The organism is Microbacterium sp. LMI13-1-1.1, from assembly GCF_040815625.1.
Lineage (GTDB): Bacteria > Actinomycetota > Actinomycetes > Actinomycetales > Microbacteriaceae > Microbacterium > Microbacterium forte.
In genome coordinates this window covers 224,946-453,743 of the sequence record NZ_JBFPNL010000001.1, presented here as the reverse complement: position 1 = coordinate 453,743, position 228,798 = coordinate 224,946, and the positions used below count along the sequence as shown (strand labels likewise).

General features: G+C 67.7%; 211 protein-coding genes and 1 tRNA gene (2 of these 212 running past the window's edge). 85 read left to right on the top strand and 127 right to left on the bottom strand.

All coding sequences use genetic code 11. The annotated features are described in order from the left end of the window. Both MRBLMI13_RS02115 and MRBLMI13_RS02110 read left to right on the top strand, forming a co-directional pair. A protein-coding gene (locus MRBLMI13_RS02115; RefSeq protein ID WP_367820790.1) for an acyltransferase family protein crosses the window boundary here: on the top strand, positions 1–407 show its 3' portion. It extends 751 nt beyond the left edge of the window; the window shows 407 of its 1,158 coding nt (coding positions 752–1,158); its start codon lies off the left edge, out of view; the stop codon is at positions 405–407. Continuing rightward, entirely contained in the window at positions 404–1,267 is an 864-nt protein-coding gene (locus tag MRBLMI13_RS02110) for a serine hydrolase domain-containing protein (protein WP_367820792.1), read from the top strand. The genes MRBLMI13_RS02115 and MRBLMI13_RS02110 overlap by 4 nt, the downstream gene beginning before the upstream one ends. 16 nt (positions 1,268–1,283) lie before the next feature. Here the strand turns inward: MRBLMI13_RS02110 and efeB are convergent, their stop codons facing one another. From efeB to efeU, 3 genes are read right to left on the bottom strand one after another with little or no spacing between them, the layout of a single operon-like run. After that, positions 1,284–2,597, bottom strand: a complete 1,314-nt coding sequence (gene efeB, locus MRBLMI13_RS02105) for an iron uptake transporter deferrochelatase/peroxidase subunit (RefSeq protein ID WP_367820794.1) — start codon at positions 2,595–2,597, stop codon at positions 1,284–1,286. Positions 2,598–2,619: 22 nt separating this feature from the next. Further along, the gene (gene efeO / locus MRBLMI13_RS02100; protein WP_367820796.1) at positions 2,620–3,852 is read right to left on the bottom strand and encodes an iron uptake system protein EfeO; all 1,233 of its coding nucleotides are present in this window, start codon (positions 3,850–3,852) and stop codon (positions 2,620–2,622) included. Further along, entirely contained in the window at positions 3,849–4,799 is a 951-nt protein-coding gene (efeU, locus tag MRBLMI13_RS02095; protein WP_311879294.1) for an iron uptake transporter permease EfeU, read from the bottom strand. The genes efeO and efeU overlap by 4 nt, the downstream gene beginning before the upstream one ends. 158 nt (positions 4,800–4,957) lie before the next feature. Between efeU and MRBLMI13_RS02090 the strand changes: the two genes are divergently transcribed. Then, on the top strand, positions 4,958–5,962 hold the full coding sequence (locus MRBLMI13_RS02090) for an isopenicillin N synthase family dioxygenase (protein WP_367820798.1): 1,005 nt from the start codon (positions 4,958–4,960) through the stop codon (positions 5,960–5,962). A 7-nt stretch (positions 5,963–5,969) separates the two neighbouring features. Here MRBLMI13_RS02090 and MRBLMI13_RS02085 read toward each other — a convergent pair whose 3' ends face one another. From MRBLMI13_RS02085 to rpsO, 3 genes are all read right to left on the bottom strand, one after another. Next, positions 5,970–6,299: a transcriptional regulator gene (locus tag MRBLMI13_RS02085; RefSeq protein WP_367820800.1), complete on the bottom strand. Its 330-nt coding sequence runs from the start codon at positions 6,297–6,299 to the stop codon at positions 5,970–5,972. After that, positions 6,292–7,149 (bottom strand): hypothetical protein, encoded by an 858-nt coding sequence (locus MRBLMI13_RS02080; RefSeq protein ID WP_367820802.1) that lies wholly within the window; start codon positions 7,147–7,149, stop codon positions 6,292–6,294. The genes MRBLMI13_RS02085 and MRBLMI13_RS02080 overlap by 8 nt, the downstream gene beginning before the upstream one ends. A 154-nt stretch (positions 7,150–7,303) precedes the next feature. After that, the gene (rpsO, locus tag MRBLMI13_RS02075) at positions 7,304–7,573 is read right to left on the bottom strand and encodes a 30S ribosomal protein S15 (RefSeq protein ID WP_017203073.1); all 270 of its coding nucleotides are present in this window, start codon (positions 7,571–7,573) and stop codon (positions 7,304–7,306) included. Between the two features lie 185 nt (positions 7,574–7,758). Here rpsO and MRBLMI13_RS02070 point away from each other — a divergent pair, with 185 nt between their 5' ends. After that, positions 7,759–9,051: an MFS transporter gene (locus tag MRBLMI13_RS02070; protein ID WP_367820805.1), complete on the top strand. Its 1,293-nt coding sequence runs from the start codon at positions 7,759–7,761 to the stop codon at positions 9,049–9,051. A 28-nt stretch (positions 9,052–9,079) separates the two neighbouring features. On the opposite strand, the gene MRBLMI13_RS02065 is transcribed toward MRBLMI13_RS02070, so the two are convergent. The 4 genes from MRBLMI13_RS02065 to MRBLMI13_RS02050 all read right to left on the bottom strand — a co-directional run bounded on the left by MRBLMI13_RS02065 (position 9,080) and on the right by MRBLMI13_RS02050 (position 12,456). Then, entirely contained in the window at positions 9,080–9,634 is a 555-nt protein-coding gene (locus MRBLMI13_RS02065) for a YceI family protein (RefSeq protein ID WP_042541805.1), read from the bottom strand. 181 nt (positions 9,635–9,815) lie between these two features. Continuing rightward, positions 9,816–10,184, bottom strand: coding sequence for an FKBP-type peptidyl-prolyl cis-trans isomerase (locus MRBLMI13_RS02060; RefSeq protein ID WP_042541806.1), 369 nt, complete (start codon positions 10,182–10,184; stop codon positions 9,816–9,818). Positions 10,185–10,406: 222 nt separating this feature from the next. After that, positions 10,407–11,102, bottom strand: coding sequence for an alpha/beta fold hydrolase (locus MRBLMI13_RS02055; RefSeq protein ID WP_367820808.1), 696 nt, complete (start codon positions 11,100–11,102; stop codon positions 10,407–10,409). A 13-nt stretch (positions 11,103–11,115) separates the two neighbouring features. After that, the gene (locus MRBLMI13_RS02050; RefSeq protein WP_309687829.1) at positions 11,116–12,456 is read right to left on the bottom strand and encodes a PrsW family intramembrane metalloprotease; all 1,341 of its coding nucleotides are present in this window, start codon (positions 12,454–12,456) and stop codon (positions 11,116–11,118) included. 88 nt (positions 12,457–12,544) lie between these two features. Here MRBLMI13_RS02050 and MRBLMI13_RS02045 point away from each other — a divergent pair, with 88 nt between their 5' ends. After that, positions 12,545–13,414: a fumarylacetoacetate hydrolase family protein gene (locus MRBLMI13_RS02045; protein ID WP_042541808.1), complete on the top strand. Its 870-nt coding sequence runs from the start codon at positions 12,545–12,547 to the stop codon at positions 13,412–13,414. Between the two features lie 58 nt (positions 13,415–13,472). Here MRBLMI13_RS02045 and MRBLMI13_RS02040 read toward each other — a convergent pair whose 3' ends face one another. Next, a complete protein-coding gene (locus MRBLMI13_RS02040; RefSeq protein WP_042541809.1) occupies positions 13,473–14,933 on the bottom strand; it encodes an aspartate ammonia-lyase in 1,461 nt (486 codons plus the stop codon). A gap of 93 nt (positions 14,934–15,026) precedes the next feature. Beyond that, the gene (locus tag MRBLMI13_RS02035; protein WP_367820811.1) at positions 15,027–15,941 is read right to left on the bottom strand and encodes a phosphodiesterase; all 915 of its coding nucleotides are present in this window, start codon (positions 15,939–15,941) and stop codon (positions 15,027–15,029) included. 79 nt (positions 15,942–16,020) lie between these two features. Between MRBLMI13_RS02035 and MRBLMI13_RS02030 the strand changes: the two genes are divergently transcribed. Then, positions 16,021–16,587, top strand: coding sequence for a TetR/AcrR family transcriptional regulator (locus tag MRBLMI13_RS02030; protein ID WP_367820813.1), 567 nt, complete (start codon positions 16,021–16,023; stop codon positions 16,585–16,587). A gap of 25 nt (positions 16,588–16,612) precedes the next feature. Here MRBLMI13_RS02030 and MRBLMI13_RS02025 read toward each other — a convergent pair whose 3' ends face one another. Together MRBLMI13_RS02025 and MRBLMI13_RS02020 are read right to left on the bottom strand one after the other, a co-directional pair. Then, positions 16,613–16,948 carry a peptidase gene (locus MRBLMI13_RS02025; protein ID WP_042541812.1) on the bottom strand — a complete coding sequence of 112 codons (336 nt, stop codon included), beginning with the start codon at positions 16,946–16,948 and terminating at the stop codon, positions 16,613–16,615. Then, entirely contained in the window at positions 16,945–18,309 is a 1,365-nt protein-coding gene (locus MRBLMI13_RS02020; protein WP_367820815.1) for an inorganic phosphate transporter, read from the bottom strand. Before MRBLMI13_RS02020 ends, MRBLMI13_RS02025 begins: the two co-directional genes overlap by 4 nt. Before the next feature lie 159 nt (positions 18,310–18,468). Between MRBLMI13_RS02020 and MRBLMI13_RS02015 the strand changes: the two genes are divergently transcribed. Both MRBLMI13_RS02015 and MRBLMI13_RS02010 read left to right on the top strand, forming a co-directional pair. Next, positions 18,469–20,568 carry a S9 family peptidase gene (locus MRBLMI13_RS02015; RefSeq protein ID WP_367820817.1) on the top strand — a complete coding sequence of 700 codons (2,100 nt, stop codon included), beginning with the start codon at positions 18,469–18,471 and terminating at the stop codon, positions 20,566–20,568. Between the two features lie 557 nt (positions 20,569–21,125). Next, positions 21,126–21,401, top strand: coding sequence for a DUF559 domain-containing protein (locus MRBLMI13_RS02010; RefSeq protein ID WP_367821342.1), 276 nt, complete (start codon positions 21,126–21,128; stop codon positions 21,399–21,401). A gap of 154 nt (positions 21,402–21,555) precedes the next feature. On the opposite strand, the gene MRBLMI13_RS02005 is transcribed toward MRBLMI13_RS02010, so the two are convergent. From MRBLMI13_RS02005 to truB, 6 genes are all read right to left on the bottom strand, one after another. Further along, positions 21,556–22,584, bottom strand: coding sequence for an ATP-dependent 6-phosphofructokinase (locus tag MRBLMI13_RS02005; protein WP_042541814.1), 1,029 nt, complete (start codon positions 22,582–22,584; stop codon positions 21,556–21,558). 223 nt (positions 22,585–22,807) lie between these two features. After that, on the bottom strand, positions 22,808–24,952 hold the full coding sequence (locus MRBLMI13_RS02000) for a DEAD/DEAH box helicase (protein WP_042541815.1): 2,145 nt from the start codon (positions 24,950–24,952) through the stop codon (positions 22,808–22,810). Between the two features lie 209 nt (positions 24,953–25,161). After that, a complete protein-coding gene (locus tag MRBLMI13_RS01995; protein WP_042541816.1) occupies positions 25,162–26,115 on the bottom strand; it encodes a bifunctional riboflavin kinase/FAD synthetase in 954 nt (317 codons plus the stop codon). Further along, positions 26,112–26,531, bottom strand: a complete 420-nt coding sequence (locus MRBLMI13_RS01990; RefSeq protein WP_197066107.1) for a hypothetical protein — start codon at positions 26,529–26,531, stop codon at positions 26,112–26,114. Before MRBLMI13_RS01990 ends, MRBLMI13_RS01995 begins: the two co-directional genes overlap by 4 nt. An 81-nt stretch (positions 26,532–26,612) precedes the next feature. Further along, a complete protein-coding gene (locus MRBLMI13_RS01985; RefSeq protein ID WP_309687805.1) occupies positions 26,613–26,981 on the bottom strand; it encodes a hypothetical protein in 369 nt (122 codons plus the stop codon). Next, positions 26,978–27,871: a tRNA pseudouridine(55) synthase TruB gene (gene truB / locus MRBLMI13_RS01980; RefSeq protein WP_367820821.1), complete on the bottom strand. Its 894-nt coding sequence runs from the start codon at positions 27,869–27,871 to the stop codon at positions 26,978–26,980. The genes MRBLMI13_RS01985 and truB overlap by 4 nt, the downstream gene beginning before the upstream one ends. A 108-nt stretch (positions 27,872–27,979) precedes the next feature. Here truB and MRBLMI13_RS01975 point away from each other — a divergent pair, with 108 nt between their 5' ends. After that, positions 27,980–28,879: an A/G-specific adenine glycosylase gene (locus MRBLMI13_RS01975; RefSeq protein ID WP_367820823.1), complete on the top strand. Its 900-nt coding sequence runs from the start codon at positions 27,980–27,982 to the stop codon at positions 28,877–28,879. Positions 28,880–28,888: 9 nt separating this feature from the next. Here the strand turns inward: MRBLMI13_RS01975 and MRBLMI13_RS01970 are convergent, their stop codons facing one another. The 5 genes from MRBLMI13_RS01970 to nusA all read right to left on the bottom strand — a co-directional run bounded on the left by MRBLMI13_RS01970 (position 28,889) and on the right by nusA (position 35,858). Beyond that, a complete protein-coding gene (locus tag MRBLMI13_RS01970) occupies positions 28,889–31,039 on the bottom strand; it encodes a helix-turn-helix transcriptional regulator (RefSeq protein WP_367820825.1) in 2,151 nt (716 codons plus the stop codon). A 109-nt stretch (positions 31,040–31,148) separates the two neighbouring features. Next, positions 31,149–31,583 (bottom strand): 30S ribosome-binding factor RbfA, encoded by a 435-nt coding sequence (gene rbfA / locus MRBLMI13_RS01965; protein ID WP_056376590.1) that lies wholly within the window; start codon positions 31,581–31,583, stop codon positions 31,149–31,151. A 71-nt stretch (positions 31,584–31,654) separates the two neighbouring features. After that, entirely contained in the window at positions 31,655–34,465 is a 2,811-nt protein-coding gene (infB, locus tag MRBLMI13_RS01960) for a translation initiation factor IF-2 (protein WP_367820827.1), read from the bottom strand. 95 nt (positions 34,466–34,560) lie between these two features. Next, on the bottom strand, positions 34,561–34,815 hold the full coding sequence (locus tag MRBLMI13_RS01955) for a YlxR family protein (protein WP_079112655.1): 255 nt from the start codon (positions 34,813–34,815) through the stop codon (positions 34,561–34,563). A 59-nt stretch (positions 34,816–34,874) separates the two neighbouring features. Beyond that, positions 34,875–35,858: a transcription termination factor NusA gene (gene nusA / locus MRBLMI13_RS01950; RefSeq protein WP_042541824.1), complete on the bottom strand. Its 984-nt coding sequence runs from the start codon at positions 35,856–35,858 to the stop codon at positions 34,875–34,877. 130 nt (positions 35,859–35,988) lie between these two features. On the opposite strand from nusA, the gene MRBLMI13_RS01945 reads away from it, so the two are divergent. Beyond that, positions 35,989–37,344 (top strand): flavin monoamine oxidase family protein, encoded by a 1,356-nt coding sequence (locus MRBLMI13_RS01945; protein ID WP_367820830.1) that lies wholly within the window; start codon positions 35,989–35,991, stop codon positions 37,342–37,344. On the opposite strand, the gene MRBLMI13_RS01940 is transcribed toward MRBLMI13_RS01945, so the two are convergent. Then, a complete protein-coding gene (locus MRBLMI13_RS01940) occupies positions 37,313–38,353 on the bottom strand; it encodes a TIGR00730 family Rossman fold protein (RefSeq protein ID WP_367820832.1) in 1,041 nt (346 codons plus the stop codon). The two genes, MRBLMI13_RS01945 and MRBLMI13_RS01940, sit on opposite strands and share 32 nt — an antisense overlap. Positions 38,354–38,470: 117 nt before the next feature. Between MRBLMI13_RS01940 and MRBLMI13_RS01935 the strand changes: the two genes are divergently transcribed. After that, the gene (locus tag MRBLMI13_RS01935; RefSeq protein ID WP_042541827.1) at positions 38,471–38,974 is read left to right on the top strand and encodes a pyridoxamine 5'-phosphate oxidase family protein; all 504 of its coding nucleotides are present in this window, start codon (positions 38,471–38,473) and stop codon (positions 38,972–38,974) included. A 73-nt stretch (positions 38,975–39,047) separates the two neighbouring features. Here the strand turns inward: MRBLMI13_RS01935 and MRBLMI13_RS01930 are convergent, their stop codons facing one another. Beyond that, positions 39,048–40,805: a proline--tRNA ligase gene (locus tag MRBLMI13_RS01930; RefSeq protein WP_367820834.1), complete on the bottom strand. Its 1,758-nt coding sequence runs from the start codon at positions 40,803–40,805 to the stop codon at positions 39,048–39,050. A 42-nt stretch (positions 40,806–40,847) separates the two neighbouring features. Then, positions 40,848–41,618, bottom strand: coding sequence for an isocitrate lyase/PEP mutase family protein (locus tag MRBLMI13_RS01925; RefSeq protein ID WP_367820836.1), 771 nt, complete (start codon positions 41,616–41,618; stop codon positions 40,848–40,850). A gap of 215 nt (positions 41,619–41,833) precedes the next feature. On the opposite strand from MRBLMI13_RS01925, the gene MRBLMI13_RS01920 reads away from it, so the two are divergent. After that, on the top strand, positions 41,834–43,249 hold the full coding sequence (locus MRBLMI13_RS01920; RefSeq protein ID WP_367820838.1) for an RNB domain-containing ribonuclease: 1,416 nt from the start codon (positions 41,834–41,836) through the stop codon (positions 43,247–43,249). 16 nt (positions 43,250–43,265) lie between these two features. After that, complete coding sequence (locus MRBLMI13_RS01915) at positions 43,266–44,477, top strand: NUDIX domain-containing protein (RefSeq protein WP_367820840.1); 1,212 nt, start codon at positions 43,266–43,268, stop codon at positions 44,475–44,477. Between the two features lie 6 nt (positions 44,478–44,483). Here MRBLMI13_RS01915 and MRBLMI13_RS01910 read toward each other — a convergent pair whose 3' ends face one another. Together MRBLMI13_RS01910 and ispG are read right to left on the bottom strand one after the other, a co-directional pair. Next, the gene (locus MRBLMI13_RS01910) at positions 44,484–45,350 is read right to left on the bottom strand and encodes a hypothetical protein (protein WP_367820842.1); all 867 of its coding nucleotides are present in this window, start codon (positions 45,348–45,350) and stop codon (positions 44,484–44,486) included. A 31-nt stretch (positions 45,351–45,381) separates the two neighbouring features. Next, positions 45,382–46,512: a flavodoxin-dependent (E)-4-hydroxy-3-methylbut-2-enyl-diphosphate synthase gene (ispG, locus tag MRBLMI13_RS01905; RefSeq protein WP_042541832.1), complete on the bottom strand. Its 1,131-nt coding sequence runs from the start codon at positions 46,510–46,512 to the stop codon at positions 45,382–45,384. Between the two features lie 251 nt (positions 46,513–46,763). Between ispG and MRBLMI13_RS01900 the strand changes: the two genes are divergently transcribed. Then, the gene (locus MRBLMI13_RS01900; protein ID WP_367820844.1) at positions 46,764–48,647 is read left to right on the top strand and encodes a chorismate-binding protein; all 1,884 of its coding nucleotides are present in this window, start codon (positions 46,764–46,766) and stop codon (positions 48,645–48,647) included. A 59-nt stretch (positions 48,648–48,706) separates the two neighbouring features. Here MRBLMI13_RS01900 and MRBLMI13_RS01895 read toward each other — a convergent pair whose 3' ends face one another. After that, entirely contained in the window at positions 48,707–50,023 is a 1,317-nt protein-coding gene (locus MRBLMI13_RS01895; RefSeq protein ID WP_367820846.1) for a M50 family metallopeptidase, read from the bottom strand. An 82-nt stretch (positions 50,024–50,105) separates the two neighbouring features. On the opposite strand from MRBLMI13_RS01895, the gene MRBLMI13_RS01890 reads away from it, so the two are divergent. The 3 genes from MRBLMI13_RS01890 to MRBLMI13_RS01880 all read left to right on the top strand — a co-directional run bounded on the left by MRBLMI13_RS01890 (position 50,106) and on the right by MRBLMI13_RS01880 (position 53,166). Beyond that, entirely contained in the window at positions 50,106–50,678 is a 573-nt protein-coding gene (locus tag MRBLMI13_RS01890) for a hypothetical protein (RefSeq protein ID WP_367820848.1), read from the top strand. Between the two features lie 89 nt (positions 50,679–50,767). Beyond that, entirely contained in the window at positions 50,768–51,454 is a 687-nt protein-coding gene (locus MRBLMI13_RS01885; RefSeq protein ID WP_079112645.1) for a YcnI family protein, read from the top strand. Positions 51,455–51,543: 89 nt separating this feature from the next. Further along, a complete protein-coding gene (locus MRBLMI13_RS01880) occupies positions 51,544–53,166 on the top strand; it encodes a Mur ligase family protein (RefSeq protein ID WP_367820850.1) in 1,623 nt (540 codons plus the stop codon). Between the two features lie 94 nt (positions 53,167–53,260). On the opposite strand, the gene dxr is transcribed toward MRBLMI13_RS01880, so the two are convergent. Both dxr and MRBLMI13_RS01870 read right to left on the bottom strand, forming a co-directional pair. Then, positions 53,261–54,343: a 1-deoxy-D-xylulose-5-phosphate reductoisomerase gene (dxr, locus tag MRBLMI13_RS01875; protein WP_367820852.1), complete on the bottom strand. Its 1,083-nt coding sequence runs from the start codon at positions 54,341–54,343 to the stop codon at positions 53,261–53,263. Between the two features lie 36 nt (positions 54,344–54,379). Next, positions 54,380–55,369, bottom strand: a complete 990-nt coding sequence (locus MRBLMI13_RS01870; protein WP_367820854.1) for an FKBP-type peptidyl-prolyl cis-trans isomerase — start codon at positions 55,367–55,369, stop codon at positions 54,380–54,382. A 123-nt stretch (positions 55,370–55,492) separates the two neighbouring features. Between MRBLMI13_RS01870 and MRBLMI13_RS01865 the strand changes: the two genes are divergently transcribed. Beyond that, positions 55,493–56,272 carry a lysophospholipid acyltransferase family protein gene (locus tag MRBLMI13_RS01865; RefSeq protein ID WP_367820856.1) on the top strand — a complete coding sequence of 260 codons (780 nt, stop codon included), beginning with the start codon at positions 55,493–55,495 and terminating at the stop codon, positions 56,270–56,272. 14 nt (positions 56,273–56,286) lie between these two features. On the opposite strand, the gene MRBLMI13_RS01860 is transcribed toward MRBLMI13_RS01865, so the two are convergent. Continuing rightward, a complete protein-coding gene (locus MRBLMI13_RS01860; protein ID WP_367820858.1) occupies positions 56,287–56,766 on the bottom strand; it encodes an OsmC family protein in 480 nt (159 codons plus the stop codon). A gap of 96 nt (positions 56,767–56,862) precedes the next feature. Here MRBLMI13_RS01860 and MRBLMI13_RS01855 point away from each other — a divergent pair, with 96 nt between their 5' ends. After that, positions 56,863–57,858, top strand: coding sequence for an asparaginase (locus tag MRBLMI13_RS01855; RefSeq protein WP_042541841.1), 996 nt, complete (start codon positions 56,863–56,865; stop codon positions 57,856–57,858). Between the two features lie 19 nt (positions 57,859–57,877). Here MRBLMI13_RS01855 and MRBLMI13_RS01850 read toward each other — a convergent pair whose 3' ends face one another. The 16 genes from MRBLMI13_RS01850 to prmC all read right to left on the bottom strand — a co-directional run bounded on the left by MRBLMI13_RS01850 (position 57,878) and on the right by prmC (position 73,793). Continuing rightward, positions 57,878–60,643: an FtsK/SpoIIIE domain-containing protein gene (locus MRBLMI13_RS01850; protein ID WP_367820861.1), complete on the bottom strand. Its 2,766-nt coding sequence runs from the start codon at positions 60,641–60,643 to the stop codon at positions 57,878–57,880. Positions 60,644–60,700: 57 nt separating this feature from the next. Further along, positions 60,701–61,540 carry a PP2C family protein-serine/threonine phosphatase gene (locus MRBLMI13_RS01845; protein WP_367820863.1) on the bottom strand — a complete coding sequence of 280 codons (840 nt, stop codon included), beginning with the start codon at positions 61,538–61,540 and terminating at the stop codon, positions 60,701–60,703. Between the two features lie 242 nt (positions 61,541–61,782). Further along, positions 61,783–62,568 carry a DUF5684 domain-containing protein gene (locus MRBLMI13_RS01840; protein ID WP_052493006.1) on the bottom strand — a complete coding sequence of 262 codons (786 nt, stop codon included), beginning with the start codon at positions 62,566–62,568 and terminating at the stop codon, positions 61,783–61,785. A gap of 118 nt (positions 62,569–62,686) precedes the next feature. Then, the gene (locus MRBLMI13_RS01835) at positions 62,687–63,433 is read right to left on the bottom strand and encodes a YaaA family protein (RefSeq protein WP_309687733.1); all 747 of its coding nucleotides are present in this window, start codon (positions 63,431–63,433) and stop codon (positions 62,687–62,689) included. A gap of 73 nt (positions 63,434–63,506) precedes the next feature. Continuing rightward, positions 63,507–63,767 carry a F0F1 ATP synthase subunit epsilon gene (locus tag MRBLMI13_RS01830; RefSeq protein WP_042541845.1) on the bottom strand — a complete coding sequence of 87 codons (261 nt, stop codon included), beginning with the start codon at positions 63,765–63,767 and terminating at the stop codon, positions 63,507–63,509. A gap of 2 nt (positions 63,768–63,769) precedes the next feature. Then, positions 63,770–65,224 (bottom strand): F0F1 ATP synthase subunit beta, encoded by a 1,455-nt coding sequence (gene atpD, locus MRBLMI13_RS01825; protein WP_042541846.1) that lies wholly within the window; start codon positions 65,222–65,224, stop codon positions 63,770–63,772. Between the two features lie 21 nt (positions 65,225–65,245). Further along, positions 65,246–66,145 (bottom strand): F0F1 ATP synthase subunit gamma, encoded by a 900-nt coding sequence (locus tag MRBLMI13_RS01820; protein ID WP_042541847.1) that lies wholly within the window; start codon positions 66,143–66,145, stop codon positions 65,246–65,248. A gap of 20 nt (positions 66,146–66,165) precedes the next feature. Continuing rightward, complete coding sequence (gene atpA, locus MRBLMI13_RS01815) at positions 66,166–67,806, bottom strand: F0F1 ATP synthase subunit alpha (RefSeq protein WP_042541848.1); 1,641 nt, start codon at positions 67,804–67,806, stop codon at positions 66,166–66,168. A gap of 47 nt (positions 67,807–67,853) precedes the next feature. Beyond that, positions 67,854–68,642, bottom strand: a complete 789-nt coding sequence (locus tag MRBLMI13_RS01810; protein ID WP_367820865.1) for a F0F1 ATP synthase subunit delta — start codon at positions 68,640–68,642, stop codon at positions 67,854–67,856. After that, positions 68,642–69,196, bottom strand: a complete 555-nt coding sequence (locus MRBLMI13_RS01805) for a F0F1 ATP synthase subunit B (protein WP_042541850.1) — start codon at positions 69,194–69,196, stop codon at positions 68,642–68,644. Before MRBLMI13_RS01805 ends, MRBLMI13_RS01810 begins: the two co-directional genes overlap by 1 nt. A 27-nt stretch (positions 69,197–69,223) precedes the next feature. Continuing rightward, positions 69,224–69,460, bottom strand: coding sequence for an ATP synthase F0 subunit C (gene atpE, locus MRBLMI13_RS01800; RefSeq protein ID WP_042541851.1), 237 nt, complete (start codon positions 69,458–69,460; stop codon positions 69,224–69,226). Positions 69,461–69,503: 43 nt separating this feature from the next. Beyond that, positions 69,504–70,289: a F0F1 ATP synthase subunit A gene (gene atpB, locus MRBLMI13_RS01795; RefSeq protein WP_056376571.1), complete on the bottom strand. Its 786-nt coding sequence runs from the start codon at positions 70,287–70,289 to the stop codon at positions 69,504–69,506. A gap of 146 nt (positions 70,290–70,435) precedes the next feature. Further along, positions 70,436–71,011, bottom strand: coding sequence for a membrane protein (locus MRBLMI13_RS01790; protein ID WP_042541853.1), 576 nt, complete (start codon positions 71,009–71,011; stop codon positions 70,436–70,438). Next, positions 71,008–72,180, bottom strand: a complete 1,173-nt coding sequence (locus tag MRBLMI13_RS01785; RefSeq protein ID WP_042541854.1) for an MraY family glycosyltransferase — start codon at positions 72,178–72,180, stop codon at positions 71,008–71,010. The genes MRBLMI13_RS01790 and MRBLMI13_RS01785 overlap by 4 nt, the downstream gene beginning before the upstream one ends. After that, on the bottom strand, positions 72,177–72,884 hold the full coding sequence (locus MRBLMI13_RS01780) for an L-threonylcarbamoyladenylate synthase (protein ID WP_309687698.1): 708 nt from the start codon (positions 72,882–72,884) through the stop codon (positions 72,177–72,179). The genes MRBLMI13_RS01785 and MRBLMI13_RS01780 overlap by 4 nt, the downstream gene beginning before the upstream one ends. Positions 72,885–72,932: 48 nt before the next feature. Further along, complete coding sequence (gene prmC / locus MRBLMI13_RS01775) at positions 72,933–73,793, bottom strand: peptide chain release factor N(5)-glutamine methyltransferase (RefSeq protein ID WP_367820869.1); 861 nt, start codon at positions 73,791–73,793, stop codon at positions 72,933–72,935. A gap of 100 nt (positions 73,794–73,893) precedes the next feature. Between prmC and cysK the strand changes: the two genes are divergently transcribed. Continuing rightward, positions 73,894–74,832, top strand: coding sequence for a cysteine synthase A (cysK, locus tag MRBLMI13_RS01770; protein WP_042541857.1), 939 nt, complete (start codon positions 73,894–73,896; stop codon positions 74,830–74,832). Positions 74,833–74,840: 8 nt separating this feature from the next. Further along, positions 74,841–75,410, top strand: coding sequence for a serine O-acetyltransferase EpsC (gene epsC, locus MRBLMI13_RS01765; RefSeq protein ID WP_042541858.1), 570 nt, complete (start codon positions 74,841–74,843; stop codon positions 75,408–75,410). 16 nt (positions 75,411–75,426) lie between these two features. Here the strand turns inward: epsC and MRBLMI13_RS01760 are convergent, their stop codons facing one another. Both MRBLMI13_RS01760 and MRBLMI13_RS01755 read right to left on the bottom strand, forming a co-directional pair. Beyond that, the gene (locus MRBLMI13_RS01760; RefSeq protein ID WP_079112633.1) at positions 75,427–75,837 is read right to left on the bottom strand and encodes a phage holin family protein; all 411 of its coding nucleotides are present in this window, start codon (positions 75,835–75,837) and stop codon (positions 75,427–75,429) included. 18 nt (positions 75,838–75,855) lie between these two features. Then, the gene (locus tag MRBLMI13_RS01755) at positions 75,856–77,400 is read right to left on the bottom strand and encodes a CitMHS family transporter (RefSeq protein WP_079112632.1); all 1,545 of its coding nucleotides are present in this window, start codon (positions 77,398–77,400) and stop codon (positions 75,856–75,858) included. Between the two features lie 158 nt (positions 77,401–77,558). Between MRBLMI13_RS01755 and MRBLMI13_RS01750 the strand changes: the two genes are divergently transcribed. Then, positions 77,559–79,208 carry a sensor histidine kinase gene (locus MRBLMI13_RS01750; RefSeq protein WP_367820873.1) on the top strand — a complete coding sequence of 550 codons (1,650 nt, stop codon included), beginning with the start codon at positions 77,559–77,561 and terminating at the stop codon, positions 79,206–79,208. Next, positions 79,205–79,858, top strand: coding sequence for a response regulator (locus tag MRBLMI13_RS01745; protein WP_056376562.1), 654 nt, complete (start codon positions 79,205–79,207; stop codon positions 79,856–79,858). Before MRBLMI13_RS01750 ends, MRBLMI13_RS01745 begins: the two co-directional genes overlap by 4 nt. A 34-nt stretch (positions 79,859–79,892) precedes the next feature. Here the strand turns inward: MRBLMI13_RS01745 and prfA are convergent, their stop codons facing one another. From prfA to lysA, 5 genes are all read right to left on the bottom strand, one after another. Then, positions 79,893–80,972, bottom strand: coding sequence for a peptide chain release factor 1 (gene prfA / locus MRBLMI13_RS01740; RefSeq protein ID WP_042541861.1), 1,080 nt, complete (start codon positions 80,970–80,972; stop codon positions 79,893–79,895). A gap of 11 nt (positions 80,973–80,983) precedes the next feature. Then, positions 80,984–82,954: a transcription termination factor Rho gene (rho, locus tag MRBLMI13_RS01735; RefSeq protein ID WP_367820875.1), complete on the bottom strand. Its 1,971-nt coding sequence runs from the start codon at positions 82,952–82,954 to the stop codon at positions 80,984–80,986. 197 nt (positions 82,955–83,151) lie between these two features. Further along, entirely contained in the window at positions 83,152–84,081 is a 930-nt protein-coding gene (gene thrB, locus MRBLMI13_RS01730; RefSeq protein WP_309687674.1) for a homoserine kinase, read from the bottom strand. A 2-nt stretch (positions 84,082–84,083) separates the two neighbouring features. Continuing rightward, a complete protein-coding gene (locus tag MRBLMI13_RS01725) occupies positions 84,084–85,391 on the bottom strand; it encodes a homoserine dehydrogenase (protein WP_367820878.1) in 1,308 nt (435 codons plus the stop codon). Positions 85,392–85,454: 63 nt separating this feature from the next. Next, positions 85,455–86,864, bottom strand: a complete 1,410-nt coding sequence (gene lysA, locus MRBLMI13_RS01720) for a diaminopimelate decarboxylase (protein WP_056376558.1) — start codon at positions 86,862–86,864, stop codon at positions 85,455–85,457. Between the two features lie 150 nt (positions 86,865–87,014). On the opposite strand from lysA, the gene MRBLMI13_RS01715 reads away from it, so the two are divergent. Next, positions 87,015–88,070, top strand: a complete 1,056-nt coding sequence (locus MRBLMI13_RS01715) for a YihY/virulence factor BrkB family protein (protein ID WP_367820881.1) — start codon at positions 87,015–87,017, stop codon at positions 88,068–88,070. Positions 88,071–88,073: 3 nt separating this feature from the next. Here the strand turns inward: MRBLMI13_RS01715 and MRBLMI13_RS01710 are convergent, their stop codons facing one another. After that, positions 88,074–88,934, bottom strand: a complete 861-nt coding sequence (locus MRBLMI13_RS01710; RefSeq protein ID WP_311879346.1) for a DUF2993 domain-containing protein — start codon at positions 88,932–88,934, stop codon at positions 88,074–88,076. Positions 88,935–88,973: 39 nt separating this feature from the next. Continuing rightward, on the bottom strand, positions 88,974–90,638 hold the full coding sequence (gene argS / locus MRBLMI13_RS01705) for an arginine--tRNA ligase (protein WP_311879348.1): 1,665 nt from the start codon (positions 90,636–90,638) through the stop codon (positions 88,974–88,976). A 70-nt stretch (positions 90,639–90,708) separates the two neighbouring features. Between argS and MRBLMI13_RS01700 the strand changes: the two genes are divergently transcribed. Beyond that, entirely contained in the window at positions 90,709–91,521 is an 813-nt protein-coding gene (locus tag MRBLMI13_RS01700; protein ID WP_367820883.1) for an SGNH/GDSL hydrolase family protein, read from the top strand. Between the two features lie 16 nt (positions 91,522–91,537). After that, a tRNA-Arg gene (locus MRBLMI13_RS01695) sits at positions 91,538–91,610 on the top strand. Between the two features lie 87 nt (positions 91,611–91,697). Here MRBLMI13_RS01695 and MRBLMI13_RS01690 read toward each other — a convergent pair. Next, complete coding sequence (locus tag MRBLMI13_RS01690) at positions 91,698–92,012, bottom strand: hypothetical protein (RefSeq protein WP_228385686.1); 315 nt, start codon at positions 92,010–92,012, stop codon at positions 91,698–91,700. A gap of 66 nt (positions 92,013–92,078) precedes the next feature. Between MRBLMI13_RS01690 and MRBLMI13_RS01685 the strand changes: the two genes are divergently transcribed. After that, positions 92,079–92,339 carry a hypothetical protein gene (locus MRBLMI13_RS01685; protein WP_367820885.1) on the top strand — a complete coding sequence of 87 codons (261 nt, stop codon included), beginning with the start codon at positions 92,079–92,081 and terminating at the stop codon, positions 92,337–92,339. Between the two features lie 181 nt (positions 92,340–92,520). Continuing rightward, complete coding sequence (locus MRBLMI13_RS01680; protein ID WP_367820887.1) at positions 92,521–93,717, top strand: AI-2E family transporter; 1,197 nt, start codon at positions 92,521–92,523, stop codon at positions 93,715–93,717. Between the two features lie 13 nt (positions 93,718–93,730). Here the strand turns inward: MRBLMI13_RS01680 and MRBLMI13_RS01675 are convergent, their stop codons facing one another. Continuing rightward, a complete protein-coding gene (locus tag MRBLMI13_RS01675) occupies positions 93,731–95,365 on the bottom strand; it encodes an MFS transporter (RefSeq protein ID WP_367820889.1) in 1,635 nt (544 codons plus the stop codon). Between the two features lie 64 nt (positions 95,366–95,429). Beyond that, a complete protein-coding gene (locus tag MRBLMI13_RS01670) occupies positions 95,430–95,840 on the bottom strand; it encodes a hypothetical protein (protein WP_079112621.1) in 411 nt (136 codons plus the stop codon). A 70-nt stretch (positions 95,841–95,910) separates the two neighbouring features. Here MRBLMI13_RS01670 and MRBLMI13_RS01665 point away from each other — a divergent pair, with 70 nt between their 5' ends. The 6 genes from MRBLMI13_RS01665 to MRBLMI13_RS01640 all read left to right on the top strand — a co-directional run bounded on the left by MRBLMI13_RS01665 (position 95,911) and on the right by MRBLMI13_RS01640 (position 102,544). Continuing rightward, positions 95,911–96,354 carry a MarR family winged helix-turn-helix transcriptional regulator gene (locus MRBLMI13_RS01665; protein ID WP_056376539.1) on the top strand — a complete coding sequence of 148 codons (444 nt, stop codon included), beginning with the start codon at positions 95,911–95,913 and terminating at the stop codon, positions 96,352–96,354. A 47-nt stretch (positions 96,355–96,401) separates the two neighbouring features. Continuing rightward, on the top strand, positions 96,402–96,824 hold the full coding sequence (locus MRBLMI13_RS01660; RefSeq protein ID WP_367820892.1) for an organic hydroperoxide resistance protein: 423 nt from the start codon (positions 96,402–96,404) through the stop codon (positions 96,822–96,824). Between the two features lie 44 nt (positions 96,825–96,868). Continuing rightward, positions 96,869–97,846: a zinc-binding dehydrogenase gene (locus MRBLMI13_RS01655; RefSeq protein WP_367820894.1), complete on the top strand. Its 978-nt coding sequence runs from the start codon at positions 96,869–96,871 to the stop codon at positions 97,844–97,846. Positions 97,847–97,946: 100 nt separating this feature from the next. Then, positions 97,947–100,382 carry a glycosyl hydrolase family 95 catalytic domain-containing protein gene (locus MRBLMI13_RS01650; protein ID WP_367820896.1) on the top strand — a complete coding sequence of 812 codons (2,436 nt, stop codon included), beginning with the start codon at positions 97,947–97,949 and terminating at the stop codon, positions 100,380–100,382. Next, complete coding sequence (locus MRBLMI13_RS01645; RefSeq protein ID WP_367820898.1) at positions 100,372–101,355, top strand: acetylxylan esterase; 984 nt, start codon at positions 100,372–100,374, stop codon at positions 101,353–101,355. The genes MRBLMI13_RS01650 and MRBLMI13_RS01645 overlap by 11 nt, the downstream gene beginning before the upstream one ends. Before the next feature lie 22 nt (positions 101,356–101,377). Continuing rightward, complete coding sequence (locus tag MRBLMI13_RS01640; protein WP_367820900.1) at positions 101,378–102,544, top strand: ROK family transcriptional regulator; 1,167 nt, start codon at positions 101,378–101,380, stop codon at positions 102,542–102,544. A gap of 138 nt (positions 102,545–102,682) precedes the next feature. Here the strand turns inward: MRBLMI13_RS01640 and MRBLMI13_RS01635 are convergent, their stop codons facing one another. The 3 genes from MRBLMI13_RS01635 to MRBLMI13_RS01625 form a co-directional block, all read right to left on the bottom strand. Further along, positions 102,683–104,311: an extracellular solute-binding protein gene (locus MRBLMI13_RS01635; protein ID WP_367820902.1), complete on the bottom strand. Its 1,629-nt coding sequence runs from the start codon at positions 104,309–104,311 to the stop codon at positions 102,683–102,685. Between the two features lie 65 nt (positions 104,312–104,376). After that, a complete protein-coding gene (locus MRBLMI13_RS01630; RefSeq protein ID WP_231567638.1) occupies positions 104,377–105,360 on the bottom strand; it encodes a carbohydrate ABC transporter permease in 984 nt (327 codons plus the stop codon). After that, complete coding sequence (locus tag MRBLMI13_RS01625; protein WP_367820904.1) at positions 105,357–106,331, bottom strand: ABC transporter permease; 975 nt, start codon at positions 106,329–106,331, stop codon at positions 105,357–105,359. Before MRBLMI13_RS01625 ends, MRBLMI13_RS01630 begins: the two co-directional genes overlap by 4 nt. Positions 106,332–106,495: 164 nt before the next feature. Here MRBLMI13_RS01625 and MRBLMI13_RS01620 point away from each other — a divergent pair, with 164 nt between their 5' ends. From MRBLMI13_RS01620 to MRBLMI13_RS01610, 3 genes are all read left to right on the top strand, one after another. Beyond that, positions 106,496–108,700, top strand: coding sequence for an alpha-galactosidase (locus MRBLMI13_RS01620; RefSeq protein WP_367820906.1), 2,205 nt, complete (start codon positions 106,496–106,498; stop codon positions 108,698–108,700). A 56-nt stretch (positions 108,701–108,756) separates the two neighbouring features. Continuing rightward, positions 108,757–111,399, top strand: coding sequence for a X2-like carbohydrate binding domain-containing protein (locus MRBLMI13_RS01615; protein ID WP_367820908.1), 2,643 nt, complete (start codon positions 108,757–108,759; stop codon positions 111,397–111,399). 83 nt (positions 111,400–111,482) lie between these two features. Next, on the top strand, positions 111,483–111,884 hold the full coding sequence (locus tag MRBLMI13_RS01610; RefSeq protein ID WP_042541878.1) for a RidA family protein: 402 nt from the start codon (positions 111,483–111,485) through the stop codon (positions 111,882–111,884). A 20-nt stretch (positions 111,885–111,904) separates the two neighbouring features. On the opposite strand, the gene MRBLMI13_RS01605 is transcribed toward MRBLMI13_RS01610, so the two are convergent. The 5 genes from MRBLMI13_RS01605 to MRBLMI13_RS01585 form a co-directional block, all read right to left on the bottom strand. Next, positions 111,905–112,981: a DNA polymerase IV gene (locus MRBLMI13_RS01605; RefSeq protein ID WP_367820910.1), complete on the bottom strand. Its 1,077-nt coding sequence runs from the start codon at positions 112,979–112,981 to the stop codon at positions 111,905–111,907. A gap of 62 nt (positions 112,982–113,043) precedes the next feature. Next, positions 113,044–113,436 carry a DUF1304 domain-containing protein gene (locus MRBLMI13_RS01600; RefSeq protein WP_367820912.1) on the bottom strand — a complete coding sequence of 131 codons (393 nt, stop codon included), beginning with the start codon at positions 113,434–113,436 and terminating at the stop codon, positions 113,044–113,046. 29 nt (positions 113,437–113,465) lie between these two features. Further along, on the bottom strand, positions 113,466–114,359 hold the full coding sequence (locus MRBLMI13_RS01595; protein WP_367820914.1) for a CPBP family intramembrane glutamic endopeptidase: 894 nt from the start codon (positions 114,357–114,359) through the stop codon (positions 113,466–113,468). Then, positions 114,356–115,081 (bottom strand): tRNA (guanosine(46)-N7)-methyltransferase TrmB, encoded by a 726-nt coding sequence (gene trmB, locus MRBLMI13_RS01590; protein ID WP_309687549.1) that lies wholly within the window; start codon positions 115,079–115,081, stop codon positions 114,356–114,358. The genes MRBLMI13_RS01595 and trmB overlap by 4 nt, the downstream gene beginning before the upstream one ends. Before the next feature lie 43 nt (positions 115,082–115,124). Then, the gene (locus tag MRBLMI13_RS01585) at positions 115,125–115,964 is read right to left on the bottom strand and encodes a DUF3097 domain-containing protein (RefSeq protein ID WP_042541882.1); all 840 of its coding nucleotides are present in this window, start codon (positions 115,962–115,964) and stop codon (positions 115,125–115,127) included. A 122-nt stretch (positions 115,965–116,086) separates the two neighbouring features. On the opposite strand from MRBLMI13_RS01585, the gene MRBLMI13_RS01580 reads away from it, so the two are divergent. From MRBLMI13_RS01580 to MRBLMI13_RS01565, 4 genes are all read left to right on the top strand, one after another. Beyond that, complete coding sequence (locus MRBLMI13_RS01580) at positions 116,087–118,135, top strand: TPM domain-containing protein (protein WP_042541883.1); 2,049 nt, start codon at positions 116,087–116,089, stop codon at positions 118,133–118,135. Between the two features lie 55 nt (positions 118,136–118,190). Beyond that, positions 118,191–118,934, top strand: a complete 744-nt coding sequence (locus MRBLMI13_RS01575; protein ID WP_367820916.1) for a PspA/IM30 family protein — start codon at positions 118,191–118,193, stop codon at positions 118,932–118,934. A 67-nt stretch (positions 118,935–119,001) separates the two neighbouring features. Then, complete coding sequence (locus MRBLMI13_RS01570; RefSeq protein ID WP_309687540.1) at positions 119,002–119,805, top strand: arginase family protein; 804 nt, start codon at positions 119,002–119,004, stop codon at positions 119,803–119,805. Further along, complete coding sequence (locus MRBLMI13_RS01565) at positions 119,802–120,248, top strand: hypothetical protein (protein ID WP_042541886.1); 447 nt, start codon at positions 119,802–119,804, stop codon at positions 120,246–120,248. The genes MRBLMI13_RS01570 and MRBLMI13_RS01565 overlap by 4 nt, the downstream gene beginning before the upstream one ends. Positions 120,249–120,412: 164 nt before the next feature. On the opposite strand, the gene MRBLMI13_RS01560 is transcribed toward MRBLMI13_RS01565, so the two are convergent. Genes MRBLMI13_RS01560 through MRBLMI13_RS01550 form a run of 3 tightly spaced genes read right to left on the bottom strand, consistent with a single transcriptional unit; the run spans position 120,413 to position 122,112 of the window. Continuing rightward, positions 120,413–120,883, bottom strand: a complete 471-nt coding sequence (locus MRBLMI13_RS01560) for an SIP domain-containing protein (protein WP_042541887.1) — start codon at positions 120,881–120,883, stop codon at positions 120,413–120,415. Positions 120,884–120,916: 33 nt separating this feature from the next. Continuing rightward, positions 120,917–121,639, bottom strand: coding sequence for a tyrosine-protein phosphatase (locus MRBLMI13_RS01555; RefSeq protein WP_367820919.1), 723 nt, complete (start codon positions 121,637–121,639; stop codon positions 120,917–120,919). Next, positions 121,636–122,112, bottom strand: a complete 477-nt coding sequence (locus tag MRBLMI13_RS01550; RefSeq protein ID WP_042541889.1) for a carboxymuconolactone decarboxylase family protein — start codon at positions 122,110–122,112, stop codon at positions 121,636–121,638. The genes MRBLMI13_RS01555 and MRBLMI13_RS01550 overlap by 4 nt, the downstream gene beginning before the upstream one ends. A 171-nt stretch (positions 122,113–122,283) precedes the next feature. On the opposite strand from MRBLMI13_RS01550, the gene MRBLMI13_RS01545 reads away from it, so the two are divergent. The 6 genes from MRBLMI13_RS01545 to MRBLMI13_RS01520 all read left to right on the top strand — a co-directional run bounded on the left by MRBLMI13_RS01545 (position 122,284) and on the right by MRBLMI13_RS01520 (position 128,230). Beyond that, positions 122,284–123,210 (top strand): alpha/beta fold hydrolase, encoded by a 927-nt coding sequence (locus tag MRBLMI13_RS01545; protein ID WP_367820921.1) that lies wholly within the window; start codon positions 122,284–122,286, stop codon positions 123,208–123,210. Positions 123,211–123,303: 93 nt separating this feature from the next. Next, positions 123,304–124,824 (top strand): ABC transporter substrate-binding protein, encoded by a 1,521-nt coding sequence (locus tag MRBLMI13_RS01540; protein ID WP_367820923.1) that lies wholly within the window; start codon positions 123,304–123,306, stop codon positions 124,822–124,824. 13 nt (positions 124,825–124,837) lie between these two features. Next, complete coding sequence (locus MRBLMI13_RS01535; protein WP_367820925.1) at positions 124,838–125,785, top strand: ABC transporter permease; 948 nt, start codon at positions 124,838–124,840, stop codon at positions 125,783–125,785. Continuing rightward, complete coding sequence (locus MRBLMI13_RS01530; RefSeq protein ID WP_042541893.1) at positions 125,785–126,651, top strand: ABC transporter permease; 867 nt, start codon at positions 125,785–125,787, stop codon at positions 126,649–126,651. Before MRBLMI13_RS01535 ends, MRBLMI13_RS01530 begins: the two co-directional genes overlap by 1 nt. After that, positions 126,648–127,439 (top strand): ABC transporter ATP-binding protein, encoded by a 792-nt coding sequence (locus MRBLMI13_RS01525; protein WP_042541894.1) that lies wholly within the window; start codon positions 126,648–126,650, stop codon positions 127,437–127,439. The genes MRBLMI13_RS01530 and MRBLMI13_RS01525 overlap by 4 nt, the downstream gene beginning before the upstream one ends. Next, the gene (locus tag MRBLMI13_RS01520; RefSeq protein WP_367820928.1) at positions 127,436–128,230 is read left to right on the top strand and encodes an ABC transporter ATP-binding protein; all 795 of its coding nucleotides are present in this window, start codon (positions 127,436–127,438) and stop codon (positions 128,228–128,230) included. Before MRBLMI13_RS01525 ends, MRBLMI13_RS01520 begins: the two co-directional genes overlap by 4 nt. A 9-nt stretch (positions 128,231–128,239) precedes the next feature. On the opposite strand, the gene MRBLMI13_RS01515 is transcribed toward MRBLMI13_RS01520, so the two are convergent. From MRBLMI13_RS01515 to MRBLMI13_RS01500, 4 genes are read right to left on the bottom strand one after another with little or no spacing between them, the layout of a single operon-like run. Further along, positions 128,240–128,857, bottom strand: a complete 618-nt coding sequence (locus tag MRBLMI13_RS01515; RefSeq protein ID WP_042541895.1) for a GNAT family N-acetyltransferase — start codon at positions 128,855–128,857, stop codon at positions 128,240–128,242. A gap of 4 nt (positions 128,858–128,861) precedes the next feature. Next, on the bottom strand, positions 128,862–129,572 hold the full coding sequence (locus MRBLMI13_RS01510; RefSeq protein WP_042541896.1) for a uracil-DNA glycosylase: 711 nt from the start codon (positions 129,570–129,572) through the stop codon (positions 128,862–128,864). Positions 129,573–129,575: 3 nt separating this feature from the next. Continuing rightward, positions 129,576–130,358: an SDR family oxidoreductase gene (locus tag MRBLMI13_RS01505; RefSeq protein WP_042541897.1), complete on the bottom strand. Its 783-nt coding sequence runs from the start codon at positions 130,356–130,358 to the stop codon at positions 129,576–129,578. Between the two features lie 26 nt (positions 130,359–130,384). Continuing rightward, the gene (locus tag MRBLMI13_RS01500; protein ID WP_367820931.1) at positions 130,385–131,338 is read right to left on the bottom strand and encodes a DMT family transporter; all 954 of its coding nucleotides are present in this window, start codon (positions 131,336–131,338) and stop codon (positions 130,385–130,387) included. Positions 131,339–131,371: 33 nt separating this feature from the next. Between MRBLMI13_RS01500 and MRBLMI13_RS01495 the strand changes: the two genes are divergently transcribed. From MRBLMI13_RS01495 to metX, 4 genes are all read left to right on the top strand, one after another. Next, entirely contained in the window at positions 131,372–131,962 is a 591-nt protein-coding gene (locus MRBLMI13_RS01495) for a TetR/AcrR family transcriptional regulator (protein WP_367820933.1), read from the top strand. A 142-nt stretch (positions 131,963–132,104) separates the two neighbouring features. Next, positions 132,105–133,427 (top strand): bifunctional o-acetylhomoserine/o-acetylserine sulfhydrylase, encoded by a 1,323-nt coding sequence (locus MRBLMI13_RS01490; RefSeq protein WP_042541900.1) that lies wholly within the window; start codon positions 132,105–132,107, stop codon positions 133,425–133,427. 94 nt (positions 133,428–133,521) lie between these two features. Continuing rightward, the gene (locus MRBLMI13_RS01485; RefSeq protein WP_367820935.1) at positions 133,522–134,484 is read left to right on the top strand and encodes an endonuclease/exonuclease/phosphatase family protein; all 963 of its coding nucleotides are present in this window, start codon (positions 133,522–133,524) and stop codon (positions 134,482–134,484) included. An 83-nt stretch (positions 134,485–134,567) separates the two neighbouring features. Then, on the top strand, positions 134,568–135,776 hold the full coding sequence (metX, locus tag MRBLMI13_RS01480) for a homoserine O-acetyltransferase MetX (protein ID WP_056376515.1): 1,209 nt from the start codon (positions 134,568–134,570) through the stop codon (positions 135,774–135,776). Here metX and MRBLMI13_RS01475 read toward each other — a convergent pair. From MRBLMI13_RS01475 to MRBLMI13_RS01455, 5 genes are read right to left on the bottom strand one after another with little or no spacing between them, the layout of a single operon-like run. After that, positions 135,773–136,381, bottom strand: a complete 609-nt coding sequence (locus tag MRBLMI13_RS01475) for an NUDIX hydrolase (protein WP_309687494.1) — start codon at positions 136,379–136,381, stop codon at positions 135,773–135,775. The two genes, metX and MRBLMI13_RS01475, sit on opposite strands and share 4 nt — an antisense overlap. Before the next feature lie 28 nt (positions 136,382–136,409). Continuing rightward, positions 136,410–137,630 carry an MFS transporter gene (locus tag MRBLMI13_RS01470; RefSeq protein ID WP_042541903.1) on the bottom strand — a complete coding sequence of 407 codons (1,221 nt, stop codon included), beginning with the start codon at positions 137,628–137,630 and terminating at the stop codon, positions 136,410–136,412. Between the two features lie 9 nt (positions 137,631–137,639). Continuing rightward, positions 137,640–137,972 (bottom strand): thiamine-binding protein, encoded by a 333-nt coding sequence (locus tag MRBLMI13_RS01465; protein ID WP_042541904.1) that lies wholly within the window; start codon positions 137,970–137,972, stop codon positions 137,640–137,642. A gap of 4 nt (positions 137,973–137,976) precedes the next feature. After that, on the bottom strand, positions 137,977–139,215 hold the full coding sequence (locus MRBLMI13_RS01460) for a hypothetical protein (RefSeq protein ID WP_367820939.1): 1,239 nt from the start codon (positions 139,213–139,215) through the stop codon (positions 137,977–137,979). Next, positions 139,212–140,048, bottom strand: coding sequence for an NAD(P)H-hydrate dehydratase (locus tag MRBLMI13_RS01455; RefSeq protein WP_367820941.1), 837 nt, complete (start codon positions 140,046–140,048; stop codon positions 139,212–139,214). The genes MRBLMI13_RS01460 and MRBLMI13_RS01455 overlap by 4 nt, the downstream gene beginning before the upstream one ends. A 56-nt stretch (positions 140,049–140,104) precedes the next feature. Here MRBLMI13_RS01455 and MRBLMI13_RS01450 point away from each other — a divergent pair, with 56 nt between their 5' ends. Continuing rightward, on the top strand, positions 140,105–141,172 hold the full coding sequence (locus MRBLMI13_RS01450; protein ID WP_367820943.1) for an NADH:flavin oxidoreductase/NADH oxidase: 1,068 nt from the start codon (positions 140,105–140,107) through the stop codon (positions 141,170–141,172). Between the two features lie 63 nt (positions 141,173–141,235). Here MRBLMI13_RS01450 and MRBLMI13_RS01445 read toward each other — a convergent pair whose 3' ends face one another. The 3 genes from MRBLMI13_RS01445 to MRBLMI13_RS01435 all read right to left on the bottom strand — a co-directional run bounded on the left by MRBLMI13_RS01445 (position 141,236) and on the right by MRBLMI13_RS01435 (position 145,179). Then, complete coding sequence (locus tag MRBLMI13_RS01445; protein WP_367820945.1) at positions 141,236–142,297, bottom strand: hemolysin family protein; 1,062 nt, start codon at positions 142,295–142,297, stop codon at positions 141,236–141,238. Beyond that, positions 142,294–143,610, bottom strand: a complete 1,317-nt coding sequence (locus MRBLMI13_RS01440; RefSeq protein ID WP_367820947.1) for a hemolysin family protein — start codon at positions 143,608–143,610, stop codon at positions 142,294–142,296. The genes MRBLMI13_RS01445 and MRBLMI13_RS01440 overlap by 4 nt, the downstream gene beginning before the upstream one ends. Positions 143,611–143,724: 114 nt before the next feature. Next, the gene (locus MRBLMI13_RS01435; protein ID WP_367820949.1) at positions 143,725–145,179 is read right to left on the bottom strand and encodes a GuaB1 family IMP dehydrogenase-related protein; all 1,455 of its coding nucleotides are present in this window, start codon (positions 145,177–145,179) and stop codon (positions 143,725–143,727) included. 159 nt (positions 145,180–145,338) lie between these two features. On the opposite strand from MRBLMI13_RS01435, the gene MRBLMI13_RS01430 reads away from it, so the two are divergent. Beyond that, positions 145,339–149,022: a multifunctional oxoglutarate decarboxylase/oxoglutarate dehydrogenase thiamine pyrophosphate-binding subunit/dihydrolipoyllysine-residue succinyltransferase subunit gene (locus tag MRBLMI13_RS01430; protein ID WP_079112599.1), complete on the top strand. Its 3,684-nt coding sequence runs from the start codon at positions 145,339–145,341 to the stop codon at positions 149,020–149,022. An 83-nt stretch (positions 149,023–149,105) separates the two neighbouring features. Here MRBLMI13_RS01430 and MRBLMI13_RS01425 read toward each other — a convergent pair whose 3' ends face one another. From MRBLMI13_RS01425 to MRBLMI13_RS01415, 3 genes are read right to left on the bottom strand one after another with little or no spacing between them, the layout of a single operon-like run. Continuing rightward, a complete protein-coding gene (locus tag MRBLMI13_RS01425; RefSeq protein ID WP_367820951.1) occupies positions 149,106–150,404 on the bottom strand; it encodes a GNAT family N-acetyltransferase in 1,299 nt (432 codons plus the stop codon). 40 nt (positions 150,405–150,444) lie between these two features. Beyond that, positions 150,445–150,690, bottom strand: coding sequence for a zf-HC2 domain-containing protein (locus MRBLMI13_RS01420; protein ID WP_042541911.1), 246 nt, complete (start codon positions 150,688–150,690; stop codon positions 150,445–150,447). After that, the gene (locus tag MRBLMI13_RS01415; RefSeq protein ID WP_042541912.1) at positions 150,687–151,349 is read right to left on the bottom strand and encodes a sigma-70 family RNA polymerase sigma factor; all 663 of its coding nucleotides are present in this window, start codon (positions 151,347–151,349) and stop codon (positions 150,687–150,689) included. Before MRBLMI13_RS01415 ends, MRBLMI13_RS01420 begins: the two co-directional genes overlap by 4 nt. A gap of 69 nt (positions 151,350–151,418) precedes the next feature. Between MRBLMI13_RS01415 and aroA the strand changes: the two genes are divergently transcribed. From aroA to bcp, 3 genes are read left to right on the top strand one after another with little or no spacing between them, the layout of a single operon-like run. Next, the gene (gene aroA, locus MRBLMI13_RS01410) at positions 151,419–152,744 is read left to right on the top strand and encodes a 3-phosphoshikimate 1-carboxyvinyltransferase (RefSeq protein WP_042541913.1); all 1,326 of its coding nucleotides are present in this window, start codon (positions 151,419–151,421) and stop codon (positions 152,742–152,744) included. Further along, positions 152,741–153,814, top strand: coding sequence for a ribosome small subunit-dependent GTPase A (gene rsgA, locus MRBLMI13_RS01405; protein WP_042541914.1), 1,074 nt, complete (start codon positions 152,741–152,743; stop codon positions 153,812–153,814). Before aroA ends, rsgA begins: the two co-directional genes overlap by 4 nt. 9 nt (positions 153,815–153,823) lie before the next feature. Further along, complete coding sequence (gene bcp, locus MRBLMI13_RS01400) at positions 153,824–154,297, top strand: thioredoxin-dependent thiol peroxidase (protein WP_367820955.1); 474 nt, start codon at positions 153,824–153,826, stop codon at positions 154,295–154,297. A 3-nt stretch (positions 154,298–154,300) separates the two neighbouring features. Here the strand turns inward: bcp and MRBLMI13_RS01395 are convergent, their stop codons facing one another. After that, entirely contained in the window at positions 154,301–154,684 is a 384-nt protein-coding gene (locus MRBLMI13_RS01395; RefSeq protein WP_042541916.1) for a hypothetical protein, read from the bottom strand. Positions 154,685–154,919: 235 nt separating this feature from the next. On the opposite strand from MRBLMI13_RS01395, the gene MRBLMI13_RS01390 reads away from it, so the two are divergent. Further along, positions 154,920–155,168, top strand: coding sequence for a WhiB family transcriptional regulator (locus tag MRBLMI13_RS01390; protein WP_028503730.1), 249 nt, complete (start codon positions 154,920–154,922; stop codon positions 155,166–155,168). 75 nt (positions 155,169–155,243) lie between these two features. On the opposite strand, the gene MRBLMI13_RS01385 is transcribed toward MRBLMI13_RS01390, so the two are convergent. Further along, positions 155,244–156,728 carry a sensor histidine kinase gene (locus MRBLMI13_RS01385; RefSeq protein WP_042541917.1) on the bottom strand — a complete coding sequence of 495 codons (1,485 nt, stop codon included), beginning with the start codon at positions 156,726–156,728 and terminating at the stop codon, positions 155,244–155,246. Positions 156,729–156,752: 24 nt separating this feature from the next. Beyond that, positions 156,753–157,139: an Rv3235 family protein gene (locus MRBLMI13_RS01380; protein WP_367820958.1), complete on the bottom strand. Its 387-nt coding sequence runs from the start codon at positions 157,137–157,139 to the stop codon at positions 156,753–156,755. Positions 157,140–157,266: 127 nt separating this feature from the next. Here MRBLMI13_RS01380 and MRBLMI13_RS01375 point away from each other — a divergent pair, with 127 nt between their 5' ends. After that, positions 157,267–157,878: a hypothetical protein gene (locus tag MRBLMI13_RS01375; protein ID WP_367820960.1), complete on the top strand. Its 612-nt coding sequence runs from the start codon at positions 157,267–157,269 to the stop codon at positions 157,876–157,878. On the opposite strand, the gene MRBLMI13_RS01370 is transcribed toward MRBLMI13_RS01375, so the two are convergent. Next, positions 157,866–158,144 (bottom strand): helix-turn-helix domain-containing protein, encoded by a 279-nt coding sequence (locus tag MRBLMI13_RS01370; protein ID WP_367820962.1) that lies wholly within the window; start codon positions 158,142–158,144, stop codon positions 157,866–157,868. The genes MRBLMI13_RS01375 and MRBLMI13_RS01370 overlap by 13 nt on opposite strands. Before the next feature lie 97 nt (positions 158,145–158,241). Here MRBLMI13_RS01370 and MRBLMI13_RS01365 point away from each other — a divergent pair, with 97 nt between their 5' ends. Together MRBLMI13_RS01365 and MRBLMI13_RS01360 are read left to right on the top strand one after the other, a co-directional pair. After that, complete coding sequence (locus MRBLMI13_RS01365; RefSeq protein WP_367820964.1) at positions 158,242–158,862, top strand: SAF domain-containing protein; 621 nt, start codon at positions 158,242–158,244, stop codon at positions 158,860–158,862. Beyond that, positions 158,859–160,100: an AAA family ATPase gene (locus MRBLMI13_RS01360; protein WP_367820966.1), complete on the top strand. Its 1,242-nt coding sequence runs from the start codon at positions 158,859–158,861 to the stop codon at positions 160,098–160,100. The genes MRBLMI13_RS01365 and MRBLMI13_RS01360 overlap by 4 nt, the downstream gene beginning before the upstream one ends. On the opposite strand, the gene MRBLMI13_RS01355 is transcribed toward MRBLMI13_RS01360, so the two are convergent. Both MRBLMI13_RS01355 and secA read right to left on the bottom strand, forming a co-directional pair. After that, a complete protein-coding gene (locus MRBLMI13_RS01355; protein ID WP_042541921.1) occupies positions 160,024–161,250 on the bottom strand; it encodes a pyridoxal phosphate-dependent aminotransferase in 1,227 nt (408 codons plus the stop codon). The genes MRBLMI13_RS01360 and MRBLMI13_RS01355 overlap by 77 nt on opposite strands. 68 nt (positions 161,251–161,318) lie before the next feature. Next, on the bottom strand, positions 161,319–164,126 hold the full coding sequence (gene secA, locus MRBLMI13_RS01350; protein ID WP_056376507.1) for a preprotein translocase subunit SecA: 2,808 nt from the start codon (positions 164,124–164,126) through the stop codon (positions 161,319–161,321). A 164-nt stretch (positions 164,127–164,290) separates the two neighbouring features. Between secA and MRBLMI13_RS01345 the strand changes: the two genes are divergently transcribed. Both MRBLMI13_RS01345 and MRBLMI13_RS01340 read left to right on the top strand, forming a co-directional pair. Beyond that, positions 164,291–164,893, top strand: coding sequence for a PadR family transcriptional regulator (locus MRBLMI13_RS01345; RefSeq protein WP_367820969.1), 603 nt, complete (start codon positions 164,291–164,293; stop codon positions 164,891–164,893). 63 nt (positions 164,894–164,956) lie between these two features. Then, positions 164,957–166,294 carry a hypothetical protein gene (locus MRBLMI13_RS01340; protein WP_079112592.1) on the top strand — a complete coding sequence of 446 codons (1,338 nt, stop codon included), beginning with the start codon at positions 164,957–164,959 and terminating at the stop codon, positions 166,292–166,294. Positions 166,295–166,359: 65 nt separating this feature from the next. On the opposite strand, the gene hpf is transcribed toward MRBLMI13_RS01340, so the two are convergent. The 5 genes from hpf to mtrA form a co-directional block, all read right to left on the bottom strand. Further along, positions 166,360–167,016, bottom strand: a complete 657-nt coding sequence (gene hpf, locus MRBLMI13_RS01335) for a ribosome hibernation-promoting factor, HPF/YfiA family (protein WP_367820971.1) — start codon at positions 167,014–167,016, stop codon at positions 166,360–166,362. Between the two features lie 94 nt (positions 167,017–167,110). Then, the gene (locus tag MRBLMI13_RS01330; RefSeq protein WP_367820973.1) at positions 167,111–167,803 is read right to left on the bottom strand and encodes a ComF family protein; all 693 of its coding nucleotides are present in this window, start codon (positions 167,801–167,803) and stop codon (positions 167,111–167,113) included. A gap of 109 nt (positions 167,804–167,912) precedes the next feature. Further along, complete coding sequence (locus tag MRBLMI13_RS01325; RefSeq protein ID WP_367820975.1) at positions 167,913–169,631, bottom strand: LpqB family beta-propeller domain-containing protein; 1,719 nt, start codon at positions 169,629–169,631, stop codon at positions 167,913–167,915. Further along, entirely contained in the window at positions 169,628–171,304 is a 1,677-nt protein-coding gene (gene mtrB / locus MRBLMI13_RS01320) for an MtrAB system histidine kinase MtrB (protein WP_042541928.1), read from the bottom strand. Before mtrB ends, MRBLMI13_RS01325 begins: the two co-directional genes overlap by 4 nt. A gap of 7 nt (positions 171,305–171,311) precedes the next feature. Further along, positions 171,312–171,992, bottom strand: a complete 681-nt coding sequence (gene mtrA / locus MRBLMI13_RS01315) for an MtrAB system response regulator MtrA (protein WP_056376242.1) — start codon at positions 171,990–171,992, stop codon at positions 171,312–171,314. Positions 171,993–172,087: 95 nt separating this feature from the next. Here mtrA and MRBLMI13_RS01310 point away from each other — a divergent pair, with 95 nt between their 5' ends. From MRBLMI13_RS01310 to MRBLMI13_RS01290, 5 genes are all read left to right on the top strand, one after another. Then, positions 172,088–173,611, top strand: coding sequence for a glycerophosphoryl diester phosphodiesterase membrane domain-containing protein (locus MRBLMI13_RS01310; protein WP_367820978.1), 1,524 nt, complete (start codon positions 172,088–172,090; stop codon positions 173,609–173,611). Continuing rightward, complete coding sequence (locus MRBLMI13_RS01305) at positions 173,608–174,249, top strand: DUF4129 domain-containing protein (protein WP_042541930.1); 642 nt, start codon at positions 173,608–173,610, stop codon at positions 174,247–174,249. Before MRBLMI13_RS01310 ends, MRBLMI13_RS01305 begins: the two co-directional genes overlap by 4 nt. Continuing rightward, positions 174,246–175,439, top strand: a complete 1,194-nt coding sequence (locus MRBLMI13_RS01300; RefSeq protein ID WP_367820980.1) for a DUF4350 domain-containing protein — start codon at positions 174,246–174,248, stop codon at positions 175,437–175,439. The genes MRBLMI13_RS01305 and MRBLMI13_RS01300 overlap by 4 nt, the downstream gene beginning before the upstream one ends. 99 nt (positions 175,440–175,538) lie before the next feature. Continuing rightward, on the top strand, positions 175,539–176,462 hold the full coding sequence (locus MRBLMI13_RS01295; protein WP_042542171.1) for an AAA family ATPase: 924 nt from the start codon (positions 175,539–175,541) through the stop codon (positions 176,460–176,462). Next, positions 176,463–177,770, top strand: a complete 1,308-nt coding sequence (locus tag MRBLMI13_RS01290) for a DUF58 domain-containing protein (protein WP_367820982.1) — start codon at positions 176,463–176,465, stop codon at positions 177,768–177,770. Positions 177,771–177,782: 12 nt separating this feature from the next. Here MRBLMI13_RS01290 and MRBLMI13_RS01285 read toward each other — a convergent pair whose 3' ends face one another. Beyond that, entirely contained in the window at positions 177,783–178,775 is a 993-nt protein-coding gene (locus tag MRBLMI13_RS01285) for a stage II sporulation protein M (protein WP_367821344.1), read from the bottom strand. Positions 178,776–178,791: 16 nt separating this feature from the next. On the opposite strand from MRBLMI13_RS01285, the gene MRBLMI13_RS01280 reads away from it, so the two are divergent. Further along, positions 178,792–179,601 (top strand): RDD family protein, encoded by an 810-nt coding sequence (locus MRBLMI13_RS01280; protein ID WP_367820984.1) that lies wholly within the window; start codon positions 178,792–178,794, stop codon positions 179,599–179,601. Positions 179,602–179,635: 34 nt separating this feature from the next. Here the strand turns inward: MRBLMI13_RS01280 and MRBLMI13_RS01275 are convergent, their stop codons facing one another. The 4 genes from MRBLMI13_RS01275 to MRBLMI13_RS01260 form a co-directional block, all read right to left on the bottom strand. Further along, positions 179,636–180,850, bottom strand: coding sequence for an ABC transporter permease (locus MRBLMI13_RS01275; RefSeq protein WP_367820986.1), 1,215 nt, complete (start codon positions 180,848–180,850; stop codon positions 179,636–179,638). Next, positions 180,847–181,665, bottom strand: a complete 819-nt coding sequence (locus tag MRBLMI13_RS01270) for an ABC transporter ATP-binding protein (protein ID WP_367820988.1) — start codon at positions 181,663–181,665, stop codon at positions 180,847–180,849. The genes MRBLMI13_RS01275 and MRBLMI13_RS01270 overlap by 4 nt, the downstream gene beginning before the upstream one ends. Beyond that, complete coding sequence (locus MRBLMI13_RS01265) at positions 181,662–182,621, bottom strand: efflux RND transporter periplasmic adaptor subunit (protein WP_231567644.1); 960 nt, start codon at positions 182,619–182,621, stop codon at positions 181,662–181,664. The genes MRBLMI13_RS01270 and MRBLMI13_RS01265 overlap by 4 nt, the downstream gene beginning before the upstream one ends. 76 nt (positions 182,622–182,697) lie before the next feature. Next, on the bottom strand, positions 182,698–182,904 hold the full coding sequence (locus MRBLMI13_RS01260) for a DUF3499 family protein (RefSeq protein ID WP_042541935.1): 207 nt from the start codon (positions 182,902–182,904) through the stop codon (positions 182,698–182,700). Between the two features lie 165 nt (positions 182,905–183,069). Between MRBLMI13_RS01260 and MRBLMI13_RS01255 the strand changes: the two genes are divergently transcribed. Continuing rightward, positions 183,070–183,411: a metallopeptidase family protein gene (locus MRBLMI13_RS01255; RefSeq protein ID WP_042541936.1), complete on the top strand. Its 342-nt coding sequence runs from the start codon at positions 183,070–183,072 to the stop codon at positions 183,409–183,411. A 31-nt stretch (positions 183,412–183,442) separates the two neighbouring features. Here MRBLMI13_RS01255 and MRBLMI13_RS01250 read toward each other — a convergent pair whose 3' ends face one another. The 4 genes from MRBLMI13_RS01250 to manA form a co-directional block, all read right to left on the bottom strand. After that, positions 183,443–184,825 carry a DUF5719 family protein gene (locus MRBLMI13_RS01250; protein WP_367820991.1) on the bottom strand — a complete coding sequence of 461 codons (1,383 nt, stop codon included), beginning with the start codon at positions 184,823–184,825 and terminating at the stop codon, positions 183,443–183,445. Further along, complete coding sequence (locus MRBLMI13_RS01245) at positions 184,822–187,824, bottom strand: glycosyltransferase (RefSeq protein ID WP_414685941.1); 3,003 nt, start codon at positions 187,822–187,824, stop codon at positions 184,822–184,824. Before MRBLMI13_RS01245 ends, MRBLMI13_RS01250 begins: the two co-directional genes overlap by 4 nt. 228 nt (positions 187,825–188,052) lie before the next feature. Continuing rightward, positions 188,053–188,370, bottom strand: a complete 318-nt coding sequence (locus MRBLMI13_RS01240; protein WP_079112584.1) for a WhiB family transcriptional regulator — start codon at positions 188,368–188,370, stop codon at positions 188,053–188,055. A gap of 158 nt (positions 188,371–188,528) precedes the next feature. Then, positions 188,529–189,671 carry a mannose-6-phosphate isomerase, class I gene (gene manA, locus MRBLMI13_RS01235; protein WP_367820995.1) on the bottom strand — a complete coding sequence of 381 codons (1,143 nt, stop codon included), beginning with the start codon at positions 189,669–189,671 and terminating at the stop codon, positions 188,529–188,531. Between the two features lie 87 nt (positions 189,672–189,758). Between manA and MRBLMI13_RS01230 the strand changes: the two genes are divergently transcribed. From MRBLMI13_RS01230 to MRBLMI13_RS01215, 4 genes are all read left to right on the top strand, one after another. Next, entirely contained in the window at positions 189,759–191,174 is a 1,416-nt protein-coding gene (locus MRBLMI13_RS01230) for an O-antigen ligase family protein (protein ID WP_367820997.1), read from the top strand. Further along, complete coding sequence (locus MRBLMI13_RS01225) at positions 191,171–192,469, top strand: O-antigen ligase family protein (RefSeq protein ID WP_309687361.1); 1,299 nt, start codon at positions 191,171–191,173, stop codon at positions 192,467–192,469. Before MRBLMI13_RS01230 ends, MRBLMI13_RS01225 begins: the two co-directional genes overlap by 4 nt. Before the next feature lie 97 nt (positions 192,470–192,566). Then, entirely contained in the window at positions 192,567–193,523 is a 957-nt protein-coding gene (locus tag MRBLMI13_RS01220; RefSeq protein WP_042541941.1) for a glycosyltransferase family 2 protein, read from the top strand. A 4-nt stretch (positions 193,524–193,527) separates the two neighbouring features. Next, positions 193,528–194,151, top strand: a complete 624-nt coding sequence (locus MRBLMI13_RS01215) for a hypothetical protein (protein WP_367821000.1) — start codon at positions 193,528–193,530, stop codon at positions 194,149–194,151. 30 nt (positions 194,152–194,181) lie between these two features. Here MRBLMI13_RS01215 and MRBLMI13_RS01210 read toward each other — a convergent pair whose 3' ends face one another. Both MRBLMI13_RS01210 and MRBLMI13_RS01205 read right to left on the bottom strand, forming a co-directional pair. Beyond that, positions 194,182–194,547, bottom strand: a complete 366-nt coding sequence (locus tag MRBLMI13_RS01210) for a hypothetical protein (RefSeq protein WP_367821002.1) — start codon at positions 194,545–194,547, stop codon at positions 194,182–194,184. A gap of 43 nt (positions 194,548–194,590) precedes the next feature. Beyond that, positions 194,591–195,280, bottom strand: a complete 690-nt coding sequence (locus tag MRBLMI13_RS01205; RefSeq protein WP_367821004.1) for a hypothetical protein — start codon at positions 195,278–195,280, stop codon at positions 194,591–194,593. A 92-nt stretch (positions 195,281–195,372) separates the two neighbouring features. On the opposite strand from MRBLMI13_RS01205, the gene pseI reads away from it, so the two are divergent. Continuing rightward, positions 195,373–196,434: a pseudaminic acid synthase gene (gene pseI, locus MRBLMI13_RS01200; protein WP_367821006.1), complete on the top strand. Its 1,062-nt coding sequence runs from the start codon at positions 195,373–195,375 to the stop codon at positions 196,432–196,434. Between the two features lie 9 nt (positions 196,435–196,443). Here pseI and MRBLMI13_RS01195 read toward each other — a convergent pair whose 3' ends face one another. Beyond that, positions 196,444–197,928, bottom strand: a complete 1,485-nt coding sequence (locus tag MRBLMI13_RS01195; RefSeq protein ID WP_367821008.1) for a GNAT family N-acetyltransferase — start codon at positions 197,926–197,928, stop codon at positions 196,444–196,446. 106 nt (positions 197,929–198,034) lie between these two features. On the opposite strand from MRBLMI13_RS01195, the gene pseB reads away from it, so the two are divergent. The 3 genes from pseB to MRBLMI13_RS01180 are packed head-to-tail and all read left to right on the top strand — an operon-like array spanning position 198,035 to position 200,879. Next, a complete protein-coding gene (gene pseB / locus MRBLMI13_RS01190; protein ID WP_367821010.1) occupies positions 198,035–199,024 on the top strand; it encodes a UDP-N-acetylglucosamine 4,6-dehydratase (inverting) in 990 nt (329 codons plus the stop codon). A gap of 2 nt (positions 199,025–199,026) precedes the next feature. After that, positions 199,027–200,151 carry a DegT/DnrJ/EryC1/StrS family aminotransferase gene (locus MRBLMI13_RS01185; RefSeq protein ID WP_367821012.1) on the top strand — a complete coding sequence of 375 codons (1,125 nt, stop codon included), beginning with the start codon at positions 199,027–199,029 and terminating at the stop codon, positions 200,149–200,151. Further along, a complete protein-coding gene (locus MRBLMI13_RS01180) occupies positions 200,037–200,879 on the top strand; it encodes a cytidylyltransferase domain-containing protein (protein WP_367821014.1) in 843 nt (280 codons plus the stop codon). The genes MRBLMI13_RS01185 and MRBLMI13_RS01180 overlap by 115 nt, the downstream gene beginning before the upstream one ends. Positions 200,880–200,904: 25 nt before the next feature. Here the strand turns inward: MRBLMI13_RS01180 and MRBLMI13_RS01175 are convergent, their stop codons facing one another. The 8 genes from MRBLMI13_RS01175 to rfbA form a co-directional block, all read right to left on the bottom strand. Beyond that, entirely contained in the window at positions 200,905–201,642 is a 738-nt protein-coding gene (locus MRBLMI13_RS01175; protein WP_042541947.1) for an ABC transporter ATP-binding protein, read from the bottom strand. Further along, the gene (locus MRBLMI13_RS01170) at positions 201,639–202,460 is read right to left on the bottom strand and encodes an ABC transporter permease (protein WP_367821016.1); all 822 of its coding nucleotides are present in this window, start codon (positions 202,458–202,460) and stop codon (positions 201,639–201,641) included. Before MRBLMI13_RS01170 ends, MRBLMI13_RS01175 begins: the two co-directional genes overlap by 4 nt. Before the next feature lie 10 nt (positions 202,461–202,470). Further along, a complete protein-coding gene (glf, locus tag MRBLMI13_RS01165) occupies positions 202,471–203,607 on the bottom strand; it encodes a UDP-galactopyranose mutase (RefSeq protein ID WP_042541949.1) in 1,137 nt (378 codons plus the stop codon). 92 nt (positions 203,608–203,699) lie between these two features. Beyond that, the gene (locus MRBLMI13_RS01160) at positions 203,700–205,730 is read right to left on the bottom strand and encodes an acyltransferase family protein (protein ID WP_367821019.1); all 2,031 of its coding nucleotides are present in this window, start codon (positions 205,728–205,730) and stop codon (positions 203,700–203,702) included. Positions 205,731–205,847: 117 nt separating this feature from the next. Next, entirely contained in the window at positions 205,848–207,992 is a 2,145-nt protein-coding gene (locus tag MRBLMI13_RS01155) for an acyltransferase family protein (RefSeq protein WP_367821021.1), read from the bottom strand. Further along, positions 207,989–209,404 carry a sugar nucleotide-binding protein gene (locus MRBLMI13_RS01150; RefSeq protein WP_367821023.1) on the bottom strand — a complete coding sequence of 472 codons (1,416 nt, stop codon included), beginning with the start codon at positions 209,402–209,404 and terminating at the stop codon, positions 207,989–207,991. Before MRBLMI13_RS01150 ends, MRBLMI13_RS01155 begins: the two co-directional genes overlap by 4 nt. Positions 209,405–209,408: 4 nt before the next feature. Next, the gene (gene rfbB / locus MRBLMI13_RS01145) at positions 209,409–210,407 is read right to left on the bottom strand and encodes a dTDP-glucose 4,6-dehydratase (protein ID WP_367821025.1); all 999 of its coding nucleotides are present in this window, start codon (positions 210,405–210,407) and stop codon (positions 209,409–209,411) included. Next, on the bottom strand, positions 210,407–211,276 hold the full coding sequence (gene rfbA, locus MRBLMI13_RS01140; RefSeq protein WP_367821027.1) for a glucose-1-phosphate thymidylyltransferase RfbA: 870 nt from the start codon (positions 211,274–211,276) through the stop codon (positions 210,407–210,409). The genes rfbB and rfbA overlap by 1 nt, the downstream gene beginning before the upstream one ends. A 104-nt stretch (positions 211,277–211,380) precedes the next feature. Between rfbA and MRBLMI13_RS01135 the strand changes: the two genes are divergently transcribed. Genes MRBLMI13_RS01135 through MRBLMI13_RS01120 form a run of 4 tightly spaced genes read left to right on the top strand, consistent with a single transcriptional unit; the run spans position 211,381 to position 215,522 of the window. Beyond that, on the top strand, positions 211,381–213,468 hold the full coding sequence (locus MRBLMI13_RS01135) for a hypothetical protein (protein WP_367821029.1): 2,088 nt from the start codon (positions 211,381–211,383) through the stop codon (positions 213,466–213,468). A 47-nt stretch (positions 213,469–213,515) separates the two neighbouring features. Further along, on the top strand, positions 213,516–214,238 hold the full coding sequence (locus MRBLMI13_RS01130; protein WP_056376221.1) for a glycosyltransferase family 2 protein: 723 nt from the start codon (positions 213,516–213,518) through the stop codon (positions 214,236–214,238). Then, positions 214,235–214,627: a DUF2304 domain-containing protein gene (locus MRBLMI13_RS01125; protein WP_367821032.1), complete on the top strand. Its 393-nt coding sequence runs from the start codon at positions 214,235–214,237 to the stop codon at positions 214,625–214,627. The genes MRBLMI13_RS01130 and MRBLMI13_RS01125 overlap by 4 nt, the downstream gene beginning before the upstream one ends. Then, positions 214,620–215,522 (top strand): glycosyltransferase, encoded by a 903-nt coding sequence (locus MRBLMI13_RS01120; protein ID WP_367821034.1) that lies wholly within the window; start codon positions 214,620–214,622, stop codon positions 215,520–215,522. The genes MRBLMI13_RS01125 and MRBLMI13_RS01120 overlap by 8 nt, the downstream gene beginning before the upstream one ends. Here the strand turns inward: MRBLMI13_RS01120 and MRBLMI13_RS01115 are convergent. Then, positions 215,500–216,519 carry a glycosyltransferase gene (locus MRBLMI13_RS01115; RefSeq protein WP_367821035.1) on the bottom strand — a complete coding sequence of 340 codons (1,020 nt, stop codon included), beginning with the start codon at positions 216,517–216,519 and terminating at the stop codon, positions 215,500–215,502. The two genes, MRBLMI13_RS01120 and MRBLMI13_RS01115, sit on opposite strands and share 23 nt — an antisense overlap. Before the next feature lie 188 nt (positions 216,520–216,707). Between MRBLMI13_RS01115 and MRBLMI13_RS01110 the strand changes: the two genes are divergently transcribed. Continuing rightward, entirely contained in the window at positions 216,708–218,009 is a 1,302-nt protein-coding gene (locus MRBLMI13_RS01110) for a lipopolysaccharide biosynthesis protein (protein WP_367821036.1), read from the top strand. Continuing rightward, positions 218,009–218,767: a glycosyltransferase gene (locus tag MRBLMI13_RS01105; protein WP_367821038.1), complete on the top strand. Its 759-nt coding sequence runs from the start codon at positions 218,009–218,011 to the stop codon at positions 218,765–218,767. Before MRBLMI13_RS01110 ends, MRBLMI13_RS01105 begins: the two co-directional genes overlap by 1 nt. A gap of 37 nt (positions 218,768–218,804) precedes the next feature. On the opposite strand, the gene MRBLMI13_RS01100 is transcribed toward MRBLMI13_RS01105, so the two are convergent. Genes MRBLMI13_RS01100 through MRBLMI13_RS01075 form a run of 6 tightly spaced genes read right to left on the bottom strand, consistent with a single transcriptional unit; the run spans position 218,805 to position 226,511 of the window. After that, positions 218,805–219,926 carry an acyltransferase family protein gene (locus MRBLMI13_RS01100; RefSeq protein WP_367821040.1) on the bottom strand — a complete coding sequence of 374 codons (1,122 nt, stop codon included), beginning with the start codon at positions 219,924–219,926 and terminating at the stop codon, positions 218,805–218,807. After that, the gene (locus tag MRBLMI13_RS01095) at positions 219,923–221,059 is read right to left on the bottom strand and encodes an NAD-dependent epimerase/dehydratase family protein (protein WP_367821042.1); all 1,137 of its coding nucleotides are present in this window, start codon (positions 221,057–221,059) and stop codon (positions 219,923–219,925) included. Before MRBLMI13_RS01095 ends, MRBLMI13_RS01100 begins: the two co-directional genes overlap by 4 nt. Positions 221,060–221,112: 53 nt before the next feature. Then, complete coding sequence (locus MRBLMI13_RS01090; RefSeq protein WP_367821044.1) at positions 221,113–222,003, bottom strand: glycosyltransferase family 2 protein; 891 nt, start codon at positions 222,001–222,003, stop codon at positions 221,113–221,115. Between the two features lie 4 nt (positions 222,004–222,007). Continuing rightward, entirely contained in the window at positions 222,008–223,933 is a 1,926-nt protein-coding gene (locus MRBLMI13_RS01085) for a DUF6541 family protein (protein ID WP_367821046.1), read from the bottom strand. Then, entirely contained in the window at positions 223,930–224,829 is a 900-nt protein-coding gene (locus tag MRBLMI13_RS01080; protein WP_367821048.1) for a glycosyltransferase family 2 protein, read from the bottom strand. The genes MRBLMI13_RS01085 and MRBLMI13_RS01080 overlap by 4 nt, the downstream gene beginning before the upstream one ends. Further along, a complete protein-coding gene (locus MRBLMI13_RS01075) occupies positions 224,826–226,511 on the bottom strand; it encodes a glycosyltransferase (protein ID WP_367821050.1) in 1,686 nt (561 codons plus the stop codon). The genes MRBLMI13_RS01080 and MRBLMI13_RS01075 overlap by 4 nt, the downstream gene beginning before the upstream one ends. A 230-nt stretch (positions 226,512–226,741) precedes the next feature. Between MRBLMI13_RS01075 and MRBLMI13_RS01070 the strand changes: the two genes are divergently transcribed. Beyond that, positions 226,742–227,575 carry an ABC transporter permease gene (locus MRBLMI13_RS01070; RefSeq protein WP_042542182.1) on the top strand — a complete coding sequence of 278 codons (834 nt, stop codon included), beginning with the start codon at positions 226,742–226,744 and terminating at the stop codon, positions 227,573–227,575. Then, positions 227,559–228,302, top strand: a complete 744-nt coding sequence (locus MRBLMI13_RS01065; RefSeq protein ID WP_042541962.1) for an ABC transporter ATP-binding protein — start codon at positions 227,559–227,561, stop codon at positions 228,300–228,302. Before MRBLMI13_RS01070 ends, MRBLMI13_RS01065 begins: the two co-directional genes overlap by 17 nt. A gap of 36 nt (positions 228,303–228,338) precedes the next feature. Here the strand turns inward: MRBLMI13_RS01065 and MRBLMI13_RS01060 are convergent, their stop codons facing one another. After that, positions 228,339–228,798, bottom strand: partial view of a glycosyltransferase gene (locus MRBLMI13_RS01060; RefSeq protein WP_367821052.1) — the final stretch only. 614 nt of this gene lie beyond the right edge of the window; only the last 460 of its 1,074 coding nucleotides appear in the window; its start codon lies off the right edge, out of view; it ends in the stop codon at positions 228,339–228,341.

Sequence of the window (228,798 nt, the reverse complement as noted above, 5' to 3'; positions counted from 1 at the left end):
GGTGGGCCGGCGGCGTGCGCATCGCGCTGATGCTGCTGGCGGTGCTCCTGAGCGCCGCGTTCTTCACCCTGATCCCCCGACGCACATACTGGTGGACGAGATTCGGCCAGTACACGATGTACGTGTTCCTGCTTCACTCGTTCGTGCTCTACCCGTTCCGCGAGTCCGGCGTGCTGCGCGATCTCGATCCGACGTGGCTGTGGCTGCCGCTCGTGACCCTGTTGTCTGTGGTCCTTGCCCTCGCTCTCGCGACGAAGCCGGTGCGCTGGCTCTTCCGTCCTCTGGTCGAGCCCCGCCCGCAGTGGCTCTTCCGCGATCCTGAGCTCGCTCGACGTGAAGGCCACCGCAGCGACCCGACCGGGTCTCGTCGGCCGCGCCAGGGGGCAGCGGCTAGCCTGAAGGAGTGACCAGAGCCGAGACGATCCGCGACCGCCTGGTGGACCACGCGGATGCCTCGGGATTCGGAGCCCATGGGCTTCACGTTCTGGTGGGAGCCGACGTCGCAGAGCACCGGTGGACCGCTGACGTCCGCGAGGAGATCCACTCGGTGGCGAAGGGCGTATGCGTCCTCGCGGCCGGGATCGCCGCCGACGAGGGTCTCGTGTCGCTCGACGCTCCGATCGCCGAGTACGTCCCGGAACTCCCGCTCGGAGACGGCGTCGACCGGATCACGCTCCGACGCCTGCTCTCGATGTCGAGCGGAATCGACCTCCCCTGGTCGGAGACCATGATGACCGACTGGCCCGACCTCGCACGCGAGTTCCTCTCGCGCCCGTCGCGTGGTCACGTCTTCCAGTACTCGAACGCGAGCACCTACACGGCCATGGCCGTGCTCGCGACACGAGTCGGCGACATCGTCGACTACCTGCGACCGCGGCTGCTCGCGCCTCTCGGCATCGACGACCTCGAGTGGGAGCGGTGCCCGCGCGGCCGAATCGTCGGCGGCAGCGGCATCGCCCTGCGCACCGAGGAGACGGCACGCCTGGGCCGACTGATCCGCGATCGCGGCGAATGGGAGGGGCGGCGCCTCGTCTCCGCCGCCGTCATCGACGCGATGCACGCCGATTGGGTGACGGCGGGCCAGAACCCCGGCTACGAGCGCTACGCGCTGTCGGGATGGGACGGCCCGGGCGCGGCCTGGCGCCTGCACGGCGCCTACGGGCAGCTGCTGATCTTCTCCGGCGATGCCGTCGTGACCATCACCGCTGACGACCACTTCGGCGCAGACGCCATGTCGGCGTTCGTAACTGAGACGCTCAGCGCCTGACCGCGTTCCGCGTCCGTCAGGCGAAGAGCCCGGCGCCGACGTACGATCCGGGCTTCGCCCCGGCCGGGATCGCCCAGATGCCCGAGCCGACGTGCATGATGTACTCGTTCATGCGGTCGGTCGACAGCCGTCGCTGCAGAGAGATGAACTGCGACGGATCGCGCTGGTACGACAGGAAGAAGAGTCCCGCGTCGAGGCGGCCGAGATCATTGTTGCCGTTGACGTAGTTGAACCCGCGGCGAAGGATGCGGATGCCGTCGTTCTGATCCGGATGCGCGAGCCGCACGTGCGCGTTCCGGTCTATCGCAGACGAGCCGAAGTCCGGTGCGGTGAACTCGTCGCCGCCCGACAGCGGCGCCCCCTCGCCCTTGTCACGACCCACGATCGTGTTCTGCTCCGAGAGCCGCACCCGATCCCAGGTCTCGATCAGCATCGCGATCTTCCGCGCGACGAGATACGAGCCTCCCGTCATCCATGCGGGCTCATCCGATTCGCCGACCCACACGTTCGCGTCGAGCGCGGCGGCGTCGTCGGCGAGGATGTTGGCCGTGCCGTCCTTGAATCCGAACAGGTTGCGCGGGGTCGCCTGGGCGGAGGTGGTGCGGGAGGTCTTGCCGAAACCGAGCTGCGACCAGCGCAGCCGAGCACGCCCGAAGGCGATGCGACTGAGGTTGCGGATCGCGTGCACCGCGACCTGCGGGTCATCTGCGCAGGCCTGGATGCAGAGATCGCCGTGCGAGGCCTGCGGGTCGAGGTCGTCGCCCAGGAAAGCGGGCAGCCTCTCGAGCTTCTGCGGGCGGCGTGCGGCGATTCCGAAGCGGTCGCCGTCCTCGTTCTCGAACAGGCTGGGCCCGAATCCGAACGTGATCGTGAGACCGGCGGCAGGGAGGCCGAGAGCTTCACCGGTGTCATCGGGCGGCACCTCGGCGTCGCCCCCGACTGCGCCCGTGGCGCTCACCTCGAGGCCCTTGGTCATTCGCGACGCCGCATACGTCCAGTCCTGCAGCAACGTGATCAGGTCGTCACGATCGGTCCGCGGCATCATGTCGAACGACGCGAAGTGCAGATGCTCCTGCACCGGCGTCGTGATCCCCGCCTGGTGCGCGCCGAAGAACTCGTAGGCGATCTGCGCATCCGCCTCGGCTCTGGCGCGGCCGAGGGCCACGCCGCCGGCCAGTCCGCCGCCCACCCCCACCGCGAGGGAGGCGACTCCCCCGCCGATCGCGAGGCCGAGGAGCCCGCGTCGGCTGAGGCCTGCTGATGGGGATGCCGTGGCTGCCGACTCCGGCGCGGAGTCGGCAGTCGCAGCATCGTTCGCGCGTTCGTTCACGGGCGGGATCGTCCCCTTCGAATCAGTCGAGGACTGTGCCGGTGAGCTGCGACAGCGGCTCGGCGAGAGCGTTGATGAGGTCGGTGAACTCGCGCTTGTCGGCGTCGGTCAGCTCCGCGTAACCGACGAAGCCCGCCTCGAGCGAACCGTGCGCTGCCAGCGACTCGTCGAGAGCCGCGTATCCGTCCTGGATCTCGGTGACGAGCGCGGCGCCGTCATCGCCCTGCGCGGTGGCGAAGTCCTGCACGAGGGAGAAGGCCATCTTGGAGCCCTCGACGTTGGCCGCGAAGTCGTAGAGGTCGGTTCCCGACCACCAGTCCTCTTCTCCGGAGATCTTGCCGGTCGCGACCTCGTCGAGCAGCGCGATCGCACCGTTCGAGATTCCGCCGATCCCCTGGTCGTCCAGAGCGGTCGTGAAGTCGTCGGAGTGCACGTAGTCGTAGAGCTCCTGAACGTCTGCGAGCAGCTGGTCACCGTAACCGGCGCGCTCCTCGGTCGTCGAGGGCGCCCAGTCATGCCAGGCGGGCGTCTCGCCGTCGGCGTTGAGGGCGTCCTGCGCCGGCACCCAGAGGTCCTTCTCGATGCGGTGGAAGCCGGTCCAGTCGAGACCCTCGGCCACAGCATCGACCTCTCGGTAGTCGATGCGAGGATCGAGGGTGCCGAGAGCCTCGGCGACGGGCTCGATGCGCTCGTAGAAGGCCCGAGTCTGCGGGAAGAGCGCGCGAGCGGTCTCGTCGTCGCCCGACTCGTAGGCGGCGACGAACTCGTCGACGGACGGCACGAGCTGTCCGACCTGGTCCTTCACGAACGCCGCGTACAGGTCGACGGCCTGCTGCTTCTGGTCGGCATCCTCACCCTCGACCGCGACGCGGTCTCCGGTCACCGTGAACTCCGACTTGCCGACGCCCTCGCCGATCATTCCCGGCTTGCACAGGGTGAAGTACTTGCCCGGCTGCGCCACCACGGTGAGTGTGCGGGAGGCGGACGGCGCGATGTTCTCGACCTCGCCCACGATGCGCAGTCCGTCGTCGGCGAGCAGGTAGAACTCCGAGGTCTGGCCGCTGTCGTTCGTCACGTCGAACGTGAGGGTGCCGCTCTCGGCAGTCGTCGCAGAGACCGCGCACTCGGAGTCGGTCGACGAGACGTCGAACGCGGCGCCTGCTGCGACATCGCTTTTGGCGACGCAGCCGCTGAGAACGAGTGCTGTCGCGCCGGCTGCGGCGACAGCACCGAGGATTCGGCGAGAGGTGGTCATGCTGCTCCTTGCTGGGTGAGAGTGGGAGTCGAGACGTCGCGGTCTGCGGACGTGGACGAGCGAGGCGTGGTCGGCCGACGGGAACGCAGCCCGCGGACGAAGAAGAATCCGACGACGACGAGGTAGGCGGCCCAGGCCGTCACCTGAAGCCACGTCATCCGCGGCATGAAGCCGACGGTCGCCTGCAGGATGGTGGCCCATGCTCCGTCCGGGGCGATCACGTTCGTCACGTCGAACGCCCATCCGAACGGGAACGCGGCCCAGCCGAGCGCCACGGCGCCGGTGACGGCGTCGATGGGAGCCGCCGAGGTGAAGGGGCCGGGCAGGGCACCTGCCTCCTGCAGGTCCATGATGGCGTATGCCAGGACGCCTGCCGCGACGATCACGAGGAAGCCACTCGTCCAGGTGAAGAACCGGCGGAGGTCGAGTCGGACGGCACCGCGGGCGAGCAGCCATCCGATCACGACGGCGGCGACGAGACCGAGCATCGCCCCGAGCAGGGCGGAGGGGGCGTCTCCGAACGACTGGACCATCGACCACAGGAGCAGGGTCGTCTCGATCCCCTCCCTGGCCACGGAGACGAAGCCGATCGCGATCAGCGCCCACAGGCCTCCGTTCGTGAGAGCACGATCGAGTCCGCCTTCGAGGGTCGCCTTCATGGTGCGCCCGGCCTTCTGCATCCAGAAGATCATCCAGGTGACCATGCCCACCGCGAGCAGCGAGAGAAGGCCGCCGATGAGCTCCTGCGCCTCGAACGTGAGCGAGTAGGCACCGAAGGTGAGGACCGCGCCGATGCCCAGAGCGAGGGCGATCGCCAGCCCCACACCGGCCCAGAGCCTCGGCAGAGCGTCGCTGCGCCCGAGACGGCGGAGGTAGGCGACGAGGATGCCGACGACGAGAGCGGCCTCGAGGCCTTCGCGAAGACCGATCAGGAACGTTGCGAGCACGGAATGGAGACTCTCTGAGAAAAGACTGAGGTAAGGCATCCCTTACCTCAGAGAGGTTATCACCAGATCGCGGTCGCCTCATTCACGTGCTCGAACCGGCGGGAGTAATGCGACGCAACACTCGACCACGCACCTCGCGACCGATTTACGCTCGATGCATGGCTGATCTCTCGCTTCCCATCCTCGACCTGTCCCAGCTCGATGCCGGCCCCGAGGCCGCGGCACGGTTCCGAGACGAACTGCGTGCAGCGACACACGATGTGGGCTTCTTCTACCTGACGGGCACGGGGGTCTCCCCCGAGCTCGAAGCTCGCCTGCACCGGGCCGCGCTCGACTTCTTCGCGCTGCCCGAAAAGGACAAGCTCGCGATCGAGAACGTCAACAGCCCCCACTTTCGCGGATACACCCGTGTCGGCGGCGAACGCACGCAGGGCAAGATCGACTGGCGCGAGCAGATCGACATCGGCCCCGAGCGCGAACCCATCGAGGGCGGACCCGCTTTCAACCGCCTCACCGGCCCGAACCTCTGGCCCGAGGCCCAGCCCGAGCTGAAGACGGTCGTCACCGAATGGCACGACACTCTGACCGAGGTCGCGCACAAGCTGCTGCGCGCCTGGGCCGTGACGCTCGGAGCGGAGGAGTCGTACTTCGACGAGCCCTTCCGTGACCCCTCGACGCTCATCAAGATCGTCCGCTACCCGGGCACTCATGAGCCGGAGCCCCAGCAGGGCGTCGGCGCCCACAAGGACTCCGGCGTGCTCACGCTGCTCTGGGTCGAGCCGGGCAAGGGTGGACTGCAGGTGGAGCGGAACGGCGAGTGGGTGTCGGCTCCGCCCGTTCCCGGCGCGTTCGTCGTCAACATCGGGGAACTGCTGGAGTACGCGACCGGTGGCTATCTCAAAGCGACCAACCACCGCGTGATCTCCCCCACGGCACCGGAGGAGCGCATCTCCATCCCGTTCTTCTTCAATCCGGCGCTCGACCAGCAGCTGCCGCTCCTCGACCTTCCGGCCGATCTCGCTGCAGAGGCGACCGGCATCACCGAGGATCCGAGCAATCCGATCCACGCGACGTACGGGGAGAACGCCATGAAGTCACGGCTGCGCGCCCACCCCGACGTCGCTGCGATCCACCACCCGGACCTGGTCGCCACGAAGGCCTGACCACCGGCTACAACGCCGGGCCGCCCCCGAGCGCGACGATCTCGCGCAGAGCCTGGAGGTGGCCGGCGAAAGCCGCTCGCCCCGTCGAGGTCGAATACACCCAGGTGCGCGGACGACTGCCGAGACTGCCCTTGCGGGCGACGACATACCCCGCCGCCTGCAGGTGCGTGATGGCCTTGCTCAGCGGAGAGTCTCCGCACTGGAGGATCTCGCGGAGTGTCGCGAAGTCCAATTCGATGCCCTCCCCGAGCGAGGCCATCAGCGAGAAGCGGATCGGTGACGCGAAGTTGTCGTCGAGCCGGGTACGGGGATGCGGCGCCGGCGGCGACTCAGTCACGGAGATCCCGCCCGGGGACGAAGGAGACGGCGACGAACAGGATGATCACGGCGGCCCCCGCCAGCGCTCCCGCGTCGAGGGGAACGGGTAGCAGCACGGCTCCGGAGAGCGCCGACACCGCGACCGCGAAGATCGCCAGGTGCGGCCATCGCCAGGATGCGCCGATCGCAGGAAGCCCGAGATCGCTGCTGAACGCGAACATCCAGATGAACAGCATCAGCAGGACGAGCATGACCAGAACACTCGCGAGCCCTCCGTCCGGCGCCGACGCGAGCGTCATGAGCACCCCGAGCGCGACGCCGACGAGGATCGTCCCCCAACGAATGACGCGCGAAAGTGGCTGTGGGTGCGAGCGCGGCGGACGGACGTCGCCGGACGCACGAGCGAGCTGCACTGCTCCGTAGCCGCCCAAGCCCACCAGGACGAGTGCGGGTGGGATCAGCACCCCGATGGCTGGGAAGCCCGGCGCCCAGACGGCGAAGCCGAAGACGACGAGCGCCGTGGCGACGAGCAGACCGCCCGCGAGCAGCGCCGGCCACTTCGACCACGAGGGGCGGCGCTGCATGCCGCTGCGCTGCGCCATGCCACTCGCGAGCTGAACCCACAGGAGGAAGCTGAAGACGATGGTCTGTGACGCGAGCACACTGTCGGCCCGGAGGGCGAACGCCAACACCGCCAGATACGCCGCTGTCGCCACGGCATTGACGATCTGCAGCCATGCCAGTGCTCGACGGTCCACCGTGCGTTCGCGACGCGTGGCGACCGCTGCCGCCTCATCGAGATATCTCTGAGCGATGTCGGCACTGGGAGGCGCGAGCACCTCGTAGCCGTCGACAGGTTTCTGCTCCATGATGCCCCCTCGCGCTTTCCAGTTGGAAAGCTTCTTACTTTCCTACGGGAAAGCTGGCGCGGGGTCAACCCCTGGAACATGACGAAGGCCGCCCCACACCTGGGGCGGCCTTCTCAAGAATGTTCTGCGCGATTGTACGCTGGAGCGCTCTGCGTTATCGGCGGAGACCCAGGCGAGCGATCAGCGAGCGGTAACGCTCGATGTCGACGCTCTGGAGGTAGCCGAGCAGACGGCGGCGCTGACCCACGAGCAGGAAGAGGCCACGACGCGAGTGGTGGTCGTGCTTGTGCTCCTTCAGGTGCTCAGTGAGGTCCTTGATGCGCTGCGTCAGCATCGCGGCCTGCACCTCGGGGGATCCGGTGTCACCGGGGTGCGTCGCGTACTCTTCGATGATCGCCTTCTTGACGTCTGCTTCCAGTGCCATAGATTCGATCCCCTCTCTGCTTGTTGCGCGGTGCCCGACGCCTGATGCGTGAGCTCTCTTTATCCGCGGCCGATCAAACGGCAACCTGAAGAGTCTACCAGGACTCGATGCCGCCGGAGGACCGCGACTGCGCTCGCGCGATGGCGTCTCGGATACTCTCGAATCATGCATGACGGACACCCGGCGTGAGCGACGCACGCAGCCATCTGATCGACCTCAGCCCCCTCAAGGCCAGCCCGGCGTTCGCGCGGATGTGGATCGGCTCGGTCCTCGCAGGGATCGGCGGGCAACTGACGATCGTCACGGTCATGCTGCACGTGTTCGCGCTCACCGGGAGCACCTTCGCAGTCTCGATGATCGCCGTGGCCGGGCTCGTGCCGATGGTCCTCGCCGGGCTGTACGGCGGGATGCTCGCCGACGCCTTCGACCGTCGCAGGGTGGCGTTGATCGCCGCCACGGTGACCTTCGCCTCCACCGCGCTGCTCGCGGCGCTCACCTGGAGCGGCGCGGAGACCATCTGGTGGCTCTATGTGCTGAGCATCGTCAACTCCGCGGCGAATTCGGTCGGCATGGCCACCCGCACGGCGATCGTGCCGCGGCTCATCCCCCGCGACAAGCTCGCCGCCGCTTCCGCCCTCAACGGAGTGGCATTCGGACTCACGGTGATGGCCGGACCCGCCATCGCGGGAATCCTCGTCGCACTCACCGGGTACGGATGGACGTACACCCTCGATGTGATCCTGATGCTGTCGATGTTCCTCGGACTGTGGAGCCTGCCTCCGCTTCGCCCCGAGGGTGAGATCGTGAGGCCGGGCTTCGCGTCGCTCGTGGACGGGTGGCGGTTCCTGCGCCGAGCGAGCAACATCCGGATGCAATACGTCGTCGACATCATCGCAATGACTTTCGGGCAGCCGCTCGTGCTGTTCCCGGCTCTCGGAACGGTCCTCCTCGGCGGAGGAGCGGTGACGACCGGCATCCTCACCGCAGCCGTCGCAGCGGGCACGTTCGTTTCGAGCCTCTTCTCCGGACGGGTCGTGCAGTATCGCTGGCACGGGCGCGGCATCGAGCGGGCGGTCGAGGCCTACGGCGCATCCATCCTTTTGTTCGGCGCGGTCCTGGTGGCCGGGGCCCTCTCCGGCGGGGCGACCGAACAGGCTCCGAATGTCTGGCTGATCGTCGCGGCGTGCGTGGCACTCGCCCTCTCGGGCGCATCCGACAACGTGAGCTCGATCTACCGCAACACCATGATGCAGGCGGCAGTGCCAGACGCGATGCGCGGCCGCCTGCAGGGCGTCTTCATCATCGTCGTCGCCGGTGGCCCTCGCATCGGCGCCCTCTACGCCGGCACGCTCGCGACCCTCACCACTCTCTGGTTCCCCCCGCTGCTCGGCGGATTGCTCGTGATCGCTCTGGTCGCGCTGCTCGCACGGCGCAGCCCGGGGTTCCGTGCGTACGACGCAGAGAACCCCGAGCCCTGATGGGCCCGGGGTTCTCGAGATCAGGCGATCAGTCCTGCTGCAGAGCGCCCTGCAGGTCGAGGCTGATCGTGACGTCCTTGCCGACCAGCACTCCGCCGGTCTCGAGTGCTGCGTTCCACGTCAGGCCGAAGTCCTCGCGGTTGATGACCGTCTTGGCCGAAGCGCCGGCCTTGTAGTTGCCCCACGGGTCGGAGCCGAAACCGCCGAAGTCGAGCTCGAAGCTGACGGGCTTGGTGATGCCGCGGATGGTGAGGTCGCCGTCGACGAAGAGCTCGCCGCCCTCGGCGCGCGCACCGGTCGACACGAACTCCATCGTCGGGAAGTTCTCGGTGTCGAAGAAGTCACCGGAACGGAGGTGCGTGTCGCGCCCCTCGTCCTTCGTGTCGATCGACGTGACGTCGACGCTCGCTTCGACGCGGGCCTCGAGGGGGTTCTCGGGGGCGATCAGGGTCGCGCTCTTGACGCCGAAGGTGCCCCGCACTTTCGAGATCATCATGTGGCGCACGCTGAAGGTGACCTCGCTGTGCGACGGGTCGAGCACCCAGGTGCCGGGACGGTAACCGGGAATGTCGATGCTGGTCATGGTTTCTCCTCGGGAGACATCAGCCGCAGTACGCGGCAACGGATGAGGGGCCGTGTTCACGGCGTCACGCGTTACAACTTACATGCACATGCATGTATTCCCCGAACACGCAGATTCACCTCCTGCAACGGAGAAGGCGCCGGACCCACGAGGGTCTCGGCGCCTTCCGGCTTTGATCGGGTCAGCCTACGGCGACGAGATCGATGATGAAGATGAGGGTCTTTCCCGAGAGGAAGTGGCCTCCGCCGACGGGGCCGTATGCCAGGTGCGGCGGAATGACGAGCTCACGCCGTCCGCCCTCCTTCATACCGGGGATGCCGTCCTGCCAGCCCTGGATCAGGCCGCGAAGCGGGAACTGGATGGTCTCTCCGCGACCCCACGACGAGTCGAACTCCTCGCCCGAATCGAACTCAACACCGGCATAGTGCACGGTCACGGTGTCGCCGGGCTTTGCCTCGGCGCCGTCTCCCTCGATGAGGTCTCGGATGACGAGCTCCGCGGGGGCGGGCCCGGTGGGTGCGTCGAACTCAGGCTTTGTGCGATCAGTCATGCTCTCCATCAAACCTGAGCCGTGGGTCGCCGGTCAACGGGATCGCTCCGCTGAGGGCGAAACGGCGATGTGTGCCGACTCGAACCCTCCAAGCCCTTGACACCCGCCCGCACCGGGTGCACCCTGTTTACAGATCAACTCAGCGCCCGGGTAGACATGCAGGCATCGCCGCAGCACCGGGCGCTGAGTCTTGCTGCGGGGCACTCGTCTCTCGCGTCAACATCAGACGTGATGCGCCTCCGCCGAGTACTCGACGAGCAACGATGCGAGCTCGTCCGGTCTGCTGAGCGCGACGCAATGGCCTGCCAGGATCTCGTCAGCGACGACGCCCAGGCGCTCGAGAGCGAGGTCCCGGAGGAACTCAGACGGGAAGAACCTGTCCTCCGTGCAGACGATGAACTTCGTCGGCACGCTCGGCCAGGCGGTGAGCGGCCAGGGCGCAGCCATCGAGGCTTCGGACGGATGCGCCCTCTCGCGACCCATCGCCTCCTCGGCCAGCGCTCGCGGCACGTCGTGATAGAAGCCGACGAGGGGATCATCGTTTCCGGTCACACCGCCGTCGCGAGCCGCCTGCGCCTTCACCGCGGCGGCGAACCCGGTGTTCGACCACCACTCTCCCGGCGACTCCCCCGGCATCGGGATCATCGCCGCGAGCATCACGAGGGCGTCAGCTGCGACCTTCTCGGCGACGATCGGCGCAGTGAGTCCGCCGAACGAGTGACCGACCACGACTCCGCCTCGTCGTCCGCCGACCGCATCCACGACGGCATCCGCATAGTCGATGAGAGTGAGCGACTCGTCATCACCCGGCAGGTCGGGCGCGATCACCTCGTGTCCGCGATCCCTCAGTGCGGCTGCGACGCGATGCCATGACCATCCCGTGTCTCCCGCTCCGTGAACGAGGATGAAGACGGCCATGGCCCAGCCTCCTTCAATACGCCAGCAGTGCTGCCCGCGTGGCGCGTGTGCGTGCGAGCAGGGCCTGTTCGTCTGCCGGGGCCATCGGGTCGCGGCCCGTGATCGCCCGCTGACGGACGGAAGCCAGCATCGTCGCGTCCTTGATGAACTCGCGCATCAGGGGACGTCGATCGCCGCGCAGCTGCGAGGCCCAGGCGAGGCCGGTCTTGCGCCCCGCCGGGGTCGCCAGCATCGTGACCTCTTCAGGGGTGAACCATCCTGCAGCCGCGTAATCGCCCAGACGAGCCTTCGTCAAGCGCGATTCCTCTCGCCGCAAGGCGATGATGCCGAAGATGAACCCGACGAACAGGGGCACCTGGAGGACGAAGTAGAGGAGGAAGAAGTTCGCGAAGGACGAGCCGTTCCACAGGCCGTGCAGCACCATCGCGCCCAGCATCCCGAGAAGGCCGAAGCCGAGCGCTGCACCTGTGGATGCGTGACGTCGAGCGGCGAGGCCGATTGCGAGGCCGGTGAGCGATGTGAACATGGCGTGCGCGAACGGCGACATGATCGCACGCAGGATGAACGTCACCGTCAGCTGCTCTCCCCCGCCCTCGATGAGGCTGATCGCGAAGTACTGGATGTTCTCGGTGAACGCGAAGCCGGCACCCACCAGCGCGCCGTAGACGACTCCGTCGACCGGTCCGTCGAAGGACCGACGCGCGATGAGGAAGATCAGGAAGACTCCGAAGCCCTTCCAGAACTCCTCGACGATGGGAGCCTGGATCACAGCGCCCGCGACCTCACCCCTGAGCCCCAGGACGGCGGTCAGCCCCAGGTCGACGAGAAGGGTGAGTCCCACGGCGGCGATGGCACCCCAGGCGATCGCGAAGAACACGAGCGACTTGGGCTCGGGCTCCCACCGGTCGATCATGCGCACGACGAAGAAGACGATCGCGAGCGGCACGAGCGCGAGCACGAGCCCGATGATCGATGCGAGCGGGCCGAGGAACAGCCCGAAGTAGGCGATCAGGCCGAGCAACAGCAGACCGAGGAAACCGAACAGCGAGAACAGGGCGACTCGTCCGCCTCGGCGCGCCGCGGGCAGTGCAGGAAGACCGGGGGCAGGCGAAGGGGCGGCAGGGGCCGGAGGGGAATACGGGGTCGGCTGGGCCAGCACCGACGCGTAGTCCGGACGCTGCGAGAACTGCGTCGGCGCATAGCTCGACTGCGCGTATTGCTGAGCGGAGTACTGCGGCGGACCGGCCTGCGGCTGCTGAGGATAGGCCTGGGGCTGCTGAGGATACGCCGGGGGCTGCTGCTGTGCTGGCGGCGGCGTGTACGGCGATGGCTGGGACGGTCCTCCGGAACTCATAGCCAAAGCATATGGCGAACAACCAACTTCCCCCGGGTCTGGTGACTTCCTCCAGGCAATCGAGCCGGGCAGCGGATAGCGTAGGAGCATGCGGTTCGCTCATCTGCGTCGTGCCGACTCCCCTGCTGCGCATCTCGCAGTGGTGGAGGGTGCCGATGCCATCCTCGTCTCCGATCTTCTTCCCGACCCCCCTGCGACGCTTCAGCAGCTGATCGAGGGCGGTGAGCAGATGCTCTCCGCGCTTCGCGCCGCTGTCGAGAGCGGCACCGCCACCCGGCATCCGCTCGAGGGCTGGTCATTCGCGTCCGCGGTCATCGCTCCCCCCGCGGTGCTCGCGGTCGGCCTGAACTACGCCGCACACTCGAGCGAGCTCGGCCTGAAGACCGACGCGGCTCCGACCGTCTTCACCCTGTGGCCCAATTCGCTCACGGGCCATCAGCAGACGACGTCGTGGCCGCGAGCACTGAGCGAGGCCGTGGACTACGAGGCGGAGCTCGGCGTGCTGATCGGCACGCCTGCGAAAGACGTCGCAGAGGCCGACGCCCTGTCGTACGTCTGGGGCTACACCGTCGTCAACGACATCACCGCACGCAACGTGCAGTTCTCTGAGGCGCAGTGGTCACGGTGCAAGTCCTTCGACGGCTTCACCCCGACCGGTCCGTTCGCCGTCACGGCCGACGAGATCGCCGACCCTCAGGACCTGCACATCTGGGCCGTCGTGGACGGCCAGACCGTGCAGGACGCGAGCACCGACCAGATGGTCCGATCGGTCGCGAAGCTCATCGCACACCTCTCGCAGTCGCTCACGCTGCTGCCCGGCACGCTGATCTCCACCGGCAGCCCCGGAGGAGCCGGCTACTCCCGTGACCCGCAGATCTTCCTCCGCGATCGTTCGACCGTGACAGTCGGCATCGACGGGATCGGCGAGCTCACCACCCACTGCCGCGTGCTGGACTGAGCCGGACGCGGATATGAGAAGGGGCCCCGGCGGATGCGCCGGGGCCCCTTCTCGCAGATCAGATCTCGATGAGGTCCTCGGACGAGATCACCGGAATCGCAGCGGTGATCGCCTCGAGTCCGGACAGACGCGCGGGCGACAGCTGCTTGATGACCTCTTCACGCGACATCAAGCCGGCCTCGACGACCAGGTCGGCCACGTTCCGGTTGGTCAGGAGGGCGGTCTTGGCCAGAGCAGCTGCGGCAGCGTATCCGATGAACGGCGTGAGCGCGGTGATGACGCCGACCGAGGCGCCGACCATGGCGCCGAGACGATCGCGGTTCGCCGTGATGCCGTCGACGCAGTTGACGCGCAGCGTCCACATCGCCTGGCGCATCCAGGTGATCGACTGGAAGATCGAGTGAGCGATCACGGGCTCGAAGGCGTTGAGCTGAAGCTGCCCCGCCTCGGCTGCCATCGTCACCGTCATGTCCGCACCCGCGACCGCGAACGCCACCTGGTTGACGACCTCCGGGATCACCGGGTTCACCTTGCCGGGCATGATGCTGGAACCAGCCTGCATGGCGGGCAGGTTGATCTCGCCGAAGCCCGCCTGCGGACCAGACGACAGCAGTCGCAGGTCGTTGCAGATCTTCGACAGCTTCATCGCGTTGCGCTTCAGCGTCGAGGAGAAGGACATGAACGACCCGGTGTCGCTCGTCGCCTCGACGAGGTCGGCGGAGGTGACCAGGTCGAGCTCGGTGATCTCGCGCAGGTGCTTCAGCACGGCGGGCGCGTAGTCGGAGTGGGTCGTGATGCCCGTGCCGATGGCCGTGGCGCCCATGTTGATCTCGAACATCAGTGACGCGTTCTCGGTGAGGCGCGTGTGGTCGTAGCCGAGGGTCGAGGCGAAGCCGTGGAACTCCTGGCCCAGAGTCATCGGCACAGCGTCCTGCAGCTGGGTGCGTCCGACCTTGAGCACGTCGTGGAACTCATGCGACTTGTGCAGGAACGAGATGCGCAGCAGATCGAGCTCTTCGAGCAGTGACCGGAGCGTCAGCGACAGACCGATCTTGACAGCGGTCGGGTAGACGTCGTTGGTCGACTGGCTGCGGTTGGTGTGATCGATCGGCGACAGGAACGCGTAGTCGCCCTTCTCACGCCCGGCGAGCTCGAGCGCGATGTTGGTGATGACCTCGTTGGCGTTCATGTTCGTCGAGGTGCCGGCGCCGCCCTGGATCACCCCGACGGTGAACTGGTCGTGGAACTCGCCGTCGATCACACGCTGAGCGGCTCGGTCGATCAGATCGGCGCGCTCGGGGTCGAGGACCCCGATCTCGCGGTTGGCCCTGGCGCTGGCCTGCTTGACCATGGCCAGCGCGACGACGAGGTCGGGATAGACCGAGATCGGGCGCTTCGTGATCGGGAAGTTCGCGTCGGCGCGGGCAGTGTGGATCCCCCAGTACGCGTCGGCGGGAATCTCCATGCTCCCGAGAGAGTCGGTCTCGGTGCGGGTGGGGGCAGGCGCGGCAGAAGCCATGTCACATCCTTGTGGGTAGTGGCGAGTGTGTGGTGCGGGGGATGCTCCCAGTCTACGCCTGCGTGCATGCGCCGCCAGGGATACGACGGCGGGTCAGCGTTTGCGCGAGAAGGCCTCGAGTCGTTCGTCGGGGCTGAGTCGCGCCATCCTCTCGAGCCATGCCAGCGAGAAGTGATCTCCGGTCGGCGCGTCCGTCACGGGCACCACGGTGTGGGTGATCGTCTCAGGACGCACATGCACGATCTGGAAGGCCTGCGCGGCATCCATGCCGTTCACGTCGGCGGCGGGGCGCGCGACATTCATGGTGTAGCAGGTCGCCGAAGCCACGCTGACCGGCACGCCCGCGAACGTGCCGTGCGAGGAGTAGTGCAGGTGACCGGCCAGGATGCCGCGCACGTCCGTATCGCGGATGACCGCCGCCAGTTCGTCCTGGTGCCGCAGCTCGAGGATGTCGAAGAGCGGCAGGTGGCTCGGCAGCGGCGGGTGGTGCATCGCGAGCAGAGTGCCGTGCGGCGCCGGTTCACTCAGGATCTCCGCCAACCACGAGAGCTGACCGGCGTCCAGGTCACCGTGATGCCACCCCGGCACACTCGTGTCGAGCGCGATCAGTCTCAGCCCGTCGAGGTCCCATACCCCCGTCACCGGCTCCTGAGTCGGAGGCAGATCGAGCAGCCCCTCTCGCAGGGCCGGGCGCTCATCGTGGTTGCCTGCCACCCACACGATCGGCGCCGCCAGCTCTTGCGCGACGGGCTCCACTGCACGACGGAGCCGGCGATACGCGTCCGGCTCCCCCAGATCCGCCAGGTCTCCGGTGATGACGATCGCCGCCGGGTGCGGATGCACAGCCCTGATCGCCTCGAGAGTGCGGGCGAAGTTCGACTCGACGTCGAAGCGTCCGCCGAGCCGCACGCCGTTCGCCAGGAAGTGCGGGTCGCTCACGTGGATGATGACGTGACTCGCGGGATCATGGCGACCGAAGACGAACTCGCTGTCGGAAGGCACTGGCATGGTCTCAGCCTAGGCCGCACGGCGACATCGGACCATGACACCTCCACGGCAGCTGTAGTAGTCGCGATAGTGTGCTCGGATGGCGAAGAACGAGACGAGGCGACGGAACATCGCGGATGCGGGGCTGAGCGTCCTGGCGACGGACGGTTCTCGCGGGCTCACGCACCGCGCCGTCGACATGGTGGCCGGCGTGCCGGTGGGCACCACCTCGAACTACTTCCGCAGTCGGGATGCGCTCATCGAGGGCCTCGTCGAGCGGATCGGCGAACGTCTCGCCCCCAGCGACGATGACCTCGCCCGCCGATCATCCGAGCAGCCGAGCAGGGAGCTCTTCGCCGACTACGTCAGAGACATCGTGCGTCGTCTGACCGACGACCGCGACGTCACGCTGGCGCTGTTCGAGCTGAGGCTCGAAAGCAGCCGTCGCCCCGAGCTGGCCGCCCTCCTGGGGGCATGGCAGCGAGCGGGCTTCGATGCGGATGTCGCGTTCAACACGGCAGCGGGGCTTCCCGGCGGCCGACGCGAGATCGCGCTGTTCCACTACGCGATCGACGGGCTTCTGCTCGATCGGCTGACGTCTCCGATCGATCCCGACACGTCGACCGACGAGATCGTGGACGACCTCGTCACCGGCCTTCTGCGCTGAATCCGGACGCCGCCGGACACTCCGGTCAGTGCCCGACGACGATGATCAGGATGCCGGCCACCACGGCCACCGCACACAGCGCGAAGCACCCGTAGGCGCCGTACAGCGCGATGCGTCGCTGCGCCTCGGTGAGAGGACTCTTCTTCGCCGCCTTGGCGGCCTGCTTCGCCGCCCGCTTGAGCTCCTTCTCAGAGATCACGGTGATGGCGTCGGTGAACTCCGCCGGACTCACGACCGGCGCGTGTCCGCTGCGGACCAGCAGACGCAGACCGAACGCGTAGAACGTCACCACGGCGCAGGCGCCGATCAGAGCGGCGAGGAACACCTGGACGAATGCGCCCCAGTCGATGCCGACACTCACTTCGACTCCTCGCTGTTCGTCTTCTCCGGGCTGTCCGTCTGCGTCACGACGCCCGTCTTCGGCGCCTTCTTCGCGGCCTTCGCCGCAGCTTTCGCCTTCGCATCCGATCTGGCCTTGGCCTTGGCCTTCTCTCGCGCCTCTGCGCGGGCCTTCGCCTCGGCCTTGGCCTCGATGATCCGCTGCTGCCTGCGCGTGGGCGGCGTCGTGTCCGGGTGCTCGATCGCGAGCCCCGACTCGGCGACGTCGCTCATCGCGTTCGCCGAGGTCACTGCATCTTTGCGTGAGCGCAGGAACAGGCCGATGATCACGGCGAGTGCGAGGACGGTGTCGATCGCGATGCCCCAGAGTCCGAGCCATGTGATCAGCAGGGCCGCGAGAGCGCCGACAGCACCTGCCGCCGGAAGTGTGAGGAGCCAGCCGATGGCGATTCGACCGGCGGTCCGCCAGCGAACCGTCGACCCCCGTCGGCCGAGGCCCGAGCCGATGACCGAACCCGATGCCACCTGCGTGGTCGACAGAGCGAAGCCGAAGGCGCTGGAGGCGAGGATTGTCGCGGCTGTCGAGCTCTCCGCCGAGAAGCCCTGCGCGGGCTTGACCTCGGTCAGGCCCTTGCCGAGCGTGCGGATGATCCGCCACCCTCCGAGATACGTGCCGAGAGCGATCGTGACCGCACAGGCGATGATGACCCAGAGATACGGGTCCGCCTGCTCGCTGTTCTGCCAGCCGACCGTGATGAGCGCGAGGGTGATCACGCCCATCGTCTTCTGGGCGTCGTTCGTGCCGTGCGCGAGGGCCACCAGCGATGACGTGAAGATCTGACCCCAGCGGAAACCGTCCCGCCCGTCGGGCTTGCCGTCGTAGCGCCGGGTGATCGAGTACGCGAGCTTGGTCGCCGCGAACGCGATGATGCCGGCCGTCAGCGGGGCGATGAGTGCCGGGAGGATGATCTTCGACAGCACCATGCCGAAGTCGATGCCGCCGACCCCGACGCCGACCAGCGTTGCTCCGATGAGACCGCCGAAAAGCGCGTGGGACGAGCTCGAGGGCAGGCCCAGGAGCCAGGTCAGCATGTTCCAGGTGATGGCGCCGATGAGACCGGCGAAGATCATCGGGAGGAACACATCGCCCTGGATCGTGTCCTCGCGGATGATCCCGTGCGACACGGTCTTGGAGACCTCGGTCGAGAGGAACGCGCCGACGAGGTTCAGCACCGCCGCGAGAAGGACCGCTGTCTTGGGCTTGAGTGCGCCCGTCGCGATGGGGGTCGCCATCGCGTTGGCCGTGTCGTGAAACCCGTTGGTGAAGTCGAAGAAGAGTGCCAGCGCGATAACCAGCACGACGATGAGGGCTGCGGTTTCCACCGTTCGCTTTCGGTCGTTGAGGAAGAAAGGAGAGGTGTCGACGGGATCGACGTGACGAACGAAGAGTTCACCGTGGGTTTTACTTCCGTTAACCGGCCCCGGTAGATCCTCCCACCCTCTCGGGTACCGGTCAACTCGACCTGGGCTAGCGTGGAACTCGTGACTGATGCCCCGATCGCAGACCGCCGCTCGACCCTCCGCACGCACCACGGCGACACATTCGATGATCCCTACGAATGGCTCCGCGAGAAGGACTCCTCCGAGGTGATCGCACACCTCGAGGCCGAGAACGCCCACACCGAGCACGAGCTCGCACACCTGGCGGATCTGCGCGACACGCTCTTCCACGAGATCAAGGGCCGCGTGCAGGAGACCGACCTCTCCGTGCCGACGCGTCGCGGGAACTGGTGGTACTACAGCCGCACCGAGGAGGGCGCGCAGTACGGCATCCACTGCCGGACCGCGGCTGCCGAGGACGACTGGACTCCTCCGGTGCTGGAACCTGGCGTTGCAGTGCCCGGCGAGGCCGTGCTGCTCGACGGCAACGTCGAAGCCGAAGGGCACGAGTTCTTCTCGCTCGGCGCGTTCGACACCTCGGACGATGCGACGAAGCTGCTCTGGGCCACGGATTTCGAGGGAGACGAGCTCTATACGGTGCATGTGCGCGACCTCATCACCGGAGAGACTCTCCCCGATGAGATCCCCGACACCGGTGGCGCGTTCTTCACGCCCGACGGAACCGGGATCCTCTACACCACCCGTGATGACGCGTGGCGTCCTGACACGCTGTGGCTGCATCGCCTCGGCACCCCCGTCGCGGACGACGTGAAGCTCTTTCACGAGCCCGACGAGAAGTACTGGCTCGGAGCAGGCATCACCCGCAGCCGCAGGTACCTCGTGATCGCTGTCGGATCGAGCATCACCAGCGAGGAGTATCTCGTCGATCTCGAGGGCGATCTGACCGCCGCACCTCAGATCGTCTGGCCGCGCCGTGAGGGCGTCGAGTACTCCCTCGAGCACGCCGTGGTCGAGGGCGAGGACCGCCTCTACATCCTGCACAACGACGACGCGCTGGACTTCGAGCTCGTCTCGGTGCCGGCATCCGACCCGCAGGGAGACCGTCATGTGGTCCTCGCACATGAACCGGGACGCCGGTTGCTCGGGATGGATGCGTTCCGCGATTTCGCGACGGTGGAATACCGCCGCGAGGGGCTCGAGCGTGTCGGGCTGCTCGACTACGCGACCGACGCGGTGAACGACATCGTCTTCGACGAGCCGCTCTATTCGGCCGGAGTCAGCGGCAACCCGGAGTGGCACTCGCCGTTCCTCCGGCTCGGCTACACGTCGTTCGTGACCCCGGGGACCGTCTACGAGCTGGACCTCGCCACGCGGGAACTGCACCTGCGCAAGCAGGTCGCCGTGCTCGGCGGGTACGACCCTCTCGACTACGGGCAGAAGCGCGACTGGGCGACGGCATCGGACGGCACCCGGGTGCCCATCTCTCTCGTCTGGAAGCGCTCGTTCGGCGAGCCGGGCTCGGAAGTGCGACCTGTGCACCTCTACGGCTACGGATCGTACGAGCACTCGATCGATCCCGGCTTCTCGGTCGCGCGGCTCTCAGAGCTCGACCGAGGAATCGTCTTCGCCGTGGCGCACGTCCGCGGCGGCGGTGAGATGGGTCGGCAATGGTACGAGGACGGCAAGCTGCTGAACAAGCGCAACACCTTCACCGACTTCGTCGCGTGCGCCGAGCACCTCATCGAGCAGGGAGTGACGTCTCCTGAGCGCCTCGTCGCCGAGGGCGGAAGCGCCGGCGGGCTCCTCATGGGAGCCGTGACGAACCTCGCCCCCGAGCTCTTCGCCGGAGTCCTGGCGGCTGTGCCGTTCGTCGACGCGCTCACGACGATCCTCGACCCCTCGCTCCCCCTGACGGTGATCGAGTGGGACGAGTGGGGCGACCCGCTGCACGGCGCCGACGTCTACGAGTACATGAAGTCGTACTCGCCGTACGAGAACGTGCGGGACGGAGTGGACTATCCGCGGATCCTGGCGGTGACCTCGCTCAACGACACCCGAGTCCTCTACGTCGAGCCCGCGAAGTGGATCGCCGCCCTCCGCGTCGCCGGAGCATCCGACGCTCTGCTCAAGTGCGAGATGGTCGCCGGTCACGGCGGTGTCAGTGGTCGCTACAACTCGTGGAAGGAGCGCGCTTTCGAGCTCGCCTGGATCCTCGACACGGTGGGCCTCGCCTCGGAGTGACGCTCGACACTCGGTGATCTGAGTTCAGGGCGACCGGCTGAGATCAGGACGCACCACACAGCATCAGCCTGATCTCGCGCTGTTCTCCTGCTTCCGACAGCCGCACTCACTCCTGCACATTCGGCGATTGATCCGATTCGATTCACATCAGAGCTGCCGGGTCCCACCAGGGAGAGTGCGGCTGCAGAGTGACTGCATGCGACTGGAGGACTGGCTTCACGAGCGCGACGGAGCCGCACACCGCCGAGTTCCACATCGCCGTCGCTCCGAATGCGGGGCGATTCGACTCTGCCGGCCTGCACGTGCACTGGTCCTCCGGACCGGCACCGATCGGACCACACGCTGTTCTGGATCCGCTGATCAACGTGCTGCATCAGGTCGCGCGATGCCAGGAACCCGCCACGGCGCTCGCCGTCTGGCAGTCCGCCCTCCACAGGCGCCTGATCGCCCCGGAGGTCCTGAGTCGCATCGAATGGCGCAGTGCGCGGGCATCACGCATCGCTGCGGTCGCTGACGTCCTGTCCGATTCCGGGCTCGAGACCCACTTCGTCATCCTGATGCGCTCGATCGGGGTGGTCGTCGTCCAGCAGGTGTGGGTCGACGGGCACCCGCTGGATGCCCTGATCGGTGATCGCCTCGCGGTCCAGTTGGACGGATTCGCCCATCACAGCAGCGCCCAGGATCGACGGCGCGACATCGAGGGAGACGCTCGATTGCGCTTGCGCGGTTACACCGTGCTCCGACTCGACTGTCACCAGGTGATTTTCCAACCACAACTGGTCCTGAACATGGTGCGTGCGGCGATCGCCCAGCAGTCGCATCGTCGGGGATGACTGGCGTCACCAACTGGGTTCAGGACGACCGCCTGAGATCAGGAGAGTTCAGTCGGAGTCCTCCTGATTCGCGTCGGTAGCCCTGTTCTCGCCTCCACACCCGTGCGGGGTGACGGGGAGCAGGCGGATGCCGAAGGCACGGCCTGCTCCGGTCTCAGCCGAAGAGCGCTGCAGCCTCGTCGTAGCGGCTGCGGGGAACCGTGTTCAGCTCGCCCAGTGCCTCTGCGAACGGGACGCGGACGATGTCGGTGCCCTGCATCGCGACCATCTGGCCCCATGCCTTCTCGACGATCGCGTCGGCCGCGTGGAGTCCGAGGCGGGTCGCGAGCACACGGTCGAACGCAGACGGTGATCCGCCTCGCTGGATGTGTCCGAGGATCGTCGCGCGGGTCTCGATGCCCGTGATGCGCTCGATCGCGGGAGCGAGCTGATCGCCGATGCCGCCGAGACGAGGGCGGTTGAAGGCATCGAGGCCCTTGTCGCTGTAAGCCTCGTCCATGCCGAGCAGCTTGAACCCCTCGGAGACGACCACGAGCGGTGCACGACCACGGTCATGCGCGCTGGAGACGAGAGCGGTGATGTCATCGATGGACATCGGCACCTCGGGGATGCAGATGGCGTGCGCGCCCGCCGCCATGCCCGCGTGCAGAGCGATCCAGCCGACGTGACGACCCATGACCTCCGCGACCATGCAGCGCTGGTGCGAGTCTCCCGTGGTGCGCAGGCGGTCCATCGCGTCCGTGGCGATGTTGACGGCCGTGTCGAAACCGAACGAGTAGTCCGTGGCGCGAAGGTCGTTGTCGATCGTCTTCGGCACACCGATGACGTTGATGCCGTCCTTGGCGAGGCGGTCTGCTGCTGCGAGAGTGCCCTCGCCGCCGATCGCGATGATGCCGTCGATCTTGTGCCCGTACAGCGTCTTGGCGATGTTCTCGGCGCCACCGCGCTCACCCTCGTAGGGATTCGTGCGACTGGTGCCCAGAATCGTGCCGCCGACCTTCGAGAGACCCTTCACCTCGTGTCGTGTGAGGGGGAAGAAGTCGCCGTCGACCACGCCGCGCCAGCCGTCGCGGATGCCGACGAACTCGAGGTCGTAGGTGGTGGTGCCCTTGAGCACGATGCCGCGGATGACCGCGTTGAGTCCGGGGCAGTCGCCACCGCTCGTCAGAATGCCGATCTTCATGCTTGCCTCAGACGGTTCAGGGGAAGGGGGAACAGGCGACGATGCCTGCGATCGACACTAGCGCTCCGAGCCGACCGGGCGCCATTCGAGACGATGAAAACCGAGGATCTTGCCGACGATTCGAGACGATCAGCGAGAAATGAGCGAACATGTCACCGAACACCAGAAATCGGCGTCAAGAACCGAAGTTCTTAACGCCGATCTCCGTGGAATCAAGCGTGTGTCACACGGCTCCGAGCGCCTCCCGCAGCAGATGCATGAGGGCGCCCAGCTGCACGGGCTCGGCGGCAGCCTCGTCGAGTGCCTCGCCGTCGAGCGCACGAGCTGCGAGACCCTGCTTCTGATCGATGAGCTCTGCGATCTTCGCGTCGATGGTGTGCGCCGCGATGATCCGCCAGGCGGTCACCGGCTCGTCCTGACCGATGCGGTGCACCCGGTCGATCGCCTGCGTCTGCTCGGCCGCGGTCCACGACAGTTCCGCCAAGACCACGTTCGACGCCGCCTGCAGGTTCAGACCGACACCGGCAGCGGTCAACGAGCACACCGCGATACCCACGGCGGGGTCGCTGTTGAAGTCGTCGATCGCCTGCTGACGGACGGTCGAGGTCTGGTCGCCGCGGATCGAGACCGACCGGATGCCGGCGGAGGCGAAGTGCGCCTCGGCCTGATCCATCACGTCGATGTGCTTCGCGAAGAACACGACCTTGCCCACGGAGCGCTGGAGCTGGGCCGCATAGTCGGCCGCCAGATGCGCCTTCGCCTGTCCGATGCGGCGCACCATGGTGAAGACGTTGTCTCCGCCGGTGCCTGCGGCCTTCGACTCCTCGAGCTCGTTCTGAGCGACCAGGCGCACGATGTCCTGGTCGATCTCGCCCGGTGCGAGTCCGCGATCCCCTCGCGCCTCGATGATCCGCCGGTAGCGGGCGGCGAGCCGCTCGCCCAGCTCGCGCTCGGCCTGACGGATGCCGCGGCCGAACTCGTCATCCAGCTGCACCGGGAGGTCCGCGATGAGCTTGTCGGGCAGATCGGCTGCGACGTCCTTCTTCTTGCGCCGGACGATCCCCATCGAGATCACCGCTTCGCGGGCCTCCGGGTAGAACGCCTTGTCGGCGGGGGTGAAGCCGGTCGCGTCGAGCTTCTCCATCAGCTCCGGGCCCGGCTTCTCGCCTGTGGTCCAGCCGAGGAAGCGCCAGATCGCGTCGAAGTCCTCGACGTCGTTGATGAGCGGTGTGCCTGTGAGCGCGAGCATCAGCGGCTTGCCGCCTGGAGTGCGCTCGCGCACGCGGTTCGCCAGCGACAGCACGTTCTGCGAACGCTGCGAGCTGAGGTTCTTGATGAAGTGCGCCTCGTCGACGACCATGCCGCGAAGACCGATCGAGGCGAGCCACGACATGTGACGGTCGAGGATCTCGTAGTTCACGATGAACACGTCGGCGAACGCGTCGATGTCGGTGCCGTCGCCCTGGATCACGGTCGCCCTGCGCTGCGGGGTCCACCGCTCGACCTCTCGCGCCCAGTTCATCTTGACGACGTTGGGCACGACGACGAGCAGCGGGTAGGCGCCGGCGACGGATGCGGCCAGCACCGACTGCGCGGTCTTGCCGAGGCCCGGTTCGTCAGCGAGCAGGAAGCTCCTGTGTCCTTCGCGCACCGCTTCGAGGAAGCGCGACTGGTGCACCATGACCTCGAGGCCCTTGGGAGAGAGGTGGTCGTACTCGGGGGCCGGCGGCAGGTCCATGCTCGCGGCTCCTCCCCCGGCTCCGGTCTCGAACGCCTTGTACAGGGGGCCCATGAGCTCCCAGCCGTCCAGGCGTCGACGCGGAGTCGTGGCGGCGCGCGGGGTGAGATCGGGGGCGAGGAACGGATTCGCCAGCTGGCGCGCCTCGACGGAGGGCGGTGTGACCTGACGCTCGGGGATCCCCGCGGACACCATCGGCGTCTGCACGGGAGCGACGTCGGCGATGATGAGCTCTTCGGGAGCGAGTTCCGCTCCCGACTCGAGCAGCCAGTCGCGTCGCATGCGCTTCGCAACAGGCGAGGTCGCCTGATCGGCCTCGAGAAGCTGGATCAGCGAAGTGTCGCGCGCTGCGGTCTTCGCAAGGATCGTCGCCACGCCGTCGAGCCGCTTGAGCAGCTCGGCGCGGGCGGCATCCGCGATCTCAGGATCGGCCTTGACCCGTGCGCGCTCTTCACGCACCAGGAACGCGATGACCTGGAACTTGACCCGGTTCGTGGGTCCGAGCTTTCCCCGCTGCGACTTCGCCTCGATCTCACGCACCTTGCGGGCGAGGATCGGGATGAGGGGTGCCTCATCGTCGCGACGAGACGTCTTCTTGCGCCGTGTTGCGGCGGTTGCCGTGGTCGGCATGCTCCTCCTGAGCGTGAAGGCCGGAGCATCCGTGGGATGCGTCGGCCGTTCTCGGTGTCCGCGTGTGGCGTGAGCCAGGACCGTACGAACAGTATTTCCGGTGATCGTCTACGAGCGAATGACGCGCGAGGATCAAGGACCACCGAGGCCCATTCTATGCCATGCGACCTGAGCGACGCAGATCAGGACACGCAGAGTTCGACCGGAGTTCAGCTGGAGCTGCGCGACAGCACGCTCTCGGCATCCGTCACGTCGGCGGCCATCTGCGCCTTCAGCTTCTCGATCCCCTCGAACGCGACCATGCCACGCAGACGCTCGACGAACTCGACGGTCACGTCGTGACCGTACAGATCGAGATCGGTCTCGCCGATCACGTGCGCCTCGACCTGCCGCTCGAGAACGTCGTCGAAAGTGGGGTTGGTGCCCACCGAGATGGCTGCCCGATGCCTGAACCCCGTCTCGTGATCGACGAGCCATCCGGCATACACCCCGTCGGCGGGGACGAACGAATCGACCGAAGCCGAGAGATTCGCGGTGGGAAAACCGAGTTCGCGTCCGCGTTTGAGTCCGTGCACCACCTCGCCGCGCACGTCGACGTTGCGGTCGAGCACGCGGGCGGCCGCGGTGACATCGCCGGCCATCAGCAGTTCACGGATCCACGTGGACGAGACGCGACGGTCGGATCCGTCGAGGAACACGTCGTCGACGACCTCGACCGTGAATCCGTACCTCGGCCCGAGTTCTCTGAGGAGCTCGGGGTCTCCTGCCCCGCCTCGCCCGAACCGGAAGTCCCTGCCGACGAGGACGGTGGACACATGCAGTGCACCGGTCAGGATGCTGGCCACGAAGTCTTCGGCGCTGCGCGCCGCGAGTTCTTCGTCGAACGTCAGAAGCAGTGTGGCGTCGAGCCCGAGTTCTCCCAGCAGCTCCAGCTTGCGCTCGACCGTGACCACGTTCTCGGGGCAGCGATCCGGTCGAAGCACCGCGAGTGGGTTGCGGTCGAAGGTGACGGCGACGGCGCGGACTCCCGACTGCGCCGCGATCTCCTTCAGACGCCGGATCACCGCGCGGTGACCGGCGTGCACGCCGTCGAACTTTCCGATGGCCACGGCGGAGGGGCCGAAGCCGTCCGGCACTTCGCTCGGGTCGCGGAAGACGATCATGCGCTGGCCTCGGCGTGGAGAACAGATCGAGTCTCTCGCGTCGGCCTGTGCGTGCGCAGCCACCAGATGCCGAAGATCGGCAGCACCAGCGGGATGAACAGGTAGCCTCGCCCGAACATCGACCAGACCGTGTCGTGCGGGAACAGTTCGGGGAAGAAGATGCTCAGAGCGCCGACCACGAGGACTCCGGCGAGCTCGAAGACGATCGCCACCCACGCCACCGCGTACCAGCCGCGTCGGCTCGCGAGAACGAGCGCCAGCGTGGCGAGGATGTACACGACAGCCGCGAGGGCCGAGAGGGAGTAGGCGAGAGGCGCCTCGTCGAACTGTCGGAAGATCTGCACGAAGCTTCGGCCGGTGGCCGCCAGCGCCATCACGGCATAGACGATCACGAGGACACGGCCGATGCCGGTCATGCGGGAGGTGGGAACGGTGGCGCTCATAGCGTCCTCCATTCTAGATCCGGGCGGGAAGGGGCGGATGCGCTCCCGACCGGCTCAGGCCACCTGAACGGTCCAGATGACGTGCATGCGCCACACCATGATCGCCACGGCGAGAGCGGCCACACCGAGGATAACTGTGCTCCAGCGACTCCTCTCCATCAGCGCCCACAGCACCGCGCCGATGGGCAGCAGCACAGCGGAGACGAGATAGACCCAGTACTCGAGCAGGTCGCCCGTCGGAGGGTTTCCGGTCAAGGGTGCCACGATTGCGGCCACGACCTGGACGACGAGGAGCAGCTCGACCAGGGCGAGCGCGCCGACGGTGTAGTCGCTCGGACGCCGGCCGGCCAGACCGAGGGCGACGCAGAACAGCCCCGCCGCGGTCGCGACCGCCACCTGAGCGATGGTCAACCAGAGGATCATCTGGGTGCCTCCGGCATGTTCATGGCGCTCTTGAGGTCAGCACCGCGTCTCTCGACGACGCCGACGAGGACGCCCTCCTCGTCGATCGCGGCCGCCAGAGAGCCGGTCAGTCGATCGGCCTGTCCCATGAGCCTCTTGCCGTGACGAAGATCTCTCGCTTCCTCGGCCGACACCGACAGCGGGTCGAGGACCCTGGCGGCCGCGGCGGCCGGTGTGAGCAGCGCCGTCTCCACGACATCGTCGACCGCCACGGCATCCGCGACGTCGAAGTCCCCCACGCGTGAGCGCCGCAGCGCCGTCAGGTGCCCGCCGACTCCGAGCGCTGTGCCCAGGTCTCGAGCGAGCGAGCGGATGTAGGTGCCGGAGGAGCAGTCGACGACGACGTCGAGATCCAGGAACCCGTCGCCGGAGCGCTCGGCGATGAGATCGAAGCGCGAGACCGCGACGTCGCGGGCGGCCAGCACGACCTCCTCCCCCGCGCGCACGCGGTCGTATGCGCGGCGTCCATCGACCTTGATCGCCGACACCGAGCTCGGCACCTGGGAGATCGCACCGGTGAGCTCCCTGATCCCTGCGGACACTCGCTCGGGGGTCACCGACTCCCATGACTCGGCAGAGGCCCGCGTCAGGATCTCACCGTCGGCGTCGTCCGTGCCGGTCGTCTGCCCGAGTCGGATCGTGGCCTCGTAGGTCTTGTCGGCTCCCACGATGTACGTGAGCAGTCGCGTCGCGCCTTCGACCCCGATCACGAGCAGACCGGTGGCCATGGGGTCGAGGGTTCCCGCATGCCCGACCTTGCGGGTGCCGAGCGCACGCCTGGTGCGTGCGACGACGTCGTGGCTGGTCAGCCCAGCTGGTTTGTCGACGAGAAGGATGCCGGGCGAGACCATCTCTCAAGCCTACGATGCGTCTGAATGCTCCACCGCACGTTCCGCCTCGCTCGCGCCGCCACCGGCCCTCGACTCCCGCCAGTATCCCGGTTCGCCTAGGCTGTCGAGGTGCCCTCGACATCGCTTCCCGCCTCCGCGGTGTCTCTGCCTCTTGCGGACTGGTATCGGGGCGCAGCACGAGATCTGCCGTGGAGGCGCCCTCGATTCCATGAGGACTTCGGCGCCTGGGGAACGCTGGTCAGCGAGTTCATGCTGCAGCAGACACCGGTCAACCGGGTGATACCGCACCTCGAGGCGTGGCTCGACAGGTGGCCCACCCCCGCGGCGATGGCTGCCGCCTCGACCTCCGATGTGCTCCAGCAGTGGGCCAATCTCGGCTATCCCCGCCGCGCCCTGTGGCTGCACCGCGCTGCCGTCGAGATCACGGAGCGACACGGGGGCGTCGTGCCCAAAGACGTGGATGCGCTGCTGAAGCTCTCGGGAATCGGCGACTACACGGCCAGAGCTGTGGCCGTCTTCGCATACGGCGACCGACACCCCGTCGTCGACACCAACACTCGTCGCGTGATGGCACGCGCGATCCTCGGCCAGGCGCAGCCGGGCCCGCCCTCGCGCCGCGATCTCGAGCTCATGGATTCGCTGCTCCCCGCGGATGTCGCCGAATCCGCCGTGTTCAACGCCGCGGCGATGGAGCTGGGCGCCACCGTCTGCACGGCGCGGTCGCCGCGCTGCGAGATCTGTCCCTTGGTCGGCGTGTGCGCGTGGGTGGCTGCAGGGCGGCCGGACACCGGTGACACCCGGAGGCGTCAAGCGACCTTCGAGGGCTCTGACCGTCAGGCGAGAGGCGCCGTGCTGCGGATCCTGCGAGCCGCTGCACCTGACGCGGTCCTGATCGACTCCGTGCTCGCCGAGTGGCCGGATCCTCTTCAGCGCGACCGTGCGATCGACTCCCTCATCGCCGACGGCCTCGCCGAGGCCGATGGCGAGATGCTGTCGCTCCCCCGCTGACTCCGACGGTCAGACGAACTGCCCGATGCGATGGGCCAGCACCGTCAGCTCGACGCGGGTCCTGACCTCGAGCTTCGCGAAGACCCTGCCCAGATGAACCTCGACCGTGCGCACCGACACGTGGAGCGAGTCGGCGATGTCGCGGTTTGGAGCACCACCGGCCACCAGCATCGCGACCTCCAGCTCTCGAGCGGTGAGCATCGATGCCCAGACTCGGCGGCACGATGAGAGCGGATCTTCGGTCGCTGCGCCGTCGGTGACCTCCACCCGCTCCAGGCGCACGGCGACCGCCCTCGCCCAGGCGGACGCGCCGGAGACCTCGAGGAGGTTCCGCGCCATCGTCAGGTGCTCTCTGCCGATGGCGATGTCACCCTTGATCAGCGATCTGGTGCCGATCATCGCCTCGACTCGCCCGCGCGAGAACGGCGAGGTCAGAGTGCGTGCCGCTGCGACGACGAGCGGACGCTCGACACGCCATTCGTCATCCGAACAGCTGGTGATCTGCACCCGCAGTCGCTGGGCGAGACCGATCTCGGGCGGCTCGATCCGATGCGGACGCCACGATGCACCATGCGTGACGACGATCGCCTCCTCGAGTCCGGGAACAGACAGCGTCGGCTGCGGAGCGCCGCGGTCGCGCCAGAGCCGCATGCACGCCGCAGCCTCGGCCGAGTTGCCCGCCAGGAACGCCTCGATGCCTCGATCCACGAGCTGATCGATGCGCGGAGGCGCGGGAAGTGCGGCAGTGAGAGCCTTGGCGAACGGCCCGAGGTGACCGAGAACCGCCAGGTCGAGCCGTCGAGCGACGACGACGCCGAGTCCGGCGAACGGCATAGCTACGGGCAGCTCGAGCGCGGCATGCAGCATCCGGTCGCGCGCAGCGCCGATGTCTCCACGCCACATCAGGAGCAGGACTTCGACGACCGCTCGATACGCCGCGACCAGTGGACTGAGCTCGAAGCCCGCGACGAACGGGTCGACCTCGACCCCGACCGCCGAATCGCCCGCGGCGAGCAGGCTGAGGCCCCTGTCGACGTCTCCGTCGACAGCCGCTCGCAGGGCGCGGAACAAGCTTCCGGTGAGCGGGCCTGCGCCGCTCACGTCGTCTCCGTCGCCGTCGCCGATCACCAGCCATGCGAGCGCGACGACCGGGTCTCGGAGTTCTCGATCGGCCCCGACGCGCGCGCTCGCCTTTCTGAGAGCCTCGAGCCACGGACGCATCCCCCGGCGGTCGCCCCGTTCGGCGCACAGCATCGCCGCGAACGCCGCGGCCCGGGCCCACGAATACCACTGATCGGCGTCGTCGACGCACGGCTGGATGACGCTCGTGTCGACCTCGGGCACGGCCCCACGGAGATGCGCCTCGGCGACGAGCAACCCGCCGAGACCCTGCAGACGATAGAGCTCGTCACCGCCGGGAAACAGACTCCCCAGTCGTCTCGCCGCGTCGACCGCGTAGCCCGCGGCGATGGCCGCGACACCGGCGACGAGAGTGGCCTCATCCCGCTCGATCCCGCTCGAGTGCGCGGCTGCTTCTGCCGCGAGGTGGAAGGCCCGCTCGCTCAGTCCCGCCTCCGAATGCTCCCTGGCGATGCGCGTCAGCTCCCCCGCGGTCGCCGGTTCGCCGTGCATCGCCGCTCGAGCGCCGTGCCAGTCGGCATCGACCCGCTCGCCGCGCGCGTCGAAGAGTCGGTGCAGTCTCGAGTGCACCGCGGCGGCCGAGGAAGACGCCGTCGTCGCACGCAACCAGATCGCCAACCGGGGGTCGGCGAGTCGGACTCGGCCCGCGTGGATCTCGAGAAGCGCTCCGAGCGGACCGCCGGCGAGTTCTGCGGCGGACCGTCCCGCGAAATCCACCAGCGGGTCGAGCCTGTCGTCGAGCCGCAGAGACACGGCGACGAGGATCTCACGGTCACGATCGTCGAGCTCCAGCTGAGCGAACAGCGCCTCGACGGATGGCACCATCGGCAGCGGCGACGGGAGCGCCCTGAGACCGTGCCGCTGAGCAGCGTCGAGTCGTGCCGCGACCGCCAGGATTGTCTGCGAATCCTCCGACAGCTCGAACGCGAGTCGCGCCGCGACATGCGGCGCGCAGCTCAGATCATGCTCGAGAAGGTCGTCGAGGATCGCCTCGACGACCGCGGGTGCGACCGAGGCCACCCCGTGCGCGCGCGAAAAAACGATGCCGAACCCCCCAGTCCCCGCGGGCGATCACCCGTTGAGCTGAGGTTATCAAGACACTCCGACACCCCGACGAGGGCGCCGATATTCAGGACTTCGTGTCGTCTTCCTCGTCGCGGAGGTACGGATCCGCGTCGCCCGCGTGCGACGCGGACGATGCGAGCTTCGCCACTTCGGCGTCGCGCTGCTGCGCTTCACGGAGGAGAGCCGAGATGTGATCGGCGTTCTCCGGCAGCGCATCGGGGATGAACTCGAGCGTCGGCACGAGGCGCGTGCTGAGCTGCTTGCCGACCTCGCTGCGCAGCATGCCAGTGGCGGAGGTCAGAGCCTCCCCGCTGGAGAGACGCTCCTCTTCGGTACCGAGCACCGTGTAGAACACCGAGGCGTGCTGCAGGTCACCCGTGACACGGACATCCGTGATCGTGACGAAGCCGAGGCGCGGGTCTCGCAACCCCTTCTCGAGCCGCTCCGCAAGGATCACTCGAATCCGATCAGCCAGACGGGCCTGTCGTTCACCAGCCATTGTTCTCTCCCTCTACGTACTCTTCGGGCGAGGATGCATCACGCACCCTCGCCCGAAGATATCGAACTCGATCAGCCGCGAGGCTTCTCGATCAGTTCCGTCGTCTCGATCTCGTCACCGATCTGGATGTCGTTGAACTTGCCGAGGCCGATACCGGCCTCGTAGTCCGTACGCACCTCGGTGACGTCGTCCTTGAAGCGACGCAGCGACTCGATGGCCAGGCCATCTGCGATGACCACACCGTCGCGGATGACGCGAGCCTTGGCGTTTCGCGTGATCGTTCCCGATCGGACGATGACACCGGCGATGTTGCCGAACTTCGAGGAGCGGAACACCTCGCGGATCTCGGCGACACCCGACTGGACCTCTTCGTACTCCGGCTTGAGCATGCCCTTGAGCGAGCTCTCGACCTCGTCGATCGCGTTGTAGATCACCGAGTAGAACCGGATGTCCACACCTTCACGCTGAGCGCGCTCGCGCGCCTTCGTGTCGGGGCGGACGTTGAAGCCCACGATGATCGCGTTGTCGATCGTCGCGAGGTTGACGTCGGACTCCGTGATCGCACCGACACCGCGGTGGATGATGCGGAGCTGCACCGAATCGTCGACCTCGATCTTGAGCAGCGACTCCTCGAGTGCCTCGACGGCACCGGAGACGTCACCCTTGATGATGAGGTTGAGCGACTCGACCTTGCCCTCTTCGAGAGCACGGGTGAAGTCCTCGAGCGAGATGCGCTTGCGGGCCTTGGCCAGCTGGGCGTTGCGCTCGACTGCTTCACGCTTCTCAGCGATCTGACGGGCCATGCGGTCTTCTTCGGTGACGATGAAGACATCGCCTGCACGCGGCACCGAGTTCAGACCCTGCACCTGCACCGGACGCGACGGGTAGGCCTCGAGGACCTGCTCGCCGTTCTCGTCTGCCATCGCACGCACACGGCCGTAAGCCGTTCCTGCGACGATCGCGTCACCGATCCGAAGCGTTCCGGACTGGATCAGCACCGTGGCGATGGATCCGCGGCCCTTGTCGAGCTTCGCCTCGATGGCGACACCGCGAGCGGCCTTGTTCGGGTTGGCCGTGAGGTCGAGACCCGCGTCGGCGGTGAGCAGCACAGCGTCCAGGAGTTCCTGGATTCCGGTGTTCGCCCGAGCCGAGACGTCGACGAACATGACGTCTCCGCCATACTCCTCTGCGACCAGACCGTACTCGGTGAGCTGCTGACGGACCTTGGCCGGGTTGGCGTCGGGCTTGTCCACCTTGTTCACCGCGACCACGATCGGCACGTTCGCCGCCTGGGCGTGGTTCAGCGCCTCGACCGTCTGGGGCATGATGCCGTCGTCGGCTGCGACCACGAGGATCGCGAGGTCCGTGACCTGCGCTCCACGAGCACGCATGGCGGTGAACGCCTCGTGACCCGGGGTGTCGATGAAGGTGATGGCACGCTCGATGCCCTCGTGCTCCGTCCACACCTGGTAGGCACCAATGTGCTGCGTGATGCCGCCGGCCTCGCCGTCGATGACGTTGGTCTGGCGGATCGCGTCGAGCAGTCGGGTCTTACCGTGATCGACGTGGCCCATGACCGTGACCACGGGAGGACGGATCTCGAGGTCGTCCTCGCTCTCCTCCTCCAGCTCCTGCTCGAGGTTCAGCCCGAAGCCCTCGAGGAGCTCCTTGTCCTCGTCCTCGGGCGAGACCATCTGGATCTTGTATCCGAGCTCCTCGCCGAGCACCTCGAACGTCGCCTCATCCAGCGACTCGGTGGCCGTGGCCATCTCGCCGAGGTTGAAGAGGATCGTCACGAGGGTTCCGGGCTGAACCGTGTAGCCGGTCAGCGTCTCGATCTTGTCGGCGAAGTCCGCGATCGACGCACCACGGCGCATGCGGATGATCTCCCCGTTGCCGCGGGTGACGTTGACGCCACCGACGACCGGGGCGCTCCGCATCTCGAACTCTTGCCGCTTCGCCCGCCGCGACTTGCGCTGCTTGCTCTTGCCGCCGCCCTTGCCGAAGGCACCTGCGGTACCTCCACCAGGACCACGGCCGCGACCGCCGCCACCACCGGGGCGACCTGCGAAGCCACCGCCGGGACGAGCACCGGGACCGGCACCGGGTCCACCGGCACCGCCGGGACGACCGGGGCCGCCGGGACGCTGCTGGAACGGTGCACCACCGGGACGACCACCCTGACCGCCGCGCGGAGCGCCGGGACGGGGAGAACCGGGACGAGGCGCACCGGGACGCGGGGCACCGGGGCGCGGAGCCTGCGGACGAGGGATGTTGCCGGGAGTCGGGCTCGGCCGCTGGCCCATTCCCTGCGCCGAGGCGAAGGGGTTGTTGCCGGGACGAGGACCTGCCGGACGCTGGCCCATGCCCTGCGCCGACGAGAACGGGTTGTTGCCCGGACGCGGTGCGCCGGGCTTCGGTGCGCCGCCGTCGTTCGACTTGGGCGCAGCGGATCCGGACGTACCCTCGGCCGAAGCAGCAGGCTCGGCCGGAGCCTCTGCGGCCGGGGCGGGAGCCTCAGCAGCCGGAGCGGCAACGGGCTCTTCCGGCGCGGGGGCCGGCTTGGGTCCGGGCTTGGGCCCGGGAGTCGGTCCACCCGTCTTGGCGGCACCGGGCTTCGCGGCACCGGGCGTTGCAGCACCGGGCGTCGCAGCACCGGTCTTGGCCGCACCGGCCTTGGCCGCAGCGGGAGCCGTGTCAGCGGATGCCTTCAGCGAGGCGTCCGACTCGATGGCAGCGCGAAGCTTGCGCGCCACCGGCGGTTCGATGGTCGAAGAGGGGCTCTTGACGAACTCTCCGAGTTCCTTGAGCTTTGCAAGTGCGATCTTGCTGTCGACGCCGAGTTCGGCGGCGATCTCGTGTACGCGTGGTTTACCAGCCACAATTCTCCTGTCTGGGGTCGGTCCACCCAGACAGGGCAGACCACTAGTCGCGGACGGGTCTCATTTCGAGCCGTTCACTTTGTTTCCATAGCCGTTCAGCCTTTGTTTCTTGGTGGGTATTGTTCGATGATCCGCGTATCCAGATTGCCGGATGCGCGAAGTGCTCGGCCGAAAGCTCGGCGCCGCAGAGCGGCATCCATGCATTCCGGTGTCGGATGCACCCACGCGCCTCGCCCTGGCAGGACGCTTCGCTCATCGATGATGAGGATGTCGTCTTGGGACACCACTCTGAGAAGAGCGGCGCGGGGAGCACGCGTGCGACAGCCGACGCACGTTCGTACGGGTTCCATCTTACACCTGTGTTCCCGTCCGACTCGCGCGACGGGCGCGAGTCGGACGTGACGAGCGGTCAGTCCAGGACGCTGTCGGGCTGGATGTCGATCTTCGCGCCGGTGAGCTTCGCAGCCAGACGAGCGTTCTGACCCTCCTTGCCGATGGCGAGGGAGAGCTGATAGTCGGGCACCAGTGCACGCACGGCCCTGGTGTTCGCGTCGAGGATGAACGCGCTGGTCACCTTGGCCGGCGAGAGGGCGTTCGCGACGAAGGCGGCGAGCTCCGGATCGTGATCGACGATGTCGATCTTCTCGCCTGCGAGCTCCTCGGTGACGGCGCGCACGCGACGCCCCATCTCACCGATGCAGGCACCCTTGGCGTTGATCGCCGGGTCGTTGGCGCGGACGGCGATCTTGGTGCGGTGTCCGGCCTCGCGGGCCAGCGAGACGATCTCGACGAGACCTGCGGCGATCTCGGGCACCTCGAGTGCGAACAGCTTGCGAACGAGACCGGGGTGCGTGCGCGAGACGGTGATCTGCGGCCCCTTGAGGCCCTTCGCGACGCTCGTCACATACACGCGCAGACGCGAGCCGTGGGTGTACTCCTCGCCCGGCACCTGCTCCTCGGGAGGAAGGATCGCCTCGACAGCTCCGAGGTCGACGTGGATCATGCGAGGGTTCGGCCCCTGCTGGATCACGCCGGCGACGATGTCGCCTTCCTTGTCCTTGAAGTCGCCGAGCACCACGTCGTCCGCGATGTCGCGCAGACGCTGGCTGATGACCTGCTTCGCGGCGAAGGCGGCGATACGGCCGAAGTCATCCGGCGTGGCATCCTCTTCCCCGATGATCGCGCCCTCTTCGTCCTTGACGACCTGCAGCACGGCGACGTGCCCGGTCCGACGATCGAGCTCGACGCGGACACCCTCGGGGGTGGCGCCCTCCGCGGAGACATGCTTGGAGTAGGCGGTCAGGATGGCCTGCTCGATGATCGAGACCAGCTCGTCGAACGGGATCGCCTTCTCCTTCTCGATCCCACGCAGCAGACTCAGTTCGATATCCATGACGACTCCCTATTCAGCTCTCGTCGCGCGGGTGTGCACACGCGACATCCGTACCACGATACCCTGTGCCCACCGCCGGTCGCCACGAGGCGGCCGCACCGATGCGGTGCCCAGCATGCAGGAGGACTCAGTGACGACGTACGACACCATCGTGATCGGGGCGGGGATGTCCGGGGTGACGGCGGCTCGCATGCTCGCCGATGCCGGAGCGGACGTCATCGTCCTCGAGGCGAGGGATCGCATCGGCGGCCGGATGCACACCGATCGCACCGCAGGCTTCCCCGTCGATCTCGGCGCGTCGTGGGTGCATGGCATCGAGGGCTCCGCGCTGTGGGATCTCGTGCAGGCTCTCGAGATTCCGACGCTCGAATACACCGTCGGCAGCTTCCAGGCCGGAGGGCGGCCGATCGAGAACTTCGACGGCGACGGCAGGCCGATGGATGCCGCCCGCACCTCCCAGTGGGTCGCCGAGGTCGAGGAGGCCGATCGCCTGCTGGTCGACGAGATCGAACGTTCGTCCCCCGGCGACACCTACCTCGATGTCACCGAGCGCGCGCTCGACCGCACCGGCTTCGATCCTGAGCGCATCGACGAGATCCGGGAGTTCATCCGTCATCGCGTCGAGGAGCAGTGCGGAGCGTGGATCGGCGACCTCGACGCGCACGGGCTCGACGAGGACGCGATCGACGGAGACGAGGTCATCTTCCCTCGCGGGTACGACGAGCTCCCGCGGCGCATCGCCGCCGGACTCGACATCCGCCTGAGCCAGGCGGTCACCCGGATCGCGCGCACGGATGCCGGAGTCACCGTGTCGACCGAGAACGGAGAGTTCTCCGCACGAAGCGCCCTGGTCACCGTGCCGCTCGGCGTGCTCAAGGCGGGGTCGATCGACTTCACCCCTCCCCTGCCCGAGGCTGTCGCCGGGCCGATCGAGCGGCTGGGCATGGGGGTCTTCAACAAGATCTTCATCCAGTTCCCGGAACGCTTCTGGAACGAGGACAGCTACGTGCTGCGGGCACTCGGCGAGGCCGGCGAGCACTGGCACTCCTGGTACGACGTGTCAGCCGTCAGCGGACTTCCCACCCTGCTGACTTTCGCGGCCGGTCCGTTCGGCCGCCGGATGCAGGAGCTGTCCGACGACGAGATCGTCGCGGATGTCGTGCGCGCTCTTCGCGACCTCTACCCCGATGTCGTCGGCGAACCCACCGCTCACTGGATCACCCGTTGGGGGCACGACACGTTCTCGAACGGCTCGTACTCGCATCTCGCGGTCGGGTCGTCGCATCACGACCACGACGAGCTCGCGGGACCGGTCGACGCAGTGCTGCATTTCGCCGGCGAGGCGACGTGGGGAGACGAACCGGCGACAGTGGGGGCGGCCTTCTATTCGGGCCACCGCGCGGCCGAGAGGATCCTCGGCGGCTCCGTGGATCTCACCCGGTTCGCCGCTGGGATCAGAGCGCGGGAGCGGACTCCAGCGAGTTGATCGCGCCGATCAGGCGGAACAGACTGCCGACCTGACGCTGATCGAGGTGCAGGGCCAGTCGCGGAAGATGCAGCACGTCATCGTCGGCGACCTCGGGCGACAGCGGAGCAGTCCTCTCGATACGTCCGCTCGCCAGCATCCCGGCGAACTGCTCGTTGAGCTGCTCCACCTCGGTATCGGACGGCTCGGCTCGGAGGCGGAGCACCAGGGTGTCTCCGAACCACCGCAGTGAGTCGTAGTTGCGCCAGAACCCTGCGATCACGGAGGCGGCCGACTCGACGGAGTCGGTGATGACGACGCGGTCGAAGTCGCCCTCGGAGATCACGCCCGTGGGCGCCAGATCCTCGTCGATGAACCGCTTGAGACCGTTCCAGAAGGTGCCGCCTGGCTCGTCGAGCAGGACGATCGGCGTCGGCTCGGCCTTGCCTGTCTGCTGCAGCGTGAGCAGCTCGAACATCTCGTCGAGCGTGCCGAACCCGCCAGGCAGGCAGATGAAGCCGCTGGACTCCTTGATGAGCATCAGCTTGCGGGTGAAGAAGTACTTCATCGCCACCACGTGCTCGCTCGCCGCGATCAGGCTGTTGGCCTTCTCTTCGAACGGAAGCCTGATCGACACCCCGAGTGAGAGCGCCGGGCCCGCACCCTCCGCCGCAGCCTGCATGATCCCCGGGCCTGCCCCGGTGACGACCATCCACCCATCCGCTGCCAGAGCGGCGGCGACGTCACGGGCCTGCACGTAGAGCGGATCATCGTGCCGGGTCCGAGCCGAACCGAAGACCGTGACCTTGGGCACGCCCTCGAACGGAGCGAACAGCCGGAAGGCGTCTCGCATCTCGGCGAGGGCGGCGGAGGCGATCTTGAGGTCGAGACGGTCGGTGCCGTCTTCACCCAGCAGGACCGCCGTGCGCATCATGCGCATGACCAGCCTGCGGTCGGTCTTAACCCCGGCCTCGTCGAGGACGTTGTTGATCTCGGCGCTCAGCGATTCCGGCAGCGGTTCGTCGGTCATGCCCTCAGCCTGTCACGAGGGCGTGTCGGCCGGGTCGACGCAACGCCGCTGTGATCATCCTCATCGCGCGGTGTCAATACCCGTGCGCACGGACGTCATCCGAGGCACAGTGTCGGCATGACTGAGATCACTGGACCGGAAGCACTCGCACGCGTGACCGAGCTCGTCGAGGACATCGACTTCACGATGCTGACGACGACGGACGACGACGGCAACCTGGTGAGCAGACCGATGTCGACCAGGCAGATGGACGATGCCGGAGACATCTGGTTCTTCACCGCGGAAGACACGGAGAAGGTCGAAGAAGCACGAGCCCACCATCAGGTCGGCCTCTCGTATTGCGATGCCAAGGGCATGCGATATGTCTCGGTGGCCGGGAACGCGTCCGTGGTGCACGACCGCGCGAAGATGGAGGAGCTCTACTCGCCCTCGCTCGACATCTGGTTCGAAGACGGCCTCGACACCCCCGGCATCGCACTTCTGAAGGTGACGCCGACGGTGACCGAGTTCTGGGAGCCTGCCAAGGGCAAGATCGCGATGGCGGCCGGGGCGCTCAAGGCGCTCGTCACCAAGGACACCCCCGACGACGACATCATGAACCACGGCCGCATCGTCTGCTGACAGACGGTTCGCCCCCCGGACAGACGGAATGCCGCGCACCTCGGACGAGGTGCGCGGCATTCTCCGTCCGCGCTCAGCGCCGGGACAGCTGCTGCAGGGCCTCTTCGACCGACACTGCTTCGCGGTCACCGGTGCTGCGATCCCAGAGCTCGACCTGGCCGTCGGCAGCGCCACGGCCGACGATGACGATCTTCGGCACGCCGACGAGCTCCGCGTCTCCGAACTTCACACCGGGCGACACCTTCGGACGGTCGTCGTAGAGCACGTCTAGGCCTGCGGACTCCAGTTGCGCCGAGAGCTCGGTCGCCACGTCGAAGGCCACCTGATCGCGACCGGCTGCGACGACCTGCACATCGAACGGTGCGACGGATGCCGGCCAGATGAGACCCTTCTCATCGTTGTGCAGCTCGGCGATGATCGCGAGGATGCGCGTGATGCCGATTCCGTACGAACCCATCGTGACCGTGACGAGCTTGCCGTTCTCGTTCAGCACCTTGAGGCCCAGGGTCTCGGCGAAGAACCTCCCGAGCTGGAAGACGTGACCGATCTCCATGCCCCGTGCGAGCTCCACGGGTCCGGAGCCGTCGGGCGCGGGATCCCCGGCCCTGACGTTCGCGATCTCGACGACCCCGTCGGCGAAGAAGTCCCGACCGGCGACGACTGAATGCGCATGCTTCTGATCGATGTTCGCACCGGTGATCCAGCTGGTCCCCTCGCTCACGCGGGGGTCGACCAGGTAGCGGATCCCGGTCGCGGACTCCTCTCCGAGCACCGCGCCGGTCGGTGACCACGGACCGATGTAGCCCCGCACGAGCAGCGGGTTCTTCTCGAAGTCGTCAGCGGTGGCGGTCTCGACCTCGGCCGGAGCGAAAGCGACCTCCGCGCGCTTCTCATCGACCTCGCGATCGCCCGGGATCCCGACGACGACGAGTTCGCGCGTGCCGTCCACATGCGTGAGCGCCAGCACGACGTTCTTGAGGGTGTCGGCGGCGGTGTAGTCGCCATCCAGGTTCGCGTTCGCGTGCGCCACGAGCGTCTCGATCGTGGGCGTGTCCGGTGAGTCGAAGACGACCGGTGCAGCATCGGCGTCGAAACCGATGGCGTCAGGGACCTCGGTCGAGAAAGCCTCGACATTCGCGGCGTATCCCCCCGCGCTGCGCACGAAGGTGTCCTCACCGACAGGTGTCGGGTGGAGGAACTCCTCGCTTCGCGCGCCGCCCATGAGTCCGTTGTCGGCATTCACGATCACGTATTCGAGACCGAGCCGCTGGAAGATCCGCTCGTATGCGTCCCGCTGCGCCTGATAGCTGGTCTCGAGACCGGCATCCGACGCGTCGAACGAGTAGGCGTCCTTCATCGTGAACTCGCGACCGCGGAGCAGGCCGGCCCGCGGGCGTGCCTCATCGCGGTACTTGTCCTGGATCTGATAGATCGTGAGGGGCAGATCCTTGTACGACGAGTAGAGGTCCTTCACGAGGAGCGTGAACATCTCTTCGTGCGTCGGCGCGAGAAGGTAGTCCGCGCCCTTCCGGTCCTGAAGGCGGAAGATCCCGTCGCCGTACGATTCCCAGCGTCCGGACAGCTCGTAGGGCTCGCGCGGAAGCAGCGCGGGGAAGTGGACCTCCTGCGCGCCGGCATTCGCCATCTCCTCGCGCACGATGGCCTCGATGCGCGCCTTGACCTTGAGGCCCAGAGGCAGCCACGTGAACACGCCCGGTGCCGCGCGGCGGATGTAGCCGGCGCGGATCAGCAGCCTGTGGCTGGCGACCTCTGCTTCTGCAGGGTCTTCGCGGAGCGTGCGGAGGAAGAAGTTCGAAAGACGAGTGACCACCGGGCAAGTCTACTGACCGGTGGTCACCCGTTTCGCGTCGCGTCAGTTGAGCGCAGGGAGGCCGTTCGGGATCACGCCGCCCGCATACAGGCTGGCGGCGAGTTCCTGCACAGCGGTGAGCGCCACACGCTGCGGGAGCGGCCCGTACGAGATGCGGGCGACGCCCAGCTTCTCGTACTCCGAGGCGGCGAGGGTTCCAGGGAGCCCGATCACGCTGAGCTTGCCTTCGCCGAGACCCTCGACGAGCTGGCGGGTGATGTTGGCGTCGAGCATTCCGGGCACGAACACCGCGGTGGCTCCGGCGTCGAGGAACGCCCGTCCGCGCTGGATCGCATCCGCGACGCTTTCCGCGACAGGGCGGTGGCCGGCGCGGACGAAGGCATCGGTGCGCGCGTTGAGCGCGAACGGCACGCCCTCAGCCTCCGCTGCCTTGACGATGGCCTCGACTGCGGCGACGGATTCGTCGAACGGCTTGAGGCGGTCTTCGACGTTGGCTCCGACCACGCCCGCGCCGATCGCCAGGCGGGTGGTCTCCCCTGCGTCGCCGTATCCGTCATCGAGGTCGGCGGTCACCGGGACCGAGACGGAGGCCGCGATGCGACCCACCATGTCGATCATGATGTCTCGGGAGATCGTGCCGTCCTCGAAACCGAACGAGGCGGCGATGCCGTGACCGGCAGTCGCGATCGCCTTCGTCTCGGGAAGCTTCGCGACAGCGCGGGCTGACACGACGTCCCACACATTCACGACGCGGAGGATCTCCGGGGCTTCATAGAGTCCGATCAAGGTCTTGGCCTTCGCAGCAGTGGTCATACCCCCACGCTAACGCCCAGTATTCCGGTCTGGGTCGGACGGACACGCGAATCACAGGTTCCGAGGGGTCGCAGCGCATCACGGACCCTCCGCCTCCTCTCCCGTGTGCGCCTCCACCGCTGCTCAAGACAGCCAGCAGCCGGCCCTCTGAGGGGTTCCGGGCGACCCGGCTCGGGGCGACGGCTGTCTCGTCCGCGGCGTCATAGTGTGGGGGCATGCCTCAGCGCCGATCGCACGTTGCCCCGTCAGCCGCGCAGACCGAGCTCGCTGCAGCGCTCGCCGCGCTGAGAGAGTCCCTCGACGCGCCCACGGACTTCCCCGCCGCTGTCGTCGCCGAAGCAGAGGCCACGAGAGCGGCGACTCCCGAGCTCGATCTGCGCGACATCCCCTTCGCGACCCTCGATCCGCTCGGGTCACGTGACCTCGACCAGGCGTTCCACCTCGAACGCGATGCCTCCGGCTTCGCGGTCCGCTACGCGATCGCCGACGTCCCGGGGTTCGTCTCGCCCGGCGGAGAGGTCGACACCGAGGCTCGGCGCCGCGGCCAGACGCTGTACGCCGCGGACGGGACGATTCCCCTGCATCCGAAGATCCTCAGCGAGGACCGCGCATCGCTCCTGGCCGATGTGGATCGCCCTGCCCTCGTCTGGACGTTCGCGCTCGACTCCTCGGGCACCGTCACGGACTTCCGCCTGGAGCGGGCACTGGTCCGTTCCCGCGCCCAACTGGACTACGTCAGCGCCCAGGCCGCACTCGACCGCGGCGAAGGCGGTCCCGCGGCGCTGTTGCCGGAGATCGGCGCATTGCGGATCGAGCAGGAGAGGATCCGCGGCGGCGCGAGCCTGAACCTCCCGGACGAGGAGGTGACCAGAGCGGCCGATGGCAGCTACGCGATCGAGCGCCGCCATCCTCTTCCCGTCGAGGAGTGGAACGCCCAGTTGTCCCTCATGACCGGTATGGCGGCGGCGGCGCTGATGCTGGACGCCGGCACCGGCATCCTTCGAACCATGCCGCAGCCCGACGAGAAGGCCTTCGACGCGTTCCGCCACCAGACCGAGGCTCTCGGACGACCGTGGACGACGGGACGATACGGCGATTATCTGCGTGACCTGGATCGCGCCGACCCGATGACCCTGCCCGTTCTCGAGGCAGCCGCGACCCTGTTCCGCGGCGCCGGCTACGTGACTTTCGACGGCTCCGCCCCGAGCGACGCACAACAGGCTGCGATTGCGGCGCCCTACGCCCACGCGACCGCTCCCCTGCGTCGACTCGTCGATCGCTGGTCTCTCGAGATCTGCCTCGCCGTGTCGGAAGACCGGGACGTGCCCGGGTGGGTTCGCGAGTCGCTGCCCGACCTCCCTGCGCTGATGCAGAGCTCGGGGCAACGCGCGTCCAGACTCGACTCGGCGACGATCAACTGCGTCGAAGCCGCACTGCTCACGCCTTTCGTGGGCCGGACGGTCGAGGCGACCGTGATCGAGATACGCGGCGAGCGCGCGACGGTCCAGCTCGCCGACCCTGCTGTGACCGCGTCCGCCCCTGTACCCGCCGGCACAGTGCCCGGCGGACGTGTCTCCTTGCGCCTCGTCAGCACCGACGTCGCCCGAGGCGAGATCGAGTTCGCGATCTGACCCTAGGCTCTGCTCCATGCCCACATCGCCCTACGTCAGCGGGATCCGCGAACGCATCGGTCACGATCTCCTGCTGCTCCCCGCGGTCACTGCCGTCATCCGGCGAGATGACCGCTTCCTGCTGTGTCGGCGGGTGGACTCGTCGGAGTGGGGCCTGGTCGGCGGCGGGGTCGAACCCGGTGAGGATCCGAAGGATGCCGTGCTGCGCGAGGTGCGCGAAGAGCTCGGGATCCGTGTCGGCATCGATGGTCTCGTCGGAGCGTACGGCGGCGAGGAGCTCCTCGTCCGATACGCCAACCACGACGTCGTCAGCTACGTCACGACCGCGTTCCTCTGCTCGATCCCTGATGGCTCGCCCCTGGTCTTCGCCGACGGAGAACTGGCCGAGACAGGGTGGTTCGCGCTCGATGAGATCGCAGCGTTGCGACGTGATCGAGCCACCGACCGAATCCTCGGAGATGCGGTCGACCTCGCCCGGGCTCCCGCCGCGACCTCGACCCCGATCGTCGAGAAGGCTGAAGATCGCACTGTCGGGGTGGACCACTTCGCCGTCGCAGCACGATTCGTCACCGCCCGCTTTCCCGGCGTCGACGTTGCCATCGTGGCCGGAAGCACGGCACGGGGCGATCGCACCGCGACGAGTGACATCGACCTGCTGCTGGTCGGCGATCAGCTCTTCGATGTCGAAGGGCAGACGAGCGAAGCCTCGACGCACGAGTTCGAGGGCGAGATCTTCGAGGTCTTCGCGTACACGCCGACGGGGTTCGACGAGTGGGCGGCGCGGGGCATCGCGCAGCATCGACCGGTGACGGTGCACATGCTGGTCGACGGCACCGCGATCAGAGACGATGGCCGACTGGCATCGCTCCGCCGGCAGTGGCGGAGCGTGCTCGACTCAGGGCCATCGCTCAGCGCGAGTGAGTCCGCGTTCCGTCGCTACGTCATCACCGATGTGCTCGACGATCTGGCGGACGCGACAGACCCTCTCGAGCAGCGTGTGGAGGCATCCGTCCTGTTCGAGCGGATCGCAGAGCTCATGCTGCTCAGCGAGGGGCGGTGGATAGGGACGGGCAAATGGTTGCCGCGACGCCTCCGAGAGCTGAGCGTCGAGCGAGCGGACCGCTTGACCGTCCCTCTGCTCGAGAGCGACTACACGACCTTCGCGGTCCGCGTCTCGGATGAGCTCGAGCGCGCCGGCGGTCGAGTGCAGTCCGGCTTCGTTCGCTGAGCGGACTCAGACCGCGGGAACGGCCTTCGTGGTCATCACCAGCAGCTGCGGATCCGTCAGGTCGAGCGCCACCGAGATAGAGACGAACTCGGAGAGAGACTCCACGTGCGTTCCGCCGCAGAGGATCTCCGCGTCGCCCTCCGGGAGTTCGCAGTGCCAGCTGCGACGATCAACGATCGCGGGGCCTTCGGGCGCCACGCGGCTCGCCGCACCGGTGGAGACCCACGCGGCCAGCTGCGCGTTGATCGCCGCCTCGCGCTCTCCGAGCGTCGCCACGAAGGTCTCTGTGTCGAATCCGGCCCGGCGCAGGCTCTTGCCCAGGCGGTACTCGTCGACCGCGCCGTCTTCATGGATGCCGCTGGACTGGTTCGCCCTGGCCTCGAAGTTCGGGTTGCCCAGAGCATCCGCACCGGGATCCTTGCGCCACAGATCGCCGAGCGCGATGTCCAACGCCAACGACGCCAGGTGGCACGCGGTGTGGCCGCGGCTGAGGCCTGCCCGTCGTGGGGCGTCGACCGACAACTCGACGCGTGCCCCCTCGACCAGCCAGGATGGAGCGTCGCCGTCGATCGGGTGACCGACGAGCCACGTCCATCCTTCGACGCCGCGCTTGACCGGGATGTCGGCTCCGACCGCGAACTGGCCCTCGTCCGACACGGCGGCCATCACGGCCTCGGCGACACGGACGACGTTCCCTTCGGCAGAGAGCTCGCCTGTGTCTCCTGGCTGGTCCGGCCAGGTGTGGTCGACCGGGTGGAACGGGGTCGCGTCGACCACGACGATCGTTCCCCGCGATGATGTCTCGACCCGCGAGACAGTGCTCGACCCTCTGAGGTCGCCTCCGGCGAAGGACACGATCGTGGACGACGGCATGGAACTCCTCATGTCGGATCGACGGGGTCGGTCAGGCCGTGACGACCTGCGCGGTGCCGAGCGGCGCCTCAGGCCCCATCTCAGCGGCGATGCGGTTGGCCTCTTCGATCAGAGTCGCGACGATGTCGGCCTCCGGCACGGTCTTGATGACCTCGCCCTTGACGAAGATCTGGCCCTTGCCGTTACCGGATGCGACACCGAGGTCAGCCTCACGCGCCTCACCCGGGCCGTTCACGACGCAGCCCATGACGGCCACTCGCAGCGGAACGGTCATGTCCTTGAGTCCCTCGGTGACGTTCTCGGCGAGCGTGTACACGTCGACCTGGGCGCGTCCGCACGAGGGGCACGAGACGATCTCGAGCTTGCGCTCACGGAGGTTCAAGGACTGCAGGATCTGGTGACCGACCTTCACCTCTTCAGCCGGCGGCGCTGACAGAGACACACGGATGGTGTCTCCGATGCCCTCACCGAGCAGGATGCCGAATGCCGTGGCGCTCTTGATCGTGCCCTGGAACGCGGGGCCCGCCTCGGTCACACCGAGGTGCAGCGGCCAGTCGCCCCGCTCGGCGAGCTGACGGTAGGCCTTCACCATCACGATCGGGTCGTTGTGCTTGACCGAGATCTTGAAGTCGTGGAAGTCGTGCTCCTCGAACAGCGAAGCCTCCCAGACGGCGCTCTCGACGAGCGCCTCAGCGGTCGCCTTGCCGTACTTGGTCAGAATGCGGCGGTCGAGCGAGCCCGCATTGACACCGATGCGCAGCGAGACGCCCGCAGCCTTGGCGGCCTCGGCGATCTTGCCGACGTTGCCGTCGAACTCACGGATGTTGCCCGGGTTCACCCGAACTGCGCCGCAGCCCGCGTCGATGGCGGTGTAGATGTAGCGCGGCTGGAAGTGGATGTCGGCGATCACCGGGATCTGGCTCTTCATCGCGATGATCTTCAGCGCGTCGGCGTCGTCCTGATGCGGGACGGCGACGCGGACGATCTCGCATCCGGACGCGGTCAGCTCCGCGATCTGCTGGAGAGTCGCGTTGATGTCCGTCGTCTTCGTCGTCGTCATGGACTGGACGGTCACGGGGGCGTCACCGCCGACGAGCACCTTGCCCACCTTGATCTGGCGAGACTTGCGGCGCGGGGCGAGGACTTCGGGGATCTTCGGCATCCCAAGATTCACTGCTGGCACAACCCCCAGCCTACGCCGCCTGCATGCACGCAGGCTGGATGCCGCACGGCTCGGACGGTCGTCACACGACCGGGGCGGCGGTGCGCGGTGTGATAGTTTTCAGCCCATGCTCGCGAACTTCACCTGGTGGCCCGCCTCTTAGGCGGTGTGTTCGCGTTCCCACGAATCCAGACCGCCTCCGGGGCGGTCTTTTCGTTGAGCCGAGCCGGAGCCATGCACAGGAGACACCGATGACCCTCTCACGTCTTTCCGAGCTCACCGCAGATCCCGCGGCGTCGTTCGTGCTGATCGCCCGAGACGGCGCCGACACCGTCGAGCTGCTCACCGGCGAGGTCGTCGATGTCGAACTGCTGGCTGACATCCCGCTGTCGATAGACGGCATCCCCCGCGAGATCTTCACCATGGTGCCCTACCGTCAGGTGCGCGAGCGCGGCTTCGTCGCCCAGGATGACGGCGCGCCCCTGCGCTGCATCGTGGTCGATGAGCACCTCCACCTGTCCACGTCTGCGCTGCTCGCCGAGCTTCCGACGGATGCCGTGCCGCTGAGCGACGGCGGCTTCGACATCGCCGACGACGAGTACGCAGGGATCGTCGAGACCGTGATCGCCGACGAGATCGGACGCGGTGAAGGCGCGAACTTCGTGATCCGTCGCGACTTCACCGCCGAGATCGAGGTCGACGACCGGACCGCCGCGCTCACCTGGTTCCGGGCTCTTCTCGCGCACGAACGAGGCGCTTATTGGACCTTCGCGGTGGTGACACCCGGGCACATCGCGGTCGGCGCGAGCCCTGAGGCGCACGTCGTCGCGCGCGGCGGCGTCGTCACGATGAATCCCATCTCGGGCACGTTCCGCCACCCTGCGGGGGGAGCCACGAGAGAGACGCTCGTCGACTTCCTCTCCTCGACGAAGGAGACCGAAGAGCTCTTCATGGTGGTGGACGAGGAGCTCAAGATGATGAGCGCCGTATGCTCCGACGGCGGACGCATCACCGGCCCGCATCTGAAGGAGATGTCGCGCCTCACCCACACCGAGTACATGCTCCGCGGGCGCAGTGCGCTCGACCCCCGCGACATCCTGCGCGAGACGATGTTCGCGCCGACCGTGACCGGCTCGCCGATGCAGAACGCATGCGCGGTGATCCGTCGCCATGAGAAGAAGCCGCGCGGCTACTACTCGGGCGTCGCCGCCCTGTTCACTCCGAACGACGCCGGAGGGCACGACCTCGACGCACCGATCCTGATCCGCACCGTGTATCTCCAGGACGGCTCGCTCAGTGTGCCCGTGGGCGCGACGCTCGTGCGCCACTCGGACCCGCACGGCGAGGTGTCGGAGACCCACGGCAAGGCCGCCGGCGTGCTCGGTGCCATCGGGGCGATCGATCGCGACAGCGTCGCCGAGGCGCGCGACGATGCCGACGCGCCGGGCGAACGGCTGCCCCTCGCCGACGACCCCGTAGTCGCTGAGCTCCTCTCCTCGCGCAATGCGCGCCTGGCCGACTTCTGGCTGAATCCGCAGGGTGACGATCTGACCGGACCCTTCGCCGGGCGCTCGGCGATCGTCGTCGATGCGGAGGACCGCTTCACCACGATGCTCGCTCACCAGCTGCGCCACCTCGGACTCGATGTCACGATCCGCGCCTGGAGCGACGTCGACGACGCCGAGCTCGACGCGGCCGACCTCGTGGTCGCCGGCCCGGGGCCCGGCGACCCCCGTGACGTCGAGAGCTCTCGGATCACCAGGTTGCGCGAGGTCGTGTCGCGACGTGTGGACGCCGGGTCGCCACTGCTCGCCGTGTGCCTGAGCCACCAGATCCTCAGCGATCGCCTCGGGATCGCCCTGACGCCCCTCGCCGCGCCGCATCAGGGGCTGCAGAAGTCGGTCCCCGTGTTCGGCGAAGACGCCTCGATCGGCTTCTACAACACCTTCACGGCCAGGGTGACCCCCGGCACGACGTCGACGGGAACGGTCGAGGTGTCGGCCGACCCCGAATCAGGCGACGTCTACGCGCTTCGCGGCGAGCGCTTCGCATCGGTGCAGGGCCACCTGGAGTCGATCCTGTCGCGCGACGGCATCCGCACTCTCGAGCGTCTGGTCTCGCACGCGCTCGCCTGATCCCAAGGCGGATGCCGTCGCGACCCGCCCGTCCAGCCAGCCGACCACGCGAAGGCGGCTCAGCCGCCGAAGATGTTCACCGGGTTGAAGACATCGGCGAGGAGCAGCACGGCCCCCATCACGATGAGCAGTGTCGCCACGACCACGGTCAGCGGCACGAGCCTGGTGGCGTCGACGGGCGGGGGCGGCGGTCGCCGGAACAGCTTCGCCCAGGCGCGGCGGATGCCGTCCCACAGCGCGACGACCACGTGCCCTCCGTCGAGCGGCAGCAGCGGGATCAGGTTGAACACGAACAGTGCGACATTGAGGGATCCGAGAAGCCCGAGAAGCACGGAGAAGCGGTTGAGGATCGGCGCATCGATCGCCGCGACCTCACCCGCGATGCGTCCGACTCCCACGACGCTCAGCGGCCCGTTCGGATCGCGCTCAGACCCGGTGACCAGTGAGACGCCGGTCTCCCAGATCCGCACCGGAAGGGTGACGATCATCGACCCCACGCGCACGACGGTATCGGCCGCCATCTGGGGTCCTGCCGACAGCGGCTGTTGGACGAAGCCCATCTGCGCCGCCATGCCGACGTAGCCGACCTCCCGGACGACGGGCTGCCCGTCCTCGCCGATGACCGGCTGCCCGCTCGCATCGGTGATGGTGCGCTCAGCCTCGATCGGAGTGATGCTCAGAGTCTGCTCGGCACCGTCTCGAAGCACCACCAGTTCCAGGGTCTCTCCTGGAGCGGCCTGCACGATGGCGGTCGCCTGCGCGAAGGTCGACACGGGCTGATCGTCGACGGACACCAGCACGTCGCCGGGCCTGATGCCGGCCTCGGCAGCCGGCGTCGCCGGGTCGTCGGCCTCGCACTCGGTCGCCGTCGATCCGGCGGGCAGGACGCACTGGTTCACCGACGCGATGGTCGTGGTCCCCTGCTGCACTCCGATGCCGGACACCAGAACCGTGAAGATCACGATCGCGAGGATCAGGTTCATCAACGGGCCGCCGAGCATCACGACGACGCGCTTCCACACGGGGAGACGGTAGAAGACGCGGTCCTCAGCACCTTCGGCGATCGTCTCGTCGTTCGCCGATCGTGCGTCCTGCACGAGAGCACGGAAGACGCCCTTCGCCGGGCCCGATGCGGTGGAGGCCGGGTACATCCCCGACATCGAGATGAATCCGCCGAGCGGCAGCAGCTTGAAGCCGTACTCCGTCTCGCCGATGCGCTTGGACCACAGTCTCGGGCCGAAGCCGATCATGTACTGGCCCACACGCACGCCGAAGAGCTTCGCCGGCAGGAGGTGGCCGACCTCGTGCAGACCGATCGACAGGCCGAGGCCGATCAGCATGAACACGATGCCACCCAGATAGAGCAGTGCTTCCACTCCCCCAAGCTAGTGCTCGTCGCCTAGGAATAAGCCCCATGTGCTGCGCAGGGCGATGACGCGGCGCGGTTAGGCTTGTGTCGTGACCTCCCGCCAGCTGCGACTTCTGCGCGCAGCCGCGGCGTCCGGTGCCGCAACCCTCGTGGCCGCGGCGTCGCACACCACCGCGGGCGGAGCCGCCCCGCATCCGCTCTTGGTCATCGCCGTCGCAGCGCTCCTCGTGCCTCTCGCGGCACTGCTCATCGGCGCCCGGGTCTCCAGATCGCGCGTCGCTCTGACGGTGCTGGTCAGTCAGGGGCTCTTCCACCTCGTGTTCCAGCTGCTCGGCACACCGACCGGCACGACGGCGCTCGGCGGCCACGAACACCATCTCGACCTCGCCGCCCTGGGCCCGGTGGTCGCGACGACCGCTCCTGATGCGCTCATGATCGTCGGTCACGCCATCGCAGCGATCATCACCACCGCTCTGGTCTGTCACGGCGAGTCGTCGGTGCGAGCGATCGCCGGCTGGGTGCAGGCACGCCTGCGCCGCACGGTCACCCTGTTCCGACCGGCCCATGAACGTCCCGCCTTCCCGGTGTCCGCGATCCGAGTGCCGACCGAGAACGACTTCTCGGTATCGGTCTCGCGCCGCGGTCCTCCTGTGCACGTCTGATCACGTATCGCCTCCCCGAGGCGTTTCCACCTTCCCGCGGATGCCGCGCACACCGACGCGCCCGCAGATCAGCACACAGGAGTACCACCATGCGTTCCACCACCACCCGCCGCAACATCACCGCAGGACTCGTCGGCGGCACGATCCTCGCTCTCGCCCTCCCCACGATGGCCAGCGCCCACGTCAGTGTCAGCCCGGATGAGCTGACTGCAGGAGACCACGGCGTACTCACCTTCTCGTTCGCCCACGGCTGCGAGAACTCGCCGACCACCTCGCTGAAGGTGACGATGCCCGAGGGCCTCGCATCGGTCGCGCCCACCATGGACAGCGACTGGACGATCGACATCGAGAAAGGCGATGACGGCCTCGTCAGCGCCGTGACCTACACCGCCATCGCGCCGGTGCCCAATGAACTGCGCGGCGCAGTGAGCATGGCTGTCGGGCTCGACGAGGACACGCCCGACTCGCTCGCATTCCCGGTCGTCCAGACATGCGTCGAGGGCAGCACCGAATGGACGCAGCTCGCAGAGGACGGCGAAGATCCGCACAGCCTCGACGCCCCGGCTCCGGTCGTCGAGGTCGTCGCCGCGTCCGCTGACGGACACGGGGAGCACGGCTCCGCGGACGAGGCCGGAGACGCGGACACCGCGAATTCGGATGCCGACGACGATGCGGTCTCCGCGAACGCGCTCGGCACGGCACTGGGCGCGGGCGGCCTCGTCGCCGGCATCGCCGCACTCGTCGTCTCCGTACTGGCGTACCGCCGCAAGGCGTGACGCACCGGCGCGTCTCCTCGGCTCGATGGGGCCGAGGAGACGTGCCGCACCCCGTGTTCTCCTCGGAGCCGTGAGATCATTGATGCGACATGTCGATTGAACAACAACCGAGCCTGCCTCCCGTGCTCCGCCCCGCGAACCCGCCCCGGCGTGAGCTGTCCGAACTCGCCTCTCGATTCGCACGAGACGTCCGCGGCGAGGTGAACGGTGTCACCCTGTCAGGGATCACCCTCGCCACCGCCGACCTCCGCCCCGGCGAGGCCTTCGTCGCGATCCGGGGTGTGAACCGCCACGGGGCCGAGTTCGCGGCCACCGCCGCCGAGAAGGGTGCCGTCGCGATCATCACCGACGCGGACGGCGCCGACATCGCCGAACCGGCCGGACTCCCCGTGCTCATCGTGGACGACCCCCGCGCCGTGCTCGGTGCACTGAGCGCCTGGGTCTACGGCACGGGCGCAGGCGAGCCGCTCCCGCTGCTGTTCGCCACCACGGGCACCAACGGCAAGACGAGCGTCTCGCATCTGCTCGAGGGCATCCTCGGCCAGCTCGGCGTCGTCACCGGACTCTCGTCGACCGCCGAGCGCCACATCGCCGGTGAGGTCATCGTCTCGAGACTGACGACCCCGGAAGCCTCCGAGATGCACGCGCTGCTCGCGCTGATGCGCGAGCGCGACGTCGAGGCCGTCGCCGTCGAAGTCAGCGCTCAGGCGCTCTCTCGTCACCGCGTGGACGGCATCCGCTTCGACGTCGCCGGCTTCACCAATCTCAGCCATGACCACCTCGACGACTACGCCGACATGGAGGAGTACTTCGAGGCCAAGCTGGCGCTGTTCCGACCGGATCGGGCGACGCGCGCAGTGGTATGCCTCGACTCACCGTCGGGCGCCACCGTCGCGCAGCGCTCGGAGATCCCCGTGGTCACCGTCGGCACCCCCTCGATCGCCGCCGATCCCGAGGCCGCGGCCCGCGCGGACTGGGTCGTGGTGATCGACGACGAGCGCGCATCCGGAACCACGTTCACGCTGACCGGCCCGGCAGGAAGACTGACGACGACCGTTCCCGTGATCGGCCCGCACATGGCGGCGAACGCCGCCCTCGCGATCGTGATGCTGCTCGAAGGCGGCTACGAATGGGACCGCATCGCCTCGGCGCTCGACCGTGACGGCGGCATCCTGGCGCATCTCCCGGGTCGCACCCAACTCGTCTCCGGCGACACCGGCCCTGTCGTCTTCGTCGACTTCGGGCACTCTCCCGACGCGTTCGAGAAGACCCTCGCCGCGGTCCGCCGCGTCACACCAGGCAAGGTGCTGATGCTCTTCGGCGCCGACGGCGACCGCGATGCCAGCAAACGCTTCGATATGGCGCGCACTGCCGTGGAGGGCAGTGACATCCTCGTCGTGACGGACCACCACCCCCGCTTCGAAGACCCCGATTCGATCAGGGCCACTCTCGTCGCCGGAGCCCGCGCGACGCGGCCAGACGCCCAGATCCACGAGTACTCGCCACCCGAGGCGGCCATCGTGGCAGCGGTCGGCCTGGTCGGAGAGGGCGACTCGATCCTGTGGGCGGGTCCGGGGCATCAGGACTATCGCGACATCCGGGGCGTGCGCACGCCCTATTCGGCCCGCGAGCTGGCGCGACGTGCGCTGCGTGCGGCCGGGTGGCCGGTGCCCGATTCGCACTGGCCGGTCCCCTACCCCGACGAGGACTGACCCGAGCGCCGGTGCCGTCGCTATTCGCGGCGGCGCGGCAGCGGGGCGGCCCTCGTCGTCTCTCGCCTCGAGCGGGCGACCGCCTGAGCGCGGATCAGGCTCGCGCGATCAGCTCGTCAGCCTTGCGGCGCGCCCACTCCTCGGCCTCGGCGAGCGATTCGACCGTCAGCGTCTGCGGCGGCTCGTGGGCATCGACCACGCGCGAGATCGTGTCGACGATTCCGAGGAACGGCAGGCGTCCCTCATGGAAGGCATCGACCGCCTGCTCGTTGGCGGCGTTGTAGACCGCGGGGAATGTCGCGCCCGCACGGCCCACGGCCTTGGCGAGGTCGACAGCCGGGAACGCGACGTCGTCGAGCGGCTCGAAGGTCCACGAGGTCGCCTGGGTCCAGTCGAGGGGCCGTCCGACCCCGCCGACGCGACTCGGCCAGTCGAGCCCCAGCGAGATCGGCAGACGCATGTCGGGCGGGGACGCCTGGGCGATCGTCGAGCCGTCGATGAACTCGACCATCGAGTGCACGATCGACTGCGGGTGCACGACGACCTCTATGTCGTCGTAGGCGACGTCGAACAGCAGGTGCGCCTCGATCACCTCGAGACCTTTGTTCACCAGCGTCGCGGAGTTCGTCGTGACCATCCGGCCCATGTCCCATGTCGGGTGCGCGAGTGCCTCCTGGGGGGTGACCTCGAGCATCTGCTCGCGTGAGCGCCCGCGGAACGGCCCACCGGATGCCGTCACCACCAGGCGCCTCACCTCGGCGTGGGTGCCGCTGCGCAGCGCCTGCGCCAGGGCCGAGTGCTCCGAGTCGACAGGGACGATCTGGTCAGGGGCGGCCGCAGCGAGAACCAGCTCACCACCGACGATGAGGGATTCCTTGTTCGCGAGAGCGAGGGTTCTGCCGGCTTTCAGCGCCGCAAGAGTGGAACCGAGTCCGATCGATCCGGTGATCGCGTTGAGCACCACGTCGGCCTCGACATCGCGGACCAGCTGCTCGGCCTCGGCCGCACCCAGTGCGGTGCTGTCGACGTGGAAGCTCGCAGCCTGATCCGCGAGCATCTCGGCGTTCGTCCCGGCGGCGAGGCCGACGAGTTCGAAACGTCGAGGATTGGCGCGGATGACGTCGAGCGCCTGCGTGCCGATGGAGCCGGTGGAGCCGAGGACGATGATGCGACGCATGCCGCCAGCCTATGGCAAGCCCCCGGCCCCTCTGCGTTACGGCGCCTGCTCGACCGGAGTCGTCGCGAGGATGTCGACGACGAAGACGAGGGTCTCTCCGGTCAGATCGGTGTCGTTCGTCTCGCCCTCACCGTAGCCGTCCTTCGGAGGCATGGCGACGACCACCTGCGACCCGACCTTCTGGCCTTCGAGGGCCATCTTGAACCCGGGGACCACTCCGCTGGTCGGGAACTGCGATGGCGCTGCGTCCCGGCTCCAGCTCGAGTCGAACTCGGAGCCGTCCGACCACTTCACGCCGCGGTACTGCACCGTGACGAGGTCGCCCGCTCCGACGACGGCGCCGTCGCCCTGCTTGAGGACGGCCACCTCCGTCTCGGTGGGGGCGTCGGCGTCGGGGATCGTGATGGTGGGAGAACCGGCGTCGTCGAGCTCGACGACGGGCATGCCCTCGGTCGCATCGACATCGGAGCCGGAAGCCGTCGTGGGAAGCTGCTCGATCGTCTCGACGTAGAGGACGCTCGGGTTCATGCCCTCCTGCGCTGCAGGAAGGGTCAGGACGACGCTCGAACCGATCGGGAGGCACTCCGCCGCGACGGTGAAGACGGTGGACTGCGTCGGATCGACGATCTGCTGCGGCTGCTGGACGGCGAGGAGAGCGGACAGGACTCCGTCGGGCCCGCGCTCCGAGGTGCTGAGCACTTCGTTGGTCGTGGCGTCGATCAGCTGGTAGCGCAGCGACACGAGGTCTCCGGGCATGACGTCGTCGCCATCGCCCTCGACCACGACCGAACGCTCGGCCTCGGCGAGATCTGTGCCCTCGGGTACGGAGACCTTGGCACCTGCGCCGGATCCCTCGACGGACACGGCATCGGAGCCTGCCCCCGACGCGATGTCAGCGAGGCAGGAGCTCTCGGAGCCGGCATCCGGGGTGGCGGTCGATTCCGGAGTCGCGCCACCGGAGCACCCGGCGAGCAGAAGGGTCGCCGCGGCGACGGTGGACAGGACGATAAGCGGACGCTTGCGCACAGTTGAACCTCAGGATCGCGGGCGGGACACCCCATCATCTCTCACGCCCCTTTGCTGATGCTGGGAGGCGCGCGCTAGCGCTTCATTCCCGCCGCGGCATGATTGCCGGGGTAATCTGCTCTGATGACGTCAGAGCAGTCCGTGGAGCCCGAAACTTCGCCCGCAGACACTGAGAAGCCTCGTCACGCAGGCTTCGCCTATGCGCTCGGTCGCAGCCTCATCACCCCGCTCGCGCGCACGATCTACCGCCCACGCATCGAGGGCAGGGAGAACGTCCCGAAGGACGGCGCGGTGATCTTCGCGAGCAATCACCTCTCCTTCATCGACTCGATCGCGATTCCGGTGGCCTCTCCGCGTCCCGTGCATTTTCTGGCGAAGTCCACCTATTTCGAGGGGACGGGGTTCAAGGGCTGGCTCAGCAAGACGTTCTTCGAGTCCATCGGCGCCATCTCCGTGCGCCGTGGTGCGGGCAAGGCCGCCCTCGACGCCCTCGACGTGCAACGCCAGCTGCTCGACGAGGGCCTCGCCGTCGCTCTCTATCCCGAGGGCACGCGTTCGACCGACGGACGCCTGTACAAGGGGCGCACGGGTGTGGCCTTCCTTGCGCTGCAGACCGGAGCACCTGTCGTCCCGGTCGGATTGATCGGCACGGACAAGGTCATGCCCGTCGGCGCCAAGATGCCCACTCTGAAGGAACGCATCACGGTGCGCTTCGGCGAACCGCTCGACCTCTCGCCCCATGGCCCCGCCACGAGCGGTCGCGCCCGCAGACTCGCGACGGACGAGATCATGGCCGCGATCCATGCCCTGTCCGGCCAGGAGCTGGCCGACGCCTACAACGAGGCTCCCGCGCAGAGCACGATCGAGAAGATCAAGCAGGCGCTCCCCCACGAACGCCGCTGACGCGGACCGACCGCTCAGTCCGTCTCGGCGCGCACCGACGCCTCGTGCCGCACCGGGAAGTTCATCGAGTTCGCGATGAAGCACCATTCGTTGGCCTGCGCATGAGCACGCTCGGCCGCGTCGATCATCGACACATCCGCGACGACCACCTCCGGACGCAACATCACCTCGACGAACGCGCCGCCGCCTTTCCCGTCCTCCCGCATCATCCCCGAAGCCGAGTCCCGATAGGAGACGACGACGACGCCTGCAGTGACGCAGGCGTGCAGGTAGGAGAGCAGATGGCACTCGGAGAGCGAGGCGAGCAGCAGATCCTCGGGATTCCACCGCGACGGATCGCCACGGAACGGCTTGTCGGCTGAGGCGAGGATGTCGGGCTTGCCCGCGACCTCCAGCGTGACATCGCGACGATATTCGCGATAGCCGCTGGTGCCGGTGCCGGAGTTGCCGGTCCAGGTGGAGCTGAGTGAATAGCGATGCTCGCCGAGCGGCACTGGTCTATCTGCCATGTCGACAGTCTGCCACCAGGAAGCCCTCGACGATCCCCGCGCCTGGCACTGCGTGCACCCAACCGACGATATCCTTGGGAGGTGCTGGAGACTCTCACCGTTCAAGATGCCGTGGAACTCGCCGTCGTCGAACGGAGCGGATTCATCGAGTCCCGCCACGCGGGAGCAGCGGTGGTGCTCTCACCTGATGGCGACATCGTCGCGCGCTATGGGAACGCGGACGCTCTGATCCTGCCTCGCTCGAGCCTCAAGCCGTTGCAGGCCGTGGCGTGCATCACCGCAGGAGCCGCTCTGGAGGGCGCGCAGCTCGCCATGTCCACCGCGAGCCACAGCGGCACCGACCGTCATGCCGCGGTCGTCCGAGACGTCCTCACCGAGGGCGGCCTCACCGAGGACCACCTGGGTTGCCCACCGGCGTGGCCCGGCGATACGTCCGCCCGTGACGAGCTCGTGCGCGAGCACGGTGCGCAGACCCGCATCCGCATGAACTGCTCCGGCAAGCATGCGGCGATGCTTCGCGCCTGCGTCGCGACCGGCTGGCCCACCGACAGCTACCTCGACCCGACTCACCCGCTGCAGCTGCACATCCGCGAGGTCATCGAGCGTCTGACCGGCGAGAAGGTCGCCCACACGGCGATCGACGGATGCGGCGCCCCGGTCTACGCGATCACGCTGACGGGTCTCGCCCGTTCGATCCACCGGATCGGCACCGCCTCCGATCGCTCTCCGTTCGCCCTGCATCGGGTCGCAGGTTCTCTGGTGCGCGCGGTGCGCGAGCACCCGTGGACCATCGACGGACCCGGTCGCCCTGACACCATCGCGATCGAGAAGCTCGGGGTGTTCGCGAAGGGCGGCGCAGAGGGCGTCATGGTCATGGTCGCTCCGAACGGAACGACCGTGGCGCTGAAGATGCTCGACGGCGGCGCACGCGCATCGACCATCGTGGCCGCGACTCTGCTCGCACGCGCAGGCGGGCTCACCGACTCCGAGGTCGCGACTCTCTCCGCCGCTCTGCCTCTCGAGGTGCTCGGTGGCGGCGCGGAGGTCGGAGCCGTCCGCCCCGGCAGCGGCATCTGACCACACGACGTACCGCTGCTCATCGCCCGGACGCCAGTGCCGGGACCACGACACGACGAGGCCCGGCGTCGCCGATCAGAGACCAGGCACGTCCGGCATGCGGTCGCGCGTAGGGCGGGAGTTCTCGCACGCCCGCGAGCTGCCGCAGCTCGGCGGCGTTCTCTGCCCGGATGACAGTCTCACCCTCTCGGCGCACCCGTTGCCACAGCGGCCAGTTCCGTTGCCACGCGTCCGCGTCGCCGATCAGTATGGTCGGACGTGTCGACGTCGTGAGGTCGCGAGGTTCACCCGAGAGCGCCACGACATCGCATCCTGGGTGCGCGGCGGCCAGCGATTCGGCGACCGTCGGCACCCCCGCGGTGACGAGCGCCGTGAGAGCGCATCGCGGCGACCAACCGCTGTCCTGCCGATGCCGAGAGGCACCGTGGGCAGGGCCTGACGATCGCAGTCGCTCCTCGGGTACCCAGACCAGCTGGATCTCTCGATCTCCCATCCGCATCCGCCCCGGCGGTCGGTCTCGATCGAAACCGTCGGACTCGCCGCCTGCGGCGAGATGATCGACACGGCTCGGCATCCTCAGGAGCCCCCGGCGTGGCAGCGCATCGAGAAGCCGACCGATGGGCCCCGCCGCTCTCGTCGCCGTGAGCACGAAGGTGGTACGGGAACCGTGCCGCAGGATCTGATCCCAGAGCTGCGCGACATGCTGACCGTATTCCACAGGCAGCTCGCTGATCCTGACGTCGATGTCGTCGCAGAGAACGAGACCTGCGCCGCGCGATCCGTCTGCCGCCAGAGCGACGACGGCGTCCCAGGCGTGCTCCGGGTCGGACGGTATCCAGAGCGGGTCTGCGTGCTGCCTGGCCAGCGCACGCAGAGCCGAGGTACGCCCCGACCCCGGCCCACCCAGGAGCACGATGCCACGATCGGACCCGATTGAGAGGAACACGAGCGGCTGGCGCTGACGCTCCGGCTCGTCGGCTCGCCCCAGAACGGCATCGCCCTTCCGCGTCTCCACCTGAAGCGTGGCCAGTGGGAGCATACGCGGAAGCACGGGCAGCCACGGGCTGTGCGGGCTTTCGGCGTCGGCCCATCTCATGGCGATGGCTCTCAGGTCGGCCGCGCCCGTCAGCGCCACTCTCATCGCCGTCGGTTCCGCATCCTGGGGACGACGGACCAACGCCAGTCCCCTGGACTCCACCCCGCCGGGAAGCTCAGCCGCACCGTCGGTGCCGATCACGGCGCGGCTGTCTGCGGCGTCTGCAACGCGCAGGCTCACTCGAAGCGGGCAGTTGGCTGCCAGCGCATCGCGGATCACGCCGGAAGCACGCTGGGTTCCGAGGATCAGATGCATACCGAGGGCTCTGCCCCGAGCAGCGATATCGGTGAACACGGCACCGAGGTCGGCATGATCCTGAAGCAGCGCCGCGAACTCGTCGACCACGATCACCAGCCTCGCCATTCCGATCTCCCGCACATCACGTGCGCCGGCCTCTGCGAGGACGGACTCACGGCGGCGCAGCTCTGCGGTCAGGCTCGAGACTCCTCTGCGCGCACCCTCCTCATCGAGATCCGTGATGACCGCGGCCACCTGCGGAAGCGTCCGAAGCGGCTCGAAAGCCGTGCCCCCTTTGAAATCCGCCAGGACGAAAGTCACTCGATCCGGCCCATGGCTGCTCGCCATGGCTGTCACCCACGACACCAGCAGCTCGCTCTTGCCGCTGCCCGTCGTGCCGGTCACGATGGCGTGCGGCCCGTCGTCGACGATGTCGAGCAGGACGTCGGCGTGTTCGCCTCGGCCCACCACCGCAGCGAGACCGACCTGCGACTCGGGCTGGCGGAGGTCGCTCAGTGCCACCCTGCTCGGGAGCGAGTCCAGCTCATCGCCCTCGACCGAGCTCTCTTCTGCGGTCGCGATCGCCTGATCGCGGGACACGCATTCGGTGGAGACCTCGACGATCCCCCGCGGTGTGCGCACGCTCGCGCGGTGCGGCTCGACGATGTCGATGACCGTCGTGATTCCCTCGGGGACATCCTCGCCGCGTCCGAGCAGCCAGATCACGGCGTCAGCCGCCGGCCGGGGGTCTCCGCTTCGCGCCACCGCGACGCGGAGCGACCCGCGCCGCGTGAAGCGCGCCTGCGGAAACCGCGCGACCCCCAGCTCCTCGAGATGTGGGCCGACGATCGACATCTGCGCAGCTCCGAATCTCACACACAGCTGCACCACGAGGGCTCTCGCTACGGAGGCGACGACGGGGTGCGCACCGCGCAGACCGAGGCCACTGCTGAGCGGAACCGTCATCGGTACGTTCTCGACCCTGGCGCATCGCGTCTTGAAGTCTCGTTCGCGTTCCCCGTCGCCCCCCGACGCCCGCACACCGCTGGTGCCGACACCGCTGCCGACGACGATCTCGGTGTCGGCGTCCGGTGGCTCGAGGCCGCGCAGCGGAGGTTGCGCCAGACCTGCCGCCGCATCGGGATGACGGTGCCATCGCATCTGACGCTCGTCATCATGGAGCCGTGACAGCTGCGCTTCCGCGAGCGACCACGCCGCCGCGCTCTCGGCCTCCGCGACGCGGAACGCCTTTCGCCGGGAGCGCGACCCGTCGATCAGCGACGCGAGGATCATCAGAGGTCCGAGCGCTGCGAAGCACAGCGAGAACAGGGAACCGGTGACGAGCCAGAGCACCACCCCGGCGGCGACGGGCACGAGCGCCGCGATGAACGGCGTCGGCGGTCTGCGTGCGGGCACGGGGGCGGCGGGGATCGCTATGGGCAGAGAATCCATGCCCCCAGTGGACCGCGCGGGAGGGGCCCAGTGAGCGCCCTCCACAGAGATCGGACGTTATTCGGAGGATTCGCCCTGTGTGGAGGAGGACTTGTCCGCTACGGAGGGGGCCTCGTCAGGCGCCGAAGAGGACTCGTCCTCGATCTGCACGATGACGAGCGTCACGTTGTCGCGGCCGCCGTTCTCCAACGCCGCCGCGAGCATCGCATCGACGGCAGCGGCAGGATCGGCGTTCTCACGGAGGAAATGCTGGATGCCGTAGTCGGTGAGCTCTTTCGTCAGCCCGTCCGAGCAGATCACGAACCGGTCGCCCGGGCGGACATCGAGAGTGACGTAGTCGGGTGCAGTGAGTTCACTCGCTCCCACGGCTCGTGTGATCACATTGCTGTAGGGGTGACCCTCGGCCTCTTCGGGGCTGATCTTGCCAGCGGCGATGAGCTCCTGGACGACCGAGTGGTCGGTGGTGATCTGCACCAGACGTTCGTCCCGGAGAAGGTACACACGCGAGTCGCCGATGTTGAGCGAGGTCCAGTGCGGCTCGTCCCCCTCGAACTCGAGGAAGACCCCGGTGAGGGTGGTCCCGGTGCCTTCATCGGTGGTCTCGGGGTGGTCGGCGATGTCGGCAACGGCCAGCTGGAGCGCTCCCTCGATGGCTCCGCGATCGACCGCGCCGGCGGCGACGACCGCATCGAGTCGTCTGACCGTGCTCCGGCTCGCGATCTCTCCACCGGCATGACCCCCCATGCCGTCGGCGACGATGAACAGCGGGTAGTCCGCGAAGAACGCATCCTGATTCGTCTCACGGCGGCGCCCCACATCAGTGACACCCGCCCAGGAGAGCAACAGCGAACGCTGCGCAACCCTGACGCTGTGCGTCTTCGTCGTCGTCTCAGCCACTCATCGCCTCCGGATCGCCTGCGGGTCGGGGTCCCCCAGGACACTCACACATCGTAGTGGACGCTGCCACGGTGGCACTCGCGCCCGTGAAGGCCGCTCGCAGTCGAGCGGCGCCGTCCCGGGGCTGCGACATGACCATGCCTCCACGTTATCGTCTTCAACCGGTGCTCTGAGCCACAGAGCGTCGTCTCCGTACAGCACAGAGCCCCCGACCGAAGTCGAGGGCTCTGTGTCGCGTCAGATCAGGCCGGGGGCTGCGTGGGGTCCGTGGGCGGAACCTGCGGAGCTGCCGGGGGCGCTGCGGGCGGAGCGGGCGGAGCCGTCGGGGGTGTCGACGGCGCAGCGGGCGGAACGCCGGGTGCGGCCGGGGACGACGGTGCCGCCGGCGGGGCGTAGCCGGGCTGGGCAGGCTGGGCCGGCGGGGCGTAGCCGGGCTGAGCGGGCGGAGTGTAGCCCTGCGGCGCGGGAGGCGCATAGCCCTGCTGGGGAGCGCCGTAGCCCTGCGGAGCGCCGTAGCCGGGGCCCGCGACCGGGCGCGGCTGCACGGGCACGCCGTCCCAGACGGTGGAGTCAGCGAGGAAGCTGTTCCCTGCCCACGGAGCGGGAACGATGTTCGGGTTCCAGCGGGACTTGTCGAAGGCGTTGATGCCGTACCAGACGATCGAGAGCAGAACGAACAGGACGACCCAGACAGCGTCCTTCTGCAGCTTGAGCCCGACACGCCATGCAGCGAGAGCGAGGACGACCGCGAGCGCGATACCCGTCAGGAAGTTGAGGTACGGGATGAACGAGAGCCCGATGCCGATCAGGACGACCCACGGTGAGATGTCTCCGAGCTTCGCGAAGATCATCGTGTTGTACACGGGAACCCACGCGCGCCACTTGCCCTGCACGCCCGCCTTTTCGAAGATCTTCATCAGGAAGATCGACGAGATCACATAGAACGCCAGTGCGAAGAGCAGACTGATCAAGAAGACGACGAAGAGGCCGGCGATAGCCGCCCCGTTGTCGTAATAGTCGTTGTACATGATCCCCTCCGGATCCGATGGAGCTGACGCTGTGCGCGCCGCGACACCAACCATATCGGTGTGCTGATATTTGGGGCAACGACACACGCGCGGAGAACTCCCTGCGCGACATGCTCGGTCATTCCGCGACGACGAGCTCCACGACACCGGGTTCGTCGGTGCGGCGGAGAACGAGTCCCCGGCCACCGGTCCACGTCTCCAGCGTCCGAAGCGACCGGATGCGGGGGCGGTCCTCGGCGAGAGCCCGCACGAGGAGCCCCTTGGACTTCTTGTTGAAGTGGTTGAGAGCGCGACCGTGCTCCGTCACGACTCGCACGTAGCAGGAGGCGACGGCGTCCGGCACCGGGCCGAGCGCGACGTAGGCCTCGCTGCGCAGATCGAGGACGAAGTCGGGGTCCTCCCCCGCTATCGCCTCCATGGTGGCGTCAGCCCAGTGTCGGCGCAGCGCGGGCAGACCTGGAAGCGATATCCCTGCAGCGAGACGGTACGGCGGTATGGGATCGAGAGCGCCTACCGGGCCGAGCGGGGCCGAGTGGATCCACACGTGTGCGCCGAGCCAGCGACGGGATGCGGGAACGAGACTGCCCGCGTCGAGCGCGTCATACAGGACACCGGTGTACCGATCCACGGCCGGCATGGTCGCCGCGGAGCGCAGCATCCGATTGTGCGCGACATCGCCGGCCTGCTTCGGACTGAGTTTCAGCACTTTCCGCGCGTGCTCTTCGTCTCCTGCAAGATCGACGAGAGCGTCGATCACCTCGTGACGCTTCGCGCCGAGGCCCGGAAGCGCGAGCGCGCCCAGGTCGAGAGGGGCACCGTCGCCTCCGGATCGCTTCGTCTCTGACGGGGGCAGCAGAATCTTCATGACACCTCGGTGATACAGACGCGTCCGCCCCGACCCCCGGAGGGGTCGAGGCGGACGCGATGAACTGAACTGCTCAGGCGATGAGAGCCGCGTTGCCTGCCACGATCGTCAGGACGTCGCCCTCCATCGAGAGGAAGCCGTCCTGCGCGTTGGCGAGCACCTTGGTGCCATCCGTTTGAGTGATGCGGACCTGGCCTTCGGCGAGGATGGCCAGAACCGGCTCGTGGCCGGTCATGAAGCCGATCTCACCCTCGACGGTCTTGGCGACCACGAGGCTCGCCTCTCCCGTCCAGACCTCCGCATCCGCGGAGACGAGGCTGACATGCAATGCCATGGTCAGCCGTTCTCCTTCTGGATCTTCGCCCACTGCTCTTCGACGTCGGAGATGCCACCGACGTTGAAGAAGGCCTGCTCGGCGACGTGGTCGAAGTCACCGCGGGTGATCGCATCGAAGGACTCGATGGTCTCCTTCAGCGGGACGGTCGAACCCTCGACACCCGTGAACTTCTTGGCCATGTAGGTGTTCTGCGAGAGGAACTGCTGGATGCGGCGTGCACGCGACACGACGATCTTGTCCTCTTCGGAGAGCTCGTCGACACCGAGGATGGCGATGATCTCCTGCAGTTCCTTGTTCTTCTGGAGGATCTGCTTGACCGTGGTGGCGACGCGGTAGTGGTCCTCGCCCAAGTAGCGGGGGTCCATGATGCGCGACGTCGAGGTCAGCGGGTCGATGGCCGGGTACAGACCCTTCGACGCGATCTCACGCGAGAGCTCCGTGGTGGCGTCGAGGTGGGCGAACGTGGTCGCCGGGGCCGGGTCCGTGTAGTCATCGGCCGGCACGTAGATCGCCTGCAGCGAGGTGATCGAGTGGCCGCGGGTCGACGTGATGCGCTCCTGGAGCACACCCATCTCGTCGGCGAGGTTCGGCTGGTAACCCACGGCTGAGGGCATGCGGCCCAGCAGCGTGGAGACCTCGGAACCGGCCTGCGTGAAGCGGAAGATATTGTCGATGAAGAGCAGCACGTCCTGCTTCTGCACGTCACGGAAGTACTCCGCCATCGTCAGAGCCGAGAGGGCGACGCGCAGACGCGTTCCCGGCGGCTCGTCCATCTGGCCGAAGACGAGGGCCGTCTTGTCGAAGACACCCGCCTCTTCCATCTCGTGGATCAGGTCGTTGCCCTCACGGGTACGCTCGCCGACACCGGCGAACACCGACACACCACCGTGGTCCTGCGCGACGCGCTGGATCATCTCCTGGATGAGGACGGTCTTGCCGACACCGGCTCCACCGAACAGACCGATCTTTCCACCCAGCACGTAGGGCGTCAGAAGGTCGATCGACTTGATGCCGGTCTCGAACATGGTGGTCTTCGACTCGAGCTGGTCGAAGTTCGGAGCCTTGCGGTGGATGGGCCAGCGCTCGGTGACCTCGATGGTCTCACCGGGCTCGAGGTTCAGGACCTCGCCGATCACGTTGAAGACCTTGCCCTTGGTGACGTCGCCGACGGGGACCGAGATGGCCTCGCCGGTGTCGCGCACTTCCTGGCCGCGCACGATGCCGTCGGTCGGCTTCAGAGCGATGGCGCGAACGAGGTCGTCACCGAGGTGCTGAGCGACCTCGAGGGTGATCTCGACCGAAGAGTCGCCGATCACGATCGTGGTCTTGAGTGCGTTGTAGATGTCGGGGATCGAGTCGTGCGGGAACTCGATGTCGACAACCGGACCGTTGACGCGTGCGACGCGCCCGACGACCGCGGTCGCCGGCTGGTCAGCCGTAGCGGTGGGGGTCATTTTCGTCTCTCTCCTGATGGTCTATTTGCTCGACGAGAGTGCGTCGGCGCCGCCGACGATCTCCGCGATCTGCTGCGTGATCTCCGCCTGACGCGCGTTGTTGCGCAGACGGGTGTAGTCGGTGATGAGCTTGTCGGCGTTGTCGCTGGCCGACTTCATCGCCTTCTGCGTCGCGGCCTGCTTGGCAGCAGACGACTGCAGGAGAGCGTTGAAGACACGGCTCTGGATGTACACCGGCAGGATCGCGTCGAGGACTGTCTCGGCATCCGGCTCGAACTCGTACAGCGGATAGACGGCGTTGCCGGCCTCCGAGTCGTCGGCTTCCGTGATCTCCAACGGAAGCAGACGCACGGACTCGGGCGACTGCGTCATCATGCTGACGAAACGGTTGTACACGAGGTGGATCTCGTCGACGCCGCCGTCGTCTGCCCCGCGGCCGAAGTCCTCGAGCAGCTTCGCCGAGATCTCCTCTGCGGTGTGGAACGACGGGGTGTCGGTGTCGCCGGTCCACTCCGCAGCCGCCGCGATGCGACGGAACTGGAAGTAGCCGACGGCCTTGCGTCCGACGAGGTAGAACACCGGCTCCTTGCCCTGCTCGCGCAGGAGCTCCGCCACCTCGAGACCCTCACGGAGGATCTGCGAGTTGAAGGCTCCGGCGAGACCGCGGTCCGACGAGAAGATCACGACCGCGGAGCGGCGGATCGTCTCGGGCTCGCGCGTGAGCGGGTGGTCGACGTTCGAGTGCGTCGCGACGGCGGACACGGCCCTCGTCACGGCTCGCGCGAAGGGACTGGACGCTTTGACACGTCCCATCGCCTTCTGGATGCGCGAAGCCGCGATGAGTTCCATCGCCTTCGTGATCTTCTTGGTCGTCTGAGCAGAGCTGATCTTCTGCTTGTAGACCCTGAGTTGAGCGCCCATGAGTTCAGTTCCTCACGCGGTTACGCGCGACGACCCTTGACGATCTTCTCCTGGTTGACGTCGTCAGCCTCTGCTGCAGCGTGCTCCTCGTGGCCGGGAGCGCCGATGGCGTGTCCCTTGCCACCCTGGAACTCCAGGATGAAAGCGTCAGTGTGCTTCTCGAGCTCGGCGACGGTGTCGTCGTCGAGGACGTTGGTGTCACGCAGCGTCTCGAGAACCTGGGTGTTGCGACGCAGGTAGTCGAGCAGCTCGCGCTCGAAGCGCAGGACGTCGGAGACCTCGATGGTGTCGAGCTTTCCCTTGGTTCCGGCCCAGATCGAGACGACCTGCTCCTCGACCGGGTACGGCGAGTACTGAGGCTGCTTGAGCAGCTCGGTGAGACGCGCACCGCGGGAGAGCTGACGACGCGAAGCCGCGTCGAGGTCGGACGCGAACATCGCGAACGCCTCGAGCGAGCGGTACTGCGCGAGCTCCAGCTTCAAGGTTCCGGAGACCTTCTTGATCGACTTCACCTGAGCGTCACCGCCGACTCGCGAGACCGAGATACCCACGTCGACCGCGGGACGCTGGTTGGCGTTGAAGAGGTCGGACTGCAGGAAGATCTGGCCGTCGGTGATCGAGATCACGTTGGTCGGGATGTATGCCGAGACGTCGTTCGCCTTGGTCTCGATGATCGGCAGACCGGTCATCGAGCCCGCGCCGAGCTCGTCGGACAGCTTCGCGCAACGCTCGAGCAGACGCGAGTGCAGGTAGAAGACGTCACCCGGGTATGCCTCGCGGCCCGGCGGACGGCGCAGGAGGAGCGATACGGCACGGTAGGCCTCAGCCTGCTTCGACAGGTCGTCGAAGATGATGAGGACGTGCTTGCCGCCGTACATCCAGTGCTGACCGATGGCCGAACCGGTGTACGGAGCGAGGTACTTGAAACCGGCGGGGTCGGATGCAGGAGCGGCCACGATGGTGGTGTACTCCAGAGCGCCGGCCTCTTCGAGCGCACCCTTCACCGAAGCGATGGTCGAGCCCTTCTGGCCGATCGCAACGTAGATGCAGCGAACCTGCTTGTTGACGTCGCCCGACTCCCAGTTGTCCTTCTGGTTGATGATCGTGTCGATCGCGATGGCCGTCTTACCGGTCTGGCGGTCGCCGATGATCAGCTGACGCTGACCGCGGCCGACGGGGATCATCGCGTCGATGGCCTTGATGCCCGTCTGCATCGGCTCGTGGACCGACTTGCGCTGCATGACGCCGGGAGCCTGAAGCTCGAGCTCACGCACGCCGTCGGTGGCGATGGAACCGAGGCCGTCGATCGGGTTGCCCAGCGGGTCGACCACGCGGCCCAGGTAGCCGTCGCCGACGGGGACGGAGAGGACCTCACCCGTGCGGGTGACTTCCTGGCCAGCCTCGACGCCGGTGAACTCACCGAGCACGACGACACCGATCTGGTGCTCGTCGAGGTTGAGCGCGAGTCCCTTGGTGCCGTCTGCGAAGGTGACGAGCTCGTTCGCCATCACGCCGGGAAGTCCCTCGACGTGCGCGATGCCGTCTGCCGCGTCGATGACGGTGCCGACCTCGGTCGCCGCGGCCCCAGTGGGCTCGTATGCTGCGGCGAAGTCCTTCAGCGCGTCACGGATGACGTCGGGGCTGATCGATAGTTCTGCCATTGTCTTCCCTTTGTATCTGGGTGCGCGGTTCCCCGCGCGAAGTCGTGTTAGCCGGCGAGCTTCTGGCGAAGGTCGGCGAGACGGGCGGAGATGCTGCCGTCGATGACGTCATCGGCGATCTGCACGCGCAGGCCTCCGACGACGGCGGGGTCAGAGACCTCGTTGAGCGAGATCTTGCCGTCGTAGCGACGCGAGAGTGCGTCCCTGAGACGAGTGCGCTGCGCATCCGTGAGCGGCTTGGCGCTGTGCACAGTGGCCACCACGCGGTCGCCCTGATCTGCGACGACCCGCGTTGCGCGACCGAGCATCTGACGGACGCGGCGATCACGAGGCTGGCGGACCAGCGACGAGACGATCACCGCAGTCGCGTCGCTGACGCCACCTGCGAGCAGCTTGTCGACGAGTGCACCCTTGGCGTCTTCTCCCCCGAGGCGGCTCCCGAGCGCGAGCTCGAGTTCCGCGTTCGCGGCGATCACGCGGGTGAAGCCGAACAGCTCTCCCGCGATGTCGGCCTGGGGCTCGGCAAGGGCAGCAGCTCGGATGGCGAGCTCCTCGATGCCGTCGACCAGCTGCGACGCCGAAGACCAGCGCTCGGCGACGACGGTCTTCAAGACACTCTGGGCGTCCTGAGAGAACGCGCCGAACACCGCTGCGACGACGTTCTGTCGCGCCTCGACCGGAGCCGAGGCGTCGGCGAGCGCGCCGCTCAAATGAGACGACTCCGTCACGGCACGCGCGGCTGCGAACAGCTCCCGTGCCGTGTCGAGAGTGACGTCCGTCGCTGCGGCAAGCGTCTGAGTGGATGCCGCGAGTGCCTGAGTGGTCGCGCTGCCCATTACTGAGCCGCCTTCTCGGATGCTTCGAGGTCTGCGAGGAAGCGGTCGACCACTGCGGTCGCACGTGCGTCGTCGGAGAGCGTCTCGCCGACCACGCCACCGGCGAGGTCGATGGCGAGCGAGCCCACCTCGCTGCGCAGCGAGACGAGAGCGGTCTGACGCTCGGCCTCGATCTGCGTGTGCGCGGTCGCGGTGATGCGAGCAGCCTCGCTCGACGCGGCGTCCTTGGCTTCGGCGACGATCTTCTTGCCGTCCTCGCGGGCGGCCTCACGGATCTCACCGGCCTCGGTGCGTGCCTCAGCGAGCTGGCGGGTGTACTCCTCGAGCGCGGCCTCAGCCTGCTTCTGTGCTTCGTCAGCCTTGGCGATGTTGCCCTCGATGGCGGCGGACCGCTTGTCGAGCATCGCCGTGAACTTCGGAAGGGCGACCTTCCACACGACGACGAGGATGATGAGGAACCACAGACCCGACCAGATGATGTCGTACCACGCAGGGATCAGCGGGTTAGGCGTTTCTCCCTCAGCCGCGAGGTTCGTGACAAGAGCGTTCAGCATCCTGTCTCCTTCTGAAGTCGGTAGAGATTACGGGAAGGGGATGAATCCGACGGCGATGCCGACGAATGCAAGCGCCTCGGTGAAGGCGATACCGATCCACATGAGGACCTGAAGGCGACCGGCCAGCTCGGGCTGACGGGCGACGCCCTCGATGGTCTTGCCGACGACGATGCCCACGCCGATGGCCGGACCGATCGCTGCGAGGCCGTAGCCGACCGATGCGAGGTGACCGTTGATGTCTGCGAGAACCGTAGTAGCGTCCACGGGTTTTTCCTTTCGTTGGGTGGGACGGCAGTTGCCGACCCGCTCAGTGCTCTTCTGCGACCGCGAGCTGGATGTAGACCGCGGTGAGGACGGTGAAGACGTATGCCTGGAGGACGGCGACAAGAATCTCGAAGAGAGTGAAGGCGCCGCCGAAGGCGAGGGTTCCGACACCGAGAGCGGCCCAGCCGCCACCTGCGGTGAAGAAGAAGAACTGGGTTGCCGCGAAGCACAGCACCAGGAGCATGTGGCCGACGACCATGTTCATCAGGAGTCGGAGCATCAGCGTGACGGGCCGGATGATGAAGGTCGAGAGGAACTCGATCGGCGTCACGATGACGTAGACCGGCCACGGAACACCGGCCGGGAACAGCGCGTTCTTGAAGAAGCCCAGGGGGCTCTTCTTGATACCCGCGTAGATGAAGGTGACGTAGCTCACGATTGCGAGCGTCAGCGGCACGGCGGCGATGCTCGTGCCGGCGATGTTCAGGAACGGGATGATTCCCGTGATGTTCATGAACAGCACCATGAAGAAGATCGTGGTGAGGATCGGCAGGAATCGGTTGCCGTCCTTGCGACCGAGCAGATCGTGCGCGATGTTGGTGCGGACGAAGTCCAGACCCATCTCGACGACGCTCTGGAAGCGGCCGGGGACGATCTTCATGCGACGGGTTCCGAGAACCAGGAGCAGGACCACCACCACGACGGCGAGGAACTGCACGAGGTGGATCCGGTGGACGGGGATGACCCCGAACGCGTTGAAGAGGATCTCCGGGAAGAACTCGTCGATCGAAGGTCCGTGGAACTCGCCGTCAGAGGCGAGTTTGGGCATCAGGGTCGCAGCAAGATTGAACAGCGCGGGCTCCAGCTTCGGGGCACCGGTCAGAACCGGGGCGACGATGGTCGGTGTGCTTCAAGCGCAAGCGCTCGCGAACGAGCGGCGGGCACATGTCAACACTATCAGAATCTGAGGGTGTCCTAAGACCGAGGGGCGTCTTCGGCCGGCCCGTCCTGATCACGGGGCTCGGGAATCAGGTTGTGCCTGCCGGGGGCGCGATCCTCGGGCACGACGGTGGGCAGCTGCACACCGGGCGCGTGGTCCGTCGGCGCCTCCGAGGGCAGAGTGGCATCGCTCACGTTCGGCAGCCGCATGCGCGTGAGAACGATCACGTCGATCACCAGCGACACGATCACGCCGGCGACGATCGAGAGGAAGAAGACCATGGGGTCCAGCCACGGCTGACCGGCGAGGAGGATCATCACGAGCAGGAAGACACCGAGCTTCAGCAGCCAGCCGCCGAGCACGATCGCGAAGAACAGCTGCACGTAGAGAGGGTCGCCGAACCAGCGGTTGGCGATCAGGATGCTGAGTGCCGTGATTCCGAGGAACAGCATGGCGAGCACGACGCCGAGCAGGCCGCTCACGAGGCCCTCTCCCCCGCCGACGAGAAGACCGACACCTCCGGCGATGATCGCGAGGACCACCATCGAGAGGGCGGACCAGAGCAGCGTCCTCCGCAGGATCGGATTGCTGGAAACGGGGCTCGGGCTCACGGGGACTCCACGGGTGTCGGGTCGGACTCAGCAGACGCCGCGGGCTTCCGTCGGCGCAGAGGATTCAGGGTGATGACGAGGCACGCGGCGATTCCCACGAGGCCGAAGACGACCCCGGGAAGATACTGGCCGGGCCAGTCCTCGCGGGCGCCCACGTACATCAGGAGGACGGCGAGGGAGATGACCGCCGTCCAGGCGTAGAAGATCAGCACGGCGTCGCGGTCGCGATGGCCGAGGTCGAGCATGCGGTGATGAAGATGCTTGCGGTCGGGAGAGAACGGCGACTTTCCCGCGTTCATCCGGCGCAGAACGGCCAGCCCGAAATCGAGGAGCGGTAGCAGCACCACCAGCAGCGGAAGCAGGATCGGGATGAACGCGCCGAGGAGCTGCGATCGGCCCAGGCGCTCGGGGTCGAGGGCGGAGGGTTCGAGCTGTCCGGTCACGGCGATCGCTGACGTCGCCATCAGCAGGCCGAGGACCAGAGCGCCCGAGTCGCCCATGAAGAGCTTCGCCGGGCTCCAGTTGAAGGGCAGGAATCCGAGGCAGGCGCCGATCAGCACAGCCGCCAGGAACGAGGCGAGGTTGAAGTAGCTCGACGCGCCGGTGTCACGCGTCAGGATGTAGGAGTACGCGAAGAAGACTCCGTTGGCGATCAGGCAGACGCCGGCGACGAGCCCGTCGAGTCCGTCGATGAAGTTGACCGCGTTCATCACGATGACGATCGCGAACATCGTGATGGTGATGCTCAACCAGCTCGAGAACACGATCAGATCGCCGAACGGCAGGGAGAGGATCTGCAGCCCGCCACCCACGGTGATGATCCCTGCGGCGAGGAACTGCGCGCCGAGCTTGATCATCCAGTCGAGATCCCACAGATCGTCCACGACGCCGATGACGGCGATCAGCAGCGACGCGGCGAGGATCGACCACATCGTCTGCGGCGGCATCCACATGGTGGCGAAGAATGGATTCGCGGCCGAGAATCCGATCGCTGCGGCGATGCCGAGGAAGATCGCGACGCCGCCGAGACGCGGCGTCGGGGTTGTGTGGACATCCCGCTCGCGGATGGTCGGGTAGAGCTTGAACCGCAGGCTCAGCCGCCAGACCGCCCAGGTCAACGCGAATGTGATCGCGGCGGTCAGGATGATCGTGAAGAGGTACTGCTTCACGAATCCCCGTCCGATTCCGGTGCCTGCGCGTCGGGCTCGAGCAGATCGCCGAGCACCTCCTCCAACCGCTCGCGGCTGACAGCGCCGACCCGGAGGATGCGCACGCCGCCCGTGATGGGCTCAGCGCCGCGAGGCACCAGCGAGGTCGCGTCGACGATCGTCGACGCGATCCCGTCGCGGCTGACACCGTCGGCGAGATAGACCGAGACGCTGTCCCCGAGCATCCGCTCGGCATCGAGCGCCGAGATCGCCGACTCACGGCCTGTGAGGTTGGCGCTGGAGACCGCGAGCGGTCCCGTCTCGGCGAGCAGCTCGAGTGCGACGCGTCCTTCGGGCATCCTGACGGCGACTGTGCCCTCCGTATCTCCCAGATCCCAGACGAGGGAGGGCTGGGCAGGCAGGACGATGGTCAGTCCGCCGGGCCAGAACTCATCGACGAGACGCTGGACGGGCTCCGGCACGGACTCCGCGAGCGCGTGCAGGGTCTCCTTCGTGCCGATGAGCACGGGCGGGGGCTGGTTGCGCCCTCGTCCCTTGGCATCGAGGAGGCGCTGCACCGCTGCGGGCGAGAAGGCGTCGGCGGCGACGCCGTAGACCGTGTCGGTGGGCATGACGATGAGTTCGCCGCGGCTGATCGCCTGGCGGGCGTGGCGCATGCCGGCGAGGAGCTGGGCCTCATCGCCGCAATCGAAGATGGAGGACATGACGATCCGATTCTAGTTGGGGATGCCTGTGCGGTTCGTGTCCGCGTCTCAGGGGCGCAGAGCGGTCGTCGCTCTGTCTCGGAGCGTGAGGTCGCGGTGCGTCGCCGCCGCCCGCCACCCGTCGCGGGTGAGGATGCTGCGGATCTCCTCGCCCTGCAACTCGCCGTGCTCGATGACCAGAAGCCCGCCCGCATGCAGCAGCTCGAGGGCGCGCACGCTGAGCACGCGCACGACGTCGAGGCCGTCCTCTCCCCCGTACAGCGCCATCGACGGATCGAAGAGGCGCACCTCGGGGTCGCGGGGAACAGCTGCGTCAGGGACGTACGGCGGGTTCGAGATCACGACGGACGCCGTGCCGTCGAGCTCGGGGAACGCATGCGCCAGGTCTTCATTCACCAGGGTGAGGTTGTCCACGCCAGCGGTGTTCCGTACCGCCCACGGGTAGGCGTCGGGCGACAGCTCCGTCGCGAAGACACGCGCATGGGGCACCTCGGTGGCCATGGCGAGAGCGATCGCGCCGCTGCCTGTGCCGAGGTCGATGCCGATCGGCGCGGGAAGCGGGGAACCCAGGAGGGCGTCGATCGCGTACTGCACCACGGTCTCGGTCTCCGGTCGGGGCACGAAGACCCCCGGCCCCACGGCGAGTTCCAGATGCCGGAACGGCGCGGTTCCGGTGATGTGCTGCAGCGGCTCCCTGCCCGCCCGGCGGGTGACCAGGGCTCGCAGTGAATCCGCATCCGCCTCCTCGACCGCATCGCCGCGGATGATGACGGCCTGCACCTCTCCCCGTCGCAGACCGAGGACGTGGCCCGCGAGCAGCTCGGCATCGACGAGGGGATCCGAGACGCCCGCGTCGGCGAGTTGTCGGGCCGCGGCATGCACGGCTGAGGCGAGGGTGAGATCGGGCATGGATCAAGCGTAGAGCGCAGAAGGTGTCATATTGCCCACCCCTCCAGAGTGCTCGCCTAGGCTGGAGCGCGCAGTCCCCCCGCACAGGAAGGCTCTCCCCATGCCCGGAATCCACTCCGACATCACCACCGCTTTCGGCAACACTCCCCTGGTTCGCCTGAACCGGGTCACCGAGGGCCTCGGTGCCACCGTGCTGGCCAAGCTCGAGTTCTACAACCCTGCCTCGAGTGTCAAGGACCGGCTCGGCATCGCGATCGTCGACGCTGCAGAGGCATCGGGCGAGCTCAAGCCCGGGGGCACGATCGTGGAGGCGACCAGCGGCAACACCGGTATCGCCCTGGCGATGGTCGGCGCCGCCCGCGGCTACAAGGTGATCCTGACGATGCCCGCGTCGATGTCGAAGGAGCGGCGCATGCTTCTCAAGGCATTCGGCGCCGAACTCGTGCTCACCGACCCCACCAAGGGCATGACGCACGCTCTCGCCGAGGCGGAGGACATCGCCGCCCGCACGCCGGGCGCGGTGCTGGCGAAGCAGTTCGCCAACGAGGCGAACCCCGCGATCCACCGCAAGACCACAGCGGAGGAGATCCTCCGCGACACGGAGGGCTCGGTCGACTACTTCGTCGCCGGGATCGGCACCGGCGGAACCATCACCGGTGTCGGCCAGGTTCTGAAGGAGCGCGTCCCCGGCGTGCAGATCATCGCCGTCGAGCCCAAGGACTCCCCGATTCTCACCGAGGGGCACCCCGGACCGCACAAGATCCAGGGCATCGGACCGAACTTCGTGCCCCCCATCCTCGATCGCGAAGTCCTCGACGAGGTCATCGACGTCACCTTCGACGACGCCATTCGTGTCGCGCGTGAGACCGCGCGCAAGGAGGGCATCCTCGTGGGCATGTCGAGCGGCGCCGCGATCTGGGCCGCTCTGCAGGTCGCGCAGCGCCCCGAGGCTGCGGGCAAGACCATCGTCGTCATCATCCCGTCGTTCGGCGAGCGCTACCTCTCGACCGCCCTGTACGAAGACCTTCGCGAAGGCTGATCCGCTCGATGGGCATGATCGGCCGAATGCGCGAGGACATCGCGGCAGCGCGCATCCGCGACCCCGCGGCGCGCAGTGGCGCTGAGGTGGCGCTGCTGTATCCGGGGCTGCACGCGATCTGGGCGCATCGCGTCTCGCACGCGCTCTGGCGCCGACGGCTGCGGCTCGTCGCCCGGGCCACCTCGCAGATCTCGCGCTGGCTCACCGGCATCGAGATCCACCCGGGGGCGCGGATCGGCCGACGCTTCTTCATCGACCACGGCATGGGTGTGGTGATCGGCGAGACGGCGGAGATCGGCGACGACGTGATGCTCTACCACGGCGTCACGCTCGGCGGTCGCACGCGAGACGCCGGCAAGCGTCACCCCACCCTCCGCGACGGTGTCGCCGTCGGCGCGGGGGCGAAGATCCTGGGGCCGGTCACGATCGGCGAGGGCTCGGTGGTCGGGGCGAACGCCGTGGTGACCCGTGACGCCCCGGCTGACAGCATCCTCGTCGGAGTGCCGGCGAAGCCGCGGGCACGGATCATGGGTGAGGACACCAGAGCCGTGCTGACCGCGCCGGACTACTCGATCTGACGCTCTCGCGAGTGCATCACGCGCCGCGGCGCGACCGCACCTTGTCGACCTTCTTGCGGAGGAAGATCAACGGCAGCAGAACGCTGCCCAGCGCGGTGATGAGCCAGACGATCACGGATCCGAGCAGCCACCCCGAGAGATCGACGATGCGCAGCCCGCCGATCGGCAGCAGCACGACGATGACGAGCGAGATGAGCGTCGAGAAGATCCCGATGCCGCCCATCAGCACGGGCGCGTAGCGATCGGCCATCCTGCTGACCCATGGAGCGAGAACGCTCTGCAGGATCGCGAAGATCACGATGCAGACCACGAATCCCCACCATTTGTCCCACTCGATCTGGAAGCCCTCGAGCAGGAGGTCGGCGGCGATGAGGCCGAGACCTGCGGACACGAGATACATGAGCGCGCGGAACAGAAGGGTGATCACGGCCTGAGCCTATCGCTCTCACTGCGCGACGAAGAAGGGGATCGCTCCCGACAGGATGCCGACGGCGAGCATCACCAACGACACGATCACCGCGCGCCAGAGCACCTTCTTGTGATGATCGCCGAGGTTGACGCTCGCGAGCGAGACGAGCAGCAGGATCGCCGGCACCAGAGGACTCTGCAGGTGCACGGGCTGACCGATGATCGACGCCCTAGCCATCTCGACGGGATCGATTCCGAAGGTCGCTGCGCTCTGGGCGAGCACCGGCAGGATGCCGAAGTAGAAGGCGTCGTTGGACATGAAGAAGGTGAACGGGATCGACAGGACCCCGGTGATGGGTGCGAGGAAGGGCCCGAGCGCCGGCGGCAGCACATCGGTGATCCACGTCGCCATCGCGTCGACCATGCCGGTGCCGGTCAGTACGCCGACCAGAACTCCGGCGGCGATGACCATCGACACCACCCCGACGATGCTCGGGGCGTGTGCGACGATCTCCGACGCCTGCTCCTTGATCCCCCGGAAGTTGACGAGCAGCGCGACCGCTGCACCGACCATGAAGACGTACGGAAGCGGCATGATGTCGAGCACGAGCAGGACCATCACGGCGAGCGTGAGGGCGAGGTTGAACCAGATGAGCCTCGGCCGCAGCGTGGGCCGTGCGGGGTCGAGCATGGTGTCCGCCATGGCCGTGTCCGCCGGGTCCACGCTCGCCGCGGCCACCGGGCTGCGCCCACCCGCCACGACGACGATGTTTCCGGTGCGCAGCGCCGCACGGGCACCGGGCGTCGCATCCGAGCCGCGGAAGATCTTCGGCACAGTCGAGAAGGCTCCGCCGTCTGCGCCCGTGAGCAGCGCCTCGGAGTCCAGGCGGCCGAGACGACGTCGCTCCTGCAGACCGAGCATCCAGGCGAAACCGAGCGTCACGACGATGCCGACGCCGAGCGCCGGCAGCATGGGAACGAAGATGTCGGTCGGCTGCAGACCCAGAGCGGTCGCGGCGCGCACGGTCGGCCCGCCCCACGGCACGATGTTCAACGTGCCGTTCATCAACCCGGCGACGCAGGTGAGGACGACCGGGCTCATGCCGAGACGGAGATAGATCGGCAGCATCGCCGAGGTCGTGATGATGAACGTCGTCGAGCCGTCGCCGTCGAGAGAGACAGCGCCGGCGAGGATCGCCGTGCCCAGCACGACCTTTGCGGGGTCGTCACCGAGAACGCGCGTGATGACGCGGATCAGCGGGTCGAACAGGCCGACGTCGATCATGATCCCGAAGAACATGATCGCGAACATCAGCAGAGCGGCGGTCGGCGCCATGGTGGCGATCGAGTCGAGGATCATGTCGCCCATGCCGAGTCCGGCGCCGGCGAACAGCCCGAACACGGTCGGCACGAGGATCAACGCCACCATGGGAGTCAGCCGCTTCGTCATGATCAGAGTCATGAAGGCGAGCACCATGGTGAATCCGAGAAGGACGAGGACCCACTCCGGCGGAACGAACGCGACGTCGTAGGTCGGCGCCTCTTCGGCGGCCGCTGACAGGCCGGTGAGAACGTCGGGCATGCTGTGACTCCTTCGTCGGGGATCCGTCGACTCCGACGGATCCTGACGAGACTAGGCAATCCGTCGCTTGCGAGCGCGGTATGCCGCATTCCCGGACGTTGTGCGCGTAGCGTGAGTTCTGCGCATATTGCGCGATGGTCGCGTGCGAAGGGAACAGGGTGTCGAAGACGACGACGAGACCTCGGTTCGCGACACGGACGCTGCTGCTGCACCTCGGCACGGTCGCGCTCGTGGTCGCGCTGTGCACCGGTGTGTACCTCGCACTCGCCGTGCAGCAGCTGCGCGCCGAAGCCGAGTCCACCGCCCTCGGCATCGCGAGGACCCTGGCCGAGGACCCGCAGGTTCGCGCCGAGGTCGCGCGCATCTCCTCAATGCAGGAGACGCCGGATGCCGAGATGCTCAGAAACGGCGAGCTGCAGCGCATCGCGTCGAACGTGTCCGACCGCACCGGAGCGCTCTTCGTGGTGATCGCCGACGCGGACGGCATCCGCCTGGCCCACCCCACCAGCTCACGCATCGGCCAGATGGTCAGCACGCCTTTCGAGGAGGTTCTCGCCGGGAACGAGGTGGTCGACTGGCAGACCGGCACCCTCGGCGAGTCGGCGAGAGCCAAGGTGCCGGTGCGTGACGAGGTCGGCGTGCCCGTCGGCGAGGTCAGCGTGGGGTTCGAGCGCACGGGAGTGTTCGACGACCTCCCACCCCTGCTCGCCGTGATCGGCGCCACAGCCACGGGGGCGGTGTGCCTGGCGATCATCGCGTTCCTTCTGCTGCGTCGTCGCTGGGAGCGGCTCACGCTCGGCGTGCAGCCGGAAGAGCTCGTGGCGCTCGTGCAGAACCAGACAGCAGTGCTCAACGGCGTCGACGACGGCGTGCTCGCGGTCGACATCGCCGGGGTCGTGCGGGTCAGCAACGATGCGGTCGACCGGATGCTCGGCCTCGATTCGCCGGTCGGACATCGGCTGGCGGAACTCGGACTTCCTCCGGCTGTCGTCGAGACCGCGACGGGCGGGCGCACCACATCGACCGCGGTGGTGGGCGGACGCGTCCTGTACTTCGACTCCAGACCGGTCATCCGCGACGGGAGGCCGCTCGGAGACGTGCTGATCATCCGCGACCGCACCGACCTCATCGCGCTGACGGAGCGGCTGGAGACCGTGCGCGCGGTCACCACTGCGCTGCGCGTGCAGCGCCACGAGTTCGCCAATCGCATGCACGTGGTCGCCGGACTCATCGATGCGGCCAGGATCGACGACGCCAGAGGCTTTCTCGATGAGCTCGTCGAGCGGGGCTCGGTCGCGCTCCCCGTCGCCGGGCTCGAGCTGCTCAGCGATCCCTTCCTGCATTCGTTCCTCGGCGCCAAGGGCATCGAAGCCGGTGAGCGCGGCGTCGCGTTGCGGATCGCGGACGAGACCCAGCTGATCGGAAGTGTGGCAGAGCCGGAGGACGTCGCAGCCGTGCTGGGCAACCTCGTCGACAACGCGGTGAAAGCAGCCGCCTCCGGAGAGCGGATCCCCCGCTGGGTGGAAGTAGCGGTGCTGGGAGACGGTGACGCGCTGGTCGTCACGGTCGCGGATTCCGGGCCGGGACTCGCGGGGATCGATCCGATGGCGCCGCGGAGGCCGGGTGAGGACGACCACGATCACGTGCACGGCCACGGTCTGGGCATCCCCCTGGCTCGAGACATCGCGCGCCGCCGTGGCGGAGACCTCTGGATCATCGACGCGGGGGGCGGGGAGCACGGCGCCGTTCTCGCCGCGCGCATCGGCCGCGCCGTGTCCGATACTCCGACGACCGAGGAGAAGCAATGACCGACCCCCTCCGCGTACTGATACTCGACGATGATTTCCGCGTCGGACTGCTGCATCAGAGCATCGTCGACGACCAACCGGGGTTCACCGCCCTGGAGCCGGTGCGGTCTCTCGCCGAGGCGAGGGAACGCATCCGCTCGGCGCGCCCTGACCTGCTCCTCGCCGATGTCTTCCTCCCCGACGGAGACGGCATCGCTCTGGTGCGGGAGGCCGGGATCGACGCGATCCTCATCTCGGCGGCTGACGACGCGCCCACCGTGCGCCGGGCGCTCAGATCAGGTGCCGTCGGATATCTGCTGAAGCCTTTCGACCGACGCGCGCTGATCGGCCTGCTCGAGCGCTACGCGCGGTACCGCAATCTGCTCGCCGGCGACCGGCCCCTGCGTCAGGAGGACGCCGACCGTGCTCTGGCGATCCTGCACGGCGCCGGAGAACCGGTGTCGGTCTCGCGTTCGGCGACGGAGCAGCTGGTGCTCGCGGCACTCGGCGATGGCGAGGCCTCGGCGGCCGAGGTCGGGGAGCTCGTCGGGATCTCGCGCGCCACTGCACAGCGTCACCTCGCGGCTCTCGCTGCACGCACCGTCGTGGAGGTGCGGCTGCGCTACGGCGCGACCGGACGACCCGAGCACCGGTACGCGGCCCGCACCTGATCCGAGCACAGGCGAGGACAGACGCGCGATCGGCTCAGGAGTCGGAGCCCACCGCGGCGAGCCGGGCCTCTTCGTCTGCCTGGATGGCACTGACGATGATCGGCTCGAGCGCACCGTCCATCACCTGGTCGAGGTTGTACGCCTTGAAGCCGGTGCGGTGGTCGGCGATCCGGTTCTCGGGGAAGTTGTACGTGCGGATGCGCTCCGAACGATCCATCCCGCGGATCTGCGACTTGCGCGCGTCGGATGCCGCTGCATCCAGCTCCTCCTGCTGCTTCGCGAGCAGTCGCGCTCGGAGCACGCGCATCGCCGCCTCACGGTTCTGCAGCTGGGACTTCTCGTTCTGCATCGACACGACGATGCCGCTCGGCAGGTGCGTGATGCGCACAGCCGAGTCCGTGGTGTTCACCGACTGGCCGCCAGGGCCCGATGAGCGGAACACGTCGATCTTCAGGTCGTTCTGGTTGATGGCGATCTCGTCGGGCTCATCGACCTCGGGGAACACCAGCACTCCGGTGGTCGAGGTGTGGATGCGCCCCTGCGACTCGGTGGCCGGCACGCGCTGCACGCGGTGCACGCCGCCCTCGTACTTCAGGTGCGCCCAGACGCCCTGCGCCGGGTCGGTCGACGACCCCTTGATCGCGACCTGGACATCCTTGTAGCCGCCGAGGTCGGACTCGTTCCGCTCGAGCAGCTCGGTCTTCCATCCCTTGGACGCCGCGTACTGGATGTACATGCGGAGCAGATCTGCGGCGAACAGCGCCGACTCGGCACCGCCCTCCCCCGCCTTGATCTCCATGATCACGTCGCGTGCATCGTCGGGGTCACGAGGGATGAGCAGACGCCGGAGCTTCTCCTGCGCCGTCTGCAGACCCTCTTCGAGGGACGGGACCTCGGCGGCGAACGCCTCGTCGTCGCGAGCGAGCTCACGCGCAGCGTCCAGATCCTCGGATGCCGCCACCCAGGCCTCGTAGGCGGCGACGATCCTCGACAGCTCGGCGTAGCGACGATTGACGCGCTTCGCCCGAGCAGCATCGGCGTGCACCGCCGGGTCGGAGAGTTCCTCCTGCACCCGGCGATGCTCGTCGATCAGAGTCTGGACGGACTCGAACACGTCAGCTCCGCTCAGCGGATGTTGTTGTCGTGACCGTGCGCGCCCGAAGGCAGCGTCGGGATCGACTTCTGCATCTGCACGAGGAACTCGACGTTCGAGTGGGTCTCGTTGAGCTTGCCCAGGACGACCTCGAGCGCCTGCTGCTGGTCGAGGCCCGCGAGGGCTCGGCGCAGCTTCCAGGTGATCTTGACCTCGTCGGTCGACAGCAGCATCTCTTCGCGGCGGGTGCTCGACGCGTTCACGTCGACGGCCGGGAAGATGCGCTTGTCGGCGAGCTGACGCGACAGGCGCAGCTCGCTGTTGCCGGTGCCCTTGAACTCCTCGAAGATGACCTCGTCCATCTTGGAGCCGGTCTCGACGAGAGCCGTGGCGAGGATCGTGAGGGATCCGCCGTTCTCGATGTTGCGCGCAGCGCCGAAGAAGCGCTTGGGCGGGTACAGCGCCGAGGCGTCGACACCACCCGAGAGCACCCGTCCGGATGCCGGAGCCGCGAGGTTGTACGCACGGCCGAGACGCGTGATCGAGTCGAGCAGCACGACGACGTCGCGGCCCAGCTCGACGAGACGCTTGGCACGCTCGATGGCGAGCTCTGCGACCGTGGTGTGGTCTTCGGCAGGACGGTCGAACGTCGAGGCGATGACCTCGCCCTTGACCGTGCGCTCCATGTCGGTGACCTCTTCGGGGCGCTCGTCGACGAGCACGACCATGAGGTGGACCTCGGGGTTGTTCTGAGCGATCGCGTTCGCGATCTGCTGCAGGACGATTGTCTTGCCGGCCTTGGGCGGTGCGACGATGAGGCCGCGCTGTCCCTTGCCGATCGGAGCGACGAGGTCGATGATGCGCTGGGTCAGCTTCTCGGGCACCGTCTCGAGGCGCAGACGCTCCTGCGGGTAAAGCGGGGTGAGCTTTCCGAACTCCACGCGGGTCGCGGCGTCGTCGATCGACAGGCCGTTGATCGAGTCGACCTTCACGAGGGCGTTGTACTTCTGGCGCCCCTGCTGCTCGCCTTCGCGCGGCTGCTTGATCGAGCCGACGATCGCGTCGCCCTTGCGCAGGTTGTACTTCTTGACCTGTCCGAGGGAGACGTACACATCGCTCGGGCCGGCGAGGTAGCCGGTCGTGCGCACGAACGCGTAGTTGTCGAGCACGTCGAGGATTCCGGCGATCGGAACGAGGACGTCGTCCTCGCCGATCTCGGTGTCGAACTCGTCGGTCGGCACACCACCGCGGCGCTTGTTGCGCTGACGGTTGCGGCCGTTGCCGCCCTCGTCTTCGGCGGGTGCGCTCTGCTGCTGCTGAGGCTGCTGCTCGCCGCCCTGTGCGGTGCCGTTCTGACCGCGACCGCGGTTGCGGCTGCGGTTCCGGTTGCGGTTGCGGCCGCCCTGCTCCTCGCCGCCGTCAGCGGAGTCGGAGGACGAGTCGGCGGCGGAGGTCGCGTCGGCCGGTGCGGCCTCGGCGGGCTTCTCGGTCGCAGGAGCCTCGGTCTCGGCCGCGGGCTTCTTCGCCGTGCGGCGTCCGCGGCCGGTGGTCTTCTTCGGCTCGTCGGTCGAGCCGGCAGCGTCAGCAGAGCCGGCTGTGTCAGCGGAGTCGCTGCTGTCGGCGGTCTTCGCAGCGGGGGCCTCGGCGGGCGCTGCGGGAGCCGATGAGGAGGGTGCAGAAGCCTCTACGGCTGCGGGAGCCTCGGCGGTCTCGGCGTCGGCCTTCTTCGCACGACTGCGGCGGGGGGCCTTGGCCTTGGGAGCCGCGTCGGCGGCAGGCGCCTCGGCAGCGGGGGCCTCGGGCGCCGGTGTGCTGTCTGCGGACGCAGCAGCCTTCTCGGCCTTCGCGGCGGCCGATGCGGTGCTCGCTCGGCGCGGCGCGCGCTTGCGGGCCGGGGCCACCTCGGTCGCGGCAGTCGTCGCGGCGTCGGAGCTCGCGGCCTTTGCCGGAGCCTCGGCGGCAGTCGCCGCCTGGTCGTTCTGGGTCTCGGAGAAATTCTCCACGAGTACTCCCTCTTTGGTCTCGGGGACATGAGCGGCACGCGCACAACGGGTGCTGCGCGCGATCGCACGGACTGACGCTCGGCGTCAGTCAGCCTCTGCACTGGGTTCTCGGAAAGAACGAAGTTCTCGGTGAGAGCAGTGTCACAGGGGTTTGCGTGCGGGTCTTGCAGAGTTGCAATGGGGCCAGATTCACGCAGTTACGTGGAGCCCTCCGCTCGATTCCCCACTGTACCACCACGCACGTCGACCGCGAGCAGCAGCGCGTCCCACGGGGTGTCGGTCGTCGATGCGGCGAGTTCCATGGCGTCCTGACGGCTTCCCGGGCCGTCGGCGAGCACGAGCACGCTGGGACCGGCACCGGACACCACGGCGGCGAAGCCCGCCGCACGAAGCGTCTGGACCAGCCGCTGAGTCTCGGGCATCGCCTCGGCTCGATAGTCCTGATGAAGGCGGTCGGCCGTCGCGTCGAGCAGCAGTTCGGGGCTCTGCATGAGTGCGGCGATCAGCAGTGCCGAGCGCGAGACGTTGAACACCGCATCCGCCGTCGAGACCTGAGGCGGCTGCAGCGAGCGCGCCTTCGTGGTCGACATCGTGTACGAGGGCACGAGCACGAGCGGGGACACACCGCGGTGCACGAGCAGCTTCTTGTGCTGCGCTCCGCGCTCACCCATCCACGCGATCGTCAGCCCGCCGAACAGCGCGGGCGCCACGTTGTCGGGGTGTCCCTCGATCTCGGTGGCGAGGCGGAGCATGTCCGCGTCACTGATCTCGACATCACCCTCGAGCAGCCCCTTGGCCGCGAGGATGCCCGCCGCGACCGCAGCACCTGAGGATCCGAGTCCACGACCGTGCGGCACGCCGTTCTCGGCGACGATGCGCAGCCCCGGGAGGGGCCGCTCGACGTCCGCGTACACATGCGCGATCGTGCGCACGATGAGATTCGAGTCGTCACGGGGGATCTCGGCTGCTCCCGAACCGGAGACCTCGATCTCGAGCGCTCCCGCAGGGAGCTCCGTCACCAGGAGCGTGTCGTAGACGCTGAGCGCGAGTCCGAGGGTGTCGAATCCTGGGCCGAGGTTGGCGCTGGTCGCCGGGACCGTCACCTCGACCGTGCGCCCCGCCGCCATCGTCACTCGCCTTCCACGCGGAGCACCGAGACGACCCGTTCGACGACAGAGCTGTCGGCGAGCGCATCGACCGTGGCGCTGAGCGCGGCATCCGTGGCCCGGTGCGTGCCGATGACGAGGCGAGCGGTGGGCTCGTCTTCTCCTTCGACGGTCTGCACGACAGTGGCGACCGAAACGGCTCCATCGCTCAGGATCCCGGCGACGGTCGCGAGCACGCCCGGAGCGTCCGCGACCTCGAGAGTGATCTGGTAACGGGTCGTGACGTGACCGATCGGCACCACAGGGAGGTTCGCTCTGGTGGACTCCCCCACGCCGACACCGCCGGCGATGTGCCGACGAGCCGCCGACACGACGTCTCCGAGCACAGCGGATGCCGTCTGCACTCCGCCGGCGCCTGCACCGTAGAACATCAGCGAGCCTGCGGCCTCCGCCTCGACGAAGACGGCGTTGTTGGCTCCGTGCACCGAGGCGAGCGGGTGGGACTTGGGGACGAGTGCCGGGTAGACGCGCACCGAGATCGACTCGGTGCCGTTGGCCTCGATGCGCTCGCAGACGGCGAGCAGCTTGATCACGAAGCCGGCGGCGCGCGCCTCGTCGATCATCGACGCCGTGATCGTCGTGATGCCCTCGCGGTACACGGCGTCGAGCGGAACCGCAGTGTGGAATGCGAGACTCGCGAGGATCGCGGCCTTCTGGGCGGCGTCGTATCCCTCGATGTCGGCGGTCGGGTCTGCTTCGGCATAACCGAGGCGCTGTGCGTCGGCGAGAACGTCGGCGAAGTCGGCGCCCTCGGTCTCCATGCGATCGAGGATGTAGTTGGTCGTGCCGTTCACGATCCCCATGATGCGCACCACGCGGTCGCCGGCGAGCGAGTCGCGCAGCGGGCGGATGATCGGGATCGCACCGGCAGCGGCCGCTTCGTAGTAGACGGATGCGCCCACGCGGTCGGCCGCCTCGAACAGCTCGGGACCATGCGTCGCCAGCAGCGCCTTGTTGGCCGTGACCACATCGGCGCCGGAGCCGATCGCCTGCAGGATGCTCGTGCGCGCCGGCTCGATGCCGCCGATCAGCTCGATCACGATGTCGGAGCCGAGGATCAGCGACTCTGCATCCGTCGTGAACAGCTCCTTGGGCAGATCGGTCTCGCGCGGCGCATCGAGGTTGCGCACCGCGATGCCGGCCAGCTCCAGCGTGGCACCCGCGCGGTCGGCGAGTTCGTCGCCGTGGCGAAGAAGGAGGGCGGCCACCTGGGAGCCGACCGCTCCGGCGCCGAGGAGCGCCACCCGAAGTCGTCGGTACTCAGTCGTCATTGCATCTCTCCTTAGGAGGGTTGATCAGTCGTGCTACGTCGGGGACCGCGTCGTTCGCGCGGATCACCCGTGGTTCTCGGATGCCCCGACGCCGACATCGCGTGCCAGGACGTCGGCGATGGTCTCGCCGCGGACGATGATCGCCGACCGGCCATCGCGCACGGCGACGATCGGAGGGCGAGGGACGTGGTTGTAGTTGCTGGCGAGAGGCGCGCAGTAGGCGCCGGTGGAGGGAACAGCCAGCAGGTCGCCCGGAGACACATCGGCGGGCAGATACTCGTGGTCGACCACGATGTCGCCGGACTCGCAGTGCTTGCCGACCACCCGGCTGAGCTGCGGCTCCCCTGAGCCGAGCCGCGAGGCGAGACGAGCCGAGAACTGCGCTTCGTAGAGCGCCGTCCTGGCGTTGTCGCTCATGCCGCCGTCGACGCTGATGTAACGCCGAGTGGCTCCGGTGTCGAGCGCGACGTCCTTGGTGGTTCCGACCTCGTAGATCGTCACCCCGGCGGTGCCCACGATCGCCCTGCCCGGCTCGAATGACAGGGCGGGCACGGCGATCCCGCGTGCGGCGCAGCCCTCCGCGACGGCGGCGACGATCTCGCCCGCGAGCATCTCGATCGGCGTGGGGTCGTCGACGCTCGTGTATGCGATGCCGAAGCCTCCGCCGAGGTTGAGCTGAGGCACCGGTCCACCCTCGAGCAGCGCGGCGTGCAGCTCGAGCACCCGCTCCGCCGACTCGCGGAAGCCCGCGACGCCGAAGATCTGCGATCCGATATGGCAGTGGAGTCCGGCGAATTCGATGCCGGGGATCTCACGGATGCGGGCGACCGCCTGCTCGGCGTCGGGGAGCGGGAAGCCGAACTTCTGGTCTTCGTGGGCCGTCGCCAGAAAATCGTGGGTCTCGGCGTGCACGCCGCTGATGACCCGCACCAGCACGCGCTGCACAGCGCCCGTCCTGGCGGTGATCGCCGCCAGACGCTCGATCTCGATCGCGCTGTCGACGATGATCGTGCCGATGCCCACCTCGACGGCGCGCTCGAGCTCGGCGACCGACTTGTTGTTGCCGTGGAAGCCCAGGGATGCCGGAGCGACGCCCGCTGCGAGCGCGACCTCCAGCTCGCCGCCGGTGCACACGTCGATGCGGAGTCCTTCGTCGATCACCCAGCGCGCGATCGTCGTGGTCAGCAGCGCCTTGCCCGCGTAGTACACCTGCGCGGTCGTGCCGTATTCGCTCGCCGCCGCGTCGAAAGACGAGCGGAAGGCGCGGGCGCGGGAACGCACCTCGTCCTCGTCGATCACGAGCAGCGGCGTGCCGTACGTCTCGGCGAGAGCGGTCGCGGAGATGCCGGCGATCCGTAGTTCTCCGTCGGCGCCGCGGGCTGCGGAGGCGGGCCACACAGCGGCGGGAAGATCATTCACGTCGTCGGGCACGACGAGCCATTCCGGGGCGAGCGAGTCGGCAGGGGAAAGCAAGGAACACCAATCGTGGGACGAGTCTCGGGCGGATACGCGCACTGCGAGGTTGCCCCCGATTCTAGGGCACCGTGCATGCCGCATCAGTCATGGTGACACTCGGCGTCAACCCCCTGCGGACTCATCCTGCCGACTCGTAAGGTGGTGGAGATGAGCACCGAATCCGCAGCACCCGATGCCCGACGCCCCGGCCTGATCGCGCGCGTCAGCACTGCGACGATCCGCTGGGCTCTGACCCGTCGTCCGGTGCGGGCCTTCCTCCTCTACTCGGAGCGTCGGGGCCCGATGCTGGCCGACAGCGTGACCTACCGCGCGCTGTTCAGTGTGTTCGCCGCCGTTCTCCTCGGCTTCTCGATCGCCGCGCTGTGGCTCGCCGGCAATCCGGACGTCTGGGATGCGATCATCTCCGCCGTTCAGTCCGTGGTGCCCGGTCTCATCGGCGAAGACGGCGTCGTGAATCCCGATGACCTCAAGGAGCCGATCTCGCTGTCGATCGCGGGCGCCGTCTCGACGGTCGCTCTGATCGGCTCGGCGCTCGGCGCCGTGGGATCCCTGCGCACGGCGGTGCGAGTCCTCGCCGGAACCGCGCACGCCGACGTGCTGTTCATCTGGGTTCTGCTCCGCAACCTGCTGCTCGCGGTGGGTGTCGCCGTGCTGTTCATCGCTGCAGCGGCCGTCACTTTCGCCGGTAGGCTCGGGATCACCTGGATCAGCGGTCTGCTCGGCATCCCCGAGGATTCGCCCGTCGCATCCTGGGGCATCCGGATCGTCTCGCTGATCGTCGTACTGGCGCTCGACACCGTGCTCATCGCGGGCGTGTTCCGGCTGCTCTCCGGTCTCCGTCCCTCGGGGCGCTCCCTCTGGATCGGGGCTCTCATCGGCGGCGTCGGGCTGCTCGTGCTGCAGGAGCTCTCCGGGCTGTTCATCGGGGGCGCGACGAGCAATCCGCTGCTCGCATCCTTCGCCACGCTGCTGGCGCTGCTGATCTGGCTCAACCTGTCGACCCAGGTCATCCTGATCTCGTGCGCATACATCGTCACGTCGGAGGAAGAGCGCAAGGACCGCGTGCATGCCCGGTTCGGCGCGACGACCTTCCCGCAGCGACGCGTGCAGCGAGCTGAGGCCGAGGTCGCGCTCGCGACGTCGGAGCTTCGCGCGGCCCAGCAGGCCGAACGGGAAGCCCGCCTCGGTTCCGACGACGACTGAGCGTCACCCCTGAGGGCAGGTGCCCTTCTCGAGCAGACTCTCGTCGGTGGCGATGGCACCGTCGACGTCGACGTCGATCACGGCCTCCGCTCCATCGATCTCGAGGTCGGTGAGTGTGATGCCCGCGGGCAGCTGATCGGCGATGCAGATGCGCTGCGTCTCGGTGAGCCGTTCTCCGAGTGCGCCGAGGGTCGATCCGACCTGATCCGCGTCGACCTCGAGTCCGCCGATCGTCAGCCCGACGGGGGTGAGCTCGAGGTCTCCCTCCGCGACGCCAGGAGTCACCGTGAGGGAGATCGGGATCGCGATGCCCAGCACGCTCACGGAGCCCGCCACCGTCGCGTTCGGCGTGTCGAGCGTGACGGTGTCGATGGGGAGATCGGTGTCGGACAGCAGATCCGTGAACTGCGACTCATCGATGCGGATGGTGCCGGAAGCGCCGCGCAGGTCACCGCCGCGCAGCGGGACGCCCGTGGCAGTGACGTCGACGGCGCCGGTGATCCCCTCCAGGGTCACGGAGTCGGTGGTGAGGTGCAGGCTGTCGAGCGTGCCACCGATCAGCTGAGGCAGCAGGATCCCGTCAGCCTCGACCGCGAGCTCCTGGTCAGCGGGCAGATCGAGCTGTTCGATCACGATGCCCCGCACTATGCCGGGCAGGACAGCCCGCGCAATGAGCTCCGCCGCCACGACGAGAGCGGCGAGCACCACGACGACGATCAGCAGCACCCATGGCCACCGCTTGCGCTTGCGTGCGGGTGCAGCGACACCGTCGACGGGCGCACCATCCTTGCCGCCGGGGATCACGAGCGTCGGATGCTCGGAATCCGCAGCGGGGTAAGGAAGGGTGTGGTTGTCGTCGCTCATGCTGCCATCCTGCCCTACGACGCCGGACGGCAACCGGAGTCACATGCGCTCTGGCGCAGACACACCGAGCAGGTCGAGTCCGTTGCGGAACACCTGCCCTGCGGCGTCGTTGAGCCACAGACGCGTGCGATGCACCGTCTCGACAGGATCGTCGCCCTGTGGGATGACCCGGCAGTTGTCGTACCAGCGGTGGTAGAGGCCCGCGAGCTCTTCGAGGTAGCGCGCGACCCGGTGCGGCTCGCGCACCTCAGCCGCGAACGCGACGATGCGAGGGAACTCCTGCAGGGCGCCGAGAAGCGCGCTCTCGGTCTCGTGCGTGAGCGTCTCGGGAGAGAACTCCGAACGGTCCACCCCGGAGTCGGCGGCGTTGCGCGCGACGTTGTGCGTGCGAGCATGCGCGTACTGCACGTAGAACACCGGGTTGTCGTTCGTGCGCTTCTGCAGCAGCTCGGGGTCGAGCGCGAGAGGAGAGTCGGCGGGCGAACGCTCGAGCGAGTAGCGGAGAGCGTCGGTGCCCAGCCACTCGCGCAGATCGTCCATCTCGATGATGTTTCCGGCGCGCTTGCTGAGACGCGCGCCGCCCACCGAGACCAACTGCCCGATCAGCACCTCGACGTTCTTCTCGGGGTCCTCCCCTGCCGCGCCCGCGATCGCCTTGAGGCGGTGGACATAGCCGTGATGGTCGGCGCCCAGCAGGTACAGCTTGTACTCGAAGCCGCGATCGCCCTTGTTGAGGTAGTACGCGGCGTCGGCGGCGAAGTAGGTGTACTCGCCGTTGGAGCGACGGATCACACGATCTTTGTCGTCGCCGAAGTCGGTGGTGCGCACCCAGACAGCGCCCTCGTGGTCGAACACGTGCCCCTGCTCGCGCAGACGATCGACGGCACGGTCGACGAAGCTGACTCCGTCTTCGTCTTTGGCGTGCAGAGTGCGCTCCGAGAACCACACGTCGAAATCGACGTTGAACTTCGAGAGCGACTGCTTCTGCTCTTCGAGCTGGAAGCCGTAAGCGAGTTCGCGCGTCACGACCACCTGCTCGTCGCCGGGCAGGTCGAGCAGGTCGGGGCGCGCAGCGAGCACCCGTGCGGCGAGGTCGCCGATGTAGCTGCCGGCGTATCCGCCCTCGGGGGTGGGCTCGCCCTTGACTGCGGCCAGCACCGAGTTGGCGAAGCGCTCCATCTGCACGCCGGCGTCGTTGATGTAGTACTCCCTGGCGACCTTCGCGCCTGAGGCCGCGAGCACCCGGGCGATCGCGTCGCCCAGCGCCGCCCAGCGGGTGTGGCCGATGTGCAGCGGTCCGGTCGGGTTCGCGCTGACGAACTCGATGTTGATGCTGCGCCCGGCCTGGGTGTCGTTGTGCCCGTATTCGGCACCGGCGTCGACGATCACCTTCGCCAGTGCGCCGGCTGCAGCCGCGTCCAGGCGGATGTTGATGAACCCGGGCCCCGCGACCTCTGCGCTCTGCACGCCGTCGACCTGTGCGAGCCCGTCGGCGATCTGCTGCGCGAGCTCACGGGGGTTCGTGCCGAACGGCTTCGCCAGGCGCATCGCGATGTTCGAGGCCCAGTCTCCGTGGTCGCGGTTGCGAGGACGCTCGAAGACGATGTCTGCTGCGGTGAGTCCGAGCGGCTCGCCAGGACGTCGTTCCTCGGCGATCGGTGCGAGGACGGCGAGGAGGGCTGTGGCGAGCGTTTCAGGGTTCATAGGCCTCCCAGTTTACGGCGCGTCACGCGTCGGAATTTGCGCGGGCGGGATCGTGATCTACAGTCATGCCATGAAGGCCGCCCCCGCCCGCCGCCGTCTGCCCGTCGCAGGCCTCGCCGTCGCCGTGATCCTGGCGCTCGCCGCGGTCGTCCTCGGTGTCTGGCGCCCGTGGGTTCCCGTGCCGTCCTCGGCACCCGTCGGTGCGGCCGCCGTCGCGAATGAAGACGCCGTCGCGATCGCGCCGGTTCCGCTCCATCTTCCCGAGCATCCGACCGTGCTCGTGTTCGGCGATTCCTGGACCTACGGATCGGCTGCGACCGACCCGACCCTCGGCTACGCCTATCAGCTCGCCGCCCTGATCGACGGCGAGACGATCGTCGACGGCGTCCGCGGCAGCGGCTACCTCAAGCCCGGACTCGACGGCCCCGCCTTCGGCGAGCGCATCGCCGCTCTGGACCCCGCGCTCAGCCCCGACCTGATCATCCTGCAGGGGTCGATCAACGACCGGGCACAGGGCGAGGCCGGGTACCGAGAGGCCGTCACCGCCGCGTGGGATGCGATGGCCGCGAAGTATCCGGAGGCGACGATCGTCATCCTGGGCCCGGCGCCCCACGAGCTGCCCGTGGGCGCCGAGACCGCTCGCATCGACGCCGATCTCGGCGAACTCGCCGCGGCTCGCAGCTGGTGGTACATCTCCCCCGTCGCGCAGGACTGGATCACCGAGCAGAACTATCTGTCGGTCATCGACGTCGAGGTGGGCCGCAAGCACCCGTCGACGGACGGCCACCGTTACCTCGCCGAAAAACTGGCCGCGGCGCTGGGCGAAGTGGGCGACGCGCCGGTGACCGAAGCCGGTGGGTCGGAGACCACTCCCGAGCAGTGATATTGTCGATCGGTACGCCTCCGTAGCTCAGTGGATAGAGCGCCGGTTTCCGGTACCGTAGGTCGCAGGTTCGACTCCTGTCGGGGGCACACACATCAACTCCACGAGAAAAGCCGCCTGGGTTCAGGCGGCTTTTCTCGTTGGTGCTCTTCGCGACGTGAGCGCACGACACGAAGTCAGGCATCGTCGGCCGTGACGGCATTACCCCAGACCCAGCATCGGAACGTGGTCTCGCCGGCACGGAACTCGATACCTGCGGCCTCGGGTGTGGAGCGGGCGAGCTTGGCGTCCACACGAATGGCCTCCGGCCCGAACCGCACCCACGCGCGGACTGCACGGTATGGCTGCGGGTAGATGGTGACCGGCTGTTCTCGAAGTGCGAGTTCGCGGTCAGTCAGGGACTGGAGGGGTCCACATCGAGCGGCCGCGAGGATCGCCTGGTACTGGGATCGCATGTCGTAGTGAGCAGCGAGACGCTTGCTAGACCCCATGCCGGCTCCCTTCTCCGGCCTGAGTTCAGGGTAGCAACATTCGAAGCTATGTTCTATTCTGAACTCATGCGACCGACGACCGATCACCTCCCGGCAACCCTATGGATGGTCAACGACATTCCGTCGCGCATGGTCTTCGCCGGGCACCGGTGGAGGGTGTCCGATACCCCTACGCGCCTACGTCACTCGATCTGGTCCGCATCGGCGACTCAGCATCACGGGCTCTATGGATGGCGCTTCCAGGGCACGAACGACGACGGGTTGTCGCTGGTGTTCGATGTCTTCAGGGGCGCGGACGGCTGGCACGTCCACCGCAGCTACGACTAGTCACGCGTGAACCGGCGCACCGGACACTGCTCGGACTGGTTCACTCGACGCTCCCGCTACGCGTTGACCGCGCACGGTCACGAGCTGTCCGAGCGTCGCGCCCTAAGCCAACCCGGCGCCGTGGTGTGACCCGGGTCGGAGACATCACTCGGAGCACCACTCACCGCCTATGATTCGTGAGATGCTGCGCAATCGTCGGCCGAAGGACGTCCACGGCCCCACACGCACCGCTCACGCTCCCACTCCTGCTGAGGCTGGGGGGCTCTCCCCCAACCTGCGCGTCCTCCTGACGCTCGCGGCGGCGACCGTCGCTCTCGCCGGGGTGTACTTCGCCCGAGAGGTGTTCGGGCCCGTCGCGCTCGCGATCGCGATCGTGGTGATCTGCGAGCCCCTCCGCCGACCACTCGATCGGCGCGGCTGGCCCCGATGGGCCGGAACGACAGCCGTCATCGCCCTCGCCTACCTGATACTCCTGGCCATGGGCGCGTTGCTGTGGCTCGCGGGGACGCAGTTCGCTCGACTGATCAGCGACCTCACCTCCGAGGGCGGTCTGACCCGCGCCGCGGATCAGCTCATCTCTTCACTGCGGTCCCTCGGGCTGGACGCGGAGTCGTCGGACGCTGCGGCCTCGGTTCTCGATCCCGCGACGCTGGTCGCCGTCGCGCGCAGCGTCGGCGGCACAGCGCTCAGCGCGGCCACCGCACTGTTCTTCGTGTGCGCGTACATCATCTTCATGGCGGTCGACGCCGCCCGCTACCGTCAAGCTCCCGTGCTCTTCGCAGCGAGCAAGGGCGCGACGATCGAGCGCATCGTGCGCCTCAACTCCGGCATCCGCAGGTACTACGTCGTGAACGCCACCTTCGGTGCCATCGTCGCGGTCATCGACGGGCTCGCTCTGTGGTGGATGGGAATCCCGGTTCCGATCGTCTGGGCGATCCTCGCGTTCGTCACGAACTTCATCCCCAACATCGGGTTCATTCTCGGACTCGTGCCACCGGCCATCCTCGCGTTCATCGTCGGCGACTGGCCTCTGCTCCTCGGCGTCATCGCCGTCTACTGCGTCGTCAACGTCGTGCTGCAGGTCCTCGTGCAGCCCAAGTTCGTCAGCGACGCCGTCGACCTCAGCCTCACACTGAGCTTCCTCTCGGTGATCTTCTGGACCTTCATCATCGGACCGCTCGGAGCGATCCTGTCCATTCCGCTCACCCTGCTCGTGCGCACTCTGGTGCTCGAAGGCGACCCGAGCACGACGTGGCTTCGGTGGCTCTCCGGTGACCGGAATGCGGTTCCTTCAGAGGAGCACCCCGCAGAGGAGAGACCTGAAACGAGACCCCGGCGTCGACGGTCCGCACGCGACCACCGATCGGGCGACCGCTAGGACACGGCCTCCGTCAATCGGATGGGCCGCTCCCCGGCGCTGCATCTGCGGCCGCAGCGTCCTCGTCCCGGCGTGGCTTGGCGCCCGCACCGGCGCCGAGCGAGATCGTCGAGAGCAATCCGAGCGACAGGAACCCCGCCGCCGTCCACGCGGCGAACCGGGTGCCGTCAGAGAACGCCGACTTCGCATCGTCTGCGATCTCGGCGGTCTCGGGCTGCGCCTCGAGCCCGCTGATCGCCGCGCCGGCGCTGTCGACGACGGACGACACGATCTGATCGCGCTGCTCGACCGGAAGCCCCCGTGCATCGAGTGACGATGAGAGGATCCCGGCCGTGCTCGTGAACAGCACGGTCCCGAGCACGGCGACACCGAGAGCAGCACCGAGCTGGCGCGACGTCGACTGGGTGCCCGACGCCGCGCCGCTGTCATCGACCGGCACGTCGGCGAGCACGACACCCGTCAGCTGAGCTGTGGCGAGGCCGACACCGAGTCCGTAGACGAAGAGGAACGGGATGAGGGGCACCCACGACGCGTCTGGGGCGATGACGAAGCCGACGCCTGCGACGCCGATGATCTCGGCCAGAAGTCCCGCCCGCACGACCCAGACCGGAGCGATCTTGCCGCTCGCCGCGCCCGCCGCGCCGCTGGCCACGAACGACCCGCCGGCCAGGGCGAGCAGCAGCAGGCCCGTCTGCAGCGCATCGAACCCCAGGACGAACTGCAGCCACAACGGCAGCGCGAGGATGATGCCGAACTCGCCCAGAGACACCACTGTCGCCGCTATGTTGCCGTTGCGGAACGACGGAATGGAGAACAGACGCAGGGCGAGAAGGGTCCCCCTGCCGCGGCGCTCCCGATGCACGCCCCACGCGATGAAGGCGACGAGGGCGACGACGGCCAGCGCGAAGGCGAACGGGATCGGAGACACGTCCGACGGCCAGGTCCAGTCGCCGATCTGAGGACGCTGGTCGACGAGCCACCACCCGTAGGTACGCCCCTCGATCAGACCGAACACGAGACTCGCCATCGTGATCACCGCGAGGATCGCTCCGACGACGTCGATCTTCGACGTCCGATCGCTGCGCGATTCGGCGACCGTGAGCAGCACCCCGATGATGATGACGATCCCGAGCGGGATGTTGATGCCGAAAGCCCAGCGCCAGGAGAACGCCGTCGTCAGCCATCCCCCGAGCAGAGGGCCCACAGCTGCCATACCGCCGATCGTCGAGCCCCACACCGCGAAGGCGATGCCGCGCTCGCGGCCTCGGAACGTCGCATTGATGATCGACAGTGTCGTCGGCAGGATCATCGCCCCGCCGACTCCCTGCGCGAGACGGGCGAGGATCAGCATCCCGCCGTCCGCTGCGAACGCCGCGAGCACCGAGGACGCCGCGAAGACGACGACGCCGATGAGCATCACGCGCCGTCGTCCGAAACGATCCGCCAGACTGCCGAACACGAGGAGCAGGGCGGCGAACACCAGCGTGTAAGCCTCCTGCACCCACTGCACCTCGGTCGAGGTGATAACCAGATCGTCGACGATCGCCGGAATCGCCACATTCACGATCGTCGAATCGACGATGATCAGCGACACGGCGATGCTGATGAAGACCAGGCCCACCCAGCGCAGGCGAATGTAGCGTTCCATGACTACTAGCCTAGCTAGCAATTAGACAGGTGTCACGAATCTGTTCACCGCCTCTCAGCGGCAATCAGTCGGCGTGCGCCTCCACGGCCGGACGATCGACGATCCTCCGAACACCACCCCTTGCGAGCATGAGCACGATGATGAGCGCGGTCACCTGCAAGAACCCACCCAGATACACGGCGTCGCCGAAGACCCACGCCACGATCTCGAGCACGAGGAACTTGCTACCGGGAAGGACGAGGAGCAACGCGGCGACGTTCAGCACTCTGACCCAGCGGCTGTGCGTTCCGCGGATGCGCGCCACGATGCGCTTCTTCACGTAGAGCACTCCCTCGAGCACGACCTTGAGCAGCACCGCAGTCAGCAGGGCGAGAAGGAATGACTCGGAGATGACCTCGGGGAACAGCTGGATGAAGACGCCGAGCACCACGAGGTAGACGAAGATGTCGACGAGGTCGACGGGACGGAGCCGCACGGCCTCATCGTAGCGAGGACTCGATCACGATTAGATTGTGCACAATCTAATCGTGTGCAATGCTTGAGAGATGGCCGTGACCGATGAGATGGTGTGCTTCTCGCTGTACTCCGCCGCCCGAGCGACGACGCAGGCCTACCGAGCCCTCCTCGCACCCTGGGGTCTCACCTACCCGCAGTACCTGGTGCTCGCGATCCTCTGGATGGAGGGCGAGCAGACGATCGGGTCGCTGGGCGACGCGATGCAGCTCGATTCGGGCACCCTCTCCCCCCTCGTGCGTCGCCTCGAGCAGGCGGGCTACGTGATCCGAGCCCGCAGCTCTGCCGATGAGCGGGTCGTCACGGTGGGGCTGACCGAGGCGGGCACGGCGCTGCGCACCGAGGTCGCGCCTGTCCACACCACGATCGCAGCCCTCGCCGGAATGCAGGACGACGACCAGCGTCACCGCCTGATCGCCGAGCTGCAGGAGCTCACCGGGCGGCTGCAGAAGACAGGCGCCACCCCGCACCCGTGACGCGCACACCGCGCGCCGACTGACCACAACCGGAAGGAATCCACACCATGGAAGCTCTCTACACCGCCGAGGCCCTCGCCACAGGAGCCGGCCGCGACGGCCGCGTCGCCACGAGCGAAGGCAACCTCGAGCTCGACCTCGCCATCCCCAAGGAGATGGGCGGCAGCGGAGACGGCGCCAACCCCGAGCAGCTGTTCGCCGCCGGTTACGCCGCGTGCTTCCACTCCGCACTGCAGTCGGTCGCCCGCACGCAGAAGGTGAAGATCTCCGACTCGTCGGTCGGTGCCCGCGTGCAGATCGGATCCAACGGCGAGGGCGGTTTCGGGCTCGCCGTGCAGCTCGAGGTCGTCATCCCCGACCTCCCCCACGACCAGGCCCAGGCACTCGCGGACGCCGCCCACAAGGTGTGCCCCTACTCCAACGCGACCCGCGGCAACATCGACGTCGAGATCACCGTCACCGACGACTGATCCACCCCGAACATCCCCCACGATCGATCCCACGAGGAGACACAATGCGCGCACTCACCCATGACACCTTCGGCGATCCCGAACAGGTTCTGACCGTCACCGAACGCCCCACCCCCGAGCCCGGCCCGGGTCAGGTGCGGCTGAAGATCGTGCTGTCGCCGATCCACAACCACGACCTCTGGACCATCCGGGGCACCTACGGCTTCAAGCCCGAGCTGCCCGCGGCATCCGGCACCGAGGCCCTCGGCATCGTCGACGCTCTCGGCGAGGGCGTCGACAACCTGGCAGTCGGACAGCGGGTCGCCACCGGCGGCACGTTCGGCGCCTGGGCCGAGTACGTGGTCGCGAACGCCGCAGGTCTCATCCCGGTTCCCGAGTCGCTCAGCGACGAGAGCGCGGCACAGCTCGTCTCGATGCCGTTCAGCACCATCAGCCTGCTGCAGTTCCTGGGGGCCGAGAAGGGCGACTGGATCGTCCAGAACGCGGCGAACGGCGCGGTCGGACGCATGCTCGCCCAGCTCGGCGCCGCTCGTGGCGTCAATGTCATCGGCCTCGTGCGCCGCGCGGCCGGCGTCGACGAACTCCGCGAACAGGGCATCGAGAACGTCGTCTCGACCGACGACGACGGCTGGCGCGCGCAGGTCGCCGAGATCACCGGCGGCGCGCACATCGCCTTCGGCATCGACTCCGTGGGCGGATCGTCTGCGGGGGACGTGCTGTCGCTCCTCGGCGAGGGCGGCACACTCGTCGCTTTCGGCGCCATGAACTCGCCCACGATGGAGATCGCCTCGGGCGACGTCATCTTCAAGCAGGCGACCGTCAAGGGCTTCTGGGGCAGCAAGGTCATCCAGACGATGGATGCCGCCACACGCGGCGCTCTGTTCGGCGAACTCATCCAGCGCGTCAGCGACGGCACCCTGACCCTGCCGGTCGCCGGGGTCTTCGACGCTGCAGACGCCGCGGACGCTGTGCGTGCGAGCAACACCGCCGGCCGCGTGGGCAAGGTGCTTCTGAAGTTCTGATCTCGGCGAGGCGCAGGGTGTTGCGCATTACTTGACAGTGGCAATTAATGCCGCATACGCTGACGGTGACATCGAGATCGATCGAACACACCGGAGTGCGATGACCGACACACTGCGCCTCACCTGGGACGCCCCCGCCACCCTGTGGGAGGAGGCGACTCCACTCGGCAACGGCCGCATCGGCGCCATGTCATTCGGCGGATCGGACGGTCGCTATCAGCTCAACGACTCGACGATCTGGTCGGGAACACCCGACGGCCCCGCGCGCGCACTGCAGAACGTGCGCGCGAAGGGCGCCGGCCCCGAGCGTCTCGCGGCGGTTCGCGAGGCACTCAGGGCCGGTGACGTGCGCATCGCCGAGGACCTCCTCATGGCCTTCGAGGGTCCCTACTCCCAGGAGTTCCTGCCCCTCGCCGACCTGCACGTCCGCGTGCACGAAGCCGATGAGGATGCCGACCTGTCCGCTCCGTGCCGCGTCCTCGATCTCGACTCGGCGACGCTCACCGAGACACTCCGGACCCCGAACGGGGACGTCATCCGTCGATCCTGGATCTCGGCTCCGGCACAGGTCCTGATCATCGAGCTCACCTCGACCGTCGAGTTCGCGGCGACCGTCGAGCTGTCCACGCCCCTGCGCGGTCGCATCGTCGATGCGCACGATGCGCACGACGCCCTCGTCCTCGACGTCCAGGCGCCGATCGACGGCGCTCCGCTGCACGAGGACTCGGTCGATCCCCTGCGCTACACCGATGACGACACCGAGTTCGATGCCTATGCGGCCGTCGCCGTGTCGCTCGACTCGGACGGCGAGGTGCGTCGAACCGGCGATCACCTCATCGTCCGCCATGCCCGCCGCCTGCTGATCGCCCTGTCCACATCGTCGCGCGCCGGGTCGTGGTGGGCCGACGCCGACGGGGACTGGCGGACCGCCTCTCGGGAGGCGATCCGGGATCGCGCACGAGCGAGAGCGGAGACCGCGGCTCAGCGCGACGTCTCCGCCCTCTTCGCCGAGCACGTCGCCGACCGGCGACGCATCACTCGGGCGCGATTCGCGATCGGCAGTCGGCGTGAGGGCGAGTGGAGCGTCGACCGCGATGTCCTTCACGGCTCCGACCCTCTGCTGCGCGCGACCGTCGCCGCCGAATTCGGGATGTACCTCCTCACCTCCAGCTCTCGCGCAGGCAGCCCCGCCGCGAACCTGCAGGGCATCTGGAACGACCAGCTGCAGCCCGCCTGGTCGTCGAACTACACGATCAACATCAACACCGAGATGAACTACTGGGCGGCTCCGATGCTGCTCGACCCCGATGCGCTCGAGCCGCTCCTCTCGCTCGTCGAGCTGCTCGCACGCACGGGCACCGACACCGCGCGCGAGCTCTACGGGACGCGCGGGTGGGTCGCCCACCACAACAGCGACGTCTGGGGCTGGAGCCTGCCCGTGGGCGACGGCCACGGCGCCGCGAGCTGGGCGATCTGGATGATGGGCGGAGTATGGCTCACCCACAATCTGTGGGACGCGTACGAGTTCGGCGGAGACACCGAGCTGCTGCGCGCACGGATCTGGCCGGTGATGCGCGGTGCGGTGGAATTCTGTCTCGACTGGCTCGTGCCGGGTGCCGACGGCCACCTGCACGCCTCCCCCTCGACCGCGCCCGAGAACTCCTACGTCGCCGCCGACGGCCGGCCGACTCCCCTCGGCCTGACCGCGACCTCGGACCTCAGCCTCATCGGCTCGCTGTTCGAGCGCGCACTCGTCGCGATCGATGCGCTCGGCCTCGACGATGCGCTCGAAGCCGAGCTGAGAGAGGCGCTCGCAGCTCTCGCACCCCTGCAGGTCGGCTCAGACGGGCGCCTGCTCGAATGGTCCGCGGAGGTCGAAGAGCACGAACCTCTGCATCGGCACCTCTCCCCCGTCGTCGGGCTGTTCCCGCTCGACCTGGTGACACCCGAGCGCACCCCCGAGCTGTTCGACGCCTCCGTGCGACTGATCGACGCCCGCGGTCCCGGCGCGATGGGCTGGTCGTGGGCCTGGAAGGTGGCGCTGCGCGCCAGAGCACGGCAGGGCGAGGTCGCCGCCTCCCTGCTCGAGGAGGCACTCACCCCGTTCGACGGCGACGCCACCCGGCACGGCCCGGTCGACGGGTCGGAGTGGGGCGGCCTTCTGCCCAACCTGTTCAGCACGCATCCGCCGTTCCAGATCGACGGCAACCTCGGCTTTCCTGCCGCGATCGCCGAGATGCTCGTGCAGAGCCACGGCGGCACGGTCCGCCTGCTTCCCGCGCTCCCCCTCTCGTGGGATCACGGAGACGTCCAGGGCATGGCTGTGCGCCCAGGCCTCGTGCTCGACATCGCCTGGGTGGGCGGGCGGGTGACCTCCGGCATCCTCCGCAATCCCGGTGACCGCGACAGGCACGTCACCGTCTCGGATGGCGACCGGGTGGCGGAGATCCTGGTGCCCGCCGGCGGGCAGGTCGACCTCGCGCGTCACGGCTTCGGCTCTGTCGAGGCAGACGAGGCGGAGTCCCGTGCACGGTGAGACGCGTCTCATCGACGCGCCCACCACTCAGACCGAGCCCGAGGATTTCGACGTCTTCTGGGCGGACACGATCGAGAAGACCCGCAGCCGTCCCCTCGATCTCACCGTCACCGCGCACCCCACGCGCCTCACGCAGATCGACGTGTTCGACGTGTCGTTCCGAGGATTCGGCGGAACACCCATCCGCGCCTGGCTGCGCGTGCCGCACGGCGCCGCAGGACCACTTCCCGGGCTGGTGCAGTTCTTCGGCTACGGCAACGGCCGTGGCCACGCACTGCGCGATCTGCGATGGGCATCGGCCGGCTACGCCCACCTCGTCGTCGACGCCCGCGGGCAGGGGCACGGCGACACCGACGACGACCACGCCGACGGCGGCCCCTCGGCCGGCGGTTTCCTCACCCGCGGCATCCGCTCGCGCGAGGAGTACTACTACCGCCGGGTCTATGCGGATGCCGTGCGAGCCGTCGACGCCCTCCGCACCATCGACCTCGTCGACGCCGAACGAGTCGGTGCGGTCGGGGCGAGCCAGGGCGGGGGGATCGCGCTCGCGATCGCCGGCCTCGTGCCGGACCTTGCCGCCGTGATCGTGCAGGCCCCGTTCCTCTGCGAGCTCGACCGGGCGGCGGTGCTGAGCTCCGAGCATCCGTACGCGCTGCTCACGCAGTACTTCGCGGACCGTCGCAATGACACCGCGGCCGCTCTCGAGACTCTTCGGTATTTCGACGGCATCACCCATGCGAAGCGCGCCAACGCCCCGGCGCTGCTCAGCACGGGACTCCTCGACGGCATCGCACCACCCGACACGGTGCTTCCCGCGTTCACCGCATACGGCGGCCCCAAGACCGTGGCGCTCTGGCCGTACAACGGACACGAAGCCGGCGGGGACCTCGACGAGGAGAACGCACTGGAGTTCGCCGCCGAGCATCTCGGTGCGCGCGCGCCCGACCGCCTCGCGGCGGATTCGCTACGATAGCCGACACGACCCGAAGGACCCGATGGACCACGACACCGTAGCGCGTACCACCCTGATCCGCTCGGCGTCCGACGCGGGATCCCGGGTCTTCGAGACGATCCTGACGCGCAGCCCCATCAGCAGGATCGACATCGCCCGCCAGACCGGACTGTCCCAGGCCGCCGTCACGAAGGCCGTCGCCCCGCTCGTCGCCGCCGGCCTCGTCGATGCACCGCCGGCCTCGCACCGCGACGGCACCCCCGGGCGGCCCGTGAGCCCGGTGTCCATCGTCCTCGAGGCGATGGTCATGATCGGCGTCAAGGTCAACGTCGACGAGGTCATCGCCGTCGCCACGGACCTCGCGACCACCGTGCTGGCCAGCGAGCGCCGCGCCCTCCCCGCCGACGATCCCCGCACCGTGATCGAGACGATCTCCGAGATCGTCGATGCCCTCGAGACCCAGCTCGGGGCGAGTGCCTCGGCGATCGCCGGCATCGGCGTCGCCGTCTCGGGCGACGTCGACAGCTCCACCGGCATCGTGCGCGAGTCGAACATCATGGGCTGGGCCGATGTGTCGCTCGGAGACCTCCTGCAGGAGCGCCTTCCCTGGCCCGTCACCGTGGAGAACGACGTGCATGCCCTGACGATCGGCGAGCACTGGTTCGGAGTCGGTCTCGGCACCGCATCCTTCGCCATCGTCACGATCGGACGCGGCATCGGCAGCGGCCTGCACCTCAACGGCGAGGTCGTCAGCGGGGCGTTCGGCGTCGCGGGTGAGATCGGCCACCTGCCGCTCGCCGACCCGTCTCTCGTCTGCCCGTGCGGCCGCCGCGGCTGCGTCGAGGCGGCCGCATCGACGGGCGCGATCGAGTCAGCCGTATCGGCCGCCCTCGGACGCCCGATCGCCATCGATGAGGCCGTGGCCCTCGCCCATGCGGGCGACCCTGACGCCGATGCCGCGTTCCGAGAAGCCGCCCGCCTCATCGGCACGGCGATCGCCACCCTCGTGAACCTCACCGGCCCTGAGGTCGTCATCATCGGCGGAGAGGGCGTCTCCGACTTCGATCTCTTCGAGAAGACGCTGCACGATGCGTTCGACGCGCACGCGTTCGGCGCTGCGGCGCGCTGCCGCATCCTGACCCGGCCCCACACGTTCGAGGACTGGGCGCGAGGCGCATCCGCCGCCGCCATCCAGTCGCTCGTGCGCTGACCCGTCAGCCACAGCTCTTCGAGCGGAGGGTGCGGATGTCGCTGCGCATCCGCTCCCTCCGCTGCGCATCCGCTCCTGCGACGGCCAGACGCAGAAGTGCGCGAGACGGATGATCCGTCCCGCGCACCTCATGGTCGATCAGAGTGCGTCGTAGGCCGCCTGCAGCAGCTCCAGGTAGCGTGCGAGTCCGAGCCCCTCGATGTCGGCGACGTAGGCGTCCCACGCGGCGTCGTCTGCGATGTCGCGCTGTCCGGTGACGAACTCCGCCTGCGCCTGCGTGATGTAGGTGGCGATGTTCGTCTGCAGCTCTGCGAGCTCGGCAGAGGTCTCGAGGTCGGGCCACAGCTTCTCGACCGGGAAGAGCACGCTCTCGTCGGGCGCGAACGGCTCGTACTCCTGCGTCGCATAGAGCAGACGTCGCTCGTACCCGTCCGGCGTGTAGATGTCCTCAGGCACCACCTGCGCGTTGCGGAACTCGAGCGAGTCCCAGTACTGCGACATCGAACGCCACGCGGCATTGGAGGTCTCGTCGTAGGTGACGGGACGGAAGGTCGGCTCGAGCTCCGGGTCGAGCGCGAGATCGCCCTCTTCAGCCGGCACCCAGGCCTCGCCCTCGGGCCCCATGGACGCGCGGATCTGCCCCTCGTCCGTGGCGAGGTAGTCGAGCAGCTTGATCGCCTCGATGCGCTCCTCCTCGGTCGACTTGTTCGTGAGGGCGAAGGTCCCCACCGGGTTCACGGGCGATCGCCAGGTGGCGAGCTGCGTGCCGTCCGGTCCTGCGAGGGGTGCCACCGCGTCGTAGTTCTTGTCGCGACCGTCCGGCGAGTCCGCCGAGACGAAGACGTAGGGGTGCAGAGTGACGGCGGAGCCGAGGATCTGTGCATCCGCACTGTCGCCGAGCGCCTTCAGCGCGTCGCCGTTCTGAGTGAACGCCGCCGTGTCGAGCAGCCCCTCCTGGGCGAGCGAGGTGATGTACTCCAGCCCTGCGCGCCAGCTGTCCGAGGTGGCGTTCAGCACGACCTCGTCGCCGTCGAGCACGAGCGGCGGCGGACTGGAGGGCCCGCCGACGGGTGCATAGGTGAAGGCGTTCATCAGGTAGTTGATGATGGGCTCCGACGCCGATCCGCTCAGCGGCACCTCGTCGGCCGCGCCGTTGCCGTTCGGGTCCCCGTCCTTGAAGGCACGCAGCACCGTGCGCAGCTCCTCGGTGGTGGTCGGCTGCTCGAGTCCCAGCGCGTCGAGCCACGTCGTGCTCATCCAGAGCTTCGACGGGTAGCTGCAGTGGAAGCACTCGCTCCACTGGGTGATGGCGTAGATGTGACCGTCCGGCGCGGTGACCGACTGCTCCCAGTCGGGTTTCTCCTCGAAGCGCTTCTTGAGGTTCGGCGCGTGCTCGTCGATCAGGTCCTCCAACGGCATGAGCACGCCCTGCTGGCCGTATTTGAGGATCTCGTTGCGCGAGAAGCCGTCGACCCACGGCACGAGGAAGTATGCGTCCGGATAGTCACCGCTGGCGAGCGAGATCTGGCGCTTCTCTCCCGCGACGCTGCCGTCGTAGGTGGTGGTCTGCCAGTCGAAGTCGATGTCGAACTTCTTCTCGACCTCCTGGGTGAAGAGGTTGTCCTTGAGCGAGCCGTTCTCGCCCTGCGGGCCGAATGCGACCAGCTGGCCGTTGTCGTCGCTCGACGGGGTGCAGGCGGCGAGCGCCAGTCCCGTCGCGACGACGGTGACCGCTGCGATCGCCCCTCGTGTGATGCGGTGTGTCATTGCCGGAATCTCCTTTGACCGGTTCAGGTGTGCGGGTGTGTGTGGTGGGTCTGAGTGGGGTCTGATCAGCCTTTGACGGCGCCGACCATGATCCCCTTGCTGAAGTGCTTCGCGACGAACGGGTAGACGATGAGCATCGGGACCGTCGCGATGATCACGGTCGAGTACTTCAGCAGGTCTGCGAGCTCTCGGCGCTCGAGCTGTGCGGCGAGATCGCCACCGCCTCCGCCGTCGTTGAGGATGAGGATGCCTCGGAGCACCAGCTGCAGCGGCTGCAGATCGGCGTCGCGCAGGTAGAGGAGGGCGTCGAAGTACGAGTTCCACTGCATGATGGCGTACATCAGCGCGATGACCGCGAGGAGAGGCTTCGCCAGCGGCAGCACGATGGTCCAGAGGATCCGCAGTTCGCTCGCGCCGTCCAGCTGCGCGGCCTCGTACACCTCGTCCGGGATCGACGTCCGGAAGTAGACCATCGCGATGATCACCTGCCAGACACCGATCGCGTTGGGGAGGAGCATCGACCATCGCGTGTCGAGCAGACCGAGCGACTGCACCACGATGTACATCGGGATGACTCCACCCGAGAACAGCATCGTGAACACGACGCCTCCCGTGAGGGTCTTGCGGCCGAAGAGGTTGGCCCGCGACAACGGGTAGGCGATGGCGACGGTGCCGGCGACGCTGATGACGGTGCCGGCCACGGTGTAGAACACCGAGTTGCCGAATCCTCGGAGAATCGCCGGGTTGTTGAGCGCCTCCGTGTAGCCGCGGAGCGTGAACTCGACGGGCCAGAAGAGCACGCGCCCGGATGAGACCGCCTGGGGACTCGAGAACGAGCTGGCGACGATGTTCAGCAGGGGCAGGAGCACGACGAGCAGAAAGACCGTGAGCAGCAGGTAGGCGGCGATCACGAAGACGCGATCCGCGCGGGTCTCTTTGACCTTCACGCCGGAGGTCAGGGGGTCGCGCCGGCGCCGACCGCGTCCTCTGCCGGACGAGACGACGATCTCCTCGGTGAGGAGAGGCTGTTCTCTGATCACAGTGCTCACCACAACCCGCTTCCGGTCACTCGCTTGGATATGCCGTTGACGACGAGCAGCAGCAGCAGGCTGATGACGGCGTTGAAGAGCCCGATGGTGGCTCCGAGGCTGAAGTTCGCATTGAGGATGCCCGTCTTGTAGACGTAGGTCGGGATGATCTCCGAGGTCGAGAGGTTGAGCGCGTTCTGCAACAGGAACGCCTTCTCGAATCCGATCGCCATGATGTTGCCGACACCGAGGATCAGGATGATCGTGGCGGTGGGCAGGAGCGAGGGGAGGTCGACGTACCAGATCTTCTGCAGCCGCGAGGCGCCGTCGATCTTCGCGGCCTCATAGAGCGAGGTGTCGACCGAGGCCAGAGCTGCGAGGTAGATGACGGCCGAGTAGCCGGTCGTCGTCCAGATGTCGGTCGCCACGTAGATGTGGCGGAAGAAGTCGGCACTCGCCAGCAGATCGACCTGTCCGGCACCGAAGAAGCTGAGAGTGCGCCCGAGGATCCCCACTCTCGGCGACAGCAGCAGGATCGTCATCGACACGATCACGACCGTCGAGATGAAGTACGGGGCGTAGGTCACGAGCTGCACGGTGCGTGTGAAGAACCGCAGCCTGACCTCGTTCAGCATGATCGCGAGGATGATCGGAAGAGGGAAGCTCGCGATGAGCGTGTACACGGCAAGGATGAAGGTGTTGCCGATCAGCTTCGGAAACACGGGATTGCGGAAGAGCGCCGTGAAGTTGTCGAGCCCGACCCACGGGCTCCCCCACGCGCCGTCGATGGGGTTGTAGTTCTTGAACGCGATCACGGCGTTGGCCATGGGCACGTATCGGAACACGATGAACCAGATGACGGGCAGTAACAGCAGCAGGTACAGCTGCCAGTAGCGACGCAGACTGCGGGCGAACCGGGAACGTGCGTCGGTACGTCGAGGAGCCGGTGTCGAGACCTCGACCGGTGGTGCGTGCTCAGCACTGAGCTTCATGATCGCCCTCCCAGGGCAGGGTTACTTTACGACGTAATAAAATCACGTGCAGCGGAAAAAGTAAACGCCGACTTTCGCGGCGGAGATTTCTGCGGATCGCTTGCACCTCCCTCGCAAACGTGATTTATTGACGTTGTCAAGTAACTACCGGAGGGTCTTATCCCATGACTTCCCGTGCCGACACCGTCGTCGCACTCCGCGCCTCAGGCGTCGCATTCGTTCTCCAGATCTCCGCCCCCATCCCCCGTGTCCTGCACTGGGGCGCAGACCTCGGCGAGTCCACAGCGGTGACCGCATATGCGCTGGCGCTGACCGCCAGCCCCGCTCAGCTCAACAACTCCCCCGACATCCCCCGCTCGTTCTCCGCTCTGCCCACGGAGCACGAGGGCTGGTCAGGAACACCCGCGCTGTCCGGACACGCGCAGGGCCGCGCGACGACGCCGCGACCACGGCTCGTTCGGCACGACGCGGTCATCCCGTCAGACGCAGTCGGCGGCCGCATCGCGCTCGAGTTCGAGGACGAGGTCTGCGGCATCCGCACCGAGCTGCGGTATCACCTCGACGCGCACGGAGTGCTCGCCGTCGACGCCTCGCTGACCAGGGCCGCAGAACTCAGCCCGCGGATCGGAGACACCGCGTATACGGTCGGCGCGTTCCTCGCCCTGCTCCCCCTTCCCGAACGCGCGACGGAGATCCTGGATTTCACGGGCAAGTGGTGTCGTGAGCGGTCTCCGCAGAGGTCGCCGTTCGGGTTCGGAACACACCTGCGGTCCGCACACCGTGGCAAGCCCGGCCATGACTCTCCCTTCCTCTTCGCGGCCGGCACCGACGGCTTCGGATTCGGTCACGGCGAGATCTGGGCCGTGCACCTCGCATGGAGCGGCGAGCAGCAGTACCTCGCTGAGCGCCTTCCCGAGGGCGCCGGGGCATTCAGCTCGGTCCTCGGCGCCGGCGAGGATCTGCACCCCGGCGAGGTCATCCTCGAGGATGGCGAGCGCTATGACGCGCCGACCGCCCTGTTCGCCTGGTCAGACGACGGCCTCGATGCGATCAGCGATCGACTGCACCGGCGGCTTCGCGCGCGGGACTCGCACCCGCGCGGCCCGCGCCCGCTGGTCCTCAACACCTGGGAGGCCGTCTACTTCGATCACGACCTCGCCCGCCTGACTGCCCTGATCGAGAGGGCTGCAGAGGTGGGTGTCGAGCGCATCGTCCTCGACGACGGCTGGTTCCGCGGTCGGCGGGAGGCGGATGCCGGCCTCGGCGACTGGTTCGTCGATGAGGACGTCTGGCCGCACGGACTCAGCCCGCTGGTCGATGTCGTCCGCGCACACGGCATGCAGTTCGGCCTGTGGTTCGAACCCGAGATGATCAACCTCGACTCCGACCTCGCCCGGTCGCATCCTGACTGGGTCCTCGGGCCCGCCGAAGGGTTCGGGCCCGAATCCCGATCACAGCACGTGCTCGACATCGCCAGGCCCGAGGCATACGAGTACCTTCTCGAACGCATCGACGCGCTGGTCCGCGAGCATTCGATCGACTACCTCAAGTGGGACCACAACCGCGACCTCCTCGAGGCGGTGAGTCGCGGCACCGATGGCGATCGTCCGAGTGTGCATCGGCAGACCGAAGCGCTCTACCGGCTGCTCGACGAGCTCCGCCTGCGCCACCCGGAGCTCGAGATCGAGACGTGCTCGGGTGGCGGCGGTCGGGTCGACCTCGGAATCCTCGACCGCACCGATCGCGTGTGGGCATCCGACTGCAACGATCCGGTCGAGCGGATCCAGATCGAACGGTGGACGCGCACGATCGTGCCACCCGAACTGATCGGGTCTCACCTCGGGGCCGCTCGCTCGCACACCACGGCGCGGACCACCGATCTGTCGTTCCGTCTCGCCACCTCGCTCACGGCTCACGCCGGCATCGAGCAGGACCTCACATCGGTGGACGACGACGAGCTGGCCGCGATCGCCCGCTGGGCCGGCATGTACCGGGAGTTCCGCGACCTGCTGCACAGCGGTCGCGTGGTGAACGCAGACCTCGCCGATCAGGCGACCTCGCTCTCGGGGATAGTCGCCCAGGACGGTTCCGCGGCGCTGTTCACGTGGAGCAGGTTCGCGACCTCGGCGGCGGGTCAGTCGGGTCGAGTGCGCTTCCCCGGGCTCGATGCGCACGCGGCGTACAGCGTCCGGATCCGCGAGGACCTCGGCTCCGCGAGTCGGCACGGGGGCGACCCCGTGTGGGTGACCACCGCTCTGGTGGGCGCGATCGAAGTGCCGGGAGTGGTCCTGAGCACTGTGGGGGTTCCTCTCCCGACCCTCAACGCGCAGCAGGCGATGCTCATCGAGATCCGGCGCACCGACAGCTGACACCCCGATTCTTCCTTCCCATCCACACGACAGAGCAGTCGAACGAGAGGAAAGCAATGAAGACCCATCGACAGAGAAGGCGAGCGGCCTCGATCACCGGGGCACTCGCCGCAACCGCACTCGTCCTGAGTCTCGCCCCCGGCGCGACCTGGGCGACCGCGGCGACGCCCACCCCCACGCCTGCTCCGGAAGCGACCCCGGTCTCCACGCCGTCACCACCCGCGGAGGACTCTCCCGAGACGCCGCCCCCGGCGGAGGAATCCCCCGAGACCACGCCCCCGACGGAGGATCCGACGCCGACCGAAACCTCCGAGCCCGCCCCCTCGGCCTCGCCCGATGCCACCCAGGCACCGCTGGCGAAGGAGGCGGCGAAAGCCACGTCGGACGCCGACGACGGGATCTCCGAGCTGTCCGCGAAGCCCTACATGGGCTGGAGCAGCTACAGCATGCAGGTCTACGAGGGCGGCCAGTGGATCACCGCCGATCAGATCATGGCGCAGTCCGATGCCATGCACGACAAGCTGCAGGACTTCGGCTACGAATACATCAACATCGACGCAGGGTGGAACGGCGGCCAGGACGAGTACGGACGCCCGATACCCAGCACGACGCTGTTCCCCGACGGACTGGATGCCGTGATCGACCACGTGCACGGAAACGGCCAGAAGGTCGGCCTGTATCTCATCCCCGGCATGAGCCTGGAGACCGCTCAGAAGGCGCTTCCGATCCACAACGCGCCGGGCTGCACCACCGAGAACCTGCTCAAGCAGCCCCTGCAGCAGGGCGACTACTGGGGCTTCGGCTACCGCTTGGATTTCGACAACCCCTGCACGCAGAAGTACATCGACTCGATCGCCGACCTGCTCGGCGAGTGGGGTGTGGACTTCATCAAGTTCGACAGCGTGACGCCCGGTTCCGGCATCGGCGACCTCTCGATGGATGCTCGCGAGGAGGTGGCCGCGTGGTCTGAGGCCCTCGAACGCAACGACATCTGGTTCGAGCTGTCGTGGGCGGTCGACATCAACTACGCCGACTACTGGAAGCAGCACGCCGACGGCTGGCGCATCGACTGGGACGTCGAGTGCTATTGCGGCGACGAGGCGCTGACGACCTGGGAGAACGTCGCGCGTCTGTTCCCGCGGCTCTCCGACTGGTGGCGCCACGCCGGACCCGCCGGATGGAACGACCTCGACTCCCTCAATGTCGGAAACGGCAGGATGGACGGCCTCACCCGCGACGAACGGCGCACGGCGACGACGCTGTGGGCGACATCTGCCGCCCCGATGTACCTCGGCAACGACCTCACGAACCTCGATGAGTTCGGCCTCGACCTGATCACCAATCGCGAGGTCATAGCCGTGAACCAGGCGGGTGTCCCCGCGCGACCGGTCTCGACCGGCACGAAGCAGCAGGTCTGGTACGCACTCAACCCCGATGGCACATATACGGTCGCGCTGTACAACCTCGGTCGTGCAGACGCCGACATCACCGTCGACTGGTCTGACATCGGTCTCGACGGATCCGCGAAGATCCGCGACCTCTGGGCCGGCAAGAACCTGGGCACGGAGGCCGACGGCTTCACAGCCGAGAGCGTGCCGATCCATGGTGTGCGCCTGCTGAAGGTGACGCCAGCGAAGCAGGCCGTGCTCACGGTGAACGATGATTCGCTGCGCGTCGGCTACGACGGAGACTGGATCCGCAACGACGGCAACGAAGTCCCGGCGACATCGCAGCCGTTCACCGTCGCCGTGTCCGACACCCCGGGGGGTGGCACGCCCACCCCGCCCGCCACAGGTCTCACGGTGACGCTGAACGACGACGATGCACGCATCGGCTACAGCGGCTCGTGGGGGGACAGCAACAATCGAGGACTCGGCGATCACGGCGACGATGTGCACTACGCAGAGACCAACGGAGCGGCGTTCGAGTACACGTTCCAAGGCACCGGCATCCAGTACATCACCGAGAAGCACGAGTCGCAGGGAGAGGTCGAGATCTACCTCGACGGTCAGCTCGTGGAGACCGTGGACACGTCGCTTCCTGCGGCGGACGGCCGACTCTCGCAGCAGGTCGTCTACGGCGTCGCCGACCTCGCGAGCGGGAGCCACACCCTGCGTGCGGTGAAGAAGTCCGGCTCCTTCATGCTCCTCGACAAGCTGGTCGTCACGCTCGACAGCCAGCTGAGCACGACCTCGGGAGCCTTCAACAAGGCCGCGCCCGCCGATGTCGCCGTCGACGTGCTGCGGGATCCCGGCGAGCTCGCCTCGATCAGCGTCGCCGGCGATGCGCTCGAGCGCGACGTCGACTTCACGCTGTCGGGCAGCACGGTCACGATCCGCTCGTCGTACCTTGCGACGCTTCCCGTCGGCGATACGATCCTGGACTTCGACTTCACGGGAGATCACCTCGATGACGTGCACGCCACCGTGGCTGACGGAGCGTCCGTGGCATTCAGCTTCCGCGGAGCCGGCGTCTCGTGGATCGGTCCGAAGGGCCCTGACCAGGGCACGGTCGACGTCTACATCGACGGCAAGAAGGTCGAGAGCATCGATACTCACAACGAATCGCGCGTCTCGACCCAGGAGCTGTTCTCCGTCTCGGGTCTGAAAGACAAGGAGCACACGATCAAGATCGTGAAGACGTCGGGAGACGTGCTGCGCACGGACGTGTTCCGGTACACGGTCAAGAAGGTCGGCTGATCACTGCCGGGGCGGGCCTCGCGCCCGCCCCGGCAGCACCGTGCGCCTCGCGGATGTCCGCGCCCGGGTGCATACTCTGCGGCATGGAGATCACACTCGCACAGCCCGCGGGACTCGTCGTGAGCCCCGCATTCAGTCATGTCGCCGTCGTCCCCCCAGGGGCCACGACGATCCACATCGGCGGCCAGAACGGCGTCGACGAGACCGGCGCGCTCGTCTCGGCGGATGCCGCCGAGCAGTCGCTCCGAGCGGTTCAGAACGCCCGCATCGCCCTCGAGTCAGCCGGCGCGAGCCTCGACGACGTCATCAGCTGGACCATCTACATCCATCAGGATGCTGATCTGCGCGCTGCCTACGGCGCCGTCGCATCCACGCTCGCGCGCGACGGCGCCCCTCCCCTGGTGACCGCAGCCCTGGTGGCCGGTCTCGGCGTCCCCGGAGCAGTGATCGAGGTGAGCGCGATCGCCGCTGTCATCCGCGAATGACCTGACCCGGCGTCAGCTGTTCAGATTCTGCCCCGCACCGGCGTCCGCTCGGCCGAGTCGCCGCCGTCCGGCATGGCCATCTCGGCGCGAACACCGAGCAGTCGCACCTCACGGTCGTGATCGAGCGTGTCACCGAGAGCGAGAGCCGCATCGACGACCTCGGCCCGCTCGGTCGTCGGCTCTGACAGCTTGCGACCGAAGGTCTTCGTCTCGAACGGTGCGTAACGCACCTTGAGGTGCACGCGGACGACCGCCCGCCCCTCGGAGGCGCAGTCGTCGAAGGCCTGCCCGGCCAGATCGACCAGCGCCGATCGCACCTCCGCGGGCGTCGTGAGGTTCTGCTGGAAGGTCGTCTCACGACTGTGGCTGCGTGCCACCCAGGGGGTGCTGTCGACCACGGCAGGTCCGAGCCCCGACCCCAGACCGTGATACCAGACGCCCATCCGGGGACCGAACTCCGCGGTGAGCTGGCCCTCATCGGCCTCAGCCAGCTCACGGACGGTCGTGATGCCGTGGGCCGCGAGCCTCTTCTGCACCTTCGGCCCCACACCCCAGAGCCCCCGCGTGGGCTTGTCTCCCATCACCTCGAACCAGTTGTCGGCGGTGAGCCGGAACACTCCTCGGGGCTTGCCGAACTCGGTGGCGATCTTGGCGCGCACCTTGTTGTCTCCGATACCGACCGAGCAGTGCAGCCCGGTCGCCTCGAGCACCGCGCTCTGAGCGAGGCGCGCGATCCCCTCAGGATCGTCCGTCGTGACGCCGAGGAAGCACTCGTCCCAGCCGATGACCTCGAGCACCACCCCTGGCAGCGCGCGCAGCGTCGACATCACCTCCGTCGACGCCGACTCGTAGGCGTCGTGGTCCACCGGAAGGAAGACAGCGTTCTCGGGAGCCTTGCGCGCGGCGATCTTCAACGGCATCCCGGATCCGATGCCGAACTCGCGCGCCTCGTACGACGCCGTCGACACGACGGCTCGCTCTGTGGGATCCCCCCTGCCGCCGACTATGAGGGGAATCCCCGAAAGCTCGGGTCTGCGCAGCACCTCGACCGCAGCGATGAACTGGTCCATGTCCACGTGCAGAACCCAGTCGCTCATGCATCGAGTGTGGCCCGTGTCACTCGGGAAGTCACCCCTCGCACACGATCAGCGTGCGGCGCTCAGCTGATCGAGATGCCGATCGCCGTCGTGATCACGGCGAGCAGCGGCAGAGTGCCCTGCATCGCGGCAGCCCGCAGCTTGGTGCGGTCGGAGAGCACGAGCACCAGTGCCGCGGCGAGCATCATCCCCGTGCCGGCGAAGACCAGAGTCAGCCCGATCGTCGTGAGGCCGATGATCACGAAGCCGACGCCGAGCAGCGCGGTCAGCGCCAGGAAGAGGTTGTAGAAGCCCTGATTGAAGGCGAGGGCCTTCATCGTGACGGCGTCGGCCTCGCTGGCGACGCCGAAGATCTTCCTCGTCTCAGGTTCGGTCCACTTGAGCGATTCGAGCGCGAAGATGAAGACGTGGAAGGCGGCAGCGGCCGCGGCGAGGACGAGTCCGACGATGAGCATGACTCGATCGTATCGACCCTCGCATGCTGTCAGATCAGGAAGATCGGCAGCAGCCCGGGGTTGTGCGCGTGCACGAGCACGGCGAAGACGACAGCGTCGAAGAGCAGATGCACGGTCACGACATAGGCGAGCGAGTGCGTCCGCATGAAGATGAACCCCTGCAGGAGCGCGAACGGGATGGTGAGCAGCGGACCCCACTCGCGGTAGCCGAGCTCCCACAGGAAGGAGACGAACACGATCATCTGCAGCACGTTGGCGAGGGCATCGGGAAAGTGTCTGCGCAGCAGTGCGAACACGGTGCAGATGAAGAACAGCTCGTCCCAGATGCCGACTGCGCCGACGCCGACGAACAGCCGCGCGATGAGCTCGGGCGAGTCGACGACCGGCCAGTTCTGATAGACCCCGCTCGTGATGAAGTAGAAGGGCAGGATCAGCCAGCCGAGCACCAGGACCGCCACCAGCCAGCCCCACTGCAGGCGCCCCCATCGCCGGTGTGCACGCCAGGGGAAACCGATCGCCCGATCTCGGAAGACGAAGCGCGAGACGACGTACGGCACGGCGACCGCACCTCCGAGCGCCAGCGTGAAGCGCAGCATCGCCAGGTTGTCGAGCTCCGCCGCCAGCGGGATGACGCTCACGATGAGCATTCCGAGCGCGATCAACGAGAGGTCCCGGGTGAGCGAAGGCCGACGACTCGCTCCGATCACGCGAGCGCTCTCGGGCCGCGCGCCGACGGTCGCCGTCTGATCCGGGGACGAGGGCACACGCCGTTCGACCAGCCAGGCGGCGCCGACGCCGAGCGCGAGCAGCACCCAGCCGAGCCATGCGATCTGCACGACGAAGAACGCCGGTGCCGCAAGGCACACGAGCAGCGCAGGTGCGACGGCGGGCCAGGTGGTCGACGTGCGCTGGGTGCCGATCACGCGCGCGGCTTCCGCCGATACACGAGATCGCGGATGTCGCGTCCCTTGGCGATCCCCTTGCGCTCGAAAGCCGTCATGACTCGTCCGTCGAACCGCTCCGCCCAGTCACCGTCGAAAGCGCGCTCGAACAGCGGCTCGTCGTCGAGCACGTCGCGCATCTGGAGGGCGTAGTCCTCCCAGTCGGTCGCCAGGCGGAGGAGACCTCCGTCGCGAAGCGCGCGGGCGGCGGTGTCACCGAACCCCTGGCGGACGAGCCGGCGTTTGGTGTGCTTCTTCTTGTGCCACGGGTCGGGGAAGAAGATCCAGACCTCCGCTGCGGCTTCCTCGGGCAGGTAAGACGAGAGCACCTCCGGCGCATTCGCCTCGACCACACGCACGTTGCGTGCGCCCTCGCGGTCGGCATCGAGCATCGTCCTCGCCAGCCCGGCGCGAAAGACCTCCACGGCGAGGAAGTCGTCATCGGGGCGCGACGACGCCGCGGCGACGATGGCGTGCCCCTGCCCGGATCCGATCTCGACGAACAGATCGGCCGTCCGTCCGTATTCGACGGTCGGGTCGAGCCTTGCTTCAGGGTGCACCGAGGTCCACGCGACATCACGAGGGACATCCAGGAGGTAGTGCGGTCCGAGCTCGTCGAACGCGCGTTCCTGCGCGTCGGACATCCGGCCGCTGCGGCGCACGAAGGAGACCGGTTCGTCGCGGAAGGTGCGGGGTTCGGGCATGCTTCCAGGGTAGTCGGCGGCGATCGACGCCACAGACCGCGGATCAGGGCGCGGGCGCGGTGACGAAGTCGATCAGCTCTTCGACCCGGCCGAGGAGCGCGGGCTCGAGGTCGCGATACGTGTGCACCTTCGACAGGATGTGCTGCCAGGCCCGACCGGTGTCGCCCTGCGTCTCATATGGCCAGCCGAACGCACGACAGATCCCGGTCTTCCAGTCCGTCCCCCGGGGGATCTCCGGCCACTTCGCGATTCCGAGAGCCCGCGGGGTGACGCACTGCCAGACGTCGACGAACGGATGGCCGACGATGCGTACGTGCTTTCCATGCGGTCCGCGGGCGACCGCATCGGCGACGCGCGACTCCTTCGACCCCGGCACGAGATGGTCGACGAGCACCCCGTAGCGCCGGGAGGCGGTCGGCGGCTCGGCGGCGAGCAGCTCATCGAGCAGATCGACTCCCTGCAGGAACTCGACGACCACGCCCTCGACCCGCAGATCTGCGCCCCACACCTTCTCGACGAGCTCGGCGTCGTGCTTGCCCTCCACCAGGATGCGGCTGGGCAGTGCGACCCTGGCTCGCTGGTCGGCGGCCACGAAGGATCCGGATGCCGTGCGCCGGAGTCCCTGCTCCTTCGCTGCGGGGACGGTGAGGCGCACAGGCGATCCGTCGATCAGGAACCCGCCGCCCAGGGGGAAGAGGCGCTTGCGCCCGACTCGGTCTTCGAGCTCGACGTTGCCGCCCTGCACCCGCGTGACCGCTCCGCAGAATCCGTCCTGCGCGACCTCGACGACGAGATCGAGCTCGGCCGCAACCTGAGGAACCGGCTTCGCTGCGCGCTCCCGCCATCCGGCCGCGAGCACATCCGATCCATACCTGTCGTCCATGCCATCCAGCGTATGTGTCTCCGCTGAGGGCGAACGGCTATCCCCGCCCGGAAGCTGTCGCGTGTCGGTCTCAGTGCATAGACTCGTGCCATGGGGCTCGGCTGCCGGTCGGAGGGAACACGATGAAGACACGGTGGCTCGCGCTGGCCGCGCTGACCGCGGCAGCGGCCGCAGGGGCGTTCTCCGCCTCGGCCGCGTCTGCGACCGATCCGGTCACTCTCGACTCGGGGTACGTGACCGACGACGCCGACGTCCTCAGCGCGAGCGAAGAGGATGCTGTCGAGGCTCGACTCCAGACGCTCAGCGACAACTCCTCCTCCGACCTCTTCGTCGTCCTCGTCGACGACTTCACCTCGCCGTCCGACAACGTCGCCTGGGCCGACACCGTCGCAGAGAGCAACAACCTCGGCTCCGAGCAGTATCTTCTCGCCATCGCGGTGGACGGACGCAGCTACTACATCTCGGCCGCCCCCGACGGTCCGCTCAGCGACAGCAAGCTCGACGATGTGGAAGACAAGATCCAGGGCCTGGCCGCACAGGAGGACTGGGAGGGCATGATCGTCCTCGCTGCCGACGAGATCGAGGGTGACGGCGGGGCGGGCGCTCTGCGAGCCACCCTGATCGTGGTCGCTGTCATCGCACTCGGCCTCGTCGTGTGGCTCGTCATCGCGCTCGTACGCCGCTCGCGGAGGAACGCCGAGATACGCAGGCGCGGGGCCATGCCGGAGAAGCCCGATCCGAACGATCCGTTCTCGACTCTGACCGACGAGCAGGTGCAGACGCAGGCAGGTGCTGCCCTCGTGCAGGCCGACGATGCGATCACCTCGAGCCGGGAGGAGCTCGGCTTCGCCGTCGCGCAGTTCGGCGAAGCGGCCACCTCGGCGTTCACCGGCGCCGTCGAGACCGCCAAGGCCAAGATGTCGGAGGCCTTCGATCTCAAGCAGAAGCTCGACGACGAGATCGAGGACACCGTCCACGATCGTCGCGCGTGGCACATCCGCATCATCCAGATCTGTGACGAGATCGACGATGTTCTCGACGAGAACACCGAGGCGTTCGACGCCCTTCGCAAGCTCGAGCAGAATGCACCGCAGGAACTCGAGCGAGTGAAGGGTGAGCGGGCAGCGCTCCAGCCTCTCCTCGACGGCGCGGCCGCTGCTCTCTCGGCTCTCGCCGACACCTACGACTCGACGGCTCTGTCGACCGTCGCAGACAACCCGGCGCAGGCCCAGGAGCGCGCGCTGCTCGCAGACCGTTCGATCGAGGCCGCAGCACAGGCGATCGCCGCGGGAAGGTCGGGCGAGGCCGCCTTCGCGATCCGCACGGCCGAGCAGTCCGTCGCACAGGCGGCTCAGCTGGTTCAGGCGATCACCGCGCTCGGCTCCGAGCTGACGGACATCGAAGCGCAGGCGCAGGCCCTGGTGACCGAGCTGCAGGCAGACGTCGCCGCCGCGCAGCAGCTGCCAGACCCTGACGGAGCGATCGCCTCGGTCGCCACGGCGACCGTCCGCCAGCTGCAGCTGGCCCAGACCGGCCTCGCCGGAGCCTCACGCGACCCCCGGCGGGTGCTCGACGCCCTCACTGCCGCTAACACGCAGATCGATGCCGCGATCGCCCAGGGCACGCAGGCGGCGGAGCGTACACGCCGAGCGCAGCAGATGCTCGAGCAGACGCTGACCCAGGCCGGCTCCGAGATCCGCGCGACCCGTGAGTACATCGAGACGCGCCGCGGCACGGTCGGGTCGACCGCACGCACCCGGCTGTCGCAGGCCGAGGCCTCCCTCACCCAGGCACTGAACCTGCGCGCGACCGACCCCGTGGCGGCGCTCACCGAAGCCGGTCGCTCGCTCGATCTCGTCCGTCAGGCCACGTCGTCCGCGCAGGCCGACGTCGAGGCGATGAATCCGAGCCGGTACCAGAACGACAGCTGGGGCGGCGGAGGCGGCAGCATCTTCGGCGGATCCGGTTCCGGCGGCTCCGGCCTCGGCGGCGACATCCTCGGCGGCATCATCGGCGGTCTGCTCTCCGGTGGTGGGGGCGGCGGTGGCTCCTCCCGCAGCAGCAGCTGGCGCTCCAGCGGAGGCGGCGGTTTCCGCAGCTCCGGTTTCGGCGGAGGCGGCGGCAGCCGCTCCAGTGGCCGCAGCGGCCGTTCGGGAGGGCGACGCTTCTGAACCGTACACACATCGACCCCAGACATCGAGTCCGACCCTCTGAAAGGAACCACGCATGACCAAGCAGTCCATCTTCGGACGTATCTCGACCCTCGTCCGCGCGAACATCAACTCCCTCCTGGACTCTGCGGAAGACCCGCAGAAGATGATCGACCAGCTGGTTCGCGACTACACGAACAGCATCGCCGATGCGGAGTCGGCCATCGCAGAGACCATCGGCAACCTGCGCCTGCTCGAGCGCGACCACGAAGAAGACGTCCAGGCGGCCACCGAGTGGGGCAACAAGGCGCTCGCCGCCAGCCGCAAGGCCGACGAGATGCGCGCCAAGGGCGACGCGGCCGACGCCGACAAGTTCGACAACCTCGCGAAGATCGCTCTTCAGCGTCAGATCAGCGCCGAGCGCGAGGCGACCGGGGCCGAGCCCCAGATCGCGGCACAGACCGAGATCGTCGACAAGCTCAAGTCCGGCCTCAACGGCATGAAGGACAAGCTCGGCGAGCTCAAGAACAAGCGCAGCGAGCTGCTCGCCCGCGCGAAGGTCGCCGAGGCGCAGACGAAGGTCCAGGACGCGGTCTCGTCGATCAACGTCCTCGACCCCACCAGCGAGCTGGGCCGTTTCGAAGACAAGGTCCGCCGCCAGGAGGCCCTTGCCCAGGGCAAGATCGAACTCGCGGCCTCCAGCCTCGACGCGCAGTTCGAGAGCCTCGAAGACCTCGGTGAGCTCACCGAGGTCGAGGCTCGTCTCGCCGAGCTGAAGGCGGGCGGCTCCGCCCCTCGTCAGGCCATCGAAGGCTCCTGATACACCTGCGGGTGCCTCGGATCCTCGTGTCCGAGGCACCCGCTCCTCTTCACAGCTGGAGGCACCCATGGTGCGTTTCCTCGTCGTCCCGCAATGGCAGGGCTCCCCTGCCCCGCGCGCGATGCTCCTCGTCGACGGCGCCTCGGCGATCGCCGGCGACCTTCCGCGCGCGGCGACCACCGTGCTCGATGTGCCGGTGGAGGCGGGCGAGTCCCTGGGCACCGGCGTTCGACGCCTCAGCGCGCTTCTTCGCACCAGAGAACTCGTCGATGCGAGCATGACGGCCGACACGGTGATCATCGGCGGCGACTGCAGCGTGACGGTCGCCGCCCTGGCGGCTCTCCCCGGCGGCACCGATGACCTCGCCGTCGTGTGGTGCGACGCCCATGCCGATATGCACACGCCCGACACCTCCCCCTCCGGCGCGTTCTCGGGCATGGCGCTCCGAGCCGTGCTGGGCGAGGGAGAACCTCAGCTCACGCTCACGCCCGGAATCGCACGTGATCGAGTGGTCACGGTGGGCATGCGCAATCTCGACGATGCCGAGGTCACTGCTCTCGACGGACTCACGCAGCTCTCCGTCGAAGATCTCGACTCGCCTGATGCCCTGGCCGACGCGGTCGAGGCGACCGGCGCACGCCGCGTATGGGTGCACATCGACGTCGACGTGCTCGATCCCGCCGAGATCGCCGGCGTCTCCTCCCCTGCCCCGTTCGGGCTCGCGCCTGCGGCCCTCAGCGCAGCGATCCGCGCGCTGCGGTCACGCGTGCCGCTGGCCGGCGCGACCATCGCCGGATTCGCCCCGCGGTCGCCCGCCGATGCGGTTGACGACCTGGGAGCGCTGCTCCGCCTCGTCGGTGCTGTCGCATGACGGCTGACTGGCGGCCCGCTGCCGAGCTCGCCTTGGCGCGCGGTCGACGACTCGACCGGAGAATCCCCTCGTTCCTCCTCCGCTCGCCGGTCAGCCGGATCGGATACTGGTGGGGCACGGCGGTCGGCTGGATCTGGGGCTCACTGTGGAGCACGGGCCCCGTGGAACGACGAGCAGGCCTCTGGGTGTTCCGAGGGATGCCGAACTGGACGTTCAATCGCGGCGGGGTCTGCGTGGGCGGCTGCTTCCTCACCGGTGACGCCCGACCCAGCGACGCGATGCTGCGCCACGAGGCGGTGCACAAAGCACAGTGGCTGCGCTACGGATTCCTGCTTCCGGTGCTCTATCTCTTCGCAGGCCGGGATCCCCTGCACAACCGCTTCGAGATCGAAGCGGGGCTCGAAGACGGCAACTACGTCCGCCGCAGCCGCCCGCAGCCGTAGACGGGCAGCCGTAGACGGGCAGAGCCCTGATCCGCAGAGGGCAGAGCTCTCAGCTGCACACAGGCAGAGCTCTCAGCTGCACACAGGCAGAGCTCTCAGCTGCACACAGGCAGAGCCCTCAGCCGTAGACGGGCGGAGCCCTCAGCCGTGGACGGGCAGAGCCCTCAGCGGTCGACGGGAAGAAGTCCGAACCGCTCGGGGGCGTAGATCTGAGCGGGCTGGATGTCGAGGGTGCCGGTCAGGTGCTCGACGATGTCGGCCGTGCCGAGGTAGCCGCCGAGAAGGGTGATGTGGGTCTCGAGCTCGTCGTCGCAGAGCATCTCGTCAGCCCAGGCGCAGGTTGCTCGCGCGAGCGCCTGTCCGGGCGCGCAGGCCCGCCCGGTTCCGGGTGCTCCCGATCGCTGGGCTCGAGCGAGCCAGGTGACGGTCATGCGTCCGGGAGCGTCGATCACGCCGATGTCCGATGCGTCGGCGACCTCGATGAAGATCCGGCCCGACGCGCACAGCGGCAGAGTCGTGAGGAAGACCTCGAGTTCGGCGAGCGAATGCTCGTCGGCGGTCACCAGGTGGTGAGCGCGACGACGTGCGGCGCGGCGCTCGGCACGCGTGCTGCGGGTCTCGAGGAAGGTCTCCATGATGCATCCATCATACAGGACGCGAAGGGTTGCCTAACCTTGCTCAGCAACTTCTTCCACGAGCGCCGCCCGAAGAGCCTTGAGCTCCTGATCCGTCATGCCGTTCGCGCGAAGGTAGCCGGCGGCCGAGCCCCACCGCTCGTCGACCTGCTCGAGCAGCGCCCTCATCACGGGCGCAGGCGACTGCGTGGCCAACGCGACCGCGTGCACCGCCTGCGGATGCTGCGACCTCAGGTACGCGGCGATGCGATGCGACCGCTCGGCCGGCAGCAGCGACTCCGTGAGTGCATAGTCCTCGATGATCGCGTCGCGGTCGGCACCGACCGCGGCGAGCGCCAGGGCCACCGTCACCCCGGTGCGATCCTTGCCCACCGTGCAGTGGATCAGGGTCGGCTCGCCGGCGGCGATGATGCGGATGGCGGCGACGAGCCGCTCTCCGCTCTCCTCGAGAAGGTGGAGATAGAGGTCTTCCAGGCTCGTGTCCGTCTCGAAGAACGAACGCACGGATCCGAGGAAGAGCGGAAGGTGGGTGGTGTCCGGCCCTTCGATCTCGGTCGGCTCCGCAGCGACCTCTTCGCCGTCGCGGAGATCGACGATGTGCGCGACGCGACGACGAACCTCGTTCACGCCCGCCGTGGTGGCGGCGGAGAGCTGGCCGGATCGCAGCAGCATCCCCGAGCGGATCCGCCCGCCGTCTGCGGGGAGTCCGCCGACGTCGCGGAAGTTGTTGACGCCGTCGATGTCGAGGACGCTCATGCCTGCGCCTGTGGGGCGCGGGGCGGAACGGGGTATCGTCCGGCGATGACGACCCTGTTGAAGGCGTTGATCGAGACGCAGGCCCAGCTCAGTGCCGCGTACTCCTTCTCGGTGAAGACTCCGCCGACGCGGTCGTAGACCTCGTCGGAGATGCCCTCTTCGGAGATGAACGTGAAAGCCTCCGCGAGCTCGAGCGCGGCCTCCTCGCGGTCGCTGAACACGTCACTCTCACGCCAGGTCGCGATCTGCATCAGTGTGTCCGTGTCGATGCCGGCCTTGAGGGCCCTGTCGACGTGCAGGCGCGTGCAGTAGCTGCATCCGTTCAGCTGCGAGGAGTGGATCATCACGATCTCCTTGAGCCGATCGTCGATGCCGTTCGCTGCACAGATGTCACCGACCGTACGGGCGAAGGCGTCGAGGGCCTGATAGGCCGCTGGCTCGGTCTTGGAGAGGTGCACTCGCGTCTCGCTCATGCCTCAATGATATTCCGTTGCGCAATCGTCCCGGCGAGTCGCTTTCCACGCAGACGAATGCAGAATGACAACAGTCGTCCGCATCCGGCTTGCGCTATGACAATCTTCACCGCAATCTGTATTGACACATTGCTCCTGCATTTCCCCACTGCCCCGAGAACAGAGCAGAATATGCAAGTGGCGATCGACACCAGCGAGTTCAGCTATCTTCCCGCACAGGCGCAGGCGATGGGAGTCCCCGTGCCATCCGTCCGACGCGTGACGCTGCCCCTCCCCGACGGCCGTCACGTCAGCGCTCTGCAGTTCGGCGAAGAGACGCCCCGTGTCACGCTGCTGCACGGTGCGGGCCTCAACGCGCACACGTGGGACACGACGGTGCTCGCCCTTCAGCAGCCGGTGCTCGCGATCGACCTCGCCGGACACGGCGATTCATCATGGCGCAGCGACGTCGACTACACCCCTCGCACGCTCGCGATCGACGTCGCGGCAGCACTCGACGCCTGGACCGACGGAGCGCAGCTGGTCGTGGGCCAGTCGCTCGGCGGCCTCACCGGCGCCGCCCTCGCTGCAGCCCGCCCCGACCTCGTGTCCGAGCTGATCGTCGTCGACATCACTCCTGGCATCGACACCTCGGCCGGACCAGCCGCCCTGCGCGAGTTCTACGCCGGACCCACCGATTTCGAGACCCGCGACGAGCTCGTCGACCGCGCGATCTCCTTCGGTTTCGGGGGCGCCCGCTCCGACACCGAGCGCGGGGTGTTCCTCAACACCCGTGTGCGCGACGACGGCCGCGTCGAGTGGAAGCACCATTTCGCGCACCTCGCCGCTCAGACACTGGCAGCCCACGGCCCCGGAGACGACTCGGCGCCGTCACTGCTCCACACGACCGGATGGCAGGATCTGTCGAAGACGACGGCCCCGGTGACGCTCGTCCGCGCCATCGACGGCTTCGTGAGCGAGGCGGACGCGAAGGAGTTCGGCGAGCGCCTGCCCCACGCCCGCGTCACCGCCGTCCAGGCCACGCACAACGTTCAGGAGACCGCACCCGCCGAGCTGGCGTCGCTGATCTCCTCATCCCTCGCTTCTCGCGGAATGTGACGTTCCGTTCCACATTCCGCCCTCATGCCCTGACACATCCCTAGGCTCGATCCAACGGCACACAGCAACTGCCGCACCGAGAGGAAACACCCCATGTTCCGACGTACGCGACGACTCGCGCTGATCTCCGCGATCGCGGCGAGCGCCATCGTCCTCACTGCCTGCGCAGGTGCCGCAGAGCCCGAGACCACCGAACCGGTCGGAGAGCCTGATCCGGATGCGACGCTGCAGGTCGGCCTCGTCCTCGAGCCCACCAACCTCGACATCCGTCACACCAGCGGCGCAGCGCTGGAGCAGATCCTGATCGACAACATCTACGAGGGTCTCATCAGCCGCACGCAGGAGAACGAGATCGTGCCTCGACTCGCCTCCGACTACGAGGTCTCCGCAGACGGACTCACCTATACGTTCACGCTGAACGAGGGCATCACCTTCCACAGCGGAACCGCGCTCACCTCCGCCGATGTGGTCTCCTCCTACGAGGCTGTGCGCACCGACGCGACGCTGCAGGGCAATGCCGAGTTCGCCTCGGTGGCCTCGATCACCGCACCGGACCCGACCACGGTGCAGATCGTGCTGACGGCGCCGAACCAGAACTTCCTGTTCTCACTGACCGGTCCTGCCGGTCTCGTGTTCCAGACCGGCGATACGACCGATCTCAAGACGGCCGAGAACGGCACTGGTCCCTTCACCCTCACGCGGTGGAACAAGGGCAGCGCCATCACGTTCGCCCGCAACGAGGCCTACTGGGGCGAGCCTGCGGGCGTCGCCGAGGTCGAGTTCCAGTACATCCCTGACTTCACGGCCGGGGTGAACGCTGCTCTCGATGGCGGCGTCCAGGTGCTCACAGCGGTGGATCCGAATCTCGCCCCGCAGCTCGAGGAGTCCGGCGACTTCACTCTCACGACCGGCCGGACCACCGACAAGGCGACGCTCGCGTTCAACAACGCCAAGGCGCCCCTCGACGACGTCCGGGTGCGCGAAGCGCTGCGTCTCGCGATCGACCACGAGGCTCTGGTCGAGGCCGTCGGCGCGGGTTCGACCCTCTACGGTCCGATTCCCGAACTGGACCCCGGTTATGAAGACCTCTCGGACGTCGTCTCCTACGACCCCGAGAAGGCCAAGGAGCTGCTCGCCGAGGCCGGGCAGGAAGACCTCGAGCTCACCCTGACGATCCCGAACTTCTATGGCACGACGGTCCCGAAGGTCCTCATCTCCGACTTTCAGAAGGTCGGAGTCACCCTCGACGTCGACTCGGTCGAGTTCCCGGCCTGGTTGGAGGACGTCTACACCAACCACGACTACGACCTGAGCTTCGTGCTGCACGTCGAGCCGCGCGACTTCGGCAACTTCGCGAATCCCGAGTACTACTTCGGCTACGACAACGCCGAGGTGCAGGGCCTCTACACCGAGGCTCTGGCCGAGGTCGACCCCGACAAGTCCGCGGACCTGCTCGCCGAGGCCGCGCGGATCGTCTCCGAGGATCACGCGGCGGATTGGCTGTACAACGGTGCGACGATCACGGCCGTGAGCCCGCTGGTCACCGGGTTCCCCGAGGACTCGATCAACTCGCGCATCAACCTGGCCGGCGTCACCGTCGCCACCGAGAAGTGACGACGCGCACTTCGTGATCCGCTACGCGCTCGTCCGAGGAGCCCTGCTCATCGCAGGGCTCCTCGTCTCGAGTGCGGTGATCTTCCTCACCTTGCGGGTCTTCCCCGGCGACGTCGCGCAGCTGATCGCCGGAACCCAGGCCTCCCCCGCCGAGGTCGAGGCGCTCCGAGAATCGCTGGGCCTCAACCGTCCCCTCCCCGCGCAATACGCCGAATGGATCGGGGGCCTCTTCCGCGGTGATCTCGGCACGTCTCTGCTCTCCGGTGCATCGGTCGGCGAGGAGCTGCTCGAGAAGGCGCAGGTCACGGTTCCCCTCGGCATCCTCGCCCTCCTGATCGCCGTGCTCATCGCGGTGCCGTTCGGCATCCTGTCAGCCGTGCGGCGCGGCGGCCGCGGAGGCACCGCCCTCAGCGTCGGCGCACAGGCCCTCGCCGCCGTGCCGGTCGTCTGGGCGGGGATGATGCTCATCGTCGTCTTCTCGGTCTGGCTCGGCTGGCTTCCGCCACAGGGCTTTCCCCGCACGGGGTGGAGCACGCCGTGGAAGGCGATCGAGTCGCTCCTCCTGCCCGCTCTCACGATCGGCATCGTCGAGGGGGCGATGCTCATGCGGTTCGTCCGCAGCGCCACCCTGCAGGCGGCAGGCCAGGACTTCGTCCGCACGGCGGCCGCCAAGGGCCTCACCCGCACCCGCGCTCTCATCTCGCACGGCATCCCCGCAGTGGGCCTGTCGATCATCACTGTGCTGGGACTCCAGATCGCCGGAATCATCGTCGGGTCTGTCGTCATCGAACAGCTCTTCACACTTCCCGGGATCGGACGGATGCTGGTGGCCGACGTCGGCACCCGAGACCTCATCAAGGTGCAGAGCGAACTCCTCGTCCTCACCGGATTCGTGCTCGTGGTCGGATTCGTCGTCGACCTGATCCATCGCGCGATCGATCCGCGCCAGAGGGAGGCCTGATGCCCGGCTGGCTTCCGAGACTGGCGCGATCCGCCACAGGTCGATTCGGCGTGATCGTCGTCGCCGTCGTCGCGCTCACCGCACTCGTCTCGCTGTTCTGGACGCCGTTCGATCCCCAGGAGTCCGACCTGCGCGCTCGCTGGTCGGTCCCGAGCTGGCCGCATCTGCTCGGCACCGACGACACGGGCCGTGACATCCTCAGCCTGCTCATGGCAGGTGCTCGCACGACGGTCTTCGTCAGCATCGGCGCCGGAGTCATCGCGACCTTGGTCGGCATCTCCCTCGCCGCGCTCGGAGCGCTCACCGCCCGCTGGCTGCGAGAGACGGTGGCAGTGCTCGTCGACATCCTGATCGCCTTCCCCGTGCTGCTGATCGCCATGATGATCTCGTCGGTCTGGGGCGGCTCGCTGTGGGTGGTGATCTGGTCGGTCGGCATCGGCTTCGGCGTCAACATCGCCCGCGTCACGAGGCCCGAGCTGCGCCGCGTGCAGCAGAGCGACTTCGTCCTCGCCGCTCGGGCGTCCGGCCTCACGACCGGACAGAGCCTCGCTCGCCACCTTCTTCCGAACGTCGCCCCCGTGTTCATCGTGCAGCTCTCGTGGTCGATGGCGGTCGCGGTGCTCGCCGAGGCCGGCCTGTCGTACCTCGGTTTCGGCGCCTCGGTCACGGAGCCGAGCTGGGGACTCCTGCTCGCCGACCTGCAGCGCTACATCGGCGTGCATCCGCTCTCGGTCATCTGGCCGGGGCTCGCGATCACGATCACCGTGCTGGCGCTCAACCTCCTCGGTGACGGCCTGCGCGAGGCCACCGACCCGACGCTGCGTCACCGCGCGGCCGAGATCCACACACCGGCGGTGATCGCATGACCCTCGAGGTGACGGACCTCGTCGTCCGCATCGACGGACGCCCCGTCGTCGACGGCATCTCGTTCGAGGTGCCGGACGGATCACGTCTCGGCCTGATCGGTGAGTCCGGCTCCGGCAAGTCGCTCACCGCCCTCGCGGTGCTCGGTCTGCTCCCCGAGGGTGCGGTCGCGAGCGGCAGCATCCGCTGGAACGGCACAGAGCTGATCGGGCTCCCCGACCGCGAGCTCGCGAGACTGCGCGGAGACGAGATCGGGATCGTGTTCCAGGAGCCCCGCACCGCCCTGAACCCGATCCGCACGATCGGCAGGCAGATCGCCGAGTCGATCCGCATCCATGAGGGCATCGGTCGGCGGGAAGCCCGCGAGCGTGCGATCCAGGAGGCTGCGCGCGTGCGGCTGCCCGATCCCGCATCGATCGTCGATCGCTATCCGCATCAGCTGTCGGGCGGTCAGCGGCAGCGTGTCGCGATCGCGATCGCGCTCGCATGCCGGCCACGCCTGCTCATCGCCGATGAGCCGACGACCGCTCTCGACGTCACCATCCAGGCCGAGATCCTGTCGCTGCTGTTGAACCTCGTCGAGGAACAGGGCATGTCCCTCATGTTCATCACGCATGACCTGGCGGTGCTGGCGCAGGTCGCGACCCGTGGCGTCGTCCTCGAAGACGGTCGGGTCGTCGAGGCTGCCCCCGTGAGCACGCTCCTCACCGCCCCGGCGTCGCCGATCACACAGGGGCTCCTCCGCGACGCCACCGCGACGCTCTGGCGTCCTGAAGGAGGTGCGCGATGAGTCTCATCGAGGCGCGGTCGCTGCGGCGCGACTTCGTGATCCCGAAGCGTTCGACGTTCGAGCGCACCCGGCGCCAGACCGCGCTGGCGCCGACCGATCTCGACATCGTCGAGGGATCGTCCGTCGGCATCATCGGCGAATCCGGATCGGGCAAGTCCACCCTCGTCAGGCTGCTTCTCGGTCTCGACCGCCCGTCGTCCGGCACCGTCACGGTCGACGGGAGAGCGGTGGATGCCACGGCATCCGCGCGGTCCCTGCACTGGCTGCGCCGTCAGACCGGTCTCGTGTTCCAGGACCCCTACGCATCGCTGGACCCGAGGATGACCGCGGCGCAGATCGTCCGCGAGCCGCTGTGGGCGCTCGGCATCGACGAAGATCACCGAGCCAGGGTGCGCGAAGTGCTCGAGCAGGTGGGTCTGGAGCCCGAGATGGGCGATCGATACCCGCACGAGTTCTCGGGCGGGCAGCGGCAGCGCATCGCTTTGGCCAGGGCCATCGTCCACCGTCCGCGCATCCTCGTCGGCGACGAGCCGCTGTCGGCGCTCGATGTGACCGTCCGCGCTCAGATCCTCGAGCTCCTGATCGAGCTGCGACGCACCGCCGACCTCACGCTCGTCCTGGTGTCGCACGACATCGGCGTGGTGCAGAACCTCTGCGACACCGTCGTCGTGATGAAAGACGGGAGCGTCGTCGAGCGAGGAACCACCGCAGACGTGCTGCTGCGTCCGACGCAGGACTACACGAAGACGCTGCTCGCGGCGATCCCGGTCATCCCCGCTCCCCCGGCATGAGCGCGATTCTCAGCGCCCGGAGCTCAAGCTGAAGAACTTCCGTCGACGGCTCGGGCGCAGGGCGCGTCGCATGTAGACGGTGCCGAGGTCGCGGCCGAACTTGTGTCCGACTCGACCCATGCGCCCGGCTTCGACGAATCCGAGCTTCGCGTGCAGACGTATCGATGCGTCTGCCTTGGTGTCGCTGATCACGGCCACCATCTCGCGGATGCCGAGCTGCTCGCATGCGTCGATGAGCGCCTGCAGCAGTGCGACCCCGAGTCCTTTGCCGCCGGCCCCCGGTCCGAGGTAGATCGAGTCCTCGACGGTGTACCGATAGGCGTTCTTGCCCGCCCACGGCTGCGCCAGCGCGTATCCGATCACGACTCCCGCCGGCGAGACCGCCACCAGGAAGGGCAGGCCCAGCTTGCTCAGCAGCGCGAACTTCTCCCGCCAATAGGGGATGCTGCTGCGCCGTTCATCGAGGGTGACGACCGAGTTGCTGACGAAATGGTTGTAGATCTCGCGCACGTACGGCAGATCGCCTGACCGTGCGGGGCGGATCGAGTACGAGAACACCTCGGGTTCCGGCTGCGGGCGCAGATGGCGCGGCAGCACACGGCGGCGATCACCGGGCTCGAACTGCATGCGATCAGCTTAGAGGGGGCTCGCCGCCGATGCGCCAGTCGACCGGGCTCGCACCGAGCCCTTCGAGCAGCGCGTTCGCCCGGGAGAACGGGCGGGAGCCGAAGAACCCCCGACGGGCGGACAGCGGCGACGGGTGCGCTGACACGATCACAGGGGTGTCGCCGAGCAGCGGCTGGAGGTTCGCGGCGTCCTTTCCCCAGAGGATCGCGACGAGCGGCCGGTCACGGGCGACGAGAGCGCGGATCGCGAGCTCGGTGACCTGCTCCCACCCCCAGCGGCGATGGGATCCGGCCTCGCCAGGACGCACCGTCAGCACGCGATTCAGCAGCAGCACCCCCTGGTCGCTCCACGCGGTCAGGTCCCCGTGCGGCGCCGGAGGGATGCCGAGGTCGCTCTCGAGCTCGGCGTAGATGTTGCCGAGACTGCGTGGCAGGGGGCGCACGTCTCGGTCGACCGCGAAAGACAGGCCGATCGGATGCCCGGGAGTCGGATAGGGGTCCTGACCGGTGATGAGCACCTTGACGTCCGAGAGCGGGCGCTCGAACGCGCGGAGCACATGATCCCCCGCGGGAAGATAGCCCCGCCCCGCAGCCTGCTCGTCGCGCAGTCGCTCGCCGAGAGCGGTGATCGTCTGCTGAGCCGGCGCCAGTGCGTCGGCCCAGCCCGGATCGATGAGACCGTCGTCGGCGAGCTCGGCAAGAGTTCGCGCAGTCATCGTTCAGTCGATCGGTCGCACGCGCAGCGGTCCGCGGGCGAGCAGATGATTCGCGGACTGCGCGACGGGTCGCATCGTGATGAGGTCGAGGTTCACGTGGCCGGGAGCATCCAGCGCGTAGGCGATCACGTCGGCGACGTCTTCCGCCTGCAGCGGCGCCTCGACGCCCGAGTACACGGCCTCCGCGGCGACCGAGTCGCCGCCCAGCCGGTTGAGCGTGAACTCCTCGGTGTGCACCATGCCGGGGGCGATCTCGGCGACTCGGATCGGCTCGCCGTTCAGCTCGAGTCGGAGCGCGTGCACCAGCATCGCCTGCGCGGCCTTGGCCGCGTTGTAGCCGCCTCCGCCGGGGTAGGCCACCTGTGCGGCCGTCGACGTCACGAACACGGTGTCGGCGTGCCCGTCCGCCGCGGCCGCCCGCCTCAGCAGGGGCAGGAGACCGGCTACCAGTCGCTGGCTCGAGAGCACGTTGGCGTCGTACATCCACTGCCAGTCGTCGATCGAGGCGTTCTCGACGCGGTCCGTCCCCCGTGCTCCGCCGGCGACCTGCACGAGCGCATGCACGGGCCCCGAGGCCTCGAGCTCCGTGACCAGCGCTGCCACGGCATCCGGGTCGGTCAGGTCGCACGCGATCGTCGAGGCACCCGTCTCCGCCGAGAGCGCCGCCAACCGGGACGCACGTCGTGCGACTCCGACGACTCCCCAGCCGCGCGCGCGCAGCGCACGCACCGTGGCCTGTCCGATACCCGAGCTCGCACCTGTCACGACTGCACGCCTGTTCACCATGCCTCCACCGTACGATGTTCCGGCCACTATCTCGCCTCGCGCACCGCCACGTCGCGCTTTCGGGCCGACGATGCGGTCGTCTCGGGCGATCTCGCCTCGCTTGTGAGCACCACCGCGACACCGATCCCGCACAGGATGAACCCTGCGACCGTGACGACCGTCATCGGCTCTTCCAGCAGGATGCTGCCGGCGAGTGACGTCGCCGGGGCGATCAGGAAGAGCAGCGCCTGCAACGCCGTGATCCCCACCCGCCGCAGCAACCACCAGTACAGGCCGTAGGCGGCGAGTGTCGGGAACACCGCGGTGAGCGCGACGGCGAGCCAGAACGAGGCCGACGCGGGCGGGAGCAGGGTTCCGGTCACCACCGCGATGACGAGCAGCAGCGCCGCGGTCACCGTCACATGGATGGTCAGGGTGAGGAGCACGCCGCTCTTCACCGCCGACTTCCGCTGCAGCAGGGTGCCGATGATGAGGCAGACCATCGCCACGGCCGGCAGCAGATACGCCATCGCAGGCGCCTCGGAGGACCCGAACTGAGAACGCACCACGAGGAGCACGCCGACCGCTCCGATCACGAGCCCTGCCCATTGCGCACCTCGCACTCGCAGACCGAGCACTGGTCTGACGAGGACGGCCACGACGAGTGGCTGCACCGCGTCGATCAGCGCCACCGTGCCTGTGGCGATGCCGGCCGCCACGGCGCCGTAGACCGCGACACAGTATCCGAACTGCGCGAAGAGTCCGATCGTGGCCTGCGTGCGCACGTCGCGAATGTTCAGCCCCTTCGCTGCGCCCGAGAGACGGAGCACGGCGAGGAGAAGGACGGCCAGCGGCACGAACCGCCACACGAGGAGCGTGAGCGGCGACACGTCCACCGTGGCGTACGCAGGAATGATGAATCCCGAACTCCAGGTCACGATGAAGGCCACGGCGGCGGCGACAGTGACCACCGAACGAAGTAGACCGATCTGTTTACTCATGAGTTGACTATACAGACTGGTATAGTCAAATACATGACGCAGCCCGTTCCCGAGCTCGCCCCGCTCACCCCGGGAGGGCAGCGCGTTCTCGACGCCGCCTCGCGGCTGTTCTACGAACGCGGCATCCATGCGGTCGGAGTGGACACGATCGCCGAGGCGGCCGGAGTCACGAAGAAGACGCTCTACGACCGCTTCGGATCAAAGGAGGCGCTCGTCGTCTCCTACCTCCAGCACCGCGACGCTCGGTGGCGCGACCACGTGGCCGCCCACCTCTCCCGCGTTCCCGAGCCCGGCCCTGATCGTGTGCTCGCGATCTTCGACGCCGCCATCACCTGGTCCGACGAGAACAGCCCGAAGGGATGCAGCGCGATCAACGCGCGCGCGGAGATCGGAGACGGCAACGACGACCACCCTGTGTTCCCCGAGGTGTCACGTCAGAAGGCCTGGCTGCTCGACGTGTTCGAGGAGCTCTGCGCCGAAGCGGGAATGCCCGATCCCCGTGCGATGGCGCAGGCGATGATGCTGCTGTACGAGGGTGCGATCGTGACGGTCGGGATGACGACGTTCGCCGAACCGTTCGTGATCGCGCGCACGTGGGCGGGGCGACTGCTCGGTCAGGCCTGATCCCCCGGCTCGTCGGCCCGCGGGTTCGGCCCGACTTCATTACGTCACATTTCCCACCCGCTGTTGACAGCCTCCGATATTCCGTACTGTCGCACCAACGGCATCAGTCGAACCGACCTTCCAACAGTTCCAGGGGGAACACATGTCCGCACCCGAGACCTGGCGTTTCGAGACGAAGCAGATCCACTCCGGAGCTGCTCCCGACCCGGTGACCAAGGCCCGCGCAACGCCTATCTACCAGACCACGTCCTACGTGTTCGACAGTGCCGACCACGCGGCGAACCTGTTCGCTCTGGCCGAGTTCGGCAACATCTACACCCGGATCCAGAACCCGACCCAGGACGTCCTGGAGCAGCGCCTCGCGGCACTCGAGGGGGGCACCGGCGCCCTCGTCCTCGCCAGCGGTCAGGCTGCATCGACGTTCGCCGTGCTCAACATCGCCGAGGCCGGCGACCACATCGTGTCGTCGAGCTCGATCTACGGCGGCACCTACAACCTGTTCAAGTACACGCTCGCGAAGCTCGGCATCGAGGTCACGTTCGTCGAGAACCAGGACGACCCCGAGGAGTGGCGCCGCGCCATCCGCCCGAACACCAAGCTGTTCTTCGCGGAGACCATCGGCAACCCGCAGATCAACATCCTCGACATCCGCACCGTCGCAGACGTGGCGCACGAGGGCGGCGTGCCGCTGATCGTGGACAACACGATCGCGACCCCGTACCTGATCCGCCCGTTCGAGCACGGCGCCGACATCGTCGTGCACTCCGTGACGAAGTTCCTCGGCGGCCACGGCACCACCATCGGCGGCGCGATCATCGACGGCGGCACCTTCGAGTGGTCGAAGAACGTCGAGAAGTTCCCCGGGCTCACCGTGCCCGACCCCTCGTACCACGGCGCCAGCTACACCGCTGCCGTCGGCGACCCGCTCGCCTACATCATCAAAGCCCGCGTGCAGCTGCTCCGCGACCTCGGCTCGGCCATCGCACCGCAGAGCGCCTGGAACCTCATCCAGGGCATCGAGACCCTCTCGCTGCGCATCGAGCGCCACGTGCAGAACGCCCAGGAGATCGCCGAGTGGCTCGACGGCCGCGACGACGTCGCGTCGGTCAACTACTCGGGCCTGCCCTCCTCCCCCTGGTACGCCAAGGCGAACCACTACGCCCCCAAGGGCGTCGGAGCGGTGCTGTCCTTCGAGCTCAAGGGCGGCGTCGAGGCCGGTCGCGAGTTCGTGAACAGCCTGTCGCTCTTCAGCCACCTCGCGAACATCGGCGACGTGCGCTCGCTCGTGATCCACCCGGCGTCGACCACGCACGCACAGCTCACTCCCGAGCAGCAGCTCACCGCCGGCGTCACGCCCGGCCTCGTGCGCCTGTCGGTCGGCATCGAGAACATCGACGACCTCAAGGCCGACCTCGACGAGGCGCTCGGCGCGGCTCGCCGTGTGTCGGAGGCCGCTCGCGCCTGACCCTCCGTCGACACTGCAGGTGCCCTGGGCTTCGGCTCGGGGCATCTGCTCGTTCGGGGCACGCACGGCCCGTGCACAGACAGATCCGTCGACAATGGGAAGCCTGCCCGAGGAGCCCACGATCACCGCCACGACGAATTCGCCGACACACCGACGCTCGAACGCGCGCGCGGGGCGCATCATCGCCGTCACAGGTCTCGTGGTGCTGATCATGGTCGTGGGCGTCTGGATCCCCGGAGTCGTGGGAACCGCGGCCGCCGCGCTCCTTCCCTGGTGCGGCCTCGCGCTCGGAGTCCTGTCGGCGATCGCACTGATCCGCGCCCGCCGCGTCGTCCTGGTGCTGCTCGTGCCCATCCTCGTCTGGGTGCTGGCGATCGCGCCCTCCACCCCTGGTTTCGCATCGGGTGCCCCCGACGGGACGTCCACCGTCGAGATCGTCAGCCAGAACGTGCGCGCGCACTCCGGCGGCGCAGCGGAATCCGCCGCAGACCTCGCCGCCTCCGGTGCCGACGTCATCGCGCTGACGGAGCTCGACGCCGACAGCCTCGCCGCCGCCCGTGACACGCTCACCGCCGACTATCCGCACTCCTACGCGATCGGCACGGTCGCGGTCTGGAGCCACCTCCCCATCGCCGACGCTCAGGCGCTGTCGCTCGGTCTCGACTGGAAACGCGCGCTCCGCGTGGTGGTGAGCGCGCCGGGTGCGGACGTCGCCGTGTACGTCATGCATGCGGCCTCCGTGCGGCCAGGAGTGCAGGACGACCGAGACGCGATGCTGTCCGGCATCGCCGATGCCGTCGCTGCAGACAGCGCCGAGTCGATCGTCGTCGTGGGCGACTTCAACGCCGCCTCCGCCGACCCGGCCCTGGCTGCCGCGCGGTCGCAGCTCGACTGGGTCCGACCGACCGACGGCACCCTCGGGTTCACCTGGCCTGCCGCTCTGCCGCTCGCCAGGATCGACCACGTCTTCGTGCGCGGCCTGGCCGTGCTCGGCTCCACGACGATGCGGGCCGGAAGCAGCGACCACCTGGCGACCGTGACGACGCTCGGCTTCTGAGGCCGCGCACCCGGATCCGCCGGCGGCACACCCGGGTCCGTAACGTGCGTCCGACGAGTCGCGTGCCAGGCGAGAATGGGAGCATGGACTGGCAGACGACCTCTGAAGACACGGTGCCCTCGGCGCCCGTGACGGAGGCCGACGTGCGTCTGCTTCGCGCACGACCACCGGCGACCGGCGCGTGGCGCGACGGAGACCCGGCGGGCGGACGCAGCTTCGCCTCGTTCGGCGCCTTCGCGACCGAGAGCGGCGCAGAGCTCCCCGGCATCCGTCTCGCGTTCGAGACGTGGGGCGAGCTGAACGACGCGCGCGACAACGCGATCCTGGTGCTCCACGCGCTCACCGGCGACAGCCACGTGCGCGGCGGCGCCGGAGCGGGGCATCCGACCGCAGGCTGGTGGGAGGACGTGACCGGGCCCGGAGGGCCGCTCGACACCGACCGGTGGTTCGTCATCGCGCCGAACATGCTCGGCGGCTGCCAGGGCTCCACGGGACCCGCCAGCATCGCGCCCTCCGGATACGAGTGGGCTTCCCGCTTCCCCTATCTGACCATCCGCGACCAGGTCGCAGCCCAGGTGCGCCTCGCAGATTCCCTCGGGATCGACACCTGGGCCGCCGTGATCGGCGGATCCATGGGCGGGATGCACGCCCTCGAATGGGCCGTCACGCACCCTGATCGCGTCGCCCGCCTCGCAGTGCTCTCCTCCCCGCCCGTCACCACTGCCGATCAGATCGCCCTGAACACGGTGCAGCTCGAGACCATCCGCATGGACCCGAGGTTCCAGGGCGGCGAGTACTACGACCTGGCCGACGGCGACGGTCCGCACCGCGGCCTGGCGCTCGCCCGACGCATGGCGCTGTTGAACTACCGCAGCCCGATCGAGCTCAACCAGCGGTTCCAGCGTTCGTGGCAGTCCGGGGTGTCTCCTCTCGGTCACGGCGGTCGCTTCGCCGTCGAGTCGTACCTCGACTTCCACGGCAACAAGTTCACCCGCCGTTTCGACGCGAACAGCTACATCACCCTCGTCGAGGCCATGAACTCGCACGACGTCGGCCGTGACCGCGGTGGCGTCGAAGAGGCGCTGCGCGCCGTGACCGCCACGACACTCGTGCTGGGGATCGACAGCGACCGGCTCTTCCCCGTCGACGGCCAGCACCGCATCGCCCGCAGCATCCCGAACACCCTCGACGGCCCCGAAGCGGTGGTGCTGACCAGCGACTTCGGTCACGATGGATTCCTCATCGAGACAGAGGCGGTCGGCAGCAATCTCCGACGGCTGCTCGCGAGCTAGCTCTCGTCGATCGTCCACGGCAGCGAACCGGTGCGCAGCCGCACACCGTCCCACTCGAAGTCCCTGCCCTGCGGCGTCTCGACCACACGGGTCGAGAAATGCTGCGCCACCCCTCCGGAGGCGAGCACAGCATCGACCGAGGAGAATCGGCCGAGCTGGTGCAGGGTGACCCAGGTCGGAGGGAAGAGCGTCCACTCCCCCGTCGCGTGTCGCGACAGGGCTTCTGCCGGGCTCAGCCACACCACGTCGACGACTTCGTCGACCGAGAACCGCGGTTCGTCGTCGGGTGCGGAGGCGAGGAAGAACCAGGTCCGGATGCGAATGGGCGCCTCGACCGGCGGCTGCCAGCGCGACAGCAGCACGGGATCGCTGATGATCAGGCCGACCTCCTCGGCTGTCTCGCGAACCGCCGCCCTGCGCGCATCGTCACTCTCATCCGCCCCCTCTCGGCGGTCGGACGGCTCCACCTTGCCGCCGGGGAACACCCAGGCCCCCGCGAACGAGCCGCGATCGGGCCGACGCATCAGCAGCACGGCGAAGCCCTCGGGCGTCGGACGCAGCAGCACGGCTGTCCCGGCGACGGGCAGATCGTCGAGGTCGGTCACAGCCTCACTCTACGAGGCGGAGCACCGCTCACGCCGCCGTGAGCACCGGTCTGCGCGCCTCCGAGCGATACGACAGCAGGGCGATCAGGAGGCCGGCGACTGCGAGCGCCGCACCCGTCCAGGACGGCGCGACGAAGCCCCATCCGGCGGCGATCACCACGCCGCCGAGGAATGCGCCGAGGCTGTTGCCGATGTTCAGCGCAGAGTGGTTCATCGCGGCGGCGATCGACTGGTTGTCTCCGGCGACATCCATCAGCCGGGTCTGGATCGTCGGGCTCAGCACCGAAGACACGAAGCCGACCACGAACACGAGCAGCGCGAGGGTGACGATCCAGAATGCGAGCACGGCGAGGAGGGCGAAGACCACAGCCATCGCGGCAAGTCCGAAGAGCAGCGTGCGTCGCAGGTCGATGTCCGCGAGATGTCCGCCGACGAGGTTGCCCGCTGTCATCCCGAGCCCCATCAGCACCAGCACGATCGGCACCGCCCACTCGGGCGAGCCGGCCACCTCGGTCACCAGCGGCGCGATGTAGCTGTAGACCGCGAAGAAGCCGCCGAAGCCGATCGCGCCGACACCGAGGGTGAACCAGACCTGGGGAATGCGGAAGACGCCGAGCTCCTCGCGCATGGTCCGCCCGGGCGAGCCGGGATGTGCGGGCACGAAGAACGCGATGCACACCGTCGCCAGGGCGAAGACGAGCGTCACGACCGCGAAGGCCGCCCGCCATCCCCAGAGCTGACCGAGGAAGGTTCCCAGCGGCACTCCCACCACGTTCGCCACGGTCAGACCTGTGAGGATGAAGGCGACGCCCTTGGCGCGGTTGCCCGGCCCCATGACATCCGCAGCGACCAGGGCGCCGATGCCGAAGTAGGCACCGTGCGGCAGACCGGCGAGGAACCGTGACGCACCCACGAGTTCGAAGGTCGGCAGGAACACGGTGAGCGCGTTGAACACGGTCAGCGCCAGCGCCAGGCCGATCATGACCCGGTGCCGGGGGTAGCGGGCGACGAACCCGGCGATCGTCGGAGCACCGACGACCACGCCGAGCGCATAGAGCGAGATCAGCCACCCTGCCTGGCTCAGCGCGTCTTCAGGGCTGGAGGCCCACAGCGTGGGCAGCAGCTCGTCGGCGATGTTGGGCAGCAGGCCCATGACGACGAATTCGGTCATGCCGATGCCGAAGCTGCCTATGGCGAGGGAGAGGAGCGCCCACTTCGCCGCACCCCTCGATTCAGTCGAGGGATTCACCCGTCGAGTCTACGGGGTGTCCGCGTCGTCGATCGCCGCCTCGAGCCGCTCGATCTTCGCGTCGAGCTCTCCGGTGTAGCCGGGGCGGATATCGGCCTTGAGCACGAGCGACACCCGCGACCCGAACGGCATCACGGCTTCGGTGGCGCGCTTGACGACATCCATCACCGAGTCCCAGTCCGGGCCCTCGATCTCGGTGAACATGCTGGTCGTGCGGTGCGGCAGGCCCGACTCCCGCACGACGCGGACGGCGGCGGCGACCGCATCGTGGACCGACGCGTCGGAGCGCTCGGCGCCGTCGGAGGGGACGCCGCTCGGTGCGACGGAGAAGGCGATCAACATGGTTTCACTCCCGGGTGGTGGACGAACGATGGGCGGGCACGCGGACGAGGGCGCGGATGCCGACGGCGAGGAGCACGACGAGCACGATGTTGCGCAGAGTCAGGACGGCGACGGGCAGCGTCTCTGCACGCAGCAGCGCGTCGTAGCTCAGCGGATAGATCAGGCAGGTGAGCGCGCACAGCGCGAGCACGAGCAGCGCAGGTGCGGCCGCTCGCGTGCGGTCGAGAACGAGCCAGAGGACGGCCGGAGCGATAAGCCACGTCTGGAACTGCGGAGAGCCGACCTTGTTCGCGACGATCAGGGTCGTCACGAGACTCAACGCGAGCGGAGGGAACAGCCGCGCGAAGGATGCCCCGCGTGATGCCTTCAGCGCGCCGATGACGGTGATCAGGACGACGAAGACAGCCATCAGGGGTGTGAGCACAGCACTCACGGCATCCGCGCCCTGCGCGCTGATCTGGAAGGTCAGGATGTCGAAGCTGTACTCGATGCGGGCGGCCCCGGCGATCGCGAGCCACAGGAACGGGGTCGCGGCCACTGCCTCGATCTGCAGACCGCGGCCGGTCTGCTCTGTCAGGAATCCGAAGATCTCGGCATCGGCTCCGAAGGCGACCAGCACGACGACGACGGCTGCCGATACGGCTGCGGCGGTGAGCAGAACGCGCATCCGGCTTCGGGCTGCCACGACGGCTGCGACCAGCAGCGCGCCCGGCCAGATCTTGATCCAGGCGCCGATCGCCAGCAGCGCTGCCGCGGCAGCGGGGCGGCGGGCCAGCCAGAGTCCGCCGATCACCGCGAGCGGCACCGTGATCGCGTCGATGCGGTACATCGCGATCGGTCCCAGCAGAAGCAGGGCGGTGATCCAGAACCAGGCGGCCATCCGCCGAGGCTGCGACGGCGAACGCCCGACGAGCACCGCGAAGGCGATCGCATCGAGCACCGTGACGAGCACCGCCCACGCGATCAGATACGCCCCGGAGGCCCCCATCACCGCGATGAGCGGTGTCGACAGGATCTTCGCGAGCAGCATGGGCACGAGCGCGAGCTGCGGATAGACCCACGTCTCGGTGACTCCGACGATCGCCCCGCCCGACAGCGCTGCCGACGACCACGGTTCGTACACGAGCACCACGTCGCCCATCGGCTGGCTCGGATACAGCCAGCCGGCGACCGCCGTGAAGAGGTGCACGAGTCCGAACGCGCTCCACAGCGCGACGAGACGCATCGAGAAGGTGCGACTCACGCGACGACGTCCGAGAATGCGCGAGGCAGCGCCTCTGCGACATCGAGCGCCACGATCGGATGTCCCGTCGCGCGGCCAGCCGCGCCCGCACCAGCGGCGAGGACACCGGCACGGCCATGCAACCACGCGGCCGCGGCTGCGACCTCAGCCAGCGGTGCGTCGGCGTTCGCGGCGAGGAGCGCCCCGAGCACGCCGCCCAGCACATCGCCGGTGCCTGCCGTCGCGAGCCAGCCGGTGCCCGCCTCCACCCGGATCAGGAGTCCGTCCGGATCCGCGATCAGCGTCTGTGCGCCCTTGAGCAGCACGACGGCGCCGAGGTCGTGCGCCACCCGGGCGACGGCGTCGGCGCGGTCGTCACGGGTGCCGTATCCGAGCTGATCCTGCAGGCGCTCGAACTCACGGCCGTGCGGCGTCAGCACGCGCGGGGCACGACTCCCTCGCGCCAGGTCGAGCGCCCCCGCGTCGACGACCACCGGCACCTGCCCGTCGAGCAGGTCGCGCAGCTCGCGCTCCGTCTCGGGGCTCCTGCTCGCGGCATCCGTCCCTGATCCGATCACCCAGGCGCCGACGCGTGCACCCGCGATGCTCGGGCTGACCACGGTCTCGGGGCGTCGTGCGATCACGGCATCCGCGGCTCGGCCGTCGCCGACGTAGCGCACGAAGCCCGCACCGGCGCGCCACGCCGCCTCGACGCCGAGCACCGCGGCACCCGGATAGGCGGACGATCCGGTGCGCAGGCCGACGACGCCCCGGGAGTACTTGTCGTCATCCGCGCCTGGCACGCGCAGGAAGCGTGCGGTGTCTTCGCGGGACCAGTCACGTGCGTCGGGCATGACTCCACGTTAGTGCGGCGGCCCGCACCGCCCCACCCGGCCGGTAGCGTCGAGGTGTGAGCATTCTTTTCTCCCCGCTGAGCATCCGTTCCGTCACGTTCCGCAACCGGCTCTGGGTGTCTCCCATGTGCATGTACAGCGCGATCGACGGCGTCGTCCAGGAATGGCACCACACCCACCTCGCCCAGTTCGCCTCCGGCGGAGCCGGTCTGATCGTCGCCGAGGCGACAGCCGTCGTCCCCGAGGGCCGCATCTCACCACGGGATGCCGGCCTCTGGAACGACGAGCAGCGCGACGCGTGGGTGCCGGTCGTCGAGGCGATCCATTCACGTGGCGCGGTCGCGGGCATCCAGCTCGCGCACGCCGGCCGCAAGGCGTCGACCTGGTGGCCCTGGGCCGACGCGCGCGGATCGGTACCGGCGGCGGACGGCGGATGGACGACCACCGCGCCCTCCGACATCGCCTTCGATGGCTTCGCGGAGCCTGCGGCGCTCGACCAGGACGGCATCGACGCCGTCGTCGAAGGGTTCGCGAGCGCGACCCGCCGTGCCCTCGACGCCGGCTTCGACGTGCTCGAGGTGCACGGTGCGCACGGATACCTGCTGCACCAGTTCCTCTCTCCGCTCTCGAATCTGCGAGACGACGAGTACGGCGGCTCTCTCGAGAACCGCGCTCGACTGCTCCTCCGGGTGGTGGGCGCGATCCGCGAGGTCGCCGGAGACGGGGTGCCCGTCTTCGTGCGCATCTCGGCGACCGATCATGCCGAGGGCGGATTCACCCCCGACGAGGCGGCGATCGTGAGCGGCTGGGCGACCGAGCACGGAGCCGACCTCATCGATGTCTCCAGCGGCGGGCTCGTGGCGCACCAGCAGATCAGCGTGTTCCCCGGATACCAGGTGCCGCTGGCCGAGAACGTGCGCCAGGGCGGACGCATCCCCGTGTCGGCGGTCGGACTGATCACCGCCGCCGAACAGGCAGAGCAGGTGCTCGCCGACGGTGCGGCCGATGCGATCTTCGCGGGTCGCGAGTGGCTGCGCGACCCGCACTTCGCGCTCAGGGCCGCCCATGAGCTCGGCGCCGAGATCACCTGGCCGCCGCAGTACGAGCGGGCGCGCTGGCGCTGATCGCCACCCCGTACAGAAGCCCCCGGGTCCGCATGGACTCGGGGGCTTCTCGGTGACCGCGGGTCAGTGACCGCGGATGCGACGGGTCGCGTCCTGCACCTCGCCCACGAGCTCCTCGAGGATGTCCTCGAGGAAGAGCACGGCAGTCGTGCGCCCCTGGGAGTCCCGCACCTTCGCCAGGTGACGCCCTGCTCGGCGCATCACGGCGAGAGCGTCCTCCAGATCGGTGTCCTCCTGCACCGGGACCATATGGTTGATGCGCTTCGAGGGCAGCGGCTCGACCAGCTTCTCGGCAGCGCCGGGTCCACCGGACGCCCGCAGGATGTCCTTGAGGTGGACGTATCCGACAGGAGTTCCCTCGTCGTCGACGATCACGTAGCGGGAGAACCCGTAGCGGGCGACGGCCTTCTCGACGTCATCCGGAGTCGCCGACTGCGGAAGCGTCACGAGATCGCTGAGCGGAACAGCCACATCGCGAGCCTTCTTGTCGGTGAACTCCACCGCTGCCGCCACAGTGCCCGCCGTGTCGGTGAGCACGCCCTCTCGCCGGGACTGATCGACGATCGTCGCGACCTCGTCGAGCGTGAACGTCGATGCGGCCTCGTTCTTCGGCTCGACCCGGAACAGCCGGAGCACGCCGTTGGCCGCCGCATTCAGCAGCCAGATCACCGGCATGAAGATCTTCGACACCATCACGAGGGGCGGCGCGAGGATGAGCACCGCGCGCTCCGGAACCGAGAACGCGAGGTTCTTCGGCACCATCTCGCCGAACACCACGTGCAGGAACGACACGATCAGCAGAGCGATCGCGAACGACACGGCATCGACGACGCCGTCCGACCAGCCGAGCGCGTGCAGCGGCACGGCGAGCAGGTGATGGATCGCGGGTTCGGAGACGTTCAGGATCAGCAGCGAGCAGATCGTGATGCCCAGCTGCGAGGTCGCGAGCATGAGCGTCGCGTGCTCCATCGCGAAGAGCGCGGTCTTGGCGGCACGCGACCCGCGGTCGGCCTTGGGCTCGATCTGCGACCGGCGCGCGGAGATCACCGCGAACTCGGCGCCGACGAAGAACGCGTTCGCCACGAGCAGCACGACCAGCCAGGCCAGTCCTCCCCAGTCGTTCATCGTCCGACCACCTCTGCGGGAAGATCCTGATTCGGGACGTAGCGGATGCGGTCGACACGACGACCGTCCATGCGGACCACCTGGAGCTTGCCCGTGTCGAGGTCGACCTCGTCACCCACCGAAGGCACGCGCTCGAGGACGCTCATGACGTAGCCGGCCACGGTGTCGTACACGTCACCCTCCGGAACCTCCACCCCCGCTCTGCGGCGCAACTCGTCCGGCCGCAGCTCTCCGGGGAAGGTGATGCCGTCTCGCCCGCGGACGACTCCGGCGCGCGTGCGGTCGTGCTCGTCCGAGACCTCGCCCACGAGCTCCTCCACGAGGTCCTCCAGCGTGACGAGACCGGCGGTGCCGCCGTACTCGTCGACCACGACGGCCAGCTGGTATCCGCGGGCTCTGAGCTCGGAGATGAGCGCGTCGACGTGCACCGTCTCCGGGACACGGAGCGGATCGGTCGAGAGCGCGCCGACCGGCACCTCGCCTCGTCGATCACGCGGGACGGAGATCGCGGCCTTCAGGTGCACGACACCCGTGATGTCGTCGAGGTCGTCGTCGTACACGGGGAAGCGGCTGTGTCCCGTGCGACGGGCGAGCTGGATGACGTCGTCGGCCGAGTCGCCGACCGCGAGGGCGTGCATGCTCGGACGAGCCGTCATCACGTCGGCGGCCGTCAGGCGGGAGAACGTCAGCGTCCGATCGAGCAGGCTCGCGGTGTCGGCTTCGAGCAGTCCGGCACTCGCCGAGCGACGCACGAGAGAAGAGAGCTCCTCGGCGCTGCGCGCACCGGACAGCTCTTCCTTCGGCTCGATGCCCATGCTCCGCAGGACCCCGTTCGCACTGCCGTTGAGCACCACGACGGCCGGCTTGAAGACGGTGGTGAACGCGACCTGGAACGGCATGACGAGCTTCGCGGTCGCGAGCGGCAGCGCCAGGGCGAAGTTCTTGGGCACCAGCTCACCGAGGATCATCGACAGCACGGTGGCGACCAGCATCGCGACGATCGTCGCGATCGGACCGACCGCCGCCTCAGGGATGCTCCATGCGACGATGGTCGGGCCGAGGAGGTTGGAGAGCGCCGGCTCCATCGTGTACCCGGTCAGGAGCGTCGTCAAGGTGATGCCCAGCTGAGCGGACGACAGATGGGTCGAGGTGTGCTTGAGGGCGCTGATGGTCAGCGACAGGCGGGATTCGCCGCGGGACTGACGGGCCTCGAGATCGGCGCGGTCGAGATTGACCAGGGCGAACTCGCTCGCGACGAACAGCCCGGTGCCCACGGTGAGCAGAAGCCCCACGCCCAAGAGGATGTAGTCCATCAGTCGTTCCTCCCGAGACGGGGAGGCAGGCAATGGGGCGATGTACTACAACTGGGAGGGTCGTCCATGGTGTCCACGATTCTACGGGATCGCAGTGGGTCGGAGCGCGGACGACTACCAGCTGACCGGGAGGGCCTTGCCCTCTTCGTATCCGGCGGCGGACTGCAGCCCGACGAGCGCCCGTTCGTGGAACTCGGGCACCGACGATGCCCCGGCATAGGTGAACGACGAGCGCACGCCCGATGTGATCATGTCGAGCAGGTCCTCGAGTCCTGGGCGCAGCGGGTCGAGGTAGATCTTCGAGGACGAGATCCCCTCTGCGAACAGCTCCTTGCGGGCACGCTCATACGCATCGAGACGGCCGAACCGAGCCTGAACCGCCTTGGTGGAGGCCATGCCCCAGGATTCCTTGTAGACGCGACCCTCGGCGTCGCTCTGCAGCTCGCCCGGTGCCTCGATCGTCCCCGCGAACCAGGAGCCGACCATCACGGACGCGGCGCCCGCGGCGAGCGCGAGCGCCACGTCGCGCGGATACCGCACTCCCCCGTCCGCCCAGACGTGAGCGCCGAGCTCCCGGGCGGCCTCGGCCGTCTCGAGCACAGCGGAGAACTGCGGGCGGCCGACGGCCGTCATCATGCGCGTCGTGCACATAGCGCCCGGCCCCACGCCGACCTTGAGGATGGAGGCGCCGGCCTCGACGAGGTCCTTGACGCCGTCGGCGGTGACGATGTTGCCGGCCACGATCGGGATGCCGAGATTCAGTGCGGTGACGGCGCTCAGCGCGCGCAGCATCCCCTCCTGGTGTCCGTGCGCCGTGTCGACCACGAGCACATCGACGCCGGCGTCGGCGAGGGCCTTCGCCTTGGACGCGACGTCTCCGTTGATGCCCACCGCCGCCGCGACGGCGAGGCGGCCGTCGCCGTCCGTCGCCGGGCGATACAGCGTCGACCGCAGGGCACTGCGCGCGCTGAGCGTTCCGACGAGGTGCCCGTGGTGCGTGATCGTGACCATGTCGACGCCCGCGTCGGTGATCACGTCGAAGGCATGACGCTCTGATCCGATGTCATCCGCGTCGAGAGACGGCGTGCCGGCGTGCACCAGATCGCCCAGCTGTGCATCCGGGAGCGCAGTGGCCAGCCGCGTCGCCGGCAGGACACCGAGAATACGCTCGGCATCGTACGGAGCTCCGCCCGTGGCCACGACGATGCCGTGACCTGCGGTGGCAGGCATCAGCCGGAGTGCGTCCGACACCGATGCCTCGGGGGGCAGCACGATCGGCGTGTCCCACAGCACCGGCTGCGCCTTGACGTCGCGGATCGCCGCATCGAGACCCTGCAACGGCATGTCCTGAGGGAGCACTCCGAGTCCGCCACGCCGCGCGAGCACCGCCGCGAGCCGGGGGCCGGTCACGGAGTTCATGTTCGAGGCCACGATCGGCAGGGTGGCCGGGGTGCCGTCCTGCGGGGCCAGATCGACCTGCAGACGGCTGGTGACGGCGGATCGTCGCGGCACGAGGAACACGTCGGAATAGGTCAGATCGACTGTGGGTGACTCACCGGAGAACTCCATACCCCCACGGTACTCAGATAGCGGCGTCGAGGGCGCATGCCTTCGACGAATGCGCGAGGAAACACGTTAGGCTTGGAAGTCGAGAGTGTGCGGGCCCGGACGCATCACGCGTCCTGCTGTGCATACGTGGACTTCAGCGATGAAAGAGGGCGATCGAGCGTGTCGAACCAGGTGACCGGCGTCGGGGGCGACGGGGGGTTCGGAGCCAATTCCTGGCTCGTGGAAGAGCTCTACGAGCAGTACAAGGTGAACCGCGACTCCGTCGACAAGGAGTGGTGGCCCATCCTCGAGAAGTACCAGTCGGATGCCGCGACCGGCACCGCGGCTCCTGCACCCGCTGCCGAGCAGCCCGCGCATCCGGTGACAGCCCCCATCCCCGTCATCGGCGCACAGCCCGTGGCGCGGACCACGACCAAGCCTGCCGCCGCGGCGCCGATTCCGGCGCAGGCCCCGAAGCCCGCGGCGAAGGCCGAGGCACCGGAGTCGGCAGATCCCGTCGAGGAAGACAAGGTCACGCCGCTCCGCGGTCTGCCCAAGACCCTCGCCGCGAACATGGACGAGTCCCTGACCGTCCCCACCGCGACCAGCGTCCGCACGGTGCCCGCGAAGCTGATGATCGACAACCGCATCGTCATCAACAACCACATGGCGCGCACCCGCGGCGGCAAGATCAGCTTCACCCACCTCATCGGCTGGGCGCTCATCCGCACGCTCGACGAGTTCCGCAGCCAGAACGTCTTCTACGCCGAGATCGACGGCAAGCCCTCGGTCGTGGCACCGGCGCACGTCAACCTCGGCATCGCCATCGACCTGCCGAAGCCCGACGGCACGCGCGCGCTCATGGTCCCCAGCATCAAGCGCGCCGACACGTTGACGTTCAGCGAGTACCTCGTCGCATACGAGGACCTCGTCACGCGTGCCCGCAACAACAAGCTGACGGCCGCAGACTTCCAGGGCACGACGGTGTCGCTGACCAACCCCGGCGGCATCGGCACCGTGCACTCCGTCCCCCGCCTCATGAAGGGGCAGGGATGCATCATCGGCGCCGGTGCGCTCGAGTACCCGGCGGAGTTCCAGGGAGCGAGCGAGAAGACGCTCAACGAGCTCGCGATCGGCAAGACCATCACGCTGACGAGCACCTATGACCACCGCGTCATCCAGGGCGCCGGCTCCGGGGAGTTCCTCAAGAAGGTGCACGAGCTGCTGATCGGGCAGCGCGGCTTCTACGACGACATCTTCGCTGCTCTCCGCATCCCGTACTCGCCGATCCGCTGGAACCCCGACATCGCGGTCGACCTCGCCGAGCGCGTCGACAAGCAGTCCCGCGTGCAGGAGCTCATCAACTCGTTCCGGGTGCGCGGACACCTGATGGCCGACATCGACCCGCTCGAGTACGTCCAGCGCTCGCACCCCGACCTCGAGATCGAGAGCCACGGCCTCACCTTCTGGGACCTCGACCGCGAGTTCGTCACCGGCGGGTTCGGCGGCCGACGGGTCGCGAAGCTCCGTGACATCCTCGGCGTCCTGCGCGACTCGTACTGCCGCACGCTCGGCATCGAGTACATGCACATCCAGGACCCGGAGCAGCGTCGCTGGTTCCAGGAGAAGGTCGAGGTCAAGTACCAGAAGCCCGGCCATGACGAGCAGCTGCGGGTCCTCCGCAAGCTCAACGAGGCCGAGGCCTTCGAGACCTTCCTGCAGACCAAGTTCGTCGGTCAAAAGCGGTTCTCGCTCGAGGGCGGCGAGTCGCTCGTCCCGCTGCTCGACGAGATCCTCCAGGGTGCGGCCACCTCCGGCCTCGAGGGCGCCGCGATCGGCATGGCGCACCGCGGCCGTCTGAACGTGCTGACCAACATCGCCGGCAAGACATACGGCCACGTGTTCCAGGAGTTCGAGGGCACGCAGACCCCCGGCAACCAGCGCGGCTCCGGCGATGTGAAGTACCACCTCGGCACCGAGGGCACCTTCGTCGCCGACGACGGATCCGAGCTCCCGGTCTACCTCGCCGCGAACCCGTCTCACCTCGAGACCGTCGACGGCGTCCTCGAGGGCATCGTCCGCGCCAAGCAGGACCGCAAGCCGATCGGCACGTTCGCCTGGCTGCCGATCCTGGTGCACGGCGACGCGGCGTTCGCCGGGCAAGGTGTGGTCGTCGAGACTCTGCAGATGTCTCAGTTGCGCGGATACCGCACCGGCGGCACGATCCACGTCGTCGTCAACAACCAGGTCGGCTTCACCACCCTCCCCAACGATTCGCGCAGCTCGGTGTATTCGACGGATGTCGCGAAGACGATCCAGGCGCCGGTGTTCCATGTGAACGGCGACGACCCCGAAGCCGTCATCCACGTCGCGCAGCTCGCTTTCGAGTACCGCGAGCGGTTCCACCGCGACGTCGTCATCGACCTCGTCTGCTACCGACGCCGCGGGCACAACGAGGGAGACGACCCCTCGATGACGCAGCCGCTGATGACGGATCTGATCCAGGCGAAGCGATCGGTGCGCAAGCTCTACACCGAGTCGCTCGTCGGTCGCGGCGACATCACCGAAGAGGAGTACGACGAGGCCAAGGCGGACTTCCAGAACCGTCTGGAGATCGCGTTCGCCGAGACCCACGCTGCAGAGACCGGCGCCAACCCGGTCGCTCAGGACCTGCCTCCGGCTGACGAGCAGGTCGGCGCCCCCGAGATCACCGGAGTCTCGAACGAGGTCATCCAGCTCATCGGCGACGCGTTCGTGAACAAGCCCGAGGGCTTCACCGTTCACCCGAAGCTCCAGCAGCAGCTCGAGAAGCGTCTCGACATGAGCCGCAACGGCAACATCGACTGGGGCTTCGGCGAGCTGCTCGCGTTCGGTTCGCTCCTCGTCGAGGGCACGCCCGTGCGGCTCGCGGGGCAGGACTCGCGGCGCGGCACGTTCGTGCAGCGTCACGCGACACTGCACGACCGCGCGAACGGCCAGGAGTGGCTGCCGCTGTCGAACCTGTCAGAGTCCCAGGGGCGCTTCTTCGTCTACGACTCGCTCCTGAGCGAGTACGCCGCGCTCGGCTTCGAGTACGGCTACTCGGTCGAGGCTCCAGAGGCACTCGTGCTGTGGGAAGCCCAGTTCGGCGACTTCGTGAACGGCGCCCAGTCGGTCATCGACGAGTACATCTCGGCGGCCGAGCAGAAGTGGGGACAGCAGTCCAGCGTCACCCTGCTCCTCCCCCACGGCTACGAGGGCCAGGGACCGGACCACTCGTCGTCGCGCATCGAGCGCTTCCTGCAGATGTGCGCGCAGGACAACATGATCGTCTCGCGCCCCTCGACGCCCGCGTCGTACTTCCACCTGCTGCGCCGTCAGGCCTACGCCCGTCCGCGCAAGCCGCTCATCGTCTTCACCCCGAAGGCCATGCTGCGCCTGCGGGGTGCGACGAGCCCTGTCGAGGCCTTCACCCAGGGCCGCTTCGAGCCCGTGCTCGACGACAACCGCGGTCTCGACCGCAACGCCGTGAAGCGCGTGCTCGTGCACTCGGGCAAGGTCCACTGGGATCTCAAGGCCGAGCTCGACAAGAACCCGAACCCCGAGATCGCGCTGGTCAGGCTCGAGCAGCTGTACCCGACACCGATCGACGGTCTGAAGGCCATCACCGACTCGTACCCGAACGCCGAGCTGGTGTGGGTGCAGGAAGAGCCGGAGAACCAGGGGGCATGGCCGTTCCTTGCTCTCGCATTCGCCGATGTGCCCGGTGACCGCAGCTTCCGCCCGGTGTCGCGTCCCGCGTCGGCATCGCCGGCGACCGGCTCGTCGAAGGTGCACGCGGCCGAACAGGCGAAGCTCCTGCGAGACGCCCTCACCATCAGCTGACGGCTGTCGGAGAAAACGGAGAGGGGCTCACGGCGATGCCGTGAGCCCCTCTCCGTGCAGTCCGTCGTCGCGGCGGGCGGCGCTCAGTACCAGATGCCCAGGAGCGGGGCATCTGCTGTGCGGAACGCATCGTCGAGCGCTGCCGCCGTCTCCATCGGTGCATGCAGACGGCCGGCCGCGCGGAGCCGAACAGCGCTGACCCCGCCCGCGTAGATCGAGGAGAGAGCCCCCACGCCGAGAATGACGTCGGCCTCTGCGCCGTCGTCGACCCGTGTGACATCCGCCGTACCGTCGGCACCCGAGGTCAGTCGCCACGAGCCTTCGGCGAAACCGAGAGGATCTTCGACTCGGAACACCACATCGAGGGGCGCTCGATACGTGCGGGCGCTGAGCGCAGCGGGCACGTCGAGGAGGCGCAGCCACCCGTGATCGTGAGGGGTGAGGTCCACGCCTCGCTGGTCGGTGACGAGCCAGGTGATCGGATCGTCGATCGGGCGCAGGTCGACCACCACCTTCGACACCAGGTCGTGCTGCAGAGCGAATCTCCAGAGCGCGGCCAGAGCATCCGTCGTGGTCGAGGTCAGGTGGTGGATCTCCATGTCCGCGCGAAAACTCCCCGCGACCTCCTTGAGCGTGTACGCCATCGCACCCCGGACTGCTCCGTCGGCGTCGACGTAACGCACGCCTCGAACGGCCCGTGGAGCGGTGTGTCCCACCGACAGCCCGGCGATCCGCTCCCAGCGCGCGTCCCACCCGGCGATCTGCCCCGAACGCTGGGTTCGCGCCTGCTCATGCAGAGCGGACAGGTCCTTCTGAAGCGTCTCGCGCTCGACGTACTCGACGCGGCCATCGGTCGCCGGACCGTTCCATCCCGCCCTCGGCGCGTCGATCGACACCTTGGCTGCGGGGATCGCCGAAGCGAACCCGTACCGCTCGTAGATCGTCGCCTCAGAGACGGTGAGGCCGGCGACAGCGACACCCGCGCCTGCGGCGGCACGCAGCTCGCCTTCGAGCAAGTTCCGCGCGATGCCGCGGCGACGATGAGTGCCCGAGACCGTGACAGCGCTGATCGCCCACATCCCCACCTCGCCGCCGGGCACGGTCAGCGGAGTCACCCACGAGTTGACCGTGGCGACGGGGAAGGCGCCGTCAGGGGCATTCTCCTCGAACACGCCGACGTTGCGCCGAGTCGCGAGAAGTGCGCGGTCTGCGGCGATCTGCTCCGGCGTGGGATCGGCATCGAGGAACCCCCGCGCCTCTGCCCGCAGGAAGGCCTCGGTGTCGGCATCCGAGCCGTTGTCGACGAGTCGGTAGACGAGATTCTTCGCGGCCAGGCGCCCAGCGGACACGGGATCAACGGGGACGATAAGCGCGTCGGTCATTCCTCCACCCTATGGGAGGCGCGACGGACCGGGTCCCGCCTCAGTGCTGTGCGGCCTGCACCTCACGCAGTCGAGCGAACACCTGGTCACGCAGCTCTTCGGGTGCCGTCTCCTTGCACGCGCGCGCCACGACCTCGGTGAGGGTCGTCGCCACCAGCGCCTCATCCCGGCAGGACGGGCAGTTCTCGAGATGTTCACGGATCTCGGTGTGCTCGGTGTTGCACACCTCGTTGCGGAGGTACTCCTCGAGGTCCTTGCGGGCCTTGTCGCAGCCGCAGTCGGTCATTTCTTGCTCCTCGGGTCGGCCGTGGAGATTCCCCGCTCCGCGGCGTACTCAGCCAGCAGCTCCCGCAGCATGCGCCTGCCTCGGTGCAGGCGGCTCATCACGGTGCCGATGGGGGTCTTCATGATGTCCGCGATCTCCTGATAGGCGAAGCCCTCGACATCAGCGAGGTACACCGCCAACCTGAAGTCCTCGGGAACGGCCTGCAACGCGTCCTTGACGACCGATGCGGGCATGTGGTCGATGGCTTCCGCCTCGGCCGAACGGCTGTGCGACGCGGTGGTCGACTCCGCACCGCCCATCTGCCAGTCCTCGAGCTCGTCGATCGTGCCCTGGAACGGCTCGCGCTGCTTCTTGCGGTAGATGTTGATGTACGTGTTGGTGAGGATGCGGTACAGCCACGCCTTCAGGTTCGTGCCCTGCGAGAACGTCGCCCAGGACCCGTATGCCTTGACGAAGGTCTCCTGCACGAGGTCAGCAGCGTCCGCCGGGTTGCGCGTCATGCGCATCGCCGCGGCATAGAGCTGATCCATGAACGGGATCGCCTGTTCCTCGAATTCGCGCCGAGGGTCGCTGACCGTCTCTGCGGTTGCCGTGTCATCCATCACCGGCCAGTCTAGGCGGGTGAGGTCCACCGACTCGCGTTCCAGCGTTGCGAGCATGCTCTCTCCTTGTCGGCGTGCGCCCATATTCGATCGTTCGGACACTCGCGTTTACTAAGGTGGGAACCGATGAGCGCCAACAGGTATTCCCCCTCCCCTGTCCAGGGCGTCTATGTCGCGCCGATCAGCACCGGAGCCGTTCATGCGACCGTGACGATCCCCGGCTCGAAATCGCTCACCAATCGCGAGCTCATCATCGCCGCGATCGCGGACGGACCCGGCAGACTCATCGCTCCTCTGCACTCCGACGATTCCCGCCGCATGATCGAGGCCCTGCGCGCCCTGGGCGTCGGCATCGAGGAGATCGACGGCAACGGAGAGTTCGGGCCCGACCTCGCGATCACGCCGGCCAAGCTCATGGGCGGCACGACGATCGACTGCGGCCAGGCCGGCACGGTGATGCGCTTCATCGCGCCGCTGGCCGGGCTCGCCCAGCGCGACGTGCACCTCACTGCCCACGAGACGGCCCTGCACCGACCGATGGGTGGTCTCATCAGCGCGCTGCGCGACCTCGGAGTCGACATCGACGACGAGGGCACGTGGGCATTGCCGTTCACCGTGCGCGGCCACGGTCGCATCCGAGGCGGGCGCGTCGAGATCGACGCCTCGGCATCCAGCCAGTTCGTCTCGGGACTCCTGCTCGCCGCCCCGCGCTTCGACGTGGGCCTGCACCTCGTGCACACCGGCGACCATCTGCCGAGCCTGCCTCACATCGACATGACGATCGAGGCGCTGAGCCGTCGCGGCATCCGGATCGAGCGACCAGCCACAGGTGAGTGGCTCGTAGAGGCGGGCGTGCCACGCGCCAAGGAGATCGCGATCGAGCCCGATCTCTCGAACGCGGCGCCGTTCCTCGCCGCTGCACTGGTCACGGGGGGCGCGGTGTCGGTGCCCGGGTGGCCTGTGCACTCCACCCAGCCCGGCGCTCTGCTTCCCGAGATCCTGCAGGCCATGGGTGCGCACGTCGGCCGTCACAGCGGAACGCTGACGGTCCGGGCCGGGGCCGAGATCCGCGGGCTCGACATGGACCTCTCGGCTGCGAGCGAGCTGACCCCGACGCTCGTCGGATTGGCGGCGTTCGCGTCCGGCCCCACCACGATCCGCGGTATCGGTCACATCCGACTCCACGAGACCGATCGCATCGCGGCACTCGTCGGCAACATCCGCGCCCTCGGCGGCGAGGCGGAAGAGCTCTCCGACGGCCTGCGCATCATTCCCCGACAGCTGCACGGTGGCCGATGGGCGGCGCACCACGACCATCGGATGGCGACGACGGGCGCCCTGATCGGTCTGCGCGTACCCGGGGTCGAGATCGATGACATCGGCACCACCTCCAAGACGCTTCCGGAGTTCACTCTCCTCTGGGAGCGAATGCTGCGAGGCGCATCCTCGTGAGCTGGCTCGACGACTCCGACGACCTCGACGACGACTTCGAGGACTATGACGAGAGCAGCATCCGCACGCGCCCGAACCCGAAGGCCAACCGCCCTCGCACCAAGCGACGGCCTGCGCATGACGACGCTCAGATCGGCCGCGTCCTCGGGGTGGACCGTGGTCGCTACTCTGTGCTGATCGACGAGGACACGCCTGACGAGCGCATGATCACCGCCGCGCGGGCGCGTGAGCTTCGCAGGAACCCGATCGTCACCGGTGATCACGCCAAGGTCGTCGGCGACATCTCAGGCGAAGACGGCACCCTGGCGCGGATCATCGGCATCGCCGACCGCACTTCCCTGCTTCGGCGCAGCGCCGACGACACCGACCAGGTCGAGCGGGTGATCGTCGCGAACGCCGATCAGATGCTCGTCGTCGTCGCCGCCGCCGACCCCGAGCCGCGTGCTCGTCTCGTCGACCGCTACCTCGTGGCCGCGTTGGATGCCGGCGTGCGCCCGCTCCTCGTCGTCACGAAGACGGACCTGGCCGACCCCAGCGCCTTCCTGTCGCATTTCGACGGACTCGACGACCTGCGCGTCTTCACCAGTGCGCAGGACGAGATGCCCGTCGATGAGATCGGCGCTGCCCTCGTCGGGCACTCCACGGTCTTCGTCGGGCATTCGGGTGTGGGCAAGTCGACGCTCGTGAACGCTCTGGTGCCCAGCGCCCTGCGCGCGACGGGGCACGTCAACCAGGTCACCGGACGTGGCCGGCACACCTCTTCGTCGACCGTATCGCTGCGATACGTCAGCCCGGAGGGCAACGGGTGGGTGATCGACACCCCCGGCGTCCGCTCCTTCGGTCTCGGGCATGTGAACCCCGCGAACATCCTCGCAGCCTTCACCGAGCTGGCGGAGATCGCCGAGAAGTGCCCGCGCGGATGCACGCACCTCGCGGATGCTCCGGATTGCGCACTCATCGAAGCGGCCGAGAGCGGCGAGCTGAGCGAGACCGGGCGAGCGCGCCTGGACTCGCTGCAGAGGCTTCTGCAGACGTTCGCCGACAAGGCCGAGCAGACGCCCGGCCGGTAGGCTGGACGTGTGACTGTGCGCCTCGACTCCGGATCCGCTGCCCCCGACTTCGCTCTTCTCGACCAAGACGGCGCGACCGTCCGACTCGACGATCTGCGCGGCCAGAAGACGGTGCTCTACTTCTATCCGGCCGCGATGACGCCAGGGTGCACGACGCAGGCCTGCGACTTCCGCGACAGCATCTCCTCTCTCGAGGGCGCCGGGTACCGCGTGATCGGGGTCTCGCGTGACGAGCCTGCGAAGCTCGCCGAATTCCGCGAGCGCGACGGCCTCACCTTCACCCTTCTCAGCGACCCGGACCACGCCGTGCACACCGCATACGGAGTCTGGGGCGAGAAGATGAACTACGGCAAGGTCGTGGAAGGAGTCATCCGCTCGACCTTCGTTCTCGATGAGCAGGGAACGATCACCCTCGCTCAGTACAACGTCAAGGCGACGGGGCACGTCGCCCGACTGCGCAAGCTGCTCGGCATCGACGCCTGAGAGTCACTCCGCCGGGCGCTCGTTCTCGGCGCGCGTGCTCGCGATCAGCAGCGCGAAGCACAGCAGCGCCGGCAGCCCGACTCCGATGGTGAACGCCCAGGCGATCGGCTGCAGCGTCAGCGAGGCGAGCGCGAGCGCCACGGCGAGCACCTGGAAGACGACGCCGCCCGAGCGCGCCCACGAATGGCCCGTCCTGGTTCCGATGGCGAACGCGATGAGAGCGACAGCGCCGATGAGCGTCAGCACGATAAGGGCGAGCGCCGTCGGCAGCGACGCGGCATCACCTGCGCCGAGACCGACGAGCTCGATGAGGGCGAACACGATCAATGCGGCGCCCTCTGCCGCGAGAACCGCGGAAGCCGCCAGAGCGAGGCCGGGTGAGCGCACAGTTGTCTCCTGAGAATCGAATGAGAACGGCGGAAACCCTTGATTTCGCCGGTTTCATGTAACAGAATAGACAGCGTCATGTGCTCCCACAGCGGCGTGGGGCGGGCTTCGCGCTCGCATCACAGAAAGCGGGCATCCGTCCGTATCTCATACAGGGTAGCTGAACCCGATCTGCACCCGAAATCCGAGTCGTCGCAATGCGATGATTTCTGAAACACCACACCGAGGAGCCCCCATGGACTGGCGCGATAAGGCCGCCTGCCTGACTGTCGACCCCGAGCTGTTCTTCCCTGTCGGGAACACCGGTCCGGCCGTCGACCAGATCGAGAAGGCGAAGACCGTCTGCGCCACCTGCACGGTGACCGAGATCTGCCTGCAGTACGCCCTCGAGTCCAGCCAGGACTCGGGCGTGTGGGGAGGCCTCTCCGAAGACGAGCGCCGTGCGCTCAAGCGCCGCGCCGCTCGCGCCCGCCGCGCCTCCTGAACATCGAGAAGCGGCCCGACCCTATGCCGCGGCCCGCTTCTGTGTCTCCGCTCGACGCTGCGGCCGATCCTCCGCCTACTTCGTCAGCCAGCGAAGCGGGATGTCGATGACGACCTCGGTGCCCTCGCCTTCGCTCCCCCGCCATTCGATCGAGCCGCTGAGCTCGCCCTGGATGAGGGTGCGGATGATCTGCGTTCCCAGCCCCTGACCGATCCGCCCCTCCGGCAGGCCCTTGCCGGTGTCATGCACCGTGACGCGCAGATTCTCCTCGGTGCGCGCCGCATCGATCGTGACCATGCCCTCTTGCCCTGCGAGACCGTGCTCCACGGCATTCGTGACGACCTCGGTGAGAGCGAGAGCCAGCGGCGTGGCATACTCGCTCGGCAGGACGCCGAAGCGACCGGTCGACCGTGTGCGCGCGCGGGTGTTCGGTGCCGATGCGACCTCGGCCACGAGCTTGAGGACGCGATGGAACACCTCGTCGAAATCGACCTTCTGCGTCAGGCCCTGGGCGAGCGTGTCGTGCACGACGGCGATCGAATCGACGCGTCTCATCGCCTGGGTCAGCGCATCGCGCGCCTCGTCGGAGTGCGTGCGTCGTGCCTGGATCCGAAGCAGCGACGCGACAGTCTGCAGATTGTTCTTGACTCGGTGGTGGATCTCGCGGATCGTCGCGTCCTTGGTGATCAACTCCTGCTCCTGGTGGCGCAGCTCCGAGACATCCCGGCACAGCAGGATGGCGCCGATGCGGGTTCCGTGATCCTTGAGCGGGATCGCGCGCAGCGACACGGTGACACCGCGCGCTTCGATGTCGGTCCGCCACGGCGCGCGTCCGGTCACGACGACGGGCAGCGACTCGTCGACCTGTCGGGACGGCGGCACGAGCCTCGTGGTGACCTCCGCGAGGGATTCGCCCTCGAGCTCGTCATCGAACCCCATGCGATTGAACGCCGAGAGTGCGTTCGGGCTGGCGAACGTCGTGATCCCGTCGACGTCGATGCGGATCAGGCCGTCGGACGCGCGCGGCGCGCCGCGGCGAGGGGAGGTCGGAGCCGCCGGGTCCGGGAAGCTCCCGTCGGCGATCATGCGGAAGAGGTCGTTGGCGCACTCGTCGAACGTGATCTGCTGCCGAGACGGGGTCCGGGCCTCGCCGAGGTTCGTGTGCCGGGTGACGACGCCGATGACCACGGCCTGGTGCTCTCCGCCGCGACGTTCGTTGACGATCGGCACAGCTCGAACACGCGTCGGGGTCTCTTCGAACCAGTCCGGCGACGACGAGTCGACGATCTCCGCGGATTCGAACGCCCCCTGCACCTGCGTACGCCACTGAGGGCGCACCCGCTCGCCGACGATGTCCCGATAGAAAAGGGTGGCTGCTCCACTCGGACGCGCGTGCGCGACGGCGACGAACGATCCGTCGTCGGTCTCGATCCAGACCACGATGTCCGCCGAGGCGAGGTCCGCGAGAAGCTGACCGTCACCGGCGAGTCGGTGCAGCCACTCGACATCGTTGTCGGCAAGACGGCCCTGGGCATTGGCGAGGTCGCTGAGCGTTGACACCCCACCAGCCTAGAGCGCGCAGCCTCAGAGAATGGCCAGCGACGTCGCACGCCAACGACGGTCGAGTCCTTCGAGACGGATCGCCACCGCCCGGGTGCGGCCCGGCCCCGCGACGACGACGACTGCTTCGACCTTGCCGTCGACGGGTTCTGTCACGCGGATCGAGAGGATCTCGAAAGTCGGGCGCGCAGGCGAGACCCCCCTCGCGCTGCGCGCCCTCGCCGAGAGGTTCGCCCGCGTCACCAGGCTCCGGTACGCGTCTTCATTGAACCAGCGGGCGAGCTGATCGACTTCTCTGACTCCCGCGAGCACCTCGAGCACGCCCTGTGTCAGGCTCCGCAGCAGCGGATGCGGATCCGGCAGCTCGGCGCGAGGCGTCGGCTGCGGTGCGAAGTACTCGTGAAGCATCATCTGAGGCACTCTCCATCGGGAAGACTGCGCCAAGTAGAGCATGCGCCCAGTCGCCGTTCGGGTCGCGTTCGGGATCTATGTGGATAACTCGTACATGCCTTCCCGGACATCGCTTACGGTGGGGCGCGTGCACTGGGATCGACTGTTCGAAGACCTCGAAGGCCAGCTCGCCTCGGAGTGGGAGAGCGAGCGCGTGGCGCTGGATGCCGAATCCGAACGATTGCGCATCTCGCGACTCGAGCTTCGCAGCCGCCTCAGGGTGCTCTGCGCCGCAGCAGCTCCGACCACCATCGACCTGCCCGGCGGAACTCGGGTGCGGGCCCGGCTCGACGCGCTCGGCTCGGATTGGATCGCCGCGACGATCGCGCAGGCCGAGGAATCGACCACGACGCGGTCGACCCTGATCGTTCCGTTGCACGCGGTGCGCGGGCTGACCGTCGATCATGGCCTGCTGCTGTCCAGTCTGGACGAGCATGACGGCTCCGCGCCTGTGCTCCGCGAGCGCATGTCGCTCGGCTTCGTTCTGCGTGATCTCGCCAGGCGGCGGGTGCCGGTGCGAATAGTCAGCGTCGACGACTCCGACATGCACGGAACGATCGACAGGGCGGGAGCGGATCATCTGGACCTCGCTCTGCATGATCCTGGCGAGGCGCGGATCGCCTCGGCCGTCCGCAGCTTTCAGATCATCCCGTTCACCGCGGTGTCCTCGGTGCAGACCGTCGGAGATCAGATGCCGTGACGGCGGGATGTACCCCAGACCTCCGGGAAGCTCGCCTCGTTGGCCTGACGCCACAGGGCCATCCGTCTGGCCTCTTCCGACTGCTCGTCGAGATACTCCGAAAGGCTCGACTCCTCGATGCGCCATCTGGCCGGCGCGCCGAGCTTGGACCCGCGCAGACGCGCCTCGTAGACGAGCTCGATGACTTCGTCGACCTCGATGCTCAGCAGCTCCGCCACCTGGGCCGGCGCGAGGAAGCCCTGCGCGGGCTGAGAGGAATGAGGCATGCTCCCATTGTCCTCCTGCCGTGCCGGAGCACCAGCGCCGATCCGATGCTGTGGATAAGTCTCGAGCGGGCTCATCGATTTCTGTGACCATGTCGACATGAGCAAGTTCGTCCGTTCCCGCCGCACCGTCTGGGGTGACGCCCGTTTTCTGATCGGCATCGCGGTCGTCGCGTTGTCGATCGGCGGCGTGTGGGCCGTCGTCTCCTCCTCGGGCACCACGACGCCGGTGCTTCAGGCGACGCGCACGATCGCTCTCGGTGAAACGCTTGTCTCAGAAGACTTCCAAGTGGTCGAAGTCGGACTCGGCACGGTGACGGACCGCTACCTGGCACCACAAGAGCTGCACGCCGGCCAGGTCGCGTCCCGCACGGTCTTCGCAGGAGAGCTCCTGGCCACCTCTGCCGCTGAGAGCGCCGATGCCAACAGGACGACCACGATCGTCGTCGAGAGCAGCACGGGGATCCCGGCCGATGTCGCCGCCGGGAGCGTCGTCGAGCTCTGGCATTCGCCACCGGTCGACGACAGTGGCAGTCAGGGTCCGCCTCGTGTCCTCGTGGCCGACGCCATCGTCACATCGGTCACGAAGGCGGAGGGGATGCTCTCGGCCGACGGCACGACCGCCGAGGTCGTGATCGACCGAGCGGATGTCCCCGAGGTGCTGGCCGCGATCACCGGCGGCTCTGTCCTCTCGGTCGTGCCGATCGGTTCGACCTCATGACCTCGGTCATCGTCGCTGTTCCGGAAGCGCGCGCGCGAGGTCTGGCCGACGAGCTCGAGATGGAGGGGATCACTGTGGTCTCCGTCGTGCCGCCGAACAGAGTCCTTCCTCTGCCCGAAGGCGTCGATGCGGCCATCGTCGTCGCCACTCGTGCCGTTCTGACATCCGAGCTCGTCGCCGAGTGCGACAGGGCTGGCGTGCGGATCATCCCGCTCGGCGACAGCGACAGCAGGCTGCTCGGACGCTACGGACTCACCACCGGGCTTCCGGCGGATGCGAACGGCTGGGAAGTCGCGGCAGCACTCACCGCTGATATCCCGCACATCACCGGGCAGGAAGCATCACCTCCGCATCGCGTCACGGTCGTGTGGGGCCCCTCCGGCGCCCCGGGAAGGTCGACCATCGCGATCCAACTCGCCGTCGAACTCTGCCGGACGGGGCGGCGCGCCGCCCTGGTCGATGCCGACACCGTCGCTCCGTCGCTTGCGCTGCTTCTGGGGCTCAGCGACGATGCACCCGGCATCGCCGCCGCGTGCCGACGCGCAGAACTCGGCGCACTCGACTCAGCCGAGCTCACAAGGCTGGCGACGATACTCGCGACGAGCGCAGGCGAGATCGAGGTCCTCGGCGGCATCAATCGGCCAGGGCGCTGGCCGGAACTCGGAGCGAGTCGTCTTCAGACCACTCTGCGCGCCTGCCGCAGCTGGGCGGAGGAGACCGTCGTCGACGTGGCGAGCGCCTTCGACGCAGACGACGAAGCGACCTACGACCTCGCCGGACCGCGCCGTCACGCGGCCACGGTCGCAGCGCTTGAGGAGGCGGATGCCATCATCGCGGTCGCGTCGGCCGACCCGCTCGGCATCAGTCGCTTCGTGAGGGAGCATGCCGAGCTCCGACGACTCACGGCCCCCACGCCCATCAGGGTCGTGGTGAACCGTGTCCGACCCGGCCCCCTGGGCATCGACGCGCGTGGTCAGATCCGGCGCACTCTCGAGAGATTCGCGGGCATCACCGACATCGCGTTCCTGCCGTTCGATCAGCGCGCCGCTGACTCCGCTCTGCTGCACGCCCGCCCGATGGCAGACCTCACCCCGCGTTCGACCCTGGTCGCCGGCGTGCGTCGGATCGCCGAGACGTACACCTCGGCGACGTCGCACACGTCTACTGGCGGTAGCTCGAGAGGAAGTTCCCGAGGCGCTCGACGGCTTCTGCGAGCACACGAGGCTCGGGGAGCGTGACCAGCCTGAGGTGGTCGGGCGTCGGCCAGTTGAAGCCGGTCCCCTGCACGAGAAGGATGTGCTCGGAGACCAACAGGTCGTAGACCAGCTTCGCATCGTCCCTGATCTCGTGGACATTCGGGTCGAGACGAGGGAAGGCGTACAGGGCACCGACCGGCTTGACGCAGGAGACACCGGGAATCGACTCGAGCCCCTCCCACGCGATGTCGCGCTGCTCGTGCAGGCGTCCGGTCGGAGCGATCAGCGCATCGATCGACTGCACTCCCCCGAGAGCCGCCTGCACCGCGTACTGCGCGGGGACGTTCGGGCAGAGGCGCGTGGACGCGAGGAGGTTGATCCCCTCGAGGAACCCCTTCGCGTGGTCCTGCGGCCCGGTGATGACAAGCCATCCGGACCGGAATCCGGCGACTCGATAGGTCTTCGAGAGCCCGTTGAACGTCAGGCACAGGAGATCAGGCGCCAGCGTGGCTGTCGGGATGTGCACCGCACCGTCGAACAGGATGCGGTCGTAGATCTCATCGGACAGCAGCAGCAGCTGGTTCTCCCTCGCGATCTGAACCATCCCCTCGAGGACCTCGCGAGAGTAGACCACGCCGGTCGGGTTGTTGGGGTTGATGATCACGAGTGCTTTGGTGCGAGGAGTGATCTTCGATCGGATGTCCTCGAGGTCGGGCTGCCAGCCGTTGTCCTCGTCGCAGAGGTAATGCACGGGAGTGCCGTCAGCCAGACTCGTCATGGCAGTCCACAGCGGATAGTCGGGGGCCGGGATGAGCACCTCATCGCCCTCGTCGAGGAGCGCCTGCATCGTCATCGTGATGAGCTCGGACACGCCGTTTCCGAGGAAGACGTCCTCGGGATCGAACCGGGGGAACCCGGGGATCTCCTCATACCGGCTGACCACGGCGCGGCGTGCCGAGATGATCCCCTTGCTGTCGCTGTATCCGTGCGCGGTCGGAAGCGCCGCGAGCATGTCGTGCACGATCTGGTGGGGTGCCTCGAAGCCGAAGATGGCGGGGTTTCCCGTGTTGAGCTTGAGGATCCGGTGTCCCTCGGCCTCGAGCCGCGCCGCCTCGACGAGCGTGTTTCCACGGATCTCGTACAGGACGTTCTTGAGCTTCGACGACTGGTCGAAGTGGCGCGTTGGTGTCATTGCGCAAGCCTACAATGACGCGAAGAAGGGCCGATCCATCCGGACCGGCCCCTCATCGAACTTCCTGGCTACTTCTTCTTCTTGCTCTGCGCCCGGCGCTGCTCACGGTTGCCGGCAGGTGCTGCGGGGGCCTCCGTGCGCTGGCCGAACGCACCGCGCGGAGCATCCTCGGCCTCGGCCGGCTCGGCCGGCGCCTGACGCGCGGCAGCCGCCTGACGGAGCTTCTCGGTCGCAGCCTGCTGAACCTGTCCTCGGTCGTCTCGGACCTCGACCTCGCCGGCATCGTTCGCCGCTGAGTACTCGAGGCGCTGGTCTCCGCCGCCTTCGGCGAGGCCCTTGGCCTCGACCTCGGCAGTCTGCGAGTCGCCCGCCCGGCGGACCTCGACCTCGAGGTTGTAGAGGTACCCGACGGACTCCTCCTTGATCTGACCCATCATCGACTGGAACATCGCGTAGCCCTCGCGCTGGTACTCGATGAGCGGGTCGCGCTGCGCCATCGCGCGAAGACCGATGCCGTCTTTGAGATAGTCCATCTCGTAGAGGTGATCGCGCCAGCGACGGTCGAGCACCTGGAGCACGACACGACGCTCGAGCTCACGGGTGGCCGCTTCTCCGAGCGACTCTTCGCGGGTCTCGTAGGCGATCTTCGCGTCCGAGAGCAGTTCGCGGGTCAGACCGTCCGCAGTGATACCGCCCTTGCGGCCGGCGGCCTCGGACACGACCTCGTCGATCGTCACGCTGACCGGGTAGAGCGTCTTGAGCTCCGTCCAGAGTGCGTCGAAGTCCCAGCTCTCGTTGTGCCCCTCGCCTGTGTGATCCCGCACCACGCCGCTGATCGCGTCTTCTATGAAGTGCTGCACCCGGTCGGCGATGTCGTCGCCCTGCAGGATGTGGCGACGGTCGGCGTAGATCGCCTCACGCTGACGATTCAGGACGTCGTCGTACTTGAGGACGTTCTTTCGCATCTCGGCGTTGCGGGACTCGACCTGCGACTGGGCGCTGCGGATGGCCCGCGACACGAGACCCGACTCGATCGGGACGTCATCGGGGAAGTTGGTTCGAGCCAGGATCGCCTCGGCGGCCCCCGACTGGAACAGACGCATCAGGTCGTCGGTGAGGCTCAGGTAGAAGCGGCTCTCACCCGGGTCGCCCTGACGACCGGAACGGCCTCGCAGCTGATTGTCGATCCGACGCGACTCGTGGCGCTCGGTGCCCAGGACGTAAAGGCCGCCGGCCTCGATGACCTTCTCGGCCTCCTCTGCCACGATCGCCTTCATCGACTCGTAGGTCTCGTCCCACGCGACCTCGTACTCCTCGGGCGTCTCGACCGGGTCGAGCCCCTTGCCCTTGAGTTCCTGCACGGCGAGGAACTCGGCGTTGCCGCCGAGCATGATGTCGGTTCCACGGCCAGCCATGTTGGTGGCGACGGTGACGGCGCCGAGTCGTCCGGCGCGTGCAACGATCTCGGCCTCGCGCGCGTGGTTCTTCGCGTTCAGGACCTCGTGCTTGACGCCCTTCTTCGCGAGGAGTCGCGACAGGTACTCGCTCTTCTCCACGCTGACGGTGCCGACCAGCACCGGCTGGCCGCTCGCGTGGCGCTCGGCGATGTCCTCGACGACCTGGGCGAACTTGGCGGTCTCGTTCTTGTAGACCAGATCCGACTGATCCTTGCGGATCATCGGCCGGTTCGTGGGGATCGGGATGACGCCGAGCTTGTAGGTCGACATGAACTCGGCCGCCTCGGTCTCGGCGGTACCGGTCATGCCGGCGAGCTTGTCGTAGAGACGGAAGTAGTTCTGCAGCGTGACGGTGGCGAGAGTCTGGTTCTCGGCCTTGACCGGCACGGCCTCCTTCGCCTCGATGGCCTGATGGATGCCCTCGTTGTAGCGGCGGCCGACCAGGATGCGGCCGGTGTGCTCGTCGACGATCATGACCTCGTCGTTCATGACGACGTAGTCGGTGTCCTTCTTGAAGAGCGCGAGAGCCTTGATCGAGTTGTTGAGGAACGAGATCAGGGGGGTGTTCGCGGACTCGTAGAGGTTGTCGATGCCGAGGTAGTCCTCGACCTTCTCGATGCCGGGTTCGAGCACGCCGACGGTGCGCTTCTTCTCGTCGACCTCGTAGTCGACGCCTGCTTCGAGGGTGCGGGCGATCTTCGCGAACTCGGCGAACCAGCGGTTGGCCTCACCTGATGAGGGGCCTGAGATGATCAACGGCGTCCGAGCCTCGTCGATGAGGATCGAGTCGACCTCGTCGACGATCGCGAAGTAGTGCTCACGCTGGACGAGGTCTTCCTTGCGCCACGCCATGTTGTCGCGAAGGTAATCGAAGCCGAACTCGTTGTTCGTGCCGTAGGTGATGTCCGACGCGTACTGCTCGCGGCGGACAGCCGGCGTCTGACCGGAGACGATGATGCCCGTCGACATGCCGAGTGCCCGGTACACGCGGCCCATGAGCTCGGCCTGGTAGCTCGCGAGGAAGTCGTTGACCGTGATCACGTGGACGCCCTCGCCCGCGATCGCATTCAGGTAGGCCGGGAACGTGGCGACCAGGGTCTTTCCCTCACCGGTCTTCATCTCGGCGATGTTGCCGAGGTGGAGTGCGGCACCACCCATGATCTGCACGTCGTACGCACGCATGCCGAGCGTTCGCTTCGCCGCCTCACGCACCGCGGCGAACGCCTCGGGCATGAGCTGGTCGAGAGACTCGCCCTTCGCGAACCGCTCGCGCAGCTCGGCGGTCTCGTTGCGCAGTTCGTCGTCCGTGAGCTTGGAGATGTCCTCTTCCAGCGCGTTCACGGCCTTGACCACCTGGTTCAGGCGACGGATGACCCGCCCTTCTCCAGCGCGCAGCAGCTTCTCAAGAGGATTCGCCACAGATGTCATCTCCCTGTCGATGGTTCCGGCGGCGCCGCTTGTCGGGCGCGTGCCAGGCATACCTTGTCATGTTACCCGTCCGTGACCTGGACGTCGTCCGCATGGCGCGTCGCCATGACGTTTCCGAGTATGTATATATTGTTCCTCGACACCGGGAGGTCCACATGTCGGTCCGACAGAGTCTGCTCGCGATCCTCGCGCAGGGCCCGTGCTACGGCTACCAGCTCCGTCACGAGTTCGACCGACGCACCGGCTCGGTCTGGCCGCTCAACGTCGGTCAGATCTACAACACGCTCGAGCGCCTCGAGCGCGACGGACTCGTCGAGCGTGGAGCCGCCGATCTGCAGGGCCACGTGTACTGGGAGATCACCGACGCCGGGTCGTTCGAGGTCGACCGTTGGCTGGCCTCCCCCGTCGCGCGGAGCCAGGCCACCCGCGACGAGCTCGCGATCAAGCTGGCCGTCGCGGCGACGCTTCCCGGCGCGGATGCGACTCGCGTGATCGAGACCCAGCGCGCGGCGTCTGAAGAGCATCTCGAGCAACTCACCACGGCGAGGGAGTCACGCGAGGACGACAGTCCCCAAGGGCTCGCGTGGTCGCTCGTCGTCGACTCGATGATCTTCACCGCAGAGGCAGAGCTCCGCTGGCTCGACCATGTGCAGACCCGTCTCGCACAGCATCCCCAGCACGCGCTCGCTCTGGAGCTCACGACCGAGCGACCGAAGCGCGGCCGTCCGTCGAGGACAGAGGTCGCGGCGCTCGCCTGAGCGCAGTTCGCCTCAAGCGTATGCACAGCCAGTGACGTCGCCCGGGAAACTAGGATCAGTCCTATGGCTGGAATATGGGGCAGACGCAAGCGCGAGCAGGAACAACTGGCCGCACAGGACGCCGACCTGGCTCGCCGCGCAGAGCAGGCACTCGTCTCCGCTGACGAGCGCATCAGGAGCACCTCCGACGAGTTGGCGTTCGCGGAGGCCGAGCTCGGCGAGCAGCTGACTCGGGATCTGAAGAAGGCGCTGAGCGCGGTGCGCACTCACCTGCGCGAGGCTTTTCAGCTCCACCAGCTCAACCACGACGAGATCCCCGATACTCCAGAGGAGCTCCGCACCCGCAACGCGCGGATCATGCAGCTGTGCGACTGGGCACAGGACCTGCTCGATGAGAAGACGTCGGACCTCGCGACATCGATCTCGAAGGTGCGTCGAGCGCCCGAGGTCATCGCCCAGGTGCGAGCCGATGCCGAGACGCTGAGCGCGCGGATCCCGCAGACCAACGAGACCGTCGCCCGTCTCTCCTCGCGATACGCGGATTCGGCGATGCACCAGATCGCGGCCAGCGCCGCGGAAGCCGAGCAGCTGATCGCCTTCGCCACTCATGGCGCCGCCGTGTCGGAGCGTCGACGCGCCGCGAAGCAGAACGAGGAGGCGAACCTCGCCCTCGAGACCGCGACCGAGGCGACGCGCCGCGCCTCCGCTCTGCTGGATGCCGTCGAGGACTTCGAGATCGAGGCGCTGCGCGCGGAGTCGACCCTCGCGGAGGTCGTCGCTGACTCGCGCAGTGACCTCATCGCGGCCCGGACCGCTCCGCAGGTGCCGGCGGTCACCGCTGCGGTCTCCGCCCTCCAGGACGCACTCAGCGCACTGTCGCCCGCAGGCTCACCCGGTGACCCCTTCGCGGAACTGTCGCGGCTGCGCGAGGCGAACACCGCGCTCGACGACGCGATCGCCACCGCCCGCCACCGTGAAGCGCACCCGCTGCCCAGCATCCAGCAGGTGCAGCACGCGATCGACGACGCGGATCGTCAGCTGGGCGTCGCTCGCGGACTCATCGCGGGGCACAGGGGCTGGATCGGTGCGGATGCCCGCACTCGCCTCGCAGAGGCCGAGAGGCTGCGCGTCGATCTCTCAGACCTGCTTCCGGCGGAAGAGACCCGCGATGAAGCGCTGGCCAGCGCTCGGCGCGTCGCGCACCTCGCCTCGGAAGCCCTGCAGCTCGCGCAGCGGGACATCGATTCATCCCGACCGCAGGACCAGGGGTGGGGTGGCGGCGACGGCTGGGGCGGAGGCGGCTGGAGCGGCGGCGGCCGACGCGGCGGGGGCAGCGACGTCGCCTCCGGGATTCTGGGCGGCCTGGTCATCGGGAGCATTCTCGACGGAATCTTCGACTGACCCGCATCCTCAGCACATGACGACGGCCCGACTCCTTCTGGAGCCGGGCCGTCGTCGTATCAGCCTCAGGAGGCGAGTGCCTCAGTGGGCGGAGCCTGCGTCTCGAGCGCGATCACACCGTAGTCCCAGCCCTTGCGTCGGTAGACGACGCTCGGGTGATCGGTGCGCACGTCGACGAACAGGAAGAAGTCGTGCCCGACCAGCTCCATCCGGTCGACGGCCTCTTCGACGGTCATCCATTCCGCGCCGAAGTTCTTGGTGCGGATGACCACCGGCGAGTAGACCTCGTCGTCGTCGTTCTGGATCGGCAAAGCGCCCGTCGCGACCGCGCGAAGGACCTCCACCGATGCCGGCTGGACGTCGATGCCCTCGAGCGCACCGCTCTCCTTCTCGAAGTGCGCCCCACGCGGATGCTGGCGTCCGTCGACTCGCTTCTCCTTGGCCCGACGAAGCTGTTCGGCCATCTTGTCGACGGCCATGTCGAGTGCGACGAACTTGTCTCCGTCCGTGGCCTCGGCGCGAACGACGGGCCCCTTGCTGATGAGCGTCAGCTCGACGGTCTCATCCGGCACATGACCGTTGCGATACACCCGGTGGGTGACTTTGACATCCAGCCGCTGCGCACGGGACGCGAACGTCTGGATCTTGGCGATCTTCTCTTCGACAACGGTGCGGAATCGGTCGGTGATACCCACCCCGACGCCAACGATGCTCGTTTCCATTGCTGCCTCCTTGTCCCGGTCCTCCCGGCCAAGGGCGGACCGTGGTCGCCTTGTGACCCCCAACGGTAGTCCGCCTGACCTCCGATGTCACGGGTCATTTGCTGCGTGTCTCCGATGCGTTCGCATTCCGTTCGCCGAGACGGGGTGTCGCGGCGAGCGCGACCGCCGAGACGACCCGGGCGCCGGCCTCTCTCAGCGTGCGAGCCGCTTCGTCGAAAGTCGCTCCCGTGGTCACGACGTCGTCCACGAGCACGATCGCCCCGCCCCCGATGGCCGGTCGTGATCGCATGCTCCCCCGCACGTTCTCCGCCCTGCTCGCCGAGTCGAGTCCGCGCTGATCCGCACGTCGCCCCCTCCGCACGAGCAGGCGATCCGGCGCCGCACCCGCCCGCCTGATCAGCAGATCGGGCACCCGGTAGCCCCGTCGTCGGAACGCACTCTGCGACGTGGGGATCGGCACCAGGCGCACCGGGTCATCGAGCTCGGCCTGCGCATCGACGACGCCCGCGAGAACCTCACCCAACGCCGCTCCGAGCGGGCGCGCGAGCATCGTCTCGCCGTCATCCTTGAGCCTGCGGATGCACCGGGACGCGATGGACTCGAACGGCATGGCGGCCCGGACGAGCAGGCCGCTCGGCGTGCGTCGCATCAAGGGCGCTGCTCGGATGCCCTCTCGACACGCGTCGCACAGCATCGTCTCAGGGCGACCGCAGCCTGCGCAGGTCGCTGCGAGCAGCAGAGCGAGCACCTCGACACCGATGGCACGGGCGAGCGGATGCGAGAGCATCCGTCGATTCTGACCCACCGGCCGAGGCCTCTCGACCGCAGACCTGTGCGGAACCCGCCCGCTGTGAGTGTTCAGCCCTCACAGGTCCGCCGTGTAGAGGCAGTCGCGCTCAGTGACCTGCTCGGGTGGCGAGCAGCGAGACTCCCGTGACCGATTCGCTCCACGCCGACCCGGTTCGCGCGAACACAGCACCCTCGGCGCCGAGGACCCGCAGGCCGGTAGCGGCTCGCGCACCCGCGATCGACACCGCGCCCGTCGGGCCGACCTCGGTCTCGCCCGGCCCTCCGACCACCTGCGTGACGACCATCCGGTCGCCCGGGTCGGTCAGCAGGCCCAGACGGTCGGCCCCCAGCCAGACGAGCCCCACAGCGCTGCCGTCGAGCTGCGCGATCGGCTCGGTCGGGCCGAGTTCGGTGGGCAGTCCCGTCTCGTCGCGGATCACCGAGGAGACGACGATCCAGCGTTCTCCTCCGATCACGACGACTGCAGCCACTCGGGCGCCATCGGCGGAGACTCGGATGGCGGAGACCGTCGACGCCTCGGGCCACGCGCCCGCGATGGTCTGCGGGGCGACGTCGCTGCCGATCGCCTGCAGAGCGGCAGGCGCATTCGAGGGCACCGACCAGGTGTAGTCGTAGGGGTCCAGCGACGGCCGCACCAGCGACGGGCGCGCATCCAGTTCATCGAAGCCGCCGTCTCCAGCGAGCCACACATGGCCGTCGATCAGCTGCACGGCCGCGCGAGAGCTGTCGACCGACACGTCGATCGCTGTGACCGGCTGACCCGCGTTGAGGATCTGATCCGTGACACCCGGGATCGGGGTGATCTCGCCACCCACCAGCATCCCGAACGTCCCGTCCTTGATCACGAGACTGCCTGCATCCGCCGTATCGGTCACGACCTCGACGACACCGGCTTCCAACGCCCGCCCGTCGACCGTGAAACGCACCTGGTCGATCTGCACCCCCGCAGCGACGAGGGTGGCCTGAAGCTGCGTGCGCATGCGTGCGAGGGTCGTGGGGTCGAGACCGAGGGCCGCTCGGTTCAGTGCGACATCGGCGATCTGATCCGGGTCGATCGGAACGGCGTCGCGGGCGAGCTGCACTTCCTGTGGGAACGCGCTCTGCACCGCGGGGTCGAGCCACGGCCGCGGTGCCCCGCCGATCAGCGACTGCGCGATGGTCGTGGCGACCGTGGCGCGTCTGGGGAACCAGCGCACGTCGGGCACGAGACGCTCCCAGGTCTGGTCGAAGTACTGCAGTGCGTAGTCGTCATAGACCCGCGCGAACCTCGACTCGTCGATCACCACACCGTCCGGAGCCTCGGCGATCCGCCATTGGCCCTTCGTGCGCTCGACCACGAAGGCGGAGTTGGAGGCGCCGAAGGCCTCGGAGTACGCCCCGGTCGCGTCGACGCTGGCTATCTGGTCGAAGGTGACTCGCACGTCGGCGGTGTCTCCGTCCTCCGCCTCGCTGTCGTCCTCGACGTTCGAGACGAACGAACGCGTCGCGGCGCTCACGTCGATCGACACCCCGGTGTTCGGACGCCAGGTCGACGCGAGTTCCGGGGTGAGGAATCTGCGAGCGGTGTCCCAGTTGTCAGCGGGAGTGATCGCCGCCTCCATGAAGCCCTCGACGATCTCCTCCGGGCCTGCGCCGTCGACGGGATCTGAGGCGAGCGGAAGGAAGTCCTGACCCTCCGGAGACGCCCCGAGCGGATTGCCCCTCTGCACGTCTCCGGTCGTCGGGAGGCCCGTGCACGCAGACAGGAGAAGCGCAGCTGTCGCGATAGCGAGTCCGCGCAGCGTGCGTCGGGTCCTGGCCGTCATTCGATGCTCCCTCGATCGAAGAGCTCGGCCGGCACGTCGGCGAGTTGGATCGGCTGCGTGGCGTCGCCGGGTTCGCCGAGGCGCTCCTGAGGCTCGATGGGGATGGGCGAAGGGCCCTCCGTCGCGTCACCCCGACGAGGCAGTGTCAGCACGAAGTTCGTGCCGACCCCGAGCTCGGACCAGACATCGAGCGATCCACCGTGCAGAGTCGCGTCACCGAGCGCGATCGACAGTCCGAGCCCCGTGCCCCCCAGCGTGCGCTGGCGAGAGGGGTCCGCCCGCCAGAATCTGTCGAACACCCGCTCCGCATCGGCCGGATCCATGCCGAGACCGAAATCCCGGACACCGGCGGCCACGGCGTGCTGGTTGCTGTCGACGGTGACCACGATGGGCCTGCCCTCGCCGTGCTCGATCGCGTTGCCGATCAGGTTGCGAAGCACTCGGCGCACTCGCCGCGGATCCATGTCGACCGGCGAGTACCCGCCCGGTGCCACGAGCCTCAGCTCGCTGCCCCGGTCGTCGGCGAGAGGCTGCATCTGTTCGATGATGTCCTCGGCGAGGTGCGCGAGACTCGTGGCCTCGAGTTCGAGCTGCACGGAGCCCGCGTCGTAGCGACTGATCTCGAGCAGGTCCGACAGCAGAGTCTCGAAACGCTGCACCTGCGTGTGGAGGAGTTCGGTGGTGCGTGCGGTCGTCGGGTCGAAGGCACCCCGCTGGTCGTTCAGCATGTCGGCCGCGAGACGGATCGTGGTGAGCGGAGTCCGCAACTCGTGCGACACATCCGACACGAAGCGCTGCTGCACGAGCGACAGCTCGCCCAGTTCTTTGATCTGGGACTCGATGCTGTCGGCCATGGCGTTGAAGGAGCGTCCGAGCGTGGCGATCTCGTCTTCGCCGTGCACGTCGATGCGGACACCGAGGTCGCCCGAGGCCAGTCGCGCGCTCGTCTCGGCGGCCTCGACGATGGGGGTCGACACCGTGCGGAGAACGATGAAGGAGATCGCGGCGACGATGGCGACGAGGCCGATGCCGGCGACCCAGAGGGTGCGCTGCACGAACAGCAGGGTGTTGTCGGCATCGGCCAGGTCGTAGGCGAAGTAGATCGCGAACGGACCGGCCTCGGGCACTCGCAGCTGCTGGCCGACGATGATCCCTGGGACTTCCCGACCGCCGACCTCGAGCGACACGGACTGCCACGACTGCCAGTCGTCGAACTCGACCACCCTGTTTCTCAGGCCGGAGCTGATCAGGTTGTCGCTGAGCCCTGCGGTGAAGCCGTTGAGCGGGATGTCCGGGTCGACCTCCATGCGGAATCCGGCGAGGCCCTCGGCCGTCGAATTGCGTCCCAGGTCCTCCTGCACGCTGTCCCAGAGTTCGGGGAGGGCGGCCGGATCGTCGCCGAGCGCAGTGGCGTCGAGGGTCGCCTGAGCCTGATTCACCGAGCGCGCCGCATCTTCGAGCGCTTCGTTCTTGCGCGACTCGAAGAGATCGCTCTGGATCACGAGCGCCATGGTGACGCAGGTGATCAGGATCGCCGTCGACGTCAGCAGAAGCGTGATCGTCAGCGTTCGGAACCGCAGGGAACTGCGCCACAGCGCCCGGAGGACGGTCGGCCAACCACGCCAGTCGCGGATGACAGCGACCGCCGTGGTGGTCGCTGTGGTCGCGGCCATCGTGGTCCTAGCCCGCGCCCCCGGCACGGTAGCCGACGCCCCGCACCGTCATGACGATCTTGGGGTTGTCCGGGTCGAGCTCGACCTTCGCCCGCAGGCGCTGCACGTGCACGTTCACCAGGCGTGTGTCGGCCTTGTAGTGATAGCCCCAGACCTGCTCGAGCAGCATCTCTCGCGAGAACACCTGCTGCGGCTTCGAAGCCAGCGCGACGAGCAGCTGGAACTCCAGAGGCGTCAGGGCGATGGGAGCCGTGCCACGGCGCACCTCATGGGCATCGACGTCGACGGTGAGGTCTCCCACTCGCAGCTGCTCCCCCACGTTCTGCGACGTAGGCCTCAACCGCGTACGGATGCGCGCGACGAGCTCCTTCGGGTTGAAGGGCTTGACGATGTAGTCGTCGGCTCCGACCTCGAGCCCTCGCACCACGTCTGCCGTGTCGCTGCGGGCGGTGAGCATGATGACAGGGACGCCGGATTCGGCGCGGATCCGGGAGCAGATCTCGATGCCGTCCATGCCTGGAAGCATCAGGTCGAGCAGCACGAGGTCCGGACGCTGTGTGCGCCATTCATCGACCGCCCGCGCACCGTCGGCGCAGAACACCGGCTCGAAGCCCTCGGTGCGCAGCACGATGCCGATCATCTCGGCGAGCGCGGTGTCGTCGTCGACCACAAGAATGCGTGAGGTCATAACTGTTACCTTATGGCACTCAGTACCACAGCCCCCATGTCTACGCGCCGACGGGTCTTGTGACACGATGGGAGCGCACGACGGAGGGAGTGCCGGTGAGCGGCCAGACGTGGACCCCTGCCCCGAAGAAGGGCATCATCCCCCTGCATCCGCTGACATTCGGGATGCTGCTGAGCAAGTCGTTCGTCGCGCTGCGGCACAACCCCAAGGTCCTCTTCGGCTTCGGGGTGGTGATCCAGCTGGCGGTCGTCGTGCTGAGCGCCACGGTGATGGGCTTCGTGTTCGTCACCACGTTCACGCGACTCGAGTCGCTGTCGCCCTCCTCTGCGGACTTCGAAGCCGTGTTCGCAGGCACCATCGCGATGAACATCGTCGCCGGCATCGCCGTGGGCCTCGCATCCGTCGCCTTCACCGCCCTGATGCAGGGCGTCGTCGCAGCCGAGGTCGGCTTCGCCGCGATCGGGGTGAAGGCGAGCCTCAAGACCCTCTGGCGCAAGATGATCCCGTCGTTCTGGCGGCTCGCGGCGTTCGCGTCGCTCTCCGTCATCTTCGTCTTCGGCGTGATCGTGATCCTCTTCGTCATCATCGCCGGCTTCGTCGCGAGTGGGCTCGGCGGTTCCGTCGAAGCCATTGGCGGGATCGTCATCCTCATCGTGGTCCTGCTGCTCGCCATCGTCCCCCTCATGGTCTGGCTTACGACCAAACTGCTCCTCGTGCCGTCGATCCTCGTGCTCGAGCGAGCGAAGTTCCGCGATGCGCTCGTGCGCTCGTGGCGCCTCACCCGCGGTCGTTTCTGGATCGCCTGGGGAGTCACCTTCCTCATCGGGGCCATCATGGGTGTGGCGATGCAGCTCGTGAATCTGCCCGTCTCACTGGTGAGCTCGATGCTCGGGTCGACCATCGCTCCGACCGGCTCTGCCGACACCGCGGCGATCATGGGGTTCGTCTTCGCACTCCTCGCCCCGCAGATCCTGCTGCTCGTGCTGCAGGCCATCACCCTCGTGGTGCAGAGCACCGCCGGGACCCTGGTGTATCTCGACAGCCGGATGCGGTACGAGGGTCTCGATCAGGCGCTGATCAGTCACGTCGAGAGACGCGATCTCGGATGGACGGACGAGCAGCTCGGCGATCCGTTCGCCGTCGATCCGGCACGCGCCGTCTCGAGCGCTCCGCCGCCGAAGCAGGTCCCGGAATGGGCCACGATGACGGCTGCCGGTTATGAGATGCCGCAGTACCCGGCACAGCAATACCCCGCACAGCAGTACTCAGGGCAGCCGCCCTACGCCCAGCAATACCCGGCGCCGCAGTACCCGGGGCCGCAGTACCCGGGGCCGCAGTACCCGGCGCAGCCCTACCCGGCGCAGCAGTACTCAGGGCGGCCGCCCTACGCTCAGCAGTACCCGGCGCAGTCATACCCGGCGCAGTCATACCCGGCGCAGCCGCCGTATCCGGGAGCGGTCGCACCTGCCCCGCCTCAGTCGCCCGCGGGCGCCTCGGCGCCGCCCGCGTACTCGCCCCCTGCTGCTCCCCCGACTCCTGCGGCTCCTGCGGCTTCGCCGGCTTCCCCCGACGAATCCACCTGGGCCGCGCCCGGAGCCGGCAGCGAAGGACCTGCATGATCCGCTCGCTCGACGACGTGTGGGTCCCCGACGGAGACGATGCGCGGCAATGGGCCGAGCAGGAGCTCTCCGATCCGCGCTACGCCGATGCGAAGCCCACCTGGTTCGACCTCGTCGCGCGTGACATCGGACGATTCCTCGCCGACCTGTTCAGCTCCGACAACGGCGCCAGCGTGGGGCCCTCTGCCTTGATCATCGTGAGCATCATCGTCTTCGGCGCCCTCGTGGCGGCGCTCATCATCTGGGGCCGCCCGCGCCGCGCCCAGGCTGTCCGTCGGCCCGGATCCGGCCTCCTCGGCGCGGACGACGACCGCTCGGCCGCGCAGCTGCGAGCCGATGCCGATCGCTGTGCACGCGGAGGCGACTGGGACGAGGCGACCATCCTGCGATTCCGCGCGCTCGCCCGAGGGCTCCTCGAGCGCGACCTCATCGATCCCTCCCCGGGAGCGACCGCGCAGGCGATCGCGCGCGAGGTCTCGGTCGTGTTCCCTGCGGAGACGACACCGGTGCGCCAGGCTGCGATCTCCTTCGACGACGTGCGCTACCTCCGGCATCCCGCGACTGCTGAGCGCTATGCCGAGCTCGCGGCCACCGACGACCGTCTGAGTGCGCTGCGCCCAGAGGCGGTACCCGCGTGAGCGTGGTCGAGCAGCGCGATGCCCCGACGTCGACGGCCGAACGCGCGCCTCGTGGCAGACGATCGCGGTCGCTGCTCGGGTGGGCGATCGTCGTGGCGCTCGTTCTCGGCGGCGTCTTCGTGGCGATACAGGTCGGCGTGCGCATGCCCGATCAACGCGGCTCACTCGATCCGGAGAGCGTAGGCGATTCCGGAGCCATGGCCATCGCCCGGATCCTGGAGGACAACGGCGTCGAGGTCTCGGTGTTTCGCTCGCGGAACGAGGCACGAGCTGCGCTCGACGACGACGCCACACTCGTGATGGCCAATCCCTTTACGCTCTCCGACGACGGGATCTCCGAGCTGATCGAACCGGCCCAGCGAGTCGTGTTCCTCTCGAGCAGCACTCATCTGCTGACCCTTCTGCGCATCGGCGAGAACGCCACGCCGGACTCGACTCCGGTGCCGGCCGACTGCGGCGCCCCCGAGTTCGCGGATGTCGGCCCCATCCGCCCTGATCGGCTGTTCACGCCGGCCGACGGCGTGGAGGGCTGCTTCGGCGCGGGCGACGCGGCGGCCGTGCTCATCGACGAGACCGACGGCAAGACGCACGCCGTCGTCGAGGGCGCGCGTCTCTTCAGCAACGCCTACCTCGCGGAAGACGGGAACGCCGCCCTCGGACTCGCTCTGCTCGGTCAGACCGATCGGGTCGTCTGGTACGTGCCCAGCTTCGACGACACCGACATCGAAGGCGAGACCGACGACACGCTCGGCTCGCTCACGCCCGGGTGGGTGACGCCCGCCATCCTGCTGCTCATGATCGCCGGCGTCGCAGCAGCGCTGTGGCGCGGACAGCGCTTCGGACCTCTCGTCGCCGAGACTCTTCCGGTGACAGTGCGCGCCTCGGAGACGATGCACGGACGGGCGCGCTTGACAGCGAAGGCAGGCGACGCCGGGCATGCGGCCGAGGCGATCCGCGACGGCAGCAGGCGTCGGCTCGCGCGCAGGCTCGGACTCGCCGTGACCGCGGGCGCCGAGGAGGTCGCGGATGCCGCGGCCGATCGGCTGCGCATCCCCCGCGGATCTCTGCACGACCTGCTCGGGGGTGCGACGCCTGCCGATGATCCATCGCTGATCGACCTCGCGCGGCGCCTGCAAGAGCTCGAGAGCGCGGTCGACGCCTCCTCCTTCACGGAGCGGAGATCCGAATGATCCGCCGAACCCACCGAACCGCCGTCCATCCATCCGAACGGAAGCCGAGGACACCACGTGACCGCTGAGACATTCAACGACGCCGAACTGCGTCAGGCCATGCACCGTGTGCGCACAGAGGTCGACAAGGCTGTCGTCGGCCAGGCGGGCACCGTGACCGGCCTGCTGGTGTCGCTGCTGGCACGAGGACACGTGCTGCTCGAAGGCGTGCCGGGGGTGGCGAAGACGCTGGTCGTGCGCTCGTTCGCGCGAGCGCTGGGCCTCGACACGAAGCGCGTGCAGTTCACGCCCGACCTCATGCCCGGAGACGTCACCGGCTCGCTCGTGTACGACGCCAGGACGGGCGAGTTCGACTTCCGTGCGGGCCCGGTGTTCACGAACATCCTGCTCGCCGACGAGATCAACCGCACGCCCCCGAAGACGCAGGCCGCCCTGCTGGAGGCGATGGAGGAGCGGCAGGTGTCCGCCGACGGCGTCAGCCGCCCACTGCCCGATCCGTTCCTCGTCGCGGCGACGCAGAACCCGATCGAGCACGAGGGCACCTACTCGCTTCCGGAGGCGCAGCTCGACCGCTTCCTCATGAAGCTCGTCGTGGGAATGCCTGAGCGGGACGCCGAAGTGTCGGTGCTCCGCAAGCACGCGTCGGGCTTCTCGCCTCGCGAGCTCACCGGCGTCGAGGCCACCGTCTCCGCCGACGAGATCCGGGCGGCGCAGGATGCAGCCGGGCGCGTCGAGGTCACCGATGACGTCCTCGGCTACGTCGTCGATCTCGCCAGGGCGACGCGCCAGTCGCCATCGGTCGAGCTCGGCGCGAGTCCTCGCGCCTCGACGGGCCTGCTGGCCGCTGCGAAGGCGTGGGCGTGGCTCAACGCATCGACTGCGGTCACCCCTGATCACGTGCAGACCATGCTCGTGCCGGTCTGGCGACACCGACTGCAGCTGCGGCCGGACGCGCAGATGGAGGGCGTGTCGGCGGATGCCGTGCTCACGTCCGTCGTGCAGCAGACCAGGGTGCCGATCTAGGTGTTCGTCACCGGCCGTCTCGCGCTTGCCGTCGCCGTCGGCATCGTCCCGCTCGTCCTCGCCGGGCTCGCGGAGTTCCCGCCGTATGCCGCGCTGGGCATCTGGGTGCTGCTGTGCGTGCTGCTGGTGGTGCTGGACGTACTGCTGGCACCGAGCCCTCGCTCCGTCGTCGTGACGAGGCGCGTGCCGGCCCGCGCCCGGATCGGAGAACTGGTTCCGGTAAGCGTCGCGCTGCAGAATCAGGGCAGCCGCACCCTGCACGCGGTGATCCGTGATGCATGGCAGCCGACGGCGGGCGCGGGCGAGGCGCGTCAGCGACTCAGCATCCCACCGGGCGAACGGCGGCGCGTCTCGATGCCGCTGCTTCCCCGGCGTCGAGGGGAGCTCGCAAGCGAGTTCGTGATGATCCGGTCGCGGGGTCCGCTCGGCCTCGCCGGACGGCAGGCCCGCCACACGGTGCGGGGAACCGTCCGGGTGCTCCCTGCCTTCTCGTCGCGCAAGCACCTGCCTTCGCGGCTGGCACGGCTGCGGGAGCTGGACGGCAACACGAGCATCCAGGTGCGCGGTCAGGGGACCGAGTTCGACTCTCTGCGGGAGTATGTCCGGGGCGACGACGTACGGTCCATCGACTGGCGGGCGACCGCCCGGGCGGGAACCACGATGCTGAGGACGTGGCGACCCGAGCGCGACCGCCACGTCGTGATCATCATCGATACGGGGCGCACCGCGGCTGCGCGCGTCGGCGACGGAACGAGAGTGGACGCCGCCCTCGAGGCATCGCTCCTGCTCGCTGCCCTCGCGGCGCGAGCGGGTGACCACGTGCATCTGCTCATGTACGACCGTGTCGTGCGGGCTCGAGTCACGGGCGTCGACGGCGCCGCGCTTCTGCCCGCCATGACGGACGCGATGGCCCCGGTGCACGCCCGCCTCGTCGACACCGACTGGCCGGGCGCGTTCGCCGCGGTTCGCACCCTCACGACCCGCCCCGCGCTGATCGTCGTGCTGACCGCACAGGATGCCGCTGAGTCGGCACGCGGATTCCTCGGCGCCTTCCCCGATGCGAGCAGGGCGACGTCCATCCTCGTCGGATCCGTCACGGACGACGGCATCGCGGATCTCGCGATGCAGCGTGGTTCGCGCGAGGAGATCTACCTCGCCGCCGCCGCCGAACGCACCATGCGCGACGCGGAGAACGTGGCCGATGCGGTGCGTCGCGCCGGAGGCGAGGCCATCGCCGCCGATCCTGAGACACTGCCGCCTCGGATCGCCGACCGATACCTCGAGCTGAAGGCCTCAGGGCGGCTGTGAACCGCTGAGACCTCAGCCGGCCAGAAGTCGCGGTGTCCCTGCCTCATACTCGACGAGGTCGCCGGTCTCGCCTCGGCGATACGCGCGACCGCCGATGACGAGCATGTAGATCAGGAACGCGGCGAGCGCGGCCACGCCGATGCCGATCTTGATCGGCCAGGGCAGAGCCCACCCGGTCACGAAACCCTCGATCAGGCCCGAGACGAACAGCGCGAAGACGAGCCCGATCGCCACCGTCGCGAGCGAGCGTCCCTCGGCGGCGAGAGACTCCCCTCTCGAACGATGCCCCGGAGCGACCCACGACCAGAAGAGGTGGAGTCCGCCGGCCGCGGCGACGAAGATCGACGTCATCTCGAGAAGGCCGTGCGGGAGGATGTAGAGGATCATCACATCGACCTGATCGTGGGCGGCCATGACCGCGCCGGATACCCCGAGACCCATCGCATTCTGTACGAGCACGTTGATCGGCCAGAGGCCGGTGATGCCGAAGAGAACGCACTGCAGGGCGATCCAGGCGTTGTTCCACCAGACCATGCCCATGAAGACCGCCGCGGGGTTCTCGGTGTAATAGCCGGTGAAGCTCTCGTCCGCGTACTGCTCGAGCAGGTCGGGCGGGCCGAGGGTGGCCAGAAGCGCCGGGTCTGACGAGATCCATGCGGCGGTGCCGACCACGACCGCGATGAACGACACCGCGACCACGAGCGTCGTCCAGCGCAGTCGATAGAGGGCAGCCGGCAGCTGCAGGGAGAAGAAGCGGCCGGTCTGGGTGAGGATGTTGTCGGATGCGCCCGTGAGTCGCAGCCGTGCGCGCACGAGGATCGTCGAGAGATACGCGCCCTGAGGCGATGCGCCCACCGAGGTCTTCAGCTCCGCGAGGTCAGCGGATGCCGCACGGTATCGGACGATCAGCTCGTCGACGCCCGCCCCGTCGAGGCGGGCGCGGCTCAACTGGTCGAGTCGCTCCCACTCGGCGCGGCGTGCATCTGTCAACGCATCGGCATCCACCTGATTTACTGTACCCATGTCCGTCCCGCTCGATGCATCCGATGAGGTTCTCTCCGGCGAAGCCGTCGCGATCGACGTGCAGCCGATCGGATTCGTCCTGCGAGCCGCGGGAGCGATCATCGATCTCCTGGTCGGCAGCGCTGTCTTCGTGCTCACCCTGTTCCTGCGAATCTGGCTGCTCGACATCGGAGTTCTCGACCAGGCGACCGACACGATCGCCTTCATCGCTTCGATCGTGATCAGCTTCGTGGTGCTGCCGATCACGATGGAGGTCGCTCTCAAGGGCCGCAGCCTCGGAAAGCTCGCGGTGGGTGGTCGCATCGTACGCCTCGACGGGGGCGCGACCGGATTCCGGCACGCCTTCATCCGGGCGCTTCTGGGCGTTCTCGAGATCTACATGACGCTGGGCAGCGTCGCGGTGCTCGCCGGGGCGTTCAGCGCCCGATCCCAGCGCCTCGGAGACATGGTCGCGGGCACCTACAGCCAGCGCGTGCGCACGCCGAAGCTGATCCCCAGCATCCCGGTGCTGCCGCCGATGCTCGCCGGCTGGGCCCAGATCGCCGATGTGGCCCGCCTGCCCGACCGCCTCGCCCGTCGCATCTCCCAGTTCTTGCAGAGCGCTCCGCGAATGGTGCCGTCTGCACGAGCGAGGGTGGCGCAGGATCTGCTCTCCGAGGCCTCGCCGTTCGTCTCACCCCTGCCCCAGGCCGCGCCCGAGGTGGCGCTCATCGGCATCACCGTGCTCCGTCGCGAGCGGGAGCGCAGAGCGCTGCAGAACGCCGATCGCCGAGCGGAGAAGCTCACCGGGCGTCGCGTCGGCGTCTGAGCGCTCGTCCGGTCGAGAGGCCGCCGGGCGCACGTCAGAATCGGATCGCGTCGATCACCTTCACCCGCAGTGCGACCAGGGCCGGGATGAAGCCGGCGACGGCACCGACCAGGATCGACGCCGCGAGACCGACGAAGGCCGCTCGCATCGGGAACGGCGGGATGTCCTGGATGCCGTAGAAGAGCGACGTCACCACCCAATCGGAGCGCAGCACCGCGACCACGATCGCGATGCCGACGAGCCCGGCCACCGTGGTCGCCACAAGGCTCTCGAGGAACACCGAGAAGAAGACCCTGCCCGACGTCGCCCCGAACGCGCGACGCACGCCGATCTCACGCACCCGCTGCCGCATGGCGACCAGCTGGATGTTGATCAGGCTCAGCGCTCCGAGCGCGAGGATGACCGCCGCGATGCCCCCGGTGACCATCTCGAACGTCGCCTGCGCATCCAGCGCGCCGGGTTGGGCCGCCCAGTCCGAGCGGCTGACCGACACGGTCTGCCCTTCCGGAAGTCCTGCCCGCAGATCCATCGCGAGCACGGGTGCGATCTCGTCGACCTGACCCTGGCCCAGCCAGATCTCGTACTGCGGCCATGCTCCCTCCGGCAGGGCATCCACGCGAGCACGATACGCGTCGTAGAGGATGTCGACGCGCAGCTCCTCGTCGCCGAACCCCTGGCGAGGCACGACGCCCACGACCTGGTACGTGCCGCCTGCGGGCCCTGCGAGCGTCAGCGTCGGGTGCTGAACGACGGGTGTCCGCCCGATGCGGTCCCACAGCGCCTCCGTGATCACGACGGGCGGCGCGAGCGCGTCGGAGTCAGCATCGCGCATCCAGCGCCCCTCGAGCAGCTGCTCGCGGTGGATCTGCGAGTAGAGAGGGTCGATCAATCGCGAGTTCACGTCGACGATGCCGTCAGGGAGCTGCACGGGGACGACCATGCCCTGCGCGATCCGCGCGGTGTGGCTGAACTCGAATCGCTCAGCGACGCCGGTGAACCGCTCGTCGAAGGCGTCGAAGTCGACGGGTGCGCCGTCGTCGCTGCTGATCGTGACGACCAGCGTCGCTGCCCGACCACCCCAGCGGTCCGACTGCTCGGCCTGGAACTGGCGCTGATACTCGGAGATGGCCACGACCCCGGTGAGTGCCGCCACCGAGACCGCGATGCCGATCAGACTGAGCAGCACCCGCAGTTTATGAACACGGATCTCCGACCAGGCGTCCGAGAGGGCGCCGAGGATGCCGGTCACGACACTGCTCCGCGACGCGAGGAAGGCATAGCCGGCATGGCTGGCACAGTGGCGGGCGCGGATGCCCCCGAGTCCGCCGATGCGGCGGAGGGGACGGAGGCGGCGAGCGTGGAGGCCTCGAAGGCGCGGCTGAGATCCGCGGTCTCGAGCACTCCGGCGTCGAGCCGGTAGTGCCGCCTGGCTCGGGCGGCCACATGGAGGTCGTGCGTGATCGTGACGAGTGCGGCGTCGGTCTCGGTCGCCACCTGGTCGAGCAACGACATGACGGACGCACCCGTGTCGATGTCGAGAGCTCCGGTCGGCTCGTCCGCGAGGATCAGCACGGGGCGGCGCACGAGGGCCCGGGCTATCGCGACCCGCTGCTGCTCGCCTCCGGAGAGGCGGTCGGCGACCTGCTCGATGCGGTGGCCGAGGCCGACCCGCTCGAGCATGTCGGCGGCGATCTGTTTCCTGTTCCAGAACATCCGCCCCCGTGCGTGCCCGAGCGGCATCATCACGTTGTCGAGCGCCGTGCGCCCAGGCAGCAGATTGAACTGCTGGAAGACGAAGCCGACGTTGTCCCCGCGCAGCCTGTCCAGCCGCCCTGAGCGCATGCGCCGCACTTCGCGGTCTTCGAACGACACGGACCCGGTGGTCGGAGCGTCGAGCATCCCGAGGATGTTGAGCAGCGTCGATTTGCCCGAGCCCGACCTGCCGACGATCGACACGTGGTCACCGGCACTCACCTCCAACGAGATGCCCCGAAGGATCGCCAGTTCCGAGTCATCGGCGAGCCGGACGCTCTTGGTCACATCGCTGAGTGCGACGAGCGTCACCAGCTGACCCCGCTGTCGCACTGCTCCACGCCGGGCTCGATCTCGTAGCAGAACTCCTCCACCGGTGCGACGAATCCGGGAACGAACTGTCTGATCGACTCGCCCTCTTCGAGACCGGAGACGACCTCGACCATGGTTCCGTCGTTCACGCCGAGCTCGACAGGCCGCTCCTCGGGTTCGGCGCCGTCGCCGGCGTCGACCCACACGTTGCCGGTGCCGGCCCCGCCCTGCACGGCCGTGACCGGCACCACCAGGGCGTCGTCGACCTGTCCGAGCGCGAGATCCATCGTCGCAGGCAGGCCCGCGAAGACGACCTGGTCGCCCGGGACCGCGCATCTGACGCTCGCGGTGCCCTCGGCGCTCACCTGCACGCGGACTCCCGTGCAGGCGAACGGCGCTGGTCCGCCGGTGATGGTCACCGATGCCTCGGACGGCGCGTTCACCAGGCGATACAGCTGCACCGGTTCCACCGTCGCGAGCAGGTGGTAGCGCGCCGGCGTGAGCGTGAAGATCTCCGTGCCCGCGGACGTCGCCTGTCCCTTGACCAGAGCGATCTCCGAGACGTCGCCCGCCTCGGAAGCGACGACATCCACATCCTTCTTCGGCTCGTCCTGCCTGATCGTGAAGAGCTTCTGGCCTGCCGCGACCGTCGCCCCTTCCGGCACGTGCACCGCGATGACCGTCCCGGTGACCTCTGCGCGCACCGGGAAGGCCTCGTCGCGGGCGACGTTGCCGCTCAGGGTGAGGGCATTCACGACGGAGCCTCGCTCGACCGGGATGACCGGGTCTCCGATCGACGCCTCAGGACTGACCATCGCCTCGCTGCTGTCCGGGAAGAACGCGATCTTCACGAGAGCCGCGGCGCATGCTCCGAAGACGAGCACGAGAAGAAGAGGGAAGATCCAGCGTCGCCAGACGATCACAGCTGCCTTTCCGGCGGCGCCGCCCTGGCGCATCCGCGGTCAGCGTAGCCGGGCGCTCCGAGGACTCACCGCCGCGGGGCGGCGTGTCTCATCCACCGAAGTGAAGAACTCAGGCGCGAAGCGCCTCATGACGGATCACGAGCCACCCCGCGGGCACTGACAGCCGATCCGCGTGCTGCGCGCACAGATCGTGAGCGTTCGGATGCCGCGCTATCCCCAGTGGCCCGAGCGCCGCCATCTGATCGCCGTAGTCGTACGTGAGCGTCGCCACGGCTTCACGCGCGCAGCCGACCTTCGAGCAGAGTCTTCCGTCCATTCACGCCAGGCTACGTCCAGGTTCTCCGGTCGAGCGGATGCCGCGCCGCCCCGGCCGACAGACTCGGCCTAGACTTTCGCTATGCCCCGTCGTCCCCGAACCTCCGAAGCACCCCGACGTGGGGCGAGGCACGGACGGCATGGGCGACTCGGACGCAGTGAGGTCGTGCGTCCGCCGCTGGCCCCTCTCGACGGTCGCATCGACCGATTCGATCTGACCGTCGGCACGGCGGTGGAGTTCCTTCGCGGCACCTGGCCGGAGCTGCAGGAGGTCAGGTTCGAGATCGGCGCCATGCCGGCATTCGAGGCGACGGATGAAGTGCCGCGCTGGCACCTCGATCACGAGAAGGCTCGGATCGTGCTCTTCCGTCTTCCGATCGAGCGCCTGCTGCCGCCAGGGCACGACGACGGCGCTCACCGGCGGATGGCTATCGAGAGCGCCGTGTTCCGAGCCGCTGCGGAGTACGTCGGCCGTGAACCCTGGGACATGGGCGGTCACGACCACTGAGGTCGCGGATCGACCCTCACCGCCCAGATCGTCACGGGTAGACGGTGATGCTCTGCTGCGCCCCCGCCGCGGGCCAGATGGGCCACACCGCGAGCTCACCGGCCGCGGCCATCGTGACCGAGGCGTGCACGGGTGTCGGTGTCGAGATCGAGTAGACGGTGCGCGGCTTCACATCGACCGACACGGAGGAGCCCGCGGGCACGGTGACCGCGGTCGGCTCTCCCCCCGGTGCGGGTGCGACCTGCACCACTGCATCGGCTTCCTCACGATTGACGAGCACGAGGCGGGGATTCGGTCCGGAAGGAACAGCCATGTAGACGTCGTCTTCGAGCTCCGGGGCCGGTGTGACCCAGGCGAAGTCGTCCTGCGGGCCCGCGCCGTCCTGCTGTCTCACGCCGGCGAGCACAGGGTTGTCGGACTCGATGCTCATCGTGTAACTGCCGGGCGAGAGCGCCGACAGCGAGAGCTCCGTCGGCAGATCAGCGGTGAGCGGCACCGTGAACTCGTCGACGACCGTCGACGATCCGACCTTGCTGACCCTCACCACGGCCTCGGAATCGACCTCGGGCGACATCAGACGCAGAACAGCCATGTCGGCGTTGTCGCCCTGGTTCTCGAAAACCTCGATGCCCGGAAGCACCGGCTGACGCTGCGCGGCGGGAACCGCATCCTGCAGATCGATTCCCGCTGGGTCCAGCGTTCGGGTGAGCGAAGACTGCAGTACGGCACGCACCGGCGCGCCAGTCGCTGTCACCTTGACGATCGGGAAGTCGGAGCCGGCGGCGATCGATGTCAGCGGGAGCGCGACCTGCGACTCCGCGGGGACGATCACGGTGCTCGATGCCCGCACCGACCCGTAGACGCCGAGCGACACAGTCGAGGGCACGACGCCCGGATTCGTGAGGACGATGAGATCTTCGGTTCCTGTGGCGACCGTTCCCCCCACGAGCCACGACTCGATGCTCGGAGGGCGGCAGGGAGCCGCGGCGAGGCCGGACAGATCCGCCTCTGCCAGACTCGCGGACTCGGTCGCGCCGAGCAGGGGGGCTTGGCGTCCGTCGACGATGCCGACGAGGCGGAGGGCGGCTCCGCCGTCGGCGAGGTCCTTCGCGGGCAGGGGGCTCGACTCCGGTCTGCCCGACGAGCCCTCGACCGTCAGTGCGGGTGTTGCCGCCGACACCATCTCGAGTGGATTCGACGGATCGCGTCCGACGGCGCGGAGATCGCCGTTGCACACGAGCACGGTGTCACCCGGAAGAGGCGTCACCTGTGCCTGAGCGGGCTCGTGCACGACTGTCGGCCACGTCGCCGTGACGCCGAACGCGACGCCGACGACACACGCCCCTGCCACGACCGCGCCAGTCAGGACTCGAGCGCCGGTGGCCGCCACCCGGAATGCACGGTTGCCGGTCATCGTCGCTCCCTCTCGTCCTGTTCGGAGTCCGGGCCGACATGACCCTTCGTGCCCGCGTCGTGGTCGACGGCGTCGCCGGGATCGGTCTCCGCGTCCTGATGCGGACTGCTCGGGGAACCGGACTCCGAGGACGCATCGGGTTCTGGTGTCCCGGAGGATCCATCGTCCGTCGTCCCGGCGACCGCAGAGACCCCGTCATGCTCGCGCGACGTGCCGGGATCTTCAGGATCATCGGAGTCTTCGCGGTCCTCGGGGTGTCGCGGCAGAACGAGCGGCTCTTCCGGTGCACGTCCCACGATTCGCGACCTGGCACGCGCCGCCCGTCGAGACGCACGCGTCGGCACCGACAGCAGCAGGGCGGCGAGAAGGAGCACGAGCTGGATGGTGATCACGAGCCGGGCCGTCGCCTGCTCAGCTGACGAGAGCGGGGCACGCGGCGAGGCATCGGCCTCGAGCCGGTAGAGCACACCGCGGTCGGTGGAACCGGCCTGAACGAATCCCGCCCGCTGGTCGAGCGATGTCACGGCCGCCGTGCGCAGGGAGCGGGCACGATCGGACTCTTCTCCGGATACCTGAGCGACGAGGACGTAGGAGATCCCGGTCATCCCCAGTTCGTCTGCGGCATCGAAATCGCGCGCCGAGAGCAGGTCGACCGCCAGCGTCGTGAGGTCGGCACCGCGCAGCTCCGTCGCTGTCGACAGGATCGTCGTCTGGGCGCTCAGCGTCTCACTTCCGCCCCACGCGACCTCGGTCGCGAGCCCTCCGTCGTTCTGGGGGGTGAGCACGAGTGTGCCGATCTGACGGTCAGCGCCCGCCTGTGCGGCGACGTACGCCGGCAGCGTCGACGCAGGGCCATCGGTCAGTTCGGAGGAGTCGGAGTGGAATGCGGCGAGCGCCGGAACCGCGCACACCGCGATCGACAGTCCGGCGACCGCCGCGCTCAGGACTCGCACCCGTGGCATCGACAACGCGGTGTCGAGGGTCACGAGGGCGGCTCCCGTGACGCCGACCCAGGCGAGACTGAGACCGGAGCCCGGCCAGATCGCGACAGGCTCCCCCTGGGCGAAGGACACTGCGACGCCGACGGCGAGGAATGCGGTGGCGAGGCCGGACAGTGCGACGACCAGAAGGGTGATCCCCGCCCGCCAGCGAGGAGCGACCGACGATGCGAGAGCGAGAAGTGCCAGAGGGGCCAGCAGCACCGCGACCCACGGCGCGAGTTCGACGCCGAGCCAGGAGGCCCATCCTGCCATGTCTCCGGTGGGGAACCCCGTGGCCAGGGCGAGCCTTCCTGCCGCATCGGCCGTCGCCTGCGGACCGTTCCAGACCGAACCGGGATCGGCGAGCACCGCGAGGATGTCACCGTGGCGAAGCTGCCAGAGCACGAGCGGAGCGAAGAGCGCGACGGCAGGAACAGGCACCCACAGCAGGCGGACGGCCCCGCGGATCCGCGCCCCGGCCAGAGTGATGCCGAGCGCCACGACCCACAGCAGCAGGAGCGCCGGGGCCAGCGACGGCGCGCACGCCGCCACCGCGGCGAAGAGGAGGGATGCGGCTCCCGCCGCGCCCCATGAACGGTGAGCCACGGCTGCTGCGTGGAAGAGCCACGGCAGCAGAAGGTGCACCAGCACTCCTGCTGGGCGACCGTCGACCAGCGCAGTGAGGAAGGTCGGCGCGAGCGCCCACACGATTCCGGCGAAGATGCGCAGGCCCGCTCGATCCGTCACACGCGTTGCGGCGAACCAGCCGCCGAGCACGGCAAGCGGCAGCGCCAGCACCCAGAGCAGCACGAGGGAGAACGACGGAGCACCCGGCCAGAGCGAGCCGAGCACGGCGAGCACACCGGCGAACGGATCGGCCGGACCCACCACATCGACTCCGAGACCTCGCAGCCCCCAGGCGGCGTCGTTCCAGAGCGCTCCGACCGTTTCGCGCAGCGGAAGCAGGGCCCCGCCACCGAGCACCGGCCACGCGAGGATCGTGGTGAAGGTCGCGAGGCTGACCACGAGCGCGGCGAGCACCGCCCAGGCGCCGCCGCCCGAGAAGAATCGAAGTTCGCTGGCGGATCCGCCTTCGCTGCCATGGCCGTCGTCCAGCCGTCGACGCAGGTCGGAGCTGCTCACCCGCAGCGGTGCGATGCTCGACCAGCTCGATGTCCGGAACGAACGGATGCGCGCACGAGAGCGAGCGATCGCGCCGAAGCGGAACATCGCCGTGACTGCTGCTGCCCACTCGGGAGCGACCGCCTCCGGCCTCTTGCCGATCAGATCGGTCATCGATCGCCAGAGTGCGAGCGGGAGCAGGCTCAACCAGTGCAGCGGCACGGCGATCGCCGGGGCGTAGGCGAGCCGGCGGTGCAGCTGCGCGAGTCTGGTCGCGAAGGCGCGCCTGCCTCGTGCGGTCGGCAGTGCCGCTGGTCCATCGGGCGAGACCGACACTCTCGCCGACGGCGCGAGCACGACACGTCCGCCGCCGAGTCGGGCGCGGACTCCGAGATCGAGTCCCAGGTCCGCTCCCGCGAGGGCCGGATCCGGCCGAAGCGCGTCACGGACCTCGCCGCGGATCAGCATGCCGCGGATGTCTGCACCCAGCGCGTCGTCGCTGCCGTCGTGCTGTCCCTGATCCAGCTCACCGGCTGCCAGCTCTACGGCACGTCCGAGAGTCGTCATGCTGACACCGAGGGAGACGATCTCGCGCTCGTTGTCCGTGTGCACGAGCTTGGGCGCCACGATCGCCGCAGACGGCGAGCGCTCGAGGGTTCCGACCAGGCGCTCGAGAGCGCGCTCGTGCGGCGCGGTGTCATGCGCGAGCAGCCAGACGGCACTCCCCTCGAGGATGCGAGGTCTGGCCAGCTCGACCGCATCGGCGAAGGACGTACCGCCGCGTGCCTGGATGATGCCTTCGACAGCGCCGGCGATGGCCCCGCTCTCACGAGCCGAGGCCGCATCGCCGCACATCACCAGGGTGATCGCGGCTGGGGGTGTGGTCTGGGAGCGCAACGCATCGAGTGTGCGGAGCAGCTGCGCGCGGGCGGAAGAACCGGGGCGCGCGACGATGATTGCATGAACTCGGGCTGGCATGACCTGGTCAGCCTATGCGCGCGGCAGGACTCCGAGGCATACCTGCTTCGGCGTGGCCGCGAAGCTATGAGAATCGCGAGTCGCCTCGGGTGACGTGTCCCTGGGAGCGGCTCGGAGCGCGCCTCCCGACGGCCGTCGCATACCGGATCAGCTGGCGCGACGCTTGAGCTTGCGGCGCTCGCGCTCCGAGAGGCCGCCCCAGATCCCGAAGCGCTCGTCGTTGTTGAGCGCGTACTCGAGGCATTCGCCGCGGACGTCGCACGATGTGCAGATCCGCTTGGCGTCGCGGGTGGACCCGCCCTTCTCGGGGAAGAAGGCCTCGGGATCGGTCTGCGAGCAGAGCGCATCGCTCTGCCATGCCAGAGCATTGTCGTCGTCGGTCTCGATCTTCCGAACCCCGGGGACACCGAGGTTGATCGGATCGACGAACCAGTTCTCCGGTACGTCTGAACGGTAACCCGTCATCTCGCTCTCCAACCCCTAAATTCCGCCCCCTCGGCGGGCCGTGCTCAACTAATTACACCCGTGTCATTCGCATCGGTCAAGTCGCGGATCGTAAACCCTCAATCCGGTCTTGAAGGTTCTTGACCGCCGCACGGCGTGTCGCACGCCCGCGCCGAGGGTCACCCTTCTGCGGCAGGATCGCCGGGAGCGGCGACGAACACTTCGCCTCGACCGCTGATCGTCAGGCGCTCCTCCTCGGGCGTCGCGAACGCGACCGTGCCGACCGGGACTTCACGCCGCTCGCCGTCTGCGCCGCTCACCACGACGCGACCGACCGTGGCGAGGACCATGGTGGGTCCGTCCACGTCGATCACGACACTCGCATCGTCGAGCTCGATCCGTCTGAGCGAGAAGTCGGCGACGGGCACCGGGTACACGGTGACGGCATCCGCCGCCGCCGGACGCAGCACGGGCACTTCACCCGTCGTCGTGTCGAGGATCGAGAGCAGCTCAGGCACATCGATGCGCTTGGGAGTGAGGCCTCCGCGCAGCACGTTGTCGCTGGCCGCCATGATCTCCACCCCGAGCCCCGAGATGTAGGCGTGCAGCAGACCGGCCCTCAGGAAGACGCCCTCTCCCCTGCGCAGCACCACGTGGTTCATGAGGAGCGCGACGACCACGCCCGGGTCACCCCGGTAGGTCTCCGCGATCGCAGCCACCCCGCGAAGGGTGGCGGCCCACTCGCCCGACGCGGAGCCTGCCGCCGTGTGCACCGCGTCCACGACGTCATCCACCACCGCCTGCGCCTCACCCGACAGCAGCCAGCCGATCGTGTCGCGCAGCACGTCACCCTGGCCGTCGAGACGAGAGGCGAGCTCCGCGACCCCCGTGCTCTCTCCGAGCACGTCGAGCAGGCGCAGCGTATCTTCTACGGACCGCAGCCCGCTCAGCGACTCGAAGCGATCGCTCAAGGCGACGATCAGCTCCGGCTTGTGATTGTCGTCGCGATAGTTGCGGTTCGGGTCCGTGGCAGCGAGCGCCGACTCCCGCGCCCACCCCGCTCTCGCCTGCTCGATGGTGGGGTGCACCTGGATCGACAGCGGCGATGCGGCCGCGAGCAGTTTCAGCAGGTAGGGCAGGGATCCGCCGGTGACGTCGTCGAGCGTCCCGTCGCCCTGCACATCCGCAGGGTCTCCAGGGTGGTCGCCGAACCACACCTCGGCCTCGGGACCGCCCGTGGGGGTGCGGCCCTCCAGGTCGGCGAGAAGCGTAGGCGACCCCCAGGCGTAGTCGCGGGGCACGTTCGAGAGGCTGAGAAGCATGTCACCAGGGTATTGGCATGCGAACTCGCCGTGCCACGACGTACTGCATCAGGTTCGTGGCGATGTCCGCGCTGTAGCCTGAACGCGATGGCGCAATATACGAAGCACCCGGTCGCCGCCCCGCCCACCGCTCCAGAGCGCGAGTCGACGGGGCATCTTCTGCTGCGCGGATACATCGGGCTCGTCCTCTTCGCGACCTTTGCTCACTCGGCGGTCTACAACCTCGTCGGCGAGATCGGCGCCTTCGTCACCCTCATCGTCTTCTTGATCTCCACGCTCGCCATCGGCGTTCCGATGGTCGCCCGCCGCCGTCCTGCCGCGTTCGCCTGGCGGCGTCTGCCATGGGCGGCCATCGCCTACACCGCCTTGGCTCTGCTCTCGGTCGCGTGGTCGCAGTGGCGGGGGGCGACGATCATCACCTGGTTCCTGCTCGCGACCGTCACAGTGAACGCCCTGTTCATCGTGTACGTGCTGTCGTGGCAGGAGATCGTGCGAGCACTGGCCTCCGCCTTCAAGTGGATCCTCGGGTTGTCCCTCGCGCTCGAATTGTGGGTCGCGCTCGTCGTGCGCGCTCCGATCCTGCCGAACTTCTTCGTCCGGCCCGACGGCGAGACGAATGCGCATTGGTACTGGGTCAGGGGCAACCTGCTCGACGGCGGCCGCATCCAGGGGATCGTGGGCAATTCCAACGTGCTCGCCATCGTCTGCCTGTTCGCGATCCTCACGTTCGGTGTGCTGTTCGCCGCCCGTGCGCGGTGGCGCACGACTCTGGCCCTCTGGACTCTGCTGGCCGGGTACTTCTTCCTCCGAGCCGGATCCGCCACAGCGTACGCATGCGCGGCGGCCGCGGTCCTGGTGCTCGTCGTCGCACTGCTGATGCGCCGCACGAAGACGCCGGGCGCGCGAACGAGGCTCTACGTGGTGTCCATCGGCGGCGTCGCGATCGCAGGAGCCGCAGCCTGGCTGCTTCGTGAACCGCTCTTCGCCCTCCTCGGGCGCAGTGCAGACCTCACCGGTCGCTCCGACACGATCTGGGACAAGGTCCTCGCGCGGGCCGCCGAGCACCCGATCTTCGGCAACGGCTTCTCCAGCCCCTGGGTGCCTTTCGACCCCGCTTTCGCCGGGTGGATCGAGGATCATGGCATCACCGTCTTCCACGCGCACAACATGTGGCTCGACGTGCTGATGCAGCTCGGTGTCGTCGGTGTCGTCCTTGTTGCGCTCGCCTATCTCAGCCTGCTCTGGCGTTCGTGGTTCTTCGCGGTCGACAGACCTCGATGGGACCTGAAGTCCGACCGCACCTTCTCGGCGATCACACTGCTTCCGAGTCTCTTCACCGTCGTGCTGCTCGTGCAGGGCCTCACTGAGTCGACGCCCATCATGCTCTGGGGCTGGATGCTGCTGGTGATGCTGACGTTCAAGATCAAGGTGGTGCCCCTGGTCGGCGTGGGCGAACGGGAGCGCGTGATCGAGCGCGGCGAGCGAAGCCGGCGGGTTCCGTGACGACGCGACGTCGTCTGAGCGATCTGCTCGGCTCGGCCGAATTCGCTCGCGCGTACACGGTGGTGGCCCTCACCGCGGTCTTCTCGTCGTTCACGATCGAACACGCGGCCTCCCACGTCACCCTCGCCACGATCATCGCCGTCCTCTGCGTGCTCGGCGCCTGGGTCCTGTGGGTGCGTCGAGAAGAGCTCTCGCTGCTGCGCATCGCTCCGTCATCGCTCCTGGCCTTCCTCGCCTGGGCGCTCGTCAGCATCGTGTGGACGACCGACAAGTCGTCCACCGCTTTCGGGTGGATGGAGCTCTTCGGATTCGCGTTCCTGGCGGTCACGGTCGGCCACATCCGTGACACGCTCCAGACGGTCCGCGCCCTCGGCGATTCGCTGAGGTTCCTCCTGCTCGTGTCGCTCGGCCTGGAGATCCTGTCCGGCGTGCTGCTCGACACCCCCTTCACCTTCCTCGGAATCCAGGGCGACCTGGCCGTCGGCGGCCCGGTGCAGGGAATCTTCGGCAGCAGGAACATGCTCGGATTCGTCACGGTGATCGCACTGATCACATTCGTGGTCGAGTGGCGCTCCCAGTCGCTGACGGCTCGCATCGCGGTCCCGTCGATCGCTCTCGCGTCGCTGCTGGCGTTCTTCTCGTCCTCCCCCACCGTGCTGGTGCTCGCGGCCGCGGTCGGCGTCGTCGCCGTCGCTCTCGCGATCGTCCGTCATGCGCCTGCGGAGAGACGGACCATCGTGCAATGGGTGCTCGGCGTTCTCGTCGCCCTCGCCCTCGCTGCGGCCTTCGCTCTGCGCCACGTGATCATCGCACTGCTCGACGCGGGGTCCGACTTCTCGATCAGGGCGACCCTGTGGAACACGATCCTCGATTTCGTCGCTCTCAAGCCGGTGGAGGGATGGGGGTGGTTCGGGTCCTGGGCCCGCGGCGAGTTCCCCTTCACCTACATCAACTTCCTGCTCGACGACCACCATCAGAGCGCGCTGAACGCCTACTTCGACGTCCTGCTGCAGCTGGGCACGGCAGGACTCGTGCTCTTCCTGCTGTTCGGAGGCATCGCCACCGTCCGATCGTGGCTCGTCGCGAGCGTACGACGTTCGGTGGTCTACGCCTGGACGCCTCTCATGCTCGTCACTCTCGCAGTGGAGTCGATGTTCGAGAGCTTCACCCTGGTCGGTGCCGGGTGGTTCATGCTGGTCCTGTGCGCTCTGCGGGCCGGCCAGACGAGGTCGTGGCGCGAGAGCATAGATGCCGCGCACACCGGCGCGATCCCGACCCTGCGCCCCGAACGCTGACCACTCGCCGCGCCCTCGGCGGATTCCGAACTGCTCCAGGTAGGGTGGAGCTGCTCGCGGCGCCCTGCGGGCCCCCAGCCACCGGAGATTGCACCTCGTGACTCACGCCCCCTTCGACCCGGCGTCCGCGACGATCGTCATCGTCACGTACAACCGGTCTCACCTCCTGACCGGTCTCCTCGAGAGCATCAGCGCGATGGACCCGAAGCCGGGCCATGTCGTGATCATCGACAATGCCTCGTCCGACGACACCACCGACGTCGTGGAGTCGTTCCGGCCGAAGCTCGGCACGGAGGTCGTGTACCGCCGACTCGAGACGAACACCGGCGGCTCGGGAGGCTTCAGCGAGGGCATGCGCACCGCGTACGAACTCGGCTCCGAGTGGATCTGGATGATGGACGACGACGTCGAGGTCGTCACCGACGGCCTGGCCAAGATGGGCAAGTGGGCTCCGCGCTTCAAGAGCATCCAGGGCCGCCGCTACGACTACGACGGCAGTGAGTTCTACTGGCAGTACCGGATCGCCGAGCGAATGGGCATCCCGATCCCGTTCGCTCCGTCCGGCTTCGACGCCTCCGGTTTCAAGGAGATGAACAGCGGATGCTTCGAGGGGATGTTCATCCATCGGTCCATCGTCAGGCAGATCGGTCTGCCCGACCACCGCTTCTTCATCTACTGGGATGACCAGATGTACGGGTGGCTCGCCTCGCGCAAGACCACCGCGGTGATCGTCGACGAGTTCGTCCTGCGACGCACCCGCGAGATCAAGCAATGGGACATGGGCATCCGTCACATGAACGCCTCGAGCAACGCCTACCGCTTCTACATCATGCGCAACCGGGCGTACATCAAGAACTACTATCGCGTGCACGGCAACTACAACCCTGTGCTGTTCGGACTCGGGACGTCGATGACGTTCGCGAAGGAGCTCATCAGGCTGCTGTTCGTCGAGCGCACGGTGCGAGGAACGAGCAATCTGTTCCGGGGACTCAAGGAGGGCGGCAAGCTCGGCCGCGATCGCTCCTGGACGCCCATGCCCGCTCTGGAGGATTGACAGCATGACCGACGAACCGCAGCCGGACCTCCGCTGGGCCCCTCTGGAGCCGAAGCCGCGCAATCGTGGTCGAGTCTGGCTCATCGTCGGACTCGTCGTCGCCGCGCTCGTCATCGTGGGCGTGCTGCTGTTCTTCCTTCTGCCGCGCGGAGAGTCTCCGACTCCCGGCGCCAGCGGGTCACCGTCCCCTTCCGCGTCACCGTCGGCGTCCCCGTCGATGTCGCCTTCGGCCTCGCCGACGCCGATCCAGACCGAGGTTCCGCAGCCGACCGCCGCGCCTGAACCGACGACGCCGATCACGACCCCGCCGCCCGCCGCAGACCCCTCGGTCGATGCGTTCCGTGGACAGGTGCGCGGGTGGCTCGACGACGCTCTGACCGGGCTTCAGATCGTGAGCGAGACCAGCGGCCAGGATGCGACGGCCGTGATCGCGAATCTTCAGGCCGACGCCCAGCGGCTCGGAGAGGCTGCTCCCCCCAGCTCCATCGAATCCGCCTGGGGTGCCGCCGTGAATGACTACAACCAGACGCTCAGCGCTCTGCGGTCGGACGCGGCAGCGGGCACGCCGACGGATGTCGACAGCGCACGATCCGCGGCGAATGCGCTCCGGGACATCGTCGGACTCTGACCGCGAGGCCGGGTCGGGCTTCGTGCGGGCTCAGTCGACGCCGGACTCGAGGCGGCGTAGGCGCTCCTCGTAGTGGGCGGCGAGTTCGAGTCGGATTCGCGCGCGCTCGTGTTCGGCCTGAGCACGGCTGAGGGCGCCGTCGGGATCCAGGTCTCCCGCATCGAGCCGTGTTCGAAGCCACTCGAAGCGCTGCTCGAGCGCCGCGACCTGCGGGGCGATGCGATCGAACTCGGATCTGATGTACGAGAAGTCGGCCTGGGTGCCGGCGAGGCGCGCCTCGTAGTCGCGCTGCGCGTTCTCGAACTGCTCGAGGGCGCGCCCGATTCTGGCGTCCACTCTCGCGTCCACACGGCGTTCGACGACGGCGTCCAGTCTGCGACGGAGTCGGTTCAGCATGCAGTCCTCAATCATTCGGGTGATTGTCGATGGTCGGTGAAGTTCAGCGGTGATAGCTGACGCGGCCGGATTCGATCCAGCCCCGCACGAGCTCCGATTCCAGGTCTATCCGGTGCTCTGCCCCCACAGCCGAGGGATCGCCGTAAGCGTGGTTCCAGGACGTCTGATCCGGGGAGTCGACGAATGAGAATCCGGCGGCATCGACCCGAGCTTCAGGGAACAGGCGCGTCGCGATCCACAGCATCACGGTTCCCGTCGTCGCCCACTGGCCGCCGCTGCGCGGATCAGCGCCCATCGCCTCACCGAGGGGCAGCACCACCTCGCGGTTCGGCATCGTCACGATCCCGAGATCAGCAGGCCAGAAAGCGGGAAGCTTCGGATTCTCCCAGAGCAGGCGCCCCGGTTCGATCATGAGATAGAGGCGCTCTGAATACCCGTCGAAGAACCAGGGGGTCGGCCGCACACCGCGGTTGAACACCACGACGTCGGCACGGCGCCCGACCGACGGTGCTCCGTCGACGTCATCCACGCGGAAGCCGTTGACTCGGAACACGACGTCCGCCGTATCGATCATCTCGGCCCTGTGGTCGGACGGCTCGAGCGGCTGATTGCCGACGACGGCGATCCGGCGCACCGGGGCCGTCCTGGCGTACGCGCTGACGAGAGGACGGAGGCGGTCGTAGAACCCCGCCTCACCGGCCATCGCCGTGTCATCACCGACAAGCTCCGTCACACGCCCCATGAGACCTCAGCTTAGGGCACGCCGACAGCGACTCCAGCGGCACGGCGGCGAGTCAGCCACAGGACGCGTCTAGAGTTGTCGGCGTGACTTCTTCGCAGACCATCCAGCTCTCCACCGCGAGCATCGGCGCCGGTTCGCCGGTGTTCACCATCGCTGAGATGTCCGGAAACCACAATGGCGACCTCGATCGCGCGCTGGCCATCGTCGACGCCGTCGCCGCCACGGGTGCCGATGCCCTCAAGATCCAGACGTACACGGCCGACACCCTCACGATCGATTCGGACAAGCCCGCCTTCCAGGTCGCGAGCGACCACGGCCTGTGGGGCGGCCGCAACCTGTACTCCCTGTATCAGGAGGCGCACACGCCGTGGGAGTGGCACGCGCCGATCTTCGAGCGCGCACGGAGCCACGGACTCATCCCGTTCTCCACCCCGTTCGACCCGAGCTCGGTCTCGTTCCTCGAGGAACTGGGCGTGGAGATGTACAAGACGGCGTCCGCCGAGATCATCGACCTGCCGTTGCTCCGCGAGGTGGCCCGCACCGGCAAGCCGATGATCGTGTCCACCGGCATGGCGACGCTCTCGGAGATCGACGCGGCCGTCACCGCGATCCGCGGCGCCGGCGGCACGGATCTGGTGCTCCTGGCGTGCACCGCCGCCTACCCCGCGGTTCCCGAAGAGGCGCGGTTGGGCAACATCGAGGCGCTGCGGAACGCATTCGATGTCCCGGTGGGGCTCTCGGACCACACGCTCGGCATCGGAGTCGCAGTCGCGTCTGCAGCCCTCGGTGCGGTCGTGATCGAGAAGCACGTCACGCTCGACCGCACGGATGGCGGCGTCGACGCGGACTTCTCTCTCACGCCCGACGAGTTCCACGCCCTCGTCATCGCCTCCGAGCAGGCGCGTGTCGCGTCGGCGAGCGGCGTATCGTTCGGACCGACAGCCCAGGAAGAGGCGGTTCTCGCCCTCCGCCGGTCTCTGTTCGTCGTCGCCGACGTGCGTGCCGGCGACAGCGTGGGTCCTGAGAACGTGCGCTCGATCCGCCCGGCCGGAGGACTCCGCCCCGATGACTTCGCCCTCGTGAGCGGACGCACGTTCACGAGAGACGTCGAACGCGGCACGCCGCTGACCTGGGACGTGCTCTAGGTCACGCCGCTACGACAGCCGCCATCTCGCCACGGTGAGGAAGCCGTCTTCATCCGCAGGCAGATGCGGAAGATAGCCGGCGCGCTCGAACAGCCGACGAGACGCCGCGTTGTCGCGGTGCACGACAGCGAGCAGCCGGATCGGGGGCAGCTCAGCGAGCGCGCTCTCCGCCGCCTCGACCGCCGATGCAGCGACGCCGCGACCACGCATCTCGGGGGCGACCGTGATCGAGATCTCCCATGCGTCTGCCGACCTCCTGTCCCAGCGGCACGTGGCGACCGGCATCCCGTCTGACTCGATCATGAGAAGCAGACGATCGGGATCCTCGAGGCTTCTCGCGAGCCACTCATCGTGCGATCCTCGGTCGATCTCGCCGCGCGAGCGGGAGTTCAGGCGGACTGTGGGGTCGTTGCGCCACTCGAAGAGCTTCTGGCCATCGTCGATCATCGCCGGACGAGCGCTCAGCGCAGTCCGAGGCCCGACCTGAGGAGGCGTGCTCAGCAGCTGCTCCCAGGAGGTCACGATGCGCCAGCTGCCGAGGCCGTCGACGATGCGTTTCAGGGCGGCAGCCGTCTCGGCGAGCGATTCCGGCGATGCGAGAAGATCGGCGAGCAGGCCGATACGCTCCTCGAGGCTCTGATGGGGCGGCTCTCCCAGCCCGATGGCGAGCCCACGCTCGACGACCTGGCGGTAGCCGACGCGCTGATTGTCCGCCACGCATACCAGTGCCATCGGAAGGCCCATGCACGCGAAGTCCCAGACGGAGGTTCCCGCCGCGGTCACGGCCAGATCGTGGTCTCGGGCGATCGCGGGGAGGTCGTCGACGAAACCCAGGACCTCGACGGCGTGGCGCGAAGATTCGGCCGCTGAGACGACTTCCTCGCGGCGTCGGGGGTCGATCACGGTGATCTGCACCTCGGAGGGCAGACGATCGAAGGCGGCGACGACACGAGCGGTCACACCGTGCGGATCCGTGCCGCCCATCACGACGAGCACCCGAGGCACGGCCGAGGGTGTCGTCCGCACATCGCGCTGCGCCAGCACCTGCGCGCGCACGACCGCGGCGTCGATGCCCGCCAGATGGCTCAGGCTGCGCTCCGGGTCCGCGAAAGTGCGCTCGGATGCCAGGTTGGCATCGATCGCGAGATCGGCATCGCGCACGCCGAACGGACCGTCCTGCATGTTGCTGATCAGCGGTCCGAGGGACGAGAGATCTGGGATCTCCCGGTAGCTGTCCAGATGGATCACGTCGAGGCCACGCGCGAGATCGGCGAAGTCGCCGATGCCCGCCTCGGCCCCCTGCGTCGTGACGAGCGGCAGGTCTGGATCCATCCGGCGCAGGATGGCCGCACCTGCCTCGTCGACATCGCCGAACACCGTCGCCGACCACCCGCGGTCGCGCGCGATGCGAGCCACCGTGAGCGTGCGCATGAGGTGTCCCATGCCCGACTCGACACCGGCGTTGCAGTGCAGGAGGACCCGTCGCCCGCTCATCGCTCGTCCCTCTCCTCCGGGGCGCGCCTGCGCCCACCCGATAGGATAGGCCGGGCATGGAACAACCCGAGCATCCATGCCATCACGACAACGCTGAGGAGACAGAGTGTCGGTTCTCGAGGGCGCGAGCATCCTCATCACAGGCGGCACCGGGTCGTTCGGCAAGGCGTTCATACGGCACGCCCTGGCCCACCTCGACCCCCGGCGTCTGGTCATCTTCTCGCGTGACGAGCTCAAGCAGTACGAGGTGCGACAGCAGTTCGGCGACGACCCCCGGCTGCGATGGTTCATCGGCGACATCCGCGACGAACGACGTCTCGCTCGTGCGCTGCACGGCGTCGACTACGTGGTGCATGCCGCGGCGCTCAAGCAGGTGGACACCGCCGAGTACAACCCGTTCGAGTTCGTGAAGACGAACATCCTGGGCAGCCAGAACGTGATCGAGGCATCGATCGATGCCGGAGTGAAGCGCGTCGTGGCGCTCTCGACCGACAAGGCCTCGAGCCCGATCAACCTGTACGGTGCGACGAAGCTCACCGCCGACAAGCTCTTCATCACGGGCAACCACTACGCCGCCGCCTACGACACGCGATTCGCGGTGGTGCGCTACGGCAACGTCATGGGATCACGCGGCTCGGTCATCCCGTTCTTCTCCCGTCTGGGCGCCGAGGGCAAACCGCTGCCGATCACCGATCTGCGGTGCACCCGGTTCTTCATCACACTCCCCCAGGCCGTCGAGATGGTGGTCGACACGTTCGAGCTCATGCAGGGCGGCGAGCTGCTCGTCCCCCGCATCCCCTCGATGAAGGTCACGGACCTCGCCCACGCCGTCGTGCCGGGAGCCGAGCTCGTCGACGTGGGTCTGCGCCCAGGCGAGAAGCTGCACGAGGAGATGATCAGCCCGGAGGAGGGCCGCCGCGCGGTGACGGTCAGCGACGGCAAGTACTTCATCATCCAGCCCGACCTCGCCTCGTGGGGCTATCAGATGCCCGCCGGCGCCGTGCCTGTGCCCGAGGGCTTCGCCTATCGCTCGGACAGCAACGACCGCTGGTACTCGCAGGCGGAGATCGCGGAGATCATCGAGGCGGGGATCTGACCGTGCTGCCGTACGGACGTCAGTCGATCTCCGAGGACGACATCCAGGCCGTCGTCGACGTGCTCCGCGGCGACTGGCTCACGACGGGTCCGGCGGTCGGCGCCTTCGAGGCGCGACTCGGCGAGGTCGCCGGAGGGCACCGGGCGATCACCGCGACCTCGGGCACGGCAGCGCTCCACATGGCGTACGGTGCCGCAGGGGTCACCCGCGGTGACACCGTGATCTCGACGCCCATGACCTTCATCGCCACGACGGCGATGGCGTCGGTCCTCGGTGCGAACATCGTCTTCGCCGATGTCGAGGAAGACACGGCGCTGATCGACCCGGATGCGGTCGACGCGCTCATCGATGAGCGCACCAAGGTGATCGCCGCCGTCGACTACGCGGGCCATCCTGCGGACTACGACCGGCTCTCCGCTGCGGCCGCACGGGTCGACGCGCTCGTCCTCGATGACGCCGCGCATTCGATCGGCAGCACGTACAAGGGCCGACCGGTCGGTGATCTCGCAGATCTGACGACCTTCTCGTTCTTCCCCACCAAGAACCTCACGACCGGCGAGGGCGGCGCCCTCGTCGCCAAAGATCCGCTGATCGCACAGCGCGCGCACGAGTTCCATTTCATCGGGCTCGTGCGCGACGCGGACCGCTTCGCGGTGACGACCGAAGGCGCCTGGCATCAGGAGGTGCACGAGTTCGGCTTCAACTACCGCCTCGACGACATCGCCTGCGCACTCGGCCTCTCCCAGCTGGCACGGCTCGACACGTTCAGACGGCGACGCGCCGAGATCACTCGTCGCTACGACGCGGCCCTTGCGGGCATCGACGGGGTTCGCACGCCGATCCAGCGCGACGACGTCGAACTGATCCGGCATCTCTACCCGGTGCGCATCCTCGATCAGCGCCGTCGAGAGGTCTTCGACCGGATGCGTGCAGACGGCATCGGTGTGCAGGTCAACTACATGCCCGTGTACTGGCACCCCGTCTATGCGGATGCCGGCTACCGCCGCGGCATGTGCCCCAATGCCGAAGCGTTCTACGCCGAGGAGCTCTCGCTCCCCATCCACCCGGAACTGACCGACGACCAGGTCGACCAGGTCGTCGAGTCGCTCGTCAGGGCTCTGCATTGACACGCATCGGGATCATCACCCAGGCGCGGATGACCAGCAGTCGCCTTCCGGGAAAAGTGCTGATCCCGGCTGGCGGCCGCTCGATGCTCGATCACCACATCGACAGGCTCAGCAGCGCCGATCTGCCCGTCGTCCTCGCCACGACGACGAACGCCGCTGACGACCCTCTCGCGGATCTGGGGCATCGGCGAGGGATCGAGGTCTTCCGCGGCAGCGAGGGTGACGTCCTGAGCAGGTTCGCGGGGGCGGCCTCCTCCGCAGGGCTCGATGTCGTCGTCAGAGTGACGTCGGACTGCCCTCTGATCGATGCCGCGTTGATCTCCGATGGCGTCCGCCGGTTCGTCGAGCTGGATAATCCTCACGCCCACGTCTCCAACGTCCTCGAACGGACGTACCCGCGCGGGTTCGACTTCGAGGTCTTCGCTGCGTCCGCCCTCGCCGAGGCCGACAGGAACGCCACCGAGCCGGCCGAGCGCGAACACGTCACCCCGTACCTCTACACAGGACGATCGCCCCGTTCGAGCATCCACTCGATCACCCAGCAGGTCGATGCCTCGCACTATCGGGTGACCCTGGACACTCCGGAGGACCTCACCGTCATCCGGGCGCTCATCGAGGACCACGGCGCTGCCGGGCTGGACGTCTCCGAGATCGTGGCCGTCCTCGACTCTCATCCGGAGCTCGCCGCGATCAACTCACACGTGGAGCAGAAGAAACTCGGCGAATGACCGAGAGGACGGCCGGCCGCCCGCGTCAGCCGCGGTTGTAGTCGGCGTTGTACCTGTCGAGGACGTCTGCGATCGGACCGTCGAGAACAAGCCCGCCCTTGTCGAGGTAGAGACCGCGGGTGCAGAAGCGGCGGAGGTCGCGCTCGCTGTGGCTGACGAAGAAGAGCGTTCGCCCCTCGGCGAGGAGCTCGTCGATCCGCTTGTAGCACTTGTCGCGGAACGCCTTGTCTCCGACCGCGAGCACCTCGTCGACGAGCAGGATCGGCTCGTCGAGCTGCGACACCACCGAGAAAGCCAGTCGGACCTTCATACCGTTCGACAGGTGCTTGTACGGGGTGTCCTCGAAGCCCGCCAGCTCTGCGAAGGCGATCATGCCGTCGTAGCGCTCTGCGACCGCGTCCCGAGGCATTCCGTGCAGTCCGGCCATCAACGCGACGTTCTCGCGTACGGTCAGGTCGCCGACGAACCCGCCGGTGATCTCGATCAGCGGAGCGACTCCGCCCTTCACCTTCACCGACCCCTCATCGGGGAGCAGCACCTTCGCGACGAGGCGGAGCAGAGTGGACTTGCCCTGGCCGTTGCGCCCGACGACGCCGATCGACTCCCCCTGCTGCACCGTGAACGAGACGTCGCGCAACGCCCAGAACTCTCCGGAGCGCGACCGCCGCGCCGCAGGGGCGAACAGGTCTTTGAAGTTCTGACGCCCACGGCGGTTGCGGCGGAAGCGGACGCCCAGCCCGCTGGCCTCGATCGCGACGGTCATCCCAACTCCTTCAGCACGGTGCGCTCGAGCGACCGGAACGTCCATACGCCGAGCGCCAGAATGACGAGGGTCATCCCCACGCTGACGAGCAGCGTGAAGAGGTTCCACTGGTCGGGGAAGAACGGCATCCGGTACAGCATGAAGATCCCGGCGAGTGGATTGAACGCACCGAGAGTCTGAAAGATGCCAGGAAGATCCGTAACGTTGTAGATGATCGGAGTCGCGTAGAACATGGCGCGCAGGATCAGCGCGGTCGTGCGCTCCAGATCGACGAACAGGACGCAGAGCGGAGCGATGAGGAGCCCCAGGCCCACGAGCAGGACGGCCTGCAGAAACACCGCGACCGGCACCCACAGGATTCCCCAGCCCACCTGGACCGTGTGCGCCGGATCCTGTTCCACCAGCAGGTTGATGATCACGAATGCCGCGAGCACCGGGAGCGAGAACAGGAACTCGATGCCCTTGCTCAACACGATGCGGTTCACCCAGATCGAGCGAGGGATCGCGGTGGAACGCACCAGCCTCGCGTCCTTCTTGAACGCGCGCGTGAAGTCCGTGACCGACGTGTTGAACCACACCCAGGGCAGCAGGGCGCTGATGAGGAACACGATGTACGGGTCCTCACCGACGTCGCGGTTGAAAATCTGTGTGAAGACGAACCAGTAGATCACGCTCATCACGAGCGGATCGAGCACCGACCACAGGTAGCCGAGCAGGCTCGTCGAGTACCGCACCTTCAGGTCCCTGGCTGACAAAAGCCACAGGGAATGGAGATAGCGCCGGGGCGTTCCGGGGGCCCCGGCAGCAGTGTGACTCACAGTGCCGAGTCTACGAGAGCGAGTTGTTCCACAGCGACAGCGCCGAGCCGATGGCCATGTGCATGTCGAGGTACTGATAGGTGCCGAGGCGTCCGCCGAAGTGCACGTCCCGCTCCCCCTTCGCGAGCTCACGGTATGCGAGCAGGCCGTCGCGGTCCGTCGGGGTGTTCACGGGGTAGTACGGCTCGTCCTCGCGGTTCGCGAAACGAGAGAACTCGCGCATGATGACGGTCTTGTCGGATTCGTAGACGTCCTTGCGCTCCGGGTGAAAGTGCTTGAACTCGTGGATGCGCGTGTAGGGCACGTCCATGTCCGGGTAGTTCATGACGCTGGTGCCCTGGAAGTCGCCGATGTTCAGCACCTCCTGCTCGAAGTCGAGCGTGCGCCAGCTGAGGGCGCCCGCCGTGTAGTCGAAGTAGCGGTCCACGGGGCCCGTGTAGATGATGGGCAGCTGTCCGACCGTCGCCTTCTTGTTCAGCGGCTGACTCTCGTCGAAGTAGTCGACGTTCAGCTTCACCTCGATGTTGGGGTGATCGGCCATCCGCTCGATCCACGCGGTGTAGCCGTCTGTCGGCAGGCCCTCCCACGTGTCGTTGAAGTAGCGGTTGTCGTAGGTGTAGCGCACGGGGAGCCGGCTGATGATGTCGCCCGAGAGCTTCTGCGGGTCGGTCTGCCACTGCTTGGCGGTGTAGTCCCTGAAGAACGCCTCGAACAGCGGCCGCCCGACGAGGGCGATGCCCTTCTCTTCGAAGTTGGCGGCCGTCTTGACGTCGAACTCCCCCGCCTGCTCGCGCACGAGGGCCCGCGCCTGGTCGGGCGTGTAGGCCGACTGGAAGAACTGGTTGATCGTGCCGAGGTTCACCGGCATCGGGAAGACCGTTCCCTTGTGCGTCGTGTAGACCCGATGCACGTAGTTCGTGAAGCTCGTGAAGCGGTTCACGTACTCCCACACCGTGGCGTTCGAGGTGTGGAAGAGGTGGGCGCCGTAGCGATGGACCTCGATGCCCGTCTCAGGCTCCGCCTCACTGTAGGCGTTCCCGCCGATGTGGTGGCGCCGGTCGATGACCGTGACCTTGCGGCCGGCGTTGGCGGCACGTTCTGCGATGGTGAGGCCGAAGAAGCCCGACCCGACGACAAGAAGATCCATGTTGCTGCTTTCTGCCCACGAGGCTCAGATCCGCACGGCATCGCGCGGCACACAGCAGACAACTCTACCGGCAGCGGACTCAGAGCAACCTGTCAGCGCGACTCGGCACCGCGGGGCTCCCCGACCCCCAGCATCTCCCGCAGCATCGGAGCGAGAGTGCGCCCGTATGAGTCGGAGATGTGATTGTCGTCGATGTACACGGCGATGTTGCCGATGGATCCTCGACACACGCCCTCGGGGCAGAGCCAGGGCCGGAAATCCACAGCGGTGATCCCCTCGGCCGCCGCGAGATCGTCGAGGTCCTCCCCCACGGCGAACCCGGGCTCGGGAACGTCGCACGATGCTGCATCAGCGCCGGGAGCGATCTCCGACTCCTCCAGCGCGCACTGGTACATGTCGAAGTCGAAGCGCGGATTGTCACGCACGGCGATCACCTGAATCCCGTGCGCGGTGAGCTCGTCGGCGATCTCTCGGATTCCCTCCACGAGCACCTCGGGAGACGCGGGATCAGCCCGAGTCACGACGAGGTACACAGCATCGGGCTGCACCCTCGTCGCGTACTCGATCGCAGCGGCGCGCCACTCCTCGCACGGAGGTGCGGCATCGGACCGGATCGGTGCACCGATGCCGATCGCGCATCCCCCCTTCAACAGGGCGACGACGCCCCACCCCTGCTCGTCGGCGACGACCGTGAGCGGCGACATGAGCTGCTGGGCGTGCGAGTCCCCCATCACGAGCACCCGCCATGCATCCGACGCCCCTGCATTCGCGGTCTGAACGCAGCTGCCCTGCAGCGCCGGCGTCAGAGGCTCGAGCTCGCCCGCGCAGCTGCCCTTCAGATCCACCCACTCCTCATCGAGCGCCGTCGCCAGCGGGATCAGCGGTAGATCTTGGCCAGAGAGGTCGATCGGCGTATCGATCTGCGCAGCCCCCGGGTATCCGTCTGTCTCGTCGGTCACCAGCGCTGCCTCACGCTGCTCGATCGTGAGCTGCCACGCGGTGAGCGGTGCGGCGACGGCGAGAACGGACGCGGCGAGAACGAGCGCACCGAGCCGATGCGAGCGATCGAGGACGGCGGAGTCTCGAACCGGCCTCTCGACCAGCATCGACACGAGTCTCGCGAGCAGGAAGGACACGAGGACGATTCCGACGCCGGCGAGCCATCCCGGCTCGCTGCGGCCGGTCAGCATCATCCACGTCACGAGCACGGGCCAGTGCACGAGATAGAGCGCATAGGCGTCGCGTGAGACGTAGCGCAACGGCGCTGACTCGAGGATCATCGCAGGGCCGCCTCGCGGGCGGTCACGCCCGGCGACGATGACGAGCGCCGTGCAGATCACCGGCCACAGAGCGAGATACCCGGGGAATCCGCCCTGCACGTCGAGCACGATTCCGCACATCACGATGCCGACGATGCCGATCCATCCGAGGATCGCACCGATCGCCGGACGGACACGGACGTAGGGAAGAGCGAGTGCGACGAGCGAGCCGGCCGCGAACTCCCACAGTCGCGTCCGCGTGTCGAAGTAGGCGAACGACTGGGCCCGCATCGTCTCGACGACCGAGAACCCGAGTGAGGCGATGAAGATGGCGCCGAACACGACCGTCAAGGCGGGGACGATCATGCGCCGCCGCCTGCGGAGCACGACCCACACCGCCGCGATGATCAGGGGCCAGAGGATGAAGACCTGCCCTTGGACCGAGAGCGACCAGAAGTGCTGGAACGGACTGGGCGTGACGGACTCGCGCGCGTAGTAGTCGACCTCCGACAGCGCCAGCGTCCAGTTCTCGACGTAGAAGAGGCTCGACCAGGCCTCGCGCCAGACGCGCGGCCACTCGGTCTGCGGATACGCCGCGAGAGCGACGCCGAGCACACCGACGATCGTCACGGCGGCTGCGGGCAGCAGCCGTCGGAAGCGGCGCAGCCAGAACGACACGAGTGCGAGCGGGCGCCGGGTCTCTACCCGCCGCACGAACGACGCGGTGAGGAAGAACGCCGACACCATCAGGAAGACGTCGACTCCGCCCGAGACGCGACCCAGCCACACGTGGTAGGCCACGACGAGCAGGATCGCGAGCGCACGGAGACCGTCGATGTCCGCGCGGTATGTCGCAGGGCGCACGTAGTCAGCCTCGGGAGGCCGAAGCCATATCGGTCGCGTCGGGTTCATGAAGAGTGGGCGCATCGGCGGGTGGGTGTCGCCGCAGTCGTCTCGGGTCGACCGTCTGCCGATTTCAGCCTATCCGCTCTCCGCCAGCAACCGCTCGGTCGCTGCGTCGATCTCGGGTCCGAGCAGCCTGACGTACTCGAGGTTGAGGTGATCCGCGTCGTAGTAGACGGGGATACCGCCCACCACGGCATAGCACGAGGTCGCGTCGCAGAAGCGGTCCGTCAGATCCAGCACGCTGATCGACGCCGATCCGGCTGCTGCACCGGCGGCGACGATCGGGTCGGCGGGGTGCGCCACAGCGCGCGGTCGCGCACACGACTGCGGCTCGTCGGTGTTGAGGAGAACGCAGTCAGGGCTTCTGACCTCGCCGTTGAACGGCGGATCCGCGATCGCGAGCACCTTGATGCCCGCTTCGTTCCAGCGCGCCCAGTACGCCGACAGCCCTTGCGACATCTGATCGATCTGCGGCCTGTCGCTCCCGTCATCCACCAGCTGAAGCCGCGAAGCCATCGCGGTGATGACGAGATCGGGGTCGTCTTCGATGATGGTCTCGACCAGATCGCGGGACCACTCGCGACACCTCTCGACATCGGCGGCACCCCACTCGCTGCGGAATCCGGTGAACTCGACGTCGGCCACCGGGCATCCCCCGTAGTAGCTCGTGTAGACGATCCAGCCGTTCTTCTCGGCGATGTCGAACACGGCTCCCTGCCACTGCTGTGCGTGCGAGTCTCCGACCAGCCAGACCCGGGTCGGATCCTGCACGCCACGCGAGAAGTCGCACTCGTGTGTGGTCTTCAGATCTCCGTAGGTGAGGATCGGCAGGAAGTCGCCGCACTCGGCAGGGGTGTAGAAGTACTCATTCTTCTCCGTCATCACCGAGTAGTCCGCAGCCCCGAACGGGTCGGCGCACTCGGCCCCCGGTGCGAGCGCCGAAGGCCCTTCGCAGGTCGATGCAATGACATCGTCGGGCGGGCGGTCGCCCTCGACCTGCCCGTTGTACGACGCGAGCACGCCGGCCACGAGAGCCGCGATGATGATCATCCCGGTGACCATGAGCCCGAACGCCCGGCGCGAGGAGCCACGCCAGTACCCCCATGTCTGGCCCGCGTCCTCGACGAACCGCTTCGTCAGCGCCGCCAGAACGAGTGCGGTCGCCAGCACCGCGAGCTTGGAGAGCGTGGTCGCCTCGCCCCCGATCACGAACGGCGCGACGACGATGAGCGGCCAATGCCACAGATACAGAGAGTACGAGATCCCGCCGACCCACTGCACGGGACGCAGAGCCGTCACCTTCGCGTGCCACAGAGATGCGAACCCACCTCCGGCGAGGATCACCGCCGCGGTGCCGAGCACGGGCACGAGCGCGGTGTACCCGGGAAAAGCAGTCGTGTGATCGTAGACGAGAGCGGCGAAGACGATGAGGGCGAACCCGAGCAGACTGACGATCTCAGCGGCCGCACGTCCGAGCGGTATCCGGCTTCCGAAGATCGCGATCGCCCCGCCGACGGCGAACTCCCACCCACGCGTGAAAGTCGCGAAATACGCCTGGGATGGCGCGACGGTCGTGTAGACCACGCTGGCGGCGAAGGAGAGCAGTCCCACCCCGGCCACGACCGCGACCATGGCGTTGGCGGTCCTCGCCCTTGTTCCTCGCCTCGTGGCCGGGGCCGCGGTCCGCCGGGACACGGCGAGCGCTGCCAACAGCAGCAACGGCCAGACGATGTAGAACTGCTCCTCGACCGACAGCGACCAATAGTGCTGGACGACGCTCGCCGCATCGTTGATCGCGGAGTAGTTGACCGACATCGATGCCAGGAACCAGTTCTCGACGTACCCCGCACTCGCCGCGACCTCCCAGGCGCCCCGCTCCCACCGAGGGTAGGGAAGCAGCACGACCATGAGCACGAGCGACACTGCGAGTACGAGAAGCGCGGCCGGGAGCAGTCGCCTGATCCGTCGCGCGTAGAACGCCCCGAGTCGCACTCCCCCGGTCCGCCGCATCTCCCCCACGAGGTGTCCTGTGATGAGGAAGCCGGAGATCACGAAGAAGACGTCGACACCGACGTAGCCGCCAGGGAGGCGAACCGGCCAGAGGTGGTTGAGCACGACCAAGCCGATGGCCACGGCGCGAAGCGCCTGGATGTCGGTGCGGAAGACCCGCGCCTGCGGGACCGCGACGGGCGGATCCGCAGTCCGCGACGACGCGCTCACGGCGAGAGATACTCCCGAAGAAGATCGTCTCCCGTGCGAGGGGTGAAGCCGATGCCGTGCACTCGCGTCAGATCGAGCACGCTGTTCAGCGGGCGCGGGGCGACAGGCGACGTCGCGGAGGCGAAGTACTGATCCGTCGAGACACCCGTGACCCGTGCCGGATCATGCCCGGCGAGCTCGAACACACGGCGGGCGACGTCGGCCCAGGTGACGACCTCGCCCTCGGAAGTCAGGTTGTAGACGCCGAACGACGGACGAGTCTCGACCAGAGTGCGGATGAGGCGGGCGATCTCGGTCGCGAACGTGAGGCGCCCGCGCTGGTCGTCGACGACCTTCGGGTCCACGCCCTTCTCTGCCAGCGAGGCCATGGTGCGGACGAAGTTGTTCCCGCTGCCGATCACCCAGGAGGTGCGGACGATGTAGTGACGAGGGGCCGTCGAGACCGCGAGATCACCGGCGGCCTTGGTCTGGCCGTAGACGCCGAGAGGACACACGAGGTCGTCCTCGGCGTACGCCCGATCGGCAGATCCGTCGAACACGTAGTCGCTCGACACATGCACGAGCGTGATTCCGTGCGCTGCGGCGATGCGAGCCAGGGCGGCCGGCCCTGCGGCGTTGACCGCCCAGGCGTCGCGCCTGCCGTCTGGCGTCTCCGCGCGATCGACGGCCGTGTATGCGGCCGCGTTGATGATCGTGTCGTAGTCGCGCCAGCGGCGCGCCTCTGCCAGCGTCGTCGACCCGAGATCGAAATCGTCACGCGTCGTCCATTCGACGCTCTGCACGCCGTCGAACTCGGCCCGCAGCGCTGTTCCCAGCTGTCCTGCCGAGCCGATCACGAGAGTCTTCCGCGGAGCGACCGGTTCCACATCTGCGAGGCGCGGGTGCGCGAGATCCTTCGCAGACACCTCGGCATCCGCAAGCGGGATGGGCCACTCGATCGCGGCGGTCTCGTCTGCGAGGTTCAGGAACGAATAGGACGCGTCCGGCGACCAATGGTCGTTCACGAGATACGTGTAGGCCGTATCGGGCTCGAGGGTCTGGTACGAGTTGCCGACACCTCGTGGCACGAAGATGGCCTTGGAGGGATCGAGCTCGGCGGTGAAGACGGCGCCGAACGTCGGGCCTTCGCGCAGGTCGACCCAGGCGCCGAAGATACGGCCGGTCGCGATCGACACCCACTTGTCCCACGGCTCGGCGTGGATGCCGCGAGTCGTCCCGACGGCATCGTTGAAGGAGACGTTGTTCTGGACCGGGCCGAAATCGGCGAGGCCGAGCGCGGTCATCTTCTCGCGCTGCCAGTTCTCCTTGAACCACCCTCGAGAATCGCCGTGGACCGGCAGATCGAAGATCTCCAGTCCCGGAATCGTCGTCTCGGTGCGGCTCAGGGGCTTGCCGAAGTCGATCTCGCTCATCGGGTCACTGTCCCTTGGAGGCGTAGAACGCCTCGGTCTGATCCTTGGAAGGGGCCCACCACGACTCGTTGTCGCGGTACCACTCGATGGTCGCCGCAAGCCCGGACTCGAAGTCGGCGAACTCCGGCTTCCAGCCCAGCTCCGTTCGGAGCTTCGTGGAGTCGATCGCGTACCGCAGGTCGTGACCGGCCCGATCCGTGACGTGGTCGTACGCGTCTCGCGGCTGGCCCATCTCCTCGAGGATCAGCTCGACGACGTCTTTGTTGTTCCGCTCGCCGTCAGCGCCGATCAGATACGTCTCGCCGATCTGCCCCTTCTCGAGGATCGTCAGAACCGCAGACGAGTGGTCGTTCGCGTGGATCCAGTCCCTGACGTTCTCACCCGCCCCGTAGAGCTTGGGCCGGATGCCGCGGATCACGTTGGTGATCTGACGCGGGATGAACTTCTCGACGTGCTGATACGGCCCGTAGTTGTTCGAGCAGTTCGAGATCGTCGCCTGCACACCGAACGAGCGGACCCAGGCGCGGACGAGCAGATCACTGCCGGCCTTGGTCGATGAGTACGGCGACGACGGGTTGTACGGGGTCTGTTCGGTGAACCGCTCGGGGTCGTCGAGCTCGAGGTCGCCGTAGACCTCATCGGTCGAGATGTGGTGGAACCGCGTCTCGTGCCTGCGCGCCGCTTCGAGCAGCGTGTACGTGCCGATGATGTTGGTGTCCAGGAAGGGACGGGGGCTGTGCAGCGAGTTGTCGTTGTGCGACTCCGCCGCATAGTGGACCACTGCATCCGCCTCGGCGGTGAGCCCGTCCACGAGCTCGGCGTCGGTGATGTCGCCGTGCACGAACCGCACACGGTCTTCGGGGAGCCCCGCGAGCGAAGCGCGGTTGCCCGCGTAGGTCAGTGCGTCGAGGACGGTGACCGTGTGGTCGGTGTGCTCGACCGCGTAGTGAACGAAGTTCGAGCCGATGAAACCGGCGCCTCCGGTGACGAGGATGTTCGACATCAACGACCTCTTTCCAGGGTCTCGAGCAGGTAGGTTCCGTAGCCGGACTTCACGAGCTTCGTGGCCCGTTCACGCAGGTCGTCGTCGGTGAGGAAACCCTGACGCCAGGCGACCTCTTCCGGCACGCCGATGCGCAGGCCGGTGCGGCGCTCCATGGTGCGCACGTAGTCGCCGGCATCCGCCATCTGGTCGAAGGTCCCGGTGTCGAGCCACGCCGTTCCGCGAGGGAGCACCTCGACCTGCAGTCCGCCGCGCTCGAGATAGGCGCGGTTGATGTCGGTGATCTCGTATTCGCCGCGAGCACTCGGCTCCAGGTTGCGGGCGATCTCGACCACGTCGTTGTCGTAGAAGTAGAGTCCGGGCACGGCGTAGTTGCTCTTCGGGTGCTCCGGCTTCTCCTCGAGGGAGACGGCGCGACCGTCGGCATCGAACTCGACGACGCCGTAGGCGTTGGGCTCTGCCACCCAGTAGGCGAACACCGCACCGCCCTCGACGTCCGTATAGCGCTTGAGCTGGGTGCCGAGGCCCGGACCGTAGAGCAGGTTGTCGCCGAGCACGAGGGCGACCTTGTCGTCGCCGATGAAGTCCGCGCCGATGACGAAGGCCTGTGCGAGACCATCCGGTGACTGCTGCTGCGCGAACGTCAGATTCACCCCGAACTGCGAACCGTCACCGAGCAGACGCTCGAACTGTTCGGCGTCGTGGGGCGTGGTGATGATCAGGATGTCCCGGATCCCCGCCAGCATCAGCGTCGACAGCGGGTAGTAGACCATCGGCTTGTCGTACACAGGAATCAGCTGCTTGGATATGCCGATCGTAATCGGGTGCAGTCGAGTGCCTGAGCCGCCAGCGAGAATTATGCCTTTCACCCCCATATCGTGCCACATCCCAGCTGGGACTCAGAAAGACACGATTTACTTGCGTCACATCGTTCACACTGGCATCGTGGGTACATTTCCGTCACAATGAGCAAGTGACCGGCTCAAAATCCCCCCACCTGCTCGGCCTCCTCGCCAGTGCAGCGGCTGTCGTCCTCGCCGCATCCCTGCTCGTGGCGACGCCGGCCAGCGCCGTCTCGCCCTCATCCTCCGGCGGTCTGTCCGCCGCAGCGACAGCGCTGACGTCATCGGCTGCGGCAGCGACCCCCGTGGACACCTCGATCCGCAAGACGGCGGACCTCTCGAAGTTCCGCCCCGGGAACATCATCTCGGACGCCGTCTTCTTCGACAGCTCGACGATGAACGTCGCACAGATCAACGCGTTCCTCGAGAGCAAGGTGAAGGTGTGCCGCTCGAGCTATGCGTGTCTGAAGAGCTACTCGCAGCACACACCGAACAAGGCACCCGACGCTTACTGCAACGGGTACACGGCGGGGCTCAGCGAGTATGCGTCGACGATCATCTTCAAGGTCGCGCAGTCCTGCGGCATCAACCCGCAGGTCCTTCTCACGATGCTGGAGAAGGAGCAGAGCCTCGTCACCCATGTGTATCCGGACGCCACACGCTTCCGCATCGCGATGGGGCAGGGCTGTCCGGACACCGCAGGGTGCGACCCCGCGTACGCGGGATTCTTCTATCAGGTGTACGGCGCCGCACGCCAGATGAAGATCTATGCGGAGGGCCGGTGGTTCACGTACTACGCCCCCGGCAAGACGTGGAACGTGCTCTACCACCCCACCGCGAGCTGCGGCCGCGCCCCTGTGTACATCGAGAACGTCGCCACGTCTGCGCTCTACTACTACACGCCGTACCAGCCGAACCGTGCGTCACTGGCGGCGGGCTACGGTAAGGGCGACGGCTGCTCGAGCTACGGCAACCGCAACTTCTACCAGTACTTCACTGACTGGTTCGGATCGACGCAGGTCCCGGCGATCCGCCTCATCAAGGCGAACAACGCCAACGAGATCTATCTCGTGGCCGACCAGAAGAAGTTGCACGTGACCAACAGCACCGACCTGGCGGCGTACATGGCGGTCCTCGGCTGGTATCGCACCGAGAGCGCGGCCGCCGTCGCCGCGATCCCGAACGGCGGCACCGCCACCCGGTTCATCCGCGACAGCAGGAACGGCGGCATGTTCCTCGTCGAACCGGACGGCTCGAAGCACCACTTCGCGTCTGCAGATCACGTCACGCGCCTCGGCTTCAGCATGTCTGCATACACCTCGCTGCCCGCGACTCTGGTCGACGGATTCCGGACGGGGACGCCGGTGGGCGCCTACTTCAAGGCGGAGAACGACGACAGGTACTTCCGCTGGGAGAACGCGACCAAGCGGCATGTGGTGAACCAGTTCGCCTGGGCCCAGCTCAGCGCGGCGGACCGCGCGTACGTCGCGACGATCCCGACGGCCAACGCGAATGCGATCCCTGTGGGCCTCGCGATCCTGCCGGCTGGCATGACGGTGCGCGAGAACGGCTCGCCTGATGTCTACGTCGCCGGCACCGGCGCCGAGATCATCCATCTACCTGCCTGGGGCCTCGCGCGTGACGCCGGGATCAAGGACGCGGGGATAGTGCCCAGCGGGACCCTCGCGAAGAACAAGCCCATGAATGCGAAGTTCTCGGCCTTCGTGTCCTGCGCCGGTTCTCAGTACGCCGTCGATGGTGGTGGTCTCACTCGAATCCAGAAGGCGACGGCTGGAGCGACCGTGACAGCTCTTCCCGATTCCCTCTGCACTCGCATCCCCAAGACCGGACGCACCATCAGCGAGGCCGTGTTCGCAAAAGCCGCCGGCGCCGACCCCGTCTATCTCATCCAGGGCACTCAGCTCCGACACGTGCGCAGCCAGCAACGGCTGAGCGAGGCCAACGGAGGCCGCCCCCTGTATTTCCTCACGTGGACCGCAGACACCCGCGGCGGTTTCGGCGTGGGTGCTCCGCTTCTCGCAGACGGCACCTTCGTGACGATCGGCACTCCCGAGACGTACTACGTCGAGAAGGGCGTCCTGCGGCACGTGCAGTCCTCAGCCACCCTCATCCGTCTGGCAGCACCACGCTGGCCGTCGGTAGAAGCGCTGCCCGCCGCCTACCGCGCGAGCTACCAGTTCGGAACGCCGATCCCTTGAGTCCGGCTCCAGGATTCGGAGATGGCGATGCCTCTAGAATGGGATCCATGGGCTCGGCTAGCGAACGACTGTTGATAATCGTGCCCGCGTGGAACGAGGCGAACAACGTCGGAACCACGGTGGCTGAGATCAGGGCCACCCTTCCGGATGCCGACATCGTCGTGGTCGACGACGGATCCACGGACGACACGGGTCTCGTCGCTCGGAGTGCGGGAGCGGATGTACTCACACTGCCCTACAACATGGGCGTGGGCGGGGCCATGCGCACGGGCTACGCGTACGCACAGCGTCACGATTACGACGTCGCGATCCAGGTCGACGCGGACGGCCAACACAACCCTGAGGACATCGCACGGATCCTCTCCGGTCTGAAGTCGGCCGACATCTCGATCGGCGCGCGCTTCGCCGAAGTCGGCACCTATCAGGCGAGCGGACCGCGGAGATGGGCGATGGTGTTCCTCGCCGGAGCGATCTCTCGAATCGCGCGCACGAAGCTCACAGACGTCACGAGCGGATTCCGAGCGGCGAATCGGCGAGCGATCGACCAGTACGTCACCTACTACCCTGCCGAGTATCTCGGAGACACCATCGACAGCCTGGTCGCCGCGATCCACGCGAACCTCACCGTGACGCAGGTGGCCGTCGCCATGCGTCCGCGCATGTCTGGCAACCCGAGCCAGGGTTTCATCGGCTCCGCCGTCTACCTCGCGCGGTCGATCTTCGCGATGACGCTCGCAGTGGTCCGACGCCCGATGCGAGGCCGCGCATGATCTCCATCGGCGCCCTCGTACTCGGCCTCCTCATCGTCGGGGCCGTGACCGCGATGCTGCTCAGACGTCAGCTGCGCGAGAAGTACGCAGTGCTCTGGTTGGTGATCGGACTCGCGGTCCTTCTGCTGGGGATCTTCCCGGCCGCGCTCCAGTGGCTGACGCTTGCGCTCGGGTTCCAGCTGCCCGCGAATCTGATCTTCACGCTCGCCATCACGCTGCTGCTCGCCGCCTCCCTGCACCTCTCCTGGGAGCTGACTCGCACCGAGGAACGCCTCCGCCGCCTGGCGGAGGAGGCTGCCATTGCACGGCTGGCGCAGAGCCGGCTGGAGGCGGATGTCGCCGAGCTCAAGGCTCTCGCCAGGGATCGTCAGATCACCGACGATGAGTGATCTCGCACTCGTCTTCAGCACCTTCAACCCGACGCCGTCCCTCATCAAGACGGTGCGTGGTGTCGCGCCTCAGCATCCGATCGTCGTCGTCGATGACGGTGGTGATGATCCGCACGACGTCTTCCCCCGGCTCCTCGACGAGGGAGCCCGAGTGTTGCGTCGGCCCACGAACGACGGGATCGCCGCAGCGCTGAACGCGGCCATCGCCGTCGCGTTCGAGGACGGCGCTGCTGCTGTCGTCACCTTCGATCAGGATTCGACGCCGTCGCCCGACACCCTCCGCGTTCTGCATGCGACGTGGAAGCAGGCGTCCTCTGCCGGACAACGGGTCTCGGGAGTGGTGCCCGCACAGTTCGCGGAGGTTCGACAGACCCGATCGGACGATGCCCTGCCCGTGGCCCGACGAGTCATCCAATCGGGCATGCTGATTCCACGCGAGGCCTTCGATTCTGTCGGACCGTTCGACGAGGCGCTGTTCATCGATCTCGTGGACACCGACTACGAGTTGCGGTCTATGACCCTCGGGTACCGCATCATCGCCGCCCCCACTCGCATCGACCATGAACTGGGGCGACCGGCGCCTCTCCGCCCCTTCTCACCACTCCCCCCGACGATCTCGACGATGGTGAGCACACCCTTCCGGTATTACTACCGGATGCGCAACCGACTCATCCTCACCCGTCGCTACCTGCGCACCGCGCCGCTGCGCATGGTCACCGATCTGGCTATCGACCTCGCCTACTTCGCGCTGGTCGCGGCGTCCGCGAGACCGCGTCGTCTCATGGCGGCCGTGCTCGTCCGCGGAGCGGTGGACGGCTGCCTCGGCCGTGGCGGACGTGCTCCCGCGAAGACGCAGGTGGCCGCCGCCCGCATCAGCTGGTCGGTCGCGAAGTGATCCTCGTGGAGGAGCGCCCCTCGACGAAGACGCCAGCGATCCAGCTGGCGAGGTACTCGAGCACGAACCGACTGGCAACGTAACCGCGTCTGCGCGCTCGGCGGAGCAAACGGACCGTCGGCCAGAACCGACGCTCGACGCCGAAGGCACTGACGGGAGTCCTCGGATCGCCCGTCCGCTCCGCCACGGTATCGGCGAGAAGCTGGCGCCAGCCGACATAGACCCGGAAGAGCATCCTGAGCATGGCGGGAAGGCTCGAAGAGCCCTCGTAGCGCTCGGTGAACGCCCGTGCGTTGCGCCAAGCCACTCGGAGCGCAGAGAGCCGCGTCGTAGCGCCCATGCGGCTCGGGTCACCGAAGACGTTGTTCGCGTGCTGGACGTAGTCCTGAACCACGACATCGATGACACGGGTCCCCCTGGTCGCGCCTGCGAGTGCGGCGAGCCAGTGATCGTGAGCAGCCGCACGCGTGGACATGCGCGGGAACGGAAGCGACGGCTCGATCAGGTCGCCTCGGAGGACGCAGAGCGACCCGGTGAACTGATTGTTGAGCAACGTCATGATCGGTCCGAGATCTCGGCGGTCCGTCTGCCCGGTCACGATCTCGTCCGGGTACGTGATCAGTCGGGCCTGGCCCGACACCAGGTCGACGTCCTCGAGGTGCGGGAGCAGCACTTCGAGCTTCTCCGGGTACCAGGAGTCGTCCTGATCGCACAGCGCGACCCAGGCGGTGCCGGGTGAAACAGCTCGCAGCCCCCGCTCGAAGTTGAGATAGAACCCGAGTCGATCACCATCGGCGAGCACGCGGAATCGATGGTCGTCGGCGGCGACCTCATCGAGAATCCTGCGCACGGTCGCATCATCGCCGTCGACCGAGACGATGCACTCCCAGTCAGTCACGGTCTGAGACCGCAGGGAGCGGATCTGCCGAGCGAAGAGCTCGGGGTGGGGGTCGTATGCGGCGAGCACAATCGCTCCACGGCCAGGCGTATGCGCCATCGTTCCTCGCAAGAGCTCGTCGGGTCTCGTCCAGTCTACGGGCATGCCCGAACGAGCCGCTGCGACTCGCGCTCCCAGGTGGTCGTGCACGGGAGGCCGTAGGATGATTTCATGTCCCGGGCCCTCCCTCACCCGTGCTCGATCGAGGCGACTGCCCGGTTCGCAGCACCGTCGACCGGTGTCGCCCTATGAGTGGAGCACGGCCGACACCGTCGCCGGCGAGCGCACTGGCTCGTCGACTCATCGGATTCTCGACGCTGCCCTTCCTCGCCTCGGTCCTTCCTCTCATCGCGCTTCCCTTCATGTCGCGTGCGTCGAGCACCGACGACTGGACCGCACTCAATATCGGCCTCGGAGTCGGAACCTTCGCGGGCGCGATCGGTCTCGTCGGATGGAACATCCTCGGAACGCCGCTCGTGGCCATGGCGAGCTCCGACGACGACCGCCGTGCCCTTTACGGCCGTTCCTTCTACATCCGGGCTGCGGTCGTGGTCGTGGCGTCGTTGCTGAGCGCGGTCGTGGCCTCGCTCATCTCTCCCACGTCGTCCTGGGCTGTAGCCGCTGCCTTCGCCGTCGCGGGAGCCCTCAACGGCATCGGTCTCAGCTGGTACGCCGTCGGCGTCTCATCGCCCCGCATAGCGCTCTGGTATGAGGTCGTGCCACGGGGCATCGCCACTGCCGCCGCGATCGTCGTCGTCCTCGTGACGCAGAACGTGCTCTGGTACGGAGTACTGCTGAGCCTCTCGATCGTGCTGGGCACGCTCGCATTCCATCGACGCGTGCTGCATCGTCTGTGGCCGACCTGGCCGGGAATCGCACGTCTGCGATCGGACGTCGGCGACATGAAAGCCGCGTGGGGCGTCGAGTCGATCGGCAGCCTTTACCAGAATGCGCCTGTTCCCGTCGCCGGGCTCATCGCCTCGCCCGTCGATGTCGCCGCCTACGCGTCGAGCGACCGCATCTATCGCTACGGCACGCTCGGGGTGTCCGCCGCCGGGAACGCGCTTCAGGGGTGGGTCCTGGAGACCACGGATTCTCGGAGCCGTCGCTCACGCAACCTCGCTGCCTTCGCCGTCATGGGTGTGATCGCGGCAATCGGTTGGGTCGTCCTCGCGATCTTCGGCCCCCTGCTCAGCGGCCTGCTGTTCGGTGCCGACAAGCAGGGTGACCCCGCGGCCTTCCACTTCCTCGGAATCGCCTTCATCGCCGTGACGATGTCGACGCCGCTCATCCGCAACATCCTCATTCCCGCGCGCAGGGACGGCTTCGTCCTCGCCGTCAGCATGTTCGCCGCGATCGTCGGCGTGGCCCTGATGGTTGTTCTCGGATCCTGGCTTGGAACGACCGGCGTCGCCATCGGCTTCGCTGCGAGCGAGACCGCCACGTTGCTCGGGTGCATCGCCCTCGCCACTCGCGTCGGCCTCTCTCCCCGATCCGATGCCACCGCAACGCGGGACGCCCGGTCCCCGACCGAAGAGGAGACTCCGTGATGGACAGCCCATCGGTGAGCGTCTGCATGGCGACGTACAACGGTGCTGCGTACCTGCGTGAGCAGCTCGATTCGATCCTCGCGGAGTTGCGGCCGGACGATCAGGTCGTGATAGTCGACGACGCGAGCACCGACGACACCGTCGCACTTCTGGAGACCTACCGCGATGCGCGCGTGGAGGTCTTCCGAAACACCCAGAACCTGGGCTACGTCAGCTCTTTCGAGCGTGCACTGTCCTTCGCCAGCGGAGATGTCCTGCTGCTGAGCGATCAGGACGACGTCTGGGTACCCGGTCGACGCGACGCGCTCGCCGACGCCGCGGTGAAGTTCGGCGTCGTGGCGTCGAATCTGCTGTTGCTCGATACGGGAACCCCGCTTCGCTCCCCTCTGACCGGTCGCCCGTGGCTGCTTCACGGCAGCGCCGAGCATCGGCCGTTGCGCACCGAGCTCATGATCCTCGCCGGCAATGCTCCGTACTTCGGATGCGCCATGGCGATTCGTCGGGACGTTCTCCCGCTCGTCACGCCCTTCCCGGACTACCTCCGTGAATCGCATGACCTGTGGATCGCGACCGTCGCGAACCGCGCCGGCATGCTCACGCACCTCGAGCAGGCGACTGTGCTCCGTCGTGTCCACGACAGCAATGCATCTACCTCCCGGCCGCGCGGCCTGGTCGCCGCCCTGCGTTCCAGGCTTCTCCTCGTCCGGCTGTGGCGAGAGGCAGGACGCCGACTGGCCGCAACGCGGGGCTCCCGCTAGACGTCCCAGCGCGACCACGCGGTCGACCGCAGCGTGGTCAGGTGCCTGTAGTGGTCTCCGCGGACGTCGGCACCGATGAGGTGGATTCGGCGGACTCGCGCTCCCGATCTCGTGGTCCGCGCACGAGCCGGATGAAGTGTCGCTCCACCAGTACCCAGCTCAACCATCCCAGCGCGAACGTCACGGCCGTCGTGATGACGATGTAGACAGCGAGTCCCCAACGCGCGCCACCCAGTATCAGGACCAGTTGCTGGACGGGCCACGCGTAGATGTAGAAGCCGTAGGACACGTCGTTGTGCGCGATCCAGGAAGGCTGCGGGATGATCGTCGACAGATAGAGCAGCGCGTATCCCAAGAGCGGCGCGGCCAACGGTCCGCCCAGCACAGGCACGAAGACCATCAGCGCCGCTGCAGCGGGGATCGCGAGGATGCCGGCCAGGGGGACGATCCCCCTGCGATCGACGAAGAGGTACAACAGTGACCCGCCGAGGAAGTACGGGACGAGGCGCACGAAAAGCGAGAAGTCCTCGTCGAGGCCCCCGGTATGACCCAGCGCGACGGTCGCACGAAGTGCCACCGAGACCAGCCAGAGCGACGCGACGAGAGCGATCGAGCGTCGGTAGATCGCCAGCCCGCCCAGCAGCCACACGACGAGGTAGCAGAGGAACTCGAAATACAGCGTCCAGAGCGAGCCGTTCCAGGCGTTCGGATACGGCACCGTCGCAAGCGACTCACCGATCTGGTACTGGTCGATGTGAAGGAACAGGTTTCCCCACACGTACTCCAGGGGCGTCGGGCCCGTCGTGAGGAACCCGTCGAGCGTTCCTTTCGTCAGCAGGAGAGCCACCGGTGCGAAGACGAATGCCGTCACGAGCAGGCAGACCACGAACGCGGGCAGAATTCGCGCTATGCGGTGCAGGAGGAAGGTCCCTGCATCCGATCGGAATCGTGAGCGCGTGATCAGGAACCCGCTCAGCACGAAGAACCCGATCACCGCCCAGCCGCCCAGGTTCTCACCGTTGAACCCGGGGCTGTCCGAGCGGCCGACGATGTAGAAGGCGTGCGCGAAGAGCACCAGGAACGCCAGAATCAGACGAAAGAGATTGAGACTGTTGTCACGGTAGGGGAACTTCTCTGCCCGCAGGAGCGGATGCGTCACTTCAGGAGATTCCTCTTGCTCATCTCATCGAGCGAACGCTGATATCCGTCTACCTCGATCGGCTCCGACAGCACCCATTCGACGAATGCACGCAGCCCGTCGCGGAACTCCGTCCGGGGAGTGAAGCCGAGCACCTCCTTGAGACGACTGGTATCGGCGACATTGTGTCGGATGTCACCGAGGCGGTAGTTGCCGGACACTCGAGTCGGGACGTCCCGTCCGAAGGCGTCGAAGAGCGCGGCGACGACTTCGTTGACAGTCGTGGCGACCCCGGATCCGACATTGAAGGTCTGTCCGGCCGCTCGTGGATCGGTCGCCGCCAGGAATGTCGCCTCGACGACATCGTCGATGTACACGAAGTCTCGGCTCTCCTCGCCGTCCTCGAAGATGTTGATCTCTTTGCCCTGGCGGATCAGAGTCGAGAAGATCGACAGGATTCCCGTGTAGGGGTTCTTGAGCGACTGCCCGGGTCCGTACACGTTCTGATATCGAACAGAGACGCTGTCCTTGCCGATCGTCGGCGCCACGGTCATCACCAGCGACTCCTGCATCTGCTTGGTGATTCCGTACACGCTCGACGGATGAAGCTTGGCGTCTTCGTCGGTGGGCACGAGCGAGAGGACTCCCTCTCCTGGGTGGTGCACATCGAAGTCTCCAGCCGCCATGTCCGCGTCTGCGCGATGACCTGGATACACCAGCCGTCCGTCTCCGGTCCGGTACGCGCCCTCCCCGTAAATGGATCGGGACGACGCGATGACGACGCGATGCACGGAGTTGGGTTTGTTCGCGAGCACATCGAGGAGCTTCGCCGTTCCGCCCACGTTGGTCTCGACATAGCGGTCGATCTCGTACATCGACTGCCCCGTGCCGGTCTCGGCCGCGAGATGCACCACGACAGTGGCGCCTTCGAGCGCACGGCGGAGGTCGTCGGTCGATGTCACGGTGCCCTCGATCACGTCCGCGATACCCCGCAGCGATCTCAGCAGGGGTGATGTCTGCTGCGGGTCATCCCCATGCACCTGGGGAATGAGCGAGTCGAGCACTGTGACCGCATGACCGTCCTGCGCGAACCGGGCGGCGAGACGCGTGCCGATGAAGCCCGCTCCTCCAGTGATCAATATATGCTCAGGCATCAGTGGGCCTCCGGGGATCCTTCGCCGGCGCGAAGTTCACGCCAGCCCGGCGCTCATATCGTGAAGATGTGCGCCAGCGTCGATTGTAGTCCAGCACGATTGCCGTGCACGATGACGCCGGGCAGCTCGGCGACCGCGTGCAGGCGCGACATGAGCCGGACACGGGCCGTACGTGCGGTCGCGTGCCAGCCGACAGCTCTCGCCAGCGCGAACGCTTGCCGGTAGTACGTGCGCTCGTCCCGGAAACGCCGACCGTCGAGGAGGGTCTTCTGCGATGCGCTCGAACCGTGTCGCCGGTAGGAGAAGACGACCTCGGGCACGTAGGCGAGAGAGCCGCCATCGAAGGCGATGTCCATCAGTAGGGCGAGATCCTGGATGATCGGCAGACCGTCACGGAAATCGATCCGCTTGAGAGTCGAGGTGCGGAAGGTCAGCGAGGGCCAATACAGCCAGTCCCCCCGGATCAGACTCGTCGCCATCTGCGCTCCCGTGAGGACAGCGATCCCCCCTGTTGTCTTCGGGGCGAGGACTCGCTGCTTGACGCGGTCGACGAGAGGCACGACTTCGCGCCCGTGCTCGTCGATGACAAGGACTCCCGGCTGGATGACGTCGACACCCGGTACGCGGTTCGCCGCTGCCTTCACGACTCGCAAGTAGTCGGGGTGCATGAGATCGTCGCACCCGAGGATTGTGACGAAATCGCTGGTCGCCCGCCGAATCGCCTCCCGGTAGTTCTCGGTGATGCCCAGGTTCGTCTGATTTCTCGAATACTCGATCCGCGGATCGCCGAGCGTGGCGAAGTACTCGGCGACGCTCTCATCCGGATAGCAGTCGTCGATGACGACCATCCGCCAGTCCGGGTCGCTCTGGACTCGGACGGACTCGATCGTCTCGAACAGGAGTGCGGGTTCGCCCCAGAAAGGGACGAAGATCTCGTGAGTCACCGTGTCAACATCCTGTCACTTCGTAGAGCTTCGCTCGCCCCTCGGCGTCGACGAGCGTGACCGCATCAGATGCGGCCAGACGTCGAAGACCGGCGAAGTCATGGCGCGCCCCGTGGATCTCCTGGGTACCGAAGTCCAACACGTAGGCAGTGCCGGTTCGTTCGACCGCATCGCACACTGCCGAGCCGGGCTCCGCATCGGCCAGGTCGTCGAGGATGAGCTGTTGATCCTCCGAGAGACTGGTGAGGGTATGCGGCATCGTGACGTGGCGGTCGGCGTAGGCGTAGGCGAGTCCGGCACCCGTCCACGCGCTGCCTGCGATCACGGCATCCTCAGGAGTCTCCTCAGACAGTCGTTCGAGCAGCTCGAGCTCATCGAACGAGATCAGCCGGGACTCGTCGCCGTACGCATAGACGGCTGCCACGAATCTGACCGCCTGCTGGTTCGCATAGAGCTGTCCGCCGAGGAGCACGACCCCGACCCCGACGATGCCCCCGGCCACTACTCTGCGGCGAGCTCCTTCGGTGGCGAGCAGACCGCGGATCCAGCGGAACAGAAGAAGGCCTCCGAACGCCGCGATCGGCACCACGAGCATCGGCAACAGCGCAGCAAGCCGGGGAGCGTTGTTGTACCACGCCCCTGTGAGCAGATCCCTCAGCTCCGGCCACACCATGGCACTGGACACGACGTAGAGAACGACGACCACGAGATACAGGGCGATCGGCAGTGCCGACGACAGACTGCGCCTTCGAATGAGACCCGCCGTGCCGATGACGAGGAGAACCACAGCGACCCAGCTCACGTTTCCGTAGGTCGGAGACAGTGTGATCGCCTGCCCGATCGCCTGTCCGATGGTCTGATCCACTGGCCATCCGCGAGCCTCTTCGGCGGGCTTCAGAACCGTCCAAGCGACCGCCGCCAGAGCCAGCGCCAGCGCGAAGAAGACAGTGTTGCGGATGAGCGCTCCGCGTGCGGGAGAGCCGAGGACGAACTTCACGTAGGCGAACCCCGCTGTCACGATCGCCAGGACGATCCATGCGACGAAAGCACCGGGGTGCGCGATGATGACGCCGGGCAGCCCGCCCAGCAGCGCGATGAGGAGCGTTCCCTTGCTGAGTCCTGACGCGGAAGATCCGAAACCGAGCAGTTCGATCGTCGCTGCCAGCACAGCGGGAAGGAGGCTCAACGCGAGGAAGTAGGGATAGAGCACGCCGTAGTCGATCAGCATGATCGGGAACACCGGGATGATGGCAGCGACCACCCCGGCGGTCAGCGTCACGATCGGGTGGCCTCCGACCATGACTCGCGTGAGCAGCAGCACCGACGCCGGCCAGACGAGGGCCGCCACCGCGATCATCGAGGCGTTCGACGCGATCATGATCGAAGTGCCGGTCGTCTCGGCGACCAGCGCGACGAAGGCGTGCCACCCATCCGGATAGAACCACAGCCCTCCTTCGGGGCTTGTCATTCCGCCGACTGTCAGAGGAGAGGCCGAGCCGGTGTCCATGATGTAGCGCACGGCATTCAGATGGAAGATGTTGTCGAACGTCTGCGAGATGTTGTTCGGATCGCCGACGATCAGGACCAGCTGGAGCGAGAGAAGCACACCGGCTGCGACCAGCGCCCACACCGTCGCACGGGGGGTGTGCGGAGTGGGAGTCGCAGGCTCCGAGCTGCGCAGCAGCCTGCCGAGGATGCCAGCGATGACCATCACCACGACGGCCGTCACGGCGACGGGGAGCACCGTCCATCGAATCCCGACGAGCGGGGTCCACAGAGAGGCGAGGACGATGACGGTGACCGACGCCGGCGCAGCGAACGCCCAGGCCCACAGGCCGCGCAGGGAGAGAAGCCGGGCGATGAGATACCCCGGAGCTGCGAGCAGCGCGACCGCCGTGATCAATGGCAGGAGCGCAGAGATCCAGCTCACGCCGCCTCCGCCTCTGGGTATTTGATCTTCGGGTTGAAGGTGATGCCCTTCACCCACTTGCCGAGCAGCTTCGCGCGCAGATCCAGCGGAACGCGGCCGCGGTGAAGGCTCACGAAGAGTCGCGCACCGAACTCCACGAAGTAGAGGAACCCGCGGTGGTGCAGCTGCCAGGAAGCCTCGTTGCGCACGCCGTACGAGAACTTCCACAGGCTCTTGCGGTCGACCATCGCGAAGTTCACGCCTCGGTTGTCACCCATGTCATGGACGACGACGCTGTCGAGCACCTGCACACCGGGGCAACGCGCGGTGAGGCGAAGCGTGTACTCCCGGTCGTCGAACCAGATGAAGTACTCGGAATAGGGAAGCCCGTACTCCGCGATGGCCCACCGCGGGATGAGCACCGAGACGAACGAGCACGCGGTCACCATGACGTTCTTCTGCCCCTTGACGAGCAGGCGTCCCCAGTCCCACGTGGTCACCGGGTTGTTCATCTCGCAGATGCTGCCGTCGGTGAACTCGACCACCGAGCATGCGAAGGGCACGTCGCCGCCGAGCTCCTTGACCGCCCCGTCGAAACCGGCGATGAGGCTCGCGAGGGCTTCCGGCTTCGGATAGCAGTCGTCGTCCATGATCCAGACGTGATCCGCACCGGACGCGTATCCGCGCAGCATCCCCTCCGAGAACCCGCCCGCTCCCCCGGAGTTGGTCGACATGGTCACCACTTCGAGGGGCACCGCTGTCTCGAGCGCGGCCAGGTACTCCGCCGTGCCGTCGGTCGAGGCGTTGTCGATCACGAACAGCGTCTCGACCGGGTGCGTCTGCGCCTCGATCGATGCGATCACGGTCTTCAGCTTCTCAAGCCGATTGAACGTGACGACCACTCCAGCGACACTCACCACGAGCCCACCTCTTCCTTGAACCATGAACTCGCGGACTGCTGAGACAGCAGCTTCTTCTCAGCCTTGCGCTCCTTGCGCCATAGCGCTTCTCTCGCCTCTTCGTCGTTGACGAGCGGGGCAACCGCGTCGGCGAGCCTGCGTGCGGCGAGGCGCGCATAACGAGGAACCAGAGCCGACTCCGGAATGATGTCTCTCTGGGCACCGACATCCGTGGAGATCACCGGCACTCCGTGAGCGATCGCCTCGAGCGTCGTGAGAGTGAGGCCTTCGTTGTGGGAGGCGACCACGAGCACGTGGGCTTCGTCGAACGTCTCAGAGACGGGGGTGTCTGAGGTGCGCCGGATGATGTCGGCACCCAGCCCCTCAGCCTCGATGATGTCATCGACCCAGCTGGACAACTCGCCGCCACCGTGGAGGATGAAACGCAGCGAGTAGCCCTGACGCTTCAGCCTCCGCGCCATCGTGATGAAGACCTCCGGCGCCTTCTGCCGTGCCATCCGGCCGATGAACGCGACGGTGAACTGCTCCCCCGCGGTCCGCGGGCGGAACACGGCATCCTTCGGCTTCACGGTGAGTCCGCCGAGCGGTGCCATGACCACGCGATCGGCAGGGATCCGCTGCACGTCCGTCATCCAGCGGGCGAGGCTCGGAGAGATCACGTGGTGCGTGGTGATCGACTTCGATGCGATCGCACTGCTCAGGGGATAGCCGCCGCCCGTGTACTCGACGATGTGCGTGCTGTCGATGATCGGGATGCCGGGTCGCGAGGCCGCGATCCACGCCACCCGGTCGTACAGCCACTGATTGTGATGGATGACGACACCGCGCACGTCGAAGGTGCGCAGCAGCGATCGGAGGAGCGGTTCGACGCCGGCCGTCTGAGACTGGACGGTGGGCTCCGAGAAGGGGATGAGCAGCGCCCCGTCGAGCTCGGGACGAGTGACCCACGGCTGGTGGGAGTCCCGATTCGTCAGCACGATCGGGAGCAGCCCCGCCTCGCGCACGAGACGCACGGTCTCGAATGCCCAGAGCTCGGCGCCGCCGAGCTCGAACCAGTGGAGGCCGATGATCACGGCCTTCTGCGCTCCTTCGGGGGCGGGGCCGGCCGGCACGATCACCTCGTCCTCGTGCGCACCCCCACGGCGGAACTCCGCCTCATAGTCGCGAGGCTCGATCGCGGTCGTGAGCTTGCGTCGGAATCTGAGCAGCGAAAGATCGCGCGCATCGTCGTAGAGGAGCGGAGCGCGCGACTTGACACTCCGTGCGATCCCGCCGATGAGGCCAGGGCGCTGCGGGCGGTACGGATCGGAGTCGAGAACGCCGTCGGACGACACGTGCAGATGCCTGGCGGGCGACGCCACGAGTCGGGCTGAGGCGGCCTCCGTGCGTTCGGGCTCACGCTCTTCGACAGAGACGGAGCTGACGATGTCGAAGCTCTCGATCCGGTGACGGTTGTTCCGAGAGAGTCCGTCGAACGTGCTGTCGTCGGTCAGTCGAGGCGTCGTCTCCACCGAGCCGTCGTAGAGATGGATCCGAAGCGTCCGCTGAGGCGCCATCAGCGCGTGGAAGTTCAGCGCACCGACGAGAAGGCGACGTTCGCGCTCCGACAGATTCGCACCCGTCTGCGGGTCCTCGAATCGGAAGAGTGCAGGCTGATCGAGAGCTTGAAGAGGTGTCACGGATACAGTTTGCTTTCGGATCGACGGACGCACGAGACCTCCGCGATCCTACCAGCGACCGCCCCTGCGACCCTGGGTTGAGCCTGTGCTGTGCGTTAGCGGCTTCCCCATCGATCTGCCAGGGACGATGCGTCAGGGATCGTATGATTGCTCTCGGTGCGCCCGAGACCGTCGGCGCGTCGGAAGGTGGAATCGCGGTGCAACAGGCTCGCACAGCCGACGACCAGAGAATGACGACTCCTGGCGCGAATCGAGGGCTCCTCGAGGTCTTCCGGCAAAGGCATCTGCTCTCGCTCATCGTGCGCAAGGAAGTCCAGATCCGCTATCGGGGATCCATCTTCGGGTGGCTCTGGTCGTACGTGAAGCCCCTCGTGCAGTTCGTCGTCTTCTTCGTCGCGATCGGTGTCTTCCTCGGTCTGAACGACCGGGTCGACTTCTTCCCGATCTACCTGCTCTCGGGCATCACGGTCGTGACATTCTTCAACGAGGCGTTCTCCAACGGCACCCGCTCGCTGGTCGACAATGCGGCGCTCATCAAGAAGATCTACCTGCCCCGCGAGATGTTCCCCATCGCGAGCATGATGATCGCCGCCGTGAACACGGTGCCGCAGATCATCGTCGTGATCGCGATCTCGCTGTTCTTCGGCTGGGCCCCCTCGTTCGCCTCCCTGGGCGCCATCCTGCTGGCTCTCGTGATCATCGCCGTTCTGGCCAGCGGCCTCGGCCTCTTCTTCGGCTCCATCAACGTGACCTTCCGCGACGCGCAGAGCTTCGTCGAGATCATCGTGATGGTCGCGATCTGGGCCTCTCCGGTGATGTACGAGTGGACCCAGGTCGCCAGAGTCGTGCCCGAGTGGCTCTTCGTCCTCTATCGGCTGAACCCGATCACCGCCGCCGTCGAGCTGTTCCACTACGGAGTCTGGTTCCCACTCGGACCCGATGCCTCCCCGATCCCCGACATCTGGCTGTACGGGCTCATCGCACTCGTGACGTCACTCATCGCGCTGGTCATCGGCCAGCTCGTCTTCCGCCGACTGGAGGGCCGCTTTGCCCAAGATCTCTGATGCGCAGCCTCTCCCGCGGATCATCATCGACGACGTCCACAAGACCTTCAAGCTCCGGCACACGCATTCGATCAAGGAGACGGCTCTCGCCGCGATCCGCCGCAAGCCGCTGACGACGGACTTCCACGCGCTCGACGGCGTCTCGTTCGATATCCAGCAGGGCGAATCCGTCGCTCTTCTCGGGTTCAACGGATCCGGCAAGTCCACGATGCTCAAACTGATCTCGGGGGTGCTCGAACCGGATGAGGGCACCGTGCTCACTCGCGGCCGCGTCGCCGGCCTGATCGAGGTCGGCGCAGGGTTCCACCCCGACCTGTCCGGACGCGAGAACATCTTCCTCAACGCCGCGATCCTGGGCATGACCAAGAAGGAGACCGAGGCGCGGTACGACGAGATCGTCGCGTTCAGCGAGATCGAGCAGTTCATCGACACCGAGGTGAAGCACTATTCATCCGGCATGTTCCTCAGACTCGCGTTCTCCGTGGCGATCCACACCGAGATGGACGTCCTGCTGATCGACGAGATCCTCTCCGTGGGCGACGAGCCGTTCCAGAAGAAGTGCCTCGCCCGCGTGCGCGAACTCCACGCCCAGGGCAAGACGCTCGTCGTCGTCAGCCACGATCTCAACATGGTCTCGAACCTCTGCGATCGCGGCATCCTGCTTCAGAAGGGCAAGGTGCGCTTCGACGGCCCCAGCGCGGAGGCCGTAGCTGTCATGCGCTCCTGAGCAGGCCCCGACGCCCGAGGCCGAAGGTCTCGGGGCTCACAGGTCTGCGTGCAGTCCCCACACGCGTTCGGCCGCGCCCAGCCACGAGAAAGAGCGAGACCGGTCGGCGCCGAGCACGCTCAGGCGGCGCGAGCCGTCACCGACCGCGTCAGCCACGGCCTCGGCGATCTCCGTCGGCTCGGCGATCACTCCCCCGTCGGCGATCACGTCATAGTGCACTCCGCTCTCGACGGCGACCACGGGCACACCGAGGGTCATCGCCTCGACAGCACGCCAGGGCCACGCGGCGCGAGAACTCGTCGCCACCAGCGCGGACGCGCCTGCGAGGACGGCTGCCCGATCTTCGACGGACAGCGACCCGCGGATGTGCGCTTTCGATTCGGACAGTCCTGCGGCCGCTGCGACCTCGGCCAGCCTCGGCTCGGAGCCTTCTGGCGCGTCGAGCACGACGGCTTCCTTGCCTGCTGCGATCGCCGCCCGGAAACCGTGCTCGAGC

What these genes read in the sequence shown, in the direction of transcription:
- efeO (WP_367820796.1), bottom strand. Translation starts at nt 3,852, where the DNA reads ATGACCACCTCTCGCCGAATCCTCGGTGCTGTCGCCGCAGCCGGCGCG.
- MRBLMI13_RS02090 (WP_367820798.1), top strand. Translation starts at nt 4,958, where the DNA reads ATGGCTGATCTCTCGCTTCCCATCCTCGACCTGTCCCAGCTCGATGCC.
- MRBLMI13_RS02080 (WP_367820802.1), bottom strand. Translation starts at nt 7,149, where the DNA reads ATGGAGCAGAAACCTGTCGACGGCTACGAGGTGCTCGCGCCTCCCAGT.
- rpsO (WP_017203073.1), bottom strand. Translation starts at nt 7,573, where the DNA reads ATGGCACTGGAAGCAGACGTCAAGAAGGCGATCATCGAAGAGTACGCG.
- MRBLMI13_RS02065 (WP_042541805.1), bottom strand. Translation starts at nt 9,634, where the DNA reads ATGACCAGCATCGACATTCCCGGTTACCGTCCCGGCACCTGGGTGCTC.
- MRBLMI13_RS02060 (WP_042541806.1), bottom strand. Translation starts at nt 10,184, where the DNA reads ATGACTGATCGCACAAAGCCTGAGTTCGACGCACCCACCGGGCCCGCC.
- MRBLMI13_RS02055 (WP_367820808.1), bottom strand. Translation starts at nt 11,102, where the DNA reads ATGGCCGTCTTCATCCTCGTTCACGGAGCGGGAGACACGGGATGGTCA.
- MRBLMI13_RS02050 (WP_309687829.1), bottom strand. Translation starts at nt 12,456, where the DNA reads ATGAGTTCCGGAGGACCGTCCCAGCCATCGCCGTACACGCCGCCGCCA.
- MRBLMI13_RS02045 (WP_042541808.1), top strand. Translation starts at nt 12,545, where the DNA reads ATGCGGTTCGCTCATCTGCGTCGTGCCGACTCCCCTGCTGCGCATCTC.
- MRBLMI13_RS02040 (WP_042541809.1), bottom strand. Translation starts at nt 14,933, where the DNA reads ATGGCTTCTGCCGCGCCTGCCCCCACCCGCACCGAGACCGACTCTCTC.
- MRBLMI13_RS02035 (WP_367820811.1), bottom strand. Translation starts at nt 15,941, where the DNA reads ATGCCAGTGCCTTCCGACAGCGAGTTCGTCTTCGGTCGCCATGATCCC.
- MRBLMI13_RS02030 (WP_367820813.1), top strand. Translation starts at nt 16,021, where the DNA reads ATGGCGAAGAACGAGACGAGGCGACGGAACATCGCGGATGCGGGGCTG.
- MRBLMI13_RS02010 (WP_367821342.1), top strand. Translation starts at nt 21,126, where the DNA reads ATGCGCTCGATCGGGGTGGTCGTCGTCCAGCAGGTGTGGGTCGACGGG.
- MRBLMI13_RS02005 (WP_042541814.1), bottom strand. Translation starts at nt 22,584, where the DNA reads ATGAAGATCGGCATTCTGACGAGCGGTGGCGACTGCCCCGGACTCAAC.
- MRBLMI13_RS02000 (WP_042541815.1), bottom strand. Translation starts at nt 24,952, where the DNA reads ATGCCGACCACGGCAACCGCCGCAACACGGCGCAAGAAGACGTCTCGT.
- MRBLMI13_RS01995 (WP_042541816.1), bottom strand. Translation starts at nt 26,115, where the DNA reads ATGATCGTCTTCCGCGACCCGAGCGAAGTGCCGGACGGCTTCGGCCCC.
- MRBLMI13_RS01990 (WP_197066107.1), bottom strand. Translation starts at nt 26,531, where the DNA reads ATGACCGGCATCGGCCGTGTCCTCGTGATCGTCTATGCCGTGATGGCG.
- MRBLMI13_RS01985 (WP_309687805.1), bottom strand. Translation starts at nt 26,981, where the DNA reads ATGATCCTCTGGTTGACCATCGCTCAGGTGGCGGTCGCGACCGCGGCG.
- truB (WP_367820821.1), bottom strand. Translation starts at nt 27,871, where the DNA reads ATGGTCTCGCCCGGCATCCTTCTCGTCGACAAACCAGCTGGGCTGACC.
- rbfA (WP_056376590.1), bottom strand. Translation starts at nt 31,583, where the DNA reads ATGGCTGGTGAACGACAGGCCCGTCTGGCTGATCGGATTCGAGTGATC.
- MRBLMI13_RS01955 (WP_079112655.1), bottom strand. Translation starts at nt 34,815, where the DNA reads ATGGAACCCGTACGAACGTGCGTCGGCTGTCGCACGCGTGCTCCCCGC.
- nusA (WP_042541824.1), bottom strand. Translation starts at nt 35,858, where the DNA reads ATGGATATCGAACTGAGTCTGCTGCGTGGGATCGAGAAGGAGAAGGCG.
- MRBLMI13_RS01940 (WP_367820832.1), bottom strand. Translation starts at nt 38,353, where the DNA reads ATGACCGACGAACCGCTGCCGGAATCGCTGAGCGCCGAGATCAACAAC.
- MRBLMI13_RS01935 (WP_042541827.1), top strand. Translation starts at nt 38,471, where the DNA reads ATGACTGAGATCACTGGACCGGAAGCACTCGCACGCGTGACCGAGCTC.
- MRBLMI13_RS01925 (WP_367820836.1), bottom strand. Translation starts at nt 41,618, where the DNA reads ATGACCACTGCTGCGAAGGCCAAGACCTTGATCGGACTCTATGAAGCC.
- MRBLMI13_RS01920 (WP_367820838.1), top strand. Translation starts at nt 41,834, where the DNA reads ATGCCTCAGCGCCGATCGCACGTTGCCCCGTCAGCCGCGCAGACCGAG.
- MRBLMI13_RS01915 (WP_367820840.1), top strand. Translation starts at nt 43,266, where the DNA reads ATGCCCACATCGCCCTACGTCAGCGGGATCCGCGAACGCATCGGTCAC.
- MRBLMI13_RS01910 (WP_367820842.1), bottom strand. Translation starts at nt 45,350, where the DNA reads ATGCCGTCGTCCACGATCGTGTCCTTCGCCGGAGGCGACCTCAGAGGG.
- ispG (WP_042541832.1), bottom strand. Translation starts at nt 46,512, where the DNA reads ATGCCGAAGATCCCCGAAGTCCTCGCCCCGCGCCGCAAGTCTCGCCAG.
- MRBLMI13_RS01900 (WP_367820844.1), top strand. Translation starts at nt 46,764, where the DNA reads ATGACCCTCTCACGTCTTTCCGAGCTCACCGCAGATCCCGCGGCGTCG.
- MRBLMI13_RS01885 (WP_079112645.1), top strand. Translation starts at nt 50,768, where the DNA reads ATGCGTTCCACCACCACCCGCCGCAACATCACCGCAGGACTCGTCGGC.
- MRBLMI13_RS01880 (WP_367820850.1), top strand. Translation starts at nt 51,544, where the DNA reads ATGTCGATTGAACAACAACCGAGCCTGCCTCCCGTGCTCCGCCCCGCG.
- dxr (WP_367820852.1), bottom strand. Translation starts at nt 54,343, where the DNA reads ATGCGTCGCATCATCGTCCTCGGCTCCACCGGCTCCATCGGCACGCAG.
- MRBLMI13_RS01865 (WP_367820856.1), top strand. Translation starts at nt 55,493, where the DNA reads ATGACGTCAGAGCAGTCCGTGGAGCCCGAAACTTCGCCCGCAGACACT.
- MRBLMI13_RS01850 (WP_367820861.1), bottom strand. Translation starts at nt 60,643, where the DNA reads ATGGATTCTCTGCCCATAGCGATCCCCGCCGCCCCCGTGCCCGCACGC.
- MRBLMI13_RS01840 (WP_052493006.1), bottom strand. Translation starts at nt 62,568, where the DNA reads ATGTACAACGACTATTACGACAACGGGGCGGCTATCGCCGGCCTCTTC.
- MRBLMI13_RS01835 (WP_309687733.1), bottom strand. Translation starts at nt 63,433, where the DNA reads ATGAAGATTCTGCTGCCCCCGTCAGAGACGAAGCGATCCGGAGGCGAC.
- MRBLMI13_RS01830 (WP_042541845.1), bottom strand. Translation starts at nt 63,767, where the DNA reads ATGGCATTGCATGTCAGCCTCGTCTCCGCGGATGCGGAGGTCTGGACG.
- atpD (WP_042541846.1), bottom strand. Translation starts at nt 65,224, where the DNA reads ATGACCCCCACCGCTACGGCTGACCAGCCGGCGACCGCGGTCGTCGGG.
- MRBLMI13_RS01820 (WP_042541847.1), bottom strand. Translation starts at nt 66,145, where the DNA reads ATGGGCGCTCAACTCAGGGTCTACAAGCAGAAGATCAGCTCTGCTCAG.
- atpA (WP_042541848.1), bottom strand. Translation starts at nt 67,806, where the DNA reads ATGGCAGAACTATCGATCAGCCCCGACGTCATCCGTGACGCGCTGAAG.
- MRBLMI13_RS01810 (WP_367820865.1), bottom strand. Translation starts at nt 68,642, where the DNA reads ATGGGCAGCGCGACCACTCAGGCACTCGCGGCATCCACTCAGACGCTT.
- MRBLMI13_RS01805 (WP_042541850.1), bottom strand. Translation starts at nt 69,196, where the DNA reads ATGCTGAACGCTCTTGTCACGAACCTCGCGGCTGAGGGAGAAACGCCT.
- atpB (WP_056376571.1), bottom strand. Translation starts at nt 70,289, where the DNA reads ATGCCCAAACTCGCCTCTGACGGCGAGTTCCACGGACCTTCGATCGAC.
- MRBLMI13_RS01780 (WP_309687698.1), bottom strand. Translation starts at nt 72,884, where the DNA reads ATGTCCTCCATCTTCGATTGCGGCGATGAGGCCCAGCTCCTCGCCGGC.
- prmC (WP_367820869.1), bottom strand. Translation starts at nt 73,793, where the DNA reads ATGCCCGATCTCACCCTCGCCTCAGCCGTGCATGCCGCGGCCCGACAA.
- cysK (WP_042541857.1), top strand. Translation starts at nt 73,894, where the DNA reads ATGCCCGGAATCCACTCCGACATCACCACCGCTTTCGGCAACACTCCC.
- epsC (WP_042541858.1), top strand. Translation starts at nt 74,841, where the DNA reads ATGGGCATGATCGGCCGAATGCGCGAGGACATCGCGGCAGCGCGCATC.
- MRBLMI13_RS01755 (WP_079112632.1), bottom strand. Translation starts at nt 77,400, where the DNA reads ATGCCCGACGTTCTCACCGGCCTGTCAGCGGCCGCCGAAGAGGCGCCG.
- MRBLMI13_RS01745 (WP_056376562.1), top strand. Translation starts at nt 79,205, where the DNA reads ATGACCGACCCCCTCCGCGTACTGATACTCGACGATGATTTCCGCGTC.
- thrB (WP_309687674.1), bottom strand. Translation starts at nt 84,081, where the DNA reads ATGGCGGCGGGGCGCACGGTCGAGGTGACGGTCCCGGCGACCAGCGCC.
- MRBLMI13_RS01725 (WP_367820878.1), bottom strand. Translation starts at nt 85,391, where the DNA reads ATGACGACTGAGTACCGACGACTTCGGGTGGCGCTCCTCGGCGCCGGA.
- MRBLMI13_RS01715 (WP_367820881.1), top strand. Translation starts at nt 87,015, where the DNA reads ATGAGCACCGAATCCGCAGCACCCGATGCCCGACGCCCCGGCCTGATC.
- MRBLMI13_RS01710 (WP_311879346.1), bottom strand. Translation starts at nt 88,934, where the DNA reads ATGAGCGACGACAACCACACCCTTCCTTACCCCGCTGCGGATTCCGAG.
- argS (WP_311879348.1), bottom strand. Translation starts at nt 90,638, where the DNA reads ATGAACCCTGAAACGCTCGCCACAGCCCTCCTCGCCGTCCTCGCACCG.
- MRBLMI13_RS01700 (WP_367820883.1), top strand. Translation starts at nt 90,709, where the DNA reads ATGAAGGCCGCCCCCGCCCGCCGCCGTCTGCCCGTCGCAGGCCTCGCC.
- MRBLMI13_RS01690 (WP_228385686.1), bottom strand. Translation starts at nt 92,012, where the DNA reads ATGGGGTCTAGCAAGCGTCTCGCTGCTCACTACGACATGCGATCCCAG.
- MRBLMI13_RS01685 (WP_367820885.1), top strand. Translation starts at nt 92,079, where the DNA reads ATGCGACCGACGACCGATCACCTCCCGGCAACCCTATGGATGGTCAAC.
- MRBLMI13_RS01680 (WP_367820887.1), top strand. Translation starts at nt 92,521, where the DNA reads ATGCTGCGCAATCGTCGGCCGAAGGACGTCCACGGCCCCACACGCACC.
- MRBLMI13_RS01675 (WP_367820889.1), bottom strand. Translation starts at nt 95,365, where the DNA reads ATGGAACGCTACATTCGCCTGCGCTGGGTGGGCCTGGTCTTCATCAGC.
- MRBLMI13_RS01665 (WP_056376539.1), top strand. Translation starts at nt 95,911, where the DNA reads ATGGCCGTGACCGATGAGATGGTGTGCTTCTCGCTGTACTCCGCCGCC.
- MRBLMI13_RS01660 (WP_367820892.1), top strand. Translation starts at nt 96,402, where the DNA reads ATGGAAGCTCTCTACACCGCCGAGGCCCTCGCCACAGGAGCCGGCCGC.
- MRBLMI13_RS01655 (WP_367820894.1), top strand. Translation starts at nt 96,869, where the DNA reads ATGCGCGCACTCACCCATGACACCTTCGGCGATCCCGAACAGGTTCTG.
- MRBLMI13_RS01650 (WP_367820896.1), top strand. Translation starts at nt 97,947, where the DNA reads ATGACCGACACACTGCGCCTCACCTGGGACGCCCCCGCCACCCTGTGG.
- MRBLMI13_RS01640 (WP_367820900.1), top strand. Translation starts at nt 101,378, where the DNA reads ATGGACCACGACACCGTAGCGCGTACCACCCTGATCCGCTCGGCGTCC.
- MRBLMI13_RS01635 (WP_367820902.1), bottom strand. Translation starts at nt 104,311, where the DNA reads ATGACACACCGCATCACACGAGGGGCGATCGCAGCGGTCACCGTCGTC.
- MRBLMI13_RS01625 (WP_367820904.1), bottom strand. Translation starts at nt 106,331, where the DNA reads ATGAAGCTCAGTGCTGAGCACGCACCACCGGTCGAGGTCTCGACACCG.
- MRBLMI13_RS01620 (WP_367820906.1), top strand. Translation starts at nt 106,496, where the DNA reads ATGACTTCCCGTGCCGACACCGTCGTCGCACTCCGCGCCTCAGGCGTC.
- MRBLMI13_RS01615 (WP_367820908.1), top strand. Translation starts at nt 108,757, where the DNA reads ATGAAGACCCATCGACAGAGAAGGCGAGCGGCCTCGATCACCGGGGCA.
- MRBLMI13_RS01610 (WP_042541878.1), top strand. Translation starts at nt 111,483, where the DNA reads ATGGAGATCACACTCGCACAGCCCGCGGGACTCGTCGTGAGCCCCGCA.
- MRBLMI13_RS01605 (WP_367820910.1), bottom strand. Translation starts at nt 112,981, where the DNA reads ATGAGCGACTGGGTTCTGCACGTGGACATGGACCAGTTCATCGCTGCG.
- MRBLMI13_RS01600 (WP_367820912.1), bottom strand. Translation starts at nt 113,436, where the DNA reads ATGCTCATCGTCGGACTCGTCCTCGCCGCGGCCGCTGCCGCCTTCCAC.
- trmB (WP_309687549.1), bottom strand. Translation starts at nt 115,081, where the DNA reads ATGCCCGAACCCCGCACCTTCCGCGACGAACCGGTCTCCTTCGTGCGC.
- MRBLMI13_RS01585 (WP_042541882.1), bottom strand. Translation starts at nt 115,964, where the DNA reads ATGGACGACAGGTATGGATCGGATGTGCTCGCGGCCGGATGGCGGGAG.
- MRBLMI13_RS01580 (WP_042541883.1), top strand. Translation starts at nt 116,087, where the DNA reads ATGAAGACACGGTGGCTCGCGCTGGCCGCGCTGACCGCGGCAGCGGCC.
- MRBLMI13_RS01575 (WP_367820916.1), top strand. Translation starts at nt 118,191, where the DNA reads ATGACCAAGCAGTCCATCTTCGGACGTATCTCGACCCTCGTCCGCGCG.
- MRBLMI13_RS01570 (WP_309687540.1), top strand. Translation starts at nt 119,002, where the DNA reads ATGGTGCGTTTCCTCGTCGTCCCGCAATGGCAGGGCTCCCCTGCCCCG.
- MRBLMI13_RS01565 (WP_042541886.1), top strand. Translation starts at nt 119,802, where the DNA reads ATGACGGCTGACTGGCGGCCCGCTGCCGAGCTCGCCTTGGCGCGCGGT.
- MRBLMI13_RS01560 (WP_042541887.1), bottom strand. Translation starts at nt 120,883, where the DNA reads ATGGAGACCTTCCTCGAGACCCGCAGCACGCGTGCCGAGCGCCGCGCC.
- MRBLMI13_RS01555 (WP_367820919.1), bottom strand. Translation starts at nt 121,639, where the DNA reads ATGAGCGTCCTCGACATCGACGGCGTCAACAACTTCCGCGACGTCGGC.
- MRBLMI13_RS01550 (WP_042541889.1), bottom strand. Translation starts at nt 122,112, where the DNA reads ATGAGCGAGACGCGAGTGCACCTCTCCAAGACCGAGCCAGCGGCCTAT.
- MRBLMI13_RS01545 (WP_367820921.1), top strand. Translation starts at nt 122,284, where the DNA reads ATGCAAGTGGCGATCGACACCAGCGAGTTCAGCTATCTTCCCGCACAG.
- MRBLMI13_RS01540 (WP_367820923.1), top strand. Translation starts at nt 123,304, where the DNA reads ATGTTCCGACGTACGCGACGACTCGCGCTGATCTCCGCGATCGCGGCG.
- MRBLMI13_RS01530 (WP_042541893.1), top strand. Translation starts at nt 125,785, where the DNA reads ATGCCCGGCTGGCTTCCGAGACTGGCGCGATCCGCCACAGGTCGATTC.
- MRBLMI13_RS01525 (WP_042541894.1), top strand. Translation starts at nt 126,648, where the DNA reads ATGACCCTCGAGGTGACGGACCTCGTCGTCCGCATCGACGGACGCCCC.
- MRBLMI13_RS01520 (WP_367820928.1), top strand. Translation starts at nt 127,436, where the DNA reads ATGAGTCTCATCGAGGCGCGGTCGCTGCGGCGCGACTTCGTGATCCCG.
- MRBLMI13_RS01515 (WP_042541895.1), bottom strand. Translation starts at nt 128,857, where the DNA reads ATGCAGTTCGAGCCCGGTGATCGCCGCCGTGTGCTGCCGCGCCATCTG.
- MRBLMI13_RS01510 (WP_042541896.1), bottom strand. Translation starts at nt 129,572, where the DNA reads ATGACTGCGCGAACTCTTGCCGAGCTCGCCGACGACGGTCTCATCGAT.
- MRBLMI13_RS01505 (WP_042541897.1), bottom strand. Translation starts at nt 130,358, where the DNA reads ATGGTGAACAGGCGTGCAGTCGTGACAGGTGCGAGCTCGGGTATCGGA.
- MRBLMI13_RS01500 (WP_367820931.1), bottom strand. Translation starts at nt 131,338, where the DNA reads ATGAGTAAACAGATCGGTCTACTTCGTTCGGTGGTCACTGTCGCCGCC.
- MRBLMI13_RS01495 (WP_367820933.1), top strand. Translation starts at nt 131,372, where the DNA reads ATGACGCAGCCCGTTCCCGAGCTCGCCCCGCTCACCCCGGGAGGGCAG.
- MRBLMI13_RS01490 (WP_042541900.1), top strand. Translation starts at nt 132,105, where the DNA reads ATGTCCGCACCCGAGACCTGGCGTTTCGAGACGAAGCAGATCCACTCC.
- MRBLMI13_RS01485 (WP_367820935.1), top strand. Translation starts at nt 133,522, where the DNA reads ATGGGAAGCCTGCCCGAGGAGCCCACGATCACCGCCACGACGAATTCG.
- metX (WP_056376515.1), top strand. Translation starts at nt 134,568, where the DNA reads ATGGACTGGCAGACGACCTCTGAAGACACGGTGCCCTCGGCGCCCGTG.
- MRBLMI13_RS01465 (WP_042541904.1), bottom strand. Translation starts at nt 137,972, where the DNA reads ATGTTGATCGCCTTCTCCGTCGCACCGAGCGGCGTCCCCTCCGACGGC.
- MRBLMI13_RS01455 (WP_367820941.1), bottom strand. Translation starts at nt 140,048, where the DNA reads ATGCCCGACGCACGTGACTGGTCCCGCGAAGACACCGCACGCTTCCTG.
- MRBLMI13_RS01445 (WP_367820945.1), bottom strand. Translation starts at nt 142,297, where the DNA reads ATGAACGACTGGGGAGGACTGGCCTGGCTGGTCGTGCTGCTCGTGGCG.
- MRBLMI13_RS01440 (WP_367820947.1), bottom strand. Translation starts at nt 143,610, where the DNA reads ATGGACTACATCCTCTTGGGCGTGGGGCTTCTGCTCACCGTGGGCACC.
- MRBLMI13_RS01435 (WP_367820949.1), bottom strand. Translation starts at nt 145,179, where the DNA reads ATGGAGTTCTCCGGTGAGTCACCCACAGTCGATCTGACCTATTCCGAC.
- MRBLMI13_RS01425 (WP_367820951.1), bottom strand. Translation starts at nt 150,404, where the DNA reads ATGACCGACGCGCTTATCGTCCCCGTTGATCCCGTGTCCGCTGGGCGC.
- MRBLMI13_RS01420 (WP_042541911.1), bottom strand. Translation starts at nt 150,690, where the DNA reads ATGACCGACTGCGGCTGCGACAAGGCCCGCAAGGACCTCGAGGAGTAC.
- MRBLMI13_RS01415 (WP_042541912.1), bottom strand. Translation starts at nt 151,349, where the DNA reads ATGCTCGCAACGCTGGAACGCGAGTCGGTGGACCTCACCCGCCTAGAC.
- aroA (WP_042541913.1), top strand. Translation starts at nt 151,419, where the DNA reads ATGAGCGCCAACAGGTATTCCCCCTCCCCTGTCCAGGGCGTCTATGTC.
- MRBLMI13_RS01390 (WP_028503730.1), top strand. Translation starts at nt 154,920, where the DNA reads ATGGACTGGCGCGATAAGGCCGCCTGCCTGACTGTCGACCCCGAGCTG.
- MRBLMI13_RS01380 (WP_367820958.1), bottom strand. Translation starts at nt 157,139, where the DNA reads ATGATGCTTCACGAGTACTTCGCACCGCAGCCGACGCCTCGCGCCGAG.
- MRBLMI13_RS01370 (WP_367820962.1), bottom strand. Translation starts at nt 158,144, where the DNA reads ATGCCTCATTCCTCTCAGCCCGCGCAGGGCTTCCTCGCGCCGGCCCAG.
- MRBLMI13_RS01365 (WP_367820964.1), top strand. Translation starts at nt 158,242, where the DNA reads ATGAGCAAGTTCGTCCGTTCCCGCCGCACCGTCTGGGGTGACGCCCGT.
- MRBLMI13_RS01360 (WP_367820966.1), top strand. Translation starts at nt 158,859, where the DNA reads ATGACCTCGGTCATCGTCGCTGTTCCGGAAGCGCGCGCGCGAGGTCTG.
- MRBLMI13_RS01355 (WP_042541921.1), bottom strand. Translation starts at nt 161,250, where the DNA reads ATGACACCAACGCGCCACTTCGACCAGTCGTCGAAGCTCAAGAACGTC.
- MRBLMI13_RS01345 (WP_367820969.1), top strand. Translation starts at nt 164,291, where the DNA reads ATGTCGGTCCGACAGAGTCTGCTCGCGATCCTCGCGCAGGGCCCGTGC.
- MRBLMI13_RS01340 (WP_079112592.1), top strand. Translation starts at nt 164,957, where the DNA reads ATGGCTGGAATATGGGGCAGACGCAAGCGCGAGCAGGAACAACTGGCC.
- hpf (WP_367820971.1), bottom strand. Translation starts at nt 167,016, where the DNA reads ATGGAAACGAGCATCGTTGGCGTCGGGGTGGGTATCACCGACCGATTC.
- MRBLMI13_RS01330 (WP_367820973.1), bottom strand. Translation starts at nt 167,803, where the DNA reads ATGCTCTCGCATCCGCTCGCCCGTGCCATCGGTGTCGAGGTGCTCGCT.
- MRBLMI13_RS01325 (WP_367820975.1), bottom strand. Translation starts at nt 169,631, where the DNA reads ATGACGGCCAGGACCCGACGCACGCTGCGCGGACTCGCTATCGCGACA.
- mtrB (WP_042541928.1), bottom strand. Translation starts at nt 171,304, where the DNA reads ATGGCCGCGACCACAGCGACCACCACGGCGGTCGCTGTCATCCGCGAC.
- mtrA (WP_056376242.1), bottom strand. Translation starts at nt 171,992, where the DNA reads ATGACCTCACGCATTCTTGTGGTCGACGACGACACCGCGCTCGCCGAG.
- MRBLMI13_RS01305 (WP_042541930.1), top strand. Translation starts at nt 173,608, where the DNA reads ATGATCCGCTCGCTCGACGACGTGTGGGTCCCCGACGGAGACGATGCG.
- MRBLMI13_RS01295 (WP_042542171.1), top strand. Translation starts at nt 175,539, where the DNA reads ATGCACCGTGTGCGCACAGAGGTCGACAAGGCTGTCGTCGGCCAGGCG.
- MRBLMI13_RS01280 (WP_367820984.1), top strand. Translation starts at nt 178,792, where the DNA reads ATGTCCGTCCCGCTCGATGCATCCGATGAGGTTCTCTCCGGCGAAGCC.
- MRBLMI13_RS01265 (WP_231567644.1), bottom strand. Translation starts at nt 182,621, where the DNA reads ATGCGCCAGGGCGGCGCCGCCGGAAAGGCAGCTGTGATCGTCTGGCGA.
- MRBLMI13_RS01260 (WP_042541935.1), bottom strand. Translation starts at nt 182,904, where the DNA reads ATGGACGGAAGACTCTGCTCGAAGGTCGGCTGCGCGCGTGAAGCCGTG.
- MRBLMI13_RS01250 (WP_367820991.1), bottom strand. Translation starts at nt 184,825, where the DNA reads ATGACCGGCAACCGTGCATTCCGGGTGGCGGCCACCGGCGCTCGAGTC.
- MRBLMI13_RS01240 (WP_079112584.1), bottom strand. Translation starts at nt 188,370, where the DNA reads ATGACGGGTTACCGTTCAGACGTACCGGAGAACTGGTTCGTCGATCCG.
- manA (WP_367820995.1), bottom strand. Translation starts at nt 189,671, where the DNA reads ATGCTTCTCAGCCTCTCGAACGTGCCCCGCGACTACGCCTGGGGGTCG.
- MRBLMI13_RS01230 (WP_367820997.1), top strand. Translation starts at nt 189,759, where the DNA reads ATGGCGCAATATACGAAGCACCCGGTCGCCGCCCCGCCCACCGCTCCA.
- MRBLMI13_RS01215 (WP_367821000.1), top strand. Translation starts at nt 193,528, where the DNA reads ATGACCGACGAACCGCAGCCGGACCTCCGCTGGGCCCCTCTGGAGCCG.
- MRBLMI13_RS01210 (WP_367821002.1), bottom strand. Translation starts at nt 194,547, where the DNA reads ATGCTGAACCGACTCCGTCGCAGACTGGACGCCGTCGTCGAACGCCGT.
- MRBLMI13_RS01195 (WP_367821008.1), bottom strand. Translation starts at nt 197,928, where the DNA reads ATGAGCGGGCGACGGGTCCTCCTGCACTGCAACGCCGGTGTCGAGTCG.
- MRBLMI13_RS01175 (WP_042541947.1), bottom strand. Translation starts at nt 201,642, where the DNA reads ATGACCGTCGCGATCGAGGCCAGCGGGCTGGGCGTCCGCTTCCGCCGC.
- glf (WP_042541949.1), bottom strand. Translation starts at nt 203,607, where the DNA reads ATGGATCTTCTTGTCGTCGGGTCGGGCTTCTTCGGCCTCACCATCGCA.
- MRBLMI13_RS01150 (WP_367821023.1), bottom strand. Translation starts at nt 209,404, where the DNA reads ATGAGCGAGATCGACTTCGGCAAGCCCCTGAGCCGCACCGAGACGACG.
- rfbB (WP_367821025.1), bottom strand. Translation starts at nt 210,407, where the DNA reads ATGTCGAACATCCTCGTCACCGGAGGCGCCGGTTTCATCGGCTCGAAC.
- MRBLMI13_RS01130 (WP_056376221.1), top strand. Translation starts at nt 213,516, where the DNA reads ATGGGCTCGGCTAGCGAACGACTGTTGATAATCGTGCCCGCGTGGAAC.
- MRBLMI13_RS01125 (WP_367821032.1), top strand. Translation starts at nt 214,235, where the DNA reads ATGATCTCCATCGGCGCCCTCGTACTCGGCCTCCTCATCGTCGGGGCC.
- MRBLMI13_RS01120 (WP_367821034.1), top strand. Translation starts at nt 214,620, where the DNA reads ATGAGTGATCTCGCACTCGTCTTCAGCACCTTCAACCCGACGCCGTCC.
- MRBLMI13_RS01115 (WP_367821035.1), bottom strand. Translation starts at nt 216,519, where the DNA reads ATGGCGCATACGCCTGGCCGTGGAGCGATTGTGCTCGCCGCATACGAC.
- MRBLMI13_RS01110 (WP_367821036.1), top strand. Translation starts at nt 216,708, where the DNA reads ATGAGTGGAGCACGGCCGACACCGTCGCCGGCGAGCGCACTGGCTCGT.
- MRBLMI13_RS01105 (WP_367821038.1), top strand. Translation starts at nt 218,009, where the DNA reads ATGGACAGCCCATCGGTGAGCGTCTGCATGGCGACGTACAACGGTGCT.
- MRBLMI13_RS01095 (WP_367821042.1), bottom strand. Translation starts at nt 221,059, where the DNA reads ATGCCTGAGCATATATTGATCACTGGAGGAGCGGGCTTCATCGGCACG.
- MRBLMI13_RS01070 (WP_042542182.1), top strand. Translation starts at nt 226,742, where the DNA reads ATGACGACTCCTGGCGCGAATCGAGGGCTCCTCGAGGTCTTCCGGCAA.